This window comes from Winogradskyella poriferorum, assembly GCF_036553625.1.
Taxonomy (GTDB): Bacteria; Bacteroidota; Bacteroidia; order Flavobacteriales; family Flavobacteriaceae; genus Winogradskyella; species Winogradskyella poriferorum.
Window position 1 is genome coordinate 230,686 of record NZ_JAZHOU010000002.1, and the last position, 230,686, is coordinate 461,371.

General features: G+C 33.0%; 214 protein-coding genes, 3 tRNA genes and 1 riboswitch (2 of these 218 running past the window's edge). Of the genes, 107 read left to right on the top strand and 110 right to left on the bottom strand.

Features of this window, described 5'->3' with window-relative positions; all coding sequences use genetic code 11:
- Positions 1-725, bottom strand: partial view of a VPS10 domain-containing protein gene (locus V1468_RS07215; RefSeq protein WP_331809565.1) — the beginning only. 2,482 nt of this gene lie to the left of the window's left edge; 725 of the gene's 3,207 nt are visible here — the first part of the coding sequence; its start codon is at positions 723-725; the stop codon falls past the left edge of the window.
- A gap of 84 nt (positions 726-809) precedes the next feature.
- Complete coding sequence (locus V1468_RS07220) at positions 810-1,412, bottom strand: hypothetical protein (protein ID WP_331809566.1); 603 nt, start codon at positions 1,410-1,412, stop codon at positions 810-812.
- An 89-nt stretch (positions 1,413-1,501) separates the two neighbouring features.
- Here V1468_RS07220 and V1468_RS07225 point away from each other — a divergent pair, with 89 nt between their 5' ends.
- On the top strand, positions 1,502-2,632 hold the full coding sequence (locus tag V1468_RS07225) for a vWA domain-containing protein (RefSeq protein ID WP_331809568.1): 1,131 nt from the start codon (positions 1,502-1,504) through the stop codon (positions 2,630-2,632).
- A gap of 87 nt (positions 2,633-2,719) precedes the next feature.
- Complete coding sequence (locus V1468_RS07230) at positions 2,720-4,177, top strand: MoxR family ATPase (protein ID WP_408647356.1); 1,458 nt, start codon at positions 2,720-2,722, stop codon at positions 4,175-4,177.
- Between the two features lie 19 nt (positions 4,178-4,196).
- Here V1468_RS07230 and V1468_RS07235 read toward each other — a convergent pair whose 3' ends face one another.
- The 7 genes from V1468_RS07235 to V1468_RS07265 all read right to left on the bottom strand — a co-directional run bounded on the left by V1468_RS07235 (position 4,197) and on the right by V1468_RS07265 (position 11,269).
- A complete protein-coding gene (locus tag V1468_RS07235) occupies positions 4,197-4,745 on the bottom strand; it encodes a PepSY-associated TM helix domain-containing protein (RefSeq protein WP_331809570.1) in 549 nt (182 codons plus the stop codon).
- A 70-nt stretch (positions 4,746-4,815) separates the two neighbouring features.
- Positions 4,816-5,385 (bottom strand): YdeI/OmpD-associated family protein, encoded by a 570-nt coding sequence (locus V1468_RS07240; RefSeq protein ID WP_331809571.1) that lies wholly within the window; start codon positions 5,383-5,385, stop codon positions 4,816-4,818.
- A gap of 1 nt (position 5,386) precedes the next feature.
- Positions 5,387-7,018, bottom strand: a complete 1,632-nt coding sequence (locus V1468_RS07245) for a M1 family metallopeptidase (RefSeq protein WP_331809572.1) — start codon at positions 7,016-7,018, stop codon at positions 5,387-5,389.
- 47 nt (positions 7,019-7,065) lie between these two features.
- Positions 7,066-8,412, bottom strand: coding sequence for a M28 family peptidase (locus V1468_RS07250; RefSeq protein ID WP_331809573.1), 1,347 nt, complete (start codon positions 8,410-8,412; stop codon positions 7,066-7,068).
- A 2-nt stretch (positions 8,413-8,414) separates the two neighbouring features.
- Complete coding sequence (locus V1468_RS07255; RefSeq protein ID WP_331809574.1) at positions 8,415-9,185, bottom strand: CBM9 family sugar-binding protein; 771 nt, start codon at positions 9,183-9,185, stop codon at positions 8,415-8,417.
- A gap of 7 nt (positions 9,186-9,192) precedes the next feature.
- A complete protein-coding gene (locus tag V1468_RS07260) occupies positions 9,193-9,663 on the bottom strand; it encodes a DUF6265 family protein (protein WP_331809575.1) in 471 nt (156 codons plus the stop codon).
- A 7-nt stretch (positions 9,664-9,670) separates the two neighbouring features.
- Complete coding sequence (locus V1468_RS07265) at positions 9,671-11,269, bottom strand: nuclear transport factor 2 family protein (protein WP_331809576.1); 1,599 nt, start codon at positions 11,267-11,269, stop codon at positions 9,671-9,673.
- 280 nt (positions 11,270-11,549) lie between these two features.
- Between V1468_RS07265 and V1468_RS07270 the strand changes: the two genes are divergently transcribed.
- Positions 11,550-12,368 carry a T9SS type A sorting domain-containing protein gene (locus V1468_RS07270; RefSeq protein WP_331809577.1) on the top strand — a complete coding sequence of 273 codons (819 nt, stop codon included), beginning with the start codon at positions 11,550-11,552 and terminating at the stop codon, positions 12,366-12,368.
- Positions 12,369-12,619: 251 nt separating this feature from the next.
- The gene (locus V1468_RS07275; RefSeq protein ID WP_331809579.1) at positions 12,620-13,456 is read left to right on the top strand and encodes a T9SS type A sorting domain-containing protein; all 837 of its coding nucleotides are present in this window, start codon (positions 12,620-12,622) and stop codon (positions 13,454-13,456) included.
- 62 nt (positions 13,457-13,518) lie between these two features.
- Here the strand turns inward: V1468_RS07275 and V1468_RS07280 are convergent, their stop codons facing one another.
- From V1468_RS07280 to V1468_RS07315, 8 genes are all read right to left on the bottom strand, one after another.
- Positions 13,519-15,327 (bottom strand): acyl-CoA dehydrogenase family protein, encoded by a 1,809-nt coding sequence (locus tag V1468_RS07280; RefSeq protein ID WP_331809580.1) that lies wholly within the window; start codon positions 15,325-15,327, stop codon positions 13,519-13,521.
- A 25-nt stretch (positions 15,328-15,352) separates the two neighbouring features.
- Positions 15,353-16,543, bottom strand: coding sequence for an acetyl-CoA C-acyltransferase (locus V1468_RS07285; RefSeq protein WP_331809581.1), 1,191 nt, complete (start codon positions 16,541-16,543; stop codon positions 15,353-15,355).
- A gap of 3 nt (positions 16,544-16,546) precedes the next feature.
- Entirely contained in the window at positions 16,547-18,955 is a 2,409-nt protein-coding gene (locus V1468_RS07290) for a 3-hydroxyacyl-CoA dehydrogenase/enoyl-CoA hydratase family protein (protein WP_331809582.1), read from the bottom strand.
- Positions 18,952-19,410 carry a MarR family winged helix-turn-helix transcriptional regulator gene (locus tag V1468_RS07295; RefSeq protein WP_331809583.1) on the bottom strand — a complete coding sequence of 153 codons (459 nt, stop codon included), beginning with the start codon at positions 19,408-19,410 and terminating at the stop codon, positions 18,952-18,954. The genes V1468_RS07290 and V1468_RS07295 overlap by 4 nt, the downstream gene beginning before the upstream one ends.
- 109 nt (positions 19,411-19,519) lie before the next feature.
- Positions 19,520-21,292 (bottom strand): AMP-dependent synthetase/ligase, encoded by a 1,773-nt coding sequence (locus V1468_RS07300; protein ID WP_331809584.1) that lies wholly within the window; start codon positions 21,290-21,292, stop codon positions 19,520-19,522.
- A 304-nt stretch (positions 21,293-21,596) separates the two neighbouring features.
- Positions 21,597-25,259 carry a phosphoribosylformylglycinamidine synthase gene (purL, locus tag V1468_RS07305; protein ID WP_331809585.1) on the bottom strand — a complete coding sequence of 1,221 codons (3,663 nt, stop codon included), beginning with the start codon at positions 25,257-25,259 and terminating at the stop codon, positions 21,597-21,599.
- A 163-nt stretch (positions 25,260-25,422) separates the two neighbouring features.
- Entirely contained in the window at positions 25,423-27,249 is a 1,827-nt protein-coding gene (locus tag V1468_RS07310; RefSeq protein WP_331809586.1) for an endonuclease, read from the bottom strand.
- A gap of 10 nt (positions 27,250-27,259) precedes the next feature.
- Entirely contained in the window at positions 27,260-28,474 is a 1,215-nt protein-coding gene (locus tag V1468_RS07315; protein ID WP_331809587.1) for an RsmB/NOP family class I SAM-dependent RNA methyltransferase, read from the bottom strand.
- A gap of 147 nt (positions 28,475-28,621) precedes the next feature.
- On the opposite strand from V1468_RS07315, the gene V1468_RS07320 reads away from it, so the two are divergent.
- The 4 genes from V1468_RS07320 to V1468_RS07335 all read left to right on the top strand — a co-directional run bounded on the left by V1468_RS07320 (position 28,622) and on the right by V1468_RS07335 (position 31,229).
- Positions 28,622-29,200: an RNA polymerase sigma factor gene (locus V1468_RS07320; RefSeq protein WP_331809588.1), complete on the top strand. Its 579-nt coding sequence runs from the start codon at positions 28,622-28,624 to the stop codon at positions 29,198-29,200.
- 43 nt (positions 29,201-29,243) lie between these two features.
- The gene (locus V1468_RS07325) at positions 29,244-29,555 is read left to right on the top strand and encodes a hypothetical protein (RefSeq protein ID WP_331809589.1); all 312 of its coding nucleotides are present in this window, start codon (positions 29,244-29,246) and stop codon (positions 29,553-29,555) included.
- 7 nt (positions 29,556-29,562) lie between these two features.
- Complete coding sequence (locus tag V1468_RS07330) at positions 29,563-30,018, top strand: Spy/CpxP family protein refolding chaperone (RefSeq protein ID WP_331809590.1); 456 nt, start codon at positions 29,563-29,565, stop codon at positions 30,016-30,018.
- Positions 30,019-30,140: 122 nt separating this feature from the next.
- On the top strand, positions 30,141-31,229 hold the full coding sequence (locus tag V1468_RS07335; protein WP_331809591.1) for a WD40/YVTN/BNR-like repeat-containing protein: 1,089 nt from the start codon (positions 30,141-30,143) through the stop codon (positions 31,227-31,229).
- Positions 31,230-31,256: 27 nt separating this feature from the next.
- Here V1468_RS07335 and V1468_RS07340 read toward each other — a convergent pair whose 3' ends face one another.
- From V1468_RS07340 to V1468_RS07370, 7 genes are all read right to left on the bottom strand, one after another.
- Complete coding sequence (locus V1468_RS07340; RefSeq protein ID WP_331809592.1) at positions 31,257-31,712, bottom strand: sensor of ECF-type sigma factor; 456 nt, start codon at positions 31,710-31,712, stop codon at positions 31,257-31,259.
- Between the two features lie 53 nt (positions 31,713-31,765).
- On the bottom strand, positions 31,766-32,266 hold the full coding sequence (locus V1468_RS07345; protein WP_331809593.1) for a hypothetical protein: 501 nt from the start codon (positions 32,264-32,266) through the stop codon (positions 31,766-31,768).
- A gap of 31 nt (positions 32,267-32,297) precedes the next feature.
- Positions 32,298-32,840, bottom strand: a complete 543-nt coding sequence (locus tag V1468_RS07350) for an RNA polymerase sigma factor (RefSeq protein WP_331809594.1) — start codon at positions 32,838-32,840, stop codon at positions 32,298-32,300.
- A gap of 296 nt (positions 32,841-33,136) precedes the next feature.
- Positions 33,137-34,963 (bottom strand): ABC transporter ATP-binding protein, encoded by a 1,827-nt coding sequence (locus V1468_RS07355; RefSeq protein ID WP_331809595.1) that lies wholly within the window; start codon positions 34,961-34,963, stop codon positions 33,137-33,139.
- A gap of 3 nt (positions 34,964-34,966) precedes the next feature.
- Positions 34,967-36,694, bottom strand: a complete 1,728-nt coding sequence (locus tag V1468_RS07360; protein WP_331809596.1) for a phospho-sugar mutase — start codon at positions 36,692-36,694, stop codon at positions 34,967-34,969.
- Between the two features lie 72 nt (positions 36,695-36,766).
- The gene (locus V1468_RS07365) at positions 36,767-37,720 is read right to left on the bottom strand and encodes a glycosyltransferase family 2 protein (protein WP_331809597.1); all 954 of its coding nucleotides are present in this window, start codon (positions 37,718-37,720) and stop codon (positions 36,767-36,769) included.
- A gap of 46 nt (positions 37,721-37,766) precedes the next feature.
- Positions 37,767-38,300, bottom strand: coding sequence for a DUF4199 domain-containing protein (locus V1468_RS07370; RefSeq protein WP_331809598.1), 534 nt, complete (start codon positions 38,298-38,300; stop codon positions 37,767-37,769).
- A gap of 162 nt (positions 38,301-38,462) precedes the next feature.
- On the opposite strand from V1468_RS07370, the gene V1468_RS07375 reads away from it, so the two are divergent.
- From V1468_RS07375 to V1468_RS07390, 4 genes are all read left to right on the top strand, one after another.
- The gene (locus tag V1468_RS07375) at positions 38,463-38,714 is read left to right on the top strand and encodes a type B 50S ribosomal protein L31 (protein ID WP_138434286.1); all 252 of its coding nucleotides are present in this window, start codon (positions 38,463-38,465) and stop codon (positions 38,712-38,714) included.
- Positions 38,715-38,792: 78 nt separating this feature from the next.
- Positions 38,793-39,968, top strand: coding sequence for a GlmU family protein (locus tag V1468_RS07380; protein WP_331809599.1), 1,176 nt, complete (start codon positions 38,793-38,795; stop codon positions 39,966-39,968).
- A 16-nt stretch (positions 39,969-39,984) separates the two neighbouring features.
- Positions 39,985-40,893 (top strand): TolB family protein, encoded by a 909-nt coding sequence (locus tag V1468_RS07385; RefSeq protein ID WP_331809600.1) that lies wholly within the window; start codon positions 39,985-39,987, stop codon positions 40,891-40,893.
- 195 nt (positions 40,894-41,088) lie between these two features.
- Entirely contained in the window at positions 41,089-41,715 is a 627-nt protein-coding gene (locus V1468_RS07390) for a lysoplasmalogenase family protein (RefSeq protein WP_331809601.1), read from the top strand.
- Between the two features lie 15 nt (positions 41,716-41,730).
- Here V1468_RS07390 and V1468_RS07395 read toward each other — a convergent pair whose 3' ends face one another.
- The gene (locus tag V1468_RS07395) at positions 41,731-43,365 is read right to left on the bottom strand and encodes an ABC transporter substrate-binding protein (RefSeq protein WP_331809602.1); all 1,635 of its coding nucleotides are present in this window, start codon (positions 43,363-43,365) and stop codon (positions 41,731-41,733) included.
- Positions 43,366-43,410: 45 nt separating this feature from the next.
- Between V1468_RS07395 and mtaB the strand changes: the two genes are divergently transcribed.
- Positions 43,411-44,745: a tRNA (N(6)-L-threonylcarbamoyladenosine(37)-C(2))-methylthiotransferase MtaB gene (gene mtaB / locus V1468_RS07400; protein ID WP_331809603.1), complete on the top strand. Its 1,335-nt coding sequence runs from the start codon at positions 43,411-43,413 to the stop codon at positions 44,743-44,745.
- A 50-nt stretch (positions 44,746-44,795) separates the two neighbouring features.
- On the opposite strand, the gene V1468_RS07405 is transcribed toward mtaB, so the two are convergent.
- Positions 44,796-45,092 (bottom strand): N-acetyltransferase, encoded by a 297-nt coding sequence (locus V1468_RS07405; protein ID WP_138434279.1) that lies wholly within the window; start codon positions 45,090-45,092, stop codon positions 44,796-44,798.
- 180 nt (positions 45,093-45,272) lie between these two features.
- Here V1468_RS07405 and V1468_RS07410 point away from each other — a divergent pair, with 180 nt between their 5' ends.
- The 3 genes from V1468_RS07410 to cls are packed head-to-tail and all read left to right on the top strand — an operon-like array spanning position 45,273 to position 48,373.
- Positions 45,273-45,941, top strand: a complete 669-nt coding sequence (locus tag V1468_RS07410) for an alpha/beta hydrolase (protein WP_331809604.1) — start codon at positions 45,273-45,275, stop codon at positions 45,939-45,941.
- Between the two features lie 45 nt (positions 45,942-45,986).
- Positions 45,987-46,922 (top strand): lytic transglycosylase domain-containing protein, encoded by a 936-nt coding sequence (locus V1468_RS07415; RefSeq protein ID WP_331809605.1) that lies wholly within the window; start codon positions 45,987-45,989, stop codon positions 46,920-46,922.
- A gap of 2 nt (positions 46,923-46,924) precedes the next feature.
- Positions 46,925-48,373, top strand: coding sequence for a cardiolipin synthase (gene cls, locus V1468_RS07420; RefSeq protein ID WP_331809606.1), 1,449 nt, complete (start codon positions 46,925-46,927; stop codon positions 48,371-48,373).
- Positions 48,374-48,375: 2 nt separating this feature from the next.
- Here the strand turns inward: cls and V1468_RS07425 are convergent, their stop codons facing one another.
- Positions 48,376-48,954 (bottom strand): tetratricopeptide repeat protein, encoded by a 579-nt coding sequence (locus tag V1468_RS07425; RefSeq protein ID WP_331809607.1) that lies wholly within the window; start codon positions 48,952-48,954, stop codon positions 48,376-48,378.
- A 165-nt stretch (positions 48,955-49,119) separates the two neighbouring features.
- Here V1468_RS07425 and rpmH point away from each other — a divergent pair, with 165 nt between their 5' ends.
- The 3 genes from rpmH (at position 49,120) to V1468_RS07440 (ending at position 53,203) form a co-directional block, all read left to right on the top strand.
- A complete protein-coding gene (rpmH, locus tag V1468_RS07430) occupies positions 49,120-49,281 on the top strand; it encodes a 50S ribosomal protein L34 (RefSeq protein ID WP_138434274.1) in 162 nt (53 codons plus the stop codon).
- Between the two features lie 98 nt (positions 49,282-49,379).
- Positions 49,380-52,232, top strand: a complete 2,853-nt coding sequence (gene carB, locus V1468_RS07435; RefSeq protein ID WP_331809608.1) for a carbamoyl-phosphate synthase large subunit — start codon at positions 49,380-49,382, stop codon at positions 52,230-52,232.
- A gap of 101 nt (positions 52,233-52,333) precedes the next feature.
- Positions 52,334-53,203: a T9SS type A sorting domain-containing protein gene (locus tag V1468_RS07440; RefSeq protein WP_331809609.1), complete on the top strand. Its 870-nt coding sequence runs from the start codon at positions 52,334-52,336 to the stop codon at positions 53,201-53,203.
- Positions 53,204-53,267: 64 nt separating this feature from the next.
- On the opposite strand, the gene V1468_RS07445 is transcribed toward V1468_RS07440, so the two are convergent.
- The 7 genes from V1468_RS07445 to V1468_RS07475 all read right to left on the bottom strand — a co-directional run bounded on the left by V1468_RS07445 (position 53,268) and on the right by V1468_RS07475 (position 59,794).
- Positions 53,268-53,813, bottom strand: coding sequence for an acyl-CoA thioesterase (locus V1468_RS07445; protein ID WP_331809610.1), 546 nt, complete (start codon positions 53,811-53,813; stop codon positions 53,268-53,270).
- Positions 53,806-54,522: a DUF3307 domain-containing protein gene (locus V1468_RS07450; RefSeq protein WP_331809611.1), complete on the bottom strand. Its 717-nt coding sequence runs from the start codon at positions 54,520-54,522 to the stop codon at positions 53,806-53,808. Before V1468_RS07450 ends, V1468_RS07445 begins: the two co-directional genes overlap by 8 nt.
- Positions 54,519-55,130: a SatD family protein gene (locus V1468_RS07455; RefSeq protein ID WP_331809612.1), complete on the bottom strand. Its 612-nt coding sequence runs from the start codon at positions 55,128-55,130 to the stop codon at positions 54,519-54,521. The genes V1468_RS07450 and V1468_RS07455 overlap by 4 nt, the downstream gene beginning before the upstream one ends.
- Before the next feature lie 101 nt (positions 55,131-55,231).
- Positions 55,232-56,620 (bottom strand): DNA recombination protein RmuC, encoded by a 1,389-nt coding sequence (gene rmuC / locus V1468_RS07460; protein WP_331809613.1) that lies wholly within the window; start codon positions 56,618-56,620, stop codon positions 55,232-55,234.
- A 73-nt stretch (positions 56,621-56,693) separates the two neighbouring features.
- Entirely contained in the window at positions 56,694-57,488 is a 795-nt protein-coding gene (locus tag V1468_RS07465; protein WP_331809614.1) for an ABC transporter ATP-binding protein, read from the bottom strand.
- Between the two features lie 95 nt (positions 57,489-57,583).
- Positions 57,584-58,612: a FecCD family ABC transporter permease gene (locus tag V1468_RS07470; RefSeq protein ID WP_331809615.1), complete on the bottom strand. Its 1,029-nt coding sequence runs from the start codon at positions 58,610-58,612 to the stop codon at positions 57,584-57,586.
- Complete coding sequence (locus tag V1468_RS07475) at positions 58,613-59,794, bottom strand: ABC transporter substrate-binding protein (RefSeq protein ID WP_331809616.1); 1,182 nt, start codon at positions 59,792-59,794, stop codon at positions 58,613-58,615. It lies immediately after the preceding gene.
- A 159-nt stretch (positions 59,795-59,953) separates the two neighbouring features.
- A riboswitch (cobalamin riboswitch) is annotated at positions 59,954-60,148 on the top strand.
- Positions 60,149-60,249: 101 nt separating this feature from the next.
- Between V1468_RS07475 and V1468_RS07480 the strand changes: the two genes are divergently transcribed.
- Positions 60,250-62,181: a TonB-dependent receptor plug domain-containing protein gene (locus tag V1468_RS07480; protein WP_331809617.1), complete on the top strand. Its 1,932-nt coding sequence runs from the start codon at positions 60,250-60,252 to the stop codon at positions 62,179-62,181.
- 41 nt (positions 62,182-62,222) lie between these two features.
- Here V1468_RS07480 and V1468_RS07485 read toward each other — a convergent pair whose 3' ends face one another.
- On the bottom strand, positions 62,223-63,644 hold the full coding sequence (locus tag V1468_RS07485; RefSeq protein WP_331809618.1) for a S41 family peptidase: 1,422 nt from the start codon (positions 63,642-63,644) through the stop codon (positions 62,223-62,225).
- A 156-nt stretch (positions 63,645-63,800) separates the two neighbouring features.
- Between V1468_RS07485 and V1468_RS07490 the strand changes: the two genes are divergently transcribed.
- Genes V1468_RS07490 through V1468_RS07505 form a run of 4 tightly spaced genes read left to right on the top strand, consistent with a single transcriptional unit; the run spans position 63,801 to position 65,943 of the window.
- On the top strand, positions 63,801-64,310 hold the full coding sequence (locus V1468_RS07490) for an RNA polymerase sigma factor (protein ID WP_331809619.1): 510 nt from the start codon (positions 63,801-63,803) through the stop codon (positions 64,308-64,310).
- Positions 64,297-64,791 carry a hypothetical protein gene (locus V1468_RS07495; RefSeq protein WP_331809620.1) on the top strand — a complete coding sequence of 165 codons (495 nt, stop codon included), beginning with the start codon at positions 64,297-64,299 and terminating at the stop codon, positions 64,789-64,791. Before V1468_RS07490 ends, V1468_RS07495 begins: the two co-directional genes overlap by 14 nt.
- A 25-nt stretch (positions 64,792-64,816) precedes the next feature.
- Positions 64,817-65,392, top strand: coding sequence for a DUF4252 domain-containing protein (locus V1468_RS07500; protein WP_331809621.1), 576 nt, complete (start codon positions 64,817-64,819; stop codon positions 65,390-65,392).
- A 5-nt stretch (positions 65,393-65,397) separates the two neighbouring features.
- Complete coding sequence (locus tag V1468_RS07505; protein WP_331809622.1) at positions 65,398-65,943, top strand: DUF4252 domain-containing protein; 546 nt, start codon at positions 65,398-65,400, stop codon at positions 65,941-65,943.
- 29 nt (positions 65,944-65,972) lie between these two features.
- Here the strand turns inward: V1468_RS07505 and V1468_RS07510 are convergent, their stop codons facing one another.
- The 3 genes from V1468_RS07510 to V1468_RS07520 all read right to left on the bottom strand — a co-directional run bounded on the left by V1468_RS07510 (position 65,973) and on the right by V1468_RS07520 (position 68,308).
- Complete coding sequence (locus V1468_RS07510; RefSeq protein WP_331809623.1) at positions 65,973-66,200, bottom strand: hypothetical protein; 228 nt, start codon at positions 66,198-66,200, stop codon at positions 65,973-65,975.
- Positions 66,197-67,540, bottom strand: coding sequence for an adenylosuccinate lyase (gene purB, locus V1468_RS07515; RefSeq protein WP_331809624.1), 1,344 nt, complete (start codon positions 67,538-67,540; stop codon positions 66,197-66,199). Before purB ends, V1468_RS07510 begins: the two co-directional genes overlap by 4 nt.
- Positions 67,541-67,744: 204 nt before the next feature.
- Positions 67,745-68,308, bottom strand: a complete 564-nt coding sequence (locus V1468_RS07520) for an adenylosuccinate lyase (RefSeq protein WP_331809625.1) — start codon at positions 68,306-68,308, stop codon at positions 67,745-67,747.
- Between the two features lie 39 nt (positions 68,309-68,347).
- Between V1468_RS07520 and V1468_RS07525 the strand changes: the two genes are divergently transcribed.
- Together V1468_RS07525 and V1468_RS07530 are read left to right on the top strand one after the other, a co-directional pair.
- Complete coding sequence (locus V1468_RS07525; RefSeq protein WP_331809626.1) at positions 68,348-68,821, top strand: heme-binding domain-containing protein; 474 nt, start codon at positions 68,348-68,350, stop codon at positions 68,819-68,821.
- 44 nt (positions 68,822-68,865) lie between these two features.
- Positions 68,866-70,113 carry a glycosyltransferase gene (locus tag V1468_RS07530; protein WP_331809627.1) on the top strand — a complete coding sequence of 416 codons (1,248 nt, stop codon included), beginning with the start codon at positions 68,866-68,868 and terminating at the stop codon, positions 70,111-70,113.
- Between the two features lie 109 nt (positions 70,114-70,222).
- Here the strand turns inward: V1468_RS07530 and V1468_RS07535 are convergent, their stop codons facing one another.
- Positions 70,223-70,696, bottom strand: coding sequence for a hypothetical protein (locus V1468_RS07535; RefSeq protein WP_331809628.1), 474 nt, complete (start codon positions 70,694-70,696; stop codon positions 70,223-70,225).
- Between the two features lie 190 nt (positions 70,697-70,886).
- Here V1468_RS07535 and V1468_RS07540 point away from each other — a divergent pair, with 190 nt between their 5' ends.
- A complete protein-coding gene (locus tag V1468_RS07540) occupies positions 70,887-71,333 on the top strand; it encodes a hypothetical protein (RefSeq protein WP_331809629.1) in 447 nt (148 codons plus the stop codon).
- Complete coding sequence (locus V1468_RS07545) at positions 71,333-71,533, top strand: helix-turn-helix transcriptional regulator (RefSeq protein ID WP_331809630.1); 201 nt, start codon at positions 71,333-71,335, stop codon at positions 71,531-71,533. Before V1468_RS07540 ends, V1468_RS07545 begins: the two co-directional genes overlap by 1 nt.
- 7 nt (positions 71,534-71,540) lie before the next feature.
- On the opposite strand, the gene V1468_RS07550 is transcribed toward V1468_RS07545, so the two are convergent.
- Positions 71,541-71,909 carry a hypothetical protein gene (locus V1468_RS07550; RefSeq protein WP_331809631.1) on the bottom strand — a complete coding sequence of 123 codons (369 nt, stop codon included), beginning with the start codon at positions 71,907-71,909 and terminating at the stop codon, positions 71,541-71,543.
- A gap of 131 nt (positions 71,910-72,040) precedes the next feature.
- Between V1468_RS07550 and V1468_RS07555 the strand changes: the two genes are divergently transcribed.
- The 4 genes from V1468_RS07555 to V1468_RS07570 all read left to right on the top strand — a co-directional run bounded on the left by V1468_RS07555 (position 72,041) and on the right by V1468_RS07570 (position 74,866).
- Positions 72,041-72,676, top strand: coding sequence for a YiiX/YebB-like N1pC/P60 family cysteine hydrolase (locus tag V1468_RS07555; RefSeq protein WP_331809632.1), 636 nt, complete (start codon positions 72,041-72,043; stop codon positions 72,674-72,676).
- A gap of 145 nt (positions 72,677-72,821) precedes the next feature.
- Positions 72,822-73,703, top strand: coding sequence for a S1 family peptidase (locus V1468_RS07560; protein WP_331809633.1), 882 nt, complete (start codon positions 72,822-72,824; stop codon positions 73,701-73,703).
- A gap of 212 nt (positions 73,704-73,915) precedes the next feature.
- A complete protein-coding gene (locus tag V1468_RS07565) occupies positions 73,916-74,434 on the top strand; it encodes a RidA family protein (RefSeq protein WP_331809634.1) in 519 nt (172 codons plus the stop codon).
- A gap of 108 nt (positions 74,435-74,542) precedes the next feature.
- Positions 74,543-74,866 carry a YtxH domain-containing protein gene (locus V1468_RS07570; protein ID WP_331809635.1) on the top strand — a complete coding sequence of 108 codons (324 nt, stop codon included), beginning with the start codon at positions 74,543-74,545 and terminating at the stop codon, positions 74,864-74,866.
- Positions 74,867-75,167: 301 nt separating this feature from the next.
- Here the strand turns inward: V1468_RS07570 and V1468_RS07575 are convergent, their stop codons facing one another.
- Positions 75,168-75,743, bottom strand: coding sequence for a GNAT family N-acetyltransferase (locus V1468_RS07575; protein ID WP_331809636.1), 576 nt, complete (start codon positions 75,741-75,743; stop codon positions 75,168-75,170).
- A gap of 134 nt (positions 75,744-75,877) precedes the next feature.
- On the bottom strand, positions 75,878-76,516 hold the full coding sequence (locus V1468_RS07580) for an alpha/beta hydrolase (RefSeq protein ID WP_331809637.1): 639 nt from the start codon (positions 76,514-76,516) through the stop codon (positions 75,878-75,880).
- Positions 76,517-76,665: 149 nt separating this feature from the next.
- Between V1468_RS07580 and V1468_RS07585 the strand changes: the two genes are divergently transcribed.
- The 5 genes from V1468_RS07585 (at position 76,666) to V1468_RS07605 (ending at position 81,383) form a co-directional block, all read left to right on the top strand.
- On the top strand, positions 76,666-77,091 hold the full coding sequence (locus tag V1468_RS07585) for a PaaI family thioesterase (RefSeq protein WP_331809638.1): 426 nt from the start codon (positions 76,666-76,668) through the stop codon (positions 77,089-77,091).
- Positions 77,092-77,094: 3 nt separating this feature from the next.
- On the top strand, positions 77,095-78,210 hold the full coding sequence (locus V1468_RS07590; RefSeq protein ID WP_331809639.1) for a chorismate-binding protein: 1,116 nt from the start codon (positions 77,095-77,097) through the stop codon (positions 78,208-78,210).
- A 30-nt stretch (positions 78,211-78,240) separates the two neighbouring features.
- Positions 78,241-80,001, top strand: coding sequence for a 2-succinyl-5-enolpyruvyl-6-hydroxy-3-cyclohexene-1-carboxylic-acid synthase (menD, locus tag V1468_RS07595; protein ID WP_331809640.1), 1,761 nt, complete (start codon positions 78,241-78,243; stop codon positions 79,999-80,001).
- A gap of 107 nt (positions 80,002-80,108) precedes the next feature.
- Entirely contained in the window at positions 80,109-80,447 is a 339-nt protein-coding gene (locus V1468_RS07600; protein ID WP_331809641.1) for a DUF2853 family protein, read from the top strand.
- A gap of 105 nt (positions 80,448-80,552) precedes the next feature.
- On the top strand, positions 80,553-81,383 hold the full coding sequence (locus tag V1468_RS07605) for a CvfB family protein (protein ID WP_331809642.1): 831 nt from the start codon (positions 80,553-80,555) through the stop codon (positions 81,381-81,383).
- On the opposite strand, the gene V1468_RS07610 is transcribed toward V1468_RS07605, so the two are convergent.
- Positions 81,375-81,803: a hypothetical protein gene (locus V1468_RS07610; protein ID WP_331809643.1), complete on the bottom strand. Its 429-nt coding sequence runs from the start codon at positions 81,801-81,803 to the stop codon at positions 81,375-81,377. The two genes, V1468_RS07605 and V1468_RS07610, sit on opposite strands and share 9 nt — an antisense overlap.
- Positions 81,804-81,952: 149 nt before the next feature.
- Complete coding sequence (locus V1468_RS07615; protein ID WP_331809644.1) at positions 81,953-82,360, bottom strand: hypothetical protein; 408 nt, start codon at positions 82,358-82,360, stop codon at positions 81,953-81,955.
- A 114-nt stretch (positions 82,361-82,474) separates the two neighbouring features.
- Here V1468_RS07615 and V1468_RS07620 point away from each other — a divergent pair, with 114 nt between their 5' ends.
- From V1468_RS07620 to V1468_RS07635, 4 genes are read left to right on the top strand one after another with little or no spacing between them, the layout of a single operon-like run.
- On the top strand, positions 82,475-83,314 hold the full coding sequence (locus tag V1468_RS07620; RefSeq protein WP_331809645.1) for a 1,4-dihydroxy-2-naphthoyl-CoA synthase: 840 nt from the start codon (positions 82,475-82,477) through the stop codon (positions 83,312-83,314).
- A 15-nt stretch (positions 83,315-83,329) separates the two neighbouring features.
- Entirely contained in the window at positions 83,330-84,235 is a 906-nt protein-coding gene (gene menA / locus V1468_RS07625; protein WP_331809646.1) for a 1,4-dihydroxy-2-naphthoate octaprenyltransferase, read from the top strand.
- A 30-nt stretch (positions 84,236-84,265) separates the two neighbouring features.
- Positions 84,266-84,943 (top strand): metal-dependent hydrolase, encoded by a 678-nt coding sequence (locus tag V1468_RS07630; RefSeq protein ID WP_331809647.1) that lies wholly within the window; start codon positions 84,266-84,268, stop codon positions 84,941-84,943.
- Positions 84,944-84,946: 3 nt separating this feature from the next.
- Positions 84,947-85,381: a hypothetical protein gene (locus tag V1468_RS07635; RefSeq protein WP_331809648.1), complete on the top strand. Its 435-nt coding sequence runs from the start codon at positions 84,947-84,949 to the stop codon at positions 85,379-85,381.
- A 10-nt stretch (positions 85,382-85,391) separates the two neighbouring features.
- On the opposite strand, the gene V1468_RS07640 is transcribed toward V1468_RS07635, so the two are convergent.
- A complete protein-coding gene (locus V1468_RS07640) occupies positions 85,392-86,240 on the bottom strand; it encodes a winged helix-turn-helix domain-containing protein (protein ID WP_331809649.1) in 849 nt (282 codons plus the stop codon).
- Positions 86,241-86,353: 113 nt separating this feature from the next.
- On the opposite strand from V1468_RS07640, the gene V1468_RS07645 reads away from it, so the two are divergent.
- Positions 86,354-88,078, top strand: coding sequence for a S41 family peptidase (locus tag V1468_RS07645; RefSeq protein WP_331809650.1), 1,725 nt, complete (start codon positions 86,354-86,356; stop codon positions 88,076-88,078).
- A 12-nt stretch (positions 88,079-88,090) separates the two neighbouring features.
- Complete coding sequence (locus V1468_RS07650; RefSeq protein WP_331809651.1) at positions 88,091-88,741, top strand: YceI family protein; 651 nt, start codon at positions 88,091-88,093, stop codon at positions 88,739-88,741.
- Between the two features lie 19 nt (positions 88,742-88,760).
- Here the strand turns inward: V1468_RS07650 and V1468_RS07655 are convergent, their stop codons facing one another.
- Positions 88,761-89,552, bottom strand: coding sequence for an SDR family oxidoreductase (locus V1468_RS07655; RefSeq protein WP_331809652.1), 792 nt, complete (start codon positions 89,550-89,552; stop codon positions 88,761-88,763).
- Positions 89,549-90,454 (bottom strand): sterol desaturase family protein, encoded by a 906-nt coding sequence (locus V1468_RS07660; RefSeq protein WP_331809653.1) that lies wholly within the window; start codon positions 90,452-90,454, stop codon positions 89,549-89,551. Before V1468_RS07660 ends, V1468_RS07655 begins: the two co-directional genes overlap by 4 nt.
- Positions 90,455-90,514: 60 nt before the next feature.
- On the opposite strand from V1468_RS07660, the gene V1468_RS07665 reads away from it, so the two are divergent.
- The 3 genes from V1468_RS07665 to V1468_RS07675 are packed head-to-tail and all read left to right on the top strand — an operon-like array spanning position 90,515 to position 93,600.
- Positions 90,515-91,549: an o-succinylbenzoate synthase gene (locus tag V1468_RS07665; protein WP_331809654.1), complete on the top strand. Its 1,035-nt coding sequence runs from the start codon at positions 90,515-90,517 to the stop codon at positions 91,547-91,549.
- On the top strand, positions 91,546-92,514 hold the full coding sequence (locus V1468_RS07670; RefSeq protein WP_331809655.1) for a CPBP family intramembrane glutamic endopeptidase: 969 nt from the start codon (positions 91,546-91,548) through the stop codon (positions 92,512-92,514). The genes V1468_RS07665 and V1468_RS07670 overlap by 4 nt, the downstream gene beginning before the upstream one ends.
- A 3-nt stretch (positions 92,515-92,517) precedes the next feature.
- Positions 92,518-93,600, top strand: coding sequence for an AMP-binding protein (locus V1468_RS07675; protein ID WP_331809656.1), 1,083 nt, complete (start codon positions 92,518-92,520; stop codon positions 93,598-93,600).
- A gap of 93 nt (positions 93,601-93,693) precedes the next feature.
- On the opposite strand, the gene V1468_RS07680 is transcribed toward V1468_RS07675, so the two are convergent.
- The 3 genes from V1468_RS07680 to V1468_RS07690 form a co-directional block, all read right to left on the bottom strand.
- Positions 93,694-94,551, bottom strand: coding sequence for an OmpA/MotB family protein (locus tag V1468_RS07680; protein WP_331809657.1), 858 nt, complete (start codon positions 94,549-94,551; stop codon positions 93,694-93,696).
- A 105-nt stretch (positions 94,552-94,656) separates the two neighbouring features.
- Positions 94,657-95,649: a glycosyltransferase family 2 protein gene (locus V1468_RS07685; RefSeq protein ID WP_331809658.1), complete on the bottom strand. Its 993-nt coding sequence runs from the start codon at positions 95,647-95,649 to the stop codon at positions 94,657-94,659.
- The gene (locus V1468_RS07690) at positions 95,650-96,099 is read right to left on the bottom strand and encodes a type I restriction enzyme HsdR N-terminal domain-containing protein (RefSeq protein ID WP_331809659.1); all 450 of its coding nucleotides are present in this window, start codon (positions 96,097-96,099) and stop codon (positions 95,650-95,652) included.
- A 48-nt stretch (positions 96,100-96,147) separates the two neighbouring features.
- Here V1468_RS07690 and holA point away from each other — a divergent pair, with 48 nt between their 5' ends.
- Positions 96,148-97,155: a DNA polymerase III subunit delta gene (gene holA / locus V1468_RS07695; protein WP_331809660.1), complete on the top strand. Its 1,008-nt coding sequence runs from the start codon at positions 96,148-96,150 to the stop codon at positions 97,153-97,155.
- Here the strand turns inward: holA and V1468_RS07700 are convergent, their stop codons facing one another.
- Entirely contained in the window at positions 97,156-98,247 is a 1,092-nt protein-coding gene (locus tag V1468_RS07700; RefSeq protein ID WP_331809661.1) for a T9SS type A sorting domain-containing protein, read from the bottom strand.
- Positions 98,248-98,331: 84 nt separating this feature from the next.
- Entirely contained in the window at positions 98,332-98,844 is a 513-nt protein-coding gene (locus V1468_RS07705; protein WP_331809662.1) for a GNAT family N-acetyltransferase, read from the bottom strand.
- A 92-nt stretch (positions 98,845-98,936) separates the two neighbouring features.
- Between V1468_RS07705 and V1468_RS07710 the strand changes: the two genes are divergently transcribed.
- Positions 98,937-100,493, top strand: coding sequence for an NAD(P)H-hydrate dehydratase (locus V1468_RS07710; RefSeq protein ID WP_331809663.1), 1,557 nt, complete (start codon positions 98,937-98,939; stop codon positions 100,491-100,493).
- A 31-nt stretch (positions 100,494-100,524) separates the two neighbouring features.
- On the opposite strand, the gene V1468_RS07715 is transcribed toward V1468_RS07710, so the two are convergent.
- Entirely contained in the window at positions 100,525-101,877 is a 1,353-nt protein-coding gene (locus tag V1468_RS07715; RefSeq protein ID WP_331809664.1) for a TlpA family protein disulfide reductase, read from the bottom strand.
- A gap of 126 nt (positions 101,878-102,003) precedes the next feature.
- On the opposite strand from V1468_RS07715, the gene hutH reads away from it, so the two are divergent.
- A complete protein-coding gene (hutH, locus tag V1468_RS07720; RefSeq protein ID WP_331809665.1) occupies positions 102,004-103,539 on the top strand; it encodes a histidine ammonia-lyase in 1,536 nt (511 codons plus the stop codon).
- 23 nt (positions 103,540-103,562) lie between these two features.
- Here the strand turns inward: hutH and V1468_RS07725 are convergent, their stop codons facing one another.
- A complete protein-coding gene (locus V1468_RS07725; RefSeq protein ID WP_331809666.1) occupies positions 103,563-103,937 on the bottom strand; it encodes a hypothetical protein in 375 nt (124 codons plus the stop codon).
- An 83-nt stretch (positions 103,938-104,020) separates the two neighbouring features.
- Positions 104,021-106,573: an ATP-dependent Clp protease ATP-binding subunit gene (locus V1468_RS07730; RefSeq protein ID WP_331809667.1), complete on the bottom strand. Its 2,553-nt coding sequence runs from the start codon at positions 106,571-106,573 to the stop codon at positions 104,021-104,023.
- A 261-nt stretch (positions 106,574-106,834) separates the two neighbouring features.
- On the opposite strand from V1468_RS07730, the gene gyrA reads away from it, so the two are divergent.
- Both gyrA and V1468_RS07740 read left to right on the top strand, forming a co-directional pair.
- On the top strand, positions 106,835-109,372 hold the full coding sequence (gene gyrA / locus V1468_RS07735; RefSeq protein WP_331809668.1) for a DNA gyrase subunit A: 2,538 nt from the start codon (positions 106,835-106,837) through the stop codon (positions 109,370-109,372).
- Positions 109,373-109,402: 30 nt separating this feature from the next.
- A complete protein-coding gene (locus V1468_RS07740; RefSeq protein ID WP_331809669.1) occupies positions 109,403-110,689 on the top strand; it encodes a tetratricopeptide repeat protein in 1,287 nt (428 codons plus the stop codon).
- 55 nt (positions 110,690-110,744) lie between these two features.
- Here V1468_RS07740 and V1468_RS07745 read toward each other — a convergent pair whose 3' ends face one another.
- A complete protein-coding gene (locus V1468_RS07745) occupies positions 110,745-111,494 on the bottom strand; it encodes a C40 family peptidase (RefSeq protein ID WP_331809670.1) in 750 nt (249 codons plus the stop codon).
- A 9-nt stretch (positions 111,495-111,503) separates the two neighbouring features.
- Complete coding sequence (locus tag V1468_RS07750) at positions 111,504-112,682, bottom strand: acetyl-CoA C-acyltransferase (protein WP_331809671.1); 1,179 nt, start codon at positions 112,680-112,682, stop codon at positions 111,504-111,506.
- A 204-nt stretch (positions 112,683-112,886) separates the two neighbouring features.
- Between V1468_RS07750 and V1468_RS07755 the strand changes: the two genes are divergently transcribed.
- The gene (locus V1468_RS07755; protein WP_331809672.1) at positions 112,887-114,932 is read left to right on the top strand and encodes an HD family phosphohydrolase; all 2,046 of its coding nucleotides are present in this window, start codon (positions 112,887-112,889) and stop codon (positions 114,930-114,932) included.
- Positions 114,933-115,127: 195 nt separating this feature from the next.
- Here V1468_RS07755 and V1468_RS07760 read toward each other — a convergent pair whose 3' ends face one another.
- From V1468_RS07760 to V1468_RS07770, 3 genes are all read right to left on the bottom strand, one after another.
- On the bottom strand, positions 115,128-116,081 hold the full coding sequence (locus V1468_RS07760) for a hypothetical protein (RefSeq protein ID WP_331809673.1): 954 nt from the start codon (positions 116,079-116,081) through the stop codon (positions 115,128-115,130).
- Between the two features lie 331 nt (positions 116,082-116,412).
- A tRNA-Arg gene (locus V1468_RS07765) sits at positions 116,413-116,486 on the bottom strand.
- Between the two features lie 248 nt (positions 116,487-116,734).
- Complete coding sequence (locus V1468_RS07770; protein WP_331810009.1) at positions 116,735-116,929, bottom strand: hypothetical protein; 195 nt, start codon at positions 116,927-116,929, stop codon at positions 116,735-116,737.
- Positions 116,930-117,153: 224 nt separating this feature from the next.
- Here V1468_RS07770 and V1468_RS07775 point away from each other — a divergent pair, with 224 nt between their 5' ends.
- The 4 genes from V1468_RS07775 to V1468_RS07790 are packed head-to-tail and all read left to right on the top strand — an operon-like array spanning position 117,154 to position 118,732.
- A complete protein-coding gene (locus tag V1468_RS07775; RefSeq protein ID WP_331809674.1) occupies positions 117,154-117,909 on the top strand; it encodes a hypothetical protein in 756 nt (251 codons plus the stop codon).
- 2 nt (positions 117,910-117,911) lie between these two features.
- Positions 117,912-118,334 carry a DUF5675 family protein gene (locus V1468_RS07780; protein WP_331809675.1) on the top strand — a complete coding sequence of 141 codons (423 nt, stop codon included), beginning with the start codon at positions 117,912-117,914 and terminating at the stop codon, positions 118,332-118,334.
- A 49-nt stretch (positions 118,335-118,383) separates the two neighbouring features.
- Positions 118,384-118,554 carry a hypothetical protein gene (locus V1468_RS07785; protein ID WP_331809676.1) on the top strand — a complete coding sequence of 57 codons (171 nt, stop codon included), beginning with the start codon at positions 118,384-118,386 and terminating at the stop codon, positions 118,552-118,554.
- Positions 118,532-118,732, top strand: coding sequence for a hypothetical protein (locus tag V1468_RS07790; protein ID WP_331809677.1), 201 nt, complete (start codon positions 118,532-118,534; stop codon positions 118,730-118,732). The genes V1468_RS07785 and V1468_RS07790 overlap by 23 nt, the downstream gene beginning before the upstream one ends.
- A 552-nt stretch (positions 118,733-119,284) precedes the next feature.
- On the opposite strand, the gene V1468_RS07795 is transcribed toward V1468_RS07790, so the two are convergent.
- The 15 genes from V1468_RS07795 to V1468_RS07865 all read right to left on the bottom strand — a co-directional run bounded on the left by V1468_RS07795 (position 119,285) and on the right by V1468_RS07865 (position 141,403).
- Complete coding sequence (locus tag V1468_RS07795) at positions 119,285-124,327, bottom strand: ATP-binding protein (RefSeq protein WP_331809678.1); 5,043 nt, start codon at positions 124,325-124,327, stop codon at positions 119,285-119,287.
- Positions 124,328-125,173, bottom strand: coding sequence for a nucleotidyl transferase AbiEii/AbiGii toxin family protein (locus V1468_RS07800; RefSeq protein WP_331809679.1), 846 nt, complete (start codon positions 125,171-125,173; stop codon positions 124,328-124,330). It abuts the gene before it with no gap.
- Entirely contained in the window at positions 125,148-126,143 is a 996-nt protein-coding gene (locus V1468_RS07805; RefSeq protein ID WP_331809680.1) for a type IV toxin-antitoxin system AbiEi family antitoxin, read from the bottom strand. Before V1468_RS07805 ends, V1468_RS07800 begins: the two co-directional genes overlap by 26 nt.
- Before the next feature lie 326 nt (positions 126,144-126,469).
- On the bottom strand, positions 126,470-127,132 hold the full coding sequence (locus V1468_RS07810) for a P-loop NTPase family protein (protein WP_331809681.1): 663 nt from the start codon (positions 127,130-127,132) through the stop codon (positions 126,470-126,472).
- A gap of 78 nt (positions 127,133-127,210) precedes the next feature.
- Entirely contained in the window at positions 127,211-127,747 is a 537-nt protein-coding gene (locus V1468_RS07815) for a lysophospholipid acyltransferase family protein (protein WP_331809682.1), read from the bottom strand.
- Between the two features lie 101 nt (positions 127,748-127,848).
- Positions 127,849-128,127, bottom strand: coding sequence for a helix-turn-helix domain-containing protein (locus V1468_RS07820; protein ID WP_331809683.1), 279 nt, complete (start codon positions 128,125-128,127; stop codon positions 127,849-127,851).
- A gap of 306 nt (positions 128,128-128,433) precedes the next feature.
- A complete protein-coding gene (locus V1468_RS07825; RefSeq protein WP_331809684.1) occupies positions 128,434-129,270 on the bottom strand; it encodes an RteC domain-containing protein in 837 nt (278 codons plus the stop codon).
- A 90-nt stretch (positions 129,271-129,360) separates the two neighbouring features.
- Complete coding sequence (locus V1468_RS07830; RefSeq protein WP_331809685.1) at positions 129,361-132,336, bottom strand: AsmA family protein; 2,976 nt, start codon at positions 132,334-132,336, stop codon at positions 129,361-129,363.
- 21 nt (positions 132,337-132,357) lie between these two features.
- Complete coding sequence (locus V1468_RS07835; protein WP_331810010.1) at positions 132,358-132,879, bottom strand: porin family protein; 522 nt, start codon at positions 132,877-132,879, stop codon at positions 132,358-132,360.
- Positions 132,880-133,042: 163 nt separating this feature from the next.
- A complete protein-coding gene (locus V1468_RS07840) occupies positions 133,043-134,119 on the bottom strand; it encodes an adenylate/guanylate cyclase domain-containing protein (RefSeq protein WP_331809686.1) in 1,077 nt (358 codons plus the stop codon).
- A 112-nt stretch (positions 134,120-134,231) separates the two neighbouring features.
- A complete protein-coding gene (locus tag V1468_RS07845; RefSeq protein WP_331809687.1) occupies positions 134,232-134,747 on the bottom strand; it encodes a hypothetical protein in 516 nt (171 codons plus the stop codon).
- Positions 134,748-134,779: 32 nt separating this feature from the next.
- A complete protein-coding gene (locus V1468_RS07850) occupies positions 134,780-137,911 on the bottom strand; it encodes an efflux RND transporter permease subunit (protein ID WP_331809688.1) in 3,132 nt (1,043 codons plus the stop codon).
- 6 nt (positions 137,912-137,917) lie between these two features.
- On the bottom strand, positions 137,918-139,012 hold the full coding sequence (locus V1468_RS07855) for an efflux RND transporter periplasmic adaptor subunit (RefSeq protein WP_331809689.1): 1,095 nt from the start codon (positions 139,010-139,012) through the stop codon (positions 137,918-137,920).
- An 8-nt stretch (positions 139,013-139,020) separates the two neighbouring features.
- Positions 139,021-140,406: a TolC family protein gene (locus tag V1468_RS07860; protein ID WP_331809690.1), complete on the bottom strand. Its 1,386-nt coding sequence runs from the start codon at positions 140,404-140,406 to the stop codon at positions 139,021-139,023.
- Positions 140,407-140,413: 7 nt separating this feature from the next.
- Entirely contained in the window at positions 140,414-141,403 is a 990-nt protein-coding gene (locus V1468_RS07865) for a hypothetical protein (protein ID WP_331809691.1), read from the bottom strand.
- 357 nt (positions 141,404-141,760) lie between these two features.
- On the opposite strand from V1468_RS07865, the gene V1468_RS07870 reads away from it, so the two are divergent.
- Both V1468_RS07870 and V1468_RS07875 read left to right on the top strand, forming a co-directional pair.
- Entirely contained in the window at positions 141,761-142,813 is a 1,053-nt protein-coding gene (locus V1468_RS07870) for a sensor histidine kinase (protein ID WP_331809692.1), read from the top strand.
- Positions 142,810-143,517 (top strand): LytR/AlgR family response regulator transcription factor, encoded by a 708-nt coding sequence (locus V1468_RS07875; RefSeq protein WP_331809693.1) that lies wholly within the window; start codon positions 142,810-142,812, stop codon positions 143,515-143,517. Before V1468_RS07870 ends, V1468_RS07875 begins: the two co-directional genes overlap by 4 nt.
- Here V1468_RS07875 and V1468_RS07880 read toward each other — a convergent pair.
- From V1468_RS07880 to V1468_RS07890, 3 genes are all read right to left on the bottom strand, one after another.
- Complete coding sequence (locus V1468_RS07880) at positions 143,512-144,747, bottom strand: site-specific integrase (RefSeq protein ID WP_331809694.1); 1,236 nt, start codon at positions 144,745-144,747, stop codon at positions 143,512-143,514. The two genes, V1468_RS07875 and V1468_RS07880, sit on opposite strands and share 6 nt — an antisense overlap.
- 214 nt (positions 144,748-144,961) lie before the next feature.
- Positions 144,962-145,036: transfer RNA gene (locus V1468_RS07885), tRNA-Pro, on the bottom strand.
- A 20-nt stretch (positions 145,037-145,056) separates the two neighbouring features.
- A tRNA-Ser gene (locus V1468_RS07890) sits at positions 145,057-145,140 on the bottom strand.
- A gap of 145 nt (positions 145,141-145,285) precedes the next feature.
- Here V1468_RS07890 and V1468_RS07895 point away from each other — a divergent pair.
- The 6 genes from V1468_RS07895 to V1468_RS07920 all read left to right on the top strand — a co-directional run bounded on the left by V1468_RS07895 (position 145,286) and on the right by V1468_RS07920 (position 152,359).
- Positions 145,286-145,879, top strand: coding sequence for a hypothetical protein (locus V1468_RS07895; RefSeq protein ID WP_331809695.1), 594 nt, complete (start codon positions 145,286-145,288; stop codon positions 145,877-145,879).
- A gap of 61 nt (positions 145,880-145,940) precedes the next feature.
- Positions 145,941-146,978, top strand: coding sequence for a ligase-associated DNA damage response exonuclease (locus V1468_RS07900; RefSeq protein WP_331809696.1), 1,038 nt, complete (start codon positions 145,941-145,943; stop codon positions 146,976-146,978).
- A complete protein-coding gene (locus tag V1468_RS07905; RefSeq protein ID WP_331809697.1) occupies positions 146,975-148,564 on the top strand; it encodes an ATP-dependent DNA ligase in 1,590 nt (529 codons plus the stop codon). The genes V1468_RS07900 and V1468_RS07905 overlap by 4 nt, the downstream gene beginning before the upstream one ends.
- A complete protein-coding gene (locus tag V1468_RS07910; RefSeq protein WP_331809698.1) occupies positions 148,561-151,014 on the top strand; it encodes a ligase-associated DNA damage response DEXH box helicase in 2,454 nt (817 codons plus the stop codon). The genes V1468_RS07905 and V1468_RS07910 overlap by 4 nt, the downstream gene beginning before the upstream one ends.
- 130 nt (positions 151,015-151,144) lie before the next feature.
- Positions 151,145-151,813: a ligase-associated DNA damage response endonuclease PdeM gene (gene pdeM, locus V1468_RS07915; protein WP_331809699.1), complete on the top strand. Its 669-nt coding sequence runs from the start codon at positions 151,145-151,147 to the stop codon at positions 151,811-151,813.
- A gap of 123 nt (positions 151,814-151,936) precedes the next feature.
- Entirely contained in the window at positions 151,937-152,359 is a 423-nt protein-coding gene (locus V1468_RS07920) for a hypothetical protein (RefSeq protein WP_331809700.1), read from the top strand.
- Here the strand turns inward: V1468_RS07920 and V1468_RS07925 are convergent.
- The 8 genes from V1468_RS07925 to tsaD form a co-directional block, all read right to left on the bottom strand.
- Entirely contained in the window at positions 152,346-153,527 is a 1,182-nt protein-coding gene (locus V1468_RS07925; RefSeq protein WP_331809701.1) for a THUMP-like domain-containing protein, read from the bottom strand. The genes V1468_RS07920 and V1468_RS07925 overlap by 14 nt on opposite strands.
- A 7-nt stretch (positions 153,528-153,534) precedes the next feature.
- A complete protein-coding gene (locus V1468_RS07930; RefSeq protein ID WP_331809702.1) occupies positions 153,535-154,629 on the bottom strand; it encodes an AI-2E family transporter in 1,095 nt (364 codons plus the stop codon).
- Positions 154,630-154,666: 37 nt separating this feature from the next.
- Positions 154,667-155,167, bottom strand: coding sequence for a TrmH family RNA methyltransferase (locus tag V1468_RS07935; RefSeq protein WP_331809703.1), 501 nt, complete (start codon positions 155,165-155,167; stop codon positions 154,667-154,669).
- Between the two features lie 88 nt (positions 155,168-155,255).
- Positions 155,256-155,897, bottom strand: a complete 642-nt coding sequence (locus tag V1468_RS07940) for a DUF4159 domain-containing protein (RefSeq protein WP_331809704.1) — start codon at positions 155,895-155,897, stop codon at positions 155,256-155,258.
- 1 nt (position 155,898) lies between these two features.
- Positions 155,899-156,603: a 16S rRNA (uracil(1498)-N(3))-methyltransferase gene (locus V1468_RS07945; protein WP_331809705.1), complete on the bottom strand. Its 705-nt coding sequence runs from the start codon at positions 156,601-156,603 to the stop codon at positions 155,899-155,901.
- Entirely contained in the window at positions 156,603-157,232 is a 630-nt protein-coding gene (locus V1468_RS07950; protein ID WP_331809706.1) for a peptidylprolyl isomerase, read from the bottom strand. Before V1468_RS07950 ends, V1468_RS07945 begins: the two co-directional genes overlap by 1 nt.
- Before the next feature lie 103 nt (positions 157,233-157,335).
- Positions 157,336-157,794 carry a hypothetical protein gene (locus V1468_RS07955; RefSeq protein ID WP_331809707.1) on the bottom strand — a complete coding sequence of 153 codons (459 nt, stop codon included), beginning with the start codon at positions 157,792-157,794 and terminating at the stop codon, positions 157,336-157,338.
- A complete protein-coding gene (gene tsaD, locus V1468_RS07960; protein ID WP_331809708.1) occupies positions 157,791-158,813 on the bottom strand; it encodes a tRNA (adenosine(37)-N6)-threonylcarbamoyltransferase complex transferase subunit TsaD in 1,023 nt (340 codons plus the stop codon). Before tsaD ends, V1468_RS07955 begins: the two co-directional genes overlap by 4 nt.
- A gap of 194 nt (positions 158,814-159,007) precedes the next feature.
- Between tsaD and V1468_RS07965 the strand changes: the two genes are divergently transcribed.
- The 6 genes from V1468_RS07965 (at position 159,008) to V1468_RS07990 (ending at position 167,114) form a co-directional block, all read left to right on the top strand.
- Positions 159,008-163,387, top strand: a complete 4,380-nt coding sequence (locus V1468_RS07965) for a translocation/assembly module TamB domain-containing protein (RefSeq protein ID WP_331809709.1) — start codon at positions 159,008-159,010, stop codon at positions 163,385-163,387.
- Positions 163,388-163,525: 138 nt separating this feature from the next.
- Positions 163,526-164,512, top strand: a complete 987-nt coding sequence (gene pfkA, locus V1468_RS07970; RefSeq protein WP_331809710.1) for a 6-phosphofructokinase — start codon at positions 163,526-163,528, stop codon at positions 164,510-164,512.
- A gap of 13 nt (positions 164,513-164,525) precedes the next feature.
- A complete protein-coding gene (gap, locus tag V1468_RS07975; RefSeq protein WP_331809711.1) occupies positions 164,526-165,527 on the top strand; it encodes a type I glyceraldehyde-3-phosphate dehydrogenase in 1,002 nt (333 codons plus the stop codon).
- Between the two features lie 77 nt (positions 165,528-165,604).
- The gene (locus V1468_RS07980; RefSeq protein WP_331809712.1) at positions 165,605-166,468 is read left to right on the top strand and encodes an N-acetylglucosamine kinase; all 864 of its coding nucleotides are present in this window, start codon (positions 165,605-165,607) and stop codon (positions 166,466-166,468) included.
- Positions 166,469-166,831 carry a methylglyoxal synthase gene (locus tag V1468_RS07985; protein WP_331809713.1) on the top strand — a complete coding sequence of 121 codons (363 nt, stop codon included), beginning with the start codon at positions 166,469-166,471 and terminating at the stop codon, positions 166,829-166,831. It begins immediately after the preceding gene.
- Positions 166,832-166,931: 100 nt separating this feature from the next.
- Positions 166,932-167,114, top strand: a complete 183-nt coding sequence (locus tag V1468_RS07990; RefSeq protein ID WP_331809714.1) for a hypothetical protein — start codon at positions 166,932-166,934, stop codon at positions 167,112-167,114.
- Positions 167,115-167,183: 69 nt separating this feature from the next.
- Here V1468_RS07990 and V1468_RS07995 read toward each other — a convergent pair whose 3' ends face one another.
- The gene (locus V1468_RS07995; protein ID WP_331809715.1) at positions 167,184-168,827 is read right to left on the bottom strand and encodes an acyl-CoA carboxylase subunit beta; all 1,644 of its coding nucleotides are present in this window, start codon (positions 168,825-168,827) and stop codon (positions 167,184-167,186) included.
- A gap of 189 nt (positions 168,828-169,016) precedes the next feature.
- Between V1468_RS07995 and V1468_RS08000 the strand changes: the two genes are divergently transcribed.
- The 5 genes from V1468_RS08000 (at position 169,017) to ettA (ending at position 172,719) form a co-directional block, all read left to right on the top strand.
- Positions 169,017-169,550, top strand: a complete 534-nt coding sequence (locus tag V1468_RS08000) for an NADPH-dependent FMN reductase (RefSeq protein ID WP_331809716.1) — start codon at positions 169,017-169,019, stop codon at positions 169,548-169,550.
- Position 169,551: 1 nt separating this feature from the next.
- A complete protein-coding gene (locus tag V1468_RS08005) occupies positions 169,552-169,989 on the top strand; it encodes a MarR family winged helix-turn-helix transcriptional regulator (protein WP_331809717.1) in 438 nt (145 codons plus the stop codon).
- A gap of 24 nt (positions 169,990-170,013) precedes the next feature.
- Positions 170,014-170,739: a pirin family protein gene (locus V1468_RS08010; RefSeq protein ID WP_331809718.1), complete on the top strand. Its 726-nt coding sequence runs from the start codon at positions 170,014-170,016 to the stop codon at positions 170,737-170,739.
- A gap of 109 nt (positions 170,740-170,848) precedes the next feature.
- Positions 170,849-171,025 (top strand): CAL67264 family membrane protein, encoded by a 177-nt coding sequence (locus V1468_RS08015; protein ID WP_171032479.1) that lies wholly within the window; start codon positions 170,849-170,851, stop codon positions 171,023-171,025.
- 2 nt (positions 171,026-171,027) lie between these two features.
- Positions 171,028-172,719 (top strand): energy-dependent translational throttle protein EttA, encoded by a 1,692-nt coding sequence (gene ettA / locus V1468_RS08020; RefSeq protein ID WP_331809719.1) that lies wholly within the window; start codon positions 171,028-171,030, stop codon positions 172,717-172,719.
- Between the two features lie 268 nt (positions 172,720-172,987).
- Here ettA and V1468_RS08025 read toward each other — a convergent pair whose 3' ends face one another.
- The gene (locus tag V1468_RS08025) at positions 172,988-173,212 is read right to left on the bottom strand and encodes a hypothetical protein (protein WP_331809720.1); all 225 of its coding nucleotides are present in this window, start codon (positions 173,210-173,212) and stop codon (positions 172,988-172,990) included.
- A gap of 201 nt (positions 173,213-173,413) precedes the next feature.
- On the bottom strand, positions 173,414-174,181 hold the full coding sequence (locus tag V1468_RS08030; protein WP_331809721.1) for an MBL fold metallo-hydrolase: 768 nt from the start codon (positions 174,179-174,181) through the stop codon (positions 173,414-173,416).
- 166 nt (positions 174,182-174,347) lie between these two features.
- Here V1468_RS08030 and V1468_RS08035 point away from each other — a divergent pair, with 166 nt between their 5' ends.
- The 9 genes from V1468_RS08035 to V1468_RS08075 all read left to right on the top strand — a co-directional run bounded on the left by V1468_RS08035 (position 174,348) and on the right by V1468_RS08075 (position 185,236).
- Positions 174,348-175,688, top strand: coding sequence for a microtubule-binding protein (locus V1468_RS08035; protein WP_331810011.1), 1,341 nt, complete (start codon positions 174,348-174,350; stop codon positions 175,686-175,688).
- A gap of 87 nt (positions 175,689-175,775) precedes the next feature.
- A complete protein-coding gene (locus tag V1468_RS08040) occupies positions 175,776-176,822 on the top strand; it encodes a hypothetical protein (RefSeq protein ID WP_331809722.1) in 1,047 nt (348 codons plus the stop codon).
- Positions 176,819-177,265, top strand: coding sequence for a hypothetical protein (locus V1468_RS08045; RefSeq protein ID WP_331809723.1), 447 nt, complete (start codon positions 176,819-176,821; stop codon positions 177,263-177,265). The genes V1468_RS08040 and V1468_RS08045 overlap by 4 nt, the downstream gene beginning before the upstream one ends.
- A gap of 69 nt (positions 177,266-177,334) precedes the next feature.
- Positions 177,335-179,296 carry an AAA family ATPase gene (locus tag V1468_RS08050; protein ID WP_331809724.1) on the top strand — a complete coding sequence of 654 codons (1,962 nt, stop codon included), beginning with the start codon at positions 177,335-177,337 and terminating at the stop codon, positions 179,294-179,296.
- Between the two features lie 2 nt (positions 179,297-179,298).
- Positions 179,299-179,889: an NUDIX domain-containing protein gene (locus V1468_RS08055; RefSeq protein ID WP_331809725.1), complete on the top strand. Its 591-nt coding sequence runs from the start codon at positions 179,299-179,301 to the stop codon at positions 179,887-179,889.
- A 47-nt stretch (positions 179,890-179,936) separates the two neighbouring features.
- A complete protein-coding gene (locus V1468_RS08060) occupies positions 179,937-181,172 on the top strand; it encodes a DUF6638 family protein (RefSeq protein WP_331809726.1) in 1,236 nt (411 codons plus the stop codon).
- A 41-nt stretch (positions 181,173-181,213) separates the two neighbouring features.
- Positions 181,214-181,762, top strand: coding sequence for a hypothetical protein (locus V1468_RS08065; RefSeq protein WP_331809727.1), 549 nt, complete (start codon positions 181,214-181,216; stop codon positions 181,760-181,762).
- A gap of 99 nt (positions 181,763-181,861) precedes the next feature.
- A complete protein-coding gene (locus V1468_RS08070; protein ID WP_331809728.1) occupies positions 181,862-183,556 on the top strand; it encodes a hypothetical protein in 1,695 nt (564 codons plus the stop codon).
- Between the two features lie 24 nt (positions 183,557-183,580).
- Positions 183,581-185,236, top strand: coding sequence for a SulP family inorganic anion transporter (locus V1468_RS08075; RefSeq protein ID WP_331809729.1), 1,656 nt, complete (start codon positions 183,581-183,583; stop codon positions 185,234-185,236).
- Here V1468_RS08075 and V1468_RS08080 read toward each other — a convergent pair.
- A complete protein-coding gene (locus V1468_RS08080) occupies positions 185,233-185,697 on the bottom strand; it encodes a GNAT family N-acetyltransferase (RefSeq protein WP_331809730.1) in 465 nt (154 codons plus the stop codon). The genes V1468_RS08075 and V1468_RS08080 overlap by 4 nt on opposite strands.
- Positions 185,687-186,700 (bottom strand): formimidoylglutamase, encoded by a 1,014-nt coding sequence (locus tag V1468_RS08085; protein WP_331809731.1) that lies wholly within the window; start codon positions 186,698-186,700, stop codon positions 185,687-185,689. The genes V1468_RS08080 and V1468_RS08085 overlap by 11 nt, the downstream gene beginning before the upstream one ends.
- A gap of 111 nt (positions 186,701-186,811) precedes the next feature.
- Between V1468_RS08085 and V1468_RS08090 the strand changes: the two genes are divergently transcribed.
- Positions 186,812-187,699: a chromosome partitioning protein ParA gene (locus V1468_RS08090; RefSeq protein ID WP_331809732.1), complete on the top strand. Its 888-nt coding sequence runs from the start codon at positions 186,812-186,814 to the stop codon at positions 187,697-187,699.
- A gap of 26 nt (positions 187,700-187,725) precedes the next feature.
- Here V1468_RS08090 and hutI read toward each other — a convergent pair whose 3' ends face one another.
- Together hutI and fumC are read right to left on the bottom strand one after the other, a co-directional pair.
- A complete protein-coding gene (gene hutI, locus V1468_RS08095; RefSeq protein ID WP_331809733.1) occupies positions 187,726-188,994 on the bottom strand; it encodes an imidazolonepropionase in 1,269 nt (422 codons plus the stop codon).
- A 93-nt stretch (positions 188,995-189,087) separates the two neighbouring features.
- Entirely contained in the window at positions 189,088-190,485 is a 1,398-nt protein-coding gene (gene fumC, locus V1468_RS08100) for a class II fumarate hydratase (protein WP_331809734.1), read from the bottom strand.
- Between the two features lie 220 nt (positions 190,486-190,705).
- Here fumC and trxA point away from each other — a divergent pair, with 220 nt between their 5' ends.
- On the top strand, positions 190,706-191,476 hold the full coding sequence (gene trxA, locus V1468_RS08105; protein WP_331809735.1) for a thioredoxin: 771 nt from the start codon (positions 190,706-190,708) through the stop codon (positions 191,474-191,476).
- A gap of 71 nt (positions 191,477-191,547) precedes the next feature.
- Here trxA and V1468_RS08110 read toward each other — a convergent pair whose 3' ends face one another.
- The gene (locus V1468_RS08110) at positions 191,548-192,282 is read right to left on the bottom strand and encodes a DUF6263 family protein (RefSeq protein ID WP_331809736.1); all 735 of its coding nucleotides are present in this window, start codon (positions 192,280-192,282) and stop codon (positions 191,548-191,550) included.
- A 251-nt stretch (positions 192,283-192,533) separates the two neighbouring features.
- Here V1468_RS08110 and V1468_RS08115 point away from each other — a divergent pair, with 251 nt between their 5' ends.
- Both V1468_RS08115 and V1468_RS08120 read left to right on the top strand, forming a co-directional pair.
- Positions 192,534-192,911 carry a hypothetical protein gene (locus V1468_RS08115; protein WP_331809737.1) on the top strand — a complete coding sequence of 126 codons (378 nt, stop codon included), beginning with the start codon at positions 192,534-192,536 and terminating at the stop codon, positions 192,909-192,911.
- Positions 192,912-192,915: 4 nt separating this feature from the next.
- A complete protein-coding gene (locus V1468_RS08120; protein ID WP_331809738.1) occupies positions 192,916-193,230 on the top strand; it encodes a hypothetical protein in 315 nt (104 codons plus the stop codon).
- Positions 193,231-193,387: 157 nt separating this feature from the next.
- Here the strand turns inward: V1468_RS08120 and V1468_RS08125 are convergent, their stop codons facing one another.
- Positions 193,388-194,416 (bottom strand): hypothetical protein, encoded by a 1,029-nt coding sequence (locus V1468_RS08125; RefSeq protein WP_331809739.1) that lies wholly within the window; start codon positions 194,414-194,416, stop codon positions 193,388-193,390.
- A gap of 180 nt (positions 194,417-194,596) precedes the next feature.
- Between V1468_RS08125 and V1468_RS08130 the strand changes: the two genes are divergently transcribed.
- Together V1468_RS08130 and V1468_RS08135 are read left to right on the top strand one after the other, a co-directional pair.
- Entirely contained in the window at positions 194,597-195,049 is a 453-nt protein-coding gene (locus V1468_RS08130; RefSeq protein WP_331809740.1) for a hypothetical protein, read from the top strand.
- A 213-nt stretch (positions 195,050-195,262) separates the two neighbouring features.
- Positions 195,263-196,192, top strand: coding sequence for a mechanosensitive ion channel family protein (locus tag V1468_RS08135; RefSeq protein WP_331809741.1), 930 nt, complete (start codon positions 195,263-195,265; stop codon positions 196,190-196,192).
- Here the strand turns inward: V1468_RS08135 and V1468_RS08140 are convergent.
- On the bottom strand, positions 196,189-196,848 hold the full coding sequence (locus tag V1468_RS08140) for an ABC transporter ATP-binding protein (protein ID WP_331809742.1): 660 nt from the start codon (positions 196,846-196,848) through the stop codon (positions 196,189-196,191). The two genes, V1468_RS08135 and V1468_RS08140, sit on opposite strands and share 4 nt — an antisense overlap.
- Before the next feature lie 136 nt (positions 196,849-196,984).
- Positions 196,985-199,540, bottom strand: coding sequence for a DUF5916 domain-containing protein (locus V1468_RS08145; RefSeq protein WP_331809743.1), 2,556 nt, complete (start codon positions 199,538-199,540; stop codon positions 196,985-196,987).
- A gap of 257 nt (positions 199,541-199,797) precedes the next feature.
- Between V1468_RS08145 and V1468_RS08150 the strand changes: the two genes are divergently transcribed.
- Positions 199,798-200,067, top strand: coding sequence for a hypothetical protein (locus tag V1468_RS08150; protein ID WP_331809744.1), 270 nt, complete (start codon positions 199,798-199,800; stop codon positions 200,065-200,067).
- Between the two features lie 52 nt (positions 200,068-200,119).
- On the opposite strand, the gene V1468_RS08155 is transcribed toward V1468_RS08150, so the two are convergent.
- From V1468_RS08155 to V1468_RS08195, 9 genes are all read right to left on the bottom strand, one after another.
- The gene (locus tag V1468_RS08155; RefSeq protein WP_331809745.1) at positions 200,120-200,704 is read right to left on the bottom strand and encodes a type 1 periplasmic binding fold superfamily protein; all 585 of its coding nucleotides are present in this window, start codon (positions 200,702-200,704) and stop codon (positions 200,120-200,122) included.
- A gap of 36 nt (positions 200,705-200,740) precedes the next feature.
- Positions 200,741-203,149, bottom strand: coding sequence for a TonB-dependent receptor (locus tag V1468_RS08160; protein ID WP_331809746.1), 2,409 nt, complete (start codon positions 203,147-203,149; stop codon positions 200,741-200,743).
- An 80-nt stretch (positions 203,150-203,229) separates the two neighbouring features.
- Complete coding sequence (locus V1468_RS08165) at positions 203,230-203,571, bottom strand: hypothetical protein (protein ID WP_331809747.1); 342 nt, start codon at positions 203,569-203,571, stop codon at positions 203,230-203,232.
- Positions 203,568-204,056: a DUF6787 family protein gene (locus tag V1468_RS08170; RefSeq protein WP_331809748.1), complete on the bottom strand. Its 489-nt coding sequence runs from the start codon at positions 204,054-204,056 to the stop codon at positions 203,568-203,570. Before V1468_RS08170 ends, V1468_RS08165 begins: the two co-directional genes overlap by 4 nt.
- Positions 204,057-204,084: 28 nt before the next feature.
- Complete coding sequence (locus tag V1468_RS08175) at positions 204,085-204,552, bottom strand: DUF6146 family protein (protein ID WP_331809749.1); 468 nt, start codon at positions 204,550-204,552, stop codon at positions 204,085-204,087.
- 153 nt (positions 204,553-204,705) lie between these two features.
- Complete coding sequence (locus V1468_RS08180; RefSeq protein WP_331809750.1) at positions 204,706-205,341, bottom strand: DUF937 domain-containing protein; 636 nt, start codon at positions 205,339-205,341, stop codon at positions 204,706-204,708.
- A 104-nt stretch (positions 205,342-205,445) separates the two neighbouring features.
- The gene (locus tag V1468_RS08185) at positions 205,446-206,396 is read right to left on the bottom strand and encodes a D-2-hydroxyacid dehydrogenase (protein ID WP_331809751.1); all 951 of its coding nucleotides are present in this window, start codon (positions 206,394-206,396) and stop codon (positions 205,446-205,448) included.
- Positions 206,397-206,523: 127 nt separating this feature from the next.
- Positions 206,524-207,585 (bottom strand): 3-phosphoserine/phosphohydroxythreonine transaminase, encoded by a 1,062-nt coding sequence (serC, locus tag V1468_RS08190; protein ID WP_331809752.1) that lies wholly within the window; start codon positions 207,583-207,585, stop codon positions 206,524-206,526.
- 113 nt (positions 207,586-207,698) lie between these two features.
- Complete coding sequence (locus V1468_RS08195) at positions 207,699-208,757, bottom strand: acyl-CoA reductase (RefSeq protein ID WP_331809753.1); 1,059 nt, start codon at positions 208,755-208,757, stop codon at positions 207,699-207,701.
- 76 nt (positions 208,758-208,833) lie between these two features.
- On the opposite strand from V1468_RS08195, the gene V1468_RS08200 reads away from it, so the two are divergent.
- The 3 genes from V1468_RS08200 (at position 208,834) to V1468_RS08210 (ending at position 212,326) form a co-directional block, all read left to right on the top strand.
- Positions 208,834-209,187, top strand: a complete 354-nt coding sequence (locus V1468_RS08200) for a 4Fe-4S dicluster domain-containing protein (protein WP_331809754.1) — start codon at positions 208,834-208,836, stop codon at positions 209,185-209,187.
- 844 nt (positions 209,188-210,031) lie between these two features.
- Positions 210,032-210,853, top strand: coding sequence for a sterol desaturase family protein (locus V1468_RS08205; RefSeq protein WP_331809755.1), 822 nt, complete (start codon positions 210,032-210,034; stop codon positions 210,851-210,853).
- Between the two features lie 33 nt (positions 210,854-210,886).
- Positions 210,887-212,326: a nucleoside hydrolase-like domain-containing protein gene (locus tag V1468_RS08210; protein WP_331809756.1), complete on the top strand. Its 1,440-nt coding sequence runs from the start codon at positions 210,887-210,889 to the stop codon at positions 212,324-212,326.
- 157 nt (positions 212,327-212,483) lie between these two features.
- Here the strand turns inward: V1468_RS08210 and V1468_RS08215 are convergent, their stop codons facing one another.
- Positions 212,484-213,617: a carboxypeptidase-like regulatory domain-containing protein gene (locus V1468_RS08215; RefSeq protein ID WP_331809757.1), complete on the bottom strand. Its 1,134-nt coding sequence runs from the start codon at positions 213,615-213,617 to the stop codon at positions 212,484-212,486.
- Positions 213,618-213,983: 366 nt separating this feature from the next.
- On the opposite strand from V1468_RS08215, the gene V1468_RS08220 reads away from it, so the two are divergent.
- From V1468_RS08220 to V1468_RS08230, 3 genes are read left to right on the top strand one after another with little or no spacing between them, the layout of a single operon-like run.
- The gene (locus V1468_RS08220) at positions 213,984-214,928 is read left to right on the top strand and encodes an SDR family oxidoreductase (protein ID WP_331809758.1); all 945 of its coding nucleotides are present in this window, start codon (positions 213,984-213,986) and stop codon (positions 214,926-214,928) included.
- A 9-nt stretch (positions 214,929-214,937) separates the two neighbouring features.
- The gene (locus tag V1468_RS08225; protein WP_331809759.1) at positions 214,938-215,849 is read left to right on the top strand and encodes a helix-turn-helix domain-containing protein; all 912 of its coding nucleotides are present in this window, start codon (positions 214,938-214,940) and stop codon (positions 215,847-215,849) included.
- Position 215,850: 1 nt separating this feature from the next.
- Positions 215,851-216,366, top strand: a complete 516-nt coding sequence (locus V1468_RS08230) for a hypothetical protein (RefSeq protein ID WP_331809760.1) — start codon at positions 215,851-215,853, stop codon at positions 216,364-216,366.
- A 184-nt stretch (positions 216,367-216,550) separates the two neighbouring features.
- On the opposite strand, the gene V1468_RS08235 is transcribed toward V1468_RS08230, so the two are convergent.
- From V1468_RS08235 to V1468_RS08245, 3 genes are all read right to left on the bottom strand, one after another.
- Positions 216,551-217,591: a GMP reductase gene (locus tag V1468_RS08235; protein ID WP_331809761.1), complete on the bottom strand. Its 1,041-nt coding sequence runs from the start codon at positions 217,589-217,591 to the stop codon at positions 216,551-216,553.
- 176 nt (positions 217,592-217,767) lie between these two features.
- Positions 217,768-218,148: a RidA family protein gene (locus V1468_RS08240; RefSeq protein WP_331809762.1), complete on the bottom strand. Its 381-nt coding sequence runs from the start codon at positions 218,146-218,148 to the stop codon at positions 217,768-217,770.
- Between the two features lie 14 nt (positions 218,149-218,162).
- Positions 218,163-220,952: a putative LPS assembly protein LptD gene (locus V1468_RS08245; RefSeq protein WP_331809763.1), complete on the bottom strand. Its 2,790-nt coding sequence runs from the start codon at positions 220,950-220,952 to the stop codon at positions 218,163-218,165.
- A gap of 110 nt (positions 220,953-221,062) precedes the next feature.
- On the opposite strand from V1468_RS08245, the gene V1468_RS08250 reads away from it, so the two are divergent.
- From V1468_RS08250 to V1468_RS08295, 10 genes are all read left to right on the top strand, one after another.
- Positions 221,063-222,193, top strand: a complete 1,131-nt coding sequence (locus V1468_RS08250) for an N-acetylmuramoyl-L-alanine amidase family protein (RefSeq protein ID WP_331809764.1) — start codon at positions 221,063-221,065, stop codon at positions 222,191-222,193.
- 54 nt (positions 222,194-222,247) lie between these two features.
- Entirely contained in the window at positions 222,248-223,195 is a 948-nt protein-coding gene (locus tag V1468_RS08255; protein ID WP_331809765.1) for an MlaD family protein, read from the top strand.
- 11 nt (positions 223,196-223,206) lie between these two features.
- Positions 223,207-224,520, top strand: coding sequence for a (Fe-S)-binding protein (locus V1468_RS08260; protein ID WP_331809766.1), 1,314 nt, complete (start codon positions 223,207-223,209; stop codon positions 224,518-224,520).
- 90 nt (positions 224,521-224,610) lie between these two features.
- Positions 224,611-225,393, top strand: a complete 783-nt coding sequence (locus tag V1468_RS08265; RefSeq protein WP_331809767.1) for a (Fe-S)-binding protein — start codon at positions 224,611-224,613, stop codon at positions 225,391-225,393.
- Positions 225,394-225,402: 9 nt separating this feature from the next.
- The gene (locus V1468_RS08270) at positions 225,403-225,603 is read left to right on the top strand and encodes a hypothetical protein (RefSeq protein ID WP_278005002.1); all 201 of its coding nucleotides are present in this window, start codon (positions 225,403-225,405) and stop codon (positions 225,601-225,603) included.
- A 51-nt stretch (positions 225,604-225,654) separates the two neighbouring features.
- Positions 225,655-226,293, top strand: a complete 639-nt coding sequence (locus V1468_RS08275) for a hypothetical protein (protein ID WP_331809768.1) — start codon at positions 225,655-225,657, stop codon at positions 226,291-226,293.
- A 73-nt stretch (positions 226,294-226,366) separates the two neighbouring features.
- Positions 226,367-227,452 (top strand): WG repeat-containing protein, encoded by a 1,086-nt coding sequence (locus V1468_RS08280; protein WP_331809769.1) that lies wholly within the window; start codon positions 226,367-226,369, stop codon positions 227,450-227,452.
- 29 nt (positions 227,453-227,481) lie between these two features.
- Positions 227,482-227,967 carry an ABC transporter ATPase gene (locus V1468_RS08285; protein ID WP_331809770.1) on the top strand — a complete coding sequence of 162 codons (486 nt, stop codon included), beginning with the start codon at positions 227,482-227,484 and terminating at the stop codon, positions 227,965-227,967.
- 139 nt (positions 227,968-228,106) lie between these two features.
- Positions 228,107-229,327 carry a phosphoserine phosphatase SerB gene (gene serB, locus V1468_RS08290; RefSeq protein WP_331809771.1) on the top strand — a complete coding sequence of 407 codons (1,221 nt, stop codon included), beginning with the start codon at positions 228,107-228,109 and terminating at the stop codon, positions 229,325-229,327.
- Positions 229,328-229,449: 122 nt separating this feature from the next.
- Positions 229,450-230,686 carry the 5' end (the start) of a glycoside hydrolase family 3 N-terminal domain-containing protein gene (locus V1468_RS08295; protein WP_331809772.1) on the top strand. Its footprint extends 1,721 nt past the window's final position, so only the first 1,237 of its 2,958 coding nucleotides appear in the window; it begins with the start codon at positions 229,450-229,452; its stop codon lies off the right edge, out of view.

Below are 230,686 nucleotides of genomic sequence, written 5' to 3' on the forward strand. Positions count from 1 at the left end.
GTAATTTTTTTCCATGTTTTTCCACCATCGTGTGTCATATGTAGTGCAGAACCTTCACCACCTGATTTAAAAAACCAAGGGTCACGTTTATGTTCCCACATGGCAGCGAATAGTTTATTAGGGTTTGAAGGATCCATCACCAAATCGGCAACACCAGTTTTGTTGTTTGCAAAAAGAATCTTTTCCCATGTTTTGCCTCCGTCGGTAGTTTTAAATACACCACGTTCTGGATGTTCTCCCCAAGGTGAACCAATAGCACCTACATAAACCACATCAGGATTGGTTGGGTCTACTATAATTCTATGTATGTGTCTGGTTTTCTCTAAACCCATGGCCATCCAAGATTTTCCACCATCAAGTGATTTGTATATACCGTAACCACCATTTAATGAGTTTCTTGGATTACCTTCACCTGTACCAACCCAAATGACACTCGGATTGGATTGCTGAATTTCAACAGCTCCTATAGAAGCTGTAAGTTCTTTATCGAAAATAGGTTCCCATTTTATACCTCCAGAAGTTGATTTCCAAAGTCCGCCAGAGGCAGTTCCAACATACATAATGTCAGGATTGTTGTTTACAACATCAATGGCAGTAACACGACCAGACATGCCACCAGGACCTATATTTCTTGGTGTCATATTCTTTACTAAATCCATTGAAAATTCTTGTGCAGAAATAAGTGTTACACCACAAAGCATAACACATAAGAGAAAACGTTTCATTATTATTTAGGTTAGTTAATTGCTCTAAAAATAATGAAAAGAAATTTGAAAATTATAAAAGAGATGTTAAGGTGTTAGTTATAATTACTTCTCGGAAGTAATAGGTATATTAGTACTAGTACCGTTAGTATTGTCATTGGTTAAAACCCATTTTGATCCATAGACATCCTTGTAGACAATTTTATAGATAATGTTTTCATTATTAAGCGCATCTCTAATAGGTTGAATATGTTTAGCATTTTTTATTTCTAGAATGTCGATTTGTTCATTTGCAGGTAAAACAAAGCCTTCTACAAGCGTACTATATGTATACGGAATAGTATCTAGTACTTTATTATTCTTAAAGATATAATCAAATAAATCTTTAGTGTTATTAAATTTATGTTCTGAATCTAGAGCAATTTCTACTTCATCAATAAATGCTGGACCAACCCCTTTATTACCAACTACAAACTTAAAAGTATTATTATAGTTACTATACCATTGGTTAAGATGAGGTAATACAGATGCACTTTGCTGCATTTGTATAAGTTTGTTTTCTTCTCTGGCTAAATATGATTGATATAGTAGTGCAATAAGAGAGATTACGCTAATAAATAGAGCAGAGGTGCTCATAATTTTGTCAGTCGTCCAGTTGATTTTTTTTCTAGACTTTTTTGGCTTTTCTATTTCAGTTTCCTCCGACATTGTGCGATAAGTTTCGAGTAAAGTTAACAAAATGTTAGAATCTGAAAATATGTAAATGTTACATTTAAAAGTATTATTTTTATAATGCTATGAAGGAACAAAGAAGAAAATCGGGCTTTATATTCAAAACGTATGAAGCACCAAATCAATCTCCGTTTGATAAATTGTTTGAAATTTTCAAGGAACTGATTACTTATACATCAGGAGATTTTGATGAGGCCATTGATTGGTTGCGACAGTTAGATGTAGAGTATAAGCTTACTACACGAGATTATACCATTGATGATTTTATTGAAGACCTAAAAAAGAAAGGCTATATCCGAGAAGAAATTGATAACGATGGCAATGGTGGAAGCGGTATGGCAATTACGGCAAAAACTGAACGCGCCATAAGGCAACAAGCTTTAGATCATATCTTCGGAAAAATAAAGCGAAGCGGTTCTGGAAATTATAAAAGTAAAGGTGTTGGTTTAGGCGATGAGCATACAGGTGACTTTAGAGCTTATCAATTTGGAGATGCCTTAGATAAAGTTTCGGTTACTGAGAGTCTTAGAAATGCTCAAATCAATCACGGTATAGGAAATTTCAACCTAACGGAAGATGATTTAGTTGTTGAAGAAACCCTCCATAAAAGTCAAATGAGTACAGTGCTGATGATAGATATCAGCCACAGTATGATTTTGTATGGTGAAGATCGTATTACTCCAGCTAAAAAAGTAGCCATGGCTTTAGCCGAACTGATTACAACACGGTATCCAAAAGATACGCTTGAGATTTTAGTATTTGGTAATGATGCTTGGCCTATAAAAATTAAGGATTTGCCGTATCTTAAGGTTGGACCTTATCATACCAATACCGTTGCAGGTTTACAATTGGCAATGGATATGTTGCGCAGAAAACGAAATACTAACAAACAAATTTTTATGATTACGGATGGTAAGCCAAGTTGTTTGCGAATGCCAGATGGTCAATATTATAAAAACAGTGTAGGGTTAGACCCTTATATCGTTAATAAATGCTATGCCATGGCACAGCAGGCAAGACGTTTGCACATCCCAATTACAACCTTTATGATTGCAGAAGACCCTTATTTGATGAAATTCATTAGAGAGTTTACGCAAGCCAATAGAGGGAAAGCATTTTACACAGGTTTAAAAGGCCTTGGAGAAATGATTTTTGAAGATTACGAAAACAATAGAAAAAAGAGAATTAAAGGATAAAAATAGCTATTAGCTTTTAAGAATTAGCACTTAGTTTTAAAAAACAGAATTGTTAATAGCGAAAAGCAAATAGCCAAAAGCTTGAAAATGAAAGACATTAAAACACTAGGAGAATTAAAAAAATCAGGATATCAATCTAAATCGATTAAAGACGAGTTAAGAGATAACCTTATTGAAAACATAAAGAACAAAGTGAAAACGTTTGAAGGTATTCACGGTTATGAAAACACTGTGATTCCAGAGTTAGAACGAGCTATATTATCACGACATAATATTAATCTTTTAGGATTACGAGGTCAGGCAAAAACACGTCTGGCACGTATGATGGTGAAGCTTTTAGATGAATATATACCAGTAGTTGAAGGTTCAGAAATAAATGATGATCCTTTACAGCCAATGTCTAGATATGCTAAAGAATTAATAGCAGAAAAAGGTGACAACACACCAATCTCTTGGTTACATAGAGACGAGCGTTTTGCTGAGAAATTAGCCACTCCAGATGTTACTGTTGCTGATATTATTGGAGATGTAGATCCTATAAAAGCGGCGAATTTAAAATTGAGCTATGCGGATGATCGTGTGATTCATTTTGGTATGATTCCTCGTGCTAATCGTTGCATCTTTGTCATTAATGAATTGCCAGATTTACAAGCCAGAATTCAAGTAGCCTTGTTTAATATTTTGCAAGAGGGTGATATTCAAATTAGAGGATTTAAGCTAAGATTACCTTTAGATATGCAATTTGTATTTACCGCAAACCCTGAAGATTATACCAATAGAGGAAGCATAGTCACTCCTTTAAAGGATAGGATCGGTTCTCAAATTTTAACCCATTATCCAGATTCTGTTGAAACCGCTAGAACCATTACCTCCCAAGAAGCAAATTTAGACGAGCGACAGTCAGCATCAGTTTATGTGCCAGATTTGGCAAAAGATCTTTTAGAACAAATAAGCTTTGAAGCTAGAGATAGTGAATATGTGGATGTAAAAAGTGGTGTGAGTGCGCGTATGAGTATTACTGCTTTTGAGAATTTACTGAGTACAGCAGAGCGAAGAGCTTTACTTTCTGGTGATGAAGAGACTTCAGTGAGGTTATCAGATTTTACAGGAGTTATTCCTGCCATTACAGGAAAAGTAGAGTTGGTATACGAAGGCGAACAAGAAGGTGCCGATTTTGTAGCCAATATTTTAATCGAAAGTGCGATAAAAACATTGTTTCCTAAGTATTTCCCGAAAATTGAAAAATTAGAAAAACAAGGAGAAGAAACACCTTATGATGATTTAGTGTCATGGTTTTTTAATAATGATGGATTTGAGCTTTTAGACGATTATGATGATACTACATACAAATCAAAATTAGATGAAGTAAAGCCTTTAGATGCTTTAATAGCGGACTACCAGCCAGATATAGATTCTAAAGATGTGTATTTTGAAAAGGAATTTATTCTTTGGGGAATGGTGCAGTTTAAAAAATTGAGTAAATATCGCTACTCCGAAGGTTTGCAGTTCAAAGATCCTTATGGGAGTTATATTAGTGGATTATAGAAAATAACATATTTTAAAACTAAAATTTATTTTTCTTTATCTGTTTAGGTTTTTTCCAGAGCCAAAAGCCACTGAAAGACAAAAACAAAAGTCCAAAGCCTATTAAAGTAGAATAGAAAAGCTTAACAGATTTACTTTTAGAATTAAACAAAAAATCTACTACAGAACCGTCGTGTATCATTTCTATGATATCTGCGGTTCTTATTTTTTGTGATAATATTTTCCCGGAAAAACAATCAATTTGTAGTTCGGTGAAATGCGTTTCAAAACGCACTTTTGCGATGCCTTTTCTTGGTCTGTAATCAATACGGTTTATGGTAGTGTCTAAGTTTGCATCCTTAATATGATTAATAGCAATAGTCTCAATTTTGCTGAGTGAGAGCAATTCTAAATTTGTATTTGCAGACTTTTCAGAAGGTGGTTTTAGTTGTAATTCATCTTTCCATGCTAGTAAAATGCCACTAAGACTTATAATAGCAATAAATACCAGAAGCGACATGGCAATATAGCGATGCCATTTGCGGTACCATCTTACAGATTTTGCTAAGGATTTGTTTTTAGATTTCACAGTTGTGCATAAACTTGCAAACTAAGAAAATTCCACTGGTATTCTTCTTAAGAAGACGTTAATGAAATTATCAGTTGTCGCGAGTTTTTTTATTTGCATTGCACAGTTTTATAATCTCTGCGATTCTTTTTTGGCGAGTAGCTTCGCGCTTAGCACTGTGTAACCATGATAAGTAGCTTTTTTGATAGCCTTTTGCAAAGTTTTGATAGTTATCATAAGCCTGAGGATTGGCATCAAAAGCGTTTTTTAAGTCTTTAGGAATGATGCCATTTTCTACATCGTCCATTTCAGACCATTTTCCAGTTTCTTTGGCCAGATTTATAACTTCCCAACCAGTATAATGAATAAGCCCTTCTTTTTCTAAAAGGTTGACGTAAGTTTTATTTAAGGCACTCCACGTGCTTTTAGGATTTCGTTTTGTGAAGTATTGTTGTCTTTTTCCATTACCCAAACTTTTTACGGTAGAGTCAATCCACCCAAAGCAGATAGCTACTTTTACAGCCTCTTCCCATCGCATAGATGGCATGTGATGATCTATTTTGTAAAAAATTAAGTAAACAGCATCATGCTTATGATGATTGTTTAATAACCAATCGTACCAATCGGTATCGCGTTCAAAATAGAGTTCTGGTATTTGCAACTTACAGTTTTTTAGAATGAATGTAGAAATCCTTATCTATACTAAAATCTTCACCTTTAATAGGTTTAGTTTTCCATTCTGAATTTGGGAAAATCCATTCGTGTTTACCATCAATTTCAACTTCAATCGGCATATCGAAATCGTCTATAATGTTGGTATAACGAAATTTTAATTGACCGTTTTCAATTTTATACTCTAAAGTTGGAATACGTGTATCTCTTAAATATTGATTAAAAAACGCTGTCAAATCTTTCTTAGTCATTTTGCTGATGTAATCCTCAATTTGTTTGGTAGTCACAGTTTGGTGATAAAATTGAATATTTAAACCTCTTAAGATATTTCGCCATAATATATCATCTTCAATAAGTTGACGTAAGGTATGCAACATGTTAGCACCTTTGTAGTACATATCGCTAGAGCCTTCGTTATTTACATTGTAAGCACCAATAAGAGGTTTGTCGTTCATAATACTTCGACGTGTTCCAATAACATATTCTGCACCAGCTTGTTTTCCATAGTAGTATTCTAAAAATAAACTTTCAGAATATGCGGTAAAGCTCTCGTGAATCCACATGTCTGCAATATCTTTATTGGTAATATTGTTGGCAAACCACTCGTGACCAGCTTCGTGAATAATGATAAAATCGAATTTTAAACCCCAACCAGTGCCGGATAAATCTCTACCTAAGTAGCCGTTTTTAAATCTATTGCCATAGGTGACTGAGCTTTGATGCTCCATACCTAAATAAGGCACTTCAACCAGTTTAAAGCTGTCTTCGTAAAATGGATAAGGTCCAAACCAATGCTCAAAAGCCTTCATCATTTTTGGAGCATCTTTAAATTGTTTTTTTGCTTTTTCAAGATTGTAAGAAAGCACCCAATAATCCATATCTAATTGACCTTTTTCACCTTCATAAACTTCAGAAAAGTTAACGTAATCACCAATGTTTACATTAACACCATAATTGTTTATTGGGTTTTTTACTGTCCAGTGTGTCGTAATGGTTTTATCGTGTTCTTCGATTCGTTTTAGTCTACCGTTAGAAACATTCATAAGCCCTTTTGGTATGGTTACGCTAATGTCCATGCTATCTACTTCATCGTACATGTGGTCTTTGTTTGGCCACCAAACACTGGCACCTAAACCTTGACAAGACGTTGCTATAAAGTGCTTTCCGTTTTTGTCTTTTTTCCAGGAAAAACCACCATCCCAAGGTGCATTAATTGCTTCTCTTGGATGGCCTTCATAATGTACTACAACAGAATTTACATCACCTGTATTTTGTTCATCAAGAGTTATGAAAAAAGCATTGCCATTTCGTTGTATAGTAAACACCTTACCATTTTGAGTCACTTTGGTAATTTTCATAGGCTCTTGCAAATCTATTTGCATAACCTTATGTGGTTTTAAAACTTTGTACTGAATGGTATTAGTACCAGAAATAAATTTTTCCTCTGGCTTTACTTCAATATCGAGATGATAGTAGGTGAGGTCCCACCATTCGCGCTCTGGTGTAATACTACCTCTTAAGGTATCTTGCTTAGTGAAGCTGTCTTTATTTTGAAGAAGTTGTGCGTTAACTATTAAAGTACTAACTAATAAAAATGTAAGTGCTATGTGTTTTTTTATCATTTTGAATGACGTTTAGATTCCTGTTGTTTTTTGAGAATGACAGAAAACTATCTTAATATTTTGTTTGGAAATGTAACTAAGCTTTCGTGTCCGTCTTCGGAAACAGAAGCCACACCAAAAAAGAAGTTATCAATAACTATACCTTCTAAGGTAAATTCGGTAATGTTTTCTACATATCTGCTGTGGTCCCAAGTAGGTGAAGTTGTGTCTCTCCAATAGATTTTGTAGCCTTTGGCACCGTCTACTTTATTCCATTGTAGTTTTGCTGAAGCTTCTACAATACCTCCAATACTCACTTCGTCTGGAGCAGGTGGAGCAGAAGCAAGGCTAGCCATAGTAATTGCATTGACAGCAGTAAGCTTTTTACAATATGAAAAGTTAACATGCTCAAACGTGTCTCCATAATCGATACCATTTTCTGTTCTAATATCCTGATGTTGCTGCGTGTAATTTTCGTGCGCTTCCATTATTCGGATACCTGCAAAACCTAAATCATTAAAAGGTCTGTGATGACCACCACGACCAAAACGATCGAGACGATAGACCATCATTGGGTTCATTTCTGGCATGTAGGTTTTAGTTGTGGTGTACACATATCTTGCTAACTGACGTGAAATACCATCAACTTCTCCACCATAAAAACGCCTTGCTCTTGCTTGTCTTGCTAGTTTTTCTGCATCGGTTTCGTCTGTAGTAATCGGTTCAGAAAAGATTCGGAATGTACGATTGTCTATAACTCCATCAACACCTTTTATGTTTCCGATCATGTCGTTATTAAGCACACCAATAATTTGCCAATTATTTTCTTTAGCATATTTGGCAAAACCTTGCCCGCCAAAAAGGCCTTGTTCTTCACCAGAAAGTCCTAGATAGACAATACTACTTTCAAATTTATATTTAGAAAGTACTCTAGCAGCTTCAATAGCTCCAGCCATTCCTGTCGCATTATCATTGGCACCTGGAGCATCAGACGTATAGTCATTAGGATCTGAAACTCTGGAGTCTATATCTCCGCTCATTATAATAAATCGATTAGGGTATTTTGTGCCACGCTGAACAGCAACAACGTTTACCACATTAACATCTTTTACAATGCGTTGATTGGTTCCTTTTTCCACCAAATTACTCTGATAAAAAACTTCCAAACAATCATTGCAATCTTTTGAAATAGCATCGAATTGCGATTTTATCCATCGTCTTGCTGCACCTATACCTCTTGTGTCAGAAACAGTATCGCTTAATGTGTGACGTGTACCAAAATCTGCTAAGGTTTTTACATCATTTTTTAAGCGTTCTTCTGAAATGGCATCTACGATATCATATATTTTGGTATCGGTTTGAGCACCAATTAATACGGTTTGAAACAGGAATAAAAATAGAAGTGATTTTTTCATTGTTAATCTTTAAGTTTTAGGGTTCCAAAAATATTAGCGTCCATCCAGCCACGGTTTTTATCCTCACCTTCAACAGGAATAGAGCCTATAAAATTTTCGCGTTCTGTACTATAATCGTTATCGCAATAGGCAATTGCAAAACCTACCTTTTTGTTTGTAGTGAGTTTTACGGGTTTATTAGGTTTTGAATTGTCATCATAAGTGTCATTGTATAAATACATTTTTACTTCCCAAATAGAAGTGTTATCAGATGTTACAAGTTTAGATTCAATGTGTGAATTATATAACTTTCCAATTTTTTCTGTAGACATATCTACAACATTACCATCTAAAGCAATGTGATATGCAAATGCGTTGTGATTATACTGATGTTCGCCACCACTATTGTCCTCATCTACAAAAATTTCTAAACAGTCTTCGTCCCACCATTTTACAAGAGGGTCTTTTATATTATCAATTAATGTATCATCTTTTATTTGTGCTAAAACATAAAGCGCTTCATCATCCCAGGTTAATTTAAATCTTCCTGAAAAATCTTCTGCTGTTAAAGAATCTCCAAGCCAAACTTGATCCATTGGATGCCATTTTGCATTCTTCCATGAAGTTTCGTCAGCAATACCATCTATTTTAATAGCATTTTTGGCTTTAAGTATTTGTCGAAGTTGTTTTTCTGGTTTTGTCGATTTTGGTGTTGTCTCTATAATCTCTTTGTTAGTGTTTTTACAACTTGAAAAGCATAAAGCCATTAAAAGAATAACGATATATTTTTTCATAAAGTAATTACTTTTTGTAGTTGAATTTTAATGTTTCTACACTACCATTTTCATTTTCGATATCTACATACACATTCATTTCATTAGAAGACACCTTTTCAAAGGTCATACCTTCAAAAACAACTTTGGTTTCTGTAATTTCTATCAAAGGGAAATCAACAGTTTCGTTTTTTGTTTCCCATCCTTTTAAATCAGAGTCAAAATGTTTTAACTGAAGAATTAAAGAGTCTTCAATTTCTCGGATTACTTCAATTTCGTAGAATTGTACTTTTCCTTCTACAATGAGTTTAAAAGTGGCCATCATAGAACCACCTGAAGGTTCACTCCAAATCTCTTCGGTAATACCACCAAAGGCTTCACCATGCCAAGTGCCAGCTATCCAAGCGATGTTTTCTAATTTGGGTTCTAAGGTTTTCTTCTCTTGAGAAAAGCTATTTAAGCTAATAGCTAATACTAAAAGTGTTATAATATTTTTCATGGTAATATTATTGTATAAAAGTAACTTTTGAAATTAAACCATCATCTATTTCGTAAATGGCTATGGCATAATAGGTTTTTCCGTTTATGGTTGCTTTTTCTTTATCAATAACTTTGTTGCCTAAAACAATACGGTTCATTATTTCAGCATTAAGATCTGGGACTTTTTGAAAGATGACTTGATATCTTTTTTCCAATTCGTCAATACCATTAGAGGTTATATTTTCTGGAAATTCATAAAGCTTAATATCTTTAGTATAGGTTTTACTAAACTCATCAATATCACGTTTGTTGTAAGCTTCAAGCTGATTATTTACAATAGTTTCAGGATTAGAGGTTGTATTTTTATTTCTAATAAACGTCATAGATTTTATACCATCTTTGTCTACATTATATATGGTAGCTTGTCTTATGGTTAAATTGTTTAATGTTACCAATTCTTCATCAATAACATAATTGTTGAGTACCATACGGTTTAAAACCTTAACATTAGATTTTTTATTATTTTTAAAGAATTGTCTGTAGTTTTCTTTAAGAGCATTTCTGCCAGAGTACATATAATCTTTTGGAAATTTATTAACTACAACATTAGCATCAAAAGCATTTGCAAAGTCATTGAGTTGCCTGTTGTTAAAAGGATCTATATGTTTTTGAACAACTGCAGCAGCTTCAGTTTCTGATAAAATTGGGTCGTCAACTGTTTGTTCTGTTGGGTTATCGTTAACTTCTAAACCTTGCGCATTTGATTGTAAATCTGCAGCAATTAATAATTTTGTACCGTTGTCGTTTATGGCTAATCGCGTAATATCAGCAATGCCGTAAGAGGAAAGATTGGCTACTTTTTTCCAGTTATTATCTTGTTTTAAGGTTAGCTTATATAAGATACCATTTTTACCAGATAGAAGTGTTTTACCATCTAGCCAGCAAATATCTTCAACACCTTCCATTGTGTTTGCAATAAGTCTTGTAACACCATTTTTAGGGTTTAAAGATCTTATTTGCCACGGTTTATTAGCTTCTTTGTAAATAAAACTTACGAGATTAGAATTTGGGATTTTATGAAACGAACGCCCAACATTTGTAGCGTATTTTCTACTAATACCATCTGTAATATTTGTGAAATATAAATTTAGTTGCTCGTTTTCAATGACAGCAGATACTATAGAGTGCTCATCGTACCATGTATAGTACGCTACGACCAAATCCTTGATGAGCTCTGTAGATTCACCATTGCTGAGGTTATAACTGTATAAACGTTGTTTACCATCAATATCTAACCTAACAGCAGAAACCGCATTTTTATTAGGGATTTTTAAAGGTGAGTATTCTCCACCTTTGGTAAAATTTATAAAGGTTTTTGATTTGTAATTAATGTGATATTGTGCAATATCGGTTTGTCCGCTACGTGTTGAAGCATAGAGTACATTCTCATCACCAAAAAAAGAAGGCTGGTTATCGTAGCCTTCGTTATTAGATATATTGATACCATTTGAAACTTCAATTTTAGAATTGCTTTTTTCCAAGTCAAAAAGGAAGACTTCAGTATTAGATTGAGAAAAGGAAAAGGTAGATAGTAAGGGAAATAGGATTAAAAAATAATATTTCATGAGATAGCAAGATTGATTCCATAAATATAAGGATTATCTAGATTAGATATTATGGACTTTATATTGATACTTAGAGAAGAGTGCAAATATCAATTACATTAAAATATGATTTCAGAAAAGCACTACACTATTTAAGTTAATACCTACAAAAAAATGCTAATAATCGATATTAATGGCTTTTAACATGTGTTTTGAGCTTTTGTATTTGTAATATTAGATAATGACAACTAACTATTACTAACGTGAATAATTAAAGAATATGGAGAGAATTACTCTAAACTTGATAAAAATAACTTTTTTATTTAGCTTTTTGTTTTCAGAATTAAATTACGGTCAAACAACAGACAATAGCTCACAAAACTCATCTCTACCAAGTACAGCAATTAATGCTACAGAAACCGATGCAAATGAGGATAATCGTTTAAAAATAAGACTCAATTTTAATTCAGTCGGTGTACTTAATAGACAGCTATTATTAACTGTAGATAGTAGCTGCTCTGATGGTTATGATTGGGGATTTGATGGTCATTTGTATAACCAACAAGTTGATGATTTATCTTGGATGATAGAAGATGAACTATTTGTAATTCAGGGTATTGGAAGTATAGACAGTAATACAAATTTACCATTACATGTTCAAAAAGGAAATACTGGAGCTGTTATTATATCAATTCATTCCTTAGAAAATGTACCGGATGATTTAGACATTATTCTGTATGATACTGAACACGGAGTAAGTCATGACTTAAGAAATGCTGATTATCAGACAACGTTAGAAGCAGGTACTTATGATAGTCGTTTTCAAATAGGCTTTCAACTTCCGAGTAGCCTTTCTGTTAATGATTATAAAACAGCAGATCTTTTGCATGTATATTTTGATAAGATTTCTAACGAGGTAAAGCTTAAAAACAAATCTAATATAGAATTAAAAGAATTTTGTGTTTACAACTTAACAGGGCAATTGGTGTACAAAGAAGTCTTAATGGATAATACACAAGACAAAGCTTTTACAATAGAGAATTTATCGTCGGAAATATATCTTGTAACAGTCACTACTGTTAATAATGAGGTTTTGACAAAAAAAGTTTTGATTGGTTGATTCGAAACGAGTTGTTTATTCAAAATCATAGCTTCTTGTCTAATTGATATATTCCTAAGGAAATTTTCGTTCGAGAAGGCTTAATATGAACAACAATTTATCGATATAATTTGCAGTCGAATTCTTTTTAGCGAATTAATTAGCGTTTAAAATGTAATTATCAGAAATTCCATATTATTTTTTGAAACTTAGACTTATCAATAACCAACAAAACCATTAATCCTCTCAAGTAACTTAATCCCTCTAAAGTTATGAATACTACCATATCATTTATTAAAATTGTAGGCGCACTTATTTGTCTGTTATATCTGCCAACCAGTTTTGCACAAAACATTTCTAATATAGATGAAAATATTGCCTCAACAAAAGAAACCATAGAAGTAACAACTCAAAGTACTACTGATAACAGACCAAAAATAAGATTGCAGTTTACATCTGTAGGTATTATTAATAGACAGATTCTTTTAACAGTTGATGATAACTGTACTGAAGGCTATGATTGGGGATATGATGGTTATTTAAATGATGTTCAGGTAGATGATATGTCATGGTTAATAGAGGACCAGTTATTTGTTATTCAGGGAATAGGAGAGATAGATACGGAAGAAACAACTTTACCGCTAAACATTCAAAAAAGTGATGTTGGTGATGTTGTTATTTCTATTCAATCTTTAGAGAATATACCAGATGATTTAAATATTGTACTTCATGATACTGAGTTAAATACACACTACGATTTAAGAAGTACAAACTATGAAGCAACATTACAACCGGGTAATTATGAAGATCGTTTTGTGATTGGATTTCAAACCCCAAGCGTATTAAGTATTGATGAGAATAAAGAAGAGCAGCTAGATTTTTATTATGAAATAAATAATAAAAAGTTGGTAGTTACTAACCCAATTAACCTAGATGTATCAAATATTGAAGTTTATAACACGTCAGGTCAAAGCGTTTATAATATTGCAGATATTTTAAATACTTCTCGCAGCGAATATAGTATTGAGAATTTAACATCTGGTCTTTATATTATTAGACTTAGCGCCGATGATGGTTTTGTTGTAACTAAAAAGGTTACAGTTAAATAAATTACTAAAAAAAAGCCAATTCTATTGAATTGGCTTTTTTCATTTCTAACTTAAACTTAAACCTAAAAGCAGTATTTATTTTCTGCTTTTACTTTTTCGGCAATTTCGTTTCGTAAATCAACGATATCCGGATAATTCTGATATTTAGTAAAACGTTTTAAGCCCATAAGCATCATACGTTGCTCATCTCCTTCAGCGAAGGAAATAATACTTTCTTTTCCTTTATCTTCTATAATATTTACTGCATTAAATAAATATAGTTTAGACATAGCAATTTGTACAGATTGAGCCTCTTCACCAAAACGTTTTGCATTCTTTTCAGTTCTTAAAATAGTAGACTCTGCCATATATATTTCTATTAATATATCTGCAGCAGCAACTAAAAGCTGTTGGTGTTTTTCCATATCTGGACCAAACTTTTGAACAGCTGCACCAGCTACCATTAAGAATACCTTTTTAAGCTTAGCAATCATTTCTTTTTCTTCAGAGAAAAGCTCTGAGTAATCTGGTGTGTCAAAAGAAGGAATACCCATTAGTTCTTCTTGCACTTTCATTGCAGGACCTAATAAATCTACATGACCTTTCATAGCTTTTTTAACTAACATGCCAACAGAAAGCATTCTGTTAATTTCGTTAGTTCCTTCGTAGATACGAGCAATACGAGCATCTCTCCAAGCAGCTTCCATTGGAGTTTCTTCAGAGAATCCCATACCACCAAAAATCTGGATGCCTTCGTCAGCGCAGTTTTGTACATCTTCTGAAACAGCTACTTTAAGAATAGAACACTCAATAGCATATTCTTCTACACCTTTTAGCTCAGCTTCTTGGTGAGAGTTTCCAGCAGCTTCTCTAATAGCTATGCGATCTTCAATATTTTTCGCAGCTCTATAAGTAGCGGATTCACCAGCATAGGCATCTGTAGCCATTTTTGCTAATTTCATTTTTATAGCACCAAAATCTGCTATAGGAGTTTTAAACTGTTTACGCTCGTTAGCATAGTTTACAGCCGTGGTTAAAATTCTTCTTTGAGAATCTAAACAAGCAGCAGCTAATTTAATACGACCAACATTTAGTGCATTCATGGCAATTTTAAAACCTTCACCACGACCAGCAAGCATATTTTCTACAGGAACAACCGTATCATTAAAGAAAACCTGACGTGTAGAACTCGCTCTAATACCAAGTTTGTGCTCTTCTTCACCTAGAGTAACTCCGTTAGGGTTTTCTGGATCGTATTCTACAATAAATCCAGTAATATTTTTATCGTCTTCAATACGAGCAAAAACAATCATTAAACTACAAAAGCCAGCGTTAGAGATCCACATCTTCTGGCCATTAATTTTGTAAGACTTACCATCGGCTGATAGCTCTGCAGTAGTTTTACCAGAGTTAGCATCAGAACCTGCACCTGGTTCTGTTAAACAGTAAGCTCCAAACCATTCTCCTGAGGCTAGTTTAGGTACATACTTTTGTTTTTGTTCTTCGGTTCCGTAAAGCGTAATTGGCATAGTACCAATACCTGTATGAGCACCAAAAGCAGTACTGAAAGATCCTGTTCCTGAAGAGATATAATCACAAGTAAGACATGTTGAAACAAATCCCATTCCTAATCCTCCATATGCTTCTGGTACAGCAACACCTAAGAAGCCAAGTTCTCCTGCTTTGCGCATTACTTCTTCTGTTAGCGCATAATCTTTAGCTTCAAATCTTGCTTTATGAGCAATAATTTCGCGGTCATTAAATTCCATAACCGCTTCTTTCATCATTTGTTGTTCTTCTGAAAAATCTTCAGGTGTGAAAACGTCTTCACAATTTGTTTCTTTAACAAGGAATTGTCCTCCTCTTAAAATGTCTTTTTCTACAGTCTCCATTTTTTTATACGTTATAAGTTTCTTCTTAATTTAAAAATTCAAATATTCCAGCTGCACCTTGACCAGTTCCAACACACATAGTAACCATACCATACTTGTTTTTCATGTCACGCTTACGCATTTCATCAAATAATTGAACAGAAAGTTTTGCACCTGTACATCCAAGAGGATGTCCTAGTGCTATTGCACCTCCATTAACATTTACAATTTCTTGGTTGAGGTCTAATTCTCGCATTACAGCTAAAGACTGAGACGCAAAAGCTTCATTAAGCTCAATTAATTCAATATCTTTTTGAGATAAACCACCTTGTTTTAATGCTTTTGGAATCGCAGCTACTGGACCAATACCCATAATTCTTGGTGGTACACCTGCTGCTGCATAACTTACTAAACGTGCCACAGGCTCTAAGTTTAATTCTTTAACCATGGCTTCACTCATTACTAGTACAAACGCAGCACCATCGCTGGTTTGAGATGAGTTTCCGGCAGTGACTGAACCACCTTGAGCAAATACAGGTCTTAATTTTGCTAATGCTTCTTTACTAGTTCCTTTTCTTGGCCCTTCGTCTTTTGAAACGGTGTATTTGCGTGTTGCTTTTTTACCATTAGCATCAACGTAAGTTTCTTCTACTTCAATAGGTACTATTTGATCTTGAAATCTGTTTTCTTCAAGTGCTTTTAAAGCTTTCATGTGCGAATGGTAAGCAAACTCATCTTGATCTTCTCTAGACACGTTGTATTTGTTTGCAACCGCTTCTGCTGTATTACCCATTCCCCAATAATAGTCTTCATGACCAGCGTTTACGATATCGTAGTTTAATTCTGGTTTAAAACCTGTCATAGGAACAGAACTCATACTTTCTGCACCACCAGCAATAATACATTCTGCCATACCAGCTTGAATTTTGGCAACAGCCATAGCAATGGTCTCTAAACCTGAAGAACAGAATCTGTTAACCGTTACACCTGGCACGTCTACTGTATTTAATCCTATTAACGAAATTATACGTGCCATATTTAGTCCTTGAGATCCTTCTGGCATTGCATTACCAACAATAACATCATCGATACGAGTAACATCAAAATCGGGCAATTTACCCATCATGTACTGAATGGTTTCAGCAGCGAGCTCATCAGCTCTTTTAAATCTAAAACCACCTTTTTTGGATTTACCAACTGCAGTTCTATATCCTTTTACTATATATACTTGTTTCATTTTTTAATTTCTTAAAGGTTTACCTGTTTTTAGCATGTGCTGAATACGCTCTAGCGTTTTACGTTCTGTACAAAGCGAAAGGAAAGCCTCACGCTCTAAATCAAGTAAATATTGTTCTGTAACCAGCGTAGGCTCTGATAAATCTCCACCAGCCATAACGTAAGCTAGTTTATTAGCGATTTTTTGATCGTGCTCACTGATGTAGTGACTTGCTTCCATAGAATCTGTTCCAACTAAGAACATACCTAAAGCTTGTTTGCCAAGTACTTTAACATCTTTACGTTTTACAGGTTGGGTATAGCCTGAATCAGCTAACATTCTGGCATGTGCTTTAGCTGTTGCAATCTGACGATCCTTGTTAACCACAACAACATCTTTTCCTTTTTGAAGAATACCTAAATCATAAGCTTCATATGCAGATGTTGCTACTTTAGCCATACCTATAGTTAAGAAATAATCTTGTAAAACGTTAAGTTCTACATCACCTTTATGGAACACATCTTGTGCTCTCAACGCCATTTCTTTAGAGCCTCCACCACCAGGAATAACGCCAACACCAAACTCTACTAAACCAATGTAAGTTTCTGCAGCAGCAACAACTTTGTCTGCATGCATTGATAACTCACAACCACCACCAAGCGCCATACCATGAGGTGCAGCAATTGTTGGGATAGAAGAATAACGCATACGCATCATTGTGTCTTGGAAGTATTTGATAGCCATATTAAGCTCATCATATTCTTGTTCTGCTGCCATCATAAAAATCATTCCGATGTTAGCACCAACAGAGAAATTAGCTCCTTGGTTACCAATTACTAAACCTTCGAAATCTTTTTCTGCTAAATCCACAGCTTTGTTTAGTCCAGCTAAAACATCACCACCAATGGTATTCATTTTAGATTGGAATTCGCAATTAAGGATGCCATCACCAAGGTCTTCTATAACGACACCAGAGTTTTTAAATACTTCGTTAGATTTTCTGATGTTGTCTAAGATGATAAAACTATCCTGACCAGGAATTTTTTGCTGTGATTTTGAAGGAATATCATAAGCAAAAGAAGCTCCGTCTTTTACAGTGTAAAATGATTTACTACCAGAAGCCAACATTTCGTTAACCCAAGCATTTGGTTCTAGACCTTCTGCTTTCATCATTTCAATACCAGCTTCGACACCAATAGCATCCCAAATTTGGAAAGGACCATGTTCCCAACCAAATCCGGCTTTCATGGCATCATCAATTTTATATAAATCGTCCGTAATTTCTGGAATACGATTAGATACGTAAGCAAATAAAGCGGCAAAACTTTTTCTGTAGAATTCACCAGCCTTATCTTTTCCTTTTACTAATACTTTAAAGCGATCTACAACTTTATCAATTGTTTTAGTTAATTCTAAAGTGGCAAACTTAGCACGTTGCTTTTCTCTATATTCTAAGGTATTAAGGTCTAGTGATAAAATTTCTTTTTTCCCGTCTTTTGAAACGGATTTTTTATAAAAACCTTGACCTGTTTTGCTTCCTAACCACTTGTTTTCCATCATTGTATTGATGAAATCTGGTAAGGCAAATAACTCATGTCTTTCGTCATTAGGACAATTTTCTCTAATACCATTTGCTACATGCACTAGAGTATCTAAACCAACAACGTCTACGGTTCTAAATGTTGCAGACTTTGGACGACCAATTACAGGACCAGATAATTTATCTACTTCCTCAATAGTTAAGTCTAAATCTTTAACTGTGTGGAATAAACTCATAATACTAAAGATACCTATACGGTTACCAATAAAAGCTGGTGTATCTTTAGCAACAACCGAAGTTTTTCCTAAGAACTGCTCTCCGTAACCATTTAAAAACTCTAATACCGAAGCATCAGTTTTTGGTCCTGGAATAATTTCGAATAACTTTAAGTAACGCGCTGGATTAAAAAAGTGAGTACCACAGAAGTGTTTTTGGAAATCTTCACTTCGGCCTTCACTCATAAATTTAATTGGAATACCTGAGGTATTTGATGTAATTAAGGTACCAGGTGTTCTGTACTTTTCAAGTTTTTCAAAAACTTGTTGTTTAATGTCTAAACGTTCCACAACAACTTCCATTATCCAATCTACATCAGCAACTTTGGCGATATCATCTTCTAAATTACCTGTTGTAATACGATTTTTAAATGATGGATGATAGAGTGGTGCAGGTTTAGATTTTATCGATGCAGTAAGCGCATCGTTAACTAAGCGATTGCGCACAACTTTATCTTCTAAAGTTAGACCTTTTGCTTTTTCTATATCATTAAGTTCTCTTGGAACAATGTCTAATAGTAAGACATCTACACCAATATTGGCAAAATGACAAGCAATACCACTTCCCATAATACCAGAACCAATGATGGCAATTTTCTTTATTCTACGTTTGCTCATTGTTTTAATGTGTGTTCTTTTTGATTGTATATTTTTTTATTAGAAATCATATTATTTATAAGTTCTGCTACTTCATAGAAATGTTCTATTTTTTCAGTGCTTATATTAGATTTTATAGCCTCATTAAATATCAATACACGTTCTCTTGAAAAGGCTCGTTTTTCTCTTCCGAATTCTGTTAAATAAATAAGTACTCCTCGACCATCTTCTGGATTCGGTTTACGCTCTATTAACCCTTTTTCTTCCATAGATTTTAAGGTACGTGAAAGACTTGTAGCTTCCATACCCATTTTTGGACCTAATGAGGTTGAAGGTGTACCATTTTCTGGATCAATACTCAATAAAGCAAAGCCAGTAGCCATTGTAGTATCGAATTTTGAGGCCTCTTCGTTGTACATTTTATTTACTGCTAACCATGTGGTTCTCAGTACATAATCTATTGTTTTGTCCTTCATTATAATTTAGTTAGATCCAAATATAATAAAAAATACTATGCACGCATAATAAATGTAGAAAAATTATGCGTGCATAGTATTTTAAAATCTAACCTACGAAGGATTTGTACTATGGTCTATAGATTTTTTCGTATAAAGCGTCATATTTTTCTCTAATAATGTTACGCTTCATTTTCATAGTAGGAGTAAGGTGACCATCATCTATGGTCCAGGATTCAGGAGTAAGTTCGAAACGTTTAATTTGTTCCCACTTTCCAAAGTTCTTATTGTATTTGTCAACTTCTTTTTGAATACGATTTATTACAATTTCTGAAGTTGCAATTTCTTTTTCAGTCTTACCTATAGAGTGATTTTTATGATCTATCCAATCTCTGATGAATTCGAAATTTGGTTGAATGATAGCTCCTGGCATTTTTTCACCTTCACCAATTACCATTACTTGCTCAATGAATAAAGACTGTTTTAGATCATTTTCTAAAAGTGTAGGTATGATGTATTTTCCTCCAGAGGTCTTAAACATTTCTTTTTTACGACCTGTAATCTTCAAGAAACCATCTTCGTCTATAATACCTTTGTCACCTGTATGGAAATAGTCACCGGTCATTACTGAATCCGTTTTTTCAGGATCTTTATAATAACCCATCATAACGTTTGGTCCTTTTATTAAAATTTCACCGTCTTCTGCGATTTTAACTTCTACATTATCAATTGGCTTACCTACAGTACCTACTTTATAATGTTTATCTCTATACATGCCAACACCGACAACAGGAGATGTCTCCGTTAAACCATAGCCTTCCATGACTTGCATTTTTGCAGCTCCAAAAATTCTAGACAAGCGTGGTTGAAGTGCTGCACTACCAGAAACCATTGTGTGTAATTCTCCTCCTAAGGCTTCGCGCCATTTGCTAAATATTAGTTTGTTAGCAATACTTAATTTAAATTCATACCAGGCACCATTTGCTTTGTACGGTTCCCAAATTTCACCTAGTTCAACTGCCCAATAAAATAGTTTGTGCTTAATACCTGTTAGCTCATCTGCTTTTAGCATTATTTTGTCAAAAACTTTTTCTAGTAACCTAGGAACAACACTCATTAAGTGAGGCTTAACCTCTTTGGCGTTATCTCCAATTTTATCTAAGGCTTCAGCAAAATAAATACTGGTTCCTGCATACTGATAGATGTAAATTAGAACACGTTCAAAAATATGACATATAGGAAGAAAGCTTAGTATTCTAGTTTCACCATCAATTTTTGGAAGACGTTTAGATGCGTCTAATGCATTGCTTGTAATGTTCCAGTGTGATAACATTACACCTTTTGGTTTTCCTGTAGTTCCTGAGGTATAAATTATTGTAGCTAGGTCTTCCGGTTTTACTGCGTCTTTTCGTTCTTCGACTTCAGGTTGGTTACTTTTGTCTTTACCTAAATCAAATAACTCTGAATAATGCTTACAACCTTCAATATGATTGAAAGAATAAACTTCTTTAATCTTAGTGTTAGACTGAACTTTTCTCACTTTTTGCAAAACTTCTTCATCTGAAACAAAGCAATAAATCGATTCGCTATGATTTAGTACATATTCATAATCTTCAGCCGAAATTGTAGGATAAATAGGAATATTTTGAGCACCCAATTGCAGAATTCCAATATCCATAATATTCCATTCTGTCCTATTAGTTGAGGATATAACAGCAATTTTATCATCTTTTTGTACACCTAATCTTAAAAGTGCACGACTAATTGTATTTGCCTTGTCTACATAGTCTTTTGTAGACATAGGTGTCCATTCACCATTGTATTTTGTTACCAAAGCTTTAGCGTTTGGTTTGTGTTTAAGTTGATAATAAGGGAAATCAAAAAGGCGTTTAACGTCTGTCATAATCTAAAATCAGCAAAAAAAATTAGGGGTTTTTGCGAAAATAACAAATATAGGGTTAATTATTTTGGAGTATAAAAATAAATCGTATTAAAAATTTCGTTTGATGTTCTAAATTCATTTAGTGAAAAGAAAATAAAAAGGGCTTCAAAATTAAGAAGCCCTTTCTTTATGATACTTTTACCCTAACTACTAACAAGTTTAAGTAATAACCCTAAGTAATTAAACAATATCGTTAGTAAAAAAGTACCACTTATCTATACAAAGATAATAAATACACTTTTTTGTTAGTCTAAGTAGTTTATTATTAGTTATTTTCAATCCATTTCTTAGCATTGGTAAATGCTTCAATCCATGGAGATACTTGGTCTTGTCTATCATTAGGATAGTTAGCCCAATTCCACTGGAAAATGGATCGTTCAATATGTGGCATGGTTACCAAATGTCTTCCAGTTTTGTCAGTCATCATGGCTGTATTAAAATCTGAGCCATTTGGATTATGAGGATATTCAGTATAAGCATATTTTGCTACAATATTGTATTGATCTTCAGCATAAGGAAGGCTAAATTTTCCTTCGCCATGAGAAATCCAAACACCAAGCGTACTTCCTGCTAAAGACGATAACATAATAGAATTATTCTCTTGAATTTTTACAGAAGTAAATGCACTTTCATGCTTATGTGAATCGTTATGAATCATTTTGCCATGAACATCATGATCTGGATTGATAAGCTCTAGTTCCATCCATAGTTGGCAACCGTTACAAATTCCGACAGATAAGGTATCTTCTCTTTCAAAAAAGTTCTTGATGACTTTATTTGCTGTTTCATTATACTTTATAGCACCAGCCCAACCTTTAGCAGATCCTAAAACATCAGAGTTTGAGAAACCACCAACGGCACCAAGGAATTGAATATCTTCTAAAGTTTCACGACCAGAAATTAAATCGGTCATGTGAACATCTTTAACATCAAAACCAGCTAGGTACATAGCGTTTGCCATTTCGCGTTCAGAATTACTTCCTTTTTCACGTAAGATAGCAGCTTTTGGCCTTGGTTTGCTTGAATCTGTTTCTGGAAGTTTTCCAGTGAATTGTTTTGGAAATTCGAAATGTAAAGGTTGATTTTTGTAATTATCAAAACGTGTTTTAGCTAAACCATTAGCCGTTTGTTTTTGGTCGAGTAGGAAAGAGGTTTTGTACCACATGTCTCTCAATCTCGAAATGGTCATAGTAAAGACTTCATTACTATTGATAATGCTAAGCACATCACTTTCCATAACCTTACCAATATTATGGAAATCGATTTTAGCATCAGATAATACGGTTTCGATACTCTTATTTTTAGCCTGAATTACAATTCCTGAGTTTTCAGCAAAAAGTATTTTAAAAGAATCTTTTTCAGCTAAAGCGGTTAAATCTAATTCTGCACCAATAGTATTATCGGCAAAACAAAGTTCTAAAAGTGTAGTAATTAAACCACCTGAAGCGACATCGTGTCCAGCGACAATTTTACCATCTAATATTAATTGTTGAATGGTATTGAAAACCGTTTTTACATAATCAGCACTTTTAACGGTTGGCGCTTCGTTACCAATTTTATTGACTACTTGTGCAAAAGAACTTCCGCCTAATTTAAAGTTGTCTTGAGATAAGTTAATATAGTAAATATCACCTTCATTCTTTTGAAAAACAGGTTCAACTACTTTGTTAATGTCAATACAATTTGCAGCAGCCGAAATTATAACTGTACCTGGGGAAATAACATCACCATCAGGATATTTTTGCTTCATAGAAAGCGAATCTTTTCCTGTTGGTACATTAATGCCTAAATCTATAGCAAATTCTGAAACTGCCTTTACAGCTTCGTATAAACGTGCATCTTCACCTTCATTTTTACAAGGCCACATCCAGTTTGCAGAAAGTGAAACATTCTTTAAGCCATCTTTTAAAGGTGCCCAAATAATATTAGTTAAGGCTTCTGTAATAGAGTTGCGGCTACCTGCTACAGGATCTATCAATCCCGAAATAGGTGAGTGGCCAATTGAGGTGGCAATACCTTCTTTACCTTTATAATCTAATGCCATTACACCAACATTGTTCAATGGCAATTGTAATGGTCCAGCACACTGTTGCTTGGCAACTTTACCACCAACACAACGGTCTACTTTATTAGTTAGCCAATCTTTACATGCGACTGCTTCTAGCTGTAAAACTTGGTCTAAATAATCGTAAAAATTATCTCTGTTGTAAGATACATCACTGTAGTTTTTTTCAACCGTATGATCTGTCATTATAGTTTTTGGGGAGCTACCAAACATATCTTCCAGAGCCAAATCCATTGGTTTGTCTCCATTAGTTTCAGACTCAAATGTAAAACGGTGTTTTCCGGTAACTTCACCAACATCATAGATAGGTGAACGTTCTCTGTCGGCAATTTTATGAAGTACTTCTAAATGCTTATCTCCAATCACCAATCCCATACGTTCTTGAGACTCATTACCAATAATTTCTTTTGAAGAAAGCGTTGGATCACCAACTGGCAATTTGTCTAAATCGATTTTTCCACCAGTATCTTCAACAAGTTCAGATAAACAGTTAAGATGTCCACCAGCACCATGATCGTGAATAGAAACAATATGGTTTTCATCACTTTCTACCATGCCTCGAACAGCATTGGCAGCACGTTTTTGCATTTCTGGGTTAGAACGTTGTACAGCATTTAGCTCGATACCAGAATCGAATTCGCCAGTATCAGCAGACGATACAGCAGCGCCTCCCATACCAATTCTATAATTATCACCACCAAGAATTACGATTTTGTCACCTGCTTTTGGTATATCTTTTATGGCTTGGTCTGCTTTTCCGTAACCAATACCACCAGCTTGCATAATCACCTTGTCGTAACCAATCTTATCATTGTTTTCTTGATGTTCGAAGGTTAAAACAGAACCACAAATTAATGGCTGACCAAATTTATTTCCGAAATCTGAAGCTCCGTTACTAGCTTTTATTAGGATATCCATTGGAGTTTGGTACAACCATTTACGTTCAGGAAACGCTTTTTCCCAAGGACGCTCTTCTTCTAAACGCGAATATGATGTCATGTAAACAGCTGTTCCTGCTAATGGAATAGAACCTTTACCACCAGCAAGCCTGTCTCTGATTTCCCCACCAGAACCCGTAGCAGCTCCATTAAAAGGCTCTACAGTTGTTGGGAAATTATGTGTTTCTGCTTTTAATGAAATTACAGATTCAAAATCTTTAGTTTGGTAATATTCAGGAACATCAGCACGTTTTGGTGCAAACTGTTCTACAACAGGTCCTTTTATAAAAGCAACATTGTCTTTATATGCGGAAACAATATCGTTAGGATTTTGTTTTGATGTTTCCTTAATCATTTTGAATAATGACGTCGGTTTTTCTTCACCATCGATAACAAACGTTCCGTTGAAAATTTTATGACGACAGTGCTCTGAGTTCACTTGTGAAAATCCAAATACTTCAGAGTCTGTCAATGGTCGTCCTATTTTTTTAGAAACACCTTCTAAGTATTCAATTTCTTCATCACTTAGCGATAAACCTTCTTGTTGGTTGTATGCCGAAATATCTTCAATATCAAGAATCGCTTCTGGTTGAATATTTATGGTAAAGATGTCTTGATTTAAGCTTGAAAATTTTTCAGAAATCATTGGGTCGTAACCTTTGAAATCTTCTGAAACTGATATGAATTCCTCAATACGTAAAATACCAGAAATTCCCATGTTTTGAGTAATTTCTACAGCATTGGTACTCCAAGGAGTAATCATTGCGGCTCTTGGACCAACAAAAAAAGCATCTAGTGATGCTTGTTCTATTTTTGGCTGGTTGCCAAATAACCATGTCAATTTTGAAATGGTTTCAGTTGATAATTCTTTTGTGGCTTGAACAGCGAAAACTTTGCTGTTTTGGTTTCCAAAGAAATGAATCATTAGAGTGTTGTGTTTGGTGTGAAAAATAAAAACACAAATTTAGTTTATTTTGAAATAATGTAGCTATAAAAAAGAATTCAATTAGTAGACTTATTCAACAGGTTTTAAACAAAAAAAAGCAGCTCAAAAATTGAACTGCTTTTTCAAGAATTTAATGTTTTGATTAGTTCTTAATCAATTTTTTGCTTACAGATGAATTGTTTTGTGTCAATTTCAAAATATAAACGCCAGATTTTAATGTTTGTACATTGATGCTATCTGAAGAATTGATTTGAGTTTTTAAAACTCTTTTTCCTAATATGTCAAAAATTTCAACAACAGTATTTTCGTTAGATGCTAAATTAATGTACAATTTAGACTTAACAGGATTTGGGTAAATTGAAGAAGTATCAAGATCATTATCAGCAATACTTAACGAAGAATAACATGTCCAAGATAAATCATCAATACCAACTCTTGCACTACCAGAATCGTTATCAGAAATTTCTACTGTAATTGAACCCTCTAGATTTATATTACTTAAAGTAGTAGTTTGTTCAGCATCACTGTAAGGAATAGTTCCCACTAAGCTACCATTTACTAAAACGTCTAAACTTCCGTCAGTCCCTGAGAAGATTCTTTGAGTCGTAATTGTAAGATTACCTATACCACCACTTACAGTAGGTGAGGTTAGCATACCAGAATCCGAATTACCTCTATAATCTATTAATATAGCTCTATTGTTTATGGTTTGGTCAGTTCTGGCTTCCGTTGCATTCCATGTACCGTCTGCACCAGTCCAAATTCTGTTTGTATACTGTGAGCTATTTGCAGGTATGTTTTCAAAATCTTCAACGACACAATTACTACCAGGTGCACCGGCTGCTGTTGTAGTACCATTTACAGAATTACTTTGAGTTGATTCATTTCCCGCAGCATCAATAGCGATAATATAAAATGAATATGTAGTTTCAGGAGTTAGGTTAATAACATTTGCAGCATTTGTAGTTACGTTAGTATTAAAAACACCATCTACATAAACATCATAAGATTCTACAGCAACATTGTCGGTAGAAGCTGTCCAGCTGAGATCAATAGAAGTTGAAGCTTCATTTGTTACCACTAAGTTGGTTGGTGTTGTTGGAGATTCAGTATCTGGAGTAGAAACCCAAATAGCATTTACCCATTCAGGATGATCTACGAAAGGGTTTCTATTGCCCTGATGATTGTAATATATATTATTGTTACGATCTATTTCCTTTTGAGAGACAGGATCGTTTTGGTGCCATGTTAAAAGTATGCTTAAAAAAGGATCATCCAATACTTTGTCTGAGCTTCCGTCGAACATAGCATAACTACTCCAGTTACTCACTTGGTCTTCGTAGCGTGTTACAAAATAGAAGTAAATACGAGCAATGTCTCCTTTAAATTCATCAATAGGTTCAAAAACAGTACTAGAATAGCCAGCAGAATAACCACTATTAAGGTTACCTCCAAGTTTTGAACCATTCTGAGTTGGATTAGAAATACCACTTTGACTTGCTAATTGACTGTTGTCAACTACTCCAAAAGGATAGTTGCTTCTAAAACCATTAACACGACCATCAGTAGGTAAAAGGTGGTGCGCATCACTTCGCATAGGTAAGTTTTGACTGAATACAGACTGAGGAATAACGTGTTCTTTGTTATAACAATCTCCTTCGCCACTATAATTTCCACATTCATCACTAACAGGAGAGAACGTGTAAGGATCTGATCCTGATGGATTTTCTGAATAAGGGTCTAAAATCGTATTACTTCCAGTTTCATAGTAATTGTCTAAATCATAAGACGCTATAAAACCATCCATAGCATCATAACCTTGATCGTTATGGTTGTCTATAATGTTGTGTAGTTGCGTTTTTAGTGTGTAGCCAGTTCCTGTAGCACTATCGTAGTAGCCTGCTGGAATTTGTGCAAAACCTACAGTTGTAAAAATTAAAGTAGCTATTAAAGTGTAGAATTGTTTCATCTATTTAAGTTTATTTTTTCTTTTCTAATAAAGCCATGTAAAATCCGTCAAAACCAGATTTATAAGCTAAAATATTATTGTCTTTTACAAAAGTAAAGTCTTTTCCTGCTTCGGATGTTAAGAATTTATCAATTTGATTTTGATTTTCTGAAGGCAATACCGAACATGTAGCATAAACCATTTTTCCACCTGGTTTAACCATTTTTGAATATTGCTCTAAGATTTCTCCTTGAGTTTTTTTGATGTTATCGACAAACTCTGGTTGTAATTTCCATTTAGAATCTGGATTTCTACGTAAAACACCCAAACCGGAGCACGGAGCGTCAATCAGTAAACGATCTGCTTTTCCATAAAGCTTTTTTATAGGTTTTGTAGAATCAATGACTTTCATTTCGATATTATGAACTCCATTACGACGCGCTCTAACCTTAAGCTTCTTTAGCTTACTTTCGTAAATATCCATTGCAATCACTTGCCCTTTATTGTCCATAAGGGATGCTAAATGCAACGTTTTTCCACCAGCACCAGCACAAGCATCAACCACTTTCATACCTGGTTTTACATCTAAAAAGTCAGCTACTAATTGTGAAGACGCATCCTGCACTTCAAACCAGCCTTCCTTAAAAGCTTCAGTCATAAAAACGTTAGCGCGTTCTTTTAATTTTAGAGCATAAGGATGGTCTGAAAGAAATTCTGTCTCAATATTTTCTGATTGTAATTTGAGCTGTAAATCTTTCTTGTTTGTTTTTAGTGTATTGACCCTAAGAATAACATCTGCTTGTTCGTTTTGCATTGCTAATTCTTTGGTCCATTCTTCTGAGCCTAACTCTTTTTCACCCAGTTCATCAATCCAATCAGGAATGGACTCTCGGTATTTTCTAATTTTAGACAGCTCATCAAAACGTCCTTTTATTTTACGTGTTGGAGTATCGGTAAAATATTTCCAATCCGGAAGTTTAATACCTTTTAGCGTTGCCCAAACTGCAAAGATTCTCCATAGGTTATCTCTGTCAAAAGGCGCTTTAACGTCAGCAATTTCTGCATAAAGTCTTTTATAGCGAACAATTTCATAAACCGTTTCGGCAACAAAACCTCTATCTCTGCTTCCCCAACGCTTATCGCGTTTTAGCAATTGTTGTATAACTTTATCAGCATATTCACCTTCATTGAAGATTTTGTGTAAACCATCAATAACCGCAAAGCATAAATTTCTATGTAATCTCATTGCAAAAAATTAGCATGCAAAGGTAGTATAAAAGTTGGGAAGTGCTACAGTATTAGACTAAAGTCTTTCGTAGAACAAAAAAATAGAGAACAAGTTTTTGCTCGTTTAAGCATCTCAATTAAATTGCAGGAATTTCTTAAATATAATTTGGAAGAAGAGAAGATAATAGAACAACTAAAGGAAAGAAATACAGCTGTATTTTCTCAACTTATAAATGATTACCAGCAAAAGGTTTTTGGTACCTGCATCTCTTTTGTACCCAACAAAGAAGATGCTGAAGACTTAGTGCAAGAGGTGTTTTTGGAAGTCTTTAATTCAATTTCAAAATTTAAGGGTAATTCTAAACTTTCTACGTGGATTTATCGTATAACTACTAACAAATGTTTAGAGTTCATAAGAAAAAGGAATACAAAAAAACGAAGTGGTTTTTTAAAGCCATTGTTTAGTGAAGAATTTTCTATAGATAAGACTAATTATTTTACAGAGTTTAACCATCCTGGATTCTTATTAGAAAACAAAGAATTAAACGAAACCTTATTTAAGGCCATAAACAGTTTGCCAGAAAGTCAGGCCTCGGTCTTTACTTTGCATAAGATTGATGGAAAAAGCTATCAGGAAATTGCAGAGATAACAGATAAGAGTGTGTCATCGGTTGAGTCTCTTATGTTTAGGGCTAAGAAAAACCTTCAGCAACTATTATACGACTATTACAAAAATGAAATTTAGCACAAGTTTTTTATAACTTATGCATCTAAATAACAAATGATTTATGATGAAAGATACTGAGATTAACAAAAAAGTAAACGCTACGCTAAATGTGGTAGATACTATCCAAGAGGTAAAGGTCTCGCCTTTTCTAAAGGATAGAATATTGAACAATTTAACCAATGAGGTTGATGAGTCTCAAAAGGTTTGGGCTTGGTTTTCTCCTAAGTTTCAGTTAGCAACTTTGATAATAGTCATTTTACTAAATGTGTATGCATATAAAGTACTGACATCGGATAATTATAATACAACCGTTGAAGAATTTGTAGATACTTACAATTTTGGAGACGAAACATATACTTCTATTTTTAATTAGTTGAGTTATGAAAAAACAAACCCTGCTATACACGTTACTTGTAGTGCTTTTTCTGTCTAATGCGTTTTTTATTTTTCATCATTTAACAAGCCAGGGAAAAGACGATCATAAACCTCGTTTTTCTATGGTAGAAGAATTAAACTTTAACCAAGAGCAACAAGAGGCTTATAACAAGATGCGAAGTGAGCATTTTGACAAAATGAAATCTTATTCAAAAAGAATTGGCGAATTAAAAGAAGAAATATATTCTAATAAAGGAGAAAATGAGGTGTCTGAAGTGTTTTTAGATTCTGTAATAGATTTAATTGCAATAGAAGAAAAAAACAAAGATTTGGAGATGTACAAGCATTTTAGAGATGTAAGAGAAATATGTAACAACGAACAAAAAGCGAAGCTTTCTAAAATTATAAACGATGCTATAAAGCGTCATGGCAAAAGAGGAAAGTCTAAAAACAAAGAATGAGTTAAGTTTATAATTTCTCTTTAAATAGACTTTATAGACTATTATTTGATTGATTATTGTTAATATGAAAAGCTTTGCGGTAATATCGTAAAGCTTTTTTATTTTTAGGGAAAATTGAAAGTATGAGATTTTTGGTGATAGTTTGTTTGGCAGTATTGAGTTTGTTTTTTGTCAAATCTAAACAGGATGTAAGACAAAGAAATTTTTCCGAAGTTGATATTGAAACCTTATTAAAAGATTCGCTATTGAATGTTAGGGCTTTGGAAATAGAGGGAGACGGTTTTGCATTTGCAACGTCCAATGGTGAAATAGGTGTGCAGAGTTTTACGTTTCCGGCCAGTATCAATAGCCCTGATTCAATAGTACTCCAAGAAATAGCACAAAAAACTATTCAGCTAAAACACGATTCTATAATACCAAATTTTCGATCATTGTCAATTACTGATAAAGGAGGTTTCCTGCTTAGTATCTCTTCGCCATCATTGTTATATAAAGCTGGTGGTGATTCTTTAAAACTTGTTTACAAAGAAACCCACCCAAAAGCATTCTATGACTCTATGGACTTTTGGAATGACCAAGAAGGTATTGCCATTGGTGACCCAACTGACGATTGTATGAGTATCATCATCACTAGAGATGGAGGTGAAACTTGGACGAAATTATCTTGTGATGATTTGCCAAAAGCCAAAGAAGGAGAAGCAGCTTTTGCAGCGAGTGATACTAATATTTCAATAGTTGGCAATCATACTTGGGTAGCCACAGGAGGCAAAGCAAGTCGAATTTTATATTCGCCAGATAAAGGCAAAACATGGGACGTTTTTGAGACACCAATTGTTCAAGGCAAAGAAACTACAGGTATGTATTCTATTGATTTCTACGATGAAACCAATGGATTTGCTATTGGTGGTGATTATACCAAAGCTAACGATACTTTAAATAATAAAATAAGAACCAAAGATGGAGGCAAAACTTGGCAAGTTGTGGCTAACGGTAAAGGACCAGGTTATAGAAGTTGTGTTCAGTACATCCCAAATTCTAATTCAAAAGAATTAGTTGCAATTGGTTTTAAAGGTATTGACTATAGTAATGATTCTGGCGAAACATGGAAGCATCTTAGTGACGAAGGTTTCTATACCATTAGATTTTTAAACGACTCTGTCGCTTATGCAGCAGGAAAAGGACGTATAAGCAAGTTAACTTTTAGAGAATAAAAAAAGAGACGCAGCGGTCTCTTTTAATTAGTTTCGTCTGTTCTGTCTACGTTCTCTAAACTCTTTTAATCTATCTAAAAGTTTTTGATTGAATTGATCTTCTGCAACTTTTAGCCTAATTATTTTTTTAGCAGATATTACTGTTTTTAAATCTTCAATAAGCTCTAATCTGGCATTATGCATTTCAGTTTCTGCTTTAGTAAGTCTTTCTAAGATTTCACCTGCTCTCTTATCACTAACATCACCTTGACGCATTTCTTTCTTTAAAGGTCTTAAGTCTTCAGATTTAATCTTTTCTACTTTAGCTTCAAACGCATTGTAAATTGGCCAAAATTGTTGTGCTTCTTCACTTGTAAGTTCAAGTTTGTCTGTTATAAATGCTATTTTTTGTGCCTTTATTTTTTCTTGAATTTCACCACCACGTTGTGCAAAACCTGTGAAGCTTACAAGTAAAATTAGTATTGGGATTAATCGTTTACTCATGTCTTTTAAATTTTACGAAGAATTCGTGAATCTTCGATTTTATTATAATGTTTTTATTGTTGTAAAATTGTTTCAATATCTGTGTTTTCTAAAAGGTATGACTCTAAGTTTTCTTCTTTGTATTCGGTTTCTACTATAGTAAAATCTTCTTCAAGAATATCTGCATTAACCAATAATTCGGCCAACTCATAACTGTCTAAATCACTGTTTTCAAAGTATGTTTCAACCATTTCTGCAGATAACTCTTGAGTAGTATCATTATTGTTTAAGAAAATAGCAAATAATAATAGAAGAGAGGCTGCAAAGCCAGCTATGTAATAAAATTTGTTTCTACTATTTAGTTTAACAACTGGCTTATCCTCTAACTTGCTTAAGATTTTATCTTCTAATGTATCAAAATAACCCTCAGGTGCCGTGAAACCAGAATCATTAACACCTTCAATGTTTTCCTCAAATTTAAGAAGTTCAAAGAATTTGTCTTCAATTGAATCAAAGTAATTTTCTGGTGTTTTAAAACCATTAGATTTAATGTTATGTAATTTTTCTTTTTTCATTTCTACTTTGACTTCAAAATACTAAAATGGTTTAATCTTCAGTTAAAAAGGCTTCTATTTTTTTTACTGCTATATGGTATGAGGCTTTTAAAGCTCCCTCACTGGTTTCTAAAATTTCTGCAATTTCTTTGTATTTAAGATCATCAAAATATTTCATATTGAAAACGAGTTGCTGTTTTTGTGGAAGTGATGCTATAGCTTTTTGTAATTTTAGCTGAATTTCATCACCTTCAAAGTAAACATCTGCAGTAAGATTATTAATAGCTAAATTTTGGTGTTCCTCATTAGTAATTTGCATACGCTTGGCGTTTCTATTGATATGTGTAATAGATTCGTTTGTAGCAATACGGTACAACCAAGAGTATAATTTGCTGTCTCCTTTGAATTTGTCAATGTTGCGATATACCTTTATGAATGTGTTTTGTAGCACGTCGTCTGCATCGTCATGTGAAATAACAATCTTTCGGATATGCCAATACAAACGCTCTTTATAGAGACTCAGTAATTCTCTAAAAGCATCTTCTTTAGATTTAGGGTCTTTGAGACGTAATATAAATTCCGTTTCGGTTGTCAAGCAAGTTATTTTACTATTTAGACCATTGAAGTTAGCAAAAGTTTAATAGTGAAAAAACAATTATCTCAGCAAATACTGTAAGTGTTTAATAAACAATCTTTTAGTATTTTTACAATCGATAAAAAGCAAAAAAAATCGATAAAAAGCATTTTTTTCTTGTTTACTAGACTTATTTGTTATATGTTTGACCCAGCTTAACCTATTAACTTGTTATCAGTTTCCCCAAATCTGGTAACAAAAAGAAAAGGATACACTTCATGTGTATCCTTTTTATATTAAAGTTTAATGAGTTTTATTTATTCAAAACTTTGCATTTCAACAAGTTTCTTATAAACGCCTTGTTTAGTTAAAAGTTCAGTATGTGTACCTTGCTCAACGATTTCACCTTTTTGCATTACTACAATTAAGTCTGCATTTTGAATTGTAGACAGTCTATGCGCAATGACAATAGATGTTCTGTTTTTCATCATATTTTCTAGAGCATCTTGCACCAAGCGTTCGCTCTCTGTGTCTAAGGCAGAAGTTGCTTCATCCAATATCATAATAGGTGGATTCTTTAGTACAGCTCTAGCTATACTTAAACGTTGTTTTTGTCCACCAGAGAGTTTATTTCCAGAATCTCCAATATTAGTGTCTATACCATTTGGTAGTTCTTTTACAAATTCCCAAGCATTTGCAATTTTTAAAGCGTCAATAACTTCGTCATTTGTAGCATCTTCTTTACCTAATAACACATTGTTTTTGATGGTATCATTAAATAAAATTGAATCTTGGGTTACAAGTCCCATTAGATTACGTAAAGAATGCTTTGTAAGTCCTTTTATGTTTTCTCCGTCAATAGAAATACTTCCTTCGTTAACATCATAAAAACGCGTTACAAGGTTGGCAATAGTACTTTTTCCACTACCAGACTGGCCAACTAAAGCAACACTCTTTCCTTTTGGTACATTAAGATTAAAATTTTTAAGCACATAATCTTCTTCGTACTTAAACGAGATATTATTAATATTTAATTGAGATTTGAAATCTGATTTCACTTTTGCGTCAGGCTTATCTTTTAGAGGTGATTCTGTATTAAGAATTTCTAATACACGATCTGCTGCCGCATTACCAGCTTTAACTTTGTAGCTAGCTTTACTAATAGCTTTAGCTGGTGTAAGAATTTGCCAAGCTAAACCTATATAGCCAATAAAGGCACCACCTGATAACGTTTTGTCTACAAGCACCATGCTTCCGCCATACCAAAGTAAAACAGCTATGGTTATAATACCTAAAACTTCACTTGTAGGAGACGCTAGATTTTGACGATTCATCAAAATATTAGAAAAATTATAAAATCTGTTGGTAGATTTTTGAAACTCGTCATTAAATTTTTTTTCTGCATTAAATCCTTTTATAACTTTAAGACCACTCAAGGTTTCTTCTAGTGTTGATAAGAAAATACCTTGCTCTGTTTGAACTCTGTTAGACTTTTTCTTTAAACTTTTACCAATTCTTGAGATTATAAAGCCAGAAACAGGAATAAATAAAAAAACAAAAATTGTAAGTTTTACCGATATCATAAACATTGCAATAATTGCAAATAAGATGGTGAGTGGTTCTTTTACAATTAGTTCTAAAACTGCTAATAATGAGTTTTTTACTTCATTTACATCGCCTGAAATTCGTGCTATAATATCGCCCTTCTTTTTTTCAGAATAATAAGATATTGGAAGATGGGTAACTTTATTGTAGATTTCGTTTCTGAGATCTTTGAGCACTCCATTGCGTAAAAACGTGATAAAGTATAATCCCAAATAATTAAAAAGGTTCTTTAATAAAAAAAGGCTTATTATTAGAATGATCATATACAATAAAGAACGTTGCGCTCCATACTCTTCAGAGGTTGTCGTAATTATATAATTAATTGAGTCTTCAGCATAAGACTTAATGTTTTTTATGCCTTCGTATATGGGTTTTTCTGTTACCTTTTTGCCTTCACCAAACAAAACGTTAATCATTGGCATTAACGATATCATTGCCAATGTGCTAAAGAGTGCATAAAAGATATTAGAGATGATATTTAAAATTCCGTAGCGCTTGTACGGAATAATAAATCGAGATAGTTTTTTTATGTAATCCATGTACTATAAATTCATATCCTTTAGGATAGCGTCAATCTTACTTTCCAATAACTGCTCCGTTGCTGCAAAAGCAGACACATTGTCAAGATCTGTGTTAACACTGATGTAGAATTTAATTTTTGGCTCTGTACCACTTGGTCTTAATGCTATCTTACTACCTTCTTCTGTATAATAGATTAATACATTAGATTTTGGTACATCTATAGTTGATTCTTCCTGTGTTTGTAAGTTTTTAGCAATTGAAGTTTGGTAATCTTCAATAAGTACTACTTTTTCTCCATTAATTTCTTTTAAAGGATTATTTCTGGCATCAACCATCATTTGCTTAATTTCTGCTGCGCCTTCAATTCCTTTTTTAGTAAGTGATATTAGTCGCTCTTTAAAGAGACCATGCTCAACATATAGATCTATTAGTTTTTCATATAAAGTTTTACCTTCAGCTTTAGCTTGTGCTGCTATTTCGCATGCTAAAAGGGTAGAAGTTACAGCATCTTTATCGCGCACAAAATCACCAACCATAAAACCAAAACTCTCTTCACCACCACCAATAAAGTCTAATTCAGGGAAGTCTTTTATCATTTTGGCAATCCATTTAAAACCTGTTAAGCCAATTTTGCATTCTACATTGTAAGCATTCGCTAAAACAGACATCATTGGCGTAGATACAATCGTAGAACCAACAAATTGTTTACCATTAATTTTGCCTTCTTTTTTCCATTGTTTTAATAGGAAATCAGTCATTAAAATCATGGTTTGGTTACCATTTAGAATCACCAATTCGTTTTCTAGGTTTCTTACTACAACACCTAATCTATCACAATCTGGATCTGTACCAATAACAATATCACCATCTACTTTTTCTGCAAGCTCCATAGCCATTTTTAAAGCTTCTGGCTCTTCTGGGTTTGGAGATACTACTGTAGGGAAATCTCCATTTGGATCTTTTTGTTCTTCTACAATATTTACATTAGTGTAACCAGCACGTTTCAAGGTTTCTGGTATAGCCATTATTGAAGTTCCGTGAAGTGATGTAAAAACGATGTTTAAATTTTCTTTAGCTTCAGATGATGTATTAAAACTTCCATTTTTAATAGATGAATTAATAAATACATCGTCAACATCCTTGCCTATATATTGAATTAAATCTGAATTGGGTTCAAACTTAATCTCAGAATAATCTAACTTGTTTATTTCTGCTATAATTTCTCCATCTTGTGGTGGAACTAATTGTCCACCATCTTGCCAGTATACTTTATAGCCATTATATTCTGGTGGATTGTGAGATGCGGTTAATACAATTCCACAATGACAACCTAAATGCTTAAGTGTAAAAGATAGCTCTGGTGTAGGTCTTAAATCTTCAAATAAATAAACCTGAATACCATTAGCAGAAAATACATCAGCAACTACCTTACCGAAGGTGTTACTATTGTGTCTACAATCGTAAGCAATAGCTACTTTTACTTGTTCACCAGAAAAAACCTGATTTAAATAATTGCTAAGCCCTTGTGTATTTTTTCCAAGCGTATATTTATTAATACGGTTAGTGCCAAGACCCATTATGCCGCGCATTCCGCCTGTACCAAACTCTAAATCTTTGTAAAAACTTTCTTCTAATCCTTTTGGGTCAGAAGCAATCATGTTTTTTATTTGGTCTTGAGTGTCTTGATCAAAAGTTGGTGTTAACCAAGTATTTACGCGTTCTAATATTTCTGGTTTAATGTAAATCATAAGTAAAAAGTATTATTATACAAATGTAAAAAATCTTAAGCATGCAAAATTGAATCTTAAAGATTATTACCCTTATTCAGGCACATTTAATGCTTCCTTAATATAGTATCGTTGTTGTTGACGTTTAGATCTTAGAATTAGTTCACCTAAAAACCCTGCAATAAATAATTGCGAACCTATAATCATTGTTGATAGAGCAATGTAAAATTGTGGTCGGTCAGTAATAAGTCTTCCTGTTGGATTAAAGAACAGCTTATCTAAGCCCAGATAAAATGCAAATCCAAAGCCAATGATAAACATTACAACACCAAGAGCACCAAAAAGATGCATAGGACGTTTACCAAAACGCGAAACAAACCAAATAGTAATAAGATCTAAAAATCCATTGATAAAACGGTTCATGCCAAATTTGGTATGCCCATATTTTCTGGCTTGGTGTTTTACAATTTTTTCACCAATGTTAATAAAGCCAGCATTTTTTGCCAATACAGGAATGTAGCGATGCATTTCACCATAAACATCAATATGTTTTACAACGGTATTGCTATAAGCTTTAAGTCCACAGTTAAAATCGTGAAGTTTCACTCCAGAAGTGCGTCTTGCTGCCCAATTAAAAAGCTTTGAAGGCAGATTTTTAGTAATTACAGAGTCGTATCGTTTCTTTTTCCAACCAGAAACAAGGTCATAACCTTTGTTGGTTATCATGTCATATAATTCAGGAATTTCATCAGGATTATCCTGAAGATCAGCATCCATAGTGATTACAACATCACCTTTTGCAGCAGCAAAACCAGCATGTAAGGCTTGGGATTTTCCAAAGTTTTTTAGAAAACGAATACCTTTTACATTGGTATTTGATTCAGCAAGTCGCGAAATCACTTTCCAAGAATTATCAGTACTACCATCGTCTATAAATAGAATTTCGTATGAAAACGAATTGGATTGCATCACAGATACAATCCAATCGTGTAGTTCTTTTAAAGATTCTTCTTCGTTAAGTAGTGGTATAACTACTGATATATTCATATTTTGAAAACTCTAATTTATAGACTTCAAAAATAAACGAAATTATTTAAGCAGCGTGTGGGTCAGACTTTTTAACCACTAGAGCAACAATTAAACCTGCAACACTAAATCCAACAAGTTGGTATGCAATAGATTTTAGAGAATTAGTTATAGTGAAGAAACTTCCTTGAGCCTCTAATTGTTCTAGAGTTTTATCTATTGTTTCTTGAGGAGCTCCCCAATTTTCCATCATTTTTAGTTGAGACTCTATAATCTTTTCTTGTAGTATTGTTGCTGCTTCAGGATCAACAAAATTAAAAATAATTAAACCTATAATTGCAGGAATTGTAATTCCAATAGCTACAGTGATGAAGAAAGCGGTGAAAGCATCTTTAAAAGAAATATATCCTCCTAATATACTTCTTGCTTTTACTGATGAAATTACTCCAAAAACTATTACTAATACCATTTGGCTAATTCCAAACCACCATTTTGTAAAAAGATCTAAATAAGCAGCATAGCCTATTACTGTTAACGAAGATAGGATTAATGCTAAATAGATACCGTATTGAGTAGCTGAAGATTTATATGATTTTTCCATGATTAAGGTTAATTTTGTTAGTTAATTGACTAGTTAGTATTCAAAGATACTAAATTGTTACACTAAAAAGTTGAAATAAAAAATCTCAAAAAGATTGTAGAATTACAAAATTTACTTAAATTTGCACCTCGAAAAAATCGAAATTATTTAAAGCATATAGCGATGAAAGCAGGAATACATCCAGAAAATTATAGAGTAGTAGCATTTAAAGACATGTCTAATGACGAAGTATTTTTAACTAAGTCTACTGCAGAGACAAATGAAACTATTGAGGTTGATGGTGTTGAATATCCATTAGTAAAATTGGAAATTTCTAGAACTTCTCATCCTTACTACACTGGTAAATCTAAATTGGTAGATACAGCTGGTCGTATCGATAAATTCAAAAATAAATACGCTAAGTTTAAGAAATAATCTTAGTTATTTAGATAATTTAAAAAGCCTTTCTTTTGTAGAAAGGCTTTTTTTATTTTTACATAAACTCAATTTAAAATGAACTATATACTTTTTGACGGACCGTACAGAGATAACCTCTTACCTTTTACATATACCAGACCAGTAGCTGAAATAAGAGTAGGCATATTAACAATTCGTCAGAAATGGGAATCCTTCTTAGAATACACCACAACCACTGTTACAGAAGATTATTTGTCGGATAAGTTTCCAATGGTAGAAATGGAAGAGAATATAATGATTAATGCTTCCTTTTTACCAAATACAGAAGTTGTAGAGGTAATTAAAAACTTAAGTGATAACCAGGCAGTATTTAAGGAAGAAGATGTTATCGCTTTTTTTGCAAAAGAAGGAGAAGAGGTTAATGATTTTTCAAATTTTGAAGCTATTGAATTTGAAGGAGATATTTTGAAAATTGAAAACACTTGGGATATTTTTTCAAAGAATGGAGATGCCATAGAAGAGGATTTTAATCTAATTACAAATGGACGAAAGTCTGAGCCGATTCCTGCAACGGTAAAAACCTTAAACCCTGAAAATATCTTTATTGAAAAAGGGGCAAAACTCAATTTTGTAACGCTTAATGCTAGTTCAGGACCAATTTATATTGGTAGAGATGCAGAAATTATGGAAGGCACTGTTGTTAGAGGACCTTTGGCATTGTGTAACAATGCAACATTAAAATTAGCAACCAAAATATACGGACCAACTACAGTAGGACCACATAGTAAAGTAGGTGGAGAAGTAAACAACTCTGTAATTTTTGGTTTTTCTAATAAAGGCCATGATGGTTTTTTAGGAAATTCGGTATTGGGTGAATGGTGTAATATTGGTGCAGACTCTAACAATAGCAACCTTAAAAATAACTACGCAGAAGTAAGGCTCTGGAACTATCAAACAGGTGGCTTTGCTAAAACAGGTTTACAATTTTGTGGCTTAATGATGGGCGACCATAGCAAGTGTGGTATCAATACTATGTTTAATACTGGTACAGTTGTTGGTGTAAGTTCAAATATCTTTGGAAGTGGGTTTCCTCGCAATTTTGTTCCAAGTTTTTCTTGGGGAGGCAGTAAAGGTTTTGTAACTTATAAAACCAACAAAGCATTTGAAGTGGCAGAAGTGGTTATGGCAAGAAGAAATGAGGAATTTACAGATAAAGATAAAGCGATTTTAGAACACGTTTTTGAAGAAACAAAACAGTACCGAAGAGAATAATCACAAATATTTACAAATGAAAACCAAATTTACCTTACTTATAGCTTTATTGACTTTTGCTTTCGGATTTTCGCAGAGTGAAGATGTTGAAGTAAAAAAACTGAAGATTAATACAGAGTTAGATCATTTTGCAGCTCGTGTGGTTGGTGATAAGGTGTTTTTTAGTCACAACCTTACAACAAAAAGAGGACGGCCAATAAAAGACAAGTACGATGGTTTTATTTACATTATGTACGAAGCTCCATTAAGCGAAGATGGAGAAATTAAAGACGAGCAACCAATTGTAAAAACAGAATTAGGACGTTTTAATATGTCTTCTGCTACTTTTTCTAAGGATGGTAAGTACATGTACTTTACAACCAATCATCTTGATAAAGGCACTAATAAATTAAAAGGCGTAGAGACTTATAATTTACAAATTCAGCGTGCTGAATATGAAGAGGGTAAAGGTTGGACAAATTTTGAAACCTTACCATTCTGTGAGCCAGACCATAACTATGCGCATCCAGCACTGAGTCCAGATGGAAATACACTTTACTTTATTGCAGATGTAAAGGGAACCAAAGGAAAATCAGACTTATATAAGGTTTCAGTTTCTAACCACGAGACTTATGGTGAAGTGACAAGCTTAGGTGAAACCATAAATTCTTCACGTACAGAAATATTCCCGTTTGTTAGCGCAGATAACAAGCTGTACTTTACTTCAAATAGAAGAGGTGGAAAAGGCGGTTTAGATATTTATGTTTACGACTTAGATTCTGATGATGCCGAACAAGAGCCACATTCTTTAGAAGAGCCTATAAACAGTAGAGGCGATGATTTTTCTTTTTTCTTGAATGATGATTTAACCACTGGCTATATTTCATCGCGACGCTACAAAGGTGAAGGAGGTGATGATTTATATTATTTTTCAGGGTATAAATAATAAAGTCAAATCTTAATTTGGATATCAGATAAAAAATATTTTAATTATCTGTAAATCAATATTATGATTGGTTGTTGAAGTAAACCGTCTTTATTTAGTAATCTACAATATTATCCGGTTATGAGCAGAAAAACATCTTACAATTATATTAGATATTTAGTTTTAATAACTGTATTTGTGCTTATAAATATTGTTTTGAAATATGAAGGAGTTTCTATTAATTACCGTTATTTTATAAAGTCTATTACACCGTTACTTATTTTACATTACTTTTTTGAGAATATTCAAAATTACAAGAAACAAAAATCACTATTGGTAGTTTTTGGTATACTCTCATTTTTTATAGGTGATTTATTTTTTTTAGACCGTTATTCTGTTTTTAGTTTTAATATGGCAATAGGTCTACTAATTTCTGCTAAAATCTGTTTTATAATATGCTTTTTAAACCACGAAGATTTCAAATTTAAGCATATCATTCCCTTTTTAATTTTCTGTAGCGTATATATGCTTTTTCTTTTGACAGCTATATTTAATAATATTAAGGATATTTATTTCGTTCAAGTATTAGTGTATTTATTTTTTACGCTGATGTTTGGTTTATTCACTTATCTGAGATATAAAGTTGTAAGTAGGGTTAGTTTCAACTTGGTTTTAATAGGTTTTTTGCTGATGTTAGTTGTGGATGGTCTTACTGCCTTAAACATGTTTTCATCTAGTTTTCAGTATAATATGCTTAGCAGTAGTGTAATAGCTTTGGCATTTAACTTGTCTCAGTTTTTTATTGTAGTAGGCTTATTAAAAGAGAATAAAGAAAAATCATAGGGTAAGTAGAATAAATTACTTCATTTTTTCAACTTGTTTTAGCTCTAGTAAATTAGTGGCATTAATTCCCAAACCTTTTACTTCTTTTCTTGTAAAACGTACCACTTCATCATAAAACATTGGAACAATTGGTGCTGTACGCATTACCAAAGCATCCATTTTAGTATAAAGATTAGCTCTAACTTCTGGATTGGTTTCTAGGTAGGAGGCTTCGTACATCGTGTCAAATTCTTTACTAGAATAGTGCGTGTAATTTGGTCCGTTTGGTGCAAAATTTTTACTGTAATAAAGTGATAGGTAGTTTTCAGCGTCAGGATAATCTGCAATCCAGCTTGCTCTAAAAAAGTCAAGTTGACCGTTGGCTTTAGCATCTTTTAAACTCGAAGCAGGAATCACATCCACATTAACATTAATACCAATTTTCTGTATTTCACGTTGAATAAACTCACAAAAACTTAAATAATTACTCGTAGTTGTTAAGGTAACTTCTGGATTTTGGATACCAGTCTCAGACTTAAATTCTAGTACCAATTGTTTTGCTTTTTCGGGTTGATACGTAAAACCTATAGTGTCATCAAAACCTGGTAATCCTTTTGGAATAAATCCACCTGTAGCAGGTATGCCAATGCCGTTTCGGAGGTAAGTAATCATCTTAGTCCTATCAAAACCAAGATTAATAGCTTGTCTTAATTTCAAAGCCTGAATTTCTTCGACTTCAGTTTCCATAAAAAATGCCAGATATTCAGTGTTGAGGTATGGTCCTCTAATCATGTTTACGTCATCAGCGTAAAGCTTTCTGAGTTTGCCTTCAGCAGTTAAAATTTCATCTTTATAAGAGGCATCCAAACCAGAAACAAAATCGATATTGCCTTGAGCAAATTGTAAAAATTCACTTTGCTTATCTGGTAAAAATGTAATGGCTACGGCTTCAAGATATGGTAGTTGCTTTCCTTTTTTGTCGGTTTCAAAATACTTGTTATTGCGTCTAAAAACCAGTTTTACATTTTCTTCCCATCGCTTAAATTTAAAAGGACCAGTGCCAATAGGGTTAGATCTAAAATCACCACCATAATGCTCTACAATTTCTTTAGGAACCACAGAACAATATTTCATGGTGAGTAGTCCTAAAAATGCAGGAAAAGGTTGTTTTAATTTAATCTGAAATGTAGAATCATTTAAAGCAGTATAACTTTCTACTTTTTTAAGCACCCAACTTCCAGGTGAAGCTAGTTTTTCGTCTTTCAGTCTATTGAAACTGTATTCAAAATCAGATGCATTAACCGCTCGTGTAGAATCTTGGTGGCTCAGCGAAGTCGAAGTACCAAACAAATGGTGTTTATGAAAATATACATCATTTCTTAGAGTAAATGTGTAAGTTCTTGCGCTGTCAGTTACGACCCAGTTTTTAGCAATACAAGGCTTTACATTGAGTTGGTCATCCATTTGCACTAGGCCATTAAAAAGCTGGTGAGTTGCCCAAATATCTGCCAAATCTTTAGAGAAAGCAGGATCTAAAGAACCTATGTTTTTGTGTTCGTTGTATCTAAAAACTAATTGTTCTTTATTCTCATTCTTTTTAGATGAACATGAAAACAAAGTAATACTTAAAAGTAAGAGGTTGAAAAATAGGGTTTTAATGGGTTTTTGCATCTAATTATTATGTTGTAAATTTGCCAACTTGGTAAAAATACAAGAATGAACCCAACAAAAAAAGTCGCATTTTATACTTTAGGTTGTAAGCTTAATTTCTCTGAAACTTCTACGATAGCAAGAAGTTTTAATGATGAAGGTTTTACGCGTGTAGACTTTAATGAAGAAGCTGATATTTATGTAATAAATACGTGTTCTGTAACTGAGAATGCAGACAAGCGTTTTAAGACTATCGTTAAGCAAGCACAAAAGGTAAATCCAGATGCATTTGTTGCAGCTATAGGTTGCTATGCTCAGCTAAAACCAGAAGAGCTTGCAGATGTTGATGGTGTAGATTTGGTATTGGGTGCCACAGAAAAGTTTAAAATTACTGATTACCTAAACGATTTAACCAAAAATGATTTTGGTGAAGTGCATAGTTGTGAGATAGAAGAAGCTGATTTTTATGTAGGTAGTTATTCTATTGGAGACAGAACCAGAGCATTTCTAAAGGTGCAAGATGGTTGCGATTACAAATGTACTTATTGCACAATTCCACTAGCAAGAGGGATTTCTCGAAGTGATACAATGGACAATGTTCTTAAAAATGCTCGTGAAATTTCTGAACAAAACATCAAAGAAATTGTTTTAACAGGTGTAAATATTGGTGATTATGGTAAGGGTGAATTTGGAAACAAAAAGCACGAGCATACTTTCTTAGATTTGGTTACCGAATTAGATAAAGTAGAAGGTATTGAACGTTTAAGAATTTCCTCGATAGAGCCTAATTTACTGAAGAATGAAACCATAGAGTTGGTGTCTCAATCCAGAGCATTTGTTCCGCATTTTCATGTGCCATTACAAAGTGGTAGCAATGATATTCTTAAAAAAATGAAACGTCGTTATATGCGTGAGTTGTATGTAGATCGAGTTTCAAAAATAAAAGAAGTAATGCCACATGCTTGTATTGGTGTAGATGTTATTGTTGGTTTTCCTGGTGAAACCGAAGAACATTTTCTAGAAACATATAACTTTTTAAATGAGTTAGATATTTCATATCTACATGTATTTACGTATTCTGAGCGCGATAATACCGAAGCTGCAGCAATGGATGGCGTAGTACCAAAAAATATAAGATCAAAGCGTAGTAAAATGCTTCGAGGCCTTTCCGCTAAAAAGCGAAGAGCCTTTTACGAAAAACAGATAGGGACAAAAAGAACCGTTTTGTTTGAAGGAGAGAATAAAGAAGGCTACATTCACGGTTTTACAGAGAACTATGTAAAAGTTAAAGCACCTTGGAATCCAGAGCTGGTAAATACACTACATCAAGTAGAGTTAACCAAAATAGATGAAGATGGATTGGTAAGGTTTGATTTTGTGAAAGAGCTTACTGTAAAATAAAAAGCCGAAACAAATTCGTTTCGGCTTTTTTATTATATTTCTTTTTCAGATTATATACGAATACCAACAGGTAGCATACGTTTATATTTTCTATTGCTTCTTACAAATTTTGCAATTTCAGGACTTGTAGGTACTACACTGATGTTCCTTTCTTTTATATCAGCAAATACCATTGCCAAAAACTCTTTTTCAAATTCACTAGATTTAATGGATGAAGGAATCACCATTTTGGTCAAGAATATTTTGCGCTCTTGCAAAGAATATTCTATAACAGCCATGTCATCATCAACCTTTAATTCGTATTGACGCAGAAAGTCATTATCGATCAATTCAGCAGTTTCAGTCATAATTTTCTTTGTTTTAAGTTAGCGGTTGGCAAGTAGATACTATATTTGATATAGATTTGCAGCGCAAAGGTACAAAAAATCGACGTAAGTTTTAAGCTAAGGTTGTTAAAACGTTAAATTATAAGTCTTTAAAACTTTAGATTTAAATATCAGCTTAAATTTATATAGTAAAGTATTGTTATGACCTCAGATATTACACATGTTTATTTAATGCCAGGGATGGCGGCTAATCCATCAATTTTTGAACATATAAAATTACCCGAAGACTACTATAAAATCCATTGGTTAGAGTGGCAAATACCTGATAAAAATGAAACTTTAGAGGATTATGCAAAACGCATGTGTAACTTTATTGAACATGATAACTCAGTTTTATTAGGTGTTTCATTTGGTGGAATGTTAGTGCAAGAAATGAGTAAGTTTTTAAATCTTAAACGGCTTTTTGTCGTGTCTAGCGTAAAATCTCATCACGAACTACCAAAGCGTTTAAAACTGCTAAAATATACCAAAGCCTATAAGATTTTACCAACGCGATTAGTAGGTAATATTGACCTTTTGGCAAAATACGCCCTAGGCGAAACTATTAAAAAGCGTGTGGACTTGTATAAAAAATACTTATCTGTAAATGATACGGTATATTTAGATTGGGCCATAAAACAAGTCGTGTGTTGGGAACAAGAAGAACCAAATCCTGATGCTATTTACATTCACGGCGATAAAGATATGGTGTTTCCGCATTCTTGCACAGGTAACTGTATCATTATCAAAGGAGGAACACATATAATGATAATAAATAAATATAAATGGTTTAACGAAAATTTACCAAAACTTATAGAGTCTGGTACTTGAAAGAGTTCATCAGATTACTTACATTTATAAAAAAAAATTAATAGTATGAAGACTTTAAAAAATATATTAGCAGTAGTAGGGCTTGTGTGTGTATCGGGATTATTTATTTTTTCTATGCAGAAAGCTCCTTCAGATGAAACTATTGGTAAAGAAGACCCTTTAGTAAACGATTATAACGTCTATGCCTTAGAAATGCCTGAAGGCTTAAATTTCGCAGGTGAAATGGTTCCTGTTGAAAATCCAGATATTTATGAGCGAATGGATAGAGAGCTTTTAGTTAACACCTATTGGCAATCTAATGGTTTGTTAATGTTTAAACGTGCACAAAAATATTTTCCTGTCATAGAGCCAATCCTCAAAAAGAATGGAGTGCCAGATGATTTTAAGTATTTGGCAGTTATAGAAAGTGGTTTAACCAATGCAGTTTCTCCTGCTGGTGCGAGAGGTTTTTGGCAGATTATGAAGGCTACAGGTAGAGAAAACGGATTAGAAGTTAACTCTAATGTTGATGAACGTTATAACTTAGAAATGGCAACCGAAGTAGCTTGTAAATATTTAAAGAAAGCAAAAGAACAATTAGGATCTTGGACATTAGCGGCTGCAGCTTATAATGCAGGTAATGCTGGGATTTCAAGGCGCTTAAAAGAACAGGGTGTTAGTAATTACTACGATTTACTTCTTGGTGAAGAAACAGGTCGATATATGTTTAGAATCGTTGCTCTGAAAGAAATTTTGAACAACCCATCTAAGTATGGATTTAATTTCAACAAGAGTGATTTATACAAATACATACCAACCTATAAAGTTGAGGTTGATACTGCAGTTACAGATTTTTCTCAGTTTGCAAAACGATTCGGTATTAACTACAAGATTCTAAAGATTCACAACCCATGGTTGAGGGAAGGCCACCTAAATAACAAATCTAGAAAACTGTATACAATAGAGATTCCTAAAGAAGGTTACTACAGCGTACAACCTTAATCTTGGAGTACATTAAAGAACATATTTGGCAAATTCTTATAGGACTAAATTACGTCTTAGCCATATCTGCTGTTATTACAATTCTATTTAAAAAAATAAATCCAACAAAGACTTTAAGTTACATTATTGTCTTGTTGGTTTTTCCTTTTGTTGGTCTTATTGTTTACTACTTGTTTGGACAAGAATATCGCAAATCTAAAATTTTTAATCGTAAACATGTTTTAAATCAATCGGTTGTAAAACAAATTCAAAATGAATTAGAATTAGACACCAAAACTATTGAAAGTGTAGATGAATTATTAGAAGAGAAGTCAAAACTTATTAGGTTATTATACAATAGTGAAAAGTCTAAACTCACTGTAAAAAATGAAATTAAGCTCATTAAAAATGGTGATAAAAAGATGCAACTATTACTTGATGACTTAAAAAAAGCTAAGCACCATATACATATTGAGTATTTTATAGTAAAAGACGATTCTATCGGTACAAAGTTTTTAGAAATTATATGTAACAAAGCTAATGAAGGTGTTAAAGTTAAAATGGTAATAGACGATGTTGGCAGTTCTATATCTTCAAAAATGAAACGTAAGTTAAAAGAAAGTGGTGTTGAGTTGTACAAATTTATGTCAGTATTATTTTCTAGATTTACAGGGAAGATGAACTATCGAGACCACAGAAAGATTGCTATTATTGATGGTAAAATAGGGTATGTAGGTGGAATAAATATTTCAGATAATTATGTAAACGCAAACAACACAAGATATTGGAGAGATACGCATATAAGAATAGTTGGAGAAGCCGTCAGACAGCTTCAGATTTTATTCTTTACAACATTAGATTTTGTTAGTGAAGGTGATGTAAATATTTCAAAAGATTACTTTCCAGAAAATACCTGTAAAGAAAATGTTGCTCTTCAAATTGCTGCTAGTGGTCCAGATACAGATTGGTCTAATATTATGGAAGCTATTTTTGTAGCCATAACCAATGCAGAAGAGTATATACATATAACAACACCTTATTTTATTCCTAATGATGAAATTGTTACAGCGCTTCAAGTTGCGGCCAGAAGTAATATTGAAGTAAAACTAATTGTACCCAAAAAATCAGATTCTTGGATAGCTGAGTATGCTACTAACTCTTACTTAGAAAAACTTTTAGAAGCAGGAGTAGAGGTTTATCAATACACCAAAGGATTTGTACATGCCAAAACTATAGTTATAGATGATGTCTTTAGTACTGTAGGTACTGCAAATATGGACTACAGAAGTTTCAACATAAATTTTGAGGTTAATGCTTTGGTTTATAATAAACCTTTTGCAATGGATCTCAATCAGATTTTTAATTCAGACTTAGAAAATACTACGAAGTTGAAACTCGAAATATGGAAAAAAAGATCTAAGCGCACCAAACTTATTGAAGCTTTGGCGCGTTTAGCAGCACCATTATTGTAATATTATCTTCTACTTCTTCTGTTTTGTCTGGCAGAAGTTGGCTGTCCGTAATGTTGTCTTGGTATAGAAGCTTTTTTCATTTGCTGTTTCATCATTTTTATTTGATCTGCCAACATATCACGCTTGTCAAGCTTTTCAGCTTCAGAAAGTAATTTTTGAGCTTCTTGTTTTCTTCGTTTAGAAAAAGCAATACCAGCTAAGTTTAATTTAGCCATTGCTAAATCATGATCCATAGATAAACCTAGTGTTATAGCCTTTTTAAAATACTTTTCAGCTTCGTTCATGTTAGTTTGAGAAACCATTATTCCATTAAGGTAACTAAGATAGCCTTGTTGCTTTTTTACTAAAGACGCTTCAGGATTTTTTATTTTATCTAACCATTTTTTAGCACCTTCAAAATCTTGCTTACGCAACTTAAAGAAAGCCAAAAGAATCATTTCATTTTTAAAATAAAGAAAAATAAATATCGTAGAAAGTAGCAAGTACATAATCCCGTTACCAATGTAGCCTTCAGTAAATTGATAGATGGCATACCCAATGATTAATGCTGCTATGACTAATTTTATATTTTTATTGAACATTTTTAAGGTTTAAATATTGAAGTGTGCAAAGGTAATAAAAACAAATAAAATTTTTTTGAAAATAGTACTTGCTAAAGCAAAAACTTGTTGTATATTTGCACCCGGTTTTTAAGAGAACCAATAATCAATAAATTTAAGAACTCAGGATTTTAAAAATATAAGACAATGCCAAAAAGAACGTTTCAACCGTCAAAAAGAAAGAGAAGAAACAAGCACGGTTTCAGAGAAAGAATGGCTTCTGTTAACGGAAGAAAAGTTTTAGCACGTAGAAGAGCTAAAGGAAGAAAGAAATTGTCTGTATCTTCAGAATTAAGACATAAAAAATAATGATTAACAATTGTTAATATTTTAAAGGTGTTACTTAGGTGTAACGCCTTTTTTTATACCCAATCGATATTTATTTTTGCAAACCAAAAGACAATCCCATGCCTAAAAACAAAAACATTAAATCTATACTATTAATTGGATCTGGTCCAATAATCATTGGTCAAGCTTGTGAGTTTGATTATTCTGGTTCTCAGGCTTTACGTTCATTAAGAGAAGATGGAATAGAAACAATTCTTATAAATTCTAATCCAGCAACTATAATGACAGATCCTGCTATGGCAGATCACGTTTATTTATTGCCATTAACGACCAAGTCTATTGTTAAGATTTTAAAAGAACACCCTCAAATTGATGCTGTATTACCAACAATGGGTGGACAAACAGCCTTAAACCTATGTATTGAAGCTGATGAAAAAGGAATTTGGGAAGATTTTGGAGTAGAAATTATAGGTGTTAACATTGATGCGATTAACATTACAGAAGACAGAGAGAAATTTAGAGAGCTAATGTTAGAAATTGGTGTTGGTATGGCACCACAAGCAACAGCAACATCATTTCTTAAAGGAAAGGAAATAGCGCAAGAGTATGGTTTTCCATTATGTATTAGAGCATCGTTTACACTAGGTGGTGCAGGAGCATCAATCGTATATGACGAAAAAGAATTTGATGAGGCTTTAACCAGAGGTTTGGAAATTTCACCAATACATGAGGTGATGATTGATAAAGCCATGATGGGCTGGAAAGAGTACGAGTTAGAGCTTCTTAGAGATAAAAATGATAACGTTGTTATTATTTGTACTATAGAGAATATGGATCCTATGGGTATTCATACAGGAGACTCTATAACAGTAGCACCAGCAATGACTTTATCTGATAAGACATTCCAGAAAATGCGTGATATGGCAATTCATATGATGCGTAGTATTGGAGATTTTGCAGGTGGTTGTAACGTGCAATTTGCAGTTAGCCCAGATGAAGAAGAAGAAATTATTGCTATTGAGATTAATCCACGTGTATCACGTTCTTCTGCGTTAGCAAGTAAGGCAACAGGTTATCCAATTGCAAAAATAGCAGCAAAGTTAGCTTTAGGTTATACATTAGATGAGTTAAGTAATCAAATTACTAAGTCTACATCTGCATTATTTGAACCAACATTAGATTACGTTATTGTAAAAATACCACGTTGGAACTTTGATAAGTTTGAAGGATCAGACAGAACTTTAGGTCTTCAAATGAAAGCAGTAGGTGAGGTGATGGGAATTGGACGTTCGTTCCAAGAAGCATTGCATAAGGCTACACAATCGTTAGAAATAAAGCGTAATGGTTTAGGTGCAGATGGAAAAGGTTATAAGAACTACGATCAAATTATAGACAAGCTTACCAATGCAAGTTGGGATCGTGTCTTTGTATTGTATGATGCGATACAAATGGGAATTCCATTAAGTCGTATTCACGAAATCACTAAAATAGACATGTGGTTCTTAAAGCAATACGAAGAGTTATTCCAGTTAGAAAAAGAAATTTCTACGTACTCAATAGATACTATAGATAGAGAGTTGCTACTTGAAGCGAAGCAAAAAGGGTATGGTGACCGTCAGATTGCACACATGCTTAAGTGTCTGGAAAGTGAAGTTTATAACAAACGTAGAGAACTTAAAATAAACCGTGTTTACAAACTGGTAGATACATGTGCTGCTGAGTTTAAAGCACAAACACCGTATTACTATTCTACATTTGAGAGTGAAGTAGAAACTGCAGACGGAAAAGTTTCTGTAGCTAACGAAAGTGTTGTTACAGATAAGAAGAAAATTATTGTATTAGGCTCTGGCCCAAACCGTATTGGTCAAGGTATTGAGTTCGATTATTGTTGTGTGCATGGTGTTTTAGCAGCATCAGAATGTGGTTACGAAACCATCATGATAAACTGTAACCCAGAAACTGTTTCTACAGATTTTGATATTGCAGACAAATTATATTTTGAACCGGTATTCTGGGAGCATATCTACGATATCATTCAGCATGAAAAACCAGAAGGTGTTATAGTACAGCTTGGTGGACAAACTGCTTTAAAGCTTGCAGAAAAACTAGAGCGTTATGGTGTAAAGATTATGGGAACAAGTTTCCAGTCTTTAGATTTAGCTGAAGACAGAGGAAGTTTTTCGACTTTATTAAAAGAAAACAACATTCCTTATCCAAAATTTGATGTAGCAGAAACAGCAGATGAAGCTTTAGCAATTGCAGATGTATTAGACTTTCCAATTTTGGTAAGACCTTCTTATGTACTTGGTGGACAAGGCATGAAGATTGTCATTAACAAGCAAGAATTAGAAGAGCATGTTATAGATCTTTTAAAATCTATACCAGGAAACAAATTGCTTTTAGACCACTATCTAGATGGTGCAATTGAAGCGGAAGCTGATGCGATTTGTGATGGTGAAAATGTTTACATTATAGGTATAATGGAACACATTGAGCCTTGTGGTATTCACTCTGGTGATAGTAATGCAACTTTACCACCATTTAATCTTGGTGAATTTGTAATGCAGCAAATAAAAGATCATACTAAGAAAATTGCATTAGCGCTTAATACTGTTGGTTTAATTAATATTCAGTTTGCAATTAAAGATGATACGGTTTACATAATTGAAGCAAACCCAAGAGCATCTCGTACAGTACCATTTATAGCTAAGGCTTATAAAGAGCCTTATGTAAATTATGCAACTAAGGTTATGCTAGGTGAGAAGAAGGTAACGGATTTTGACTTTAATCCACAGCTGGAAGGCTATGCCATTAAACAACCAGTATTTTCATTTAATAAATTCCCTAATGTAAATAAGAAATTAGGACCAGAAATGAAGAGTACAGGCGAAAGCATCTTATTTATAGAAAGTCTTAAAGATGATGAATTCTACGATTTATATTCAAGACGAAAAATGTACTTGAGTAGATAATAAAAAAAGCCGCGAATTTAATCGCGGCTTTTTTTTGGTCTGATTTTTGGGTAGAAATAAAAGGTATTAAATAAATTTGTAACTTAGCTAAAACATAATTCATGAAAAGAACTTTACTTCTATTTTCTTTATCTTTAATATTTAGTACTGTTTCTGCTCAGGTTGTCCTAAATCAAGTTGACGATTTTGAAGATGGTACAACAAAAAATTGGTCTGATCCATCTGGTACAGGTACGGAGAATATATCTAATAATGGACCAGGAGGTGATGGAGATAACTATTTAAGAGATTACACCAATGGAAATGGTGCCGGAAGCGGATCGAAATTAATTATAAGAAACAATGGTAACCAGTGGTCTGGTAATTTCATAGCTGAAGGAGTACAAAGTATTACTTTAAATGTACGAGCTTTAACCAATACTATAAATGTTAGACTTTCAATAAATGGAAGTGGTGGAAAGTTTTCTACTACTAATGCAGTAACCGTTGCTCCTGCAGATGAATGGGTTTTGGCAGAGTTTCCAATTACACCTTCAGACTGGACAGCAGTTTCGGATGGCATAGATGGAGGTGCTGCTGGTACAGATATAAATGCTACTCTTACAAATGTTACACAATTTAGAATTTTAAGTAACCCAGTTCCTTCTTGGATTGGAGAGGCTATTGATGCAGAGATGCATTTAGATAATATTACTGCATCAGGTTCATTGAGTGTTAATGACTTTACAAAACAAGATGTAGAATTTTCTATTTCGCCAAATCCAGCAAAGAGTAAGTTAAATATTGTAATGCCATCAGGCAGTGAGGAAATGAATTTAGAAGTTTTTGATGTTTTGGGTAAACGTGTTCATAAAGGAACAATTACGCAGTTGTCATCTTCTGTAAATGTGTCTAACTGGAAAAGTGGTGTATATCTGGTTAAAGTTTCTGATGGAAAAACAACTCAGACCAAGAGATTTATAAAACAATAATATTATAAACTTTTTAAACTAAAGTCATTTCAGAAACGGAATGACTTTTTTTATAGAGAAGTGTTTAGTTTTCAGTAAGTTCAACTCGTACACGATACCCTTCCAATTCTTTAAGATAGTTTTCTAATGAGAAGTTAATACTATCAAATTCTATTTTACGTTGATGTTTAGTATGCATGCGTTTTATAGCTTTTAAAAATCGCTTTACTTCATTTTTGTCATTTATAATAAGACCAGGAACCTCTGTAGGCTTACCATTTTCGTTTTTGGCCACCATTGTAAAATATGAGGAGTTACAATGCTTTTTTACACTGGTCTGTATGTTTTCCGACTCTACTCTAATGCCAACTACCATAGATGATGTACCTACATAATTCACCGATGCTTTCATGGTTACCAATTCACCAACTTCAATAGGATTTATAAAATCTACAGTGTCAACAGATGCCGTAACACAATAACTTCCAGAGTGTTTAGAGGCGCATGCAAATGCAATTTGATCCATTAAATTTAGAATGTATCCTCCATGAATTTTTCCACCAAAATTTGTGTTAGATGGTAACATTAGTTGTGTTATTTCTATTCTTGAGGCGTCTACTGTTTTATACATAAGATTTTAGATTTAAAAATAATAGACTAACTATTATGGCAATACCAAAACTAATCAAAGTACCAATTAATATATACTCTGTCAGTTTTCGTTCTTTGGTTGAAGTTAAATCACCAAACCTAAATACGGATTTGGCTGTTATTAAAAAGCCAACAGCTTCCCAATGTCCTACAATTATGAATATAAATACTAATAGACGTTCTAAAATACCAATATACTTTCCTGCATCTTTTAAAGATTCATTGTCTTCAGTATATTTTGAAATATCCCATTTTGTAAAAATGGTTCTCATTATTATTGAAGTTGGTGTTGTTAAGAAAACCAAGCAAATTATTAATAGTAATGCTGAAGTGCTTATAGATAATGATGGTGCAATATCCTCATAGTACATTGCTATGGCTAAAAGAAATATAGCTGCTATATGTAGTATTTGATCTGCAAAAAAATAAAATCGCTTTGTTTTTTTCTTTTGCAGAAGAAGCTTAAGAGCATCTATAATAAAGTGTGAAGTGCCAATTAATAGAATCAATAACCAATACGAAAAATCCCAAACTAAAAGGAACATCAAAGCTATATGAATGGCAATATGAATGTATAACCATTTTGACTTTAGTTTCTTTTTTTCTTTGTCCTTAACCCACTTTTGTGGCTGAAGAAAGAAATCTCCCAGAATATGGGCAAGTATGAGTTTTAAGATTATTAGATTCATATCTGATCTATTTTTTGTCTGTACAGTTTATCTAACTCTAATATTTCATCTAAGTAAGCTCTTTTTTGACGCTTGCTTACTGCATCTTGGCTAATACCAATAAGCTTTGCCAATTCTGTTTGTATCATGGTTGGATGTTCTATGCTAAGCTTTACAATTTCAGCCGAATTCGTAGTCCAATTATCCATGGCAATCAGTGCAAGTTTAAAATATAAGTTCAACTCTTCGTTAAGGGTAAAATCTCTAGTCTTTATTTTTAGATTTATTTTTTCCTTTTTTAAGGTTTCAAAAGTTTCACCCGAATGTACAAATGCCTCGCCATTAGATTCACTTACAGTATTGCCTTTGTAGTCTTTCTTACCAATGCCGATAGACATCCTGACATCTAAGCCTTTTATTGTTTTAATACAGGATTTTAGATATACAGCATTTATAAAACTATCATAAATATCTCTGCATTCATATTGAAAGCTGTCACCACGATAAATTTCATAGTAAGATTTATCAGATGATAGTGTATTAAGAGCATATTTCAATTGCTCCATCCAAATATTTTGGTCCTTAATATTTCTAGATTTTATGATGTCTCCAGTTATAACACTAGTCATAGTATCATTATTTGTCTCAAATATATGCCTTTAAAAAGGAATAAACAAATATATTCCTTAAAAATGGAATATATTAAATTATTCCTTAAAAATGGAATATTCTAGATGTCGTCTTCTGAGGCTCGCTTTATAATGCTTTCTGGTAATGCTTTTTTGGCTTTGGCACCCATTTTCTTAATTTTTTCTACTCTAGAAATAAGGTTGCCTTTACCTTCAACCAATTTATTCATTGCAGCAGAGTAGTCGCTTTTAGCAGCATCAATCTTTTTACCAACACCAGTTAAGTCAGACACTAAACCTTCAAACTTATCATAAAGTGCACCAGCTTGCTTGGCAATTTCCATAGCATTTTGTTGTTGCTTTTCGTTGTTCCACATGGTATCAATGGTTCGTAATGTAGCCAAAAGTGTAGAAGGTGTAACAATAACAATATTCTGCTCAAATGCTTTGTTGTAGAGTGTGTTGTCTTCATTAATGGCAACTGCAAAAGCAGGTTCTATTGGGATAAACATTAAAACAAAATCAGGCGACTCAATATCATATAAATCCTGATAGTTTTTAGCCGACAACTGATCTACGTGTTTTTTAATAGAATTAACATGTGCTTTTAAATATAGTGCACGTTCGTCATCTTCGGCATTTACCAAACGCTCATAATCGGTTAGAGATACTTTAGAATCTATAATCATCTTTTTGTTATCAGGAAGGTGTAATACCACATCTGGCATAACACGAGAACCATCTTCGCGCTGAAAGTTTTGTTGTACAAAATATTCACGGTCTTTTTCTAAACCAGATTTTTCTAAAACACGTTCAAGAACTAACTCTCCCCAATTACCTTGTGTTTTGCTATCTCCTTTTAAAGCTTTGGTTAGGTTGGTTGCTTCTTTTGCCATTTGTTGGTTGAGATCTTTAAGCCCTAATAATTGCTCTTTTAAAGCCGAATGCATACTTATGCTTTCCTTTTGAGAATCCTCGACTTTCTTTTCAAAGGTTTTTATCTTTTCTTCTAATGGATTAAGAATATTTTTAATGTTCTCTTTATTCTGAATAGTGAATTTCTCAGACTTTTCATCTAGAATTTTAGAGGCCATCAATTCAAAGTCTTTTCTAAGTTGTTCTTGTTGCTTGGCAAGTTCTTCGTCTCGTTTTAAGTTCTGTTCCTGAAGATTCTCGTACTCGGTGTTTTTTCGAGATAATTCAGCATTTAATAACTCTTTTTCTCTTCTGATGTCTTCACGCTCCGTTTCAATTTTAGAAATGGTAGCTTTTAAATCTTGTAATTGCTGATTAAAAAGTACATTCTGCTTTTCATTTTCTTTGTCAAAATTTTGTTTTAATTCTTCGAGTTGTTTGTTAAGATTAGCGTTACGTTCTTCTAACATGCTTGTACTGCTTTTACTTTTAAGTTGAGAAAATTTTAAACCCAAAAAAGCGCCAGCTACAGCAGAAAAAATGATAGCGATAAATAAAATAAGTGTGTCGGTCATAAGGTGAAAAAGAATTTCATCAAAGATACATTTTTAGTGTGAAGTTGGAAGTACGATGCTTCAAGAAGAACAGTTATTTCTTTACTCTAAAACTTCCAGAGGTATTATCAAAAGAAATTAAATCATCAGGAAAAAGGGATTCAAAAACACCTTGAGAAATAAGATTGCATGGTTGATCATAAACAACATTTTCATTTCGCATTACAATCATAGTGTCACAAAGTTGAATGGCTAAGTCAATTTCGTGAGACGAAAACAGAATAGTTTTACCTGTTTCTTTTGTTAATTTCTGAAGCAATTTTAAAATATACGCTTTATGATACATGTCTAAATGCGTAGTAGGTTCATCTAAAACAATAATATCTGTGTCTTGTGCTAAGGCACGTGCTATCATTACTTTTTGCAACTGACCGTCACTCAGCTCGTAGCATTTTTTGTTTCTAAGTTCTGAAATATTAACCAGATTAAAAGCATTTTTAACAATCTCAATATCTTTTGAGGTTAAACTACCTACCCAATTGGTGTAAGGATGTCTTCCCAATGCAATGAGTTCGTACACAGAGAGGTTTTTTGAAGTTAATGCTTCGGTTAAAACAATACTTAGTTGTTTAGCTAAGTCTAAAGACGATATCGATTTTAAATCTGTATCATTTAAAAGAACTGTTCCAGATAGCGCAGGTTGAACTTTAATTAGCGTTCTTAAAAGTGTTGATTTACCAATACCATTTGCACCAACCAAACCAATAAGTTGTCCTTTCTCCAATTCAAAATTGATGTTTTGAGAAATGACTGCCTCTCCCTTTTTGGTCTTGTAACCAATGGAGAGGTTTTTGGCTTTTAGGATGGTATTTGGTTTTTTAGTATTCAATATATAAAAGCAATTCTGTCATCCTGAACTTGATTCAGGATCTCATTAGATTCCGCATCAAGTGCGGAATGACAAGTTAGGTTTTTCATTTTCATTTAAAACATCATTTTTCGTTGTCTAACCAATAGCCAAATCACAACAGGTGCACCAACCAAAGCGGTTATGGCATTAATAGGTAAGGTGTAATCACTACCAGGAACCTGTGCTATACTATCGCAAATAAGCATGGTAATAGCACCAAACAAAAATACTGCTGGTAATAGAATTTTATGATTAGAGGTTTTAAAAATTTGACGTGTTAAATGCGGAATGGCCAAGCCAATAAACGCAATTGGACCTGCAAAAGCTGTAATGGTTCCTGCAATTAAACTTGTGGCTAGTAAAATTATAAACCGACTTTGTTTTAGGTTAATACCTAAACTTTTGGCATAATTTTCACCCAGTAATAAGCTATTCAACGACTTTATTGACATAATACTCAAAATCATACCAACAAGATATATTAAGAAGAAAATACTGAGTTCTTTCCAAGATAAATTGCTTAAGCTACCAAAACCCCAAAAAACATATTGCTGTAATTGTTCTGCAGAACTAAAATAGGATAACACACTTACTACAGCAGCAGTAATGCTTCCAAACATTAAACCTATAATAAGTATGGCCATGGTATCTCTAACTTTATGCGATACAGCTAAAACTGCTAATAATACCAAGAAACTACCAAGACTGGCTGCAATGACAATACTCCATTTAGAGATTAATGCTGTCGCGAAGAATCCACCAAATAAACCAGACCCTAAAATTATTAATGCTACACCTAAACTAGCGCCAGATGTAATACCTAGAACAAATGGACCTGCTAATGGATTTCTAAATAAGGTTTGCATTAATAATCCAGAAATTCCAAGTCCAGAGCCAACTAAAATTGATGTTACAGCTTTAGGCAATCTGTAATTAGTAATTATAACGTCCCATGTTGTGTTATCAATATTGCCAAATAGGCTGGCGATTATGCTCTTTAAAGGGATGTTTACAGAACCTAAACTAATATTAATAAAAAAGCAGGCAATTAGTATTACTACTAGTAGTGCATACTGAAATTGATATGTTTGGGAATTATGCAATTAGTTAAGAGGTTTAAAGAAATGAGGTGTATAGTGTTCTAAAAGATCTGGATGACATATTTTAATAAGGTCTTTTAATACCAAATCTGGTCTTGCTGTACCCAATTCATAATATAAAACGCCACCTGTTGCACCAGTAGTGTTAACAAACGAATAAATTGACTTATTATTAAAGGCATCAAAGTTGGTATATAGCTCACTAACTTCTTCAAGTTGTTTGTAGCTGGAATAGTAGGATGGACTTAACCAAATGTCTGCATGTTGGGCTTTTTCTAAAACGACTTCAAAGCTAAGTGCTAAACTTCCATTTCCAGAGGTGTCACTCCATAGGTAATTTACATTAGCATCTTTTAAAAATTGTGCTTCTGGACTAGAGCCATTTGGTAAATACCACACGTCTCTATGCATAGCACCACTTAAAACAGTTGGTTGTTTTTTTGCATTAGCAGCTATTTTTTTAGCCTCTAAATAGTCACTTTCAATGGTATTAAAAATAGAATCTGCTTCTTTCTCTTTATTGAACAACACTCCAAAAAACTTTATCCATTCCGCCTTCGCTAGAGCTGAAGACTCTACCCAATCACCATTATAAATTACAGAAATACCTGATTTTTTAATCGTTTCAAAAGTTTTGTTGACACCATCTACACCAAATCCGATAACAACGTCTGGGTTTAGTTCTAACAACACTTCTGTATTTATTCCTTCGTTTTTACCAAGTTCTCTAACCAGTCCATCGTCAATACGTTTTCTGGTTTTTTCAGACGATATATAATCCACACCTGGAAATCCTACTAAAGTTTGTTCTACACCAAGTAATTCTAATGCTGGTATGTGAGTTGTTGAGGTTACGACAAGCTTTTCAATAGTATTAGTGATAACACCATCGTAAGCATCGCTTGGATACGTCATTACTGCTAGCTGTTCTTTAGAGGCAATAAGATATTTATATGTTTTTTTAGCTTCTGGCCAAGGATTTTTTATGGTTAATACTTTATAGTTAGAATAGTCCTCAAACATAAAGCCTTTAGCATATTTAAGTTTTGAGGCTTTAATCTCTGGGTTAGGTAATTCCTCTTTTGAAGTATTGTCTTTACAGGAAAAACTGATAATAAATAACAGAAGGATTAGACAGGTTTTTATATGTAACATAAGTGACTTTATGCAGTTATGGTTCTTCATAATTTTGTGAAAACTTCAATAATGAGAGACGATTCAAATTTAACCATATATATTGTTGCAGGAATTATAATTGCACATTTTTTAGTGGGTTTTATTTATCTTATTTATAAAATGAATAAGAAAAAAGACAAATAAACTTTTCAATTTTTAAGATTACACTATTTTTGCGACGAAATCTGGTTTTATTCAATTTTTATTGAATGAATTAAAAGGGAATTTGGTGAAAATCCAAAACTGTTCCCGCAACTGTAAGCTACAAAGCTTGTTGTTACCTTCAATGTCACTGGAATTTTTTTCTGGGAAGACCAACAGCAAGACGCAAGTCAGGAGACCTGCCAATTTCAACAAAGAAGTCAAACTTTCGGGATAAAAGTTTACTCGGTAATTGAGTTTAGGTCTTTATAATAGCCTTTTTCAGTATCGCTGTATGTTCTCTCGAGCAATTAATGTATTAAATGAACAAAACAAAATTGTTTTGTAGCATACTAGGTTTAGGTATGTTTACAATTGGATCTGCACAAATTAAGCAGGATTCGGTTAAAGTAGAAAAACTAGATGAAGTTGTATTATCAGACTCGCGTTTTGCGTTAAAACGTGAAAATTCTGGTAAAGTCATCACAAAAATCACTTCCCAGAAATTAGAAAAACTACAAGGGCAATCAGTTGCAGAAATTATTGGTAGAACTGTTGGTGTAGAAATTAACGGAGTTCGCAGTAATGCAGGTCAGAATCTTAGTTATTTTATTCGAGGAGGTAGAAATCGTCAGGTTTTAATTATGATTGATGGAGTACAGGTTACAGATCCATCTCAGATTGCAAATGATTATGATTTACGTTTTTTTAATGCTGATCAAATTGAATCTATTGAAATTTTAAAAGGGGCTTCTAGTACGCTTTATGGCACAGGTGCAGCAACTGCTGTTATCAATATTAAATTAAAAGAGGCTTCTAAAAAAGCTATTAATCTAAATTTAAGAAGTACACTTGGTACCAATCAGTCTTCAGATGAAAATAATTATGCATTAGAAGATTTTAGAAACAGTGTTTCGGTAAACGGAAGCTTAGGTAATTTTAATTATTTAGTAAGTTTTGGACAACAATATACAGATGGCTTGTCTGCTATTGATGGCGGAACAGAGTCCGATGCTTTTAATAGTTACAATGGTAATTTAAAACTTGGCTATAAGTTTAATAATACTTTTAAGCTTAATGCCTACGGAAGTTTTGATAACTACAAAGCAGATTTTGATGACAGTTTTAGTATGACAGATGCAGATAATGTTTCGTTATCTAAACAATATCGATTAGGATTGTCGCCAGAAATCAAATACAACAAAGGAAGCATTATTGTAAATGCTGCTTATAATGATGTAGAACGCGAAATTGAATCTGGTTTTCCTTCAATGTTTAATGCACAGAGTATTGTTTTAGATGCATACAATCGCTATAATTTTAATGATAAATTTTACACAGTACTGGGTTTAAATTATCAGGATAACCAGATGGAAAGTTTTACAATTCCTTTTGGAGAAACCAATTTTAGCCAAGCTATAAATCCTGATAATGCACAATTTACAATCACAGACCCTTATGCAAATGTGGTTTATGTTTCAGATTTTGGTCTCAACGTTAATGCAGGTTTAAGATTAAACAACCATAGTGAGTATGGCAGCCATTTGGTGTATAACCTTAATCCTTCTTATAAGTTCGATGTAGATTTTGGATATATTAAAGGTTTAGCAAGTTATAGCACGGCATTTATAACTCCGTCTTTATATCAGTTGTTTGAGCCAAGTTATGGTAATGCTGATTTAAAGCCAGAAGAAAATCAAACCATTGAAGTTGGAGCAGAAGTGTCTATAAAAGATAAGGCAACATTTAGCCTTGTATATTTTAATAGAAATGAAGACAATTTCATAGATTTTGTAGATACAGGTAGTTTTGTTTATCAATATCAAAATGTGTCGGAATCCTTTACAGCAAGTGGTTTAGAGTTTGTGACTCAGGCTAAAATTGTTGAGGGATTAGATGTTAATCTCAATGCCACTTACACATCTGTAGACGAAGATTTAAGCTTAAGAATACCAGAAATAAAGGCGAATGCTAGAATCGATTATGCGTTTTCAAAACAAACTCAGATGAGTTTATCTTACCAATATAATGACGAACGTGAGGATACTTTTTATAACAGCTCAACATTTGAAAATGAAATTGTAACATTAGAATCTTATGGACTATTAGATTTTTATGTAAGTCATTCTATATTAGAAGACAAACTGTTACTTTTTGCTAACGTTACTAATATTCTTAATGAAGATTACCAAGAACTCTTTGGGTTTAGTACAAGAGGCAGAGGTGTTAACCTTGGATTTAATTTAAAATTATAGAAACAAAAAAGCCGCTTAATTAAGCGGCTTTTTTTATTAGTTTATTCTATATACATTTCTTGTTCTAACGATTGGAAGAATCGTTTCGTTTTAATTAATTTAGGACCAGGAACTACATCGTAATTAAATCTGCCAGAATTAGAGATGTCCAAGAGTGCAGCTTGTAATAAAGGTTCGTTTATTTCGCCCAAAACACCAAGCGTACTTGGGTATTCTCTTAATTCGATATCTGGAGTTAATCCGTCTGAAGGCACCAACTCATCATTCACATTAACTGAATTAGCAACTAAAGGTTGCATGGCGTAAAAATGACCTGAGTTTCTACCTTCATAGCCAAGATTAGGTGAATCATATATTGTAATAGATATTTGTGTTTTTCCCACCGTATTTTCACCTATAACCACAACATCTATATATGCACTCAGACTGTTTATTACTAACTCACTAGCAGAGGCGGTTCTTCTGTTAGATGTTAAAATATAAACCTTGCTGAGATTTAAACTATTTATCGCGCTACCACCTTCTATAGAATTTGTAAAAAGGTAATCTCTATTGTTACTAGATAAGTTTTCGTTATAAAATGCTTTAGAATATACTTGTCCTGTAAACTGGCCAGTAATCATACTTCCCAAATATGCCGCAGTCTGTACAGATCCACCACCATTATATCTTAGGTCCAATACCAATTCAGTAACTCCATCTGAAGCGAAATCGGCAAAAACACCGTTTAGAGCATTGTTAAAGTTAGAATTAAACTGATTATACATTAAATATCCAACTTTTGTGTTGTCTTCAAGAGTAATGGTTTTGGCAATATGTATCGGGTTTTCTACATATTGAACTTTAGTTAAAGTTTCGCTTTCACCATTTAATGTCAGAGTGTCGTCTGCAACATCTGGTGTACCATTGTTGTTGTAATCTGCAAAATTTAATGTGTAAGTTTCTTGCGATAAGAGTTGCCCAAAATTAGATTCTGTTAGATTAATACCATCAACAGCTGTAAAAATCATATCGCGCTGTAAGCCTAAATCATCTGCTGGACTATCATTTAAAACCAATGTAATAGCACCAAAAACATCTGTGGTGCTTCCTGGAACAAAATATAAATTGAATTCTAACCCATTACTTAAACTTATACCTTGTAGCTGGTTTTGTAAATTAATGTAGTTATCTGTTATAATACTAAATCTATCAATAGTTTCGGGCTGATGTAATAAAGATTCAAATAAAGCTTCGGGAGATTCAAAATCTGCTAAATAGCTAGAGTAGTCTTCGTTAGTATTAAATCTGTCATCAGCTAAATCAGGAATTTCAGATTTATAGAGGTAGACAGCATTCATGCCTTTCCAAACAAAGTCTTTAATGTCTGAGGAGGTAATAACATTATCGTCTAAATCTTCAAAACAACTGGTAAAGGTTGTAGTAATGGCCAATAAGAGTGCCAATAATTTTAAATTTTTCATCACTTTTCTTTTTAGATAGCTTTTTTACTTATGTCTGTAAAACTCTAAATTTACTTACATTATTATAAATAAAAAAACTTTGTAACAAAATGTAAAGTGTATCGTCGTAATTATGAAAGCAAGTAAAATTGATTTCAACCACCAATCAAAAAAGTAATGAAGCAGACAGATTTTGTAAGCTTGGTAATGCCATTTAAGGATAAAGTATTTCGTTTAGCCAAACGCTTATTGGTTTCGCGAGAAGAAGCTGAAGATGCTACGCAAGAAATACTATTGAAATTATGGAAAAATAAAGAGAAGATAGAAGACTATAAAAATGTTGAAGCCTTCTCTATGACGATGACAAAAAATTTTTGTTTGGATAGACTAAAATCTAAACAAGCACAAAATTTAAAAATTGTTCATAGTAATTATACAGACAACAATTCGTCATTGCAAAAGCAGGTAGAAGCTAAAGATAGTGTAAACTGGGTATCTCGAATTATGGAAGATTTACCAGAGCAACAAAAAATAATTGTACAGCTAAGAGATATTGAGCAGTACGATTTTGCAGAGATAGCAAAAATGCTAGATATGAATGAAACCGCTGTGCGTGTTAATCTATCTAGAGCAAGAAAAACAATAAGAGAAAAATTAACTAATACACATAGACATGGTATTAAATAATATAGAAAAGTTAATAGAAAAGTATAACAATGCAGAGACAACACTGGCTGAAGAAACTCAGCTAAGAGATTACTTTACAGGTAGTGATGTTGCACCGCATTTAGAACATTACAAACCTATGTTTGTATACTTTTCTCAGGCACAGCAAGAGCAGTACACCAAAGACGTTCCATTAAAACCTAAGAGAACAAAAATGTATCAATGGATTTCTGTCGCAGCAGTTACGGTTCTTATGTTAGGTCTTATTATTCCACAGGTTCTTGGTCCTTCTCAAGAAGAGATAAGAAAAAAAGAATTAGCAATGGAAACTTATAATAAAACCATGGAAGCGCTCAGTTTAGTTTCAATAGGAATGAACGAAGGTAAAGAACAACTAAATTCATTAAGCTTAGTTTCTGATAATCTTAATCAAGGTTTAGAAGAAGCGAGCAGGCTAAGCGAGTTTTCAAAAGCAACAAATAGAATATTTAAAAACAAGTAAAAACACACACAAAAATTAAAGAATTATGAAAAAAGTAATTGTAATAATCGCGCTAATTTTAGCACCAATGTTATCAGGTGCGCAGAGCATCTTTGATAAGTATGAAGACATGAAAGAAGTAACATCAATAGTTGTTACTCAAAAAGCTTTTAGAATGTTAGCCACTATAGATTTGGATGTAGACGATCCGGAAGCAAAAGAATTTATGGAAATGGTAAAAAAGATTACAGGACTAAAAGTATTTACTACAGGTGACGAAAAAGTATCTGCAGATATGAAAGCTACAGTAAATAAATACCTTAAATCTTCTGCTCTTGAAGAATTAATGCGTATTAAAGACGGAGACCAAACCGTTAAGTTTTATGTTAAAGAAGGCAAAGACGAAAATCACGTAAAAGAACTACTAATGTTTGTTTCTGGTTTAAAAGAAATTACAGAAGGGCAAGACATAGAAATTAATGGTAAAAAACGTGAGATAGAAACGGTTTTGTTGAGTTTAACAGGAGATATAGACCTAAGACAAGTGTCTAAAATTACAAGTCAAATGGATATTCCTGGTGGAGATCAGTTAAAAAAGGCTGATAAAAACAATAACGACTAATAGTTATGATACAATCAATCAAAAAATTAGCAGTAATGTTGCTTTTGGTTGTGGCTTACACAAGTTGCAACCAAGGGCCAACCTTGCAGACTTATTATGTAGATAATCAAATTAAGCCAGGTTTCTTATCTGTAGATGCACCTATTGGGTTGCTAAATATAGAAGAAGTCAAGCTAACAAAAGAACAAGAAGAGGCTTATAAATCTATAGATAAACTAAACATACTAGCTTACAGAATAGATAATAACAACAAAGCAGAGTACGAGCTAGAACTTGAAAATATCAAAACCATTCTTAAAAACCCGAAATACGAGGAGTTAATGCGAGGTGGCAATAGTGTAGATGGTCGTTTTAAAGTGATGTTTATAGGAGAGGTAGATAACGTTGATGAACTCATCCTTTTTGGTAACTCTGACGACAAAGGTTTTATAGTTGCCAGAGTACTTGGAGACGATATGAATGCAGGAAAAATTATGTCGCTACAATCGGTATTAAAGGATATGGATTTTGAAAATGCAAACCTAAAAAGTATAGCAGACTTTATTAAATAAATAAACTGACAATATATTTATTTAAAATGTTAATTAGAATCGTCTTGGGCTTCGTCTTCAGGACGATTTTTTTTTGTATCATTTATAAACCCGAACCAAAACGCAAAAATTAACAAGCCACTAAAAAGTGTAAACAGTAAAACTTTAATGATAAAATAATCCAGAACCTCAAACATTCCAGCAACAAAAAAACCAAGAGCAACTATGGTTACAAAAATCAGAGCTAAAGAATTTTTGTTTATAGGAAAGAGTTTCATATACCAGTATAATTGCTTGGTGATATTGCTTTTAATTCAGATTTTATCGCATTTGAAACCTCTAATGTATCAATAAATTCTGAAATGGATGTTTTAGTAATCGCTTCGTTGGTTCTTGTTAAGCCTTTTAAAGCTTCATACGGATTAGGATAGCCTTCACGACGCAATATAGTTTGTATTGCCTCTGCAACAACAGCCCAATTGTTTTCTAAGTCTTGTTCAAATTTAGAAGCATTAAGAAGTAATTTTCCTAATCCTTTTAATGTAGACTTAAAACCAATAATTGTATGTCCGAAAGGGACACCAACATTTCTTAACACTGTGCTGTCTGTAAGATCGCGCTGTAATCTAGAGATTGGTAATTTAGCAGCAAGGTGTTCAAAAATGGCATTAGCAATACCTAAGTTACCTTCACTGTTTTCAAAATCTATTGGGTTTACCTTGTGTGGCATAGCAGAACTACCAACTTCACCTTTTTTAATTTTTTGTTTAAAGTAATCCATAGATACGTATGTCCAGATATCTCTATCTAAATCTATGATTATTGTATTGATGCGTTTTAAAGCATCAAACAACGCAGCCATGTGGTCGTAGTGCTCTATTTGTGTAGTTGGAAACGAGTGTTGTAAGCCTAGTTTTTCTTGTACAAATGATGCTCCAAAAGCTTTCCAGTCAATATTAGGATAAGCTACTTTGTGTGCATTAAAGTTACCTGTAGCACCACCAAACTTAGCAGCACTCGGCACATCATTTAAAAGATTGAATTGTTCTTTTAATCGTACTACAAAAACATCAATTTCTTTGCCTAATCGAGTAGGAGAAGCAGGCTGTCCATGTGTTCTTGCTAGCATTGGTACAGCTTTCCACTCTTCAGCTAATTCTTCAATTTTGTTAAGAAGTGTATTGTATTCCGGAACATAAACATCGTTCATAGCTTCCTTAATGCTTAGCGGAATAGCTGTGTTGTTAATGTCTTGAGACGTCAACCCAAAATGAATAAATTCCTTATGGTCAGATAAATCTAAAGCATCAAACTTTTCTTTTATAAAATATTCAACCGCTTTAACATCGTGGTTGGTTACTTTTTCAATTTCTTTAATGGCAGCGGCATCAACAGCAGTAAAGTTTTTGTAAATGCCTCTTAAGTCCTCAAAAACACTTGTGGAAACTGATTCTAACTGAGGTAATGGTAATTCGCAAAGTGCAATAAAGTATTCAATCTCTACAAGAACGCGATATTTTATTAAAGCCTCTTCAGAAAAATAATTACCTAAAGCGTCTACTTTAGATCTGTATCTACCATCTATTGGTGAAATTGCGCTAAGTGCTGTAAGTGCCATTTAAGTTGATTTTTAAGAAGCATCAAATATAAGGAAGTAAGTTGAAAAGTGTAAAGTAAGTAGTAAAAAGTTCAAAGTACAAAGTAATCAATAAATAGTAAAAACTGTAAAGTAATATGTGCAATGAAATTAGTATAAAGCGTGTGGTTTTTCAATTTTCACTATACACTATACACTATACACTATACACTATACACTATACACTTATTTATTAATTTTTTTCAAAATATGCCTTGCTCTGGCTTTAAAACCTGAACTTTGCATCTGAAAATCGCGTTCTAGAATGATTGCCAATTCAGGGTGAATCCAATCATATTCAGTGCCAAATAAATAAAGTGAATTCATAGAATAGGCTTTTGGTGCAATTTTTTCGTCATTAATCATCCAGTCGAAACAGGCTTCGATAATTTTCTCTTTATGACTTTCGCTAAGATGATGCTTTATTTTGGTATCAGATTTTCCGTAGTAAGCAGTTGTTAGATATTCACAGATTTTTGCCATTGGCCGTACAGCAGGATCTAAGTGTACTTTTGAAATGTTTTGTGTAAAGGTGTCTAAATGCGGAATTATAGCTTCAAGATTTTCACCACACATAAACTCAAAGACCCATGCTGCTCTACATGAAATTTTATCATCTACATCAAACAAAATTTGCAGAAGTGGTTTTACTAATTCAGGTTGATTTAATACCAAATTTGCATAATGCAATCGCTTCTCACGAGAGTGGTTAACGTAATTTAATTCTTCGTAGAGTTGTGCCTTTGTCAATTTATTTTTTTTAAATTTCGACTTCTAAATTAATCAAAAATGAAAATCCTTAAAAAACTCTTATTACTAATTTTAGTAATCTTTATAATTGCTCAATTTTTTGGACCAGAAAAAAATGATGGCGATATCACTTCAGTTAAACCATTTTTAACAGACACAAATCCACCTCAAGATGTATTGGCTATTTTTAAAAATTCGTGTTTCGACTGTCATAGCGACCATACGCGTTACCCTTGGTACAGTAAAATTACACCAATAAATTATTGGATGGCAGACCATATAGAACATGGAAAACGTGATTTTAACATGTCTAGATGGAATGATTATTCAGATAAGAAAAAAGATCATAAGTTAGAAGAAATTGCAGAAGAAGTAAAAGAAGGTCATATGCCTTTACCTAGCTATACTTGGGCTCATAGCGAAGCTAAACTTTCTAAGGAGCAGATTGAAGCTGTTGAAAAATGGATAACAATGGCCAGAGTTATCTATATCTTTTCTAAAGAACCACAATAGTTTCTGGTGAATGGTTAGTAGATTGTAAATAGTATTTTTGCATTATGAAAAATTTGCTAATCATAGGTTTTGTTTGGCCAGAACCTAAAAGTTCTGCTGCTGGTAGTAGAATGTTGCAACTCATAGAACAATTTCTATATCAGAATTTTGAAATTACTTTTGCATGTGCTGCCAAAACTTCAACTAATACTTATGATGTATCTCAACTAGGCGTTAAGATACAAACCATTCTGTTGAATGACGCGTCTTTTGATGAGTTTGTAAGTAACCTACAGCCAGACGTTGTGCTTTTTGATCGTTTTATGGTGGAAGAGCAATATGGATGGCGTGTTGCAGAACAGTGCCCAAATGCTTTACGAATTTTAGATACTGAAGATTTTCATGGTTTGCGAAAGGCTAGGGAACAAGCTTTAAAATCAGGCGTTGAGGTAACAATTGAACACTTACAAAACGATACCACCAAACGCGAAATTGCCAGTATTTACCGTTGCGATTTAAGTTTAATAATCTCTGAAGCAGAGATAGATATTTTAACCCAACAATTTGAAATAGACCAAAGCTTACTTTATTATTTGCCCTTCTTATTAGATTCAATAGAAGAAGAAAAGATAAGCAATTTACCCTCTTTTGAAGAGCGTCAACACTTTATAACTATTGGTAATTTTTTACATCCACCAAACTATGATGCTGTATTGTATCTAAAACAAGTTATTTGGCCTTTAATACGCAAACAACTTTCTAAAGCAGAACTACATATTTATGGTGCTTATGAATCTCAAAAAGTAACACAACTCCATAACAAAAAAGACGGTTTTTTAATTAAAGGGTTTGCAGAAGATGTAAACGATGTAATGCAACAAGCAAAAGTTTGCTTGGCACCATTACGCTTTGGTGCAGGACTAAAAGGCAAACTCGTAGATGCTATGCAAAATGGTACACCTTGTGTTATGTCTACCATTGCTGCCGAAGGTATGTTTGGTGGTTTGAAGTCACTGAACGAAGTCGAAGTGAACGGTTTTGTAGAAAACCATCCAGAAGTTTTTGCACTAAAAGCAGTAGAGCTTTATAATAATGGAGACACCTGGAAAGCCAAACAACACAACGGTTTTGAAGTCTTAAATCTGCGTTTTGATAAGGCTAACTTTAAAGATGAGTTTGCACAAAAAATGGAAAACCTTAGTAAAGGTTTAAAAAGCCATCGTCAAAACAATTTTATTGGTCATATACTACAACATCAGACTTTGCAAAGTACTAAGTATTTGAGTAAATGGATTGAGGAGAAGAATAGGTGATTTTTCTTTATCGGTCTCGACCTTAGAAATCATAGCCGTTTAAAGTTAAACTAATTTTAGGAATAGGAGAGTAGAAGCAATGGGTTATAGCCGTTATTACTATACGTTTTTATTCAACTTTTTTAGATATGTTTTTAAAAATCAAAATACTTAATACTGTTCCAAATAAAAAACCAATAAATAGGTATAATTCAAAATTCAGATTATCAGAATACATTTGACTTTGAATTCCATTTCCCAGTTTAAATTCAGATAGTTTTTGAAATTTAAGGTTTAGTTGAAATATTCTGTATTGCCAAAGTAAAATTCCACTAAGAACTATCATTCCACAAGAAATTAAACCTTGCATTATAAAACTTAGTTTAGTTATTTTTTTTATAATCAGATATAATAATGGGATAATTCCTATAGACAAGGCGAATATGATATCAGAATAGAAATGCCTGTTTATAGTTCGGTTAACAATCTGAACGTTATCATTTTTGAGTTGTGAAAAGGAAATCTCAACAAAGTGTTTTCTAATTAAAAATCCGATTATAAATAAAATTAAAATCAGTCCTAAATATTTTAATATGTTCGTCATTATCAAATTTATGGTAATGTTTGGGATATAAATCCACTTCAATCATTTATATCCCAAACGATAACGAAGTTCGTCGAAAAAAATAACAATATCAAGTTTCTTTTAAAACACTTGTATAAAACTATTATGTAAAGTATATTTGTCATATAGTAAAAATAATTTTACTAATTATAAAATATATTTGTCAATTATGGATAAAAGAAGTTTTGTTGAGTGTGAGCGTCAACGCATACAGAAATTATTAGATTTTAGATTTTCAGCATCATTTAAATGGGTAGGTGTGGTATTATTAGTTGTCGCTTTTGTACTGTTTTTTGTAAGAAAGCAGTTTCCTGAGCATGCAGAAATCATTAGAGGTGTAGGACGTACGATTTTTATTATTGGTCTATTGTGTATTTCCTTAGCAAGAGATGCAGAGGAAGATGAAATGACTATTGCTTTAAGAGCACAATCATACGCCATTGCCTTTATTTTAGGTACTATATATGCTATTATAATGCCTTATGTAGAGTTTGGTGTTTCTAATATAGTTAGAGAAGAAGCCCAAGCCTATAAGCAGCTTGGTGATTTTCAGTTATTGAGTTTTATGTTCTTGGTACAACTAGGTTTTTATTATACTCTAAAACGCTACAGATAATGGAAAACACAATAAAGGTAGAACGAGCAATTCTTAATCTAACACAAGGAGATTTAGCAGAAAAAATAGGTGTCTCTCGCCAAACCATAAACTCTATTGAAGCTAATCGCTATGTGCCATCTACAGTATTGGCTTTAAAATTATCAGAGGTGTTTAATAAACCTGTGAACGATTTTTTTAAGCTAAGCGATGGCGATTAAAAAAAACTTAGTCAGTGGTATAGATTGAAGCTATCTCTTCTTCTTGTTTTTTCTTTTTGCGCTTACCAGTAAAAATATTAAAGGTATAACTCGCAGAAAGACCGCCTAACATGGTTGAGATCATCTCACTGTTGTCAAACTTTCCTGAAATTATATTGCCATCATAGAACTCTTTTGCAAAACCAGCTAAAGAAGACAGACCAAAGCTATACCAAAAGGCTTTGCGCTTATTTTTGGATTTAGAATATATATAAGTGTAAGTAGCGCTAGAGATCGCAGCACCAACTGCAAAGTGTAAGCCGTCATCTTCTAAGGTAATCTGTGCAGAACTGACACTAAAACAGAACAACATAACGCATAAAACTATAGTTTTCATAGGTATAATAGATTGGTTGAGCGTAAAATAGCCGTTTAAGCTATGGATTGCTTAAAATTCTCGGTAGGACTTACATTTCTACGATAAAAGCTCTAATTTCGTTGCGTTATACACGTAAAAAAACCAAAGGTTTGAAGAATAGCAAATTATCAAAAGCAGCATTACTCATCGTTTTAGTTCTAATAATGTCTTGCACAACAGCAACCACTATAAAATCTGGAGATATCGTTTTTAGAGGTGTATCGCAAAGTGATTTATCCGAAGCCATTAACGAGGTAACACAAACCGAAAAAGCGACAAACTATACACATATGGGCATTTGCAGTGTAGAAAATGATACCGTTTTTGTCTACCACTCAGATTTGGGTAAAGGAGTAGTAAAGGAGCCGCTAGAATTGTTTTTAAAACCAGACGATACATCAACCTATAGTGCAGATGCATACCGAATTAAGAATAGTACCAAACCACAAATAGAAAATGCCATTTCTAAAGCCAAAACATTACTTGGTGAGCCTTATAACTTTACTTATATATTAGAAGACAAAGGCTATTACTGCTCAGAGTATATCTACGAATTGTTTAAAGAAGACCATGTGTTTACCCTAGAACCTATGACCTTTAAAAATGCTGACACCAATACCTTTCACAACGGTTGGGTAACACATTACAAAGAGTTAGGGATAGAAATACCAGAAGGCAAATTGGGTTGTAACCCAAATGGTATGGCAGCATCTAAAACTTTAGTTTTTGTAAAACGTTTACAATAATGTTTAAAACTACGTAAGGTTACGTATTGACTTGTTGATTTAAAAATGCGAACTTCGCTTATCAATCGATATAGTTCACCTGTGCTGAATTTATTTCAGTATTAAAACGGAACTATATCTTAACGTTACCCACAATTTGAATTACATGAAAACTCTAACTACATTATTACTTTTTAGCTTATCAAGTCTTCTCTATTCACAAGCTATTCCGACTGAAATTAAAAAAACTGTTGGATTTATCTATGCTAAAGACAATTTTGGCAAGGTAAAACCACAAGGGACAGGTTTTTTTGTTAGTGTTTCGGATTCAATAAATGGACAGTTAAAATCTTCTTTATATTTTGTGACTGCTAAACACGTCATAAAAAGAGATACCATTTTTAGAGATACTATATTAGTTAGATTAAATCTAAAAGATTCATTATCTGAATACGGTATGATTAAACTACATTCCAAAGGAGCGAATAAAAATATATTTACTCATAAAGACAAAACAGTAGATATTGCCGTAATACCAATCGCACCTGACCCAGCAAAGTTTGATTATTTATCTCTGCCACATACCTTTTTAACTAATAGAGAAAATTTTAATGACCTAAATATAAGAGAAGGAACTGATGTTTTCTTTACAGGTATGTTCACACCATTCATTGGAGATAAAAGAATATATCCAATTGTAAGATTTGGAAGAGTTGCTTTGATAACAGAAGAAAAAATACCGTGGGATAATGAGATGACAAATTTATATTTAATGGAAACATCAAGTTATGGGGGAAATAGTGGTTCACCTGTGTTTTTCTACCTAGGAGCTGACCGAGGTAATGGAAGTATAATTGTAGGAAATCCCGAATTAAAATTAGCTGGAATTATGAAAGGCTATTTTGGAGAAAAATCACCTATTAAAATTATAGAAACTCAGAGAATTCCAGTATCTGATAGGAACTTGGGAATCGCTGCTGTAGTTCCTTCATATTTTTTAGAAGAAATATTACTTGGAACAGAACTTAAAAAACAACGAGGATTTTAAAAAACTGTGGGTAACAATGTATAACCGCAATTACGGCGGATTCGACTCCGTCCGAATCCACTCGGAATTGCTAAAGTCTGTGTCAAATCGAAAATTAACGCATATAAACCCGTAACTGACGGTTATACGAACCGATAGCGCCATACAAAATCCTCTCCCTAAAAATGCCATAAAACGAAACCAAATTAATTAATCACTAAACCATCAAGATTATGAAATATCTTAACAACCAAAAAATTTTGTTCGTAATGCTTTTTGCATTAGTTCTAGGGTTTCAAAGTTGTAAACAACAACCTAAGGAAGACATTAAAGACGTAGAAAAAGAAGTTATCATTAAAGCTGAAAAGCCTGAGTATTTTCTGTTACGACCAGATGTAGAAAAAGCATATGGCTATTCTCACGCAGTAAAAATTGGAAATGAAATTAAAATATCTGGAGCGGTAAGTATGGATGATGAAGGTAACCCAACTGCTGTTGGTGATATTGAGCAACAAATGAAAAACTGTTATGCAGACTTAGAAAAAATATTGAAGCACTTTGGCTGTACTTTTGATGATGTCATTAAAGAAGATATTTTTACTACTGACATGGCTTCTATGCTCGAAAAATCTGCCTACAGAGCTGAAGTATATAAAAATGGTTTTCCTACAGGTTCTTGGCTAGAAGTAAAGGGTTTGGCACTTCCTGAGTTTATGGTAGAAATAGAATTGGAAGTTTATAAATCGGAATAGCGTTTCAAATTTTTAGCTTCAAACCTTTGGCACTGAATTTGTTTGTAACAAAACACAAGATTTTACTACAAATAAGTAAAACGAGGTTTAACTTAAAAAAGAAAAATTATGATTCAGTATAAAGGAGTATTAGTATTAGGAGCATTAATTGGTGCAGCAGCAGGTGTGTTATTAGCACCAGATAAAGGCAGTGTTACCAGAGATCATCTTAAAAAAGAAGGCAAGGAGATAAAAGACAAATTTGTAGATGATTTTACAGAGGTAAAAGAAGATTTGTCTAAAGCTGCAAAATCTGGTAAAGACAAGTTTAAAGAAGACATGAAAGACTTTGCTTCTAAAGCGAGTTACAAAACAGAAGAAGCCATTACCTTTTTAGAAAAGCAATTGGCTATCCTAAAAGAAAAGAATAAGACCTTACAGCAAACAAGTTAGTAATATAAGCCACAATGTAGTTGTGGCTTTTTTATTTTCAGTCATTGCAAGCGTAGCGTGGCAATCTTTTAATTGAATTTGTCATTCTGAATTTATTTCAGAATCTGAAACAAGTTCAGATTGACAACTTATGTTATTTCCGTCAGTTCCAGTGAATTTTATGAGTGAAAGGAATAAAATTTGTATCGAGAACCGATAAACAAAACTTTTCGATACAATTATTTAAGCTTCGCTTAGGTATCTTCAATCAAAATATATTTTGATTTCGATAATTTCAGAATCACTCGAAGTGACGATACCATTAACCAATAATTTTAAGCAATTCCGCTTTTATACCTGGCCATTCTTCTTTTAAAATACCATAACAGCAGGTATTACGTCTGTAGCCATCCTTCATAGGGACATCTCTACGTAAAATCCCTTCTAAGGTAGCACCAAGTTTTTCTACAGCACGTCTCGATTTGTTGTTCCTATCATCTATCCTGAATTCTACTTTTTCAAATTCAAGTGATTCAAATGCATACTGAAGCATTAAAAATTTCATATTTACATTCAGTCCAGTGCCTTGAAATTCGTGCCCAATCCATGTCCAACCAATGTGAAGTAGTTTGTTTTTCCAGTTGATGAGTCCAAAACGAGTTGAGCCAGCATAGGTTTGTGTGGCTTTATCAAATACAATAAACGGAATAACAATTTTATGATAGTAGCCATCAACAGCCAATTGCACATAATCTCTTAGCTTTTCTGATGTAGAAATATCAGAAGGCGAGTAGTAGATGAGGTCTTTTTGCTGAGCAATAGTTTCTAAGTGTTTGTAATTACTTAAGTCTAGCAGACTTAGTTTTACACGGCTGTTTTCTAGGGTTGGTGCTGTCATACGTTACTTCCCATTAAAATTGGGATTTTTTTTAATTCATTATATCGTCAGTTCGAGTGTTTTATGTCATGTTGAGCGCAGTCGAAACAGATACAATTCTTCATCCTTCAGAATCACTCGAAGTGACGTTATCATTAAACCAAATCATTAATATAATTTACATTAACCACATGCTTTCCTTCAAAAGGAAGAATAGTTAGTTTTTCACCAAAGAGTTCTTCAGCACGTTGTCTCTCTTGCGCTAAACGTTCGGCATCTAAATATTCATCTTCTGTACCATAAATAAGTTTTACTTTGGTGTCTTCAGAAAGATACTCAAAGTCTTTGGTAGTTAATTCCTTAGGGATGCCACCAGAATGTAATACCAATTGTGAGCATTGTAATTGTCGTTTTGCCAAATAACGCATTGCCACACTCACACCTTGTGAGTAACCTAATACGATAAAGTTGACATCTTCAGGAATAGTTTCAGCTTCAAAAACAGCATCAAAATAGTTGAGAATGTTCTGCATGCCACTTTCCGTATTGTCTCTTGTTAGCCAATTAGCACCAACATGCATTTTTGGTTGTATGTAATATTTGCTAGGAGCTTGTGGAGCTATAATATAGTTTTCTTCAGCATTTAGATGTTTAAAATAACGCAAAAAGTAACGACTTAAGTAACCCATACCATGGCATACAAACCACACATTTTTAGTGCGTTCTGTAAGTGTGTTTAGAGTAGAGTAGGAGTTGCACGTTGTATATGTGATTTCTTTTTCTTCTGAATTCATTATTCTTGGTAGTTTCAGTATTTTTGTGTTAAATGATTAACGATCTCGTGGCTAATCTACGAGGTATTCAAAGGATACAATTTTAAACATTTCGACGTTAATATCGGAGAATTTAAAACTCGATTATCGAGTAAAATTAAACTTTTTATATGCAATTATCTAAGGAAATGGTCTTGGCAAAAGCCAATGAAGTTTCAAAAAATACGTTAATGGAAACGCTAGACATAGAGATGATAGATTATGGTGAAGATTTTTTGGTAGCCAGAATGCCAGTAACTCCAAAAGTACATCAACCAGATGGTGTGTTGCATGGTGGTGCAACTGCAGCATTGGCAGAGAGCGTTGGGAGTTTTGCATCTCACATATTTATAGATTTAGAGGAATATTTTGTTAGAGGTTTAGAAATTACGGCTAACCATCTAAAGAGTGTGAAAGAAGGCTATGTGTATGCTAAAGCCACATTTTTGCACAAGGGTCGTACCACACAGTTGTTAGACATTAGAGTAACTGACGAAAAGGATAATTTAATCTCTATTTGTCGATTGTCTACCATTTCATTACCACTTAAAAAGTAATAGATGACTCAAGATTCTTTTTTTGAAACTTTAGAGCGTCAATACCAAAACCAACTACCTTTTGTTGTATACAGCAGAGCAATTAATTCAATCATTAAGTGCTGGCTACAAAAAGACGATATGTTGCATACCACATTAGACTTTATAGAAAGTGGTTTTGTGTTTGCACCTTTTGATTTAAATGATAAAAGCATATTACTTCCTGAAACTGAATGTGAGCATCTAACTTTAGAAATCTCTAATTTAGATTTAGATGAAGATTTTAAAACTACAACTATTGAGAACTATGGTAAGGAACAGCATGTGCAGCTCGTTACAAAAGGGATAGATACTATAAGGAAAGGGGAGTTATCTAAAGTCGTTTTATCTCGTAAGGTTGAAAAAGATATAGAAAACACAAATCCACTTATCATTTTTAAACGCCTTTTTAATACCTACAAAAATGCGATGGTATATTGTTGGTATCACCCAAAGGTAGGATTGTGGTTAGGCGCAACACCAGAGTTATTATTTAAAGTTGAAGGTAAACAACTCACTACAATTTCTTTAGCAGGAACAAAGCCTTATTCAGAAAAAGACGAAGTCTCATGGACAAATAAAGAATATGAGGAGCAACAAATTGTAACCGATTATATCACAAAACAGATAGAGCCTCATACAAGTGATATAAAAATTTCTGAAGTTGAAACTGTAAGAGCAGGAAATCTCTTGCATTTAAAGACTTATATACGAAGCAGAATAAAAGTAGAAAGTAGCTTAAAATCTGTTATAGAAGCCTTACATCCTACACCTGCAGTTTGCGGTTTTCCGAAGGAAGCGTCTAAACAATTCATTCTTAAAAATGAAAATTATAGACGCGAGTATTATACAGGATTTTTAGGCGAATTGAATTTAAAAACGTCTAAAACCAGAAACACCAACAGACGTAATGTAGAGAATAATGCCTATGCTGTAGTAAGGAGGCATTCTAATTTCTATGTCAATCTGCGTTGTATGCAATTAAAGGATGAAAAAGCAGTGATTTATGTAGGTGGAGGAATTACTAAAGACTCAGTTCCACAAAACGAATGGGAAGAAACCGTAAATAAAACTAAAACAATCGTTAACGTTTTAAGTTAAAACTAAGAGAATCCTTATCTTTGTTTTTTGATGAAATACTCTAAAATTCCCTTATCCCAAACGGTAGTTACACTATGCAAAACGCATAATGTTAAGCATATAATTATTTCGCCAGGAAGCAGAAATGCACCACTAACTATAGGTTTTACACACGATGATTTTTTTAACTGCTACAGTATTGTAGATGAACGTTGTGCTGCTTTTTTTGCGCTTGGTATTGCACAGCAAATACAAGAACCAGTAGCTTTAGTATGTACGTCTGGTAGTGCGTTGCTTAATTATTATCCTGCGATTTCAGAGGCGTATTACAGTAATATCCCATTACTAGTTTTATCGGCAGACAGACCAAAACATTTGATAGATGTTGGAGATGGACAAACCATAAAACAGAAAAATGTTTATGGAGAACACGTATTATATAGCACTAACCTAAAATTAGATTTAAAAGATAAAGAACATAAATCTACAGATGATGAGTTACCAATAATGCGAAGCATTGAGAATAAGCTAGAACGTTTCTTAGGTCTTCAAAAAGACATACAATCGTTTAACGAGTCTGAAATACATGATGCTATAACCGTTGCAAGATTAAAGTCAGGTCCAGTTCATATTAATATTCCTTTTGATGAACCACTTTATGAAACTGTAGATGAGCTAAGCATAAATCCTAAACCATTCAGTATAGCAGATCGTACAGAGAAGATAGATGAGTTTGAAATAAAAAGTCTATTAGATGTCTGGCATTCGGCAAAACGGAAAATGATTCTGGTAGGTGTATTGCAACCAAATTCTATAGAAGAACAATGGTTGCAGGAGTTATCAGATGATGATAGTATTTTGGTTTTTACGGAGACCACATCAAATTTGCATCATCCTGATTTTTTTCCTGGAATAGATAAAATGATTGCTCCGCTTGATGAGGAAGCGTTTCAATCATTGCAGCCAGATATACTTTTAACTTTTGGTGGTATGATAGTTTCTAAAAAGATTAAAGCTTTTCTAAGGCAATACAAACCAGAAGATCATTGGCATGTAGATTTGTTTAAGGCAAATGACACCTTTTTCTGTTTAGACAAACACATTAAGCTTACTCCCAATACGTTTTTAAAAACTTTTTTACCACAAGTAACACATCATACTAAAAGTGATTATAAAGCAACCTGGTTAAAATTGAGACAAAAGCGTAGAAAGCTTCATGATGACTATTTAAAGACTATTCCATATTCAGATTTTACAGTTTTTAATATTTTACTTAAAAGTATTCCGAAGCAAAGCCATTTGCAAGTCGGCAATAGCTCTGCAATACGCTACACACAATTATTTCAATTAAGAAAAGATATTACTGTTTTTTGTAACAGAGGCACAAGTGGTATAGATGGTAGTACGAGTACAGCAGTTGGTGCTGCAGTGGCAAATAAACAACGTACAACCTTTGTAACGGGAGATTTAAGTTTCTTCTATGACAGTAATGCACTTTGGAATAATTACATTCCTAAAAACTTCAGAATTATTGTACTTAATAATGAAGGTGGTGGTATTTTTAGGATTTTACCGGGTCATAAGAATACTGAAAACTTTGATACATACTTTGAAACTAAACATCATTTAACCGCTAAGCAACTGTGCGAGATGTATGGTTTTGAATATTCTAAAGCAACAGATGAAGAAACTTTAAATAAAGAGTTAGATAAGTTTTATAATGTTTCAAAACAACCAAAACTTTTAGAAATTTTTACGCCATCTACTATTAATGATGAGGTACTTTTAAATTATTTTAAGTTTATAAAGTAATTTTAATGTTTAATTATCAATAAGATGTGACTTCTCTGCTTTTTAGGTGTCTAAAAAATACTTACCTTTAGTGAGACAATTTATTTAACCTAAAACAAATAGAAAAAATGAGTAAAAGAGACGAATTAATCGCAAAGTACGCAGCTGATTTAAAAGACAAATGTGGTGTAAATCCTGATATGGATCTATTAACTAAAGTGACTGTAGGTTTAGGACCTTCAATTTACAATGCAGATTCTTCAACTGTTTCAGGTTCTGACGAAAGCGAATTAGCAACTGTGAAGAACAATTACTTAATTAAAAAATTAGGTCTTAGTGAAAGTGATGATTTAGATGGTGCAATCGCATCTGTAATGGATACATACGGTCAGTCTAATAGAAACAAATATAGAGCTGTAGTATATTATTTACTATGTACTCATTTTAATAAAGCTTCAGTTTACTAGGAGATTTTAGTATATAAGAATTAAAGGCCTTTTTTTTTGAGAAAGGTCTTTTTTATTTCTGAAACTTTCTACTTTTCTCATGCAACTTATTTCTACCTTTGCAGCATGATACATTTAGGAGAATACAATACATTAGAAATATTAAGAGATACAGAACCAGGATTATTTCTTGGTGATGGTGAAGATGGAGAAGTGTTATTACCAAATAGATATGTCCCAGAAGCATTTGAAATTGGTGATAAGATTGAAGTTTTTGTGTATTTGGATAATGAAGAAAGACCTGTTGCTACAACAGATAAGCCTTTTGTGAAAAAGGGAGACTTTGCGTTGCTGCGTTGTAATGAGGTTACAAAATTTGGTGCTTTTTTAGATTGGGGTTTGGTAAAGGAATTGTTCTGCCCTTTCAAAGAACAAGCTTTTAAAATGAAAGCAGGTGGTTGGTACCTAGTGTATTGTTACTTAGATGAAGAAACAGAACGTTTGGTAGCTTCAAGTAAAACAAACCGATTTTTGGATAATAAAGAACTCACGGTTCAACAGTTTGATGAGGTAGATTTAATCGTATCGCATCCATCAGAAATAGGTATGAATGTTATCGTTAACAAAAAACACTTAGGCTTAGTATTTAAAGATGATATATATAAAGATATAAGTGTAGGAGACAGACTTAAGGGAATAGTTAAGAAAGTACGACATGATAATAAGTTAGATATATCTCTAAGTCAGATAGGTTATAGAAATATAGAGCCTAATTCTGAGTTTATTCTTAATGAATTAAAAGACAATAGTGGCTTTTTACCATTGCACGACAAGTCTAGTCCAGAAGAGATAAAAGAGCAATTACAGATGAGTAAAAAGGCTTTTAAAAAAGCAGTAGGTTCGCTTTATAAAGACAGGCTAATAACAATTGAAGAAAATGGAATAAGGCTAGTTTAATCTATCTTTTAATCCGTTTTCAATTCTTTGTTGAATAGACGTTAAGCCTTCGTAAAGATTGTCAAAGCAGATGTCTTTCCATTGGCAAAAACTACTTTCTATTTCAGCATTCATGCGTGTAGCATCAGTATAACTAACAATACCATATGCTGCTAAATTTGGTAACTTTTGCCTTGCTTTTTTTAGATCTAATAAAGAGATAGAATAAGAATTAACTCTATTGGCAATAATTCCAAATGGTTTATAATTTCCGTAATGTTTCTTTATAGATTTTAATGTAGGGTTTACAGCCTTTAAATCTATATGAGTACCTTCATTAAATTCAATAACTGCGATATCTTTAAAAAAGTGAGTAACTCCAAACTCTGTAGATGTTTGATTTATAATTTTTGATGCTAACTCAGTGTGTTCTATTCCCATATCTTCAAACTTTAATTATAGCTAATGCGTTAAGTTTTAAAAACTCTAAGCTATATTTAGACACATGTTTTTCATTTAAGTCACTTAAATAAATGAAAAACAAAAAGTTATACGTTTTGGAATACGTTTTGGATTTTTATAATTGCAGTTTATTTACTGGTTGAAAGTGTAAATTCGACCCAGTCAATAGCATCATCAATGTTTCTGAAAGATTTTCTATTGAATGTAAAGAAGCGTTCTTCAATTTCAAATATTCGTTCTGTAATAGAGTTGTGAGCTACAACTGCGTAAGCTTTAACATTTGGAAACATTTTGTTAAACTTATTAGCGTCCGAAAGGTCAATAGAGTATGAGTTTATTCTGTTAGAAATAAACCCAAAAGGTCTGGTTCCATATTGAGATTTGATAATATCTGTAATTTCACCAAAATTATCGAAGTTAACATCTATTCCCTCGTTAAAAACCACAACCATATATTTGTCGTTATAACGGAGCTCACCTAACTTTAATTTCTTACTTACGAAATTTACATTATTAATCCTAGGGGATGTAATCATAATAATAGAAAATCAACCGCAAATATAGTATGTGACTCTAATAAAATCAAACATAAAATATGCGTAATTCATTATTATTAATTCCTTATTTTTGCTGACTAAACACTGAGAATTATGAGTTCTATAGATTGGAAAGTTGCCAAATCTTATGAAGATATAACATATCATAAATGCAATGGAGTTGCAAGAATTGCCTTTAACCGTCCAGATGTAAGAAATGCCTTTCGTCCAAAGACTACATCAGAGCTTTATGATGCTTTTTATGATGCCAATGAAGATGTAAACATTGGTGTTGTTTTACTAAGTGCTGAAGGTCCATCATCAAAGGATGGAATATGGAGTTTTTGCTCTGGTGGAGATCAAAAAGCAAGAGGTCATCAAGGATATGTAGGCGATGACGGTTACCACAGATTAAATATTTTAGAAGTACAACGTCTTATACGTTTTATGCCTAAAGCTGTTATTGCTGTTGTGCCTGGTTGGGCTGTTGGTGGTGGACATAGTTTGCATGTGGTATGCGACTTAACTCTAGCTAGTAAAGAACATGCTATTTTTAAACAAACGGATGCTGATGTTACGAGTTTTGATGGTGGTTATGGATCTGCTTATTTAGCAAAAATGGTAGGTCAGAAAAAAGCTAGAGAAATCTTCTTTCTAGGTAGAAATTATTCAGCTCAAGAAGCCTATGAAATGGGAATGGTAAATGCTGTTATTCCGCATGCGGATTTAGAGCAAACAGCTTATGAGTGGGCACAAGAGATTTTAGCAAAATCACCAACTTCAATAAAAATGCTAAAATTTGCAATGAATCTTACTGATGATGGTATGGTAGGTCAGCAAGTGTTTGCTGGTGAAGCTACACGTTTGGCCTATATGACAGATGAAGCAAAAGAAGGACGTGATGCTTTCCTTGAAAAGAGAAAACCGAACTTCCCTAAAAAATGGATTCCATAAATTAGAGTGGCATAGATGAAAAAAATTAAACCATGGCTATCTGCCATGAGGCTCAGAACTTTACCACTTTCTGTTTCTGGAATTATTTTAGGAACATGCTTCGCCGTATATAACGGTCGTTTTAGTTGGTGGGTTTTGGTATTAGCGATTTTAACAACTATAAGTCTTCAGATACTTTCTAATTTGGCAAATGACTATGGAGATGGAACAAAAGGGACAGATAACGATGATAGAGTAGGGCCTAAAAGAGCTATACAAAGCGGTGTTATTACTCCAGACGAAATGTTAGATGCTATAAAGTTTAATATAGTTGTTGTAATTATACTTACGCTATCTTTGATTATGGCGGCTTTTGGCCCAGCTAATTTTTTATTTTTATTGCTTTTTGTGTTTTTAGGTGGTCTGTCTGTCTATGCAGCTTTAAACTACACAATGGGAGATTCACCTTACGGTTACAGAGCTTTAGGAGATGTTTTCGTTTTTATATTTTTTGGTTTAGTAAGTACTATAGGCAGTTATGTACTGTATGTACACACAATAAATCACCTGGTTATTTTGCCTTCAATTGTTTTAGGTTGTCTTAGTGTCGGTGTTCTAAATCTTAATAATATGAGAGATTTGGATGAAGATAAAAAAGTAGGAAAAGTTACTTTGGCAGTAAAATTAGGTATTAAAAAAGCTAAAATCTATCATTATATTTTGATTATTGGAGCAATGTTAATTACAGTTGTATATTCTATATTATATTATGTTGCACCATATAATTTTTTATATCTAATTGCATTTTTACCTTTAATCGTACATCTTAAAAAAATTAAAAAAGCAAAAGTGCCAAGTGATTTTGATGGACAACTAAAAGTGCTGGCATTATCAACGTTTCTTTTTTCAATCCTGTTAGGTGTTGGTTATATTTTATATTAATTTTAGTGACATATTAAAATTAATTAAGCAATGAAAATAACATTTTACGGTCATGCTACATTAGGCATACAAATTAAAGATATCCATATTTTAGTTGATCCTTTTATTACAGGAAACGAAAAAGCGTCCGAAGTTGATATAGAGCAGATTAAAGCCGATTATATCCTATTAACACACGCACATCAAGACCATATTTTAGATGTTGAAGCTATAGCAAAACGAACAGGTGCAGTCATCGTTTCTAATTTTGAAATTGTAACTCATTACCAAAACTTGGGTTTTGAAGGTCACCCAATGAATCATGGTGGCTCTTGGGATTTTGAGTTTGGTAATGTAAAATATGTTAACGCCATACATACATCATCTTTTCCTGATGGAAAATACGGTGGACAACCAGGCGGTTTCATTATAGAAGGAGAGCACAAAAATATATACATAGCTGGTGATACTGCATTAACTATGGATATGAAGTTAATTCCACTACGTACAAAACTTGATTTGGCTATTTTACCAATTGGAGATAACTTTACAATGGGAGTTGAGGATGCAATCTTAGCAAGCGACTTTGTAGAGTGCGATAAAGTATTAGGTTATCACTTTGATACCTTTGGTTATATAGAAATAGACCATGATGAAGCCAAGCGCAAATTCTTTGAGAAGGATAAGGATTTAATGCTTTTAGGTATCGGTGAGAGTGTAGAGTTGTAAAAAATGACAAGGAAAGAATTCTTATTTGTTATTTGGAAAAAGGCATTTAGACCAATTCTTTTTTTAGGAGTCATATATTTTTCAATAGACTTCCTTTATAAGTTATACATTGATGGTGGAGAGGCAATCAGTACGTTAATTATTGGTGTTTTTTTCCTTTTATTACTTTACTCAGTAGTTCAACTTCTTAATGTAGTTTTTGATTATTTTTCAGTACAATTAAAGTCAATTCTTCCTAAAAAAGTAAAGGTTTGGTTCAAGTTTATCACTAAATTATTTAGATTCTTGCCACCTATATTATTGGGTATTGCTATTTATCATCTGTGGAATAAAGATAGGTTAGCAGCTTGTTTTATGGGTGCTTACTTTGTATATGAATTGTATAGGTTAACAAAAAATGGAAGAGAGAAAAAAGATGTTTTAGACATTGCTAATTAGAAAAGTTATTCTAAGATACTTCCAACTTATATCCAATACCATGCACATTTGTTAACTTAATATTTGGATCGTCTTGTAGTTTTTTGCGAAGTTTAGAGATGTAAGTGTCTAAACTTCTTCCTACAACAACACCATTATCTTCCCAAATACGTTTTGTAAGTTCTTCTCTGGAAATAATTTCATTTGGCTTTTCAGAGAAGATTTCAAGGATTTCACATTCTTTTTTAGAAAGGCTTATTTCCAAAGCTTGTTTTACGAGCTTATGTTGTTCTGGGTAAAAGATAAAGCCTCCTAATTTTATTCTATCATCGTTGTCTTCTTCCTTTCGTTTTAAAACGGTTCTTCGTTTTAAAATGAATAGAACTATCAAAATTGAAACGAGTAGTAATGCAACAGAAATCCAAAGCGATAAACCAGTCTTATTGTTCTTTTGAAATTTTACCAATAATAAATAACAAGACTTTGGTAAAACGCGACCACCACAAGGAACAATTTCATTATCCTTTTTGTGCTTCATTTGGTAGCTATAAGCAATTTGGTCATCGCTACACTGTACAACTTCAATAATGTAATTTGAAGATAATTCAGCAGTTTTAAAGTTTCGGGTTATAGTCTCTGTTAAAAATCCAGGCTCAATAGACAATTCTTTTTGAAATTGAAGTTTATAAGTTCTTGCGTCAACTTTTTCAATAGGTAAAACTAAAGATGTAGAATCATTTTGCGCCAAAAGTAGCTCATGACCAACAGCTCTAATAGCTACTTTTATTGCATCAGAATTAGTCTCTTGCATTTTAGAAGCACAAGAGGTTAGTACAATAGCAACTACTAATAATAGATTAAAGCAACAGTGTTTTTTCATAAGCTATGTAAAGAACAGCATTTTAATCACTTTTTACAAGGCTTCACATTTCTTTTACACTTTTTTGACACTTTCTGAGCGCTAACCATCTAGTTTTGGATAAAATCTTAGAAATGAAAAAATGTCTTATCATCTTATTATTAATATCTCTTCTTGGGTGTAAGAACTCAAAAAGTGATGCCTTATCTAACGATGTTCAAATTCAAAATAATAACACATCTCAGCAGTCGATAAGTCTGGTTTTAAAAGAGAATGCAGATCTAACGATTAACGAAAGAATAGAACTATATAGAACTCTAAAACGTAAAGAATCTGATGCCTACAATTTTGAAAACAAGGACGAAATTACAATGTATGGTTACGGATTGCTTTGGGACAATAAACCAGATGAAGCTTTAGAGGTTTTTAAGTTGATTGTAGAGCAATTTCCTGATTGGTATAACGCTTACGATAGTTTGGGTGAGGCATATTTTAAACTGGGTGAAATGGATTTAGCCATTAAAAATTATAAAAAATCCTTAGCAATGAATCCAGATAACTTTAATGCTGAGGATATGATAGCTAGCATTAATTTTCCAAATAAAAAAACAATAACACCTTCAGAAAAATTTGCAAAAATATTTCCTGTTGAAGATTACAAAGCCGATTTAGATCAATTGGCTAATAAGTTATTAGAGGTTCATCCCAATGCATTAAAATTTATTTCTAAATCCAATTTTTGGAAAATTGTAAACGAAAAGAAAGCAGCCATAAACGAAAACACGACCTATGCTGAGTTTTCTTGGCATTGTCATGAGATTATTTCTAGTATCAACTGTTCGCATACATCTAACAATTTCTCGCAAGATTGGGATGCTATGCCAATACAATTGTTGTTTCCTTTAGATGTAAGATGGATTAATGAACGACTGTATGTCATTGATGCTTGTACCAATGCCAATAAGATTGCTGTAAAAGATGAAATAACTAAAATTAACGGATTGCCAGTTGAGGATATTGTTTCAGAAATTTACAAGCATATTCCATCTCAAGGACATATAGAGACTTATAAACGTCATAAATTTAATTATTGGGCAACAGCCATGATTCCGTATGCGTTGAATTTTCCAAAACGCTTTTCAATTCAAATAAAAGGACAAAAAGCACCAGTTATCTTAAATGCTTTAGATGCTTATCCAAGTTTTAAAGAACCTTTTACCAAACCTTGTCCAGATAACCTATGTCTCGATTTTAAGGATAATAAAACTGCTATATTAACCATTTCGAGCTTTAATTATTACTCTTGGAACAACCTTAGCGAGTTTGAAAATTTTATTGATGATAGTTTTCAAAAAATAAACCAAAATAAGACTGAAAACCTCATTATAGACTTGCGCTTTAATGGTGGAGGCTCAGCAGAATCAAGTATTCACTTACTAAAATACTTAATCGACAAACCATTTGCATACTTCTTAAATATAGATGCAGAAACAGAAGAAATTATACATCAACCCTTTAAGAAAACTTACAAAGGAAGACTGTATTTTTTAATTGATGGCAATGGCAATTCCACTACAGGTCACTTTATGGCAATGGCAAAATACTACAATCTTGGTACTGTTATAGGTGAAGAATTAGGTTCTAATCACTTTTGTACGGCTGGCCAAACAGTTTTAAGACTAAAGCATACAAAGTATCAATATTATGTAGCAAATACGACATCTCAAGTAGCTATTAAGGGACTAGATGATAGTAAAGGAATACTTCCAGATTATGAAGTAATACAACCTATAAACGATTACCTCAATAATCAAGATTCTGTTAAGGAATTTGCTTTAAAACGTATTCAAAATCAATAAAATAAATCAATTATGAAACGAACAATTATTCTATTAATCTTTATGGCAGTTTGCCTTTTTACTAGTTGTAAAAATGAAGCAAACACAAACAGCGAAAATTTATTGGTGTCAAAAGAAGAAATACCAGAAAAACGTACAGCAAATTTAGAAGGAAAAATTGCAATTAATTTAGAGAAAAGTGTTGTAAAATGGAAAGGTTCTATGCTTTTTAGCTTTGGAAACCACTTTGGAACGGTAGATTTTAAAGCAGGTTCACTAGAGTTTGAAAACAATGAAATTAAAGACGGTAGTTTTGTTGTAGATATGAATACTATTGTTAATACAGATGGAGATTATAGTGAAGATTTGGTAAACCACTTAAAGAATGAAGACTTTTTTGATGTTGAAAAATTCCCAGAATCTAAATTAGAATTTATAAGCTTTGAAAAAGTTAATGATAATAGACTTAAAATAGATGCAAACCTAAGTATTAAAGATGTTACAAAGCTTGTAACGCTGTACAATGTAGATTACTTTCCTGAGGAACGAAGACTTTCCACTAAATTTAAAATAGACAGAACAGAGTTTGGAATCAATTATAATTCAAAAGGTTTTGCAAAGGTCAAAGATTACGCTATTTCGGATGCTGTAGAACTTGAGGTCGAGGTGTATTTTGATAACTAATTTAATTGAAAATGAGAAACTATCTAACAGCACTTCTCAAAACAACCTTATGCAATAGCTTAGGGAAAAAGCGCTTCAGGTAAACACCTTTGGTTTCACCTTTGCCAATGTAAGCTTCAAACTTTTCTTTTTTAATGGCTTTTAGCATGCGTTTGGCAAATACATCTACATCTAAGCCGTTTTCGGTTGCTGTATCTTGCTCGTTTTGAGTAGAACCATTACCAGTCAAAGCATTGCGAGCAACGTTGGTGTTTACAAAACCAGGGCAAATCATGGTAACTTTTATGTTGTCTTTATCGTGCTCTAACCGTAAGGCATCAAAAAAGCCATGGAGGGCATGTTTGGCTCCACAATATGCCGAGCGGTAAGGTGAGCTAAACTTTCCCATTAAACTGGTAACAGTAACAAAATGACCAGATTTTTGAGCTATAAAATGTGGAAGCAGAGCTTTGGACAAAGCGACCGTTCCTAAATAATCAATTTCCATCAACTTTTTATCCACTTCAATAGCTGTATCTATGATCAAAGAACGATGACTAATGCCACCGTTATTGATGAGAATATCAACTTTGCCAAACAATTTAATGGCTTTTTCTACAATGGTTGGCAAGGATTTGTAATCTGCCAAATCTAAAGGGAGGACTTTGATGTTTTCAGGTTGTTGGCATTTATTTTTTACCTCATTTAAAACCGTTTCTCGTCGAGAGGAAATTATAAGTTTACAATTCTGTTTTGCTAACTGAAAAGTTAAGGCTTCACCAATACCACTTGATGCTCCGGTAATCCAGATTGTTTTGTTTTCAAAGGTCATTTTTGCTTGTTAGAATTCAGCCATTCTTGTCGTAAATCATCACTTAATTTTCCGGTACCATCATGTTTCCAGCCGGGTGGTTTAATTAAATATTGAAAACGATCTTTTAGAGATTTCTTTCCTGTAAAAGTGTCTTTTAGCATGTTCCACCATTCAATAAAGGCAATCTTTATTGGGTTGTACGTGTTAATATTAGTTACAAGCCCATACTTTACTTTTTCTTCATCTAATTCTGGTTGAAATGTGCCAAAGAGTTTATCCCAAATAATGAGTATTCCAGCATGATTTCGGTCTAAATAAATTGGGTTACTACCATGATGTACACGATGGTGCGATGGTGTGTTAAATACAGCTTCAAACCAACGCGGCATTTTGTTGATAGCTTCAGTATGAATCCAAAATTGATACAATAAGCTTATGGACATTTGCAATAAAATCATAGCAGGATGAAACCCTAAAAGTGGAAGCCACAACCAAAAAATAAAGGAATAAAAACCACCAGACCAAGTTTGTCGTAATGCTGTACTTAGATTGTAGTGTTCCGAAGAATGATGCACCACATGAGATGCCCAAAATAAGCGACACTCGTGCGAGATTCTATGAAACCAATAATAAGCCAAATCATCTGCAAAAAATAGCAGAACAAAAGCCCACCAAGCAAGTGGAATTGTAAATAGCCTAAAGTTGCTGTATACCCAAAACAAAGCTAACCAAACCAAACCTTTGCTTGCAAACCCTAAAAAAACATTCCCTAAACCCATTGCGATAGATGCAAATGCATCTTTAGGTTCATAGCCCTTAATATACTTTAATTGTTCTCTTGTAGTAACAAATAATTCTAGCAACATTGCTAAAATGAAAAACGGTATTGCATAAAGAATTATATTCGGAAAATCTGGCATCAATAGGTCTATTTGAGCATCTAAAATACGAAAATATTTAACTACTTTTACAGTTGAATTATGACAGCAACATACCATAGATATATACTCAATTTTAAGCGTCCTAGTGGTACGTCTAGAGGTGTGATGACAACCAAAGAAACGTGGTTTATTATTATAATATCTAATGGCAAAGAAGGAATAGGTGAGTGTGGTATATTAAGAGGTTTGAGTATAGACGATAAACCAGATTATGAAGACAAACTAAAATGGACTTGCGATAATATTCATTTGGGTTTAGAGATGCTATTAGCAGAAATGATAGAATATCCGAGTATTCAGTTTGGGTTAGAAACAGCTTTCAAATCTTTAGAAAGTGAATCTGAATTCAATCTTTTTCCATCTAAGTTTACTAAAGGACAAGATGCTATTCCTATTAACGGATTGGTTTGGATGGGAGATGAAGCGTTTATGAAGACGCAAATAAAAGAGAAAATTGAAGCTGGTTTTGATTGTATTAAAATGAAAATTGGAGCTATAGATTTTCAAACCGAATTAGATATTTTAAAATCTATACGAAAAGAATTTTCAGTTTCAGATATAGAATTGCGTGTTGATGCTAATGGAGCATTTATACCGAGTGAAGCGTTAGAAAAATTAAAGCAATTATCAGAATATCAATTGCACTCTATTGAACAGCCAATTAAAGCAAAACAATATGAAGAAATGGCAAGTTTATGCGAAGTTACACCTCTTCCAATTGCTTTAGATGAAGAGCTGATTGGAGTATTTTCTGAAGAAGCTAAATTAAAAGTACTTCAAACTATAAAACCGCAATACATCATTCTAAAACCAAGCTTAGTTGGTGGTTTTAGCGGAAGCCAACAATGGATTAACATTGCAGAAAGTTTAAATATAAAATGGTGGATAACTAGTGCATTAGAGAGTAATGTAGGGCTAAATGCCATTGCGCAATGGACTTATACCTTAAATAATACAATGCCTCAAGGCTTGGGTACAGGAAGCTTATTTACTAATAATTTTACTTCTCCATTAACCGTAAAAAATGGTACTTTGCAAAACAACTTAAACACAGACTGGAAATTTAAATTATGAGATTGAATTATATACAACAAGCATACAAAGGATTGCACGATGGCTGGCGCTATATTGTGGGAGTAATAATTGTAATCCTTTTTGTAATTGCTGGGCAAATACCATACACTATCGCAGCATTACTTGAGGCTCATAGAAAAGGTTTAAACTTATTTGAGCTTAATGAAAATGTTTTAATGAGTCTTTTAGAACCTAACCTTAATCTGGCATTGATGTTATTGTCATTTGCCGTAGCTCTTGTAGGTGTTTTTCTGGTTAATAAGTTTTTACACAAAATGACTATAACACAACTAACCACATCTAGACCTAAAATAGACTGGAAACGTTTTTGGGTTATATTTTTTGCTTGGGGAATTATTTCTTCTGGTTTAGTATTAATAGACTATTTTGTATCTCCAGAGCATTATGTTTTAAATTTTGATCTTAATAAATTTTTAATACTTAGCATTATTGCCATAGCTTTGGTACCCTTACAGACCAGTTGCGAGGAATATTTCTTTAGAGGATATTTAATGCAAGGCATAGGTGTCGTGGCAAAAAACAGATGGTTGCCATTAATTGTAACATCTGTAATTTTTGGAATGCTTCATATTGCAAATCCAGAAGTAGATCAGTTAGGTTATGGTATAATGGTGTACTACATTGGTACAGGTCTATTTCTGGGCATAATGACCTTAATGGATGAAGGACTAGAGTTAGCCTTAGGTTTTCATGCAGCAAATAATCTTTTTACAGCCTTATTAGTTACAGCAGACTGGACAGCTTTTCAGACACATTCTATATTAAAAGATACATCAGACCCAACAAGAGCTGGGTTTGGAGATGTTTTTATGCCGGTTTTTGTTATGTTTCCTTTAATCTTGTTCATATTGTCTAAAGTTTATGGATGGAAAAATTGGAAAGAAAAATTGTTTGGAAATGTGGATGAACCACCTAAGGAAGATTACAAAATTATAGGAGAATAAATTATGACACCAGAATACGATAAAGTTCATAATAGATTTAAACTAAACGGTCTGCATTATGACCACGAAGACTTAAAGGAAGTAGCATATAGTCTAATAAAAGAAGGAGAACCTCACGAAAAAGCAACAGGTAATTTTCTGATTGATTGGTTAAATGATAAGGACTATATAAAAGTTAACACATCGGGTTCTACTGGAAAGCCAAAACTTATAAAACTCAAAAAGCAAGCTATGGTAAATTCTGCCATTGCTACTGGAGATTTCTTTGGTTTAGAGCCAGGTGACACAGCAATAGATTGTTTGCCAAGTCATTACATTGCTGGTAAAATGATGCTGGTAAGAGCTATGATTTTAGGGTTAGAAATAGACTTTGTTGAGCCAAGTGCTCATCCAATTTTTGATTATGAAAAGCACTATGACTTCTGTGCAATGATTCCGTTGCAGCTTAAGCATACTTTGAAGTATACCTATAATATTAAGACCATTATAGTTGGTGGTTCTAAAGTTACGCTTCCGTTATTAGAGCGAATTAAAGACTGTAACTCTAGATTTTTTGAAACTTATGGTATGACAGAAACTGTAACCCATGTTGCAGTTAGGCAATTACCTTCTAAAGTTTCTAAAGGCGAGAAGTATTTTAATGCTATTCCTAATGTAACGTTTTCTCAGGACGAAAGACAGTGTTTGGTAATTAAGGCCTCTAATTTAGTTGATGAACCTCTTGTAACTAATGATATTGTAGATTTAAAATCCGAAACTAGTTTTCAGTTGTTAGGTCGCTATGACAATGTTATCAACTCTGGCGGAGTTAAGTTATTCCCTGAACAGATAGAGGATAAATTACAGCCAGCTATTGATGAACGTTTTATTGTTGCAGGTGAAGAAGATGAAACACTTGGTGAACGTTTGGTTTTAATTGTAGAAAATCCTCGAGATTCTGCTGATAGTATAGCCAACAGAATTAGGTACATCAAAGACCTTACTAAATTTGAAGTCCCTAAACACATCTACATTACAGACAAGTTTGTTGAAACAGTAAACGGTAAAATTCAACGTGCTAAAACTATAGAATCAGTTTTAGGTTAGTTGTACTTATATTATTGTAGATACAAGTAGAATAAAACAAAAACCCAATGCAAACGCATTGGGTTTTTAGTTTAAAATATGTGAGTTCAAAAATTAATTTCCAGCAGAAAGATTTTTCATCTCTTCTTCAATCATTTCGTAGAATTCATCAATTTTTGGAAGAACGATTATACGAGTTCTTCTGTTTTTTGCTTTGTTTTCAGCAGTGTCATTTGCTACTAAAGGTACATGGTAACTACGACCAGCTGCAATTAATTGCTGAGGGTTTACTTCTAAGCTTTCTAAAACCCTAACAACAGAAGTTGCACGTTTTACACTTAAGTCCCAGTTATCTAGTAATGGTGGTTTGCTATATGGTACGTTATCTGTATGAGACTCTACCATAGCTTCAAAATTAGGCTTACTGTTGATTACCTTAGCTACTTTAGCTAAGATTTCTTTAGCTCTGTCAGTTACATTGTAGCTTCCGCTTTTAAATAATAACTTATCAGCAATAGATATAAAAACAACACCTTTTTCAACATTGATTTCAATGTCTGGGTCATTAATACCAACCTCTTTCTTTAAGCTGGTAACAATAGCAAGTGTTACACTGTCCTTTTTTGTTAATGCGTCTTGTAAACGAGAGATCTTTAAATCCTTTTCTTTTAAGCTTTCTAATGATTTTTCAAGGTTTTCCGCACCTTTTTGTGTTAAGGTTGTTAGGTTTCCTTTAGTATCAATTAAATCTTGGTTCGCCTTACGTAAATCAGCTAACTGATCTTTCATTGTCTCTACTCTGGCATTAGCTGCAGCAGCATCAGACAGACATTTATTTAATTTTACAGTAGCACTGTTTAATAAATCTTGTGTTTCTTGATGTTTAGCTTCAAGTGCTGCATATTCTTTCTTCGATACGCAAGATGCAAGCAACACCATTGAGCAAACACTTAATAACATTAGTTTTTTCATAATTGTCGTTATTGTTTAAGTTGTTAATTTTAACATATCAAAATTATACAAAAGAAAATAGGCTAGAACATAGATTAACAAAAATTTTAACAGTTTTATAAACAGTTAAAACGTTTGTTTTTTCTTTATATAATAAGACCAAACAATAGAAGAGGTTTTGTAATAATTAGGTCGTTTTTTTAGACTCTTGCGTTCCTTTAAAACCTTCTTCAAATTGAGATAAAAAGAACCATGGGCTTTTAAAATAGCTATGAAGTGAGCAGGCTTTAATTGCAGTAAAAACATAATACCAGCAACACCATCTAACAGCATTCTCGTAATTGCCTTTGAAAACACATTACCGTCAGTATTTTTAACTAATGTCATTAGACTATTTCTAAAGTTTAAATATGTTTTTTTAGGGTTAGAATTATTTAGGGTTGCACCACCAACATGATACACGGTAGATGTACCAACATATTTTGTTTTATAATTGCTATTGTAGGCGCGCCAACATAAATCTATCTCTTCCATATGCGCAAAATAGCTTTCATCAAAGCCTTTTAGAGATTTAAAAACTTCATTCTTTATAAAGAAGCAAGCACCAGAAGCCCAGAAAATATCTGTGATATCATTGTATTGGCCTTTATCTTCTTCAATGCTATTAAATATGCGACCTCTACAAAAAGGATACCCATATTTGTCTATAAAGCCACCAGCAGCACCAGCATATTCAAATTTAGACTTGTTTTTGAAATCTAATATTTTAGGTTGAAGGATATCTGGCTTAGCCTCCGAATTGAAAGTGGTTAGAATTCCATCTAGCCAATTCTCAGTAACTTCAATGTCACTATTTAAAAGGCAAAGTAGTGGTTCTGAAACATGTTGAAGAGCTTCATTGTAGCCTTTGGCATAACCGCCATTTTCAGAATTTTGAATAATACTAACCTCAGGAAACAAAGTTTTTAAAAATTCAACAGAATCATCTGTAGAAGCATTATCAGCAACATAAATTTTAGCACCTTCAGAATATTTTAAAACCGAAGGTAAAAACTGTTCTAACAACGGTTTACCATTCCAGTTTAGAATTACAATTGCGATGTCCTTATTGCTGTACATTTATACCTTTTTATAATTAGGAATATCTCTTAAAAACTGATAACGTTCGGCTTTAGTATCCATTTGACAATAATAGTGATTTAAGCCATTTGTAACCATTAGAAATTCAGCATTTAACGCTAAATTATAACGTGCAATCTGGTCAAAAGTATCTTGGTTTATGGTAATGTCATACGATTTACATTCAACTATAAGTAGGATGCTACCGTCAGAATTGAAGATAACAATATCGTAGCGTTTCTTTAAGCCGTTAATGTTTAATTCCTTTTCAACATTAATTAACGATTTAGGATAATTTTTCTCATTAATTAGATAGTGAACACAATGCTGTCGTACCCATTCCTCTGGTTGAAGAATGATAAATTTTTTCCGAATGACATCAAAAATAGAAACTTTATTTTCTGTACTTTTGAATCGGTATTCAAACTGTGGAAAGTTAAGTTTTTGCACTTCACAAAATTAAAATTATAATATCATTCGAGCAAACGATTTAAGAGATTGGACGAAGTAAAAGCATTAGTAGCAGATATTAAGAAAGGACAAATTAAGCCTATCTATTTTCTTATGGGAGAGGAGGCCTATTACATTGATAAGATTTCAGATTTTATTGAAGATAATCTTTTAGATGAAGCTGAGAAAGGGTTTAACCAGATGGTGCTTTACGGAAGAGATGTAACAATTGATGATATTGTAAGTAATGCCAAGCGCTATCCTATGATGGCAGAGCGCCAAGTGGTTATTGTTAAGGAAGCGCAAGACCTTAGTCGTACTATAGAAAAACTGGCATCGTATGCCGAAAATCCGCAGCCAACAACGGTTTTAGTCGTTAATTACAAGTATAAAAAAATTGATAAGCGCAAAGCATTATACAAGGCCATAAACAAAAACGGTAGTGTAGTTTTTGAAAGTAAAAAACTCTACGATAATCAAGTGCCAGATTGGATAAGACGTGTACTAAAAGGGCAAGGTTATGATATTTCGCCTAAAGCTGCACAAATGTTGGTAGAGTTTTTAGGAACTGATTTAAATAAGGTAAATAATGAGCTCGATAAACTAAAAATTGTTTTACCAAAAGGTACACAGATTACACCAGAGCATATTGAGGAAAATATCGGAATAAGTAAAGACTTCAATAATTTTGAGTTACGCAAAGCGATTGGTGAGCGTAATATTGTAAAAGCACACCAAATTGCGAAGTATTTTGCTGATAACCCTAAGGATAATCCTATGGTTGTTACTGTAGCTTTGCTGTTTAATTTCTTCTCGCAGTTGTTGCATCTGCATGGTATGACTGACAAAAACCCAAGAAGTGTGGCTTCTGCATTAAGGGTTAATCCTTATTTTGTGAATGAATACCTTACAGCTGCTCGTAACTACCCAATGAAGAAAGTAAGCGCTGTTGTAACTTTACTTAGAGAATTTGATGTAAAAAGCAAAGGAGTAGGAGCAAATGCGGTGCCTCAAGGAGACTTGCTAAGAGAGTTATTGGTAAGGATAATGGGTTAATTATTCTATAAACAAACGTTTTCTTATTGTGATTTTTCTAGCGACATCTTCAATAATTATAAGATATATTCCAGAAGTTAAATCTGAAACATTAATATGTTTTGCGCTTGATGTTTTTACAAGTTGACCAGTTACATTATAGATTTTAGTTTGAAGATTTTCTTCGCTCAACGTAATTTGGGTTTTAGCTGGATTTGGGTAAAATGAAATCGATGTTAATTCAGTTTCATTTAAAGAAAGGGTAGAGGTATTGAAACTATATAAAGCTGGTTGAAGTGCTCCATTTTCTTCAGCTGTTATATAATACTCGTTGGCGTTTATAGGACATATACCTTCAATCTGAAACGAATAATTTTCTGGTACAGCGATAGACGTTTTTGTAACTGTTCCGTTAGAAAATAATCCAGAATTAAATCCGCTTAATTCAATTAAAAATGCACCATTACCATCAAATCCTGTGATAATAATTGCATTACTCAATGTGTTGAATGTGACACCAGACACCAAACCTCCTGCTGTAATACTATCAACCATAGAAATGCTATGTGAGCCAGGTGTTTTTGGTAATTCATAAATATTGGTATTGCTATCTAGCCAATTTCTGGTAAATACATAAAGGCTATTATTGTAATGTATTAAGCTCTCTGCGTCAAAATTGGTAGCAAATGGGCTTGTTGTAAAATCTGTTTGGTCTGCATAGCTAAAGTTAATGACATCTGCAGTAACGGAAGTATTATTCAAATAATCAGAAATAGCAATTCTGTAAACCTTTAAATCGGTTCTATCTCCTTGGTAATTACCAAAATCTCCAACGTAAATATATGTTCCATCTTGTGTAAGATCTTCCCAATCGATATTGGTAGCGTTAGTAATGGTAACTGTACGAGTTACATTTCCTGTTGTAGTATCAATATCAAAAAGTTGATTGGTATTTGCACTGTCGTTATGCGTAATTAATGTATTGTTTAGATACAATAATCCTGAGGTTTCATTAACGGTTGCATCTAATGAAATTTCTAACGTAAACTGTTGCGCGTTAATACCTAAAAATGATAAAACCAAAAATAGATTAAAACAGAGAATAAGTCTCATAAAATTCTGATTAAAGCTTAAATGTACGCAACAAAAGGTATCACAGGCAAAAAAACATTTAATTCACCTTTATTTGGGTTAAAACTATAGTTTTCTATGATAATGCAACAATTCTTCATCAGATGTAGGCAATGTTCCGATACCTTTTAGTTCAAAACCTAAACGCTCTAGTAGTTTTCTTGAGGATAGATTTTCTTCTAAAGTATAGGCACTTAGTTCAGCCAGACCATAATTCTCTTTCATTATTTCTACAAGTTTTGAAGTAGCTTCAAACGCATAACCTTTTCCTTCGTTCGATGGCAAAAACGCAAAGCCAATATCTGGTATTTCTATACCTTCTCTATGGTAAACTCCGCAAGTACCAAGTTTTATGTTATTAGATTTTCTAATAATAACGTTATTACCATAGCCATGAGTAGCTATTTGAGGTAACGCTTTTTCAGTAATATAAGCTTCTGCAGCTTCAACAGTTCTTACATTTCTGTCACCAATAAATTGAATCCATTTAGGTGTATTCATTAATTCTAAAATGAATGGTGCGTCCTCTGTTGTTATTGGTCTAATGCGAAGACGATGGGTTTTGAATGAATCTTTCATTATTCAATTAATCTAAATACATTATTATTTATTGGCTCGGAAAACCTTATTTTTACTTCCCAAAAAAGTTTTTCAATATACAGAATTTATACATGAAATTATTCTCAAAAGAACAAATATACGAAGGAGATAAACTCACTACTGAACGCCAAAATATCTCCTCAACCGATTTAATGGAACGTGCAGGAACCCAGATTTTTAATTGGATTCATATGCGTATGCAAGGTGCACAAGTACCAATTCATGTCTTTTGTGGTATTGGTAATAATGGTGGTGACGGATTGGTATTAGCAAGACATTTATTAACTCATGGTTATAATGTGGTGACTTATATTGTAAACTGCAGTGATAAACGCTCTAAGGATTTTTTAATTAATTACGATAGAATTAAGTCAGTAACTAAGGATTGGCCAAAAATGCTTAGTTGCTCTAGTGATTTTTCAGATGTGGTTATTGATGAAAAAGATATTATAGTTGATGCTGTTTTTGGTATAGGTCTTAATCGTCAACCTAATGATTGGGTGCAAGAATTGTTTCAAAAATGGAGAGGGTCTAAAGCATTTACCTTGTCTATAGATATACCTTCAGGGTTATATACAGACAAACCAATAGAAGATGAAAACGCTGTAGTACACGCTAACTACACCTTAAGTTTTCAGTCACCAAAATTGATATTCTTCTTACCAGAAACTTCAAAATTTACAGTACAATGGGAAGCCTTAGATATAGGTATAGATCGTGATTATTTGATGCAAACAGAAACTGAAGTTGAATTAATTTCAAAATATGAAGTTTTACCATTATACAAACCAAGAGAAAAATTTTCGCACAAAGGAGATTTTGGTCATGCCTTAATAGTTGGTGGAAGTTATGGGAAAATAGGTGCTGTTAATTTAGCGAGTAGAGCAGCATTAAGTTCTGGAGCAGGTTTGGTTACAGCGTATATTCCAAAATGTGGTTATCATAGTATGCAAGCATCTTTTCCGGAGGCAATGGTAATTACTGATAAAGATGAAGAACGAATCACTGATATTTCTTTTGATATAGAACCTAGTGTCGTTGGTATTGGTGTAGGATTAGGAACGGCTGATAAAACAAGTAAAGCTTTAGAGTTGTTTTTGAATACTAATAAAACTAAATTAGTTATAGATGCAGATGGTTTAAACATCTTATCTAAAAAGAAAGCGTTATTAAAGTTATTACCAGAACAAACAGTTTTAACACCACACCCAAAAGAACTAGAACGATTAGTAGGTGAGTGGACGGATGATTTTGACAAGCTTAAAAAAGTAAAAGACTTTTCAAAAACATATAAGGTTATCGTCGTTCTAAAAGGTGCAAACACTATAACAGTTTTTGGTGACAAGCTTTATATAAACACAACAGGAAATCCAGGAATGGCAACTGCAGGTACAGGTGATGTCTTAACAGGAATTATAACAGGTTTAATCGCTCAAGATTATGAACCATTAGCAGCAACTATTTTTGGTGTGTATTTACACGGAAAATCTGCCGATATTTCTTTAGAAGATTATGGTTATCAGAGTTTAATAGCGAGCCATATTATTGAAACTATAGGCGAAGCTTACATAGATTTATTTAAACAACCGGAACAAGAGCAGCAGCAACAAGAACAAAATGCACAATAAAAAAAGCCTTCATAATGAAGGCTTTTTTTAGTTAAATATTTAGTTCTTTAAATAGTTCTACAAGTTTTGGATTTGATGGTCTAGGCGCATCAGCACTAACTATATTTCCATCAGGATCAATTAAAATAAATCTTGGTATACCTTCAATGGCATAATCCTTTACAAATTGAGAATTCCAATCGTTATCAGCCATTAATTGAATACCACCTAATTCTTTATTTTTTACCATTTCTACCCAAGTATTGTGCGCAGAAGCTTTATCAATAGAAGTACTTACAAAAGCTATATTCTTACCATGAAATTGCTTTTCAACTTCTTTTAAAGCGGGTATTTCTCTTATGCATGGACCGCACCAAGTTGCCCAAACGTCTACATAGACATACTTTCCTCTTAAGTCTTCAAGAGAAGTTGTGCCTCCTTTGTGATTTTCATATTCTACAAATGATGGAGAAGGCATTCCTTTAGCAAGTTTAGAAACTTTAGAGTATTTGGTAGATATTTCTTGTTTGTACTTCTCATCAGTAGATAAATTTATTATACCATTGTAGTATGCTTTAAGATGTTCATTACTTGGTGAAATATCGTAACGTAGGCTTTTAGATAAATCCTCTTTTAAAGCATCTATACTAGTTTTACTAACTTCCTCAAAAATTAATGATGGATTGTCACTATCTCTTAATTGATTAGCGTAATGGATTTGTACTAACCTTTTGTAGCTATCTAAAGCTTCATAATCTTTTTCATTGTTATAATCAATAGTACTAAAACGTGTCATGAAATCATCAGAAGCTTTAAATTCAGCTTTTTTGGCAAAATGTTTATGATAACTAGGATAGTTTAAAAGATTTATAAGGTAATCATAATCAATGTTCTTCTTCTCTGTGGTTTTAAACTCGGATGAAAGATTCTCTTTACTTTCTAATGATTTAACTTTACTATTTTTTAAATCTTCCATTACTGCTATAAACTCAGGCTCTTCCATAGCATAAACTTTAGAGATGTCTATATCTGCTTTCTCTTCAATTAAAACTTTTTCGGCTAAGAAATTGTTTTTACTAGAACCAATACCTGAGTATTTAATGGTTTCATCAAACTCTTTAGTGTCTAACGAAACGTTAATACTATCACCTTTTTCTAAATACATGTAAGCTACTTCTCTACCATGATCTAGATTGTAGTATCCGTTTTCTACAGTTAATGTGTCAGAAAACGTACCATCTTGTTCAAGTTGAATTTCTTTGATTTTTTCTCTTCCTTGGAAAACTGAAACCGATTTTACAGTTGGGTTTTCAATTTTACCAGAAAATAAAACATAGTCTATTTTAGGTTCCTCTTTGCAAGCAAACAAGGTTGTGACGATACTTAATGCTAGTAGTCTTTTCATACTTTTGAATTTGATTGTTATCAAAAATAAGCATTGAATATTTCATTTTCAAGAAAGTAGGAATTATTAACAATTTCTTGTAAAACCAAAAAATATTCTCAATTTTGAAGCTTACAAATTTCAACTATGGATAGCTATCACATTATATCATCAGACGCGTTAGACATTGTAACCATTTACAATATTTTTAAGGATAATAAGAAACTTAAACTTTCAGAGTCGGCAATTCAAAATATAGAAAAATGTAAAGCTTATCTCGATAACAAATTAACCAATAACAAAAAGCCAATGTATGGTATTAATACTGGCTTTGGCTCGTTATATAACGTTAAGATTTCAGAAAAAGACTTAACTAAATTACAGGAGAATTTGGTAATGTCTCATGCATGTGGCACTGGTGACCGAGTACCAGAATCTGTAGTTAAGGTAATGTTGTTATTAAAAATACAATCCTTAAGTTATGGTCATAGTGGAGTACAACTAAAAACAGTAGAGCGATTAATAGAATTTTTTAATAATGATATTTTTCCGTTTGTATATACACAAGGCTCATTAGGTGCTTCGGGTGATTTAGCACCATTAGCGCACTTAGCTTTGCCGTTGTTAGGAAAAGGAAGTGTTGTGCATAATGGTGAAAATTATGAAGCTTCAGAATTGTTAGAAAAATTCAATTGGGAACCGATAAAATTAGAAGCTAAAGAAGGTTTAGCTCTATTAAATGGGACTCAGTTTATGAGTGCTTATGGTGTGTACTTATTATTAATGTCTCATAAGACGTCTTATTTGGCCGATATTATTTCTGCAATATCTTTAGATGCGTTTGATGGTAGATTAGATCCGTTTCATGATTTAGTACATGATGTAAGACCACATCCAGGCCAGCGTAAAGTAGCAAAACGTTTTAACGAACTTTTAGAAGGTAGCGAATTAATTACCCGAGAAAAAGAGCATGTGCAAGATCCATATTCATTTAGATGTATACCTCAAGTTCATGGTGCTACAAAAGATACTTTAGATTTTGTAGAGAAAGTAATTTTAACAGAAATCAATTCTGTAACAGATAACCCAAATATTTTTTCTGAAGAGGATTTAATTATTTCAGGAGGAAATTTCCATGGACAACCTTTGGCTTTAGCCCTAGATTATTTAAAAATAGCTATGGCCGAAATAGGAAATATTTCTGAACGAAGAATTTTTCAATTAGTATCTGGATTAAGAGGCTTACCATCATTTTTGGTAGATAATCCTGGATTAAATTCAGGCTTTATGATACCGCAGTATACAGCGGCAAGTATTGTAAGTGCTAATAAGCAATTAGCATCACCAGCAAGTATAGATAGTATTGTGTCTAGTAATGGGCAAGAAGATCATGTAAGTATGGGAGCCAATGCTGCAACACAGGCTTATAATCTTGTTAGAAATGTTGAGCGTGTTATTGCTATAGAATTGATGAATGCTTCTCAGGCATTAGAGTTTAGAAGACCTATGAAAACGTCTCCATTATTAGAATCTTTCTTAGAGCACTACAGAAAGATTGTGCCATTTATAAAAGAAGATCAAGTATTGCATGATGATATAGAGACTTCTATTCAGTTTTTAAAAGATGTTGATATCGAAGTAGAGGAGCTCTTTTTAAACAACTATGGTGTAGAGAAACACTAATGGTATTTAAAAAAAAAGATATGCTAAGAACCTTTTTCTATAAGTTTTTTAGCCCAAGTTATAGCATCATCTAATTCTGTAAAAATTTCAAAGGGTTTTCCAAAAAATAAACGCTCAATTTTGGCATTATTTTTTGAAATATAATCATCTGAAACCACAGCAAAACCAGCAAGATTTTTGGCTGTAGTGGTTTTTGGGTAAATATTAGGATCTACAGAGTAAGAGTTTATTCTGTGAGTTATGTAGACGTAAGGCCTTTCATAATGTTCATCCATAATATTTATCAACTTTTGATTGATTTCATGGTCTATATGTTCACCTTCGTTAATAACTGCAATTACATAATTATCATAAAATGTTAGTGTGCAAAACTTTAGTCTTAAAACTGTTTCTAGCATGCTATTAATGGTTTTAGGGGAATTCAAAATAAAAAAAACTCCTTTAAAAAAGGAGTTTTTTTTATTTTATTTTTCTAATCTATTTAGGATTCAGTAGGCTCGCTAGAGCTTTTTACCTTAATTTTTAATTCCTCTTTTTTAGCATCTAAATCCATAGTAATTGTATCACCTTCCTGTATCTTAGAGTTAATTATCTCTTCGGCAAGTGCGTCTTCTACGTATTTCTGGATCGCTCTGTTTAGAGGTCTTGCGCCATATTGTTTATCAAAACCTTTATCTGCAATGTAATCTTTAGCTTCATCTGTAAGAATAAGGTTGTAGCCTAAATCCTTGATGCGTTTTACTAGTTTTACAAGTTCAATATCAATGATTTTATTAATATCTTCTTTCTCTAAAGCATTGAATACAATAACATCATCAATTCTATTTAAAAACTCAGGAGCAAATGCTTTTTTAAGGGCATTTTCTATAACACCTTTTGCATATTCAGTCTCTTGAGATTCTTTTGCAGAGGTTCCAAAACCTACACCAGTACCAAAATCTTTAAGTTTACGAGCACCAATATTAGAAGTCATAATGATTATAGTATTTCTAAAATCGATTTTTCTTCCAAGACTATCAGTTAAATAACCGTCATCTAGTACTTGTAAAAGCATGTTAAATACATCTGGATGCGCTTTTTCAATCTCATCTAAAAGTACTACGGCATAAGGCTTACGTCTAATCTTTTCAGTAAGTTGTCCACCTTCTTCATAACCTACATATCCTGGAGGCGCACCAATAAGTCTTGATACAGCGAATTTTTCCATGTACTCGCTCATATCTATACGCACAAGTGCGTCAGTGCTATCAAACAACTCATTAGCTAAGACCTTAGCTAATTGTGTTTTACCAACACCTGTTTGTCCTAAAAAGATAAACGAACCAATAGGCTTATTAGGATCTTTAAGACCAGCTCTATTACGTTGAATAGCCTTTACAACCTTTGCGACAGCATTATCTTGTCCTATAACTCTGCCTTTAATAAGGTCTGGTAATTTTGCTAATTTGTTGAGTTCTGTTTGCGCTATTTTGTTTACAGGAATACCAGTCATCATAGAAATAACATCAGCAACATTATCTTCTGTAACAATTTCTCTATGTTGTTTAGTTTCTTCTTCCCATTTTTCTTGCGCTGTAGCTAATTCTTTTTCAAGACGTTTTTCATCATCTCTAAGTTTTGCTGCTTCCTCATACTTTTGTTTTTTAACAACACTGTTCTTAGTTTCCTTAACCTCTTCAAGTTGTTTCTCTAATTCTATGATTTGCTTAGGAACATCAATATTTGTGATATGCACGCGAGATCCAGCTTCATCTAAAGCATCGATAGCTTTGTCTGGTAAGAAACGTTCTGTCATGTAACGGTTAGTTAACTTCACACACGCTTCAATAGCTTCGTCGGTATAATCAACGTTGTGGTGTTCTTCGTATTTAGCTTTTATGTTATTCAATATCTCTATCGTTTCCTCAACAGAAGTAGGTTCAACAATAACCTTTTGGAAACGACGCTCTAAAGCACCATCTTTTTCAATATATTGTCTGTACTCATCTAATGTTGTTGCTCCAATACATTGAATTTCGCCTCTTGCTAATGCAGGTTTAAACATGTTAGAAGCATCTAAACTTCCTGTTGCTCCGCCAGCACCAACAATGGTATGAATTTCATCTATAAAAAGAATAATATCGTCATTTTTTTCTAGCTCGTTCATTACAGCTTTCATACGTTCCTCGAACTGACCTCTGTATTTTGTGCCAGCAACTAAGCTTGCCAAATCTAAAGTAACAACACGCTTATTGAATAATGTTCTAGACACTTTACGTTTTACAATACGCAATGCTAAACCTTCTGCAATAGCAGATTTACCTACACCTGGTTCACCAATTAAAAGTGGATTATTCTTTTTACGTCTACTTAATATTTGAGAAACACGTTGTATTTCTTTTTCTCTACCCACTACAGGGTCTAATTTTCCTTCTTCGGCAAGAACAGTTAGATCTCTACCAAAGTTGTCTAAAACAGGTGTTTTAGATTTTTTATTTGTTTTTCCAGACTGACCTCCACCGAAAGGATTTTGCTTCGCATCATCCTCTTCATTTATTTCATCATCAGAATATGATTCGGCTTTTGGTTCATCTAGGTAATCATCTTCGCTTGTAATCATAGATTTAAATTCGTCTTTTACATTATCATAATCAACTTTAAGTTTGTTTAATAACTTAGTCGTTGGATCATTTTCATTTCTTAATATACACAATAATAAATGTGCTGTATTTATTGAGGTGCTTTGAAACAATTTAGCTTCTAAAAATGTTGTTTTTAAAGCACGTTCGGCTTGCCTTGTTAAGTGCAAGTTTTTCTTTTCGTTAGATGTTGATATAATATTAGGATTAGCCGGACTTAAAATCTCTACTTTGCGTCTCAAGTGATTTAAGTCAACGTCTAATGCGCTTAATATATCTATAGCTTTTCCGTTGCCATCTCTTAATAAACCAAGCATTAAATGCTCTGTACCTATAAAATCATGGCCTAAGCGTAAAGCTTCTTCTTTGCTAAATGCTATAACATCCTTAACTCTTGGGGAAAAATTATCATCCATAGTAAACTCCTTTCTGCATTAAAAATAGTAAAAACATATTATCTACAAGGCAAAAACCATACCTTAAATAAAATGGTTTAACGAATAGACTAAAAAAGCATTTTAAATCAAAGCAAATTTAGTGTTAGTTATTAACTAAAAAGATATTAAAAATTGTTAATAAAAACTCTCAAAATTAGCTTGTAAAATCACTTCAAACACTACTGAAATGCTTATATTAGCACGTTTTGAAAACCTAGAAAAATCTAATAAATTTTATATATGGCAGAAGGAGAAAAACTCATTCCGATTAACATTGAAGATGAAATGAAATCAGCCTACATTGATTATTCAATGTCGGTCATTGTGTCACGTGCGTTACCAGATGTAAGAGATGGCTTAAAACCAGTTCATAGACGTGTACTTTATGGTATGCACGAACTTGGTGTTAGAGCTAATTCAGCACACAAAAAATCAGCAAGAATTGTAGGTGAGGTTTTAGGTAAGTACCACCCTCACGGAGATACTTCGGTTTATGACACTATGGTACGTATGGCTCAGGAATGGAGTTTACGATATATGTTAGTAGATGGTCAAGGAAACTTTGGTTCTGTGGATGGAGATAGTCCTGCTGCAATGCGTTATACAGAGGCAAGAATGCAGAAAATTTCTGAAGAAATGTTAGCAGACATTGATAAAGAAACTGTAGACCATAAACTTAATTTTGATGATACCTTAGAAGAACCAACAGTTTTACCTACACGTATTCCTGGTTTATTGGTAAATGGTGCTTCTGGTATAGCTGTTGGTATGGCAACCAATATGCCACCTCACAACCTTACAGAAGTTGTAAACGGAACTATAGCTTACATTGATAATAATGATATTGAGGTCGACGAGTTAATGCAACACATTAAAGCACCAGATTTCCCTACAGGTGGAACAATCTATGGTTACGATGGTGTTAAAGAAGCATTTCATACTGGTCGTGGTAGAATCGTAATGCGTGGTAAAGCAAATATTGAAGAAGTAAATGGACGTGAGTGTATCATTGTAAATGAAATTCCTTACCAAGTTAACAAGGCAGATATGATTAAAAAGACTGCTGACTTGGTTAACGATAAAAAGCTTGAGGGTATCTCTACTATAAGAGATGAGTCCGATAGAAAAGGGATGCGTATTGTGTACGTTTTAAAGCGCGACGCCATTCCTAACATTGTACTTAATAAATTATATAAGTACACAGCTTTACAATCTTCTTTTAGTGTAAATAATATTGCCTTAGTAAAAGGACGTCCACAACTTTTAAATTTAAAAGATTTAATTCACTATTTCGTAGAGCATAGACATGAAGTAGTAGTAAGACGTACACAATACGAATTACGTAAGGCTGAAGAGCGTGCTCACATTTTAGAAGGATTAATCATCGCTTCAGATAATATTGATGAAGTAATTGCTTTAATCAGAGCATCTGCAAATGCAGAAGAAGCTAGAGAAAAATTAATAGAACGCTTTAAACTTACTGAAATACAAGCTAAGGCTATCGTAGAAATGCGATTACGTCAGTTAACAGGTCTAGAACAAGACAAGTTAAGAGCAGAGTATGAAGAGTTAATGAAAACCATTGAAGACCTTAAAGATATTTTAGAAAAAAAAGAACGTCGTATGGATATCATTAAGGAAGAGCTTGAGGTTATCCGTGATAAATATGGTGATGAGCGTCGTTCTGTAATTGAATATGCTGGTGGAGACTTAAGTATTGAAGATATGATTCCAGATGAAAAAGTAGTGATTACTATTTCTCACGCTGGTTATATTAAACGTACCTCTTTAACAGAATATAAAACTCAAAATAGAGGTGGAGTTGGCCAAAAAGCGTCAACAACTCGAAATGAAGATTTCTTAGAGCATCTATTTGTTGGTACAAATCACCAGTATATGTTGTTCTTTACTCAAAAAGGAAAATGTTTCTGGATGCGAGTTTATGAAATTCCGGAAGGTTCTAAGACTTCAAAAGGTAGAGCTATTCAAAACCTTATTAATATAGAACAAGATGATAAGGTAATGGCATTTATCTGTACACAAGATCTTAAGGATGAAGATTACATAAACAGTCATTATGTCATAATGGCTACGAAAAAAGGTCAGGTTAAGAAAACATCATTAGAACAATATTCTAGACCACGTACTAATGGTATTAATGCAATTACAATTAAGGATGGTGACGAATTATTAGAAGCTAAACTTACAACAGGTGAGAGCCAAGTAATGTTGGCGCTTAGATCTGGTAAAGCCATTCGTTTTGAAGAGGCAAAAACAAGACCAATGGGTCGTAATGCTTCGGGTGTTAGAGGAATAACTTTAGCAAATGATAACGATGAGGTAATAGGAATGGTTGCTGTTAATGATTTTGAAAGTAATATCTTAGTAGTGTCTGAAAACGGATACGGAAAACGTTCTAGCTTAGATGATTACAGAATTACTAATAGAGGTGGAAAAGGTGTGAAAACTATTTCTATCACTGACAAAACAGGTAACTTAGTAGCAATTAAAAATGTTTCTGACGAGGACGATTTAATGATTATTAATAAGTCTGGTATTGCGATTCGTATGGAAGTTGCAGATTTAAGAGTGATGGGTAGAGCAACGCAAGGTGTAAAGCTTATCAACCTAAAAGGAAACGATTCTATTGCTGCTGTTGCCAAAGTAATGAAAGATGACGAGGATGAAAATGTTGATGAGCTAGATGCTGAAAACGCTGATGAGCAAACAGCAAATGAAGATGGCACGGCTATTGATAATAATGAAACTGAAAACTAAAAATTAACAACATAAACTATTTTATTAAAAATGAAAAAATTAATGACATTGGTGCTGGTTTTTACGGTTACAGCTATGTCTTTTGCACAAAAAGATGAGGTAAAGGCTTTAGAAAAAGCACTAAAAAAATCGAATTTCGCTGATGCTAAATCTGCTGCTGCTGCTGCTGAAGGTATGATGAGTAATATGGATGATAAGATGAAAGCTAAGTTTTTATTCCTAAAAGCTCAGGCGCTTTATGCAAACGGTGCAGCATCAGATAGTGATTTAGATAAAACAATTACAACTTTAGAAGAATTAAAAAATCATGAATCTTCAATAGGCAAGTTACGTTATACAGAAGATGCGAATGAAATTAAAACTGAAATTTATAATTCTTTCTTAACTAAAGCAAATAAGGCATTTGAAAGCAAAAATCTTGCAGTAGCTTCAAAAGCTTATGAGAATATCTATAAAATTTCACCAAAGGACACGTCGTTTTTATATAACGCAGCTTTGCTTTCAGCTCAAAACAATGATTATGAAACTTCTTTGAAACATTTTCTTAAGTTAAAAGAGTTAGGTTATACTGGGATTAAAATGAGCTATTTGGCTACGAATAAAGAAACTGGTAAGGAAGAACCGTTTATTGATAAAGATTCTAGAGATTTTTCAGTAAAAACATTAAAAACTCATATCAAACCAGTAGATAGAAAAGAAGAATCAAAACGTGCTATTATTGTAAAAAATATAGCCTCTATTTATGTTGCTCAGGGTGAGAATGATAAGGCTCTTGCTTATACTAGTGATGCAAGAAAAGAATTTCCTGATGATAAAGAATTACTTCTTACAGAGGCTGTTGTGCTTACTAAGGTTGGTAATAATGAAAAAGCACTAGAATTATTTAAAAAAGCATTAAAAGAAGATCCGAATAATGCTAACTTAAATTTTAATGTTGGTGTTACTGCAATGGAAGCTAATCAGTATGATGTTGCAAAATCTGCTTTTCAGCAAGCGCTAAATATTAAGCCAGATTATGTTAATGCAGCAATGAATTTATCATTTATTGAAGTAGATAAAGGTAATGCTTTGTATGAGGAGATGAATCAATTGGGTGATTCTTCTGCAGACTATAAGCGTTATGACGAATTAAAGGCTCAAAAAGATGAGTTATTTAAAGCTGGTGCTGAAATATTGGAAAAGTTTGTACAAAATAATCCAAATTTAAAAGAAGCTGGTGTTTATAACCAGTTAGCTAATATTTATAGTGCTTTAGGTGAAACTGAGAAATATAATACATACAAGGATAAAGCAAAAGAAATTGAATCTGGTAATTAATATTACTAGTAGGAATAAAAAAAAGCGACTTAAAATTTTAAGCCGCTTTTTTTTATTAAATAATCTTTTTGATGACTCTTAGTCTGTGTGTGTGCGTGTTCTTATCTATATTATAAATGCCACTATGGTCCAGACGATCTATCCTTACTTTTCCGTGTGCATGTATAATATAATTATCCTTCATTATAATTCCAACGTGTACAATATCGCCTTCTGCGTTATCAAAAAAAGCTAAGTCACCTGGTTCGCTTTCTTCAATAAAACTTAAAGCAACACCTTGCGTGGCTTGCTGAGATGCGTCACGTAATAAATGATATCCGTTCAACTTGTATACCATTTGTGTAAAACCAGAGCAGTCTATACCAAAAGGAGATTTTCCTCCCCATAAATACGGAGTGTTAAGGTATAAAAATGAAGTATCTATAATATTAGATTTATCACTCTTTTCAGTAATCTTATTGCCTTCAAACTTTTGGTTTAAAAGGGTTAAGCAATTTAGGTCGGAGCCTAGTGGAATGGGATAAATGCTATTAGCATCATCAGAAACAAACTGAATTAAATCTTTTGATAATACAATACCAGATTCAGATAATATACCATACTGTTCTTCTTCAATCTCAAGATATTGTTTATTGTCTATCCAGCCTTCATATTTATCGTATGCAAAACGAATGCGACTCCATTTTTTGCGCTGTTCTAGCACTTTAAAAAAGTCACCATACAATGCCTGAGTCACCATTTCACTAGTGTCAGTAGGTTCTAACCGTATTGGTACAATCCCTAGATTGCAAACTCCGTATTGCATATATGAAATTTAAGGGCGTTCTAAAACCATTGCAGAAGCACCACCACCACCATTGCAAATAGCAGCTGCACCAATTTTTGCATTATTTTGTTGTAAGACGTTTAATAATGTTACTAATATTCTGGCACCAGAACAACCAAGAGGGTGACCTAAAGAAACGGCACCACCATTTACGTTAACTTTATCGTCAGATAATCCTAATATTTTCATGTTAGCTAAACCAACTACTGAAAAAGCCTCATTAAACTCAAAGAAATCTACATCACTTAATTCTACATTAGCTTTGGCTAAAGCTTTAGGCAATGCTTTTGCAGGTGCAGTGGTAAACCATTCTGGTTCTTGAGCAGCATCTGCATAGCTTTTTATAGTTGCTAAAGGAGTTAAGCCTAACTCTTCAGCTTTATCTTTACTCATTAAAACTAATGCCGCTGCACCATCATTAATAGTAGACGCATTTGCAGCTGTTACCGTTCCGTCTTTAGTAAAGGCAGGACGCAAAGCTGGTATTTTTTCCATTTTTACATTCGTATACTCTTCATCTTTATTAACAACAATAGCATCTCCGCGACGTTGAGGGACTTCAACAGAAATCACTTCATTATCAAATTTACCTGCATCCCAAGCTGCTTTGGAACGTTCATAAGATTGTACAGCAAAAGCATCTTGATCTTCTCTGGTAAAGTTATATTCTACAGCACAAGCATCTGCACAAACTCCCATGGCATTGTTGTCGTAAGCATCTACCAAACCATCTTTTTGCATACCATCTTCTAGAGTAGCTGGACCAAATTTAGTAGCACTTCGAGCGTGGTAGTAATGTGGTATAGCACTCATGTTTTCCATACCGCCAGCAACCATAATATCTGCATCACCAAGGCTAATGGCTTGAGCAGCTTGCATTACAGCTTTCATGCCAGAAGAACAAACTTTATTTATTGTTGTACAAGGAACGGTATTTGGGATTCCTGCAAAAATTGCGGCTTGTCTTGCTGGTGCTTGGCCTGTACCAGCTTGCACTACGTTACCCATTAATACTTCGTCTACCATTTCTGGTTTAAGGTTTATTTTATCTAAAGCTCCTTTTATAGCAGCAGCACCTAGCTTTGGGGCAGGTACACTAGATAAACTTCCCAAAAAACTTCCTATTGGTGTTCTAACGGCAGATACGATTACTACGTCCTTAATCATTATTATTTTGTTTATAATTAGTTCCTGCGAAATTAATGATTTTTTGAGATATTTCGGAATGTATTAACGAATATAGAAGGTTAAAATTTTAATATTTGTTACATTTGATTTTATATGAAATGAGCAGTGTTGTGATGTTGATAATAATAGTATCGATCATTTTGCGAATTCCATCTGACCTTTAAGTAGAATAAAAATCAACAGATGAAAGAACTTCTAAACAAATGGTATAAGAATCATGCTTTAGTATATAAAATACTATTGTTTCTGGTTACGACGCTTTTCATTGTCTATTTGTTTCCTAAAACAGGCAAGTTTAGATATTCTTTTGAAAAAGGAAAACCTTGGCAGTCAGAAAACCTCTATGCTCCTTTTAATTTTGCAATTCAGAAAACGCAAGAAGAAATTAACGAAGAGCAATTAGAAATTGAAAACAATGCTCCCGTTTATTTTGAGATAGATCGAGAAATTCCTAAGACCATAAAGCTAGACTATATTACTAAGTTTAACGAAGTTTTTAATGATTCTGTTACTTCTAAGAATGCTTTGTTTAAACAGGGTACAGATATAGTTGAAACATTATATGTAAATGGAATTTTAGATACTGATTACCCTTACTCTAACGATAAACAGGTCGTTTTAGTAGCGTCTAACAATACAGTTGAAAAACGTATAGAATATAGGAGTCTCATTGAAATTAATCAATTAAGAAATAAATTAGAGAGTTTCTTAAAGCAGTCAACCTCTGCTGAGAATAAAAATAAGATGATATCTCTGTTTTTTGATATTGTTAAGCCTAATGTAACGTTAAATGAAACTCTAACAAAGAAAACTCTTGAAGAAGAGCTATCACAAATTTCGCATACCAGAGGTAGTATAGATAAAGATCAGTTGATTATTTCTAAAGGTCAGGTTGTTGAGGATGAGGAGTATAATATTTTAAAGTCTTTAAAGTCTGAATATGAGTCTCAGGTATGGAACACAGCTAATTATAATTGGGTTTTAGTGGCTTATACTTTATTAGTGGCTTTAGCGCTTTTGATGTTGCTTCTCTTTTTACAAAAATATAGGTTAGAGGTATTTCAAAACAACACTAAAGTTACTTTTATATTCTTTAATATAGCATTAATGGTTTTGCTTACGACCTTAGTGATTAACTATAACTCACAGTATATTTATGTCGTTCCTTTGTGTATTCTACCATTAGTTTTAAAGGCGTTTTTTGATGCCAGATTAGGATTGTTTGCGCATGTGTTAACAGTGCTGCTTTTAGGTTTTATAGTACCAAACAGTTATGAGTATATGTTTCTTCAAATCATTGCCGGAATAGTAACAATATTAACGGTTTCTGAGCTTTATAAACGTGCTAACCTTTTTATTTCAGTTGGACAAATTACCTTAATTTATATAATAGCGTACTTTGCCTTTTTCGTAATTCACGAAGGCCAGATAACGACCTTAAAATGGGATACATTTGGTTTATTTATTCTTTGTGGTTTGGCGACACTTTTTGTACAGCCTCTTATCTATATTTATGAAAAGATATTTGGGCTTGTTTCTGATGTTTCGCTTTTAGAATTATCAGATACTAATACAAAACTTTTAAAAGATTTATCTAATAAAGCACCAGGCACGTTTCACCACTCATTAAATGTTGCTAATTTGGCTGAAGCTTCAGCAAATGAAATAGGTGCAAATGCTATGTTGGTTAGGGTAGGCGCTCTATATCATGATATAGGTAAAATGAAGAATCCTACTTATTTTACCGAGAATCAAAGTAATGGTATAAATCCTCATAATGAACTTTCTAATAGAGAAAGTGCAAGAGTAATTGTAGATCATGTTCTCAATGGTATAGAAATAGCAAAAAAATATAATTTACCTGATCGTGTAATTGACTTTATAAGAACACATCATGGCACTAGTGTAGTTTACTATTTCTATATGAAGGAGAAAGCTGAAAATGAAGATGTTAATATTGAAGATTTCTCATATCCTGGTCCAAAACCTTTTAGTAAAGAAACTGCAATTTTAATGATGTGTGATAGCGTTGAAGCCGCGTCAAAAAGTTTAAAAGAACCAACAACAACAAAGATTAATGATTTTGTAGAGAATATCATTAACAGGCAAATGGAGGGCGGTCAATTTCTGAATGCTAATATAACCTTTAAAGAAATTCAATCTATCAAAAAGGTTCTTAAGCATAAACTTGCCAATATATACCACCTAAGAATAGAATATCCAGAATGAGTTGTTTTTAGAGGTAAAATAGCTTCTTTTAGACTATTATCTCTCTCTTATATTATGAAAAAAGTTTTGCAGAAATAGCATATAAAATATTTTGTATGGTGTAGAAATTTATTAATTTTTTTTGATTAGAAAAGAGCTAGTTTAACTAGCTCTTTTTGTTCTTTTATAATAATTTGTATTGTTTCAATAATATCTTTACCAAGATATTGTTGTATTTATTTCATTGGTGTCACCATTTACTTTATGGAAAACAAGACCATTTACATTAATATCCCAATTGTATAGTGAAAAATTTGTACCTGTTACAAGGCTAAATGAACGTATCCAATATGATTTTGTTCCTTTCAGTGTGTTAGAACAGGAATTTGAATCATATATTGAAAAGTTTTGCATTGGGGCAACTCCACTGCCATCATAATATTTTAGGGTGGTATTACCAGTTAGGTTTAGGGTATATAATCTTTCAGTAGAAGTATTATTATAATGCCAACCAGAACTTTTCTTTTGACTCATTCTTAGTTTAAAATATACATCGGTTTGAGAGAATCCCCAGCTTGGACCAGTTGTTTTTATTACTTCAAGATAGTGTACTAATCTATATCTTAATGATTTATTAATAGGTGCAGAACAACCAGAGGCATATGTTTGTCTTACAAATTCTGTCCATTCTTTATACTCACCACCATTAGCATTTAAAGTTGTTTTGCTTGGGTCTGTATTTTGAGAATCATCAACATTAATAACTTCAGTTTTTGCAAATACTATCTCATTTTTATTATCACTTGAAATATTAGAAACTTCATAAAAAATCCCATTACGGAATTCAATTTCTCTTTCTCCTATTCTAAATTTCTTGTCTTCATTTAAAATAAATTGAAATGTAAAAGGTATGTTGTTAAGTTCCTCCTGGGAAATCTTATCAGAAGAATAAGCTGTGATGTAGGCTTGTTTTTCACTCCAATCTTCAAATTGTTTAATGCTATTGTAATTATTAAATGTTATTAATAAATTTTGGAACTCTTTCATGTCATTAAGAGATAGAATACTAAGATTTTCGTCATTTGTGGTATTTATTTCTGATTGATCTGTTGAACAAGAGAAAACTAATGTCACAATTAATAAAATAAATAAGCTTGGAACTTTTTTCATAATAATTAAATTTTAAAATTTTTAAGAATACAATAAAAATAAAAGTTGTTCGAAAGTTAGGTCTTCTTTTTTTTTGTTAAAATTTCACTTATTAACACGTCATGGTTACGGATTTTACGTAATAGTTAATGTTTATGCTTATTTACTTTCTTAAATTAATTCGATTAAGTGTTGTTTTGTTAATAACTTATTGATTTGTAGATTTTTGAGGTGAGATACATCGCTAGATTATTTTTTTAAGTTTATCTCATACTTAATAAAACAAAGCGAGTTATATAGAGAATTTTAATAAAAAACAAAAAAGCCACACTATTACAAGTATGGCTTTATGTGATCGCGACAGGATTCGAACCTGTGACCGTCTGCTTAGAAGGCAGATGCTCTATCCAGCTGAGCTACGCGACCATTCAAGAGATAAACTCTGAAATTCAATAAAAGTCGGGGTGGCAGGACGACTAACCGTTCTGCATTACCCTTTATTTATAAGGACTTTAAAAGTTGAGATTTTTAGCACTCACCGAATCACTCAACTATTAATAAGAACTTTTTGTTTGCGATTGTTATTCGTAAAGCGGTTGCAAATATAATACGCTTATTGTTACAATACAACCTAAATTTACACAAATTTTATGAGGATTGAAAGTAATTTGTAACTATTTGATATACAATATAACCTCTTCCATTTCAATACCAGAATACTCTGAAAACTCTTTGATAGTCACGAATTGATGAGGTTCTTTATCTAAATAATTTCTGATGTCCTGAAGTAATTTACGCCCATAACGTTCACTACGTCCTGTGATACGCTGAATATCTTTTGGGTATATGCAAGCTCTTTTTGGGGTCATCATACTTTATCTATGCTTTATCCGTACATCATCCATACTTTATTGTTTTATGATTATGGTGATGGTGATGCGTTGTTAAAATGTTGAAAATCCCGATAGGGTTTTCAATATTTTAATGACGTTTTTGGTTATATCGGAATGGATGACCGAAAACGGAATTGGATTTTTAACAACGTGCTATAAAATTACGTGATTTGGTTTCATTAATCAAAAAACGAATTATTATGGCAAAACAAACTGGAATTATTAAACTTAAAGGAACTATCGGTGGTATTTCCTTTTACAAAACAGCTGACGGACATTTAGCACGTGAAAAAGGCGGTGTGGATGGCAATCGTATTGCGAACGATCCTGCGTTTCAGAGAACGCGTGAAAATGGGTCTGAATTTGGACGCGCTGGTAAAGGTGGTAAGCTCTTACGAAATGCGATTCGTATTCTTTTGCAAAATGCAAAGGACAAACGTGTAGTATCTCGTTTAACTAAAACTTTGGTTGCGGTTACCAAAACAGACACAAACAATGAAAGAGGTTTAAGAACCTTGCAAGATGGTGATTTAAGCTTGTTAAATAGCTTTGAATTCAATTTGAATGGGAAGTTAGGCACTACGCTTTTTGCTCCGTTTACGAATGCATTTGACCGTGTTTCTGGTGATGGAACGGTTAACCTTGATGCGTTTTCTCCAACGGTAAGAATTGCAGCTCCAACAGGAACAACTCATTTTAAGGTGGTAATGGGTGCTTCTGAATTGGATTTTGAAAATGAAACCTCAACATTTGAAAATGATGAGACTGCCATTCTTCCTTACACTGCTGCTGATACTGCCGCCATTGCCTTGACAGCTTCATTAACCGCTAACTCAACCTTGCCTGTTGTTCAGGTGCTTGGTGTTGAGTTTTACCAAGAGGTAAACGGACAAATGTACGAGCTTAAGAATGGTGCTTACAACGCTTTAGCAATTGTTATTGTAGATACGCCGTAAGTATGGAATTAGTGCTACATAGAGCCTATTTTGAAGAGGGCACCAATGGTGCTCTCTTTAATTCTGGTAAATTTCTTTGTCACACAATCGAATTGCCCTGGGACAAAAACAAACGAAATATTTCCTGCATTCCTGAAGGTACTTATGAAGTTGAACCACGTTTTTCAAAACGGTTTAAGCACCATTTGATTTTGAAGGCTGTAAAAGGTAGAAGCTTTATTCTCTTTCATCCTGCGAATGATGCTTTAAAAGAGCTTCAAGGGTGTATTGCCCCAGTAACATATTTGAGTGGGATTGGTAGAGGTGTTTACTCAAGGGATGCTATGCAAAAACTGTTGTCTTTGGTGTATCAAGCTAAAGACCGAAAAGAAACTATTTTATTAACTATTAAATCACAGAATTATGAACATTGTAGAACGTTATAAAAAACCGACTCCCAAATTTTTCAAGACTTTACGTAATATCGGAATTGCTTTGGCTACTGCAGGTGGTGCTATCATTGCAGCTCCAATCTCAATGCCTGCTATTGTAGTTACCATCGCCACTTATATGACCGTTGCCGGAACTGTGGCCACCGCAGTAAGTCAAGCAGTAGTTACTGATGAAGAAAACACTGAAACTGATGAGAATGACGATGGATTATAACACCAAATCTGCTATCATTGGTGGTACATTCTTTTCATCAATCGTTAATATTGGTGTTGAAGATTTGATTACCACTATTATTTTGGCTGTTGTTGGTGCAATCGTAAGTTTCTTTGTTTCCCTACTACTTAAAAAGTTTATCACTTTTCTCGGGGCAAAGTGTCGTAGGTGGAAGTAATTATTGATGTTAAGCGGTTGGAAAGATAAATAAAGGGCATTTTCTAAAAAATGCTCTTTTTTTATATGCGGTGTTGAGGTGGGTAAATGAAAAGAGCGATTCCCTTATAAGGGGTTGAGCGAATGTAATGCATCCTACCACAGACACTTGGCAAACATTAATAATTGCTGTAACCTACACCGTTGAAATGGGTGGCGGGGAAAAGTGGCAATCTTGTGTGTTCTAAATTTCAATGCTAGTTCTAAATTGAGCGTGGGGAATGTCGGATATTTTACATAATGGCGTTATAACTACAGCTTTGGCGATACGTGGGTGTAGCGGCTGCTATTATAACTACCCGTTATGTAAACATAGCTTTGGGTAGTGTTTAAATTAATAGCTTTTGGCAAAGTGTAGCTCTTTACAGTTGTGAACGAGGTACGAGTAAGCAAGCTGTAATGTGCTGCATAAGCGTTGGCAATTTAAACACTACATGAGCAGGGGAAGCGGAACAAACCAAAAGACAGAGAATTTTTGCTTTTTGTAACAAACTGGGTTTTGGTTTGTGGGGAATTAAGCTGTTTTTTTATAAGTAATTACACACTCTCTTATTAAATAAGCTTCGCAATATCCTAAATCAATCATCTTATTTAAAATGTAAACAAAGTCTTCTATCAAACTTTGACTTTCTTTAATTTCTTGTATATGGTTATTAAAAAGTACTTGAATCAATTTAACTGCATTTGACGAGTCTAAACTCTTGTAAGTGCTATCATCCTCTTTTAAATTTTCCACTATTAAATTAATTCCTGATGGAAGAAATTTTTTTTCTCCAAAAGTGGAAAAAACTGAAATTATATGTGGCAAAGATTGGGTTTTAAAGTAATCTACAAACTCTTTATACTGGGTTTTATAATTGACAAACCCTTTCCAATTATTTGATTTTATTGACCAAAATCTTTCATTAACATCTAACAAAAGTTCTTTCACAAAATAAGACTTACTTGATTCTTTAACTTTATTGAAAAGATATTTCCATAATTCCCAAAAATGATTTCTGTAACTTTCTACATCATTATCTTCATTAATTAAATCATCAAACCTTGTAACAGCTGTATTAAAAACACCTGTTATAAGCTCATACAAATCTTTAATACTATACGAATTCTTAAATTCATTATTTAGAACAGGATAGCATAATTTATCTATTAATAATTTGCTAAAATTTATATCATTAAGTAGAAGTACTTCATTAAAATAAAAACGTAAGTCAACAAGAATTGTATGATTTGTTTTTCTTGATTTTTTTGAACGAGAATATGACAAATCATCTTCTACCTTTAAGTCTTCTAAAATTAATTCACATATTTTCAGAATATAATTTTGAAAGAATTCAATATTCACATTTGAAGTTATAAGAAGTAAAGAATTGTTTAAAAAATGTGGCTCATATGATTCGAAAGACAAAGAAGAAGTTTCAGGTAAATCACTTTCTATTAATATGCTTTTAATAAATTCAAATTCCTTTTCTCTGTATTCTTTTGTTTCTTGCTGGCTACGATAATGATTTACCCTATTTTCACTATAGAATTTCGCATATCTTATTAGTACAACAACTAGTTTTCGGGCTTTTTCTGGTAACTCCTTGCTAAAAGTATTTCTGAAATATTTTTGAAAATCTCTTATTTCGTGGTCTGCCAAATGACTAATGAGTAAGTATGTAACAAGTACATCAAGGTCTTTCTCATCAACAACACCTTCACTAAATTTATATAATAAATGAATAGATTCAATTGTTAATTGTTTTTCCAATATATTATACCCATACAAGCTACTAAAACTACCTCTATCGTTCGTTTCTTTTATTATTTGTTCCAGTGCATCAATAATAGTTTCAATACAATACTTTTTTTGAACTTTACTTAATTTTTCATAAAATAAATTTAAGCCCAAAACAGATAATGTTACAGGTGAATCCCACATTGTATTCTCAATTTCATCTGAAGAAAAGTGTTTGAAAATAGTCTCCCATTCATCAAATGACATTTCAGATTTTTTTTCTTTTACCTGTCTTAATGAATGAGAATAGTGTAAAGAAAGATTATCATTCTCATTTTCTTTTGTAAAAGCTTCAACTGCATTGTAAATTGGTTGTGGATAATTAACCTCTAACTGAAAAACCCCTTTTTCTTTATCAACAATAGATGCCTTGTATTTTCTCACATCCATTTCAGTAATGGCCTTTTCCCAAAAAATATCATTCCCACAATTTTCATAAAACCCATCAAATATTGTTTGCAATTCTTTGTTAAGTAAACCGTTGTTTATTTGATAATGAAGTAAAAATTCTCGAAGACCACGTTGATATCTTGTTCTGTGTGGAAGTCTATTAAATTCACCTTTTTCTTTTTGGGCATAAGAAATTCTTTGATCATATATTGCTGTGGCGGAATGTTCTCTTGTTGCTCTATGTGTATCCCACTCATAAAACTCTCTAACTCTTAAAATTGGTAAAATGGTATCACCTAATGCTTTTGAATAAGCTATAAATACACTGGTTAAAACACTAATTATTGTAGCCGAATTTGAATTTTCTAATAAATAATTGGTTATTGTTTTTAATAATTTGTTGTCAGGAACTTCAAATCGAGCAATTTCTAATAAATATTTTTCAAGGCTAATTAAAATGGATTCAAGTAAATAATGGGTTACTGTTGTACCCCTGTACGCGTTCCATAGATATTCATTCCCATAAATCGTATTTTCATTGCCATCATTCAATATGATTTTAATTTCCTTTAACTCATCCTTAATACTAAATTCAGAGTCTTTGTATGAAGATGTTATATAATTAGTAAAATCACATATAAAAACTATTGCCTTAATGGGATGATATTGCAGTAAATTATAAACAAAAGTTTTATAAATCCCAGACGGAAAAAAATCGAATCTAGTCTTTGTTATACCCCAGGCATCTTCTCTTTCTTTACGTTCGGGAAAAGAAAATCCAAAAGGTCCTTCTCTTTTAGGTAGACTTTCAGGTGGTATACGTTTCCAATGCTTATTTGCTATTTGGATTAATGTATCAGGCAGCTCTTTAATTAATGAACCATTCCTAACACCTCCAAAAGCTTTTTTAATGACTAATTCACTGAATCCATTTAATCTGCCATACTCATCTGTATTGGAACTACATTCTTCAATGAATTTCTTTAATTCATCTTTACAATAAGGTGCAAAACCAAAAAGCATATATACAAAGCTTGTCTTTTGATAGTCATTTTTTGATGAATAGCCCCAATGGTCACTTCCATAGTACATTTCTTTTACATAATGAAAAACCAATATATTTGCTGCTTCTATCTCTTTAATAGAACAAAGCTTAAATTGGAAAAGAAATTTATATTCCCAGTCCAGTAAAAAATTTGAAATAGACTTCCTTATACTTTCTATTTCTGAAATATTTGAAGATAAAAAGCATAACATTTCTTCCCAACAAGAACCTACAGGAAATAAAATATCTTTAGAGTTTTCTTTGTTAAAACTATACTCCCTACAAGTAGTTCTTATAAGCAGAATGCACCTATTAAGAAACATACAATTGTTTTCCAATAATTTAGAAGAGAAATGTTTGAAAAAAGAGCTACAATCATCCGACCTAAAAACAGCTGTAAGTATTTCATCTGTCCAGTATGTAGGAATTGAGTCGTCTTTTAATGTCAAAGAAATTAAGTTTGCTACTGTATCAATATCATTTGTAAGTAATTCTTCAATCCATAATCTAAAAGCTCTTCGTAAAGCTGGTTGGTTACCAAGTTGATTAAATAATTCCGCTTTATTAGAAAGTTTATTTTCAGTTGAGGTTATATACCTTATTAATGCCCAATCTTCTAAAATATCGTGAGAAGGTGAAAACTGAAATTTATTACTATTTCTAACTATTATATTATCACTTTCCAAAAGCTCTACCGCTTCATAATCTATTTTGTCATCTTCAGGTTCAAAAAACAATCTCATATTAATTGCTCTTCCTACAGCTATGTGCATAAAAGTGATTCCTCTTTTTCTTGGAAGACCGTTTTTTGATACAGTTGAATTTTCTATTACTTCATTCCACAATATCTCTTTAAACTCTGAATAACTAATATCACTCGATATGTTTTCGCTTTCTTTTATTGCAGATACTGTAAAATCAAGATATTTAGGACTTCTTAAGACTTCATTTATTTTGCTGTTCGAAAGTAAATGGTTTAGTTGAGGAAATTCATTTCTTATTAGCTCTATTTCATCATCATTTAAAAGAGGTATATCAACAACATTTATCTTTTCAGAGTCAATACCGAACTTTTGCTTAATCACATTAACCGCATAAGACCTACAGGTCATTAAAAGTTTTATACCCTTATTTTCAGAAATAATTGATAATAATTGTTTAAAAGCAGAATCGGGTTGTGCTTCCAATAATTTTTCTGCACTATCAATTACAATAATTTTATTTGGAAGTGTTGATATTAAACTAAATAAATCGATTAAACTATGGTTTATTCCAACTTCACTGAATACTTGAGCTAAAGAAGTCTTATTAAGTTGGTCTGCCTTAAAAATTATAGGGACTGTATCAGATAACTCTCCTCTTAAAATGTCTTTTACAATCGAAGATTTGCCTACACCAGGATAACCTGTAATAATTGAAATATCTGATTGATTTAAAGATTGTATTATTGACTTTTTAATGGTTGCCCTATCTATATGAAAGTCTTTTATGGTGTTTTTGAATGGCTTTAAAAGTAGTTCTCCATCTTGGTGTATTTTTTTAAATGAAGAATAGGCGTCATAAGATATAGATAAATCAAAATACTTATACGGTTCAAAATTCTTTAAATCATCATTTGAAATACTACCTCCATTTCGATTATATGTAGCAACTTCGTTAAGAATCACACTCCAAATTTCTTTAGGGGTAGTTACTACATCTTTAGACTTTGATAATTGAATAAGATTAAGCGTATAGGTTTCATCTGTACTGGCTTCAGCAGTAAAATCATAAGCCAATAAATGAAAGCATTTTAAAAACTGGAATAACTCTTCTTCAGTAATAGTTTCTCCTTTAGCTAGTGTTAGACTTTCTTCAAAGATATCAAGAGCAGCTTTCTTTATTTTCACTCTATTAACTTCAGAGAAGAAATCTTCTGAATTACTCTGTTTATAAGCTATTTGGCATAAATAAGCTATATGATTTTTATCATTATTAGTTAGGCTAGATTTTATAAGGAACATTTTATCATTTTGTTTATCAAAATGACTGGTATTATTAAAATCATCCCAAAAAGCTTTTATTACTTCTAAAAAAACTTCATTCTTTGACGAAATAGGAATATTATACTTTATTTGAGAAATTACTCTTTTGGAAATGTTATTTTCTTCAATCTTAAAGAACAAATCATCTGTTTGATATCCTTTATTTTTATTTTGAAATCCAATTTCAATAATTTTACCATTAGGAAATGAAGGAATAACACCATTAATCATCATTTGTAATAAAAATGATGATTGCACATAGTTTTCATAGTCAAAACCGCCTCCACCTGTTTGAAATACACTTGCTTCTCCAGCCATTTAATTTACTTTTTCTATTATTCCAAGTTTAAACTCTTCCAAAATTTGAACAGCATATTCTAAATCCCATTCTTTTTTACTTACCCATTGTTTTGCAATTGCTGAATTTTTGGCATCTGATACATTATCGTTTAATGTGTTTAAAATTCTGTTTCTAATTGCTTCAGATACATTTAAAAACTGACTTGCTTTTCTCCCCAAAACTCTTGCGGCTATTTTAAGTTGATCTAAATCATCGTCATCGGGAAAAGTGTCATTGTGATGTTCTACTATTTCATCAAAATTCAAGTCAAAATAATATTCGATGATTCTTAAAATATCGTATAAATCACTATCGCGTTCTTCAGGTCTGTCGCTCCAGGCAATTAGTTTTAAAATGACCATTCCTGGTAAGGACGGAATTTGTACTGACTTTTCTTCTATGTGTACTGTTTCAGGATTTTGCAACACCTCACTGAAACCTAAAACGTGTAAATCGGTATAACGTTCATTGAAATTGATTGTAAAATTTTCTTCGATTTCTCCAAAAGGCAACAAATCTATAGCAACATTAAATATATCGTTGTACAGTGTCCAAGGTGCTTCTACTTTGTTAAAACCATAGCTACTCAATTCTTCTACAATTGTTTCAAACTCTTGTAGGGAAGCTATCATTATTGCAAAATCTATATCTTTTGTACCTCTACTTGGTTTTATTCCTTTCTTTAAAAGCTCTAAAGCTATAGCACTTGCACCAATAAGATAATAAGGCACGTTTAGTTTTATCATTACTTTATCAATACAGTCAAAAACTTCTTTAAAATAGGGAATTGAAAGCTGTTTATATGTTTGGTTGGATATACTCATCAAAAATTAATTTAGCTGTTTCTTTGCTTCTTTTATCATCATTAATAATCAAATCGGTATAGACCAATTCTGCTGGTGCTATATTATTAAAGTCCATTGTCCAAAACTTATCATATACCCAAATATTACCCTCATCATCTGGTAATAATCTATAATTCATCATTAAATCTCTTGTGGTTTCGTTGGTGTACAAAGTGAAATTTTCCGGACGTAGATGGTTGGTCATAATATCTCCAGCAGGTTCACCTCCCCAAACCGTTTTTTCAGTGTTTAATTGTAATGCTCTCCAGTCTTGATTTTCATTTTGAAATCTAAAACGTTGCTTGAATATTGTGGGTTTTAATGTTTGTTCAAATTCTGTTATCCATTTGTTTAACAGCTCTTGATAATTGTTAATCACATATTCATTTTTATTTAGTTTTAAGATGAAGTTGTTTTCCAACAATCCATTTATAATCAACGGAATATTACCTAACGCAACATTGGTAATATCAGCAATTTCTCGTTGCGTTTGGTTTATAAGTAGAGGATTCAATAAAAAGTGAAATACTACTTTTAATCCTGTTTTTGTAAAAGCTCGATTTCCTTTTTCTTTTTGATTTTTGACAGTTTTATTAGTATCGACATAAAGGAAAATATCTGCTTTATTAATGTACACATTACCGTTACCCTCAAGATAATTTACTTGATTTTCTCGCAATTCTTTCTTTACTTTTGGATATAACCTTTCCGCCACTAGTAAAAAGTTTTCAAACCTATTATTGTATTCAATAATATTAAATAACTGATGGTTTTTAACGTCTTTCTTAACTTCAACAACCATTAAAATATTTTGATTGTTTATTATTAAATCTAATTCTCCATCGATACCAATATCATTATTGTAATCCATATTTTTCCAGTTCCAAGTTATTGGAATATCTTTTTCTAAATTATGAATTGCTTTATTTAAAATATCTATTTCATTCATTATTGCCAACCTTTTCTGTTCATTAATTTTAAACGTTCATTATTCGTGAACAAACGTAAAACGTGAACAAATATATAAAAAGTATTTGAGAATAAGTAGGGTAGTAAGAAAATAATAGTTTGCTTTTGGTAATTAAGTTTTGGCAAATTTTGAGTTTTTTGCCAAAGTTTAATTTGCGATTTACTACAAATTGTGTTGTTGATTGCAAATAAAATATTATTAACGAGGGTAATTTTTAAGATTTTTTGCCCTTATTTTGAAAACGAAGGTAATATTTGCCTTGGTGTATTAATGGGAAATTATCGGTGTTGTGTCGGTGTTGTGCGTTATTTTCTCTTATCAACACTTTCCTTATCAAATGCTATTAAATTGAATAGTTGGCGCATTCTGGAACGAACTCTGTTTCCATATCGTTCTTCCAATTCCTGGGCGTTTAAGTTTGTAGTTGCATGAGTTCTAATTTTTCGCTGAAGAAACAAATCGTAGCGAGATAAGAGGATTTCGCCCATCACATTACAGTCCTTTCCAAAATGCCTTCCAGTTGTTTCTACGCCTAAATCATCAAAACAATAGAAATTGCTGTTGCCGTATTCTTGAATGGTTTTGTAGCCAATGTTATTGAAAGCAAATGTGATGTTTCTTGCTGGAATTAGTTCGTAAGATTTTTGGTGTGGTACGATGTGCTTTAATAATTTCATTAAACTGGTTTTGCCACAACCTACTGGACCAGATAACAAAACACCTTTGTTAGGGTCGATATTTAATTTTGAACAGGCTTCAAAATCGCGAATGAAATAAATACACAGCTTGTAAAGGACAACCTCATCTTCTTCATAAATCTTGAAGTTTTTGCCGAATAATAGTTTTCCTTTTGCATCTAGATAGATAAGTGTGCTTTTGAAATCATATTGAATACAATTGTCTTTTAACTCGCCAAGTTTGTATTGTACTCCTTTTTCGATGATTATGTGAGGTTGATTTGTGTTCATACTTGTATTTATGAGATTGCTTCACTTTGTTCGTAATGACGATGAGATCCTGAAACAAGTTCAGGATGACACAATGTGTCAAAGAGGTTCATTGTAGTTTTTGTTTTTAGTAGTCTTAAGGTTGTCCGAATTTGGGACACTGCTATTTTGTTTTAAATCATTTTCAGAATCGTTAAAATCTATTTTTTTTAAATTTTTCTGTTTATTACTGTTTATGTTTTCTATAGTTTGTATATGTTTATATATAGGTACCAGTGCTTGTCCAGTACTTGTCTCGATTTGAGTATTGTTGTGTCCTACTACTTGTCCAGTACTTGTCCCAAATTTGAACATCTTAATTTTACTGCCACGATACGGATTGTGAGATGGGAAATACACGATATATTTCCAATGGTTTAATTCCTTGATGCATCTGTGGTAGGTAGATTTTGAACCTATTTTAGACAGTTGCATAACCTCATCACGGTTTATATAAAACTCTTCCAAAAATCGATTTAAATTCCATAACTGAAATAAGGCTATGTATAGGCTTATGTGGGTTGGGTTTAATCGGCTATCTTTAGAAAATTGGTTGAAAACTGCGTTGAGATGTTTGATATAGTTTATTTCTTGCATAAGTTGACTTCTCGATACAATATTGTGATACAAAATCACTCGAAGTGACGTTGCTATTAATTTTGATGAGATACTGAAACAAGTTCAGTATGACACAGGTGTCAAAACTTATTATGAATGCGATTTTCTTCCATTACTTTTAGAATTTCTTCGTAGTCGTAATAGATAACACCACCAACTTTGGTGTAGGGTAGTGTGCCATTAATACGAAGATTTTGTAATGTTCCTGGTGAGATGCTTAACAGGTCACGAACCTCTGGTGATTTGAGCCACTTTTTGGGTGCAAAGCCCGATTGGTGATTGATGATTTCTTTGATGTCTTCCAGTAATTCTTCTTTGAACTCACGAAGATCTTCGGTAGTGATAATTGTTGCTGCCATAGTAAAGTTTTAAGCCCCTTATAATCCCCCAAAGGGGGATAAAAGGATGTTAATGATTTTTAAAGAATAACTACCGCCTCGAACTCTCATTCTCGGCAGCAGCTATTAATGATTTTTAATTAGATCCTGGAACAACGTTTCGACTGCGCTCAACGTGACAATTCAGGATGACAAAAAAACTCTCACAGATATTTCGCTGTGCTCAATATGATAGTGAGAGTTTTACAGTGATTTGACTTTCGTTTGGCAAATATGAAGTGAATTGGTAAGCTTTATTCACAACGGGGACTGTGTTGTGAACGATTTTTAGTAATCGGCATCATCCATTCTTTTTAAGAGGTTATTCTTGAGAGAATCTATAAACTTTGTTCTTTCAGATTTTCTGATTCTGATTTCTAGAAACGTACGTCTGTACTGACCTAAATTGATATTGAATACACTTTCTAAAAATTCTGCGATGGTTTTTAAATCTACAGCACCGTTATTAAAAACTCCTTCTGAATGTATGGCATAAAGAAGCTCTGTTAAGGCTACTTTTGAGCCTGTCCATGTTAGGTTGATGTTGGGTTGGTGTTGTGATGGTTTTTGACTTAAATTATTATTAGTTTCAATCAGTTTATCTTCTATATAAACTTCTAATAAATCGTGAGCCATAATTTTTGCTACTTTATAACTGTGAAGTGTAGCAAACTGTAAGTCTGATTCGAAATATAACGAGTCTAAACTTAACTTTATATCGAAATCACCTCTCACAAAGTATTTATAATCTAGATATGTACTGCCTGTTCTATAGTATTTATAGAATTCTAATTCGTAGTCAAAAAACTGTTTTAATTTTTGCAGTTCGTTTCTATAATACTTTCTTACAATTCTGCGACCTCCTCGTGGCTTTTTGGTTTCAATTTTATAAATTTTGTTGTAATAGATTAGCTTTGAAGTAAATTGAGGTCTTATCTCTCGAAAAAAACGAATTTCTTCTTCTTGGGATTTAAACTTCCTCTTGGAAATATCTTTTTTTAATTCCTCGACAGAGGTTAAGATTATTTTTATAGCTTTTTCACAAATCTCTATAGCATCATCAATTTCTAGATGTATAAAGTTTAATTGGTCATTTAACTTATTAATTTTTAATTGATATTTCATTTTTATAGGCCAAACCCTCAATTTTTAATTTGAATACCAATCAAAAACTTTCTAAACTTTAAGAAAATATAACTGTAGGGTTTTATCTTTTTAATTTTCAAGTAAATTTAATTCGGAACGGATGAATTGCTTTTTTTTGATTATTGTAGAATCTGCTTTTTTTAACAGACGTTCTTTATCTGTAAAGTAATACTTATACTTTGCTGTTGTTAAGTCTATATCATAATCGTCAAAATCTTTTCCACTTATATCTACACCCGTTTTAAAGGGAACTGGTGATTTTAATACAGAGATATGGTACTTATAACTTAAATTTAAATATTGTTCACCTCCAACAGCTAGTTTATAACGGTCTATTTCTAGAAGTGCTGGATAAATGATGAGCTTATCACCTTCAAATTCCATTTCTAAATCAAGACTCTCTATTGGGGTAACTTCTTTTTTGTTTTTAAACATAAATGTCTTGGCTAAATCTCTAAAAGCAGGACCATCTAATACCATTATATTTCTGGCTTTTAATGCAGCTACTCCTTTAAATGTTTTTAAATTGAAATTAAGATGTTTGTCTAGTTGTGATGAAGCCTTTATGCTAAAATCTGCTTTTCCTACAAAAGATTTTGTTATGGGAAACAGCGTATCTAAAACAGGCATAAGATTTTGAATTTCATTCATTTTCACCTGTCTTAAATGTAGATTAAAATCTAGGTTAGCTTGTTGGTTGCTTTTTGCTTCATAATCTATATTTCCTTCTACATTTGCTGCTAATGTTTTTAGTTGAAGCTTTTTAAGCTGTAAGTGGCCATTCATTAATTCTAAACCTCCGTGAACATCTTCTAGATGTAATCCTGCAAATTCTATATTGTCAATATCTGTAATGAAACTGAATTGAAGATTTTTAGGAATTTTAAAGGCTTGTTTTTGTGAATAAACAGAATCGTTTGTGTTTATTTTTTCTTCCTTTTCGGTCTCAACATTAATACCAGAAAACATTCCCATTAGCTCGTTGGCATTAATATTGGTTGATGACAATTTTAAATTAGCTGATACCGTTTTGCCATTTTTAAACCCTTCAAGATTTTTTACAGCTCCTGTAATTGTAGCATTAGATTCTCCATAATTTACTACAGCATTATTCAACGTCACATTATCATTATTTAAAGATAATTTGGTGGCTGGCATCTGTATAGGTAAATGTGATTCTGGAAAAGAAGCATATAGATTATTAAACCCAACATTTCCATTAACATCCCATTTTTTATTCGGGTTTTGATTTAGTATAAAACTATAATTTCCTTGTTGAATACCTACCCAATATTTGCCTTGACCGACAGCAACACTATCGATAGTGAAACTTGATGAAATGGCACTTAAACTTCTGTCTTTTTCAGGTGTTAACCCTAGATCGACCTTGGCTTTTCTTACCAGTAGGAATGTTGTGTCTTTTTTTGTTTTATAACTTAAATCGTTTATTGAGGCATTTACATTTAAAACGGTTTCATTTTTTGATTTTTTTTCAAAATTAATAAGTGCATTTAGTTTTTCTGATGAAAACTCTAACGCTTCCTTAATCTCCATTTCAGTTTTTTCGAGTTGTAAACTTCCTGATAATGGGTGAGCATCATCTTGGTTTTTATTGAAAATGGCCGTAAGATTTTTTGATTTTATATACGCGCCTTTGGTAGGTGCACTAATATTTAGATCATTTACAACTACTTTGCCTTCTACATTTACATTGTTGTAATCTTGAGCTTTAAGTTCTTTTAGATTAAAACTTGTTTTAAGGTCTGCTAAAATGTTTCCTTGAGAAGTAATCTCTTTATCGATGGGGAAATTTTGGTATAACTTTGTAAAATCAATATCGGTGTTTAATGCCATACTAAACACCGCATTGGGATGAAGAATGTTGTTTCCTTTTCCATTTGCATTTAACTGTAATCCTGTTCCCTGAATGTTTAACGTTTTAACTTCTACATTAGAGGGTTGCGAATTGTCCATAAAAAAATCTCCCTGAAGTTCTACATCAAGGTTGTCAATGGTTCCCGGAAACTCTTTATACTTTAATGCTCCTTTATTTATTGTAAGTACTGAACTAATTTTTGGGTATTTGCCATTACCATAAATTCCATTTGTATTTACAGTTAAGCTAACACCTCCTTGAGTTTCTATACTTTTTTTATTGAGAATTGTAGATGGGATAAGCTCGATGAAATTTTTTAATGTATTGCTTTTGAGTGTCGCTGCTAAATTTACAATTACTTGTTTTTTTTCAGGTTCGGGTTTTATAGTTCCTGCTGTTGCAAAATGAATATCATTAATTGACAAATCACTTTTTGAAATGGTCAAAAGCGTATCTACTTTGTTGAAAGTAACCTCGCTATTTACACCTATGTTACGAATTTTGAAGCGTTTTTCTGGAACTTTATACAATGAAACCAACTCATTAGTGGAATTGATATTTAAGTATAGTTCATTGTTGTTTTTACGCGCCTTTATAGTTGTATTGAAACCTTCTGCTTCATAGTTTACCTTTGAGATACCATCTTGATATAAAACATGAGCTTTTTCAATATTAAATTTTCGTAGGTTAATATTATTGATGTTAAGTGAAGATACTGTGTCTGTATCTTCCTCATTGATTGCTGACGTTTTTAGAATATCAAAATTGTAATTTCCTAAACTATCCATCTGGATATTAATATTAGGTTCTTTTAAGGTTATTTCATAAATATCAATATTATCATTTTTTAAATACTGATACAAATTAAAAGACACCCTAGCTTCTGAAAAATTTGCTAAAGTGTCTTTGCTATTAAAAAGGGAATTAGGGAAAATTGAGCCTTCTTTTACTTTTAAACCAAATCTTGGAAAGCTAGAAAAGAATGTTAATTCTACACTTTCTATTTCTACACTTCCGTTGATATTTTCATTTAGAATTTCGACTATTTTTGGGGTAATCTTTTGCGGTGTAAATATAAAATTTAGCAAAATTGCTATTATCATCAATACAACAATGACAAAAGAAATAAGGAATAACCCAATTCTCTTGGTAATTCTATTTACCCTCATAAAAAAAATCAACTAAAATTATTAAAACAAACGCAGACCTACACCCAACTGTATTTGGTGGCTATTTGCCTCTTCACCAACATCACTGATATCTGAAAAGCCCCATACGTAACGAGCAGATATTATGACAGGATGCAAATTTAATTCTAATCCTGCTACCGCAGAAAAATCTGTGTCTTTAAAAAGCTTTTTTCCATTTGCTAAAACCGTTTCATTACCATCTGCAAGAAAACTAAATTGAGGCCCTGCATTTATTGTTATCAAACCTCCTGAATTTAATCTTAAAAGTAAAGGCACACTAATGTAGTTTAGCGTTTTATCTTTATCGAAAGCGTCACCAAATACATCTGAAAATTCGTCTGTTACTTTAGTGTTTGTTTGATTGAAAAGCACTTCTGCCTGAATACCTATAAAATCTGAAAAATCATAATAGGCAAAACCACCTACCTGAAAACCAAGCTCAAAACTATTATCATAACTTTGAGAGTCAATTTTTGTAAGATTTGCCCTGCTTTTGCTCCTAAATGAAATTGCGCGAAAGATGTATTATATGCAGCCAAAGAAAACAATACACTTAAAAATAGGATTTGTTTTTTCATAAAAGTCATTTTTTTAATTTTAGTAAAGCTATTGATATACACTTACATTCTACCTTTAATTATACAAAACGGTCTGTTTTTTATACCAAATCAAAAAAACTCTATTCTCAAGAATTTATTAATGCCACCTTATATATTGTTTGTTTCATTGATTTGCCTGGTAAATTTATATTTTGAATTTTTTCAGTAATAAATTTATCGGAAGATGAAAGTTCAGCATGAAACGATGAAGACAAAAGCAATGAACAATTATATACATTACATAAAGACTGAATTCTAGCTGCCGTATTAAGCACATCTCCGTGAAAAACAATCTCGGTTTTAATATCTCCCACCATTGCCATTGTTACTTTACCAGTATGAAGTGAAGCCTTAAATTTAGGCACACACCCATAGTTTAATTCGAAATGATTTTCTTTTTCTTTTAGACTATTAATAAAATGATAAAATAACATAATACATTTTTCATTATTAAAATTATCTCTACACCTCCAAGTAATCACAGCTTCATCCCCAACAAATTGATATATTTCAGCATCATAATCTAAAAGAATAGAAGATAAAACCTTAAAACATTCTTGAAGCATTAAACTATATTTTACATGTCCTATTTTTTCTGCTATTGTTGTGGAAGATTTTAAATCTAAAAACATGAAAATACGCTCTTCTTCTTTGGGTCTTATATACCTACCTACTATCAAATAATTAAAATAACTAGGACCAATATTTTTCCTTACCAGCAACATAAAATCTGAAAATGAGTTTATTATAACAGCACTTATAAAAAGTGACTTTACACTAGAATTGACTACCTCTCCTGAAAAGTTTAATTCACCAAAAACATAATTACTATAACCTAATACCACCATCACATAAGACACTATGAAAACTAATAAAAATCCAAAAACCCTAAAAAGAAAGCTTTTAAGAAAAGAAGCTTGTTTTATTAATTTTGGATAAACAAAACTATTTAAGACACCAAAAAGAATCCCAAAAGAAACACCTAACGCTAAACAAACCAAAAAGATATTGTATTTGGTTAACCCTTTATATTCATAGATTTTAGCAATGTACACTTCATCTATATCTTGGAACTTAAAAAAAGCTAGAAGTGTTAGTGAACAGATCCAGATAATAAAAGTTATTAAAAAATCTGTAAGCCTGTATTGGTTTTTTAGTTTCACTTTATGTTAGCTATTACATTAAAAAGTTTAGAGCACCGAAGACCTATTTTTTGTATAAACACATTAAGTTAGTTAGAACATAATATGAACGCCAAAAGAATGCTTTTTATCTCTAAATATATTTTGAAAGTTTCATGTCCCTAATTTGATCTTTAACAGGATGGTATAACCATCCTGTTGCTTCTACATTATTTGTGCTTTGCATTTTCTTTTCAATTAGAGAGAAAGACATATACTCTATATATTTTTGCATCAACAAGAGTTCTGATAGCGTTTCAAAATTTGAATTAATTTCATTTTGATATAAACAATATCTTTTTTTGTATTCTAACCAAATATTTTCAAGCCAATTACCTTTGGGTTTGATTTTTATTGGTGGTACCGGTTTATAATTAACAGGAAACGCTTTAACCGTTGCGAGTACCATAAAATTAACTTCAACTTCACTGGAAATTAAAGCATATAGCTTAAACGGTGAGATGGGTTTATTTTTATATACTATTTTTCTTTTATATATATCAAAACAAATCATATTCGTAGTAAAGATTTTATAAATCTTGTCATGAGATAAATTGCTACCACTACTTGTATTTACTACCCCTTTAAAAGACTCTTCCTCGTTTTCCATTACTTTACATTTTTACTTAAAACATATTTCTATTAAAAATCTTCAAGCATTAATTCGTCTATAGTTTTATTTGTTCCTTTTTTATTTGACCACTTTTTTTCTAAACTTCTAAAAATAGCATATACAATAGGCACTACTATTAAGGTTAGAAAAAGAGAACTCAATAACCCACCAATAATAACCCAAGCTAAACCATTATTTAGTTCGGCTGCAGCACCTGAAGCCAATGCTATTGGAACCATACCAATAACCATTGCTATTGTGGTCATTAAAATAGGTCGAAGACGCGCATGATTTGCTTGAATAAGTGCGTTATAAGTATCTATACCCTCTGTTTCTCTATGTTTAGCAAAATCTACCAAAAGAATAGCATTTTTACTTACAAGACCTATAAGCATTATAATACCAAGAATTGTAAAAACGTTTAGTGCATTATTTGTTAAAGCCAATATTAATAATGCTCCAATGAAAGATAGCGGTATTGAAAAAAGCACTATAAAAGGATCTATAAAACTATCGTAAAGTGCTACCATTACTAAATATACTAGCAGAATTGCTGCGATTAAAGCTACTCCTAGACTACCAAAACCTTCACTTTGATTTTCCATATCTCCACCCCAAACATAATTGACACTTTGAGGTTTTTCTATTTTAGAAAATTGTTGTTCCCATTCGGCTGCAATTGTTCCTGTTGGTCTACCTACAGTTTGACCTTGAACTGTTACCGATGCACTTTTGTCTCTACGCTCTAACACACTTGGGCCCGAGCTCTCATTAACATTTGCAAATTGGTATAGTTTTATTTTTTCTCCGTTGTCATTTAAAAATGTAATATCCCTAACATCATCAATGTTTGATTTTCCATTATCTGCATAAGCTATATTGATATCGTATTCATAACTACCATCTCTATATTTGGTATCATTATTACCAGATAACGCTATTTGCATAGATGATCCAACGTTTTGTAATGACAAACCGAGAGCTGCCATTTTATCTCTATCTACCTCTACTAAAACTTCTGGATTTCCAGTTTCAACAGATAACTTTATACCTGTTGCTCCAGGAATATTTTTAAGTTTATCTGCAGCTTTATTAGCAAAGACCATCGCACTATCTAAAGTATTACCTGTGACTACTAAAGCCAATGGGGCATTTTCTGCAGAACCCATAAGACCAACAGGCACGGTTTTAATTTTCACACCGGTAGTTAACTCCTGTATCTTTCTTTTTATTTTAGCAGCATAGACATAAGAATTATCGCTTCTTTTGCTTTTATCAATTAAAGTAACTGTTATTTCTGATTTATAAGATGTAGCTTGACTTGTACCAACGCCATCACTACTTTGGCCTACGGTTGTTACAATGCTTTTCACTTCATTTTGCTGGCTTAAAAATGCTTCAACTTTTTGGGTAACAAAATTTGTTTTTTCTATTGTAGCATCTTTAGGCAGTTCTAATTGCACCAAAAATTGTCCTCTATCTGTTTTTGGGAAAAATGCTGTACCAATGTACCCTGTTGGAATTAACGCTATTGAAGCTATAAACATGAGCAAAACAACTGCCAATGTTCGTACTTTGTGTTTTAAAGACCATTTTAAAATTAAGGTTACATAATCTGTAAACTTATCTAGACCTTTTTCAAATCCCAAGATGATTTTACCAAACATATTTTTTTCTGTGATATGTTCTAACTTTCCATATCTTGAAGACAACCAAGGTACAATGGTAAAGGAAGATAACAGTGAAAATAATGTTGCAATAATAACTGTTACACAAAACTCTGCAATAATATCAGTGACAAGCCCACTACTTAAAGCAATAGGCAAAAATACAACCACAATTACTAGTGTAATTGCTGTTACAGTAAAACCAATTTCTTTGGATGCATCATAAGAAGCTCTCACTTTATTTTTACCCATTTCCATATGGCGGTAAATATTTTCTAATACTACAATAGCATCATCAACCAAAATACCTACAACCAATGAGAGCCCTAATAAACTCATTAAATTAAGCGTATATCCTAATAAATAAATCCCGATAAATGTTGCTATTAATGATGCTGGAATGGATATCATTACAATAATTGAATTCCTAATGCTATGTAAAAAGAATAGCATAACAAAAGCCACTAAAACAACCGCTAGCAACAAGTCATGTATTACAGAATCTGCTGCTGCAAGTGTAAACTCGGTAGAATCATCAACAATATTTAGTTTTAAATCTATATTAGCATAATCACTTTCAAGGCTGACTACTTCTTTTTTTATAGCTTCACTCACCGCAACCGCATTGGCATCTGACTGCTTAATTACCTGAATAAGGATCGCATTGTTTTGATTAATTCTAGAAATTTTTTCGACTTCTTTTTGTGAGTCTTGTACATCAGCTACGTCAGACAATCTAATTTGTGAACCTTCGGGTGAAGCTACCACTAGGTTTCTTAATTCACTAATTGTTTTAAACTTACCTGATAGCCTTACAATCATTGTTTTTTCTCTCGTCTCTATATTTCCTGTTGGAAAGTCAAGATTATTTGCCATAATAGCTTGTTGCACCTGTGGGATTGATAAACTATATGCATGTAAAAGATTGGGATTTAAATCAATTTTAATCTCTCGTTCTTGACCACCTATTAGGTTTACTTGTGCTACTCCATTAATTCTTGATAAAATGGGCTGTATCTTTTTGTCCATCACATCAAAAAACTCAACATTATTCATTGACGATGTTGCACCAATAGAAATAATAGGCAAATCACTTAACGAGAATTTATTTAAAGATGGTGGATCAATATCTTCAGGCAAATCTTTTAAAATTGCATTAATTTTTCTCTGTGCATCATTTAGAGCATAGTTTACATCGGCATCATTATTTAATGTAACCGTTACTACAGACAAGCTTTCAAAAGACTGGGCTTCTAATTTTTTAATATTTTCCATTGAAGATACTGCGTCTTCAATTTCTCGGGTAACTGTATTTTCTACTTCGCTAGGTGATGCCCCTGGATAAGTCGTTGTAATTGATACTACATTTATACTAAATTTAGGAATAAGCTCATAGCCTAATTGGTTGTAACTAAACAATCCACCTAAAATTAGTACCGTGAATAAAACAATGACTATACTTGGACGCTTTATTGAAATTTCTGCTATTTTCACGTGATATTATTTAGATTGATTGTTACTATTTGCTCTGTTCATAACCTTAACTTTGGTTCCATCATCTAAATTTATCTGACCATTGGTTACTACTATATCGCCTTTACTTAAACCATTAACTATTTCTACGGAATTTTCAGTTGATATCCCTGTTACTACTTTTGTTAATACAACAGTGTTATCTGGTTTTAAAACAAAAACTTGTTGACTACTCATGCTACCAACAAATGCTTTTCTGTTTATACTTAATTTTTTACTTGATGATGTTTCAAAATTTACCGAACCATACATACCTGCTTTAAGCATTGTATTTACAGTATTTGTTACTTCTAATTCTACTGGAAAGCTTAAGGCTTCGTCTGCCTTTGGGGCAATAAAACTCACTATGCCTTTAAAGGTTTTATCTGGTATTGCACTTACCTTAATATTTATGGTATCTCCTTGTTTAATGGTAGCTATTCTATTTTCGCTAATCGATGTTTTAAATTTTAAGCTAGAAATGTTTACTATTTCAAAAAGACTAGTCCCTGGACTTACCACTGTTCCTGGTTCTACAGTTTTTAAATTTATTATACCATTAATAGGTGCTTTAATGGTAGCGTCTCCATAAGAGATTTTAGATTGGTTTAATGCTGCTTCAGCATTACTCAAGTCTAGTTTTGCTTTATCGACATCTTGCTTTGTAACACCTCCTGATTTAAAGGCTTCGCTGTATCTGTTATAATTGGTTTTAGCATTTTGATAAGCTGCTTTTGCTTTTTCAAGGTCTACTGAAATTTGGTCTGCCTTTACCAATGCTAATGGTTGACCAATAGATACTCTGTCGCCTTCTTTTACAAAAACCTTTAGTACTCTTCCCGATTGTTCTGCAGACATTTGCAACTCCTGTAATGGGGCAAAAACACCATTGCTCTTATGGGCAGTGTTTATTACAGCATATTTTACAGTATCTACCTCTACGTTAACAAACTCATTCTGTTGTGCTACTATTGCTGTTTCTTCTTCGTTTTTTGATTTGTTTTTATTTAAAACAAAAACTATGATTGCTAGAGCAGCAAGCGTTATAATTATAATAACTAGATTTCTAGAAAGTTTTTTCATCTTTTTTTTTAATTTAATAATGTATTAAGTTCCCCTTTAGCTTTTAATAATTGTAATTCAGCTATTTTATAGTTGAGTTGCGATTGATTTAAATTGTTTTTAGATTCAATAAAAGAGTTTTGCGCATCTAATAAATCTGTAAGTGTCGCCAAACCATTGTAATAGTTATTAGAAACATCTTCTAAAACGCTTCTTGATAATGCCACATTTGATTCTTGGTTTTGGATGTTGATTAGGCTTACTCGAATTTCGTTAATAGCATTTCTAAAGTTTAATTCAATAGCCAACTGCGTATCTTTAATATCCGTTTTTACAGCTTCAATATCTATGTTTGCCTGTCTGACTTTTGACCTAGTTAAAAACCCATTGAAAATCGGAATTTTTAAGTTTAAACCTACTGAAGCCACTTCGAACCAATTGGCATCACTACCACTACCTCCAAAAATTGGAAAATCATTACCCAAACCCTGATAATTATAATTTGCACTAAAAGATAACGAAGGGTAATACTCTGCCTGAATGGCATTTTTTTGATAATTCAACAAAGCTTCCTGCGTTGTTAAAAGTTTATATTCATTAATATTTTCAACATCAATCTCTTCATTTTCACTTATCATTTTAGTGATTTGAAAATTTGGTTCCGGAAGTTGTATTTCATAATGAATAGGATAGCCCATCAAAAATTTTAATGTATTCTTCTGCAGCGTTAGTGCATTTAATGCTTCTTGCTTCTTTGTTTGAATATTTGACAGCTCTACATCTAACCTGTCTATATCAATTTTTTTTGCCAACCCATTTTCATATTTACCTTGAAGCACCTGACGAACTTTTTGGGTATTTTGAAAGCTGCTGTCTATAACATTGAGTTTTGCCTGTTCTATATAAACCTGATAGTAGTTTGTTGCTACTTTTTCAATAACCTCATCATTGGTAAGCTGCTGATTTATTCTGTAAAATTCTCTAGATGATTTCGCTGCTTTTAACCCTGTAAAAATTGATTGATTAAATAAGTTTTGAGTTAATTGGGCTCCAATTGAACCATTCCATTTTTGACCAAATTCCGCAAAAATTGTAGTACCTGGTTGCCCTAAAATTTCGCCAGGAAGTGCACTTTTTTGTAATAACGGATTATAAGTAAGGCCACCTGTACCAGAAAGTTGAGGTAGCAGATTAGCTCTTACTTCTTGTATTTCATACTCTGCGTTTTCAACATCTAGCTTTGCTTTAATGGCTTCTGCTTTATTATTAAGTGCATAGTCAATAGCACTCTTTAAAGTCAGTTCTTCCTTAAAAAGTTTATTGCTATTATTTTCTTGCGCATATAAAACGTTTACTAAAAAACCTAAAATAACTAGGAACGTATAGGCTGTTGTTTTTTTTACTTTTATCATCATATATTTATTAAAAAGGATTGAAAGAAACACCTAGATTTATATAAGGTGCTGTTGTGGGTTTAAACTCTAGTAAATAATTATTGTCACTAAATGATTCGCCTTTTTCGGAAACTCTTGACCTTATGACATTTAAAACACCTGCTTTTGCAGTTAACACAATTTTATTTTTTAATAAATACTCGTAAGTGATACCAGATTTTATATGTGTCTGTCTAAATTCAAACTTATTCGCAAAATTGACTATCTGATTATCTTTAAAATATGTATTTGAAGTACCCAATTCTGAACCAAGCGATACGCGTCCTGTTTGTCCCAATTGTGTTTGCAACATGATTTTTGCTGGTAATACCATATCTAACCTCCATTTTCCATTAAAAATTGGTTTTGTATAAGTAACTATTGGAAATACTGGAAATGGATTTGTAGGGTCTATTGTAGCTCCTAAACCTATGGTTAACACACTTTTTTTATCTGCTTTTAAAACATAAGTTGCAGACACAAGTCCTTTAATTCTACCTAACATTTCTCCACTAGCATCTGCAATTAAGCTAGCGTTATAGATAATTGGTTTTTTGTTTAAAACTGAAAAATAAGTTACACTAAAAGCAGAAGATAGATAGTGTAGGTCTGGGCTTGATATAAAACTAGTGTTAGAATCATACTCAAAATTCTGATAGTTATAATACCCCGAGTAAGTAAGTTTCCACTTTTTCTTTTTAAGTACATCTAAATTAACATTAACACTAACATCGTGAGTGTTCTCAATTTCATTTTTGCCTAAATAGTCTTCTTTAAAATATGTTTTAAAGTTTGTAGACCCATAATTATTATAACTAATATTGAGCTTTCGTGTTTGAGAAAACTTTTCTGCCAGTGCTTTAAAATATAATTCTTGCTTAATTTGGGTAGAATCATTGCTATTAGACAAATTTGATTCTTGAGCAAAAGCACTCACAGTAAATAACATTAATAAAAAGATGGTTTGTATATATTTCATACTCAAAAAGAAATTAAGCTGCAAACCTAAAGCTAGTTCTCTCCAAGAAATTAAAAATTATACGAAACCGCCTGTTTTTTATACAAAAAAAGGCGAAGTATGACTCCGCCTTTTGCTATTAATCGAGTTCGATACTATGTGCTATAGTATCTTTGGATACGAAAGTTAAATTTAGCAATAAACTTTACCGAATTTTCTTATTTTATATGAAACCTAGCTTTTCTTATACGAAACCCATTATCAAAATGTGAAATAACCTTTTTCGTATAAAATAGAAGCTACTTGGTATAATTTAGACATAGTTCCTATATGTAGCATTTTTTATATTTTATCTTTGACATAATTAATCATGATCTAATGAATGACTTAAATAGCAATATTTTTCTCGACTTTTTACTTTCTAAAAAATATAAGTTTTTGAGACATTCCTCTGTGCTATTATTTCTGCTTGTGTTTATATTTAGTCGTCATGATCCCGAAAAAAATACACTTGTTAATTCTTATGTGTCTTACTTTGTGCTTTTATTCGCTTATTTATGTATAGTAGTTATGCTTTATGTAAATATGTATATTTTAGTTCCTAAATTTCTATATAATAAGCGGTACGTCACATACTCTTTAATAGTAATTTTATTAGTATTTACAGGTCTTATTTTTATTTTAGTATTTGGTGAGTTTTTTGAGAAAAAGACTCCCACTAAACAAAATATTCAACTATCAGGTGCTATTGAAATTGGTATTTCTCTCATCCCTTTTATTTTATCATCAACTACCATTAAATTATTTCAAAGATGGGTCAAAGATAGTAGTCGAATAAGCGAACTTGAAAACCAAGCTCTGAATAGTGAATTAAAAGCTCTAAAAAACCAAATTAACCCTCACTTTTTATTTAATATGTTAAACAACCTGAATGTATTAATAAAAAAAGACCAGGAAAAAGCATCTTATATCACATTAAAGTTATCTGATTTTTTAAGACATCACCTTTATGAAAATAGTGATACCTATGTCTCTTTGAGCTCTGAAATACAATTTTTGGAAGACTTTCTAAATTTAGAAAAAATACGCAGAGATGATTTTACATTTAATATTAGCTGTTGCAACCGCCTAGATACAGAATTAAAAATACCCACTAATGTATTTAGTGTGTTTGTAGAAAACGCAGTAAAACATAGTTTGGACAGTGACAAACCATCAAAGATTGACATTAGCTTTAAAGCAGAAGAAAGCACCTTAATATTTGAATGCATCAATACAAAGCCTGAATTTCCATATAAAGAATCTGATAGTAGTGGCATAGGCTTAAAAAACGTAAAACAAAGACTGGAATTATTATATGATGATAAATTTTCTCTTTCTATTATTGATGAAGATAAAACTTATAAATTGAATTTAAAACTACCGTTATGAATTGTATTGTAATAGATGATGAACCTTTAGCAAGGGAAGCTATTCAAGATCTTATTGAAGGTCAAAAAAATCTAACTTTTATAGGTTCTTTTAATAATGCTATAAAAGCAGAAAAATTTATGACCGAAAATGAGGTTGACTTAATTTTCCTTGATATCGAAATGCCACGGATTAACGGTTTAGAATTCGCAAAGAAAATAAGTAAAAACACTATGGTTATTTTTACGACTGCATACAAAGAGTATGCTTTAGAAAGTTACAACCTAGATGCTATAGATTACTTATTAAAACCTGTGCTACCAGCAAGGTTTGAAAAAGCTATTGAAAAAGCATTTGCCTTTTATAAGCTTTTAAAATCTGAAAATGGCATCGTTGAGAAATTAACTCAAAACTTTATATTTATTAAAGCTGAAAGAAAGTATTATAAAATACTTTTTGAAAAAATACTCTATATAGAAGCCTTAAAAGATTATGTTATCATTCATACTTTTCGTGATAAGGTTATCACTGCTATGAACTTAAAAACCATACACTCAAAACTACCAAAGGATATTTTTATAAGAGTGAGCAAATCCTATATTGTAAATGAATCTGCTATTGAATGTTTTGACAATAACACGATTTACATTAATGAAAATGAAATTCCTATTGGTAAAGTATATCAAGAAAATTTCTACAATCAGTACTTAAATGAACCTTTATGAATTTGACTTAATTATCCGTTGATTATTATGGTTTAATTTATCTCTTAAAATGTTCATATCATCACTTACTTTCCTCTCGATTACCCTTGCATAAATTTGGGTAGTTGCTATTTTAGTGTGACCTAATAATTTTGAAACGGTTTCTATTGGTACGCCATTACTTAAAGTTACTGTAGTAGCAAATGTATGTCTTGCTATGTGGAATGTTAAGTGCTTTTCTATTTCTAATTTTTTAGTAACCTCTTTAATGTACTGGTTCATTTTTTGGTTAGAATAAACTGGCAATAACTTTTGTGTTTGAACGCATCGAGGATGGTTCTTGTATTTTTCGATAATTCTTAAAGCAGCATCTAAAAGTGGTACACGAACTTTGGTTGCTGTTTTCTCTCTTCGTGTGCTAATCCATTTGCTACCATCAATACCTAAAACAATATGTTCTTGAGTTAGTGAGAACACATCGCAATATGCCAAACCTGTATAACAAGAAAACACGAAAATATCCCTTGCAATTTTATGGGTCTGTTTCTCCAGTATTGAAGTTTCTAAAGTATTGAGTTCTTCTTCGGTTAGATAATCCCGTTCCACTTTATCAAAATGTAGTTGGTAATTTATTGCAGGGTCTTTTTCCAACCATTCCAACTTTACACCCAATTTACAGAGCTTTTTAAAGCGTTCTATATGTTTCATTAAGCCATTATTGTTGAGGTTGGGAAGTTTATGTAAATACTGCTCAAAATCGATTACAAAGGCATAGTTAAGCTGCTTTAATTGTATGTCTTCAACTTTGTATATTTTCTTGACAAACTTTTTTAGATAGTTTTCAGTCGTCCTGTAGTTTTTGAGTGTTCCAGGTTTAAGAACTGTTTTCATTGTCTTGTTATGATAGCTTACCAACTGTAAAAGGGTTCTATGCTGTTCGTCTGTTCCCAGATAACGGGATTTAACTGTGGCTACAGTTATTAGTTTTCCTTCTCTCTGAAGTTCACTATAACTATCGTAAAGTTTGTTTCTAACTTGTTGGATGTAGTTGTTTAAAGCTCTTGCTTCTGTGGTATTGCCTTTTACTTTCCCTTTGTTTTTGTCCCACAGTTTTTGCGAAACATTTCGTTTTAAACTGATTTCGGAACGTTTACCATTAACAGTAATACGAACAAAGATTAAGGCATTGTCTGTCTTTTTGGAATTTAGGCGTGTAAAGAATGTTACGCCAAAGGTGGTTGAAGTTTTCATCTTGAAAGTGTTTTGGTTGAACAAAATGTTCGTAACACGAAAATCAAATCACTTTCAAAAAATTCTTATGTCTTGGTGAGCTCACCGAATCACTCACCTATAAACTCACTTTTACATTAAGTGGGTTTGTTTTGTGAAAATAGCCAAATCCTTTGTTTATAAGGTATTTGGCTATTTTTTGTGGGTTTTTGGTTTTCTTTAAAACCCTTAAAAGTCGGGGTGGCAGGATTCGAACCTGCGACCTCCGCGTCCCAAACGCGGCGCGATAACCGGGCTACGCTACACCCCGAAAATTTGGTTATCTAAATGCGGAGAGACCGGGATTCGAACCCGGGCAACACTTACGCGTTGACAGATTAGCAATCTGCTCCATTACCACTCTGGCACCTCTCCAATAAATTTTATAAGAACGTTTCTTAAAATTGCGGATGCAAATGTAACTTATCATATTAATTATCGCAACAATTTTTTTGAGTTTTTTAATTCAAATACCCTAATACTTTGAAAGAGTATAGAATATGATTAATTTTATTGTCATATGACGAAATATTCTAAAGATAGAGCCTTTACTAATTATGTCCACACAAACTTAGCTATTCCTTTAATTTATAATCCCTTAGACTGGTCGGAAGTACAATTGAGAAAGGATTATTCAAAGTATATCGATATGATGGATGGTATTGATTACGTTTTTCGAAAAGGAAATACTGTAATGAGCGTTCAGGAGCGATTTAGAGAAAAACAATACCAGAGTTTTACAGATTTTACAATTAGATATCGCAGAGACTCAAATAAAATTGAAGAACGACACGAGTCTGAGTACTATAAAATGAAAGCTCACTATTTTACCTATGGAATAATTGACAGCGCTAAAAATGAGACTCATAAAGCATCATCGTTTATAAAGTATGCTATAATTGATTTAAAAAAAGTTTATCAAAAGTTAGACGAAAAGAAAATCTATATCTCTGATAACGGTAAAAATAAATGTGAAATAATTGATGGAAACCGTTTAGAATGTCCTGTAAAATATAATTCAGACGGCTCATCGTCCTTTTTTCCAATAGATATTTCGTATTTGGTTAAACTTTGGGGAGGCGATATGTTGGTTACTCAAAAGGGTTTTTTGTAAAACTAACTTTAACGAAATTTTACTATTATAAATCTAACTTTTTCAATAGCTTCGTTAAGCTATGTCAACAGAAAAAAGACTTATCAAATTCACCAAAAAAGGAATTTACTGTCCACAAGGCAAGTTCTATTTAGATCCTTGGTATCCTGTTGACTACGCAATAATTTCTCATGGACATGCAGATCATGCACGTTGGGGAATGAAACGTTATTTATGTACTGATGATTCAAAGGCCATTTTACAACATCGTTTAGGCGCTGATATTACGATTGAAAGCATGCCTTATGGAAAGGAACTTACAATTAATGGAGTCAAGGTAAGTTTTCATCCTGCAGGTCATGTGATTGGTTCAGCGCAAATACGTTTGGAGTATAAAGGTTATATAGTAGTTTTTACAGGTGACTATAAAACGCAACCTGATTTTATAACAACACCTTTTGAATCTATTAAGTGTAATACCTTCATTACTGAAAGTACCTTCGGGCTACCGATTTATAATTGGAAAACCGAAGAAGATCTTCAAAGTGAGTTGCAGTCTTGGGTAAAAACGAATCAACAAAACGATAGAACGTCTGTTTTTCTTGGCTATTCATTAGGGAAAGCACAACGTCTAATGTCTTTATTGGATGGTTGTGATGATATCTATGTACATCGTTCTATTCACAACTTAAATAATGCTATTTCGGGATCAGGGATTGGACTTCCAGAAACTAAACTATGGTCCGCAGATTTAGATAAGAAAACACTTCAGAATAAAATCATTATCGCACCACCAGCAATTTTAGGCTCTAGAATGCTAAAACGTTTACCAAATCCTGCAACTGCGATTTGTTCAGGATGGATGCAAATTAGAGGGAATAGACGTTGGCAGGCAGTTGATGCTGGCTTTGCTGTAAGTGATCATGCCGATTGGAATGGATTAATTGATGCCGTGAAAGCATCAGAAGCCGAGCAAGTTTATGTAACACATGGTTCCCAAGCGGTTTTTTCGAAATACTTAAATGAAATAGGAATTAAGGCAGACGAATTAATTACCGAATATGGAGACGAAGCACTTGCAAAAGCTGAAGAAGAAACCGATAAAGTGACTGCCGAATGAAGCTATTTTCCAATCTCATCAGTGCTATAGAAATCACCAATAAAACCAATGCTAAAATTGAAGCTTTGGTCAATTACTTCAAAATTGCGCCAGATAAAGATAAATTGTGGCTCATAGCATTATTTACAGGAAAGCGACCATCGCGTCCAGTAAAAACGACTTTAATGCGCGAATGGTGCATGGAGATTACAAAATTACCCGAATGGTTATTCTTAGAAAGTTATAGTACCGTTGGTGATTTAGGAGAAACCATGGCACTCTTGTTACCATCATCAACACATAAACTCGATTTGTCTTTACATGAATGGATGACCGAACTCAAAGCGTTAAAACCAAAATCTGACGAGGATAAAAAAGCTTTTGTTCTTGAGGCCTGGTCTGGTTTAGACCAACAAGAGCGATTGATTTTTAACAAGCTCATTGGTGGAAGTTTCCGTATTGGTGTGTCTAAAAAAACGTTGGTGAATGCCTTGGCAAAATTGACGAACATTGATGCCAACCAATTGATGCATAGTATTATCGGTAATTGGGATATCGATTCTATAACTTTTGAAGAACTCATTCATGGAAAACACATCAATTATGATAATTCTAAACCCTATCCTTTTTGTCTGGCTTATGCCTTGGAAAAAGAATTACCTGAATTGGGAGAGCCAAATGATTGGATTGTAGAGCAAAAATGGGATGGTATTCGTGGACAAATTGTAAAACGCAATAATGAAATCTATATTTGGTCACGTGGCGAAGAGTTGGTCACTAAACAATTCCCAGAATTGGTAGACGCCATGCAGAATTTTAAAGACGACTTTGTTATCGATGGTGAAATTCTGGCGATGAAAGACAATGATGTATTATTATTCAACGATTTACAAAAACGCCTAAACCGCAAAAATGTAACCAAGAAACTTTTAGAAGAAGTTCCTGTTGGCTTTAAGGCTTATGATATTGTAGAATACAATGGTGATGACATTCGTGATGTTGCTTTTATTGACCGTCGTGTACAGTTAGAATCTTTATTTAATTCAGTGGCATTACCAGACCACATCAAGCTGTCTTTTCTGGTGGATTTTAAAAAATGGGATGAACTTCATACTATCAGAGATAATTCAAGAGCTATTAATAGTGAAGGATTAATGCTTAAAATGAAGCAATCACCATATCACACAGGTCGTAAAAAAGGTGACTGGTGGAAATGGAAAGTTGATCCCTTAACTATAGATGCTGTGATGATTTATGCCCAAAAGGGTAGTGGTAGACGAAGTTCTAAGTATACAGACTACACGTTCGCCGTTAAAAAAGATGATGCTTTAGTAACCGTAGCAAAAGCCTATTCGGGTCTAACAGATAAAGAAATCACTGAGATCTCTCAATGGGTTAATAAAAATGCTATTGAACGTTTTGGACCAGTAAGAACCGTAAAACCAGAACTTGTTTTTGAGATTGCTTTTGAAGGTATTGCGCTGAGCAACCGTCATAAATCAGGAGTAGCATTGCGATTCCCACGAATTGCGAGATGGCGCAAGGACAAACCTGTTGATGAAATAGATACTATAGAAACTGTAAAACAATTAATAACCGCACCTTGAGTCAATTCAGAGAAAGCGAAGGCCTACGTATAATTAACAATTGGATGGCAGAAAAAGGTCAGGCACCTTTTCCGTTTCAATTACAGACCTGGCAACGCTATGCTAATGGCTATTCGGGTATGGTGGTCGCACCAACGGGTTTTGGAAAAACTTTTTCTGTTTTTTTAGGTGTTGTTATCGATTATTTAAATCATCCAGATAAGTATCCAAAAGGACTAAAATTACTTTGGATTAGTCCATTACGTTCTTTGGCTAAAGATTTAGCTAAGGCCATGACAGAAGCTGTGGATGATATTGGTTTAGATTGGTCGGTTCAGGTTAGAAACGGTGATACACCAACAGCAGTAAGACGCAAGCAGGAACGATTAATGCCAGACGTGCTATTGACAACACCAGAAACGATGCATCTGCTGTTCTCTCAAAAAAAGAATTCGAGATGGTTTAAAGGCATCAAATGTGTTGCTGTTGACGAGTGGCACGAACTGATTGGCAATAAACGTGGTGTACTCACAGAATTGGCGATTTCACAATTAAGGCACTATTCGCCAAAACTAAAAATTTGGGGAATCACAGCAACCATTGGTAATCTTGAAGAAGCAAAACAAGTGCTTCTGCCATATCCTGATTTAAAAGTCACTCAGGTTACGGCCAAGCAAAAAAAGAAATTAGACATTATTTCTGTTCTTCCGGATGAAATTGAGGTATTGCCTTGGGCTGGTCATTTGGGAGCCAATATGGTAGATAAGATTCTGCCTATTATCGCCAATAATACGACAACTTTAATTTTTACGAATACACGAGGGCAAGCAGAATTGTGGTATCAACTTTTACTGAATGCGCAACCAGACTTAGCAGGACTTTTAGCCATTCATCATGGTTCTATCGATAAGAAACTTAGAAATTGGATTGAAGATAATATTGCTTCTGGTTATTTAAAGGCCGTGGTTTGTACATCGTCTTTGGATTTAGGTGTGGATTTTAAACCTGTCGATTGTGTAATCCAAATTGGTTCTGTTAAAGGTGTAGCACGCTTTATGCAACGTGCAGGTCGTAGTGGTCATTCACCATTTGAGCGTTCCAAGATTTATTTTATTCCAACACATTCTTTAGAGTTGGTGGAAGTCTCTGCGTTAAAGGAAGCAGTAAAAGACAAGCAGGTAGAATCTCGGGATCCTATGGTACTGACCTTTGATGTTTTGGTCCAATTCATGGTGACCTTGGCTGTTGGTGAAGGCTTTGATTCAAATGAATTATTCCAACGTGTTCAGCAGATACATGCCTTTCAATATCTAACCGAAAACGATTGGCAATGGTGTTTGCACTTTATTACAAAAGGCGGAAAGACTCTAAATTCTTATGAAGAATTCCATAAGGTGATTTTGGATGAAGATGGATTATACAGAGTAAAAAGCCGACGTATTAGCATGTTGCACCGCATGAATATTGGCGCTATTGTCAGTGAAGTAAATGTGATGGTTAAGTACATGTCTGGTGGTTATATTGGTATGATTGAGGAGTTCTTTATTTCAAAATTAAAACCAGGTGATAGCTTTATTTTAGCTGGTCGAATATTGGAACTGGTTCAGATTAAGGACATGACTGTTTTAGTGCGAAGAAGTAAAGCCAAGAAAGCCGTTTCACCAAGTTGGTTAGGTGGACGATTGCCCTTGACATCGCATTTGAGTCATTATTTAAGATTGAAACTATCAGACGCCTTGCAACCTGGACGTTTGGAGAAAGAACTACGATTTTTGAATCCATTGGTATCTCGACAAGACGAACATTCGCACATACCTAAAGCTGATGAGTTTTTAGTGGAGTTAATCGAAACCAAAGACGGTCATCATTTATTTATGTATCCTTTTGAAGGCCGATTGGTGCATGAGGTATTTTCGGCATTATTGGCATATCGGATTAGTAAATTGAAACAACTGACGTTTACCATAGCCATGAATGACTATGGCTTTGAATTACTGAGCGATCAACCAATTCCTGTGGATGAATCAAATATTGAAGCCCTGTTAAGTAAAGACAATTTAATGGATGATGTTATCGCAAGTATTAATGCTTCTGAAATGGCATCGCGAAAATTTAGAGATATTGCGGTAATCGGTGGATTGGTGGTACAATCCCAACCAGGCACACGTAAGAATAATAAAAGTTTACAATCCTCATCTGGACTCATTTTTAGGGTTTTAGAGGATTACGAACAAGATAATTTATTGTTGCGACAAGCCTATACAGAGGTGTTTAATCAACAGTTGGAAGAGGTAAGATTACAACAAGCTTTTGAGCGTATTTCAAAGAGTAAGATTGTTGTAAAACATGCAAAGTCTTTTACACCTTTGAGCTTCCCATTGAAGGTGGATAGCTTACGAGGTACTATGAGTAATGAAAGTTTAGATAAACGTATTCAACGTATTAAAGAACAGGCGTTTAAAATCGATTAATGCGTCAGTTCGAGTGTTCCGAACGTGTTTCGGAATGTATCGAGAACGACGTGAAATTCTTCGTCATATCGAGCGGAGTCGAGATACGAGATACTATTTTTCTCATTTTGATTTCGAAAAATCACTCGAATTGACGAATTTCACTTTTGTATTGAAAATTGTAACCGAACATATCACGATTAAAAATGAGGAATTAATTCTTACCAATCAGCGTGCCTTGTATTGGCCACGTGAAGACGCTTTGATATTGTCTGATGTTCATATCGGAAAAACAGCACACTTTAGAAAGCATGGTATTCCTATGCCAGATGATGTGTTACAAAAAGACTTGGAACGACTTAAACGTCTTATTCTGCATTTTGATGCCAAGACACTTTTAATCGTTGGTGATTTATTCCATGCAGAACGAAATAGTGATATATTTACTTTTAAGGAATGGCTCACCCAGTTTCAAGAGTTAAAGTTGATTTTGATAAAAGGCAATCATGATCGTCAATCACAATTGTTAATGGACGATTTAAATATTGAGGTTGTAACAAACTTAGTTTCTGGCCCTTTTAAATTTCTTCACGAGCCAAAGGATAACGATAAAGAAGAATTTGTTATTTCAGGTCATACACATCCAGGTGTATTGATAAGAGGTAAAGGGAAACAGAAAATTAAGTTACCATGCTATCAAATAACTGAAAATCAGTTGATTTTGCCAGCTTTTAGTTTGTTTACAGGGTTGAATACAGGTAATAATACTGAAGAAGCTGATTACTACGCTTTTACTAATACTGCAATTTTTAAAATTTAATCAAAACTGCATTTCGTCGAATATTTTACACTTTTTGTCGATGTGTTAGGAATCTTTTATATGTTTGTCATCCCAAATTGATTGTTTGAGGTTTCAAAGCCTTGACAACGAAACTATTAACCGATGAAAAACCTACTTAAACAGGCACTGTTTTTGTGCTTTGTAATTATGCTATCTGCCTGTACTCCAGAATCTATGCAAAATGATAGTTTATCAGAAACTGTAGAAGTTGAAAATTTTCAGTTGACTGAATTTTGTTCAAACCAAGACCCTACAACAAGAGTTGTAAATAACGGTACAGTTACTTTTGATTTGCTTGTAACGAATGCTGATGGTACATTTTTGGCAGAATTACCAAATATTCTGTCTAATACCACTACTTCTTGGGCAAGTTTTCCTGAAGGAGATATAGTGTTTTCTCTTACGAGCAATGATCCTTCTGTAAGTGATACCGATGTTGTATTGAAGATGGGTACTTGTATGGTATATGAAATAGAAGTTGATAGCAACAATCAAATAGTGTCATTCACTTCTACATCAATTTAGAACAAACAATTACAATTTTTGAGTTAGTCTTATCTGTTGTAAAAAATAGATAAGACTGACCTCCATCTTTTATTTTTAGTTTTTTTCTGATATCATTTACAGATATCGGAAAATTTCGAGTAGTAACATTTGCCTTTTTTATACCTGATTTAGCAAATTCTTTTTTGTTGAAAGGGATGACTTTTTCTACCTTAAATCGTCTTCCTGGAAAATTTATCAGTTCATTAGAAGTGTACAAATGCGAATGTTTGTGTAGCTTATGAACATTAAGTTTACTTGATATTATACTAAACGCTCCTGCCTTTAATACTGCCGAATTTGGTTCATACAAATAGGTGAGAGGATTAGAAAATTCGGCTTCAATTGTAGGTTCTTCACTGTAGTTAAAATCAAAATTTTCATTATCAGATTTTGTGATATTTATGGTTTTAATTTTTAATTCGCCTTCATAATCGCGTTCTAAAATCCAAAGAAGTTCTTTTACTTCATTGTTAACAGCAATAACATGTAGTTGTTTTACATGCTTCAAATCACCCTTAGTTGCCGTTATGTCTAATAATGGTGATGTCTTAATCATTACATTCTTGGCATAATCCAAAAATAAATTTTGAAAAGCCTTAACATCTGGTGCACAATCAGAAAGTAAAAACATCTTGTTTTTAGATTCGTCTCTTCGAGAAGGATCTATATAAATCCAGTCAAATTGATTATCAATAGATTTTAAGGCGTCGATGCCACTTTCATTAAGGCAGGTTATATTAGTAACATCAAGCACCTTATAATTGTGTTTTACAATTTCAGAAAGTTCTGCGTTTATTTCGCAATGTGTTACAGCTTCAATTTGTTTTGAAAAATAATAAGTATCAATACCAAAGCCTCCTGTAAGATCTATTAAAGATTTACCAGATACCAAATCGGCTTTATATTTTGCAGTGAGTTCTGATGAAGTTTGCTCAATGTTTAGTTTGTTTGGGTAGTAAATATTCTTAGTGCTAAACCAAGTTGGTAGTTTTTTTTCGCAGCGTTTTTTGGCTTCAATCTGCTCTATAACAATCTTAGAATCAATGCCTTCAAAAGGTATTCCTTTTAGTAATAAACCAGAAATATCAGATTTTAAATTGGAATTTATAAATTCCTGAATTTCAGTATTTAAAATGGATTTGTTCAAACTAAAACTATAAGTCTTTAGTGAGCTTGTTTACAATCTTATGACCAGACAAAAACTCTTTTAAAATCACTTTAATTGCCGTGTAAGCAGGTATTGCGACAATCATACCTACAATGCCAAATAAAATACCTGCAATGATAATTATTAAAAAGATTTCTAAAGGATGAGATTTTACACTTTTCGAAAATATAAAGGGCTGACTAAAGAAATTGTCGACCAATTGTGCTATGATAAACCCAATCATAACATAAGTTGTTTTTGGTAAAATAACGTCACTAAAATTTTCACCTAAATTACTAGACATACTCAAAACAAGCATTAAAAAGCCACTTACTAATGGCCCAACATAAGGCACTAAATTTAATAGTGCACAAAGGAAAGCAATAACAACTGCATTATCTATTCCAAAAATGAGTAACACAATGGTGTAGATAATAAACAGTATTAAAATCTGAAAAATAAGTCCAACAAAGTAGCGAGACAAAAGGTCTTTAATTTTATTCCAAGAACGCTTAGAGCGCATTTCTTTTCCTTCTGGAACAAAGATCATAATACCATCTTCAAAAAGTTTACTGTCTTTTAAAAAGAAGAATGAAATAAACAGTACCGAAAATAAGCCTATACTAAAACTTCCTAATCCACTAACCAAGCTGTTGAAGAAGTTAGGAATTAAAGAAAAATCGAGCTTTGATAGTATGTTTGAGTCTTTTATAGACTGTTCAACATCGATATTGTTAAATTCAAAATAGTTGACGATTTGTTGGTATAAATTATCAATGTTGCGTTCTAGTTGATCAAAATCTAAGAGTGCTAAATTTTTGCCTTGATCTGTAATTAGAGGAATAAACATACCGATTAATCCAGCTAATAACCCGATAAATACAAGCATAGTTACAACAACTGCTACGGTATTGTTGAACTTTAATTTGCGTCTAAGAAAAAGCACAATTGGTCTGCCTACTAATGAAATTACAGCAGCAATGGCTATGTAGACTATTACAGATTGTATTTTGTACAAAAAGACTAAAACCAAAGCAATACCTAAAAGAATTCCTAAGGCTCTTAAGATGCCATTTGCAATGATTTTTGAGTTCTGATTCATATCTCAAAGATGCTGAAATAAATTCAGCAAGGCAAATTTAAGAGTTAAGTTGTTTGGTGAATTCGTAAAGCGCAATGCTCGTCGCTTGTACAACATTCATGCTACTATTGTTTCCATACATATTGATGTGGACAACAGCATCGCATTGATTTAAGACAGATTCTGAAACACCAAAATTTTCATCACCTAGAATTAGCACTATTGGTTTGTTTTCTTCAAGTTTAAAAGTGCTTAGCTCTGCGCTACTTTCAGTAATTTCTAAAGCAATGATTTGGTGTGTTTCTTTTAGCTGAAGGATAACATCATCAATCTTTTCTTCAGTTCTGTGGTTCACATATTTTTCGGTAGAACGCGATGTTTTGGTCATACGTCTTCCGATAGGAATTTTATCTCCGCAAAAAATAAGTTCTTCAATATTAAAGGCATCTGCAATACGAAATAAGCCTCCAATATTTGGTGCATTGGTAATGTTATCACAAACTAGTATTATAGGATGTTTTCTTTTTTTTAAGTTTGAAGTGTAGTGGGTGAGTTGCATATCTAGATTTTAGAAATTAGACTTGAGATAAGAGAAGTTTTGTTTTTCAGAAAAACAAGTCTCATATCTGGTGTCTATTATCTCATTTCTAATTCTCAAAAACATATTTCATAATATTCGCTCCCATTTTAAGTGCTTTTTCACGCATATCTTCTGGATCATTGTGTACTTCAGGATCTTCCCAGCCATCTCCTAAATCACTTTCAAAGGTAAAAAGTAAAACTAATCTATCTTCATGAAAAATACCAAAGGCTTGTGGTGCTTTACCATCATGCTCATGGATTTTTGGTAAACCATTAGGAAATTCAAAAGCAGCGTTGAATATTTTGTGATCTTTAGGTATTTCTTTCAACTCGTTATTAGGAAAAACCTTTTTTAGTTCTTTGGTAATGTACGGCTCCATACCATAATTGTCATCAATATGAAGAAAACCACCAGAGATGAGATATTTTCTTAAGTTTTCGGCATCATCTTCACTAAAGAACACATTGCCATGACCTGTCATGTGTAAAAAGGGATACTGAAAAATGTCTGTGCTACCAACTTCTACAGTTTGTATATTTTCATTGATATTAGTGTCAATATTATCGTTACAAAACTTTACCAAATTAGGTAGTGCTGTAGGATTGCTATACCAGTCGCCACCACCTTTATACTTTAACACAGCTACATCTTGAGCAAAAAGTGAAAAAGTAAAAAGTGTAAGGATTAGAGCTATTAATTTCTTCATGTTATTCATTTACAAAAGCAACCGAATGACAAGCGGCAATAGCAGCAGTCTCAGTACGCAAACGTGTGTTACCCAAAGTTACTGGAATAAAATCAGCAGCCAAAGCCATTTCGATTTCTTTAACGCTAAAATCACCTTCAGGTCCAATAAGTATTAAAGTATCGTCATTATTTTTTAGTTGAGACTTTAATGATTTTTTATCGGTTTCCTCGCAATGTGCAATAAACTTGGTGGCTTCAAAAGAAGAATCTACAAAATCTTTAAAAGCAATAGGCGCGTTTAGTTTTGGTAAATAGCATTGCAAAGATTGTTTCATAGCGGACTGTAGTATCTTTTCAAAACGCTCTAGCTTAACTACTTTACGCTCGCTGTTATCACAAATGATTGGTGTAATTTCTGTAATACCAATTTCTGTGGCTTTTTCTAAAAACCACTCGTATCTGTCGTTCATTTTAGTTGGCGCAACAGCAAGGTGCAAATTAAAAGAACGTTTCAGTTGTAAGTTTTGCGATAGGATGTTTACAGAACAATGTTTGGCATCTGCCAATGTCAGTTCTGCTGTAAACAACCAACCTTTGCCGTTGGTAATGTGTAATTGATCGCCAACTTTTTTACGAAGCACTTTCACGATGTGTCTGCTTTCGTCTTTATCAAAATTAAACGAAGTATCTCCTTCTGAAATATTAGGATTGTAGAATAATTGCATTAATCTGTAGCTTCTGAGTATTGTAAAACAGTAATTTCTTCAATGGTTTTAGAGTCGTGAGTTTTAAGAACAACATAATACCAGTTTTTATCTTCAATATCTAAAGTGAAAATTTCGTTGGTATTATGATCTTTTACAGCGTCTTCAAACATTTGGTGCATCTGTCCTTCAGGAAACCAGCCTAAATCACCACCTCTTTTTGCATTTAAATCCATTGAATGTAATTGTGCTAGCTTATCAAATTTATAACCTTGTTGGTATTGCGAAATAATTTTATCGCGCTTTTCATTAATCTCTTCTAATTCCATTTTATCACCATCAAAAAATATATAACTGGCTCTGTGGTGTACCGTTTTTTCCTTGTCAACAATTTTGTAATAGGTTTTTTTGTATTCACCTTTCACAACTTTTTTTCCACCTTTAGAGAGTTTAAAAAGTTCATCTGCCAGTCGTGTTTTGTGCTTTTCTTTATTGAATGTAAAGACTTTACTTTTATTCGTTTTTTTATGAGCTTTAGCAAAGGTTTTAGCCTCTTCGATAGAACTTATAGAATCGAGTTCGGTTTCTAAAGCGTCTTGTGAAAAACTTATGAAAGGAATGCAGAGGAGTAGGAAAATTAGCTGTTTCATGGTATTGTTGATTTAGTCTAATTTGTTGTATATACAAAACAACTAAATTTTAAAACGCATTTGAAGCCTTACGCTATCTGTTATCAACAGATGTTTTAACAATTTAGTTTCTGTCTAAAAAATGTTTAAGCAGACTAATTAAAACATTGAGAATAAAAAGTAGTTGAGCAATTAAAGTGATTAAAACTAAAATTGTAATAAAAACTTGAATTTTCGGTGTGTCGTCAAACAATGGAAAATTAGATTCAGAAAATGAAATAAAAAGAGGGTGACCAATAAAATAGATAGGAATGACAAGTATAGTAATGGCTGTGTGAAGTCTAGTTAAGGCATTAATCAGTTTTACATTTACCTTTTTAAACAGCCAGTAAATAAACCCTAATAAACTGTAGATAATTGCTATGAGTTGAAGAATATGAGAATTGTGAATAACAAAATATGTATCATGAACATTTATGTCTAACACCGCATCTTCAAAATTTAACCAATGGATACTTAAGGCAATTAATACTGTTACAGTGATCCAGAAAAAATAATAAACATTTTGCTTGAGTAGCTTCATATCTTCAACCTAGCGGTAGCCATAACATCAAAATCTGAAAAGTCTTTGTTCAAATATTTCAAATACCCAACAATGGCAATCATAGCAGCATTGTCTGTGGTGTATTCAAACTTTGGAATGTAAGTTGTCCAACCATGTTTCTTTTCAGCATCTTTGAGCGCTTTTCTAATGCCAGAATTTGCAGAAACTCCACCACCAATAGCAATGTGTTTAATACCAGTTTGTTTTACGGCAAGTTTTAATTTATCCATTAAAATGCCAATAATTGTATATTGAATAGAAGCACAGATGTCATTAAGGTTTTCTTCAACAAAATTTGGATTGGCTTTAGTTTCGCGTTGTACAAAGTACAGAATAGCTGTTTTTAAACCAGAGAAACTAAAATTAAGTCCATCTACTTTGGGTTTGGTAAATTTATATGCTTTAGGATTTCCTAATTGCGCGCGCTTGTCGATTTCTGGTCCTGCAGGATAACCTAATCCTAAAATTTTTCCACTTTTGTCATAGGCTTCACCAACAGCATCATCAATAGTTTCGCCAAGGACTTCCATTTCAAAATGACTATTTACTTGTACAATTTGTGTATGGCCACCAGAGATGGTCATTGCTAAAAATGGAAACGGTGGTTTTTGGTGATCTTCTTCTTCAATAAAATGGGCCAAAATATGCGCTTGCATGTGGTTAACATCTATCAAAGGAATGTCTAAACCAAAAGCCAGAGATTTTGCAAAAGACGTGCCTACAAGCAAAGACCCCATTAAACCTGGTCCGCGTGTAAAAGCAATGGCACTTAATTGATCCTTAGAAATACCAGCACGCTCAATGGCTTGGTTTACAACAGGAACAATGTTCTGTTGGTGTGCTCTAGAGGCTAATTCTGGTACAACACCACCATATTCTGTATGAATTTTTTGGTCTGCAACCACATTGCTTAAAATAGTGTCGTTACAAAGCACAGCAGCAGATGTATCGTCACAAGACGATTCTATACCTAGGATATAAATATTTTCTTTTTTCATTAACTAAAAAGGGCACAATAATTGTTAATTTTACGAATTATAGTCCAAGACTACACTTGTCAACGTATTAGTAGTGCAAATGTAGTGAAGATTTCATCAACAAGTAATCATTAATCCGTATCAAAAGAGTACTCAAAATAATAGGTAAAATAGCAGGTATTATCCTGCTCTTGTTTCTTATTGTGTTTTTAATATTGGGTATTCCAGCCGTGCAAACCAAACTAGGTAAATACGCTACACAAAAAGTTAACGAAGACTTTAAAACCAACATTAATATTGGTAAAGTTGGTCTTCAGCTTAATGGAGATATAGAATTAAAGGAAATTCTAATTAAAGATTACAAAAAAGATACACTTATAAGTATTGGAGAGATTAACAGTTCTATCATAAGTTTTAAAAATTTATATGATGGCAAGTTTAATTTAGGTGATATAGATATTCAAGATTTGGTGTTTAACCTTAAAACTTATAAGGGTGAAGAAGATACCAATCTAGATGTCTTTGTAGATAAATTTGAGGACGACAACCCTAGGGAAGGGCCAAGTAGCTTCCTGTTTTCCTCTAGCGATTTATCCATAGAAGATGGCATTTTTAAATTAACGGACGAAAATCTTGAGACACCGAGAATCTTTGAATTTACTGAGCTAAATGCCAATACCACGAATTTTTTGATTAATGGTCCAGATGTAAGCGCAAGAATAAATAAATTTAGCTTTAAGGATAGCAGAGGCATAACGGTTGAGAACCTAAAAGCAAATTTTGAATACACCTTAGACCACATGAATTTTGGTGATCTAAGCATAGAAACTGAAAAGTCTGAGTTAAAAGGAGATTTAAGATTTGATTACAAAAGAGAAGATTTAAAAGACTTTACAGATAAGGTCAACGTTACAGCTAGTTTTAGGGATTCTGAAATATCATTAACAGAATTAAATGTGTTTTTTGACGAATTTGGTGTAAATCAACGCGCAGATTTTAATGCAGATTTATCAGGAACTTTAAATAATCTTGAAGCCAAAAACTTAAATGTTAGTACTACAAGAAACACAAGAATAATTGGTGATATCACTTTTAAGAATTTGTTTGCCAAGGAAGACGATACATTTGCTTTAAATGGTAATTTTCAAAATTTAGCCTCAAATTATAACGATTTAACAGCATTACTTCCAAGAATTCTTGGTAACGCTATACCAACGGTATTATCTAAAGTTGGTAATTTTAAAATTACAGGAACATCCCAAATAACAACTAAGAAGATTAACGCAGATATAGAAATAAGCACTGATTTAGGTTTTATAAAATCTGATTTAGTACTTACTGAAATTGATGATATTGACAGAGCAAGTTATGTAGGAAATGTAGTTTTTGATGAATTTGATATCGGCAAGCTAATAGGCGATCCGCTAGCAAAATATGTATCGGCAAATCTCGATGTAGATGGTAAAGGGTTTACGTTAAATAACTTACGTTCAGATATAAAAGGAGATGTTTTTAGTTTAGAATATAACGGTTATAAATATCATGGTATCACGGTTTCTGGTGATTTAGGAAATAAAATTTTTAATGGAAAACTAGCAGTTGAAGATTCAAATCTAAAACTAGATTTTAATGGGTTAGTAGATTTCGTAGATGAAAAAAAGAAATTTGATTTTGATGCAGATGTTGGTTATGCAAATCTTAGGGTATTAAATTTTGTTACCAGAGATAGTCTTTCGGTGTTTAGAGGTATTGTTAATATGACCGCTACAGGTTCTACTTTAGATGACGTAAGTGGAGCAGTTAATATTAAAAATACGACCTATAAAAACCAAGATAGTGAATATAGTTTTGAAGATTTTGATATTGTATCTTCATTTGAAGGTGGTGAGCGTACAATATCCATAAATTCTCCAGATATTATTAATGGAAATATTAAAGGAAAATTTAAAACAGAAGACATTCTAAAGTTGGTAGAGAACTCTGTAGGTAGTATTTATACCAATTACGTGCCTTTTCAAATAGAAGAAGGACAGTATATAGATTTTAGGTTTAATATTTATTCAAAAATTGCAGCTGTCTTTTTTAAGGATTTATACTTAGGTAAAAACACCTTTATAGAAGGTAGAATAGAAACTGATGCTAAAGGGTTTGATTTCACCTTTAATTCACCAGAAATAAAATTCAAAGATTATTTTGCCAATAATATCAACCTTACCGTAGACAATAGTAACCCTCTGTACAATACGTATATAGAGGTAGACACCCTAAGTGCAGGTGTTTATAATGCGTCAGACTTTAGCTTAATTAATGTAACCAGAAGAGATACCCTTCTGGTAAAGACAGAGTTTAAAGGTGGTGAGAATAATAAGGACCAGTTTAACCTCAACCTTTTTTATACCATAGATGAAGATAATAAATCTGTTGTAGGTTTTAGAAAATCTGATGTACTCTTCAAAGGATACGAATGGTTTATCAATTCGGAAAAAAACAGTTTCAATAAAGTTAGATTTGATAGAACTTTTGAGGCTTTCGATATATTCCCAATTACAATAAATCAAGGCAATGAGATTATAGAGGTTTCGGGTGTTATAAGTGATAGTATTAATAAAAACCTGAAGGTAGATTTTAAGGATGTAGAATTAGTAAAAATTACTCCTAGAATAGATAGTTTAGATTTAGCAGGTGTGGTAAACGGAAAGCTAGATCTCGTACAACAAAACGGCACATATTTGCCAAAATCTAATCTAGAAATAAGCAACCTTTTTGTAAACGATTATGATTTGGGTAATTTAACTGCAGATGTTGAGGGAAATAATTCATTAACCAATTATAAAGTAGATGTCTCTTTAGTAAATGATAACCTCACTTCTTTTTTAGCAAAAGGGAATATAGACATAGCAGAGCGAAGACCAACAATAGATTTAGACGTTACTTTTGAAGAGTTTTTGCTAGACCCTCTAAATCCTCTTGGAGAAGGTGTAATAAGTAACATTAGAGGTTTGGTTTCAGGTGAAGCCAAAGTTACAGGTAGTCTCAAAAAACCAAGGATAGATGGAGAACTGCTGCTTGATAGAGCAGGTATGTCTATTCCATATCTCAATGTAGATTATGGCTTCGATTTTGATTCTAAAGTATCCTTAAGAAACCAAAGATTTATTTTTAATAATGTGGCCATGACAGACTCAGAGTATTTCTCTCAAGGTTACTTAAATGGTTATATAGAGCACGATAATTTTTCTGATTGGGAATTGGGATTAGATTTAAGCACAGACCGTTTATTGGTTTTAAACACCGAAGAGTCTGAAGACGAATTGTACTACGGAACAGCGTTTGTATCTGGTGGAGCCAGTATTAGTGGTCCAACAGATCAATTAATCATAGAAGTAGATGGTAGCACAGCGCCAGGAACTGTTTTTAATATTCCGCTAAATGATTCTGAGAGTTTTGGTGATAACTCTTACATTCATTTTTTAAGTCCAGAGGAAAAGAAAGCACGAATAAATGGAGAGGTAACTGAGGCTATCGAAGTTAAAGGTCTAGAGCTTGTTTTTGATTTAGATGTAACTCAAGATGCAACCATAGAAATTGTTATAGACAAAGAAGCAGGTAGTACAATAAAAGGAAAAGGAAAAGGTTTCTTAGGTTTTTTCATCAACACCAACGGTACCTTTAATATGTGGGGAGATTTTACTGTGTACGAAGGTATTTATAATTTTAAATATGGTGGTCTGGTAGAGAAGAAGTTTGAAGTAGAACAGGGAGGAACTATAGTTTGGGAAGGAGATCCTATGGGTGCAGAAATTAACCTAAAGGCTATATATAGAACCAAGGCAAATCCGTCCGTTTTGCTAGATAATCCTATTTCTCAAAGAATAGACGTTGAGGTAGATATTTATCTAACAGGAGATTTAGAACAGCCACAACCAGACTTCGATTTGCGTTTTCCAAATGTATCTTCCACGGTTAAGTCCGAGCTTGATTATAGGTTGTCTTCAAAAGACATAAGAAATAACCAAGCACTTACACTTCTTGGTACAGGAGGTTTTACAACTACTTCAGGAGGGTTAGATATCACAGGAACACTCTCCGAACGTTTAACAGGGATTTTGAACAATATTTTAGGTGATAATAATGATAATTTAGACATCGGTATTGTAGCAGAAATAGGTCAAGATACACCAGATTTACAAACCAATAACTCTGTAGGTGTTACACTTCAAACAAAAATATCCGAAAAGGTTTTGGTTAATGGGAAGGTTGGTGTGCCGTTCGGTAGTGCTCAGCAAACAACGATTACTGGTGATGTTCAAATAGATTGGTTGCTAAATGAAGACGGTACACTTAGGGCTAAAGTTTTTAATAGAGAAAACACAATTAGAAACTTTGGAGAAGAAATTGGTTATACTCAAGGTGTAGGTTTAACTTATAGTGTAGAGTTTGACACCTTCAAAGAACTACTTGATATTATTTTTTCTGGCAAAAACCGAAAAGATAAAGAGGATAATAAGAAAGAGAAAGAAGACGAAAATGCTGAAAATGATCTCATGCCTTCTTACATGTCCATGAAGAAAAAGAAGACAAAATCTAAATCTTAAATACTACTTTTTTTATTTTTATTAAAATACTTATTAACGAAAACGTTTGAATTGTTTTTGGTAACATTTTTTTATGACAATAGTCACATTATTACGTGTATTGTTTATTAATTTTACTGTGTTGAATAAAAATATAATATGCTACATACAATAAAAAAGGTCGCTGTTTTAACATCTGGAGGAGATTCTCCAGGGATGAATGCAGCCATTAGATCTGTAGTCAGAACTTGCGTTTTTCACGGCTTAGAGTGTTATGGTGTTTATAGAGGTTACCAAGGAATGATAGAAGGTGATTTCGAAAAAATGGATGCTCGTAGTGTAAAAGGTATCATTAATAAAGGTGGTACAATGCTCAAGTCAGCACGTTCTGAAGAGTTTAGAACAAAAGAAGGCAGACAAAAGGCTTATGATGCTCTAAGAAAAGCCGAAATAGATGCTTTTGTAGTTATAGGTGGAGATGGTAGCTTTACAGGCGCCATGGTTTTTAATCAAGAGTTTGGTTTTCCTGTGATGGGAATTCCAGGAACAATTGATAATGATATTTTTGGTACCACTCACACACTTGGTTACGACACAGCTTTAAACACGGTTGTGGAAGCAATAGATAAAATTAGAGACACAGCAAGTTCTCATAACAGATTATTCTTTGTTGAGGTTATGGGAAGAGATGTTGGTCATATAGCTCTAAATGTAGGTGTTGGAGCAGGTGCAGAAGAAATTTTAATACCAGAGGAAGATTTAGGTTTAGATAGGTTGTTAGAGTCTTTACGACGAAGTAAACAGTCAGGTAAGTCTTCTAGTGTAGTGGTTGTTGCAGAAGGCGATAAAATAGGTAAAAATGTTTTTGAACTCAAAGATTACGTTGATGAACATATGTCAGAATATGAAGTTCGAGTTTCTGTTCTAGGACATATGCAACGTGGAGGAAGTCCATCTTGTTTTGATCGTGTTTTAGCAAGTAGAATGGGCGTAAAAGCTGTAGAAAGTCTTATCACAGGAAAAAGCAATTATATGGTTGGTCTTAAAAACGATGTTATGGACTTAACACCATTTGACCAAGCAGTAAAAGGAAAATCAAAAATTAACATGGAACTACTTAGAGTTTCAGATATAATGACAATTTAAAAACAAGAGAAAAATGTCAAACTTAAAATTAGGAATTAACGGATTCGGTAGAATAGGAAGAATAGTTTTTAGAGCAACAGTAAAACGTCAAGATGTAGATGTAGTTGCTATAAATGATTTATTAGATGTAGAGCATCTAGCATATTTATTAAAATATGACTCTGTACACGGAAGATTTGATGGTACAGTAGAAGTAAAAGATGGTAATTTAGTAGTAGATGGTAAAACCATTAGAGTAACTGCAGAGCGCGACCCTAAAAATCTTAAATGGGACGAAGCCGGAGCAGATATCGTAGCTGAATGTACAGGTATATTTACAACTTTAGAAACTGCACAATATCACATAGATGGTGGAGCTAAGAAAGTGGTAATTTCTGCACCAAGTAAAGATGCACCAATGTTTGTAATGGGAGTTAATGATGATACATTAACAGCAGATCACACTATAGTTTCTAATGCATCGTGTACAACAAACTGTTTAGCACCATTAGCTAAAGTTATAGAAGATAATTTTGGTATAGAAGAAGCGTTAATGACAACAATTCACGCGGCAACTTCAACCCAATATACTGTAGATTCACCATCTAAAAAGAATTACAGATTAGGTCGTAGTGCTCTTAATAATATTATACCAACATCAACAGGAGCTGCTAAAGCTGTGGGTAAAGTAATTCCAGAATTAGACGGAAAACTTACAGGTATGGCATTTAGAGTGCCAACTGCAGACGTATCCGTAGTAGATTTAACGGTAAAAACTAAAAAAGAAACCTCTTTAGAAGCTATAAAAGCTGCAGTTAAAAATGCTGCTGAAGGTTCTATGAAAGGTGTTATGGGATATACTGAAGATGCAGTGGTTTCTCAAGACTTTGTAAGTGAAGTACAAACAAGTGTTTTTGATGCAGACTCAGCAATAGAGTTAAACTCAACATTTTTTAAATTAGTATCTTGGTACGATAATGAGTTTGGCTATTCAAATAAATTGGTAGATTTAGCTCAAAAGGTAAATAGCCTATAATTTTAATAACATAAATTCTAAATTCCGTAGGATTATGTTTTACATAGGCTACGGAATTTTTGTATATAATTGTCATTATGATTTTAATAACAGATGGAGGTTCTACAAAATGCGATTGGATTGCTATTGACAAAAATGGTAATCAGGCTGTAGATAAAATAAGAACCAAAGGTTTAAACCCTGCAATCGTTGCAGAAAAAAAACTTAAAAAGACAATTAAAGGTAGCGATGAGCTCATGGCAATTGCCAACGACGTAACTCACGTTTACTTTTATGGTGCTGGTTGTGGTACAGAAAAGCCTCGACTTTTACTAAAAGAAATCCTTGAAATATATTTCCCTAAAGCATTGGTAGAAGTTAAGGAAGACACTTACGCAGCAGTAAGAGCTTGTATCAATTCTAATGATGAAGCTGCTGTAGTTTGTATTTTGGGTACAGGTTCCAACTGCAGTTATTATGATGGTAAAGATTTACACCAACGTGTTTCTAGTCTTGGTTTTATTTTAATGGATGATGCCAGTGGAAATTACTTTGGAAAGCAACTCATACGAGATTACTATTTTAATAAAATGCCAGATACCATAAGAGTAGCATTTGCGCACAAGCACAATCTTGATGCAGATTTCATAAAATATAATCTATACAAACAAACTAATCCAAGTGCATATTTGGCAGACCACGCTGAGTTTATGTTCATCAATAAGGATTCAGAATATATTCAAAATCTTATTGTAAAAGGCATACGTTTATTTGCAGAAAATATGATTCTTCAATTTAAGGAAGAATTAGACGCTGGTGTTCCGGTACATTTTGCAGGTTCTATTGCCTTTTTCGGGAAAGATGAAATTAAACAAGTAGCAGAAGAACTAGGGTTTAAAGTTGGTAATTTTGTAAGACGACCAATTGAAGGTTTGGTAGGTTACCATATTAACAATCTATAAATGGAAATAGCAATAATTGCCCACGATGGAAAGAAAGCAGAAATGGTTCAGTTTTTAAATGAACATTCCGAAATTTTGCATCAAAAGAAAATCATGTTGATATCAACAGGTACCACAGGTGAGAAGGTTAAAAAAGCTGGATTTGAAGTTAATGCCTTGCTATCTGGTCCTTTGGGTGGAGATGCACAAATAGCGGCAAGAGTAGCAGAAGGTAAGTGCAATATGGTACTGTTTTTTAGGGATCCACTAGACAAACATCCTCACGAGCCAGATATTTTAATGCTTATGCGTTTGTGTGATGTGCATAATGTACCATTAGCAACTAATGAAGCAACGGCAAAGTTATTAGTCAAAGCAGTTTAGAAATAACTGTTGATTTTGTGTTAATAAATCTGCTTTAGGCTATTGTAAAACTTATTAATTGGTTATATCTTTGTACAACAATTATAAATGAAACGCAATTATGTTCGATTTTGATCAATATTTAGGATTTTTAGCATTTTTAACCATATTAACTATAGGATTTTGGTTAATGATTTTCCTTTTAACCTTTGTAATTCCTTATTGGGTATTTGGTTCAGCTATTGAGCGTTTTAAAGAAATTAAAGAAGAAAGAAAGGCTGAAAGAGAAAGTTTAACTCACTAATCAGCAATAATATATAAACAAAAAAAGAGCGCAAACTGCGCTCTTTTTTTGTTTAATACATTTATCACACTACACTTGCAACACACCTAAGTTAAAAGGTTTCTCAATAGGAGCGTGGTTAGCAGCTTCAATACCCATACTTATCCAAGTTCTGGTATCTAGTGGATCGATTATGGCATCGGTCCAAAGACGAGCAGCTGCATAGTAAGGAGACACTTGGTTATCGTATCTCGACTTGATTTTATTAAACAGTTCTTCTTCCTTTTCTTTTGTAATGGTTTCTCCTTTCTTTTTTAAAGAAGCAGTTTCGATTTGGAGTAAAACTTTAGCAGCAGATTTACCACTCATCACAGCCAATTCTGCACTTGGCCAGGCAACAATCAATCTTGGATCGTATGCTTTTCCACACATAGCATAATTACCAGCACCATAGCTATTACCAATAACAATTGTAAATTTTGGTACTACAGAATTACTTACCGCATTTACCATTTTAGCACCATCTTTTATGATTCCACCATGCTCAGATTTACTACCAACCATAAATCCGGTAACGTCTTGTAAAAAGACTAATGGGATTTTCTTCTGATTGCAATTCGCAATAAAACGAGTTGCCTTATCGGCAGAATCGTTGTAAATAACACCACCAAATTGCATTTCGCTTGGTTTTGTTTTAGCACCTTTTGTTTTTACAATTTGTCTTTGGTTAGCAACAATACCAACAGCCCAACCATCAATTCGTGCATAGCCAGTAATTATGGTTTGTCCATAACCTGCTTTGTATTCTTCAAATTCCGAATTATCAACTAAGCGTTTAATAATCTCGTTCATATCATATTGATCTGATCTACTCTTAGGAAGTATACCATAAATATCTTCTGGGTTTTCAGAAGGTTTGGCAGGTTTGGCTCTGTTAAAACCAGCTTTATCAAAATCACCTATTTTATCTACAATATTTTTTATGGTGTCTAGAGCATCCTTATCGTCTTTAGCTTTATAGTCAGTAACACCAGAGATTTCACAATGCGTTGTGGCTCCTCCAAGGGTTTCATTGTCAATAGTTTCTCCAATGGCAGCTTTTACCAAATAACTTCCAGCTAAGAAAATGCTTCCTGTTTTATCTACTATCAGAGCTTCATCACTCATTATAGGAAGATACGCTCCACCAGCTACACAACTTCCCATAACAGCAGCTATCTGAGTAATACCCATACTACTCATTACTGCATTATTCCTAAAGATACGCCCAAAATGTTCTTTATCTGGGAAAATTTCATCTTGCATAGGTAAAAATACACCTGCACTATCTACAAGATATATAATAGGTAGTTTGTTTTCTATAGCAATTTCTTGCGCTCTAAGGTTCTTTTTACCTGTAATAGGAAACCAAGCACCTGCCTTAACAGTTGCATCATTAGCTACAACAATACATTGTTTTCCTTTTATATACCCAACCTTTACAACGACGCCTCCGGAAGGGCAACCACCATATTCAGTATACATGTCTTCACCGGCAAAAGCGCCAATTTCGATAGATTTAGATTTAGCGTCTAATAAATAATCTATGCGTTCTCTCGAGGTCATCTTACCTTTACTATGATGCTTTTCTATACTTTTTTCGCCGCCACCAAGTTTTACTTTAGCAAGTCGTTTTTTTAATTCTGAAAGTTGAAGTTTATTGTAATCTTCGTTCTTGTTGAATTTTATATCCATTTATATAAATATGTAGTTGTACTTATTTTAGGTATTCTTAATTTTATATGTCACGAATTTACAAAACAATAATGTTTTATCTCAAATATTAAACTTTCTTAAATAAAGGTTAATTTTATTTCCTTGGAATTATTTTCCTTGGAAAATAAAATTATTATTTCTAAATTTGTACTATCAAATACAAACAGAATGAAAAAAATATTAGCATTTGCAGGTAGTAACAGTAGAACATCAATAAATAAACAGTTAGCTAAATATGCATCATCTTTATTAAAAGATGTAGATGTTAACTTAATTGATTTAAATGATTTTAAAGCACCATTATTTGGTGTAGATCTTGAAAACGAATTAGATGAAGCACCAGAAAGTGCACATAGATTACTTAATCTAATCAAAGAATCAGATGGTATTGTGCTTTCTTTGGCAGAGCATAATGGTGTTTATTCTACAGTATTTAAAAACCTTTTTGATTGGATGACAAGAATTGAAGGTAATTTTCTTTTCAAAAAGCCAATGTTGTTAATGGCTACTTCACCAGGAGCAAGAGGAGGACAAACCGTTTTAACTATTGCAGAGGCAAGATTTCCTTGGCACGATGGAAATATAGTAGCTACGTATTCACTACCATCATTTGATGCAAATTTTGAAAATGGTAAAATTACCAATGAAGAATTAAATAAAGAGCTTTTAGAACAAGTAGAAAAATTACAAAAAGCATTGTAAAATGGGAGATATAGCAAAAGATGTTAATTCAAAATTTAAGGACAATAAAACCAAAGCCTTAATAAATATTTTGTACACAGCTAATTGGATTACAGCAAAACAAAATACATTTTTTGCAGGATTTGGAATTTCTCCTCAGCAATACAACATTCTTAGAATTCTACGAGGGGCAAATAAACCGTTGTCTATGCAAATTGTAAAGGATAGAATGATAGAACGTGCACCCAATGCTACCAGACTTACCGATAAGTTATGTGCTAAAGAGCTCATAGAACGTATAGCTTCAAAAAATGATAGACGTGTTGTAAATATTCAAATTACTAGAAAAGGATTAGAATTATTAGAAGAAATTTCAGATGATTTTAATGAAGATTGGATGGGAGCTATCACGGAAGATGAGGCCGCTCAATTGAGTGATTTATTAGATAAATTAAGATAATTAAATTAAGAAAGGAAAAGAAAAATGAAAACAATAATTCACAAAGCAGAAGACAGAGGATTTGCAAATCACGGATGGTTACAAGCTAATCATTCCTTTAGTTTTGCAAGTTGGTATAATCCTGAAAAAGTTCATTTTGGGGCATTAAGAGTATTAAATGACGATATTATTGCACCAAAAATGGGTTTTGGTACACATCCACACGATAATATGGAAATTATAACCATTCCATTAAAAGGTGTGTTAAAACATAGAGATAATATGGGAGACGATTGGATACCAGTAGTTCCTGGAGAAGTGCAAGTTATGTCTGCTGGTACAGGCGTACAGCATTCAGAAATTAATGGTTCTATTGATGAATATTTAAGTTTATTTCAAATATGGATTATTCCTGAAGAACGAAGTGTAAAACCTCGATATGATCAAAAAACATTTAGTGAAGATGATAGAAAAGGAAAGCTTCAAACTCTAGTAACGTCCTTTAAAGATGAAGACGAAAGCAGTTTGAAAATTCATCAAGATGCTAAACTATCTCGCATCGATTTAAAAGAAGGTCAGTCATTTACTTATGATGTAAAAAGTAAAGATCATGGAGTTTACGTTATGAATATTAGCGGTGGAGTTTCAATTTTAGATATTAATTTAAGTACAAGAGATGCTTTGGGCATTTCTGAAACTTCTGATTTTGAAATTAATGCAACAGAAGACTCAGAATTATTATTTATTGAAGTGCCAATGATTAGTTTATAATGGTATTTAGGTTATTGAAGAAGCACCACAATTTGTGGTGCTTTTTTATTTTAAAATAACGATATTTGTTTTCAACTAACTATCTAAAATTTAGAATAAGATTATGGCGATGAATAAAAACACGGTTTTGGCTTGGGCCACAACTATTATGATTATTGTTGGATTAGGTTTAATTGCATTGGGTGCTTTTAAATATCAAGAAGTTGCAGGCTATGGTTTTGCCTCTGTAGGTGTAGGTTTCTTTGCTATTGCCTGGGTGTTTAATGCATTAAAAGGTAGAGTATAATTATGAGTGACGATAAGCAAATAATCTTCTCAATGTCTGGTGTTACAAAGACCTTTCAGTCTGCAAACACACCAGTTTTAAAAAATATATACCTAAGTTTTTTCTATGGTGCAAAAATCGGTATTCTAGGTCTTAACGGTTCTGGTAAATCTACATTATTAAAAATTATTGCAGGTGTAGATAAAAATTACCAAGGCGATGTGGTTTTTAAGCAAGGTTATACCGTAGGTTACCTTGAACAAGAGCCACAATTAGATGATGAGAAAACCGTAATGGAAGTTGTAAAGGAAGGCGCTGCAGAAGTTGTAGCTATACTTGATGAATACAACAGTATTAATGATCAATTTGGTTTAGAAGAAGTTTATAGTAATCCTGATAAAATGGAAAAGCTTATGAACCGTCAGGCTGAATTGCAGGATCAAATTGATGCTACTAATGCATGGGAATTAGACACTAAGCTAGAAATAGCTATGGATGCTCTGCGTACACCAGAAGGTGATAAAAAAATAGGAGTACTTTCTGGAGGTGAGCGTCGTAGAGTAGCACTTTGTCGTTTACTTTTACAAGAACCAGATGTGCTATTATTAGATGAGCCTACTAACCATTTAGATGCAGAATCTGTTCATTGGTTAGAGCATCACTTGGCGCAATATAAAGGAACTGTTATTGCTGTTACGCACGATAGATATTTCTTAGACAATGTTGCTGGTTGGATTTTAGAACTCGATAGAGGTGAAGGTATTCCGTGGAAAGGAAATTACTCTTCTTGGTTAGATCAAAAATCTAAACGATTAGCACAAGAGATTAAGTCAGCTTCCAAACGTCAGAAAACGTTAGAGCGTGAGTTAGAGTGGGTAAGACAAGGCGCAAAAGGTCGTCAAACAAAGCAAAAAGCACGTTTGAAGAATTATGATAAGCTTATGAGTCAAGATCAAAAACAACTTGATGAAAAGCTAGAAATTTATATACCAAACGGACCACGTTTGGGAACCAATGTTATTGAAGCTGTCGGTGTAAGCAAAGCTTATGGAGATAAGTTGTTATATGAAGATTTAAACTTTAACCTACCACAAGCAGGTATTGTTGGTGTTATTGGGCCAAATGGTGCTGGTAAAACCACTATTTTTAGAATGATAATGGGAGAAGAAACTCCAGATAAAGGTGAATTTAAGGTAGGCGATACTGCAAAAATCGCTTACGTAGATCAGAGTCATTCTAACATAGATCCAGAAAAAACAATTTGGCAAAACTTTAGTGATGAGCAAGAGTTGGTAATGATGGGTGGACGTCAAGTAAACTCTAGAGCTTATTTAAGTCGTTTTAACTTCTCAGGAAGTGAACAAAACAAAAAAGTTAAGTTACTTTCTGGAGGTGAAAGAAACCGACTTCATTTAGCAATGACATTAAAAGAGGAAGGTAATGTTTTACTTTTAGATGAGCCTACTAATGACCTTGATGTTAATACATTACGTGCACTTGAAGAAGGTTTAGAAAACTTTGCGGGTTGTGCAGTAGTTATTAGTCACGATAGATGGTTCTTAGATCGTATATGTACGCATATTTTAGCATTTGAAGGAGATTCTCAAGTTTATTTCTTTGAGGGAGGATTCAGTGATTATGAAGAAAATAAGAAGAAGCGTCTTGGTGGTGATTTAATGCCAAAACGTATAAAGTATAAGAAATTGGTTAGATAATATAATTAAAAAGTCTATCTATTAAACGATAAAAGCCTGTAGTAATACAGGCTTTTATCGTTTATTCATAAAGGTGACCGTTACTTAGTTTAAAATCACTCTCCGTTTCGTTATTTTTTGAAAGTTCTTTGAAATTAGCATCAAATGTTTTCAATTCTCTCTTAATAGAAGATTCATGCTCGTAAATATATAGTGACGATTTAGAATATATAATAGCAATAGCCAATATGGTAAGAAATATAAAGAAAAATATTAGCCACATATCTTTTTAGTTATCACCATAGAGATGCCCACTTGTAAAATCTTTGTAAGACTCATCCACATCTTTAAATGCATTAGTTTCCATTAATTTCTTATTCTCCGCTTTCAATTTATACATTTTAATAATTGCTATTGTTATGAAAACTAAGAATATAGATGCAACAGCAATAAGTATCATTGTAAGCTGTGTTGTTGTAACTAATAAAGCTTTGGAAATCACTGTGTTAAGCATGGTTAATAAATTAGATTTGGGTTCTATGATGCTAATATAGAAAAAAATCTAATCATAAATGGTTAATTATAAATAATTTACACTAAATTTTTGAACATTTTTATCGATTAAGTGTGTTGTTGTTTCGATAAAACGCAATGTTTTAGGGTGTTACGAGAGGTTTCTTTTATGTTAATAAATTGAAAATTTAACATTAAAATTTTAATACCATTTTAAAAGTTTAACTTCAATGGATTCATTTGCTTTATTCACTGTGCTCTTAAATAAATTTACATCACTCAAACCTTCTGTGCCTCTGTAGTGGTATGGGTATACAATTTTAGGTTTAAAATCCAAAACAGCCTCAGCTGCTTTGTCTACAGGCATTGTATATGGTAAATTCATACAGACAAAAGCTTTATCTATATTTTTCAAATTTCGCATTTCAGGAATATCTTCAGTGTCACCAGAAATATAAATTCGTTCATCATTAACGGTTAATACGTATCCATTACCTCTTCCTTTAGGGTGAAACTTTAAAGCTTCTTCTCTTAGGTTATACATAGGTATGGCTTTTATATTAATAGCATTATGTTTTAATGTTTCATCATTACTTAAGGTAATAACATTAGCACCTATTGTACTTGGTATTTTATCAGTAACTGCCTTTGGGCCAATAATCTTTATATTTTTTAGTTGCAAAGCTTCTAAAGTAGGTGTACTTAAGTGGTCTCCATGTATATCTGTAATTAATACTAAAGTTGGAGTTTTCTGATTTTTAAAAGCTTCAGATCCACCTGTAGGATCTACATAAATGACCTCTTCTTGCGTTTCTAAAATCAATGTTCCATGAGATATAGGTATAACTTTTACGTTTTCTTCAATATTGGTGTTAATTGCTGTTTCTTGTGTGTCCTTTGATGTTAGATCTTTACAATTGTTAAAAGTAGTCACTAGCGCTAAGGCAATTATAGTTTTTAAAAGTTTCATAAGAGTTGTTTTCCTATAAAGATATTCAACAAATGGCGCTAAGTAAAATTTTGTAACATTTTTATAACATTTACTACCTATAATTTGATGGTAAAGTTTTTATAGTCTTAAAAATTTACCGAAATTGTTATCCTAAAATTTGTTCAACTTAATAATACCTTACCATATGTCTGATGATTTTGATTTATTAGAAACCAATTCACAACAAAAACCAGAAAAAGTAGATGTAAACTGGGGAAAAGCCATAGACCAGATGAAATCTAAATTGGCTCAAGAAGATGATCCCGAAAGTCGTCAAAAAATCTTAAACGCAACTCTAGATAATGTTGTAGATATGGCAGAGAAAGATAGAACGACCCTTCTGGATGCCATTAAGGATTTAACAGACTATCAGGATGAAGTTGGTATTATGTTCGAAGGCTTTTCGGCTTTAAATGCTGCTGAACAAAAAATTATTGATGATGCTGTAAAACGTCTTGAGCGTGCAAAGGTTGAACTTGAAGATGCAAAAGCAAAACCAGATACATGGTGGAATAACCTTTGGGGACGAAAAAGCAAAATTAAAGATGCTGAGCAAGAGTTACAAAATGCTCAAAAAGAGCGTGATGGTGCGGATAATAAAGCCAAAGCTATGTTTCAGCAACGTATAGAAACAGCTGATGTACAGACGTTGTTAAATGAGTTGTCATTCAAAAGTCAGGCAGCAATAAAGCGTCTAAAAGATAGAGAGCTCGAAATTAAAGAGGTTGAAGAAAGTTTAAAATCTGCTATTGTAGAAGCAAGTAATAATCATACCAAAGCTTTAGAAAAAAAGAAAGAAGTAGAAACCCAACTTGAAGAACAATATGCACTGTTAAAACAAGCTAGACAAGCTCTTGAAGAAGTAGCCGACAAACAATCTACAGAGTACTCTGAAGCATTAGAAAAAGTAACAACTTTAGAGCAAAAAGTAGAAGAGTTAGAAGGTTTAAAAAATGCTTATACCACATTAGCAGCTTCAAAAGACAGTTTCGTTCACAAGCATAACTTAACAATTAAGGTGTTAACATCTTTACGTAGTAACTTACAAACGCATCGTGCGAAACTAAAATCAGATACAGACGAGCGTCTTAAATATTACGATGGCTATGTAGTAGCATTAAAAGCACGCACAGACCAAGAGTTTGCAGCTATTTTAGAGCACCTAGGTGTTAAAACCGACGAGCATATTGGTGAAACTTTAGCAGCAATGCATACAGCAAGTGCTAAAGCACGTCAAGAAATGATGGATAATATTCCAGTGCACGAAAAGGTGATGCAAGGTATTTATGGAAGTTATGCTGAAGCACTTAAAGACATTAGATCTAAAGATGCTGAAATACAGAAAAACTTTGCAGACCGTTATGGTATTGATATGAAAGAAATTTTTGACGAATACTACAGCGCAGATCCTAATGCGCCTTCAGGTGATGGTCAACCAGCAGGCGAACCAAAGCCAGAAGCTAATGAAGATGATTTACTTGGGTAAAATTGGTAATAAGTATTGATTAGCAAGTAGTTAGTTTTTACTGTATTTGTAGCTTTACACTTATCACTTAATACTTTTTACTAAAAAATGATTGTAACTCCCTTAGATTCCGCAGTATTAGATTCTAAAGAGCAGTATGTGTTCTATCACAAAATGATAGATTTTACGCTTAAAGAACTAATTACAGCAGTTCAGGCCAAGCATATATTAAGTCAACAAGAAATATTGCTGTTTAAGCAGTACACAGATTTACTATTATATTCTATTGAAGCCATGCGTGTAAAATACATGTATGACGATGAGGAAAACATGAAAGTGGATCTTACAGATTCTAGTTTTCCAAATTATTTAGAATTCCGCTATTTGTTTAATGATTTAGAATTACGTGAAGAGTTTTTAACCAAACTTACAGATATTGATATCCTAAAAGATGAATTTCTAGATACGTTGATGCGAAAGAAAGAACCAATTTCTAAACGCAAATTATTTCAAGCTGCATCTATTGTTTATTACACATCTGCTAAGAAAGAGTATATCTTCAATCGTTTTGTGCAAGGTAAGATTATAGCTGCACCTCAAGGTTCACCTGCAGAACATTTGGTAAGCTGGAGCTTTTATGACGTAACACACAACAGACCTTTTGTTTGCTACATGTATTTTAATTATGATGGAAGGGATGTTAACTCATACAAAGACGAGATTTATTCGGTTTTAAAGAATACATCAGATCGAGAGATGAATTTGGACACCATGGCTTATGCCATAGATAAGCGTTTACCAAAAGTGTTACCAAAACTTATTAAACGTATCGATTTAGGGCCAATTCATAACGTGTTTGCAAAAGACGAAAACGAAATAACACATGCTATTTTAGATGGTATTGCTAAGAAAGATATTCCGTTAGAATCATTTGTAGTTTCATTTAAGGTAGATGAACTCGTATCTAAAAGTGAATTTAAAGAAGGTAGCTTTTTTAGCAAGCAAACTTTTCAGAAGTGGGCAAGTCCATTTAGGCAACGCTATGTTTTTGCACCACATAGAATCATACAATTATTATATAACAAAACACCAGAAATTATTAATAAGTTGGCAATTCCGCCTGTTCAGGTTTCTGATTTAAAAATTAAAAAATGAAACAAAAAATCACCATCCTAATCCTTACATTTTTTACAGTATCAAACTTATTTGCACAAGATTCACCGGATGAAATTGTAGAAGCTTTTTTTACTAAATACAAAGACGAGGGTTCTACTGTGGCCATAAATTATCTGTATGATTTAAATGATTGGATTAGTAAATCTAGTGATGATGTTATTGCTCTCAAAAACCAAATGAATAATCTTACAGAAGATTATGTTGGTAAGTATTATGGTTATGAACATATATTAGATAAACATTTATCAGATTGCTATGAGTTAAAAAGTTTTGTTGTAAAATATGAAAGACAACCACTAAGATTTACATTTCAGTTTTATAAACCAAATGATAAATGGATGTTTCACGGATTTAGCTTCGATACTAATCTCACTGAAGAAATAAAAGAATCAGCTAGACTTCATAATAATAGATTGCACTAGTTCAATTTATAATTTTGAACATGATTCATTTCTATAATAATAGCACAACTGCAAACTGAAAACTAAACCATGCAACACAACTCAACTTTTCCAATAAAACAAAATGAACTCAATATGCTTCGAGATGAAGCAACATCTTACCTAAAGTCTATTCAGTGGGAACAAAGTCAACGTGCCAAAAATAGAGATAATGATGGTAAAGATGAGTCTATTTTGTTGTACCTATCACGAGCTAATAACGGCAGTAATGTGTCTGTAACATCAGTTTCAAAAACCATTTTAAGCTTAAAAAAGAAATTGTTACCAGAATCGGTTGCTATTCCGTTGTTTCTTAACCAAACATTATATGCGGTTCAAGAAGGGATTACGCTTGGTATTTGGGTTAAGGATAGTTACTATGATGCTTCAGGTTTATCAACCTTAGCAGAAAACAAATCAGCATTAGATAACTCAGGAAAACGTGAATACGAAAGCAAAATGCTTACAGCAACAGCGTTTATGTTGTTTGCTACAGCCTATAAAATTTTACACGATTTAAAACCGCATGCTTCAGATGATTTATCGGTAATGAAGCAGAAGTTTGCAGGTATTCCAGAAGTGTCGTTTTTATCGCCTTTAAAAGGAATTTCGTGTCAATTGTTTTATTATGATAAGTACTTAGGACATCCAGACATTATTAAAACCGACAAAGATGTTATCGATTTTACGGTTGTTTATTTTGAAGCGCTCATCGATGAAATTCAACTACGAAAAAGTACTTTAGAATATACGGATACGATTGAAGATCGTTCGTTTAAGTTAGAAAATTCAGACTTTACGATTGATGGTTGGAATAACGTTTTTGCTGGAACAGCAGTAAGCGTTGAGTTTAATAAAATTCAGTTTGAACAAATTGTTGGAAACAAAGATGCTAAGCACTTTGCCAGACGATTAACAGAACGATTATTAAGCTACGATTTTGAAGCAAAAAAGAACCCATTTCAAGAGCTTGGTGGTTTTATGCCAGTATTTATGGGTTATGGAATTCCAGGTACAGGAAAAAGTATGCTTATCGCAGCTATTGCTACACGATTAAAAGAGCATAGCGAAAACTTAAATATTCCATTCTTATTTCATCCAATGCCAGATACGTTGATTTCAACATTTCAAGGTGGTTCTGCAGAGAAAATGGTAGAATGGATGAAACCTTTGCAAGATCCAACACGTCTCATTTTTGCACCAATTGATGATGCAGAGAATAACCTGCAAGAGCGTACCACACAAGGTGTTTCGGCTGGTGTTAAGGAAGTGATTGGTGTGTTTCTAAGATATACCGAAGGTGCTTATGCTGTTAATTATGGTAACAGCTCAATAGGTTTATTTACCAACTTACCAGAAATGCTGGACAAGGCTGTGATATCGCGTGTGCAAGGTCGATTTAAAATTGATGGCGCACGAAACGAAAAGGACTTTGTAGATCAGGATTATCTATGGTGGAAAAAGCTCGAAGATACCATGCCAGATTTTATAAACATGAGTAGTCCTGAAGATTATAAGTATCTCGATGCTCAGAAAGTAGCGAAGAATCTTGGCGAAATCTTAGAAAAAATAGACAAGCCAACCGAAGAGCGTGTGTTAGATACGTTCGATAAAGTGTCGAGTAAATACAAAGACAATGAGCATATGTTCTATGCGCATTTATATACTGAAATACAGAAGATATTTCCATTCTTTTCATCTCGTGATGTGCGGAACATTCAAAAAGCCGTATCGTTACGTTTAACGGATTTCGATTTAGAAGATGATTGGTTCAACAATCCTGAAGTGTATTTCAAAAAAGATTACGACACCAAATTTGGGATGCTTCAAGAACTGATGCGAGCCAACATGAAAGGTCTCGATTTTAGTGATATAAGACGACAAGAAGTGGTGCGTTATTTAGATAATGTAGCAACGATTGCTGATACCGACTTTAAACGAAAAGTTGATGCCAGAATCAATCAGTTAAATATTGAAACGGAAGCTAGGGAACGTTTCGGGAAGATTGATTAATTATGACCAAACGCATCAAAAATATCAACCGAACAATCCTATCAGATAAGTTTTTTACTTTATCTCAGGTAAAATTCAATTATCAACTAAAAGACGGAATTTGGGTTGAAAACAAATGGGAAGTTTTAGAACGCGGCAATGCAGCAGCAGCTTTGTTGTATAATATAGAAAAGCAAACCGTTATTTTGGTAAAGCAATTTCGTTTACCAGCTTATATGAATGGAGTAGAAGATGGTTTTTTATTAGAAGTACCTGCAGGAATGTTAGAAAATGATGATACTTCTGCAGAAGAAGCCATGAAAAGAGAATTGCTTGAAGAAACAGGATATAACATTCCAAAGTTAACAAAGATTTATAGCGCTTTTGCCACACCAGGTGGCAGTACAGAACGATTTTCGTGTTTTGTTGGCGAATATACAGGTGAAATGAAAATCAATGAAGGAGGTGGTTTAGATACCGAAAATGAAGACATAGAAATTTTAGAAATACCATTTACAAAAGCCATTGAGATGATGGCAAATGGAAATATAATCGATGCAAAAACAATAATGTTATTGCAGCATGCACAGATAAATAAACTAATTCCTGTGTAGACAGGAATCTCAAAAAACAAAAAGATTACCGCTTTCGCGGCAATAAGATGAACAAATTAAAACAAGCAAATCTATACAGAAGTGAACTTATACCAGTAAGTGGTAAGCTGGTAGAGCGCTATAATAAATGTTTAAAAACACTTGGTTTTAAAGAAACCAAGCTCACCTCCTTTTCAATAGATGGAGTTGGCTGGAGTCCAGAAGTAGCAGAAGAAAAGAAGGATGTACATTACCTAAACCATGGAGATGCCAATCCGCATGGTATCATTATTTCACCTTTACAAAAAGGTAAACCTGTGTATTTACCGTTTCATTCTTTCGATAGAGATATGATGCAACACATCTTCAGAACACATGGAAGTAAAATAAATGATATTACCAGAGATTCTGCGATTTGCATCGATTTTGATCAGGATATAGATGTGTTTTATGAGCCTTTAGATATTTTAAAATATGATGATGTAAGTATAACTTTTAGACTTATAGATAACTTAGAAGACCGACAAAAGGAGCAGCTTCAATTAGTCGATAAGTTTAGAACAGGCAATAACTTTATTGATGAAGATATCCATAACGAATTACTCGAATCTGCAAAGACCTACGGAGATTTGCGCAATAGAGATTTAAACCTTCATGCATTGCATTATACCACAGGTTCGTTTTACACGCGTGCCTTTGGAGGTGTGTACTTGTTACGTATTTTTATTCAAACCATTTTGGTTTTCGAAAATGAAGATTCTTATAAAGAAGCTATAAAAGATACGGTTCATGATGTGTTGATTTATCATATCAGCCAACCAGAATTGGTCGAAAAACTTAAAAGCCACATCATTATTGAGTGCGATCTAGAATACATGGTAAAAACACCTAATTACGATCGTATTAAAAAGTTTGAATTATTCAGCAAACTGAAAGAAACTGAACATTCTATAAAAGAGATTTTAGATAGCAAAGCGCTTTTTAAAAGTTACTTAAATAAAATCGATATTGCAGCTCGAAAACAAGTAATGGGAGTGGAGTTGTATTTAGAAAAATTAGAACGAAGTAATGCTTATAAAATTGAAGATATGGTAGATGAGTCAATGTATTTTGCATTGCATCAACCACATTCGTCGTTGTCGGCAGAGCATCGCGATTTAATTCATAAATTATTAGTAAATATTTCGCCAAAGGATGTGTTGTTCTTGTATTGGTACGATAAAGAGCAGTTTTATAAGAATTATGAGACTTGGGATGCATCCTTTCAGGATTGGGTGATTGAGACGATTAGTAACAATATATAAGTTTTTTAGACTAATTTTATAGAAACCATAAATAAAACATCATGGGATTAGGAATAGACATCATCATTTTCGTTTCAGCCATTTTATTTGGTATTTTTCTGTATTGGCGAGAGTCTAACGGAAATGGTGCGTATCGTTTCATTAATAAAATAATGAATAGCAAAGAGTTACAAATGAGTCCAGATAACCCAAAAGGATTTATTTATAAGCAACCGTTTATTCCAAGATTACTATTTGTAGTCATTACGATGTTAGTGGTAGGACTGATATTACAGTTTTTAACACCTATCGAAATCTTTTCAAATTACTTTGCATTATCTGGCTTTGCAACCTTTGCTACAGGAACCTTAATAGGAACATACCTTGCTAATTTTGTGATTAAAACCACAGAGGTTGTTGAAGAAAAAAGTGATTCTTTGAGTGATTTTGTAGACGATGCAATGGAAAAGGGCAAAGATCTCATCGAAGATTTAAAAAATAAGGATAATAAAGCAGTAGAAGAGGCAAAGAAAGAGATTGCAAAAGACCCAGAACCAGAAGCAGAACAAAAATCTGCACGTGACCGATTAAAAGATAAGGGTCTTATGTAAAAAAGTATGTCATCCTGAACTTGTTTCAGGATCTCAATATTAAGATTAAAAAAGAAACAAATAGATTCTGAACTTGTTTCAGAATGACAAAAACGTATCATGATAAAAAACTATTGGAATAAAGGTGCAAAACAAAAGCGAATTACTATATTTTTAGGGTTATTGCTCTTAATCCTATTGTTCTTTTTTAGAGACGATTACCAACCTGTTTTACTATTTTTTAGAAAATACATTTTTGTAATTTTGTTGAGTGTTATCATCTTAGTTTTAGGATTAAGAAAGTTCAGAAAAACAGCAAATACAGGTGGTCGATTAGGAATTTTAGGCATTTTAATTGTGTTTTTTGGGTTGTTGTATTTTCTTGGATGGAATCAAGGTCTTTACGATTACATGAAAACCTATAATGTATTCAATAGCCTCAATAAAGTTGAAATTGATGAGTTACCATTAACTCAAAACGAACGTATTCAACCGTTGCGAAACATATTCTCAATGGCTAACGAAAGTGTTGGTGAAACCAAAGATGTATCGCTACCACATTTGGTAAGAATTGGTACAGAGAATAAATGGACTATGGCCATTCAACCAAGTGAGAAATACGTTATGCAGCAAGTAACAGACAACACAGAGGAAGTTTTTGCGGTGAGTAGTACCACACCATTTCCAAGATTTTCAAACGAAAACAGAATAGATGTTACCTTTTCTATAGGTGAATCATTAAAGTTTAGTAGAAATACATACAATGCAGTTGTACAGCGATTTAATCCTTGGATGCTCTTTAATTATGAGCCAAGTGATACGTTTTACATGAAAAATGATGAAGGTGCTTGGGTACAAGTGGTAAGTTTAATTAAGTGGAAAGGCTTCTTCTTTCCATACCCAACCTTTGGAGGTGTTATGATTATTGAAAGTGGTGAGCACGATTTTAATGATTACATAGAGCGTGTAGCCATTGGAAAAGGTACTTTTGTAAGTCCGGACGAAATAAAGAATTACAAGTTTTTACAAAAGCAGAATACTCTGGCAGAAAGTGTATCGCAGTTACAAGCAGAATCTTTAAAGTTTTTAGGTGGCTTTAGTGATCCATTACCTTGGAATATGGAAACTGCAGTTAAAATTCCATTAATGCCAAAAGATCAGAATCAGCAACCTTATGTAACAGATTTTGATTTTGCAGGAAGTAACTCAGATGCTTACAGTGGCTTATATCATTGGTTTGGTTTAGAACCAGTAGGTGAGGAGCGTACCAGTTTAAGCTATAGCGTTTTTGTGCCAGCAGATGGTACAGACAAGTTGTATTATTACGACCACGCTACCAAAAAACAAGGGTATGCAGGTGTTTCTGCAATGCCATTAAAAGTGAAAGAATCGCGCAAAGAGTACGATTGGAATGCGAGTACACCAGTTGAATTTAGACCTTATATAAAAGATATTGCAGGTAGAAAGCGCATGTTCTTTTTAGGAACAATTTCATCAATAAGTGATACAAACTCACAGCAATTTGATGGTTCTGCAACACCAGATTTAGTCTTAATCGATAGTGAATATCGTGATGTGATTTGGATTGATGTAAAGCATCCAAGCACTTGGGACGAAACCGTTTATAATCAGTTAAACGAAGCCTGGAGATCTAGTGAAGGTATAGGATATTACTACAAAGAACAACCAAAAGATGAAGATTTAATGCAAATGCAGATAGATTCTCTGAAAACTATTCCTCAGGTTAATGAAAATTCAGAAATGATAGATGCTTTACAACGTCAGATTGATTCTTTGAAGGCTTTGAATAATTAAAAATTTTATAGATAAAACAAACCTATGAGTTCAAAATTTTACGATTTTAAAAATTTAAAAGGAGATTTAACAGGTGGCTTAGTTGCTGGTGTTGTAGCGTTGCCATTAGCACTGGCATTTGGTGTGCAATCTGGCTTAGGTGCTATTGCAGGCCTTTATGGTGCGATTGCAGTTGGTATATTTGCTGCAATTTTTGGTGGTACAACAACACAAGCCAGTGGACCAACAGGTCCAATGACTGTTGTATCTGCAGCGTTGGTAGCAGCTGCAATAGAGATAACTGGTAGTTTAGAAGCTGCCATGCCAATAGTTGTCCTTACATTTTTATTGGGTGGAATTTTTCAAATTATTTTTGGACTTATAAATATTGCAGGTTATGTAAAATACTTTCCCTATCCCGTGGTTTCTGGATTTATGAGTGGTGTAGGGCTTATCATTATCATTCTTCAAATCTTCCCATTTGTAGGCTTAGATTCAGAAAAATCAACTTGGTTGGTGATGCAAGATTTACCACGATTACTTTCAGAGTTTAATTGGCAAGCTATGACTTTAGGTATATTTACGGTCGTTGTTTATTTGGTATTTCCATATATAACCAAGGCCATTCCGAGTGCTTTAGTAGCATTAGTTTTAGCATCTGTTGCAAGCTATTTCTTAAATTGGAATGTTCCAATCATAGGCGACATACCATCAGGTTTACCTTCGCTAAAATTAGATGGTATTTTTTCTGTAGATTCTAGTACTTATATCCTCATAGGTGAATATGCTACAGTATTAGCTGTTTTAGGATCTATTGACTCTTTATTAACCTCAGTAATTGCAGATAATATGACCAAAACCAAACATAACAGTAATAGAGAATTAATTGGTCAAGGAATAGGAAACTCTATTGCAGCAATTTTTGGTGGAATTCCTGGTGCTGGCGCAACCAAAGGAACAGTGATAAACATAAATTCTGGCGGACGTACAAGATTATCTGGTGCTACACATGGGTTGTTTTTATTAGCGGTTTTACTTGGTTTAGGTAAGTTAGCAGCGTTTATTCCGTTATCGGTTTTAGCAGGACTATTAATCCCTATAGCCTTTAAGATTATTGATGTTAAAGGTTTAAAGCACTTGTTAGTGGTGCCTCGAGCAGATGCGTTTGTTCTCGTTGTGGTGCTATTAGTAACCACATTTGGAAGCCTTATACAAGCTGTAGGTATGGGACTGCTTTTAGCTTGTTTGTTGTTTATGAAACGAGCAGGTGACATTAGCGAAGAAGGTATGGAAGTTGGTACCATTGCTGGTTTTGATGGTGAAAAACCTTGGCAAGACGAAGTTGAATTTTACGAAGAATACAAAGACAAAGTTTATATAAATCATCTTTATGGACCTTTATTTTTTGGATTCACGTCCCACTTTCAAGATGAAATAAAAAATATACCAGAACAAGTTAAAGCGTTAATTATACGTATGGATCGTGTGCCATATATAGATCAATCAGGTCTTTATGCTTTAGAAAATGCCGTTTTAGATTTAGAACAGCGTGGTATTCAAGTTTTATTAACAGCAGTACAAGAGCAGCCAAAAGACAAATTGGTTTCTATAGATATTGTTCCAGATTTAATTTCTGAAGAGCATATTTTTGGTGATATCAATGATGCTTTTGATTATCTAAAGTCGCATTTTAAACTTTAAAATTCTAATCGCATCTTTATATCCGAACGTTCGTAAGGGCTATTAGATTCTAATTTTAGTTCTTTAAATCCATATTTTCTATAGAGATAAATTGCATTTTCTAATTTGGTATTAGAATAGAGTAGAAGGGCTTTGAGCTGTTTTGCTTTGACAAAATCTATACAATGTTGTAATAATTTTTGGCCTATTTTGTACCCACGCATCTCAGGAGATACAGCCATTTTAGTTAGTTCTAATAAACCATTTTCTTCGGTTGGCATTAGCGCTACTGTACCGACAACAGTTTCATTTTTTAAAGCAAAGAAAATGTAACCACCCTTGTTAATAATATATTGTTCTGGTTTACTAAGTACTTCTTCATCAAAAGGCTCTACATAAAAGAAGGTCTTTAACCATTCAATATTAAGTTCATAAAAGTGCTTTGCGTGGTGTGAATTATAATCTACAATTTTAACGTCCATTAGTTCTAATAAAATCGGTGATTAGGTAAGTAATTAGTTTCCCAACTTTTGTTTCTGTTTTAGATGTAGGTGCAGCTTCACAAATGTGTAAATAACTTGCATTTTCGTGCTTTGCAAAATAATGCACAAATTGTCTGGCTTGTTTTACACTAAAACCGCTAGGTGTTGCAGCACTGCTCGGAATATTTTCTATAGCATCGCAGTCTATTTCAATTCCAAAAGGTTTAGATGAGATATGATTGAGACCACGATCCAATTCAAGATTGTAATCTAATTCGTTTTTAACCTCAAGGGCTTCATAGGTATTGTATTTAATAGCTTTTACTTTATTTAGTGTTTTAAGAAGTTTGTCTGATGTGTAGTTTTCATGCAAACCAAAAATGAAATAATTCTTCAAAAACCCCTCAGCATAAGTATAACTAAAACCGTTTCCGCTATGTCGTCCTTCTTCTGCTCTAAAATCGGTATGTGCATCAAAGTTGATAACATTTACGGTTTCGTTTTTAGCTAATGATAGTCCTTTAATGTTTCCGTAAGCATTGTTGTGTCCGCCACCTATTATTATTGGTGTTTTTCCGGCTTTTACAATAGTAGAAACTAAATATGTCACATCTTTATCAATCTCTTCAACAAAAGATTTAGCTTTGGCAATATTCTTTTTTGATTGTTTTTCTTTCACCATCTTTCTTGCTTCACCATAATTAAGATGACCTAAAATCAAAACACGTTTAGGGTTTGTAAAGCTGTTATTTTGAATATTTAACAAAACTTTTACAGTGGCTTCCCAAGCTTTGTAAGTGCCTGTTTTTCCGTAGTTAGCATAAACTCCGATGTCTTCTGAAATTCCAAAAATAACATAGTCAACGTCCAAACTTTTAATATCATCGTATATGTTAGTGAGGTTAGATATTAACTGAATATGTTCTCCAAATTTTGATTCTCCTTTACGAAGCTTTAAAAGTGTATCGCGATCTTTAGAAGTGAATAAAATGAGATTTTGCATTTGGAAGTTTAATTAAAGATTTGAAAATAAAAGTACAGCTTTATTTAAAGATTTTAACCTTAAATTAGATTATTAAAACAAGAATTAACAAATTATTTAAACACAAATTTTATGGAAGGTTCACAAAAAACTAGTATCGGTCTTAAAGTAGGATTAGGTATTCTATTAGTATTATTTTTAGGAACAGCTTTCTATGCGTCTAAACTATATACAGATAACCAAGAAACTGAAAAAACTCTCATTACAGAAAAACAACAAGTAATGAATGACCTTAACAATATGAGAAATCAGTACGATGAAGCTATTGCGGCTAGTGAGGTAAAAGATCAGGATTTAATTGAAGCAAGAGATCGTATTCAAGGTTTAATGGATTCTCTTAAAGTATCACAGAATAGTGTAAACAGTCTGTGGAGATACAAAAAGAAATTCTTAGCATTACAAGAAGAAATGGACGAGTTGTTAGCCGAAAATGATCGTCTAAAAGTAGAAAACGAGTATTTAGCAACATCTTTAGACAGTACACAGGTGCAATTAGCAGAGCGTACTGTATTTACAGACTCTTTATTAGTACAAAATACAGAGTTGGCAAATGTTGTAGAGGATGCTTCTGCATTGCAAACGGTTGGTCTTAAAGGTATGGGTGTGATAGAAAGACGTAGTGGTAGACAAATACCAACTGAAAGAGCTGGACGTAGTGATAAAATTAAAATCTGTTTTACAGTGGCAAAAAACACTTTAGCTGAAGCGGGTGATAAAGAATTATATGTGCAAGTTATAGACCCTAAAAACAACGTGTTAGGTTCTAATGAGCAAGTACAATTTGAGGATCAAGTATTAAACTATAGTTTAATTAGTCGCTTCAACTACGAAAACAGAAACCTAAATATTTGTGAATATATAGCGGAATCTGATGACACAGATTTTGAAAAAGGACGTTACCAAATAAACGTTTTTAATGATAAAGAATTGATTTCGACTTCAGAGTTTACTTTGAAGTAAGATTTCAAAGATTGATTGATTGATAGTTAAATCCGGAAGTTTTCTTCCGGATTTTTTATATCCTTTAATTGCCCGTTAATAATAACTTGTTCTACAGGATCGTGAGCGAAAGCATAAGGTATTTCGCTGTAATCACTTAGTGGTTTTGTAATAATTAGATTTGCCTTTTTTCCTCTGGTAATGCTACCGTACATACTACTTATTCCCATTGCATAAGCACCATTAATGGTTGCCGCATTAATAGCTTCTTCTGGAGTCATTTTTAACTTTACACAAGCTGCACTTACAATAAAATTCATATTTCCACTAGGAGCAGAACCTGGATTATAATCGGTTGCAATAGCCAATGGTAAACCTGCATCAATAATCTTTCTGGCAGGCGTATACGGAATACTCAAAAAATAGGAACAGCCTGGTAACGCTACAGGCATGGTATCAGAGTTTTTAAGAGCTTTAATATCTTCATCGTTTAACTCTTCAAGATGATCTACAGATAATGCATCGTATTTTGTTCCGAGACCAACACCTCCAAGAATATTAAACTGATTTACATGAATTTTTGGTCTCATGTTGTGTTCTGCAGCAGCTTTTAGAATTGCTTCCGTATCGTCAAGATCAAAATAACCTTTCTCGCAAAAAACGTCGATATAATGGCTTATGTTTAAATCTGAAGCCTGTGGAATTAGTTCTTCTACAATAAGTTTAATGTACTCGTCTTTATTGTCTTTGTATTCAGAAGGTATGGCATGCGCAGCCAAAAGTGTAGGTGTAATCTTAGCTAAACTTTCTTGTTTAATACGTTTTATGACACGAAGCATTTTTAATTCGGCTTCAACCGTTAAGCCATAACCTGTTTTAATTTCAAAAGCACAGGTTCCCATTCTTATAAGTTCTTCAAGTCTATTGATAGACTGTTCGTATAAGTCGTCTTCAGAGGTGTCTTGAAGTAATTTAGCTGAGTTTAAAATGCCACCACCACGATTGGCAATATCTTCATAACTCAATCCATTTATACGATCTACAAATTCCGATGTTCGGTTACCAGCATAAACAACATGAGTGTGAGAGTCGCACCACGCAGGTAAAACAATTTTACCTGTAGCATCTATAATAGTTTCTGCTTCAATGCCTTCGCAATATTCCATTTCGCCATATTCTATAATAGTATCGTGTTCTATGTAGAGGTAGGCATTCTCTAAGACAGGAAGCGTTTTCATGTCTTCACCTTTTACTATCATTACATTATAGTCATGAACTTGGACGAGCTGTTTTATGTTTTTTATAAGAATGGACATAAGTTGGTTTTTTGTAAAGTTCTCTAATTTTTTTGATAAAAAAAAACGCTGATATAAGTATCAGCGTTTAAAAATTAATTAGTTATTGTAGATCTACTTTAAACTACCAACCATGTCTTCTGGTTTTACCCACTCGTCATAATCTTCGGCAGAAACGTAACCTAAATTAATAGCTTCCTCTTTAAGTGTTGTTCCGTTTTTATGGGCTGTGTTAGCAATTTCAGCTGCTTTGTAATAGCCTATTTTAGTATTAAGCGCAGTAACAAGCATTAATGAGTTGTTAAGCAATTCTTTAATTACTGCATGGTTTGGTTCAATACCACTAGCGCAATTTTCTTCAAAGCTTACGCATGCATCACCAATCAATTGAGCAGATTGTAAAATATTAGCAGCCATCATAGGTTTAAAAACATTTAGCTCATAATGACCTTGTGTACCACCAACAGTTACTGCAACGTCGTTACCCATAACTTGTGCGCAAACCATTGTTAATGCCTCACATTGTGTTGGATTTACTTTTCCTGGCATAATAGAACTTCCTGGCTCATTAGCAGGAATAATAATTTCGCCAATACCAGAACGAGGACCAGAAGCCATCATTCTAATATCATTGGCTATTTTGTTTAAGGATACAGCTAATTGTTTTAATGCTCCGTGAGTTTCTACAATAGCGTCGTGTGCAGCTAAAGCTTCAAACTTGTTTTCAGCAGTAACAAAAGGTAAATCTGTAAATTCGGCAATATATTTTGCAACTAAAACATCATACCCTTCTGGTGTATTTAAGCCAGTACCAACTGCGGTTCCTCCCAGTGCTAATTCGCTTAAATGAGCCAGAGTACTCTCAAGAGCTTTTAAGCCATGATCTAATTGAGATACATAACCAGAAAATTCCTGACCCAAGGTTAAAGGTGTCGCATCCATAAGGTGTGTACGACCAATTTTTACAACATCTTTAAAGGCAATGGCTTTGTTGTGTAATGTATTTCTTAATTGTATAACACCAGGAATAGTAGTTTCTACCACTTTTTTGTATGCAGCAATGTGCATACCAGTAGGGAAGGTGTCATTAGACGATTGCGATTTGTTAACATCATCGTTTGGTTGTATGGTTTTATCACCTTCACCAATAACGTTACCAGCTATTTGATGTGCTCTGTTAGCAATCACTTCATTAACATTCATGTTACTTTGTGTACCAGAACCTGTTTGCCAAATTACTAAAGGAAACTGATTGTTATGCTTACCATCTAAAATCTCGTCACAAACCTGTGCAATAAGATCGCGTTTGTCTTTATCTAAAACACCTAAATCGCAATTAGCGTAAGCCGCAGCTTTTTTAAGATATGCAAAACCATATACCACTTCTAAAGGCATAGAAGCTGGTGCACCAATTTTAAAGTTATTACGAGATCGCTCGGTTTGTGCACCCCAAAGTTTATCTGATGGCACTTTTACCTCACCCATAGTGTCTTTTTCTATTCTGTATGTCATGATAATGTATGTTTTTTTAAGCCTTACAAAATTACAGTTTTTGTAAGTGTATTGCTATTAAAATTGTGGTTTTGTTTATACATAAAAGACAGAATGTATGAGTCGTATATCCTTGTTATGATTAGACTAACTGTGTAAATCAAAATACTAATGAATTTTTTATATCTTAACCTTTTAAAACCTAATAAACGCTATTAACTAACAAACAAGCCTCATTATCATGAAGAAAAGCCTAATTGTTTTATTCCTTTTTGCAGGAATAATGAATGTACATGCACAAACCGAACTTACCGACAGCAATGCGGAATCTAAATTACTCATTAACAACAACAGATTAATTGTCTTAGATTTTTATGCCACTTGGTGTGGTCCTTGTAAAATGATGGATCCTATTTTAAAAGAATTAGAAGAAGAATATGGTGACCGTGTAGATTTTTATAAAATAGATGTAGATAAAAATCAAGTAGATGATGCTTTGGGTATTACTGCTATGCCAACATACTTATTTATAAAAAATAGTTCTAATCTAGAACAGATAGAAGGAGCTATGAGTAAAGAAAAAATGGAAAACCTAATAAAAAAGCACATGGATGGTGAAGTAGAAGAGGTTGTTGTAACGTCTACAGATGATTATGTGGAGACTTCTGGATACGATGTGTGGAATAAACATAATGACTCCGACGAGTTTGGACAAGATGTGTTGGATAGTATTTGGGATTCTTGGGAAAAATTAAATAGTTTGTCTTGGCATGCTTATTTAGAGCATGATAATATTAAGGATTTATTAAAAGCTATTAAGGCTGTAGAACGTTCTATAGAATTATATGCTAATTACTACAATACAGATACACATGCAGCATTATTATACAAAACGGGTAATTATACTAAAGCTCTAAAAGTGGCTAAAAAAGCTATAGATTATGCCAAAAGCGAAGAACTTTCTTATGATGATACCTCAGAGTTAATAGAAAAAATTATTGAAGAAATGTAAGTAATAATATATCTAAAACTAAAAAAAGCCCAGATAATTCTGGGCTTTTTAGTTATGTGTAAAATGTAAAATTATTGTTTTACAGAGGTAATAATTACATCAGATTTAACCTCTTGTCCTTCAATAGAAAAAGCCATATTAACTTCAGATTTTATAACGTTCCCTGTTTTAATCTCTATGCTGCTTTTACCATTTAAAGTACCTTCAGAAGCACCAGCAATTGTTCCTGTTACTTTAATTTCTACAGTATCGTCTGTAATAGAAGTTACTTCATAAGTGCTGTTAATGTTCATTCCTTTTTGTTCTTTGCTAGCAGTCCATTTAGAACCAACTCCTACAGCTTCTTCAGGATAAACCATGCCGCTCATATTATCTTTAAAAGAATCAACATCAGCTATACCAGTTTTAATTTCGGTATCTTTAATATTTCCAAGCTTATCATTTTCAATAATCATAACCGTTTCCATAAGCTTTTTCATTTCAGAGTGTGCGCCTTTAGCAAATTCATCCATTTCAGACTCATCCATAGTAGAGTCATAGACCATACTTTGTCCCATATAATCCATAGTCATTTTTACTTTGCTAAATGTAGCTTCTGTTACAATACTGTTGTCTTTTGTATCGGTAACATTAAGATTCATAGTCATAGAAATGCCCATATCCATAAGCTCTCCCATATCTTGATTCATCACTGTTTTTACTTCGTATTTGTCACCTTCCTCGTAGTTTAAACGTAATAAAACTTTCTCTTGAGCAAAAGCTAAGGTGCCAACACACAGTAATAGGGCTAATAGTACTTTTTTCATTTTGTATTTTTGTAAATGTTATATAAGCAAATATAAGATTTAAAACGAGTTGGAATACTCAATGCCCTAAAACTTTGTTAGATCTTTTAACTATAGAGGTTTAAGTTAAAAAAATACGTATGGTTACGTATTGATTTCTTGCTTAAAAAAAGCGAACTTGCTAACCTGTGCTGAACTTGTTTCAGTATCAATTGATATAGTTGATTGAAACGGAACTATATCTTAACAGTAGCCACAAGTTGAAGAAACAGATGAACTACGAAATACCTAATACTTATAATTGGTTCGCGAAACTGAATTTAACTCAATTTATTCCTTGGAATTTTGAATCAGAAATTAATCCGAATTCATCAATCAACGAGCGATTTAAAATTGAGTGCGAACAAAATCGGGAAGTTCTGACTTTTGGACGCAGGCAAGATATGGACACTTATGTCGGATTTGAAATTGTGAATGGAAAAGTAGTGGAAAATATTATTGTTTTTCATCCTTCGTTCGGAACAAATATCAAAGGCTGGAATATAATCGAATCTGAACATTCGGACTTCTTTGACTTTATGCAAAAAAGAGTATTACCTGAAATGAAAGAATGGATTCCTGAAGATGATGTGAACGATTATATATATTAATAAAATGAGTTACGAAATACCAAAATTGAAAATATTGTTAGAATCTGAAAACTTTCGTTCTAGGACCGCTATGTACATCGGCGAAAAGAAACTATCGACTTTAAAAGGTTTTTTGGATGGAGCTTATTACGCATTTGATGCTTATGATGTGAAAGAAATAAATTTATTTGAAGGTTTAAACGATTGGGTCGCTGACTATTATGGTTGGAATGAATCAACTGCTGGATGGAAAAACATAATTCTCAAAGAATGTGATAATGACGAAGTAAAAGGAGTAGACGAATTTTTTAAACTTTATGACATATTTAAAAACAAATAATTAAAAACCAGTGGCTAACAATGGCTAAAAGTAATTGCTTGTTCTCGCCTACTTCTGAAAATCCTCGCGGATTTTCGGTTTGGTGAGTACTTGCAAAGTTTCGTGACAACCCACGCAACAAATCATACACAATCCGATAAGCGTAACCAAAATATCCCTAAAACTTATACCCAAACTTAAAACCAAAGGTAAAATTAAAATGATTGTTGTGATTTAAGCCTTCAATATTGCGTCTTCGGTAATCAAAATGTCCACGGTCATCAATAAGAGTGTCCGTTTCAGGATTGTAATTTCTATTTACGTTTTTAATATCAAATAACCTTACTCCAAACCCAGAGTATAAATCAATAAAGTAATTTTTTCCAATAGGATAATTTAAACCGTATTTTATATTAAATATGTTTACCGATTTGCGCACTACTAATGTTTCGTCTATGATATAGCTTATGTCTTCTGCATCTCTTCTAAAGCTAATATCTTCATTGAATTGATACCTTAGAAAACGCGATTCTATACCAATATATTCGTTTACTCTTGGGTTGCTAGATATACTTAGCAGGTTATAGTATTTTAGCTCGTAACTAAAGGCTCTTCCTTTATTTTTAACGATTTTTAGTTTAGGACTTTTACCACTTCCAAGTCTTTCTGTAAACACAGTACCATACTCTGCACTTACACTTAGCTTGTTAGTAATAAAGTACTCTGCTCCTAAAGTAAGCATGGGTTGCGAAAAAATATCTATAGCTTTTAGTGGTGTGGTATAAACAAAAATGTCATTTCTTTTAAAATAAATAGGTTTGCTGTTTGGACTAAAAAAGGTATTCTGCGTGCTATCTATTTCAAATTGAATATGTCTTTTGTACGAAAAACGTTTAGGATTGGTGAGGTCTATCAAAAAACCTACATAATAAGGAGACATTAAGTTTAAAAAATAAAGACCAGAGGTTCTTTTTCTAAAGGCAAATTTTGTTGAAATGCTATCATTAGAAAGCTCAAACTTCAAAGAGTCTTTTGAGCGGGTCGGAAAAATAGTAACATGGTCTTCTCGTACTAAAAACTCATCACCATCAAATTTTACTTTAGTGTTTTTTGGCGCATGTATGTATACTTTATCTTTCTTACCGTGAAGTATGGTGGTGCAAGAACAGAGAAAGCAAAGACACACCAGTAAAAGTAGTTTGCGCATAGATTGGTTTAATTAAAGATGATAAAAGTGTAAAAAGGTTGCGTGGAAAAGTTATAAAAAAATCTATTTATCAGAATTAATTTTGCGGCTGAGTAAAATTTTGATTTAAATATATTTTAGTCATATTATCTAGAATATTAATATATTTGGTTTAACCCTAATCTAAAATTTACCTACACAATGAAAAGAATACTTCCTCTTTTTGCAATTATCTTATTTTTTAATTTATCCTTTTCTCAAAATTCTGAAACCAACGGAACCACTTTAGAAGAATATAACTATATGATAAGTGGCTACGAAATGCAGATATCTTCTGGTCTGGATTTAAAAAGTGGTTACAAAGTTGATAATATAGATAGTATTACCAAAAGTAATTATTCATTTAGTTTTAATGCCTTTGTAAGAACAAAGCAAAATAAGTTGGCTGGTATTTTAATAATTGCCAAGTCAGAAGTTTCGGGAAGAACTTATTATCTAGGCATGCCAATACACAATACTCAATTGCAAAAATCATTTGAAAATGATGTTAAAAATTGGGATGAAAGAATGACTACGGCATTTGCACAAGCATTGGGCGAATTATATTCTAAACAAGCAATTTTAAATTATAAGGAAGCGAATAAAACCGAATAAATGATTTTTGCTTCTAATTTTTTCGTTCTGCAATATTTAATTTATTTAAAGAAACTTTAAGGTATTAATAGTGTTATCTCTAATCCATTCCCTTGGTATAGAGGTTATAATGCCTTAACTTAGCATACTTTCGTTAGGTATGCCTTTTCAGTTTTAATAAAGCAATATCTTGCTTTATCCATGGTGTACGTTTTATAATACTAAAACACGTTTATGAAGAACACCAAATTTATTTTTAGTATAGTTTTAATCGTTATCATTTTTGCTATAAAACCCATTGCCAATTGGGCATCGGAGCAATGGAATATGGATTTGTCGCTTGTAGTAGAGCAACGTAGAAATTTCATTATTGTGGCTATAGCATGGTTTCTTATCATTCTATTGAGGCGTATAAAACGTCAAGTATTAAAACAATATGACATAAATAAGGAAGATAATTTAAAATCCAGAAAAGTCTACACGCAGTTTAATATTCTTGAAAAGGTAATTGTCTTTATCATTATACTCACTGCTATTGGCCTCATATTATTGTCTTTTGAGAGTATTAGAGAGATAGGTGTTGGTATTTTTGCTTCTGCTGGTGTAGCAGGTATTATTTTAGGTTTATCAGCCCAAAAAGTGTTTGGTGCTTTAATGGCAGGTATTCAGATTGCCATAACACAACCTTTTAGAATAGACGATGCTGTTGTTGTGGAAGGAGAATGGGGTTGGATTGAAGAGATTAACCTGACGTATGTGGTTGTAAGATTGTGGGACAAAAGACGTTTGGTTTTACCATCTACTTATTTTTTGGAAAAACCTTTTCAAAACTGGACACGCTCTAGCGCAGATATTATTGGCACTGTGTTTTTGTATACAGATTATAATGTGCCTTTTGACGCTTTACGGGCCGAACTGAAACGAATTTTAGACAATACTGATTTATGGGATAAAAAGGTACAAGTGCTTCAGGTTACCGATTCTAAAGAATTTACAGTAGAAACACGGATTTTGGTAAGTGCAAAAAACTCTCCTACAGCTTGGGATTTACGAGTATACGTCAGGGAAAAAATGATCGATTTTATCAAGGAAAGTTATCCTGATAGTTTACCACGTACGCGAGTAATATTAGCAGAGTCTAAAACAGAAGAGGGTAAGGCTTAAATAATCTTTCCGTCAACCATTGTTAATTTTCTATCAGCCATATTGGCTAATTCTTGATTGTGGGTAACAATAACAAACGTTTGTTTAAACTCATCTCTCAACTTAAAAAAGAGCTGATGCAGTTGTTCTGCAGATTCGCTATCTAAATTACCAGATGGTTCATCTGCAAAAATAATGTTTGGTTGATTTATTAAAGCTCTAGCAACAGCTACACGTTGCTGCTCACCACCAGACATACTATTTGGTTTGTGGTGTATTCTATCCTTTAAACCTAAATAATCTAGCAATTCTATAGCACGTTTTTCAGCATCTGCTTTGGATGTATTATTTATAAATGCAGGAATACAAACATTCTCTAATGCCGTAAATTCTGGTAATAATTGATGAAACTGAAAGATGAAACCAATATGCTTGTTTCTAAATTTGGCTAAAGCCTTATCATTGAGTTTTGTGATGGATTGTCCATTAATCTCTAGTGTTGTATCACTTTTAAAATCGGGTTTATCTAATGTTCCCAAAATTTGTAATAACGTGGTTTTACCAGCACCAGAAGCACCAACTATAGAAATAATTTCACTTTCAGCAATGTTAACGTCTACACCTTTTAAAACGTGTAAATCTTTATAAGACTTATGAATGTTGGTAGCTTTTATCATACAAGAGCGAAAATACTATTTTTTTAGATTATTAAGTGCTTGGTTTGTTAGACTTTTAAATTGTTAGATTTTAAAGACATTACAATAAAAATAAAGCTGTCAATTTTGTGTTGAGACAGTAAAGATTTACTAATAATTAAGAGTTGACACCAAATCTTCTTTTACGATTTGAAAGAAAGTTGTTGGCTTGTCCACTTTGTGGCTTGTTACTCTTTTTAAAAATAGACTTGATACCATTAAAATCTAAGAAATACTGAAGTCTTACCGAAATAGTATGTTGTATTGGTTGATCAAAAAGTGTGTCTAAACTTTCAGAATAACTATCTTGAGACATCGTATCAAAATTAAATAGCTGATTTCTATATAATGCAGTAAGGAAGCTGCCTGGTGCAAATTGCCAAGAGTAGCTTAAGTCTATATTCCAAGTGCTAAAATTTATATTTGGCGATTCGTCAACATTATCTACAGTATAGCCTTGGTCTGTAGTAAGACGGCCGTTATCTAATAGCGTAAACAGTTCATAATCATAATTTACAGTATCCCAATAGTGTCTAAAGCTTAACGCAACAGAATTAAAAGGGTTGAAGGTGTAATTTGCAGATACGGTGTTTGTGATTCGCTTTCTGTTGCGTTCACCAAATATTGGTTGATCATCTTGATACGTAGCATAACCGCGTGAGCCGTTAGACATATTGAGGCTAAAACTATAAATCATAAGTAATTTGTCACTAGGTCTAACTCTTGGGCTTAAGAATATATTATAGCCAAACAAATCTCTTCCTTCCTCGAATATTTTAAAAATGCCACCATCAATATCAAAGGCAAATACTTTGTTGTAATTTGAAGAATAAAAGCCACCTACACTGGCAATATCTTCAAAAATAAAAGGTCTACCATCTCTCGATTCAAAATAATCATATTGCTTACCGGGTTCTACGTTAAAATTAAAACCATAAGAATTTAATTTTTTGGTTTGGGCAAAGTAACGTCCGCCAAAATTCATACCTGTAAATACACCTGGATTAGCAAGGTTTCTGTAATTAATCCAAGCGTTAATTCTATAGTTGTTTAATTTTCCTTTAGGTTCAAAAGTCTGGTACCATATGTCTGCCCCAAAGTTGTTAAAGTTATTTCTAAAGTTTAGACCTAAGTCATTAATTTCATATTTAGTATCTGCAAAGCTATGATCAAAACTATAACGTAAATTACCATGTGTTTTGGCCATATAAAAGAATGAGCTGAAACCTGTTTCGCTATCAGAATTTTGGTAGTTAACGTTACTCATTTTAGCCTCTGCATTTATAACATAAGTATTTCTCTTATTTTGAAGATTAGTAACAAGTGCTGTTGCGTTTCCATCTCTAAATTCACCCTCACGCATTACATTTGTATTGATTAAACTTACTGATGAATTGCCATTGAATTGCTGGTCTACAACCAAAATGTTGTAATTGGTAAAAGGCTCAATTACTTCTCTGCGTTTGGTTATAATGGTGTCTATAACCTCATTGTTTTCATTAAAGATTTCATCACTTCTGGTTATTGTGGCATACGTTTTTTCGGTAATAGCATTAAATACACCAACTCCGAGCCCTTTTTTAGTTCTTCCAGAAATCTTAACAGCATTTAAAACCTTAACTTCTTCTGGTATATCTGCTTCCTCGTTATCGTCTAAATCTAATTCGCCACTTGGTCTGCCACCAACACGTCTCGAAAAGAATAAATCTCCTTTAGAAAACAAGTCTACACCTTCAGTAAAAAATTGACGTTGCTCTGAAAATGTCTGCTCAAAAGGTCCCAGATTTAGAACTACTCTGTCAAAACCAGCTTGGCTAAAATCTGGCACTAAAGTAGCATCTAGAGTAAAATTATCGGTAATACCATATTTAACATCCATACCAAAGGTTAAATCTGTGTCAGTATCACCATCAAAACTATTTAGAATTCCTGTTGAAAAAGGGTAGAGGTTAAGTCTTACTGGTGGTTTAAGGTTTTTTAAGCCTTTCAGTTCGCCATGATACAAACCTATGTTACCTTGTGTTGGGTCAAACTCATTCCAAGTATATTGTGAACGATCTCTTCTAAAATGTCTGTGAAACTGAAGTCCCCAAGTTGGTTCTTCTTGCTCTGGAAAACGTAATGTTCTGTACGGTATTTCTATTTCAACAATCCAACCATCATCTACAATTTGCACAGCACTTTGCCAAACGGCATTCCAGCTAAAATCTTCACCAATAGTAGGGTTTGCAATGGCATCTGCCTGTTGGCCAGAACTGAATACAAAGAACTCAGTATCATTTTGAGCATCGTTATTTGGGTTTAATATCACAGCAAAAAAGTCATTCTGCCCAAAATTATCGCGAGTGGTTAATTGCTTCATAATTTTCATTGGGTCATCATAAAGATATGCAGCAACGTAAATAGCATCGTCGTCATAACTCATTTTTACTTCGGTTCGTTGTGCTGTTGGTAATTTATTACCAATCTCTGGTCTAAATTGAATAAAGTCTGTTGCTACATCTGCATTTGTCCAAATAGCATCATCTAAAACACCATCTATTTTTGGTTTGTTAGAAGCCCTTTTAATGTTGAGTGTTTTCTTATCCTTGGTAAGAACTGTGTTTTCTTCTTGCGAATGTACTACGCTGCAAAAAACTAGGATAAACAGAATGAAAATAGAACGTTGGTTCATGATGATTGATTGATGTATTCTTCGGTTTGCTAATAAAGACTAACGTTTTTTATAAGTGTTACACTTTTAGCTTTTTTTGTTCTTAAACTTCTATCGAGTTATTTTTTACAAAACTAGCTTGTGATAGCATTGATGCTTCTTAACTAAACGTTAAAAATCCTAGGTATTGTTAACAGGATTACTGAAATATCCCCATATCATTAAAATTTGGAATACTTATTGCTTATTATTTGATAGTTTAATAATTAAATAGCTACATGAATACATATAAAAAATTAGGTCTTAGTATATTTTTTGACGCATTAGGGTATGTGTCTTTTATTTTTCCGCTTTTTGATGTTGTTTGGGCACCATTATCTGCTTATTTAATGACAAAAATGTACAGAGGAAGAAAAGGAAAAGTTGCAGCGGTGATTTCGTTTGCAGAAGAGGCTTTGCCGTTTATGGATATTGTACCTACATTCTCGTTAATGTGGTTGTACACCTTTGTTTTAAACAAAGAGAGTGATAACTTAGTAAAAGCATAATAAAAAAAGGCTGAACTATTAGTTCAGCCTTTTTTTAATACTATAATTACGATTAGAAATCTTCTACGGCAATATCAAAACTTACTTCAATATCAGTAGTTCCATCTTCAGATAAAGCGTCTGCTACTGTACCGTCGTTTGGTTTTTTTCCTTCGTGGATTATCGCAATAGTTAACTGACCTGTGCCAATGGCTCCTGTATTTGCTGTTGAAATAAAGCCAAGCGGATTACCATTACCATCAACATCAGTAGTATTAATAGTGATACCAGCATTATTTATATAGAAAATCTCGTGGTCTTCTGCATCATCTTCTGCAATTTCTGCACCTACATCATCAATGTCACCATCTTCATGTTCGTGTAATAATTGTAATATACCTGTATACGATGCGTTTGCAGTTAAAGGACCAGAAACAGTGTAAGTACCGTCTGCGCCACCTTCTCCATCTAAATCTTGAAACGTTAGTGTTACAACATCTGCAGCGTTAGTTGTATTAGTTAATGTATAAATTAACGTATTTGCTTCCTCATGCTCATGATTGTGGTCGTGATCACCATCATCATCACTAGAACAGCTTGTAAATGCTAAACTAGACACGAAGAATAGCGCAAGTAATTTAATTGTATTTGATTTCATAGTTTTTATTTTAAAATTTGACATAGTTTGTTTTATTTAATAATTGAGTTTTAGTTTTATATTAAAGTTTCTTCCAACGTCGTCGGCGAAATAACGTAATCTGTTTAAGTAATTTCTATACGATACGTTGAACATGTTATTGATATTAAACGCTACATTAAGTTTACTTTTCTTAAATACTTTGAATGTAGCAGAACTGTTAAAATGAAACAGTGTAAATGCATCCGTAGGAGAACTTATATCTACATAAGTATCCTCTTGAGTTATGGGGTTGAATGTGGTAAAATTATAATCTGGAAACCTATTTTGTCTCAATTCGGTATACTGTGTAATACCCACAGTAAGTTCATTAAGACTTTTATTGCTATATGTAATTGAGTTAGAGAAATTTGTTGACGGCATATGTATTAATGGAACATTGTCCGTTAAGTTATCTCCACGCAATAAGCTAAGGCTTCCTTTATAATTAAAGTTATCTGTCAACCTTTTATTAACATCAACATCAACACCAAATATCTGAGCATTGACTTGGTCGTATTGCCATTCAATAAAAGCTCCTCGAATTGTGGTTGATGCTTCTCCACCAGGAATTAATTGAATAAAATCATTAATATACCTGTAATACGGACTTATAGAGAACCCAAAGTTTTCATTATTTCTTTCAAATGATAACAAAAATTTATGAGCTACCTCTTTAGTAAGCGTTAAATCTCCAATCTCTATTCTTGCAGCACTATGATGTAGACCATCGCTAAATAATTCAGAAACATTAGGCATTCTAGAAGCTAAACCATAATTGAATAATAATTCGTGATTATTATTAAAGCTTCTAGTTAAGCCTAGATTAGCAGAAATGTTATGAAAGCTAAATTCTGGGAACGTTAATATCTCAAAATCCTCTACGATACCAGAACTAAATTCTGGATATAGCTCGTCATAATTATTTTCTTCCCAATCAAAGACTTTATACTTTTTCTCAGCTTCAATTTTAGCATAATCGTATCTAAAACCAGCACTTACAGAAGTACGAGTATCTATATCATAGTTAGCTATGGTATATATACCAGTTTCGTATTTGTCATAATCTGGAATTAATGGAATACTAATTCCTGTCGATTCTTGGTCTGCAGAACTGTTTTGCTGATAACGAAGCAAGAAGCCTGTATTGATAATAAGATTATCAAAAGCGTCGATTTTTAAGTTAGGTTGTAATGAGGTTGTAAACAACCTAAAATCGGCAGCAGGCAACTCATTTAAACCAGCTCTTCGTCTATCAAACTCTTTTCTTCTGTTAATCTGAAAATCGTATTGAAGGGATAACTTTCCTAAGCCCTTAAAACGCTTATAAGCTTCTACTTTTCCAAGGTGATGTATTATCGCTTGCCTAGGATTTTCTATTGTATGCGAAAAGTCACTAATATAAGCAGGTTCTTGTCTGTTTATTGCTCTTACTAAGTCGTTTACATTACCAACGTGTGCAGCTCTAATAATACCAATGGTATTATCAACATAGCTATAGTAAGCATCAAATCCTTTTTCAAAAGATTTGTATCCAATTCTTGCAGAAGCGTTAATACTTTTTATCCCAGAATTTGATAGGTTATAATCTGAAGCTTTAAAATCTCCAAAGCGCTTATAACTTGCTTGAGCCTTGGCGTAAAAACCACTTTCATAGGTTTTAATCAATTCTGTATTTGCATTTCCGCCTAGACCATTAGAATTTAATGACAATGATGTGCTACCAAATATGCTGTCTTTAGCGATGAAGTTTTCTGGACGAATTAAAACGATTCCACCAATAGCATCACTACCATGCATAAGTGTATTTGCACCTTTTATAACTTCTATACGTCCACCAGAATTAATATCTACATTAGGCGCGTGTTCTTCTCCCCATTCTTGGTCAAACATACGTACATTGTTATTTATAATTAACAATCTGCTGCTGTGTAACCCATGAATCATTGGTTTAACGATACTATTACCTGTATTTAATGTAGATACTCCACTTACTGTAGTTAGAGCATCACCTAAAGAGCGGTCTGTATAGTTCTCTATGTCAGACTTGCTTACAGTTTGTTGAATGCTAGTTTTCTCTAGTTTAGAGCTTCCGGCAACAGTTACTTCTGTAAGTTCTTCAATATGATGTTCTAAAGCAATACTTTTAAAAATATCACTTTCAATGTTATATGTTATAGTTTTGGTTTCACAGCCTACATGCGAAATAACAAGTGTTAATTCTCCTTTGCAGAGCTTTTCAATTTTAAATTTTCCATCGACATCAGATGTTGTGTACTTATCTAAATTTTGCATATATATAGTAGCACCAACGATAGGAGAATTGTTGTGAAAGTCTTTGAGTTCGCCAAGAAATGTATAATTACAATCTTGTGAAGAACCTAACTGAGATATTAGTAAAAGTATGAATAATGCCTTAAGCCTCATAACTATAAATTATAGTAAGTGGTTGATTGCTAAGTGTTATAAGAAACACTAGCAATTAATTTTTTTATTTGCGATAAGTATTAGGCTGAAGCGGGTGGACCTCTTAAGTAAGAGGTATCTCCTAGATGTGTTCTTAAGAACAAATAAAAGCTTGTATGAGCTTTATTGTAATTATTTAGAATTACGGTTTCAGATGTGTAAAAACCAGAATAGTAGTTTGTATTAAGTTTAAACTTATAAAACTCACAGTCTACATCTAATTCGTGGAAATGAGTGTTATCATTACTATCGTTTTTACAAACTTCGTGTTTGTGGTGTGTAAAAACATGAGATAACTTTACAGCAGATGGTAATAATACTGCAAGCATTAATACCAAAGCAATTACTTTATATGTAGGTTTTATGATAGTTTTTCTACTCAATCTACAAAGCGTTTTAAGCCAAATCTCCTCAACATTTTTTTCTCAAATTCCCAGAAGAATTGGAACTGACCAAACAGCCAACCAAAGGTAACTAAAAGAATCTGATAAAAAATTAGTCCAATTATAATAAATAAAATCCAGTAGAGGATAGGGTTTAAGTTTTCTTTAGTAATTCCTAGAAAATAAATAATTGGTCTTCCTACGTATAATGAAGAAGAACCTGTGACTGCAAAAACAATAAACACGCGTATCATTTCCCATCTGTATTGAAGTTTCCAACGCTTTTCAAGGAACTTAAATAGCTTCAAAGTTAAAACTAACAGGCTTATAAATAAAGCGAATGTAGCAATGAGAATATATCCAAATTTATCGAAAAAGGCCATTGCTAATTTATATGAAGAATACCCAAGACTTAGGAGACCGATTAGCGGAAAAACTAATTGCCAATTACGTTGAATTTCCCAATTTTCCTTAAACTTATTCATAGCACTTTTACAGTGCTGCAAAATTAAGCTAAATTCTAGGAATTATAGAGGTTAATTGCTGTTTATATTTTAGCTGAAAATATAAAAAGTAGTTGTAGAGTTTATAATTAACTTCATAACCATAATCCGTACGAGAATCATAGTCTATTCTAACCTGATACAAGTTTGGATCATAACTATGAGGTTGAAGATTTCTTTGATTCCATGCTTGTACCAAATAGATATTTCTGTTTTCTAGATAAGTTTGAGAATGAAAACCACGAGGTCTTGCTGTACTGGCTAACCAAGCATTAAAGCCTGGCTCTATAATAATAATTTCGTAATCTGTTTCGTCACTGCTTATAGAAACAGTGTCATTTTCTACTAAAGCGTTCTCATTACCATTATTAATCGTTGGATTTGTATTGTACGATTTGCAACTGGCAATTAATGCAATAAGAACAACGAATGGAATAATCTTTTTCATAACATTAAAGGTATTAATAATTTTTTTCATTTTAGAATAATTGATGTTAAAGACAAATTAAAGCACTAATAGTGTTTTGTAAAATAGCTAATGAGTAAATACACCAAATCAATGAGTGAGACTACATAAATAAAAAAAGCAACTCCTAAGAGTTGCTTTATTATATATAAATATGGTAGGATTTTATTTTCCGAATAAGCCTCCTAAAAGACCACCAAGACCACCTTTTTTCTTAGCACCTCCAAGTACCATTCCTGCAACATCATCAATAACGCTACCGTCTCCATCGGCATCTAATATTTTTTCTAAGAAACTTTGCTCATTTTTAGTGTCGTTACCACCAAGTAATCCGCCTAATAAACCTGTAAGGTCGCTCTGAGAACTTACATTGTTTTGGCGAGATTGCTTACCTAAAACACCCATTAAGATTGGTGCCGCAACTTTCAGAATGTTACCAACAGAACCAGCATCTAAACCAGATTTTTGTCCGATAACTTGCTCTACACCTTGACGTTTTTGTCCTAATACATGCCCAAGAATTTTATCTCCATCAGTTTTTACTTCTTCATCAACTCCGCCTCCAAAAAGACCTCCTAAATTATCTAAGATACTACCATCGTGCTTATTACTTAAAGCTCCCATAAGACCTTGAGCTCCTTCAGGTGTAGAAGCATTACGCTCCATAGCTTTCATAAGCACAGGTAAAGCCATTGTTAAAACACTACTTGTTTTTCCTTGATCCGTTCCTGTAGAACCAGAAACACCACTAATTATGGTTTTTCCTAAATCACTATTTAATAAGTCTAAAATTCCTTCCATTGTTTTATAAAATTAAGGTTAAAAAATTCAGTTTAATAAGGTACAAAAAAAGTCCCATACAATATATAGGACTCATTTTGTTTAAATAGGTCACATTTATTTTGTTAACCTAATATCTTTATAATCTGTTCAGCCAGTTCTACACCAATTCTGTCTTGTGCTTCACTTGTAGCAGCACCAGTGTGAGGTGTTAACGATAAAGCAGGATTCATAAGTAATTGAACTTCTGGTTGTGGTTCTTTTTCAAAAACATCTAAGGCAGCTCTTGCTACTTTTCCGCTCTCTATTGCTTTTACTAACGCTACTTCATTTACAACACCTCCACGAGCAGCGTTGGCTAAGATAACTCCATCCTTCATTTGGTAAAAGTCGGCTTCATCAATAACATACTCTTTTTGAGCTGGTACATGAAGTGTTATGAAATCGGCTTGTTTTAAAACGGCTTCTTTAGATATTGTTTTTATATTGAAGCTTGCTTTTTGACCATCGAAGAAATCTAATTCTAGAGTGGTTTCTTCAATAAATGGATCAAAGGCTACGATCTTCATACCTGCACCAATACCTATCTTAGCTGTAGCTTGTCCTATTCTTCCAAAACCGATTACACCTAATGTTTTTCCTTTTAATTCTACACCTTTAGCATAGGCTTTTTTTAGTGCTTTAAAGTTAGCATCTCCTTCTAAAGGCATATCGCGATTAGAATTGTGAAGAAATCTAGCTAAGCCATAGAAGTGACCAAACACCAATTCTGCTACAGAATGTGACGACGCAGCAGGAGTATTAATAACATGAAGTCCTTTTTCTCTGGCATACTCAACATCTATATTATCCATACCAACACCACCGCGACCAATAATTTTAAGGCTAGGGCAGTTGTCTATAATGTCTTTTCTTACTTTGGTAGCACTTCTTACCAAGAGTACAGAAATCTCTTTATCGTTGATGTAGTTTTGTAATTGTTCTTGTGCAACTGTTGTTGTTATCACTTCGTAACCAGCTGCTTCTAAAGCGTCAATACCGCTTTGAGAAACACCATCGTTTGCTAATACTTTCATTCTTAAGTTAAAAGTTAAAAGTTAAAAGTTAAAAGTTGGTAGACAGTTAACTTCTAATTTTTGATTAATTTTTTTTAGATTTTGAGTAAAACAACTGCTTATTGCAACTGGTTTACTATTAACTGATTTATGCTTTTCTTTCTAGTTCGCTCATAACCTCTACAAGTGCTTTTACACTATCTAAACTTAGAGCATTGTACATAGATGCTCTGTAGCCGCCAACACTTCTGTGACCATTAAGACCGTTAATTCCAGCTTCTACCCACATGGCATCAAAGGTTTCTTTTAGGTTTTCGTTTTCTAGTGTAAAAGTAGCATTCATTGTAGAACGATCTTCTTTTACGGCATAACCTTTAAATAGTGGGTTTAAGTCTATTTCTGAGTAAATAAGACGTGCTTTCTTTTCGTTTTCTTCTTCAATAGCTTTTATACCTCCTAAGTCCTTTAACCATTGTAAGGTTAGCATAGAGGTGTATACTGCAAATACAGGTGGTGTATTAAACATACTTCCTTTGCTGATGTGTACTTTATAGTCCATCATAGAAGGAATTTTGCGTGATACTTTACCTAAGATGTCTTCTTTAACAACCACAAGTGTTGTACCTGCAGGGCCCATATTTTTTTGTGCGCCAGCATAAATTAAATCAAATTGTGTAAAGTCTAATTGACGAGAGAAGATATCACTACTCATATCGCAAACCATAGGAATAGGAGAGTCTGGGAAACTCTTCATTTGTGTTCCGAAAATGGTATTGTTAGAAGTACAGTGAAAATAGTCGTAATCTTCAGGAATATCATATCCTTTAGGAATGTAATTAAAGTTAGCACTTTTTGAAGAGGCTACTTCATAGATATCATCATAAATTTTAGCTTCTTTTATAGCCTTATCACTCCATGTTCCTGTATTTAAATACCCAGCTCTTTTCTCAAGAAGATTTAGTGCTACCATTAAAAACTGTGTACTCGCTCCGCCTTGTAAGAATAAGGCTTTATAACCTTTTCCTTCTAAACCTAAAAGTTCTAAAGCTAAAGCTCTTGCGTTTTCCATAACATCTACAAAAGGCTTGCTACGATGCGAAATTTCTATAAGCGATAAACCATCGTCAAAGTTTATAAGTGCTTCAGAAGCTTTTTGAATTACAGATTTTGGAAGTACACATGGACCTGCACTAAAATTATGTTTTTTCATGAAGAATATAGTTTCATTTCTGATGCTTCAGAAATTTGTTATTTTTTGTTTGATATGTTACAAAGGTGCTAATTAATTGACTATAAAACACTAATTAATCCTTAATTTTTGTATCAAATTTTTAACAAGAAATCAACAGTATCTACATTATCTGCATAATCCCAAAGTTCAGGTTTTTGAGTGTGTCCAAATGCTATTTCATTTTCTGAAAATCCATCGGCTACAATACATTGTATTTTGTCTTTATCTTCCTGTGTTTTTACTTTAAGATCTTCTGAAGATTCGTAATACTCATAAAACACTGTGGCAATAGGCGAAGCATAGCTTTGGTCTTCTTTAATCATTAGGAAACCATTCTCTAGCATGTCGAATTCGCTCATAAGATACACCGCTTTATTGTAGTCGTAATTATTAGCATACTTGGCTTCGTTAATAACTGGGTGCCACTTATAAACCGCATTAAAGAAGGCATCGAAATTATAGGTTTTGGGTACAAATAGTTTTGAGACATTTCTGCAACCCAAACCGTAGTATCTAAAGATATCATCAGACAGCGATTCTAGCTGGTCTTTAGACTCTTTACCAGTGAGAATGGCGACAGAATTTCTGTTTTTTCTGATGATGGATGGTTTGTTTTTAAAGTAATATTCAAAATAACGTGCTGTATTATCGCTACCTGTTGCAATGACTGCATCAAAATTTTCAAGCTTGTCTTTTGAGAATGTAATCTTGTTTTTAAAGCCTGGTTCTACTACTTCAAGATACTTTGCTAAATAGGGTAGTAGGTGCTTGTCGTTAGAGGACTGCTTTACCAACACGTTGTGTCCAGACATCAGTACAGATAAGAAGTCATGAAAGCCTACTAACGGTATATTGCCAGCCATAATAATACCTATGGTTTTTGGCTCTACATTATTAAAATCGTAGTGACCTACCCATTTGGTGATATTACTCATTTTAAGTGCATTTGCCCAAGACTCTAAACTGAAGTATACGTTTGCTTCTGTAAACCAGCCATTGTGCTCTTTAGCTAGTTTTATTTGGTGTTTAAACCCATCGAAAAAAAGGTCGTTAGCTTCTACAGTATCATCTTTTTGAATACCTTTAGTGGTAAATTGACTTAAAAACTGACCTAATTTAGAGAAAGCGTTAATTCTTTGTTGTAAATCCATGTAGAGTTTGGTAAAACGCCATTTTGGCTTTATTTTTGCAAGTGCAAAATTAAGCAATAAAAACCTAAAATTTACTATGGCAATTATAATCACGGATGAATGTATAAATTGTGGAGCTTGTGAGCCAGAATGTCCTAATACTGCTATTTATGAAGGTGCTGATGATTGGCGCTATAAAGATGGTACAAGTTTGAATGGTACTATAGTATTACCAAACGGAAAGGAAGTAGATGCAGATGAAGCACAAGAGCCTATAAGCGACGAGTTATATTACATTGTGCCAGATAAATGTACTGAGTGTGTTGGTTTTCATGAAGAGCCACAGTGTGCTGCGGTTTGCCCTGTAGATTGTTGTGTGCCAGATGAGGACCATGTTGAAACTGAAGAAGCGTTATTAGGTAAACAACGCTTTATGCACCCAGACGATTAAATTAATGAGCAATTAATATTAATGAATAATAAATATAATCCTGAGTAATTTTGCTCAGGATTTTTTTATTAAAAATACGTATGATTAGGTACTGACCTGTTGGTTGATCTCGTAATTTCAAAAAATAAAGGTATATATTCGTTTATGTAAATCCAGATATATAGCATTTGAAAGAAACATTCGATATACAATTAGCTGAGAGAAGAAAGATTAATAAAATCGGAAGTGAAATTGCGAACTTCGGATTTTTTTTCACATTTATGTTTTGCCTATTCTTGTTACCAGCTAATTATTTACCATCCGAAATAACAATCATCTATCTGATTGAATTTGTAAATCGGAATGTTTATATATTTATCTAAATTTCAACAATTATTTTTCTATTTGGCGAATGGCTCAAAGGACTACGGAATTATGAAAAAGCGGAATTGGAGTTAAAAGCAAACGGAATTCTGCTCTTGTCAAAAACTCGGAAAATTGAATTGGAATATGATGAAATTAAAAAATTTCAAGGATTAATGAATCTTGTACACGGATTTTCCAATATATATAAGCTGAATTTTGTGATAAAAACAAATGACAATGGGAAATATGAAATACGTTCTCACAAGGAGGTTTTTATCGGATTGACTGACCATTTTCCTGATAAAACATAAAAAACAATCAACAATAACGGTTATAATTCATTGTGACACAATTTTTTAATCGAAAATACTTAACTTCAAGCCAAGGTTTGATTTCGGTTTTATAGTTACTTTATAGAAACACCAATAACCAAATCATTGTGAAATAGTTAAGTGTAATATAGAAAACAAGTCAAAATAATTGATCTAATGTTTAAGTTATGGATTTACTAAACAATTTATTAGAAATAGACCCAAATTATATAGTTATTGGATTAATTGCCCTCTTCTTTTCTTTAGAGCAAATAATGAAATCGCCATTTAGTTTTAAGAACAGATTTAATCATCTATTTCAAAATGTATTATTTCAAGTTATACTAGTTATTTTAAATGTTTTTTTTGTAACATTTCAAGTAGCTTCTATCGAATGGTTAAACGCACACAACATTGGACTTTTATATTTAATAGAATTACCAATTTGGGCAAAACTTTTTATTTCTGTAGCCTTGTACGACATAACGGCATACTGGATTCACAGAGCAACTCATAAAATTCCTTTGCTATGGAGATTTCATAGAGTACATCATAGTGATACAACAATGGATTCTTCAACGGTTTTTAGATTTCATCCCATGGAGTTAATTCTTGTATTTGGAATTGGAAATATAATTACTGCTGTATTATTTGGAACTGATGTTTTTTCTATGGCATTATATTATTTTATTCTTTACATATTCTTCTTTTTTGAGCATGCAAATTTAAATTACCCAAAATGGTTGAATTCGTCTCTTGGATTAATCTTTGTAATGCCAGACCACCATAGAGTCCACCATCAACAAAATCAGGTGTATACAGATTCTAACTATGCAGATATATTTATAATTTGGGATAGGTTATTCGGAACTTTTAAAATGATGCCAGTAGAGGATATGAAATATGGATTAGCAGAGTTTGATGTGGACGAGAAACAATTGTTTATCTATTTAATTAAAAGTCCTTTTCTAAACATTAAAAGGAATGATTTTGATGAAAAGGCTGAATAAAAATCAAAATTTAACAATAACTAAATTTAGAAAATGTTAAGAAACGTTTTATTAATCACAATCTTTGCAACTAGTCTGTTTATTAACAGGTTAGTTGCCCAAGAGCCGCTTCAAAAACATAGAGTAATTATTTTAACGGATGTTGAAGCAGATCCAGATGATACACAATCGTTAGTTAGATTATTCTTGTATTCTAATCAAATAGATATTAAAGGGTTAATAGCAACAACCTCGTGCTGGCATACAAATTTGGTAAATCCAGAGTCAATTATAAAAGTAATAAAAGCATACGATGAGATACAACCTAATTTATTAAAGCATCAACAAGGATTTCCTAAGGCAGAAGATTTGCTTAATCTTGTTTCAAGTGGATTACCTAAATATGGAATGACAGGTGTTGGCGAAGGAATGGATTCAGAAGGTTCCGATTTGATTATTAAGGAATTAGAGGAAAACGACGATAGACCATTATGGATTTCTGTTTGGGGAGGTGTAAATACTTTGGCGCAAGCACTATACAAAATAAAAAACACTAAAAGTACAACAGATATAAAAAAGCTTACCTCAAAACTTAGAGTTTATACTATTTCAGATCAAGATGATAGTGGTATATGGATTAGAAACAATTTCCCTGATTTGTTTTACATAGTTTCTCCGGGTGATGATTATTCTAGTGCAACATGGACAGGTATAAATGGTGTTTTTTCAGGTATAGATAACACTACTATTAGTAACAAATGGTTGGCAGAGCATATTCAACAAGGTCATGGAGCTTTAGGAGCTGTTTATCCTGATGTTTCTTGGGGTGTAGAAGGAGATACTCCTGCTTTTTTATTGTTAATTCCAAATGGATTGAACAATCCAGAGCACCCTAATTGGGGAGGTTGGGGAGGTAGGTATGAACTTTATAAGCCCGATTTTTCTAAAACTAAAGACGGAAGTTCAATCGTTAAGATTGCGCCAGAAACAAGGCCAATTTGGACAAATGGAGTTGATACCTATGTTCGATTTGTACAAAGTGAATATGGTAGATCTGTCAAAAAGGATACCACAGTTTTTAAAGGTTTCAAAGAAACTGTGTGGAGATGGAGAGATGATTTTCAGAATGATTTTGCTGCTCGAATGGATTGGTGTACTATGTCATATGAAAACGCAAACCATCCACCAATACCAGTACTATCTCATCCGGAAAGAATTACAGTTAAATCTGGAGACTCATTTCAGTTAGATGCGTCAAATTCTACTGATCCAGATGGAGATAATCTTAGTTTTTTGTGGTTTCAATATCCAGAGGCAGGCACTTACAACGGAAAATTTGAATTAGGTCAACCCGAAAATGCTCATAAAGTTCATGGAAAAGCTCCAGAGGTAAGCACAAAGCAAACTATTCACGTTATTTTAAAACTATCGGATAAAGGAAGGCCGTCATTGTCTAGCTATAAGAGAATTATACTAGAAATAATACCAAAATAATTAAAACAAAACAAAATAGATATACTTGCCACTCTAAAAGTGAGATTATAGATTGAAAGATAAAAATGGTTAAGGTAGATTAAAGTTATGCTAAACTAAAACGATTTATGGTTATAGTTTAGCATACTTCAATAATCATTATTCTTGGTTTACATCCTTAATCTACGGTAACTTTCATGTCTGCTAATTCAAAAACCATATACTGCATTAAACGTTCTACAGTTGTAGCATCAGACGTGTTGTTTTCGGTATGAAATGAAGAGTATAATACACCTCCATCTCCATGTAAGAAGGTATAGGCTAAATGCTTACTTTCACTGATGCCATCATATTCTACAGGACCGTAAAGCCAAGGAATAACTGTAGTAGGATCATAAGTGTCTACAACTTGCCAACTACTAAGAAACTCATCTATTGTAACCGTAGCATTTGGTACTTCGATATTATAATTTAAATCTAGCCAATCAATGAGTGTTTGGTCTAAAACTTCTGCTTCAGTAGATAACGACGTGCCGCTTTTGTCAGGTTCATAAAAACTTAAATAATCTGCACCACCTTGAGTAATAAAGGCTAGGTAAGAATAAGCCCAATCTGTAGCATATAACAAACCACCATTAGTAACAAAGTCATTAAGGTTATTGCCAAATTGAGTTTTTGTTTCATTTAAACCGCAGTTTAAGAAAATAATATCGTAGTTGGCTAAAAGTGTTGGAGACTCTATAAAATCACCAAAACCAAAATCTACGTTAGGTGCTAGCATTGGGTTGTTTCGTTTTGCAACAGCATTGCTTTGATGATGACCATTGCGAACAGTACTACGATCCGCAACATCTTGACCGTCAATGATATCAAAAAGCGGTTCTCCTGTTGTTTGGTCTACCAAGCCAATGTTGTATAACACTTCTTCAATATGGTCGTAATATCCTGTAACAACAGCAATTGAAGGTAGTTCATCAATTGGTAAACTATCTAAATCAAATGTAAAGGCATCTATAAGATCGCCAAGGTCAACAGAGGTTGATGTTCTAAACTGACCTTTTGATATAGAAAGGTCGTAGCTGTCCTTAGTGAGGTTGTCTAGTATAAAATTACCTTCACTATCAGTCAACGCATCTTGTACCAAAGTACCATCTTTATAAAGCTTTACACTAGCCTTAGATACTGGATCTAAACCATTGGGTGTTACAAATTTTCCTGAAATACTATAGTCTCCAGAACTGTTATTTGTTTGTTCTTTAGAACACGATAGGGCAGAAATAAAAACAAGAAGAAGTACGATTGATTTTTTCATAGTGATGGTTGGATTAATTAGGTTTTCTTTAGTGTAGATAGCAATTTAATTAAAGGGTTGCGTCTATACTACAACTATATAACAGTTAGACTTTGATTTTTCCTACTTAAGCATTTCATATTTTAAAAAAATACTTAGGGTTACGTATTTATTTGTTGCTTAAAAAAAATACGAACTTGCTTACTTGTGCTAGACTTGTTTCAGTATCAATCTCTATAGTTCATTGAAACGGAACTATATCTTAATGTTGTTTGTAATTATGACCAACCAAAAAGTATATAACTTTAGAAAATTTGTATAAGGATTCAAGTACACCTCTAATCGACCTTTGTATTATAATTTTTAACCTAAAAAAAATAGACGAAAATGAAAGCAAATCAATTTGGTAAAAAAGGTTGGACACCTGATAGGATAGACAATTTAAATGGTAAAACGTTCATTATAACGGGTACTACAAGCGGAACAGGATTTGAAGCTGCAAAAATTCTACTTTCAAAAGGAGCAAAAGTGGTTATGCTTAATAGGAACTCTAAAAAAGCGGAAGACATTATAGTTACATTAAAACAAGAATTAGGCAACGATATTGATGTGTCAAACATTCAAATGGACTTATCAAAACAAGCTTCAGTAAAAAAAGCAGCCGAAGAAGTTCTAAAAACAATTCCTCAAATCAATGCTCTAATCTGTAATGCAGCAATTGCACAAGTACCAAAACAGACGCTAACAGAAGACGGTTGGGAAAGTCAAATGGGAACAAACTACTTTGGAAATTGGACATTACAAGCCTTACTGTTCCCACTTATTGAAAAATCTAAAGGACGAATCGTAACCGTCGGAAGTATGGGTTATGATATGGGCATTAAAACCATCAATTTTGACGATTTAAATTGGGATAAAGGTTATGTTCCAAATACCGCTTACAGTCAAAGTAAATTGGCTCAAATAATGACTATATACGAATTACAAGATAGATTAAAAGAAGCGGGAAATACAGATGTTAAAGCATACGCTTGTCATCCAGGTGCGTCAAGAACAAACCTTATAAATACAAGTGGTAGTTTTATGATGAAAATTATGTTTTACCTTATGATGCCACTCACACAATCGGCTGAAAAAGGTGCGTATCCTCAATTAATGTGTGCTACCGAAGAAAATTTAGACCAAGAAGGATTTTACGGTCCTACAGGAAGAAGCAATTGGGTAGGACCTGTAGGAGCACACGAAATAAAACCACACGCTAAAGATAAAGCGGTAGCTAAAAGATTATGGGAGTTATCAGAAAAAGAAACTGGTGTAAAATGGAATATTTAAATTTGTAGTATGCAACATTTTAAAACTTTATCATCGTATTTAGATTATTTAGGCTTTCCAAGTCCAGAGCATCCTATGTTAAGTGTGTTCAACTCAAAAGGGAATGGTTTTCCGCCTTGTTCAAAAGAAAGTTCTCCACCTATTACAAATGATTGTTATTCTATTAGTTTTAAGAAAAATATAAAAGGAGATTTAAACTATGGACGCACAAAATATGATTTCACTAATGGAGCTTTGATTTTTATTGCACCCAGACAAGTCTTACAATGGGATAATAATGTGGCATTTGAGCCAAATGGCTTTTCAATAAACTTTCACGAAGATTTTATAAAGGGAACTGAATTAGCTCAACAAATAAAAAAATATGGCTTCTTTTCATATTCCGTAAATGAAGCTTTGCATCTTTCGCCCAAAGAAGAAAAACAGATAGAATCTATTGTTGAAAATATTGAAATTGAATATCAAAACAATCAAGACGAGTTTAGTAAAGATATCATCATTTCTCAATTAGACACCTTGCTTAAATACGCCAATCGTTTTTATGAAAGGCAATTTATAAATCGTAAAGAATTGTCCAATAATTTGTTGGAGCATTTTAATCATTATTTGGACTCTTATTTTGAATCGGGAAAACTTCAAGAAAATGGCATTCCGAACATTGAGCAAATAGCAGATAAATTATCGGTTTCACAACGCTATTTAAGCGATACACTTAAGAAAGAAACAGGCAAAACTACAACCGAACATCTACACTTATACTTAATCGATGAAGCAAAAAACATTTTACTGCAACCGCATAAAACTGTGTCTGAAGTTGCTTACGATTTAGGATTCGAATATCCAGCCTATTTTTCAAGACTTTTCAAAAAGAAAGAAGGAATAAGTCCGACAGAATACAGAGAAAAATATAAGCTAAATTAAAATGGAACTATTAAAATTAGCCACAGAATGGGCAAAAGCCGAAGTGTTTTCAACACGTTTTTTCATCTTATTTGCAATTGGATTTTTAATTGCAAGTGTTGGATTTTGGCAATTAGGAAAAACTGATTTAGCAAAGGCTTATATTATTCCGACTTTAGTGGCAGGCATTTTACTTTTAATTATTGGTAGCGGTCTCAACTATACTAATATCCAGAGAGTTAAACAATTTGAAAAGGATTTTAATAGTGATGCAGCTGCATTTTATCAGTCCGAAATAGAACGTACTGAAAGCACGTTAAAGGAATATACTGTTGTATTTAAAGTAATTCCAATTTTAATCATTATAGCGGCATTGTTAATTCTGTTTGTAAATACACCAACTTGGAGAGCAATTAGTATTACAGCTATTGCAATGCTAATAGTCATTTTATTAGTTGACGGAACTGCTCACTCAAGAATTGAAAGCTACCACAAAGAATTGAAATTAGTGGATATTGAAAATGGAATTCAAAGATAACTATACACTTGGGATGGTTATAAGTAATTGCTTGTTCTCATCTACATCCGAAAATCCACGAGGATTTTTAGTTTGGCTTTTACTTGCAAATTGAAGTGCTAACCCAAGCGACTACTCATAGCTTAGATCGATAAGCGTAACCAATTTAACTCTACAAAAAAAATCTTCAAAACCGTTTAATTTTTTAAGAGTTGTATACCTGGTTTTCTTGCTCAGCAACACGTATAAACGTTGTACGTTTGGTAAGCTCTTTTAAGCGTTGTGCACCAACATATGTGCAAGTACTGCGTAAGCCACCTAAAATGTCTTGTAATGTGTCTTTAACATCACCTTTGTAAGGTACTTCAACAGTTTTGCCTTCGCTGGCTCTATAATTAGCAACACCACCAACATGTTTTTCCATAGCAGTGGCTGAGCTCATGCCATAAAATTGTTTATAGCGCTCTCCGTTTTTGGTAATTAATTCTCCACCACTTTCAGCGTGGCCTGCTAACATACCACCTAACATTACAAAATCAGCACCTGCACCAAAAGCTTTAGCAATATCGCCAGGAGTAGTGCAACCACCATCGCTAATAATTTGTCCGCCTAAACCGTGTGCTGCATCTGCACATTCAATAATGGCAGATAATTGCGGATAACCAACACCAGTTTTAACTCTTGTAGTACAAACGCTTCCTGGGCCAATACCTACCTTTACAATATCTGCACCAGAGAGTACTAATTGCTCTACCATTTCGCCTGTAACCACATTACCAGCAATAATTACTTTATCTGGATATGCGTCTCTGGTTTGCTGTACAAAATCAGCAAAATGCTCAGAGTAGCCATTGGCAACATCTATGCATATAAACTTTAAAAACGGATGTTTGCTAATAACAGCTTTCACCTTATCAGCGTCTTCTTTGCTGATCCCAGTACTAAGTGCTATGTAATTTTCAATATTAGCAGGAGCAGTGTCTAAAAAAGTATCCCATTGGTCTAACGTGTAATGCTTGTGTATGGCAGTAAATAACTTTTGCTGCGATAATGCCAAAGCCATTTCAAAAGTACCAACCGTGTCCATATTAGCTGCCATAATAGGAATACCTTTCCATTCGGCTTTGCTATTTAAAAACGTGAATTCTCTATCTAAACTCACTTCCGATCTACTTTTTAATGTAGAACGTTTTGGACGAATCATTACATCTTTAAAGCCAAGTTTTAAATCATTTTCAATGCGCATACTGGGATAATTTGGTTACTCTCAAAAATAGAGGTTCTGTAAAAAAAGAAATCACCAAAACTGCATGAGCCTTGATGATTTTTATCAACAATTGTTTATAGTTGGTTTGCTTATAATATAGTTTTCAATACAATTTCTCGTGCTTCTAAATTACTTGAACTGACGAATAATTATAATTACATAACAGCAATCATACTAATCTCAACATTTACAAACTTTGGCAGGTTGGCTACTTCTACAGTTTCTCTGGCAGGTGCTGTGTCTTCATTAAAGTAAGTGCCATATACAGCGTTGATTTTTGCAAAGTTGTGCATGTCACTAATAAAAATCGATGTTTTAATGACATTATCAAACGTCATGTCTGCAGCCTCTAAAACAGCCTTCATATTTTCCATAACCTGTTTTGTTTCAGCCTCAATTGTATCTGTAACCAATTCCATTGTTTTTGGATGCAATGCAATTTGACCAGACGTGTATAATGTATTACCAACTAAAACAGCCTGATTGTATGGACCTATTGGCGCAGGTGCGTTTGGTGTGTTGATTATTTTTTTCATGATTTTAATGAGGATTAATTGCCTAATGATCGGTCTGGTTGACGACGTTGATCGTATTTTAAATCTTTAAGCAAGTTAGATTTAATACCAATAAAGAAATTCCATGAGCTACGGTTACTAAATGGTACCCAAGTAAAATTCATTCTCCAACTTAATAAATCACGTTCAAAACGTAATTGGGTGTAGGTAAAGCCTTGGTTTAAAAAATCGTAACCAGATGATGCACCCACAGACCAACGAGGTGATAGTTCAATATCTCCCGAAAACATTAACGATTGAGAGGTGATTTCGTTCTGTCGCCTTGTATTGCTATAGTTTGCAGCGTAAGATAACCTCAGACTCCACGGCATTTTGTAGTTGTAAAATTCGTTGTTTTCTTCTGCATCCTTATTCTTATCTTTTTGCTGGTCTCCGAGTCGTTGATCAGCAAAATCTTGGGAAACACCAAAGAGGTCGTCTGCTCTTGCATTGGCGGTTGAGGACCTTCGGTCTGCTTCTTCGTCTCGTTCCTCTTCTTTGTCTTTACCAGAAAAACTATCATTATTTAAACTATAACTAACGTTTAAGTTTGCAGAAGTTAAACGGAATAAGCTTCCACCATTATTAATATTAAAGGTGTTGATAAGATTATTGTTACTATCTAAGGCATAAGGGTTTAAAGTCATACCAAAGTTAATATTCATCTTCTTATTAAGAATTTGTGTACCTCCTGTAACTCTTACAGGACTCCAGTTTAAGGAATCTGCAGCTATATCGTAAGATGTAGACAGGTTAAGGTTGTTTAATAAAAAGACTTTCTTTGGTTCTGTTTCTGTAGAGTCTTTAGGTCTTATTTTAGCTTCAAAATTGTTACCAAGTGCAAGACCAATACTACTAGAATAGCGATTGCCAGGTCTGCCAAAAAGGTTATTTTCAAAACGTGTATATTCTACCTGGTCGCTTGTTGTACCATCTGCATCAATAACATCATAAGTTTCATAATACTGATCAAAAGCAGGAGAAACACTGTAGCTAAGAGAAGGTCGCATTACGTGCCTAATAGCTTGTATTTTTGGGTTTTTTCCTTTTTTCTGAAAGTTAAACATACCATACAAGGTTGTACCAATACTCGCACCAAAATTGTAGGTTAAATAACGGTCAAAGCCACTTTTTTCGACTATAACTTCTTCTTGGTTTGCTGTGTCCCAAAATTTACTCAGTGTTTTTAATGTCCAGTTTTCTTCAAAATTGGCATTAACACTTGCACTAAAATGATCAAACACTTTAAAGTTTGTTGTTACTGGTATAGAATGACGCATACCTGCAAGTGCATCGTCAAACATTTCGCTTTTACCAAATAAAGAGTCGGTAGTGTTAATACGATATTCTCCTCTTGTGTTTACCTGAAAGTTAATATTCTGTATAGCTCCTTTTTTAGTGCCAGATTTTGGTGCAAAAGGGTACACTCTGGTCATGGACGCTTGCATGGTTGGCAAGGTTAAGTTGATTGCTTCGGTATTAGTATTTTGGTTGTGTGTTGCAGATAGACTTAGGTTAACCTGAGGTTCACCTTGAAATGTTTTAGAATACGACACCGAAGACGCTAGCGTATTGGTTAAGAAATTAGATTGGTTAATTTGATTGATGGACTGCGAAAAATATTGACTACTACCCAAGTTTACAGATGCCGAGAATCTTGAATTTGGATTAGCCTTCGCATCCTGACTATGTGACCATCTAATATTGTAAATGGTACTTTTTGAAAAGTCAGGAAAACCACGTTCACTGTTAATTAAGTTTTCATATCTAAACCCAAAGTTTCCTCTAAACTTATAACGTACAGCATAATTACTTTGCAATCTTAATCCATAACTACCGTTAGTATAGTAATCACCCAATACAGCCAAATCTACATAATCGTTAATAGCAAAATAGTAACCACCATTTTGTAAGAAGTAGCCTCTATCGTTACCTGTATCTTCACCAAATGAAGGGAAAATGATACCAGAGGTTTGTTTCTTAGACATTGGGAAATACGCAAAAGGTATGGCAATAGGTGTGGGCACATCGTAGATGTACATTTGGCTCATACCAGTTACAATCTTTTTGTTAGGCACAATTTTAGCCTTGTTCATTTTAATGTAATACTCAGGATCTTCAAGATTTTCTGAGGTAGTAAATTTACCTTGCGAAATAAAATATACGGAGTCGTTTTCTCTCTTTGTGCGTTCCGCAATTACTGTACCACCACTTTGTTCGGTTACCGAATTAAAAATTAATGCTTTTCTAGAGTCTGTATTAAAAATTATCGAATCTGGCTCTATAACATTTGCGCCTTGTGTAAAAACAGGCTTTTGGGAGTATCCTGTAGAGTCTTTTATTCGTCCTGCATAGACCAGATTTTTACTGTAGTCAATAACTATAACACCAGCCTTAATCTCCATGTCTTCGTATTGCACTAAAGCTTCATTATATAGTCTAATTTGTTGTTTGGTTTGGTTTACAGCAACATAATCTTTAGCCTTGTAGGTTACAATATCTTTTAAGAATCCTTCCTTTTTTACAGAATCATTCTCCGTAGAGTCAACGACTTTTGTGTTTAAAAGTGAATCTACAGGAATTTCAACTCTGTCTTTAGCAACAGCAGTAGTATCTGATTTTTGGTCAGTAGAAATACCATTGTTCTTTTTTGGTAATTCCTGAGCCAAGCTAAAAGTGTTGATAAACACTGTAAAACTCAAGGCAAAAAGTATGTGTAAGCTATTTGTACGCAATCCTTTTAGATGTATTTTTGTAAAAGTATGGCTCGGTTTTTGAAACGCCAAAAGTACAGATATTTTTTTGTGATTATCTTATTAAATTTCTAAAGTTTAAAAATAGGATATTACTAAAAACACTGCGTAATAATTCGAGTTTATAAACCGTTAAATTAAATATGCAAACGAAGCGAAATAATATAATAGTATTCTTAGTTCTCACTTTTATAACTTCTTTAACATGCTTTGCATCTCTGCAAGCGCAAGAAGATAAGTTTGTTGTGGTTATTGATGCAGGTCATGGAGGTCACGATCCTGGACGACCTACAGAGAATGGTTACAAAGAAAAGGATATAGCATTAAAAATAGCATTGCTATTAGGTGCTGAGTTAGAAAAGAAAGATGATTTTAAGGTTATATATACACGAAAAACAGATGTGTTTGTAACGTTAAAAAACAGAGCAAAAATAGCTAATAAGGCAGATGCAGATCTTTTTGTTTCTATACATTGTAATGCGCATCATTCTCAGGCTTATGGTACAGAGACCTTTGTTTTAGGAGCCAAGAATTCTGAACGAAATATGACAGTCGCTAAAGCAGAAAATGAAGTAATCTTTTTAGAAGATAACTACCAGCAACACTATGAAGGTTTTGATCCTAGCTCGCCAGAATCTGAAATTGCGTTAACTATTGAGCAAGAAGTTTATGTAGAGCAGAGTATTGTTTTGGCTCGTAAAATTGAAGATAATTTTATAAGTAAGGCCAAACGAAAAAGTAGAGGTTTGAAACAAGCAAGTTTGTGGGTTATGCACAACACATATATGCCTAGTGTTTTAATAGAAACAGGTTTTATTACCAACAAAACCGAAGGAGCTTTTTTAAATTCAAAAAGTGGTCAGGTAAAAGTTGCTAATGCAATAAAGGATGCTATTGTAGATTATAAAAAAGAACTAGATGATAATGTACGAAGCAGCATTTTGGGTACTGAAAAGTTAGATACAGAAACAGTAGAGACTTTAGAGAATTTACCTTTAGAGTATAAAGATGTAATATTTAAAGTGCAGATTGCAGCAAGTTCTAAAGATTTAGAACCTAAACCGTATAATTTTAAAGGCTTGTCTGATATTAGTAAACTCAAAATAGGTAAGCTCTACAAGTATTTTTATGGAAGTACATCAGACTACAATGAAGTAAAACAATTACAAGAAGAAGCCAAATCTAAGGGTTATACAACCAGTTTTGTGGTTGCGTATAATAAAAAAGGGGAGCAAATAGAACTAGAGGAGGCTCTTAAATCTGCTACTAATTAGAATTATTATTAATAATTTTATTCCTAATTTTGTTATCAATCAAATTTAAGCCCATTGAAAATTTCAAGAGAAGTTAAAACTGCAGTATTAGTACTATCTGGTATTGCCTTATTTGTATATCTATTCACTTTTCTAAGTGGAAGTAATTTATTTTCAAGTAAAGAAACATATTTCACAGAGTTTGATTATAACGCTTTAAGCCCATCTTCTCCGGTAACTATAAAAGGAAATAGAATTGGTAAGGTTGAAGATATTCAGTACGATTTCAATACAAAAAAAACGGTGGTAGAGTTCTCTGTTAACCCAGAGCTAAAATTCTCTAAAAACAGTGTTATTAGATTGTATCCGACAGGTCTTATGGGCGGAAATGCATTATCCATAATAGATGCTAATGATGGTACAGAAGCTAAACCAGGAGATTTTATTCCGTCTGAAGTAAAACAAGGTTTAATGTCTTCTTTAGAAAGTAGTTTGCCAAAAGTAACCTCTGGATTAGATGGTACTTTAGAATCTGCAGACACTCTGGTTAAAAACCTGAATGCTTTATTATTGGATGAGTCTGATAAGGGATTAAAAAATGCTATAGCAGAGCTAAATACAACCTTAAAATCTTTTACAAGTACGTCGTATTCATTACAAGGTGTTATTAAAAATAATGAAGAGAAAATTGAATCTATTTTAGATACATTTGATAAGACCAGTAAGGACCTAAATGCGTTGACAACAGAATTAAAAGAAGCTGGACTGTCTAAAACAGTTGAGGAGTTAACAAAAACAATTAGCTCTATGCAAAGTTTGTTAGCTAATTTAGATAACGGTAAAGGTACACTTGGAAAACTCCTTAATGATGAAGCACTGTATGACAATCTAGAAGCTGCTTCTAAAGAATTACAACTGTTAATATTAGATATAAAATTACATCCTGCACGATATAGAAGAATCCTCTCTAAAAGAGAAATTCCTTATGAGGAGCCTACACAAGAGCAGATTAATAATAATTAGACGATTTAGCTATGCAATACATTCCTAATATTCTTTTTTTAATCATTTTGGTATTAGGTGTTGGGTATTTTTCGCTCAATATCAAAAAGTTAATACGAAATATAAAACTCGGTAGAGCTGTAGATGCTAGCGATCATAAAAGTGAACGTTGGCGTAATATGGCCAGAATTGCTTTAGGTCAAAGTAAAATGGTAAAACGACCAATAGCAGGTTTTCTGCATATTGTAGTTTATGTAGGTTTCATAATTATAAATATTGAAGTTTTAGAAATTATTATCGATGGTCTTTTCGGTACGCATCGTATAGGTCTTAAGGTGTTGCCAGAATCGGTTTATGGTTTCTTAATAGGATCTTTTGAAATCCTTGCAGTATTAGTTTTAGTATCAGTTGTAATTTTTTGGTTACGTCGTAATGTCATTAAACTAAAACGTTTCTTAAGTTCAGAAATGAAAGGCTGGCCAAAGAGTGATGGTAATATCATTTTATATTTTGAAGTAGTACTTATGTGTTTGTTCTTGGTTATGAATGCCACAGATACGACATTTCAAAATTTAGGACATGGTAATGTTATTTCACAATTTATTGCACCATGGTTTGGCGATAATCCTGATACTTTACATATTATAGAGCGCACAGCTTGGTGGTTACACATTGTAGGTATACTGATTTTCTTAAATTATTTGTATTTCTCAAAGCATCTACACATTCTTTTAGCATTTCCAAATACCTATTTCGGAAGTGTAGAGCCAAAAGGAAAATTCAATAATTTAGAGGCTGTTACAAATGAAGTGAAGTTAATGATGGATCCTAATGCAGATCCGTTTGCAGCTGCACCGGAAGGAGCAGAAGATGAGGAACCAGCTAAGTTTGGTGCTAGTGATGTTATGGATTTAAACCAAATTCAACTACTCAATGCTTACACCTGTACGGAATGTGGTCGTTGTACATCGGCTTGTCCTGCTAACTTAACAGGTAAGAAATTGTCTCCACGTAAGATTATGATGGATACTCGCGATCGTTTAGAAGAAGTTGGTAAAAATATAGATGCCAATGGAGGAGAGTTTAAGGATGACGGAAAACAACTTTTAGGAGATTATATTACCAACGAAGAACTTTGGGCTTGTACCACATGTAATGCTTGTGTAGAAGAATGTCCTGTGAGTATTAACCCACTATCTATTATTTTAGAAATGCGTCGTTATTTAGTGATGGAGCAAAGTGCTGCACCAATGGAGCTAAATAATATGATGACTAATATAGAAAACAATGGTGCACCATGGCCTTATAACCAAATGGACCGTTTAAATTGGGCTAACGAAGACTAGAAAGTTGACGAGTTTATTCGTTTAATTTCCTTTCGATTTAACGAATAAACAATTAAAGGATTCAACGCATAAAAAATAAACATCTAAGAGATGAGTGAACAACTAAAAGTGCCAACAATGGCAGAGTTTATGGCAGAAGGTAAGCAACCAGAGATATTGTTTTGGGTTGGTTCTGCTGGTAGTTACGACGATAGAGCAAAGAAGATTACAAAAGCTTTTGTTAAGATATTAAACAAAGCCAACGTTGAGTTTGCAGTATTAGGAACAGAAGAAAGTAATACAGGTGATGTTGCTAAACGTGCTGGTAATGAGTTTTTGTTTCAGATGCAAGCCATGATGAATATTGAGATTCTAAATGCTTATGAGGTAAAGCGTATAGTAACTTGTGATCCACATTCTTTTAATTGTTTAAAAAACGAATATCCTAGCCTTGGTGGTAATTATGATGTTGTTCATCATACACAATATATAAAGGAGCTTATAAGTTCTGGTCGTTTAACTTTAGAAGGAAACACGTACAAAGGAAAGAGAATCACATTTCACGATCCTTGTTATTTAGGTCGTGCCAATAGTGAATATGATGCACCGAGAGATGTACTAAAAAAGACCAATGCCAATTTGGTTGAAATGAAGCGTAATAAGAATACCGCATTATGCTGTGGAGCAGGAGGTGCACAAATGTTTAAGGAGCCAGAAAAAGGCAATATGGATATCAATGTTCTTAGAACAGAAGATGCTTTAGCGACTAAACCAGATATTATTGCAACAGGCTGCCCTTACTGCAATACCATGATGACAGATGGTGTTAAAGCAAAAGAAAAAGAAGGTGAAATTTCAGTATTGGATATAGCAGAATTAATAGCTAATTCTTAAGATTTTAAAATGAAAAGAGAACCCATTCCTCTAAAAAAAGTAATTATAAATGGTGTAATAAATGGGTTAATTTTTACCCTTTTCATGGAAGGGTATTATAACTTTTTTACAGAAGATAAGTTTTCTCTTTTAAGAGTCTTTATTCACTTTTTTGCTTTTGGTTTTTTTATGGCACTTATTTTTAGATACCAATACAGAAAGAAAAATTAGTGTTTTATGCTTCGATTATCTCTTCTTTTTTTAAAATTCCAATAAAATATTATGATAAAGAAAATTACACTTTTAACCTTAGTTATGCTTTTTAGTGTAAATAGTTACGCTCAAAAGAAATCAAAAGAAGAAGTCGTAGAACTTATGGCAGAGGATACATGCGAGTGTATTGCTAAGAAAAAAATAAAGAAGTCTGCTACAACAGAAGAAAAAGAGATGGCGCTTGGGCTTTGTCTTTTGCAAAGTTTTAATGCTCACAAAAATAAATCTAAGTACTACAAAAGTAAAACCTTAGATGATATGGAAGAAATAGGTGAGGATATAGGAATAGTAATGGTTGGTATTTGCGCAGAAGACTTTTTATCTATTTTCTCATCAGAAGAATTAGTAGATATAATAAATGAAGATGATGAAGATTTAGGCTTTGATACCTCTAACGATTCAGGATTAACGATAGAGGTAGAATTAATAGCTATGAATAATGATGCTATTTCTTATATAGAAGCTAAAGACGACTTTGATAAAACACATATTTTTTTAATTACAGATGAATTTGAAGGCTACGAATTACTTAAGAAATCTAATTTTGGTAAGTTCTATACGGTAACCTTTAAAGAAGAAGAGTTTTTTGATTTAAGCGAAAAGCAATACATCACCAAAAAAGTAATCACAAAGTTAGAAGCACTTTAGTATAGCGATAACATTCTGAATCATTGGTGATTTTATAGTATTAAATATTAATAAAATCGCATAAGCTATATAGATGATAAACACAGTAAAAATCTTAACGCTTTTGGCATTTTTGTTTTTAGGTAAATCTGTTAATTCACAGTCATTAACCGAAAAAGAGAAAGCTAACGTCATTACAATCAATAAGCACTTTGGTGACTCTATAAAAATACCTGTATACACTAGTGATGTTTTAGGTTTTCAAGAAAGTGGGTTGTATTTTAAAAAGGAAAACAAAAAATGGGGATTAATTAACTCTAACACCAACAAAACATTAATTCCTTTTAAGTTAGATTCTGTATTGTCTGTTTTTCATTTACCAAACATTAAGAGCTACTTAATAAAAGAGAAAGGAAAATGGTCTAGTATTTCATTTAATAAAAAATACAAGATAGAAGACTGTGAGCCAGACACAGGATTAACAAAAGCAGATTACAGAAAAAATGGCTATGATATAGATACCTCAACTTGGAAACGATTTTTGGTCATTTTCAATGGAAAACAAGGCATCATGAATAAGAGTTATAAAACAATTGTTCCTGTAGAATATGATTACGTACGCGACAATTATTTGCATTATAACGAAGATAATAAAGATGAGAAATCTTATATCATTTACAATGATGATATGGTAGGTTTTATAACAAATGAAGGTACAGTAGAGCCTGTTTTTGACGATATAGGAGTGTATTTTCCAGATTTCGTAGGTGATTGGGATAACCTAAAACCATCATACAAAAAGCAAGACTTAAAACTCATGTTTTTATTTGAAGACTATAAAATTATAGGTGTAACTAAAGATGGAAAAAAGGGAATTGTGGATTATACTGGTAAGCAAATAGTACCTAATATTTACGATGAAATGTTTTGTGCAGAATCTTACGTTAGAGAATTTGGAAATCATTTTATCGTTGTCAAAGATGGAAAATACGGAATTTTAAGTCAGCAGAATGAAACAATTATACCGCTTAATTACGATATAATAGAGTATTTTGATACCAGTAAAAAAGGTACATCGCATATTTATCTTGTAAAGCAAAATGGTAAATATGGACTTATTAATTCTCTAAACGAAGTTGTAAAACCAATAGAGTACACAAGAAAAGAATTAGAAAATTAAAAGTTTAATAAAACGCACAATACATACAAATGCTAGTAGATTTTGATACATTACCAGAAGAGTCAAGAGTTTGGATTTACCAAGCTAACAGAAGCTTTTCTGAAGAAGAGATAAAAGAGTTAACCTCTAAATTAGAAGTCTTTATTGAAGCCTGGACAGCACATGGTAAAGATTTACAAGCAGGATTTAAAATTGTTTACAAACGTTTTATTGTCATTGCTTTAAATCAAAACCTTAACCTGGCTACAGGTTGCTCAATTGATGCTTCTGTGCATTTTATCCAAGAGTTAGAAAAGGATTACAATGTAGATTTAATGGATAAGATGAATGTGTCTTTTAAACAGGGAGAGTTCATCGCATATAAGCCCTTAATGGATTTCAAAAAAATGGCTAAAAACAATTCAGTTTCTAAAAACACAATTGTTTTTAATAATCTGGTGACTAATATCGCAGAGTTTAAAGAAAACTGGGAAGTGCCAGCGAGCGAGAGTTGGCATAGCAGATTCATTAAGTAAATTTTCTTATTGAATTCTCAGTAAATACGTTCAAAAATTACGGTATTTGTATGTTTAATAATTTTCATTTCTTAGAAAGAATGTTGATTTTTACAGTACCAAATTCGTCATTTTAAAATTGTAAAATTTTCAATAGAAAGTGGGTACTGATATTTTCTTATTAAACATTTCTGGACAAGATAAACCAGGCTTAACATCATCTTTAACCAGTGTTTTAGCAGAGTACGATGCTAAAATTCTAGATATAGGACAAGCCAATATTCACGATACGTTGTCTTTGGGAATGATGTTTGAGATAAAATCTGGGAAAAAATCAGCAGCTGTTCTTAAAGATTTATTGTTCAAAGCCTATGAGCTGGGTATTACTGCAAAGTTTACACCAATATCATTAGATAATTATGAGCATTGGGTAAGTATGCAAGGTAAGGATCGTTATATCGTTACCATTTTAGGAGAAAAACTTAAAGCCGAGCAAATTTCTGAAGTCACCAAAGTCATTTCAGAAAAAAACTTGAATATAGATTCTATTAAGCGTCTAACAGGCCGTACGTCTTTGGTTAAAGAAGAAGAATATCCAAGGGCTTCTATTCAACTATCAATACGAGGAAAGCTAAACGATAAATCTGAGTTTACATCAAGATTTATGAAAATATCGCATGAGTTAGATGTAGATATTGCTTTTCAGGAAGATAGCATGTTTAGACGTAACCGTCGTTTGGTGTGCTTTGATATGGATTCAACCTTAATACAAACCGAGGTTATAGACGAGTTGGCTGAGCGTGCAGGAGTTGGTAATGAGGTTAAGGCGATAACAGAATCTGCAATGCAAGGCGAAATAGATTTTCAGGAAAGTTTCAAAAAACGAATGAAACTCTTAGAAGGTTTAAGTGAAGACGTTTTAAAAGACATAGCAGAGAATTTACCAATAACCAAAGGCGCAAGACGTCTAATAGATACGCTTCATAACTATGGTTATAAAACTGCTATTCTTTCTGGAGGTTTTACTTATTTCGGAAAATATCTTCAAGAGAAACTAGATATCGATTTTGTTTTTGCCAATGAGCTAGAGATTAAAGATGGTGTGTTAACAGGTGGATATATTGGTGATATTGTAGATGGTAATAAAAAAGCAGAATACCTTCAACAGTTGGCGGATGATATGGGGATTGATATTGAACAAACTATCGCAGTAGGTGATGGTGCCAACGATTTGCAAATGCTTAATCTCGCTGGTTTAGGCATCGCCTTTCATGCCAAACCAAAAGTTAAGGATAGTGCTCAGAGCTCGATTTCTAGTATTGGTTTAGATGGTGTATTATATTTATTGGGTTACCATGACCGTCATATAGATTTGGTTTAATGCCTTTTAACTGTTAATTACACAGTTTATAAAAGAATCCTAAAGTCTTTTTACTTCATATTAAATATGCTATTTTGGCATAGTATTCGTTATTGTAATTAGAAACGAGAAAAGATTAATGTATGCGATATTTGTCCCTTATTCTTATAGCTTTTTGTGTTCAGATTAATTGTGCTCAAGAGGCAACACCAAATCCATTGTTAACTAAAGATGTGGCTCTACAACAAAAATGGGTAGATAGTGTTTATAACGCTATGACTTTAAAAGAGCGTGTAGGTCAGCTTTTTATGGTTCAGGTATTTTCAAAGAACGATGGAAAAGCCAATAGCAAAATTGTTGATTTAATAAAAAATCAACATATTGGAGGTGTAATTTATTCAACAGGAGGACCATACAGACAGGCCAAACTAAATAACCTTTTACAGGCATCATCAAAAGTGCCTTTATTGGTAGGTATGGATGCAGAATGGGGTTTGAGTATGCGCTTAGATTCTACGTATGCGTTTCCGTGGAATATGACACTAGGTGCTATCGAAGAGGATAGTTTGGTAGAGCAAACCGGAAGACAAATAGGTGAGCACTGCAAGCGTTTAGGTGTGCATTTCAATTTTGCACCTGTTGTAGATATCAATACCAATCCCAAAAATCCAATTATTGGTAACCGTTCTTTTGGTGAGGATAGAGATAATGTTACAGAAAAAGGACTAGCATTTATGAACGGTATGCAGAGTGCAGGTGTTTTGGCTAACGCTAAGCATTTTCCTGGTCACGGTGATACCGAAGATGACTCACATAAAACTTTACCAACAGTTTCTTTCAGTGAAAAACGAATCGATTCTATTGAGTTGTATCCATACAGAAAACTCATTAAAGAAGGCTTATCTAGCGTTATGGTAGCACATCTTAACATTCCAAGTTTAGAAAAACGTAGAGGCTTTCCATCGTCATTATCTAAGCATATTGTTACAGATATTCTTAAAGGTGAATTAGGCTTTAAAGGTCTCATTTTTACAGATGCATTAACGATGAAAGGTGCTGCAGATTATGTAGAAAAAAATATTGATGGTATCTCAACAAACACAATTTCCAAAGGTGGTGAGATAGATTTAATGGCGTTTTTAGCAGGTAATGATGTGTTGCTAATGTCTGAAAATCCTGAAAAAGGTATAGAAAGAATTATTGAAGCTTTTGAAGCCAATAAAATAACTGAAGAGCGTTTATCGCATTCAGTAAAAAAAATACTTATGGCTAAGTATAAGGTAGGTTTGCACAACTATTCTCCGGTTGGGTTGTATAATCTAGGTAATGATTTAAACAGGCTTAAAGACGATTTGCTTTACGAAAGTCTAATGGAAAATG

Coding starts and splice junctions, on each gene's coding strand:
- V1468_RS07220 (WP_331809566.1), bottom strand. CDS start 1,412: ATGTCGGAGGAAACTGAAATAGAAAAGCCAAAAAAGTCTAGAAAAAAA.
- V1468_RS07225 (WP_331809568.1), top strand. CDS start 1,502: ATGAAGGAACAAAGAAGAAAATCGGGCTTTATATTCAAAACGTATGAA.
- V1468_RS07230 (WP_408647356.1), top strand. CDS start 2,720: ATGAAAGACATTAAAACACTAGGAGAATTAAAAAAATCAGGATATCAA.
- V1468_RS07245 (WP_331809572.1), bottom strand. CDS start 7,018: ATGATAAAAAAACACATAGCACTTACATTTTTATTAGTTAGTACTTTA.
- V1468_RS07250 (WP_331809573.1), bottom strand. CDS start 8,412: ATGAAAAAATCACTTCTATTTTTATTCCTGTTTCAAACCGTATTAATT.
- V1468_RS07255 (WP_331809574.1), bottom strand. CDS start 9,185: ATGAAAAAATATATCGTTATTCTTTTAATGGCTTTATGCTTTTCAAGT.
- V1468_RS07260 (WP_331809575.1), bottom strand. CDS start 9,663: ATGAAAAATATTATAACACTTTTAGTATTAGCTATTAGCTTAAATAGC.
- V1468_RS07265 (WP_331809576.1), bottom strand. CDS start 11,269: ATGAAATATTATTTTTTAATCCTATTTCCCTTACTATCTACCTTTTCC.
- V1468_RS07275 (WP_331809579.1), top strand. CDS start 12,620: ATGAATACTACCATATCATTTATTAAAATTGTAGGCGCACTTATTTGT.
- V1468_RS07280 (WP_331809580.1), bottom strand. CDS start 15,327: ATGGAGACTGTAGAAAAAGACATTTTAAGAGGAGGACAATTCCTTGTT.
- V1468_RS07285 (WP_331809581.1), bottom strand. CDS start 16,543: ATGAAACAAGTATATATAGTAAAAGGATATAGAACTGCAGTTGGTAAA.
- V1468_RS07290 (WP_331809582.1), bottom strand. CDS start 18,955: ATGAGCAAACGTAGAATAAAGAAAATTGCCATCATTGGTTCTGGTATT.
- V1468_RS07295 (WP_331809583.1), bottom strand. CDS start 19,410: ATGAAGGACAAAACAATAGATTATGTACTGAGAACCACATGGTTAGCA.
- V1468_RS07300 (WP_331809584.1), bottom strand. CDS start 21,292: ATGACAGACGTTAAACGCCTTTTTGATTTCCCTTATTATCAACTTAAA.
- purL (WP_331809585.1), bottom strand. CDS start 25,259: ATGATTCATTTCTTTGGAAACCAAAACAGCAAAGTTTTCGCTGTTCAA.
- V1468_RS07310 (WP_331809586.1), bottom strand. CDS start 27,249: ATGAAACAATTCTACACTTTAATAGCTACTTTAATTTTTACAACTGTA.
- V1468_RS07315 (WP_331809587.1), bottom strand. CDS start 28,474: ATGAGATTACATAGAAATTTATGCTTTGCGGTTATTGATGGTTTACAC.
- V1468_RS07325 (WP_331809589.1), top strand. CDS start 29,244: ATGATGAAAGATACTGAGATTAACAAAAAAGTAAACGCTACGCTAAAT.
- V1468_RS07330 (WP_331809590.1), top strand. CDS start 29,563: ATGAAAAAACAAACCCTGCTATACACGTTACTTGTAGTGCTTTTTCTG.
- V1468_RS07335 (WP_331809591.1), top strand. CDS start 30,141: ATGAGATTTTTGGTGATAGTTTGTTTGGCAGTATTGAGTTTGTTTTTT.
- V1468_RS07340 (WP_331809592.1), bottom strand. CDS start 31,712: ATGAGTAAACGATTAATCCCAATACTAATTTTACTTGTAAGCTTCACA.
- V1468_RS07345 (WP_331809593.1), bottom strand. CDS start 32,266: ATGAAAAAAGAAAAATTACATAACATTAAATCTAATGGTTTTAAAACA.
- V1468_RS07355 (WP_331809595.1), bottom strand. CDS start 34,963: ATGGATTACATAAAAAAACTATCTCGATTTATTATTCCGTACAAGCGC.
- V1468_RS07360 (WP_331809596.1), bottom strand. CDS start 36,694: ATGATTTACATTAAACCAGAAATATTAGAACGCGTAAATACTTGGTTA.
- V1468_RS07365 (WP_331809597.1), bottom strand. CDS start 37,720: ATGAATATATCAGTAGTTATACCACTACTTAACGAAGAAGAATCTTTA.
- V1468_RS07370 (WP_331809598.1), bottom strand. CDS start 38,300: ATGGAAAAATCATATAAATCTTCAGCTACTCAATACGGTATCTATTTA.
- V1468_RS07375 (WP_138434286.1), top strand. CDS start 38,463: ATGAAAGCAGGAATACATCCAGAAAATTATAGAGTAGTAGCATTTAAA.
- V1468_RS07380 (WP_331809599.1), top strand. CDS start 38,793: ATGAACTATATACTTTTTGACGGACCGTACAGAGATAACCTCTTACCT.
- V1468_RS07385 (WP_331809600.1), top strand. CDS start 39,985: ATGAAAACCAAATTTACCTTACTTATAGCTTTATTGACTTTTGCTTTC.
- V1468_RS07395 (WP_331809602.1), bottom strand. CDS start 43,365: ATGCAAAAACCCATTAAAACCCTATTTTTCAACCTCTTACTTTTAAGT.
- mtaB (WP_331809603.1), top strand. CDS start 43,411: ATGAACCCAACAAAAAAAGTCGCATTTTATACTTTAGGTTGTAAGCTT.
- V1468_RS07405 (WP_138434279.1), bottom strand. CDS start 45,092: ATGACTGAAACTGCTGAATTGATCGATAATGACTTTCTGCGTCAATAC.
- V1468_RS07410 (WP_331809604.1), top strand. CDS start 45,273: ATGACCTCAGATATTACACATGTTTATTTAATGCCAGGGATGGCGGCT.
- V1468_RS07415 (WP_331809605.1), top strand. CDS start 45,987: ATGAAGACTTTAAAAAATATATTAGCAGTAGTAGGGCTTGTGTGTGTA.
- V1468_RS07425 (WP_331809607.1), bottom strand. CDS start 48,954: ATGTTCAATAAAAATATAAAATTAGTCATAGCAGCATTAATCATTGGG.
- rpmH (WP_138434274.1), top strand. CDS start 49,120: ATGCCAAAAAGAACGTTTCAACCGTCAAAAAGAAAGAGAAGAAACAAG.
- carB (WP_331809608.1), top strand. CDS start 49,380: ATGCCTAAAAACAAAAACATTAAATCTATACTATTAATTGGATCTGGT.
- V1468_RS07440 (WP_331809609.1), top strand. CDS start 52,334: ATGAAAAGAACTTTACTTCTATTTTCTTTATCTTTAATATTTAGTACT.
- V1468_RS07445 (WP_331809610.1), bottom strand. CDS start 53,813: ATGTATAAAACAGTAGACGCCTCAAGAATAGAAATAACACAACTAATG.
- V1468_RS07450 (WP_331809611.1), bottom strand. CDS start 54,522: ATGAATCTAATAATCTTAAAACTCATACTTGCCCATATTCTGGGAGAT.
- V1468_RS07455 (WP_331809612.1), bottom strand. CDS start 55,130: ATGACTAGTGTTATAACTGGAGACATCATAAAATCTAGAAATATTAAG.
- rmuC (WP_331809613.1), bottom strand. CDS start 56,620: ATGACCGACACACTTATTTTATTTATCGCTATCATTTTTTCTGCTGTA.
- V1468_RS07475 (WP_331809616.1), bottom strand. CDS start 59,794: ATGAAGAACCATAACTGCATAAAGTCACTTATGTTACATATAAAAACC.
- V1468_RS07480 (WP_331809617.1), top strand. CDS start 60,250: ATGAACAAAACAAAATTGTTTTGTAGCATACTAGGTTTAGGTATGTTT.
- V1468_RS07485 (WP_331809618.1), bottom strand. CDS start 63,644: ATGAAAAATTTAAAATTATTGGCACTCTTATTGGCCATTACTACAACC.
- V1468_RS07490 (WP_331809619.1), top strand. CDS start 63,801: ATGAAGCAGACAGATTTTGTAAGCTTGGTAATGCCATTTAAGGATAAA.
- V1468_RS07495 (WP_331809620.1), top strand. CDS start 64,297: ATGGTATTAAATAATATAGAAAAGTTAATAGAAAAGTATAACAATGCA.
- V1468_RS07500 (WP_331809621.1), top strand. CDS start 64,817: ATGAAAAAAGTAATTGTAATAATCGCGCTAATTTTAGCACCAATGTTA.
- V1468_RS07505 (WP_331809622.1), top strand. CDS start 65,398: ATGATACAATCAATCAAAAAATTAGCAGTAATGTTGCTTTTGGTTGTG.
- V1468_RS07510 (WP_331809623.1), bottom strand. CDS start 66,200: ATGAAACTCTTTCCTATAAACAAAAATTCTTTAGCTCTGATTTTTGTA.
- purB (WP_331809624.1), bottom strand. CDS start 67,540: ATGGCACTTACAGCACTTAGCGCAATTTCACCAATAGATGGTAGATAC.
- V1468_RS07525 (WP_331809626.1), top strand. CDS start 68,348: ATGAAAATCCTTAAAAAACTCTTATTACTAATTTTAGTAATCTTTATA.
- V1468_RS07530 (WP_331809627.1), top strand. CDS start 68,866: ATGAAAAATTTGCTAATCATAGGTTTTGTTTGGCCAGAACCTAAAAGT.
- V1468_RS07535 (WP_331809628.1), bottom strand. CDS start 70,696: ATGACGAACATATTAAAATATTTAGGACTGATTTTAATTTTATTTATA.
- V1468_RS07540 (WP_331809629.1), top strand. CDS start 70,887: ATGGATAAAAGAAGTTTTGTTGAGTGTGAGCGTCAACGCATACAGAAA.
- V1468_RS07545 (WP_331809630.1), top strand. CDS start 71,333: ATGGAAAACACAATAAAGGTAGAACGAGCAATTCTTAATCTAACACAA.
- V1468_RS07550 (WP_331809631.1), bottom strand. CDS start 71,909: ATGAAAACTATAGTTTTATGCGTTATGTTGTTCTGTTTTAGTGTCAGT.
- V1468_RS07560 (WP_331809633.1), top strand. CDS start 72,822: ATGAAAACTCTAACTACATTATTACTTTTTAGCTTATCAAGTCTTCTC.
- V1468_RS07565 (WP_331809634.1), top strand. CDS start 73,916: ATGAAATATCTTAACAACCAAAAAATTTTGTTCGTAATGCTTTTTGCA.
- V1468_RS07570 (WP_331809635.1), top strand. CDS start 74,543: ATGATTCAGTATAAAGGAGTATTAGTATTAGGAGCATTAATTGGTGCA.
- V1468_RS07575 (WP_331809636.1), bottom strand. CDS start 75,743: ATGACAGCACCAACCCTAGAAAACAGCCGTGTAAAACTAAGTCTGCTA.
- V1468_RS07580 (WP_331809637.1), bottom strand. CDS start 76,516: ATGAATTCAGAAGAAAAAGAAATCACATATACAACGTGCAACTCCTAC.
- V1468_RS07585 (WP_331809638.1), top strand. CDS start 76,666: ATGCAATTATCTAAGGAAATGGTCTTGGCAAAAGCCAATGAAGTTTCA.
- V1468_RS07590 (WP_331809639.1), top strand. CDS start 77,095: ATGACTCAAGATTCTTTTTTTGAAACTTTAGAGCGTCAATACCAAAAC.
- menD (WP_331809640.1), top strand. CDS start 78,241: ATGAAATACTCTAAAATTCCCTTATCCCAAACGGTAGTTACACTATGC.
- V1468_RS07600 (WP_331809641.1), top strand. CDS start 80,109: ATGAGTAAAAGAGACGAATTAATCGCAAAGTACGCAGCTGATTTAAAA.
- V1468_RS07605 (WP_331809642.1), top strand. CDS start 80,553: ATGATACATTTAGGAGAATACAATACATTAGAAATATTAAGAGATACA.
- V1468_RS07610 (WP_331809643.1), bottom strand. CDS start 81,803: ATGGGAATAGAACACACTGAGTTAGCATCAAAAATTATAAATCAAACA.
- V1468_RS07615 (WP_331809644.1), bottom strand. CDS start 82,360: ATGATTACATCCCCTAGGATTAATAATGTAAATTTCGTAAGTAAGAAA.
- V1468_RS07620 (WP_331809645.1), top strand. CDS start 82,475: ATGAGTTCTATAGATTGGAAAGTTGCCAAATCTTATGAAGATATAACA.
- menA (WP_331809646.1), top strand. CDS start 83,330: ATGAAAAAAATTAAACCATGGCTATCTGCCATGAGGCTCAGAACTTTA.
- V1468_RS07630 (WP_331809647.1), top strand. CDS start 84,266: ATGAAAATAACATTTTACGGTCATGCTACATTAGGCATACAAATTAAA.
- V1468_RS07635 (WP_331809648.1), top strand. CDS start 84,947: ATGACAAGGAAAGAATTCTTATTTGTTATTTGGAAAAAGGCATTTAGA.
- V1468_RS07640 (WP_331809649.1), bottom strand. CDS start 86,240: ATGAAAAAACACTGTTGCTTTAATCTATTATTAGTAGTTGCTATTGTA.
- V1468_RS07645 (WP_331809650.1), top strand. CDS start 86,354: ATGAAAAAATGTCTTATCATCTTATTATTAATATCTCTTCTTGGGTGT.
- V1468_RS07650 (WP_331809651.1), top strand. CDS start 88,091: ATGAAACGAACAATTATTCTATTAATCTTTATGGCAGTTTGCCTTTTT.
- V1468_RS07655 (WP_331809652.1), bottom strand. CDS start 89,552: ATGACCTTTGAAAACAAAACAATCTGGATTACCGGAGCATCAAGTGGT.
- V1468_RS07660 (WP_331809653.1), bottom strand. CDS start 90,454: ATGCCAGATTTTCCGAATATAATTCTTTATGCAATACCGTTTTTCATT.
- V1468_RS07665 (WP_331809654.1), top strand. CDS start 90,515: ATGACAGCAACATACCATAGATATATACTCAATTTTAAGCGTCCTAGT.
- V1468_RS07670 (WP_331809655.1), top strand. CDS start 91,546: ATGAGATTGAATTATATACAACAAGCATACAAAGGATTGCACGATGGC.
- V1468_RS07675 (WP_331809656.1), top strand. CDS start 92,518: ATGACACCAGAATACGATAAAGTTCATAATAGATTTAAACTAAACGGT.
- V1468_RS07680 (WP_331809657.1), bottom strand. CDS start 94,551: ATGAAAAAACTAATGTTATTAAGTGTTTGCTCAATGGTGTTGCTTGCA.
- V1468_RS07685 (WP_331809658.1), bottom strand. CDS start 95,649: ATGTACAGCAATAAGGACATCGCAATTGTAATTCTAAACTGGAATGGT.
- V1468_RS07700 (WP_331809661.1), bottom strand. CDS start 98,247: ATGAGACTTATTCTCTGTTTTAATCTATTTTTGGTTTTATCATTTTTA.
- V1468_RS07705 (WP_331809662.1), bottom strand. CDS start 98,844: ATGAAAGATTCATTCAAAACCCATCGTCTTCGCATTAGACCAATAACA.
- V1468_RS07710 (WP_331809663.1), top strand. CDS start 98,937: ATGAAATTATTCTCAAAAGAACAAATATACGAAGGAGATAAACTCACT.
- V1468_RS07715 (WP_331809664.1), bottom strand. CDS start 101,877: ATGAAAAGACTACTAGCATTAAGTATCGTCACAACCTTGTTTGCTTGC.
- hutH (WP_331809665.1), top strand. CDS start 102,004: ATGGATAGCTATCACATTATATCATCAGACGCGTTAGACATTGTAACC.
- V1468_RS07725 (WP_331809666.1), bottom strand. CDS start 103,937: ATGCTAGAAACAGTTTTAAGACTAAAGTTTTGCACACTAACATTTTAT.
- V1468_RS07730 (WP_331809667.1), bottom strand. CDS start 106,573: ATGGATGATAATTTTTCCCCAAGAGTTAAGGATGTTATAGCATTTAGC.
- gyrA (WP_331809668.1), top strand. CDS start 106,835: ATGGCAGAAGGAGAAAAACTCATTCCGATTAACATTGAAGATGAAATG.
- V1468_RS07740 (WP_331809669.1), top strand. CDS start 109,403: ATGAAAAAATTAATGACATTGGTGCTGGTTTTTACGGTTACAGCTATG.
- V1468_RS07745 (WP_331809670.1), bottom strand. CDS start 111,494: ATGCAATACGGAGTTTGCAATCTAGGGATTGTACCAATACGGTTAGAA.
- V1468_RS07750 (WP_331809671.1), bottom strand. CDS start 112,682: ATGATTAAGGACGTAGTAATCGTATCTGCCGTTAGAACACCAATAGGA.
- V1468_RS07755 (WP_331809672.1), top strand. CDS start 112,887: ATGAAAGAACTTCTAAACAAATGGTATAAGAATCATGCTTTAGTATAT.
- V1468_RS07760 (WP_331809673.1), bottom strand. CDS start 116,081: ATGAAAAAAGTTCCAAGCTTATTTATTTTATTAATTGTGACATTAGTT.
- V1468_RS07770 (WP_331810009.1), bottom strand. CDS start 116,929: ATGACCCCAAAAAGAGCTTGCATATACCCAAAAGATATTCAGCGTATC.
- V1468_RS07775 (WP_331809674.1), top strand. CDS start 117,154: ATGGCAAAACAAACTGGAATTATTAAACTTAAAGGAACTATCGGTGGT.
- V1468_RS07780 (WP_331809675.1), top strand. CDS start 117,912: ATGGAATTAGTGCTACATAGAGCCTATTTTGAAGAGGGCACCAATGGT.
- V1468_RS07790 (WP_331809677.1), top strand. CDS start 118,532: ATGAGAATGACGATGGATTATAACACCAAATCTGCTATCATTGGTGGT.
- V1468_RS07795 (WP_331809678.1), bottom strand. CDS start 124,327: ATGGCTGGAGAAGCAAGTGTATTTCAAACAGGTGGAGGCGGTTTTGAC.
- V1468_RS07800 (WP_331809679.1), bottom strand. CDS start 125,173: ATGAGTATATCCAACCAAACATATAAACAGCTTTCAATTCCCTATTTT.
- V1468_RS07805 (WP_331809680.1), bottom strand. CDS start 126,143: ATGAATGAAATAGATATTTTAAATAAAGCAATTCATAATTTAGAAAAA.
- V1468_RS07810 (WP_331809681.1), bottom strand. CDS start 127,132: ATGAACACAAATCAACCTCACATAATCATCGAAAAAGGAGTACAATAC.
- V1468_RS07815 (WP_331809682.1), bottom strand. CDS start 127,747: ATGCAAGAAATAAACTATATCAAACATCTCAACGCAGTTTTCAACCAA.
- V1468_RS07820 (WP_331809683.1), bottom strand. CDS start 128,127: ATGGCAGCAACAATTATCACTACCGAAGATCTTCGTGAGTTCAAAGAA.
- V1468_RS07825 (WP_331809684.1), bottom strand. CDS start 129,270: ATGAAATATCAATTAAAAATTAATAAGTTAAATGACCAATTAAACTTT.
- V1468_RS07830 (WP_331809685.1), bottom strand. CDS start 132,336: ATGAGGGTAAATAGAATTACCAAGAGAATTGGGTTATTCCTTATTTCT.
- V1468_RS07845 (WP_331809687.1), bottom strand. CDS start 134,747: ATGGAAAACGAGGAAGAGTCTTTTAAAGGGGTAGTAAATACAAGTAGT.
- V1468_RS07855 (WP_331809689.1), bottom strand. CDS start 139,012: ATGAAAAAACTTTCTAGAAATCTAGTTATTATAATTATAACGCTTGCT.
- V1468_RS07860 (WP_331809690.1), bottom strand. CDS start 140,406: ATGATGATAAAAGTAAAAAAAACAACAGCCTATACGTTCCTAGTTATT.
- V1468_RS07865 (WP_331809691.1), bottom strand. CDS start 141,403: ATGAAATATATACAAACCATCTTTTTATTAATGTTATTTACTGTGAGT.
- V1468_RS07870 (WP_331809692.1), top strand. CDS start 141,761: ATGAATGACTTAAATAGCAATATTTTTCTCGACTTTTTACTTTCTAAA.
- V1468_RS07875 (WP_331809693.1), top strand. CDS start 142,810: ATGAATTGTATTGTAATAGATGATGAACCTTTAGCAAGGGAAGCTATT.
- V1468_RS07880 (WP_331809694.1), bottom strand. CDS start 144,747: ATGAAAACTTCAACCACCTTTGGCGTAACATTCTTTACACGCCTAAAT.
- V1468_RS07895 (WP_331809695.1), top strand. CDS start 145,286: ATGACGAAATATTCTAAAGATAGAGCCTTTACTAATTATGTCCACACA.
- V1468_RS07900 (WP_331809696.1), top strand. CDS start 145,941: ATGTCAACAGAAAAAAGACTTATCAAATTCACCAAAAAAGGAATTTAC.
- V1468_RS07905 (WP_331809697.1), top strand. CDS start 146,975: ATGAAGCTATTTTCCAATCTCATCAGTGCTATAGAAATCACCAATAAA.
- V1468_RS07920 (WP_331809700.1), top strand. CDS start 151,937: ATGAAAAACCTACTTAAACAGGCACTGTTTTTGTGCTTTGTAATTATG.
- V1468_RS07930 (WP_331809702.1), bottom strand. CDS start 154,629: ATGAATCAGAACTCAAAAATCATTGCAAATGGCATCTTAAGAGCCTTA.
- V1468_RS07935 (WP_331809703.1), bottom strand. CDS start 155,167: ATGCAACTCACCCACTACACTTCAAACTTAAAAAAAAGAAAACATCCT.
- V1468_RS07940 (WP_331809704.1), bottom strand. CDS start 155,897: ATGAAGAAATTAATAGCTCTAATCCTTACACTTTTTACTTTTTCACTT.
- V1468_RS07945 (WP_331809705.1), bottom strand. CDS start 156,603: ATGCAATTATTCTACAATCCTAATATTTCAGAAGGAGATACTTCGTTT.
- V1468_RS07950 (WP_331809706.1), bottom strand. CDS start 157,232: ATGAAACAGCTAATTTTCCTACTCCTCTGCATTCCTTTCATAAGTTTT.
- V1468_RS07955 (WP_331809707.1), bottom strand. CDS start 157,794: ATGAAGCTACTCAAGCAAAATGTTTATTATTTTTTCTGGATCACTGTA.
- tsaD (WP_331809708.1), bottom strand. CDS start 158,813: ATGAAAAAAGAAAATATTTATATCCTAGGTATAGAATCGTCTTGTGAC.
- pfkA (WP_331809710.1), top strand. CDS start 163,526: ATGCTACATACAATAAAAAAGGTCGCTGTTTTAACATCTGGAGGAGAT.
- gap (WP_331809711.1), top strand. CDS start 164,526: ATGTCAAACTTAAAATTAGGAATTAACGGATTCGGTAGAATAGGAAGA.
- V1468_RS07980 (WP_331809712.1), top strand. CDS start 165,605: ATGATTTTAATAACAGATGGAGGTTCTACAAAATGCGATTGGATTGCT.
- V1468_RS07985 (WP_331809713.1), top strand. CDS start 166,469: ATGGAAATAGCAATAATTGCCCACGATGGAAAGAAAGCAGAAATGGTT.
- V1468_RS07990 (WP_331809714.1), top strand. CDS start 166,932: ATGTTCGATTTTGATCAATATTTAGGATTTTTAGCATTTTTAACCATA.
- V1468_RS07995 (WP_331809715.1), bottom strand. CDS start 168,827: ATGGATATAAAATTCAACAAGAACGAAGATTACAATAAACTTCAACTT.
- V1468_RS08000 (WP_331809716.1), top strand. CDS start 169,017: ATGAAAAAAATATTAGCATTTGCAGGTAGTAACAGTAGAACATCAATA.
- V1468_RS08005 (WP_331809717.1), top strand. CDS start 169,552: ATGGGAGATATAGCAAAAGATGTTAATTCAAAATTTAAGGACAATAAA.
- V1468_RS08010 (WP_331809718.1), top strand. CDS start 170,014: ATGAAAACAATAATTCACAAAGCAGAAGACAGAGGATTTGCAAATCAC.
- V1468_RS08015 (WP_171032479.1), top strand. CDS start 170,849: ATGAATAAAAACACGGTTTTGGCTTGGGCCACAACTATTATGATTATT.
- ettA (WP_331809719.1), top strand. CDS start 171,028: ATGAGTGACGATAAGCAAATAATCTTCTCAATGTCTGGTGTTACAAAG.
- V1468_RS08025 (WP_331809720.1), bottom strand. CDS start 173,212: ATGCTTAACACAGTGATTTCCAAAGCTTTATTAGTTACAACAACACAG.
- V1468_RS08030 (WP_331809721.1), bottom strand. CDS start 174,181: ATGAAACTTTTAAAAACTATAATTGCCTTAGCGCTAGTGACTACTTTT.
- V1468_RS08035 (WP_331810011.1), top strand. CDS start 174,348: ATGTCTGATGATTTTGATTTATTAGAAACCAATTCACAACAAAAACCA.
- V1468_RS08040 (WP_331809722.1), top strand. CDS start 175,776: ATGATTGTAACTCCCTTAGATTCCGCAGTATTAGATTCTAAAGAGCAG.
- V1468_RS08045 (WP_331809723.1), top strand. CDS start 176,819: ATGAAACAAAAAATCACCATCCTAATCCTTACATTTTTTACAGTATCA.
- V1468_RS08050 (WP_331809724.1), top strand. CDS start 177,335: ATGCAACACAACTCAACTTTTCCAATAAAACAAAATGAACTCAATATG.
- V1468_RS08055 (WP_331809725.1), top strand. CDS start 179,299: ATGACCAAACGCATCAAAAATATCAACCGAACAATCCTATCAGATAAG.
- V1468_RS08060 (WP_331809726.1), top strand. CDS start 179,937: ATGAACAAATTAAAACAAGCAAATCTATACAGAAGTGAACTTATACCA.
- V1468_RS08065 (WP_331809727.1), top strand. CDS start 181,214: ATGGGATTAGGAATAGACATCATCATTTTCGTTTCAGCCATTTTATTT.
- V1468_RS08070 (WP_331809728.1), top strand. CDS start 181,862: ATGATAAAAAACTATTGGAATAAAGGTGCAAAACAAAAGCGAATTACT.
- V1468_RS08075 (WP_331809729.1), top strand. CDS start 183,581: ATGAGTTCAAAATTTTACGATTTTAAAAATTTAAAAGGAGATTTAACA.
- V1468_RS08080 (WP_331809730.1), bottom strand. CDS start 185,697: ATGGACGTTAAAATTGTAGATTATAATTCACACCACGCAAAGCACTTT.
- V1468_RS08085 (WP_331809731.1), bottom strand. CDS start 186,700: ATGCAAAATCTCATTTTATTCACTTCTAAAGATCGCGATACACTTTTA.
- V1468_RS08090 (WP_331809732.1), top strand. CDS start 186,812: ATGGAAGGTTCACAAAAAACTAGTATCGGTCTTAAAGTAGGATTAGGT.
- hutI (WP_331809733.1), bottom strand. CDS start 188,994: ATGTCCATTCTTATAAAAAACATAAAACAGCTCGTCCAAGTTCATGAC.
- fumC (WP_331809734.1), bottom strand. CDS start 190,485: ATGACATACAGAATAGAAAAAGACACTATGGGTGAGGTAAAAGTGCCA.
- trxA (WP_331809735.1), top strand. CDS start 190,706: ATGAAGAAAAGCCTAATTGTTTTATTCCTTTTTGCAGGAATAATGAAT.
- V1468_RS08110 (WP_331809736.1), bottom strand. CDS start 192,282: ATGAAAAAAGTACTATTAGCCCTATTACTGTGTGTTGGCACCTTAGCT.
- V1468_RS08115 (WP_331809737.1), top strand. CDS start 192,534: ATGAACTACGAAATACCTAATACTTATAATTGGTTCGCGAAACTGAAT.
- V1468_RS08120 (WP_331809738.1), top strand. CDS start 192,916: ATGAGTTACGAAATACCAAAATTGAAAATATTGTTAGAATCTGAAAAC.
- V1468_RS08125 (WP_331809739.1), bottom strand. CDS start 194,416: ATGCGCAAACTACTTTTACTGGTGTGTCTTTGCTTTCTCTGTTCTTGC.
- V1468_RS08130 (WP_331809740.1), top strand. CDS start 194,597: ATGAAAAGAATACTTCCTCTTTTTGCAATTATCTTATTTTTTAATTTA.
- V1468_RS08135 (WP_331809741.1), top strand. CDS start 195,263: ATGAAGAACACCAAATTTATTTTTAGTATAGTTTTAATCGTTATCATT.
- V1468_RS08140 (WP_331809742.1), bottom strand. CDS start 196,848: ATGATAAAAGCTACCAACATTCATAAGTCTTATAAAGATTTACACGTT.
- V1468_RS08145 (WP_331809743.1), bottom strand. CDS start 199,540: ATGAACCAACGTTCTATTTTCATTCTGTTTATCCTAGTTTTTTGCAGC.
- V1468_RS08150 (WP_331809744.1), top strand. CDS start 199,798: ATGAATACATATAAAAAATTAGGTCTTAGTATATTTTTTGACGCATTA.
- V1468_RS08155 (WP_331809745.1), bottom strand. CDS start 200,704: ATGAAATCAAATACAATTAAATTACTTGCGCTATTCTTCGTGTCTAGT.
- V1468_RS08160 (WP_331809746.1), bottom strand. CDS start 203,149: ATGAGGCTTAAGGCATTATTCATACTTTTACTAATATCTCAGTTAGGT.
- V1468_RS08170 (WP_331809748.1), bottom strand. CDS start 204,056: ATGAATAAGTTTAAGGAAAATTGGGAAATTCAACGTAATTGGCAATTA.
- V1468_RS08175 (WP_331809749.1), bottom strand. CDS start 204,552: ATGAAAAAAATTATTAATACCTTTAATGTTATGAAAAAGATTATTCCA.
- V1468_RS08180 (WP_331809750.1), bottom strand. CDS start 205,341: ATGGAAGGAATTTTAGACTTATTAAATAGTGATTTAGGAAAAACCATA.
- V1468_RS08185 (WP_331809751.1), bottom strand. CDS start 206,396: ATGAAAGTATTAGCAAACGATGGTGTTTCTCAAAGCGGTATTGACGCT.
- serC (WP_331809752.1), bottom strand. CDS start 207,585: ATGAAAAAACATAATTTTAGTGCAGGTCCATGTGTACTTCCAAAATCT.
- V1468_RS08195 (WP_331809753.1), bottom strand. CDS start 208,757: ATGGATTTACAACAAAGAATTAACGCTTTCTCTAAATTAGGTCAGTTT.
- V1468_RS08200 (WP_331809754.1), top strand. CDS start 208,834: ATGGCAATTATAATCACGGATGAATGTATAAATTGTGGAGCTTGTGAG.
- V1468_RS08205 (WP_331809755.1), top strand. CDS start 210,032: ATGGATTTACTAAACAATTTATTAGAAATAGACCCAAATTATATAGTT.
- V1468_RS08210 (WP_331809756.1), top strand. CDS start 210,887: ATGTTAAGAAACGTTTTATTAATCACAATCTTTGCAACTAGTCTGTTT.
- V1468_RS08215 (WP_331809757.1), bottom strand. CDS start 213,617: ATGAAAAAATCAATCGTACTTCTTCTTGTTTTTATTTCTGCCCTATCG.
- V1468_RS08220 (WP_331809758.1), top strand. CDS start 213,984: ATGAAAGCAAATCAATTTGGTAAAAAAGGTTGGACACCTGATAGGATA.
- V1468_RS08225 (WP_331809759.1), top strand. CDS start 214,938: ATGCAACATTTTAAAACTTTATCATCGTATTTAGATTATTTAGGCTTT.
- V1468_RS08230 (WP_331809760.1), top strand. CDS start 215,851: ATGGAACTATTAAAATTAGCCACAGAATGGGCAAAAGCCGAAGTGTTT.
- V1468_RS08235 (WP_331809761.1), bottom strand. CDS start 217,591: ATGCGCATTGAAAATGATTTAAAACTTGGCTTTAAAGATGTAATGATT.
- V1468_RS08240 (WP_331809762.1), bottom strand. CDS start 218,148: ATGAAAAAAATAATCAACACACCAAACGCACCTGCGCCAATAGGTCCA.
- V1468_RS08250 (WP_331809764.1), top strand. CDS start 221,063: ATGCAAACGAAGCGAAATAATATAATAGTATTCTTAGTTCTCACTTTT.
- V1468_RS08260 (WP_331809766.1), top strand. CDS start 223,207: ATGCAATACATTCCTAATATTCTTTTTTTAATCATTTTGGTATTAGGT.
- V1468_RS08265 (WP_331809767.1), top strand. CDS start 224,611: ATGAGTGAACAACTAAAAGTGCCAACAATGGCAGAGTTTATGGCAGAA.
- V1468_RS08270 (WP_278005002.1), top strand. CDS start 225,403: ATGAAAAGAGAACCCATTCCTCTAAAAAAAGTAATTATAAATGGTGTA.
- V1468_RS08275 (WP_331809768.1), top strand. CDS start 225,655: ATGATAAAGAAAATTACACTTTTAACCTTAGTTATGCTTTTTAGTGTA.
- V1468_RS08280 (WP_331809769.1), top strand. CDS start 226,367: ATGATAAACACAGTAAAAATCTTAACGCTTTTGGCATTTTTGTTTTTA.
- V1468_RS08285 (WP_331809770.1), top strand. CDS start 227,482: ATGCTAGTAGATTTTGATACATTACCAGAAGAGTCAAGAGTTTGGATT.